Source organism: Halovibrio sp. HP20-59 (assembly GCF_033052795.2).
Classification (GTDB): Bacteria; Pseudomonadota; Gammaproteobacteria; order Pseudomonadales; family Halomonadaceae; genus Vreelandella.
In genome coordinates this window covers 1-230,686 of the sequence record NZ_JAWJUW020000006.1, presented here as the reverse complement: position 1 = coordinate 230,686, position 230,686 = coordinate 1, and the positions used below count along the sequence as shown (strand labels likewise).

Below are 230,686 nucleotides of genomic sequence, written 5' to 3'. Positions count from 1 at the left end.
CTTTTACTACCCCGACTTAAACGCGGTGATGGCTTCCATCAAAGGCGTCGGCGCTCAGGTGGCTCGGCCTAACGCCCAGGTAACCCGTGCTGATGTCGTTGCCGCCAAAGCACGCTTTGAGTCGTTGCGCCAGCCACAGGGCCTGCCGGTGAGCTACCACTGCTTAACGCTGCAACTGGAAAAAAACCGATGAGTGTCTATTTCGTCACCGGCACCGATACCGATGCAGGTAAAACCTTGGTAACCGGCGGTTTATTGCATGCCGCCCGCCGACAACAGCGGAGTACGCTAGGCTTAAAACCCATCGCCTCGGGCAGCCAAACGACGCCTGAAGGCCTGCGCAATAGCGATGCCCTCGCCCTTCAGCAGCAGAGTGTGCCGCCGGTCGCCTATGCCACAGTTAACCCCTTCACCTTTGCTCCCGCTATTGCGCCTCATCTTGCCGCGTTAGAGGCGGGTCAGCCGCTTAAGATTAGCGCCATCGTTAGTGTGCTGCGCGAAACGCTTGCCCAAACATCCAGAGAATTCACCCTGATTGAAGGCGCCGGTGGCTGGCGCGTGCCGTTAAACGAGCAAGAAGATTTTGCTGACCTAGCGATTGCACTTGAGCTGCCGGTGATTCTGGTGGTTGGCTTAAAACTGGGCTGCTTGAATCATGCGCGCTTAACGGCGGAAGCCATTCGCGCCGACGGCTTGGTGCTAGCAGGCTGGGCGGGCAGCATAGTTGACCCTGCCTTTGCTTTTAATCCAGCACGCTTTGCAGCCAATATCGCCCATTTGAACGCCAAGCTGGCAGCCCCCTGCATAGGCATTATCCCCCATCTTGATGCCCCCAACGCCGCAACTGCCGCCCCCTACCTCTCCCTGGAGCCGTTATGACTACGTCGGTTTGGCATCCTTATGCCCACTTAAAAACCCAAACGCCCGCACCCAAGGTAGTCGGCGGTGACGGCGCTCACTTTGTACTTGAAGGCGGCGAGAGGATGCTGGATGCCACCTGCTCCTGGTGGTGCATGATTCACGGCTACGGCCACCCGCGCCTGGTAGCGGCCATTCGTGAGCAGGCCGGCGAACTGTGCCATGTAATGCTTGGCGGCTTAACCCACGCACCCGCCGACGAGTTGGCCCGTGAACTGGTGCGCGTCACCCCCACCGGTCTGAATCATGTCTTCTACTCCGACAGTGGCTCGGTAGGCATGGAAGTGGCGATGAAAATGGCCTTGCAGTACCAAGTGCTCACCGGCCACCCTGGCAAGCAAAAAATGCTCTCGCTGATGAAGGCCTACCACGGCGACACCACCGGCTGCATGGCGGTCTGCGACCCGGAAGAAGGTATGCACAGTCTATTCGCCAGCCTGCTGCCCCAGCACCATTTTGCCCCAGCGCCCACGGCGCCCTATAACGCCACACCGGAACAGGTCGAGCACGACCTTAGCACTCTGCGTGATGTGCTTGAGCGCCACCATCACGAGATCGCCGCGCTGCTGATGGAGCCGCTGCTGCAAGCTGCTGGCGGTCTAAACATGACCTCACCAGCCTATCTAACCGGCGCGCGGGCCCTGTGCGATGAGTTTGGTGTACTGCTGATTTTTGACGAAGTCGCCACCGGCTTTGGCCGCACCGGCAAGCTATTTGCCGCCGACCATGCGGGCGTTACGCCGGATATCATGGTGCTGTCGAAAGGCTTAACCGGCGGCTATTTGGGTCACGCCGCGACACTCGCTAACGACCGTGTTCACGACGCCTTTATCGGCGACAGCCCCCAGCATGCTTTTATGCACGGCCCCACTTTCATGGGCAACCCGCTGGCCTGCCGCGTGGCACTAGAAAGCCTGCGCGTGTTCGAAGAAGAAGACTATCTTGGTAAGATTGCGACACTCAGCCAGCAGCTGCAGCATGAGCTAGTTGAGGACCAAGCGCTGAACGCACACCCAGCCGTGGCCGACGTTCGAGTACTCGGCGCCACCGCCGTGATCGAGGCGCACTCCGCTGAGTCACTAGCAGGCGTCGGCGATTTCGCCCGCGAACGGGGCGTTTGGCTACGCCCCATCGGGCGTTGGCTGTATACCATGCCCGCCTACATCACCACTGAAGCGGAAATCACCCAGATTACCGGCGTGATGAAGGCGTGGTTTTTGGCTCAACAATAAGTGCCCTAAGACAACAACAAATTACCCTGCTGTTTCCAGCGATTGACCAGCGCCGGCACGCCCTCACCGGCGGTGGTGTTAATTGCCAAGACACCCGGCGGGCTGAGCATATCCGCCTCCGGGTCGACCAACGCACAGGGTGTATCGTAGTCGATGTAAGACAACAGCGAAGCGGCGGGCATCACCGCCAGCGAAGTGCCCACCACCAGGAGAAAATCTGCCTGGCTGACCAGTTCGCAGGCCTCAGCAAACAACGGCACCGACTCGCCAAACCAGACCACGTCCGGGCGCAGCTGGCTACCTTTATCGCAGATATTGCCCAGCTCAATGCCGCCTTTAGGCAGCGGGTAACGCATACGCTCGTCTATTGACGACCGTGCTTTTAAAATTTCGCCGTGCAAGTGCATCACGTGACGAGAGCCTGCGCGCTCATGCAGGTCGTCGATGTTCTGAGTGATCACACTGACGCTGAACCCTGCCTGCTCAAGACCCGCCAGCGCTTTGTGGGCGGCGTTGGGTTTGGCACGACGTATCTGTTCGCGGCGCTGATTGTAAAAATCCAACACCTGCTGCGGATCGCGCTGCCAGGCTTCAGGCGTCGCCACATCCTCAACCGGATGGTTCTCCCACAGGCCGTCGCTGGCGCGAAAGGTTTTAATCCCGCTCTCGGCGCTAATCCCCGAGCCGGTAAACACCACCAAATGCGGGCTTGCTGACATGGTTACCTCGTTGCTGATGCTTCATTGCGTACCCAAAACCACTCTAATATACCAATTGACCAATGCTACCCGCAAAGCGCTGCTTATTGCGATAAGGGTAAACGTCGATCACCCGACCATCGACTATCGCCTGCTGTAGCTCCAACCAATAATCAGGGTCAAATAGCTCAGGATGCTGCTGCATAAATAGGCGGCGCAGCGCCGGATTAGCAAACATAAAGGGGCCGAACTCCTCAGGGAAAATATCATTGGCGCCAATCGACAAACTCTCGCCGCCGCCCCCCTGAAAGTCATTGCCATAGGCTTTGGGCATATGCCGAAAACGGCATTCGGTCAGATAGCAGACTTCGTCATAATCGTAGAAGATCACGCGGCCATGACGCGTCACGCCAAAATTTTTCAGCAGCATATCGCCGGGGAAAATATTGGCCGCCGCCATCTGCTTAATGGCATTGCCATAATCCTTGAGCACCATCGCCTTTTCTTTGTCGCTACACTGCTCAAGATAGATATTCAGCGGGGTCATCATGCGTTCAGTATAACAATGCTTAATGATGACCTTATCACCGCGCAGCAATACCGTGGAGGGCGCAACCTCGAGTAAGTGCGCCAGGCATTCCGGCGAAAAATGATCCTGACGTACAGTAAAGTTGGAGAACTCCTGGGTATCGGCCATGCGCCCCACACGGTCGTGACGTTTGACTAGCCGATATTTTTCACGCACGACCTCATGGGTGACCTCTTTCGAAGGATCGAATTTGTCCTTGATGATTTTAAACACGGTGCGAAAACTGGGTAGTACAAATACCGCCATCACCATGCCGCGTACGCCAGGGGCAATGATAAATTGGTCGTCACGCTTGGCGACCTGGCGATTCAAGGCGCGGAAAAACTCGGTTTTGCCATGTTTAAAAAAGCCGATAGCGGCGTAAAGCTCACCCTCCGGTTTATGCGGCATCAACTGTTGTAGGTAAGCGACAAACTCGCCCGGCACCGGTACATCGACCTGAAAGTAAGCCCGAGTGAAAGAGAATATAATCGACACCTCGTCGGTTTCGATCAGTACCGTATCCAGGTGCAGGCAGGGGTCGGCATCGGCCTTGTCGCCAAAGCCCTCGCCGTGAAGCACCGGCAGCACTAGTGGCACCTGCTCGCCGCCGCCGCGAATACGCCCCACCAAGTAGGCGCCTTTATTGCGATAAAACACGCTTTTTAGCAGCTCAATTTGCGCATCGTCAGCGTGCAAAATCGTCGCTGGCAAGTGCTGCTGCAAAAAGCTTGCCCCCAGCTGGGTATCACGGTCTATATCCGCAAAGCGGTTATCCAAGCTCGCCTCAAGCAGCGCCCATCTGAGCGCGCCTTGCCAATCGCCGTTGACCGTTTGACGGCGGCACAGCTCAATTCCCGAGCGATGGGCAGCATCCTCGCGGGAGCTATACACAAACATCCACTCATTGCGGATATGCCGGTGGTGAAAAATTGAGCAGAACAGCGAGTTAAAAAAGGTCTCCGCCAGCTCATAATCCAACCGATGGCTGATCAACTCGGCGTAATAGCCACGCGCATCGCGCCAGCACTCACAGTGGGCGACCACCTCAGGGTCAAAGGTGCGCTTTAAACGCCCCAGGGTGACGTCGATTTTTTGCTGATAGAGATTAATCCTTTCCGCCGATGCCTGCTGGGCGTCGCGCCATGCCGCCTCGCGAAAGCGCCGTCGCGCATCAAGGGTAATGGCTTTAAAGCGCGCACGGTACTCGTCGAAACCGTGCAAAATAGTCGTCGCTAAGCGATACGCCGGTGAGTGTTTCACGGGGCAAACTCCTGATGGTTTCTGCTAGCGTTACTCATCGGCAAGCTACATACGAGACGACCTTGGTGGACACTGGGTTCTCAAAATGGGCCGCTACGCTTCTGACGACGCTAACAAGGCCATTAACGGCGCTACGCTCGCTGGGTCGGCAAGCGCTGCTGATACGCTCGCAATTTCCTCGGCTAGCGGCCGGTCCTGATCAAGGGATGGGGCGTATTGCCGAACCCACGCGTATAACGCTTGAGACGCATGGCTAAGCGAGTGAGGATCTTTCAACTCGGCGCCCTGCGCCAGCACTAGGGCCTCAATGGCTAAGATGTCGTAAAGCTGTGACAAACTGGTGCTGACTCGTCGAGCAGCAATGGTTCCCAGCGGCACGATATCCTGATTATCAGCATTGGTGGGAATCGATTGAATCGAAGCGGGCATGGCGTGGCTGCGCAGTTCGGCGACAAGCGCCGTAGCACTCACCTGAGCGCCCATAAAGCCACTGTGCAAGCCGGTATCACGCGGTTGCATAAAGGCGGGCAGCCCCTTGTTTTTTAGCGGGTCGGTGATCCTGGCAATGCGCCGCTCGCTATACAGCGCCATCTGCACCAGTGCGTTATTGAGGTGGTCACTGGCAAACGCCAACTGCTGGCCAAAAAAGTTACCGCCATGCAGTACAAGTTCGTCATCGGCAAATAAAAGCGGATTATCGGTAACCGCCGCCAGCTCAATGCGCACCGTTTGCGCGTGCTGCTCGACGACATCCCACGCCGCGCCGAGTGCTTGGGGGGCACAGCGCAATGTGTAGGCATCTTGGAGCAGAGGGCGGTCTTGTTCGATACCGTTTTGCATGTCAGCCAGCGGTGCCGAGGTTGACTGCCAGGGAATTAATGCCGTGCTGGTTGCCGACAATCCCCAAAGCCAGCGGTGTAGCTGCTGCTGACCAGGGTGCGGGCGTAGCTCGCCAATCGCGGGATGAAAGGCTTCCCGGTGGCCTTCCAACAGCTCTGCGTAAAGCAGCACCAGCAGCGTGCTGAGTTTTACCGCGCGTTGGGCACCGGTTGTGTTCAACGCCGCAATGCCGGCGGTGGTCGAGGTCCCATTGACCAGCGAGATGGCGTCTTTACCTTTTAATACCAGCGGTTGCCAGCCTAACTGGCGATGTGCGATGGCGCTATCTATCCACTCTCCCCCTTTTAGGCTCACTTTCCCTTCCCCGCTTAGGGCGCGGGCCAAGTGCGCTAACGGGGTTAAATCACCGCTGGCCCCCACAGTGCCGCGCGATGGCACCAGGGGCACTAAATCGGCGTCTAACCAAGCAAGCAGCCGTTCAACGAGCAGCGGATTGGCGCCGGAGTGGCCCTGGGCCAAGCTGGCAATGCGCGCCACCATCATCGCCCGCACGTGGCGATGCGACAGCGGTTCACCAACGCCGCTGCACAGGTGGTAGACCAGATTCTGCTGCAAAAGCGCCGACTGGCTAGGGTCAACGTCCGTGGTGGCTAACGGCCCATAACCGGTGGTGACACCATAAATTCGCTGGCGGCGCTCAATCGCCCCACAAAGAAAATCATGCGCCTTATCAATGGCACGTTTTTCCTGCTCTGAAAGCACCAGCGATTGACGCCCAAGCGCTACCGCTTCAATTTCATCAAGCGTACGACACCCATCGCGCATAGCGTAAATTCCTGTTTAAAAGCGGACTTAGCGGCTGGCTTACCAATCGGCTAATTTGCCCATGGCATTGGTGGGCAAGGCATCGCCGTAGGTAACCCCTACCGGGCGCTCGGCGACAGGCCATTGGGCAACCTGCTGATCAATCTCAAGGGCGGTTTCATCGGCATGCTTCAACGGTACTACAAAGGCTTTTAAGCGCTGCTGAGTGGCCTGCCCGGTGGTACGAACAGCGCAATCAGCGACGCTTTCCAGCGACATTAGCCGCTTAGCGACGTAGCTAGGACTGACATTGACACCACCAATGGCGACGACGTCATCGTGGCGGCCTTTTAGCGTAAAGGTACGCGCGTCTAGCCAGTGGGTTTCATCCAGCAGGGGGACGGCAGCGGTAGCATCAACGCGCTGCAGCTGTTGAGTGCCGTGGCGTTGCCAATGGCTTAAAAGTTGATAAGGGCTTTCACGCTGCCAGCGGGTGGCCACACCGCCTGTTTCGGTACTGCCATAAATATCCAACAGCCCGGCCAAACCCTGATCTATTAACGCAGTGGATGTCGTGGCTGATAATGGTGCGGTGGATGATACGCCCATCACACTGGTTGGCCATGAACGGCGTGAACGCGCCAGGTAATCCCAGCGCGGGGGCACCGTAACGACCAGGTCGCCTGAACAGAGGTCGGGTAACGCCGCGCCATCTGCGCTTACCCGTGAAAGCCCCGCCACGCCAGGTAGCGCCACGCCCAACATAAAACCGTAAAGATGGTGCAGCGGAAGCCAGCTAACCACTCGATTTACCGGCGTTAGCGACGCAAAGCGTTGTGCCAAGGCCTTCGCCTCAGCTTCGATGTGTTCCCAACGGTGTAAGTGCGCGGTGGGCGCTCCGGTACTTCCCGACGTGCGAAACGTAAGTCCCGATGTTTCGTTGACCGCTTGCGCTACTAACAACGCCCAGTCATCGAAACGTTGTGTCATCAAGAGACGGTCTTCTACCCCCGTCTCGTATAAACAGAAAAACTCGTTGACACAGGCAGCAAGGTGCAGCCTTTCAAGCGAGTCAATAATGGGCGCATGATGCCAATCGGGGGCAGCTTCCCCACGGTAAGCGGTAAGTTCGGCACTAAGTAGCGATTGCAAAACCGCTTTACAATCGGCTTCGGTTAGCCATTGCGGCATCCTACTATCCTTAATGAAGCCTAGGGTTTTACCCATCAAGAAGAAAACGCCGCTCGACCGTATCAACCATAGGCCAAGCGGCAATCAGCCGTCTTATAACCGCTTTACAAAGATCCAATACGCATCGCCAGACAGCGCTTTTTTCATATGCACTTTCACCTTGGTAGGTGTCATCTGGTAGTCAAATACGTACTCAAACATGGTATTGAGGTCACCGCTTTTAACGCCTTCTTTGAAGCGACCTTGAAACTCTTTGCTTTGGGTACAGGGCGCTACGTCGGTAAAGAAGTTTTTACCAATCACGCTTTTGGGGTCACGACCCGTAATGCCGCCTTCCGCTGCGTTGTATTGAACGATTTTACCGTTGGCATCGAGCTGAATAGCGCCGAAGGCCAGTTCATCGAGTTTTTTATCATCCATTTTTGCCAGCGAATTTTCGATATCATCGCCGCCGAAACGAACCGTTTCCATTGCCATTACCGCATCTCCTGAGTGCAAAGCATTATGGGACTGACCACTACCAAAGTTTTACAAGGGGTATACAGATATTGTAAAACCAGAATAAAATTAGCAGTATTGGTGCGCCAAGGCAATTAACTCATACGAATGAATGAGGAAAAAATCATGCTTTATGTAGGTTAGTAACATACATTTTTTCTAGTAGCCGCAAACACTCGTCACTTGTAAACAAAACCGCCCTGCGGTGCGGTCGGCGATCAAAAAACCCAACTGGTTAATCTGCGCTGGCTGAATAGCTGGCGCATCGGAGAGCAGCGTGCCACGCCGTACCGCCTCAAAGGCGCTCCAGGGGAAGTACAGCGTTTCCCAACCGTTCTGTGCAGGGGTAAATTTCACTCGATAGGCAGAGGCGTCGCCAAGGGAAGCGCTTTTTAAGCGCAGTTGATAGGTACGCCCATCGCCGCGCGCAGTGAGCGCTATGCCTTGGGCATCCGCTAACGTGGGTTCAAAATCGTTGGGCTCACGGCGAACAGAGGCAAAGCCGCCGCCGTTTTCCAGCGACACCTCGCCATGAAAACGCCCTTCGCCATCAATAATGCTGAACGTACTTTGGGAAACACCTCCCATAACGCCATCATCCACTGCAAACCAGCGTTGCTGTTCGTTAGGGTTATCAAAGGTTAGCACCATGTTCACTCCTTACCTTCCGTCGAAAAAAACAAGCCTCTGCACCGTGAGGCACAGAGGCTTCAGAGACATCCGTTAGCCTAGGTGATTAGCCCTGCCAGTTACAGCTTGGTCGCGGCTACCGCCACCGGGGTCTCGGCGTTATCTTCAAGGTCTTCAGGCGAAGTGACTACCAGGGCAAACTCTTCTTCGGCGCTTTTCGCCACCAGGTTATTTTTGCTGTAAAGGAAAAAGTAGGCGGCACCGGCAATGAACAGCACGATAGTGTAGTTAAACGCGCGCGGATCAAACGCGTAGACGCCTGTGAGAGCAATAATTGCCAGCACTAAAGCAATTGATGAGGTGACCACCCCGCCTGGGGTTTTATAGGGGCGCGGCAAATCCGGCTGCTTTACCCGCAGTATAATATGGCTCAGCGCCATCAGCGCGTAGGAGATCGTCGCGCCCACCACGGCCATGCCTAAAATCAAATCACCCTCGCCGCTCAATGAGACCAAAAAGCCAAACACACCGGGCACAATCAGCGCCAGATAGGGCACTTTGCGCTCGCTAGTCAGCGACAGGCGCTTAGGCAAATAGCCCGCTCGAGAGAGCGCAAACACTAAACGGCTGTAGCCGTAGATAATCGAAAAGAACGAAGCAATTAAGCCTGCCAGCCCCAATACGTTGACCAGCGTGGCCAGCGTCGGGTTGCCCGCGACGTTCAGCGCATCGACTAACGGTACACCGCTTTGACCAATCATCTCGGCACCCGCAGCACCGGCCAGCAGCACCACGACCAAAAGCGCGGTGAACAGCAAAAACAGCATCGCGCCAATAATGCCTTTAGGCATATCTCGCGCGGGATCTTTGGCCTCTTCTGCCGCCAGCGGAACGCCCTCAACCGCTAAGAACAACCACATACCAAATGGCAGCGCCGCCCAAATGCCGTACCAACCAAAGGGCATAAAGGTGCTCGCGCCCGCTGCATCGGTAGGGGCAATATCAAACAGATTAGCCGCATCAAAATTACCGATTAGCGCCACCGCGGTAGCCAGAATGGCAAACACCGCCAGGCCGCTAATTACCATCATCACTTTGAGCGCCTCCCCCACGCCCGCCAGGTGAATGCCGATAAAGATGGCATAAAACAGCAGATAGACGAGCGGCCCGTTGATCCCCAGCAGCGATTCCACTGCAGCGCCGATAAAAATCACGATCGCCGCGGGGGCCAAGGCGTATTCAATCAATACTGCCAACCCGGTCAAGTAACCACCGGCAGGTCCCATGGCCTGGCGGGCAAAGCTGTAGCCACCGCCTGCGGCAGGAATCGCCGCAGACATTTCGGCAAGCGATAGCACCAGCGCCAAGTACATCAACGCCATTAAACAAGCGGCTATCGCAAAGCCGCCCCAGCCCGCTTCGGCAATGCCAAAGTTCCACCCGGCGAAGTCACCGGAAATAACGTAGGAAACCCCAAGCCCCGCCAACAGTATCCAGCCAGCGGTGCCTTTGCGTAGCTGGCGTTTGGCCAGATACGCTTCATCAACAGATGGTTGTGTCATCGTTTTGCCCTCATGGTATGGAACGAAATCGTCGTCAGCGGCGTGCTGTGGTTTACCAACGTTGTTCCGTTTTGTTATGTGATCGTTGTTATAGGAGGTCGCTTTGGGGGGACGCTAATCCGCCACCAGGAAGTTACGCGTCGAGCCTGGTGCTGTGTCTCCTTCCAGCACATCGTCTTCGCTGCGGTCTTTTAACTTAATGCCCGACAATTTGAGCTGATGGGCCTCTTTTAACAGCAGAAAGAAGCGTCGAGCAGCCTCTTCTACTTGTAAACCCGCCGGGCGCACGTTGGAAATGCAGTTACGCCGGTCATCCTTAAGCCCTGGTTCCGGCGCCCAGGTCATGTAAAGCCCCAGGCTATCCGGCGAGCTTAGTCCTGGCCGCTCACCGATCATCACTAGCACGGCGTCAGCATTGAGCAGTGCGCCAATTTCGTCGCCAATCGCTACTCGCCCCTGCTCCACAATGGTCAGCGGCGCTAGTTGCCAGTCGGCGGCGTCGCTATTAAGCATCTGGTAGAGCGCGCTAAGAAACGGTGCGCTGTTTTGCTGTACAGCCAAGGCGGAAAGCCCATCAACCACCACTACCGCCAGATCAAAGCGCTGCTGAGAGCCGGCGGCTTGCTGCAGGTGTTCACGGCTCTCGTCGTTAAGGCGACGGCCATAGTCGGGCCGCTGCAGGTACATTGCGCGATCCTGGGCATGGCTGTGTAAGCGCAGCGGCGTCTCAGACAAACTCAGAGTTTGGGTTAGCTCGTCAGCCAGCGCGTTCACATCTAGCGAGCAGTGAACCGCATCCTGTGCTTGAGCGTGAGCTAACTGAAATGCCAGCAGTTTGCTGGTCGGCAGGCTGACCCCAGCACGCCCCAGGCCAATTCGCGCGTCGGTAAAGGCATTCAGCCGCTCCCAGGGGTTCTCCACCACGATGGGTGATGATGGATCATGTGCCATGACGTGGCTCCTTGGGCAGATGGCGCAGGCTGTTGGCAAAGGCGGCGGGAAGCTGGTCATTGAGCCGGTGGGTACTGACATCCTCGAAAATCTGCATCTCTTCGAGCCAGCGCTCAAACTCGGGCGCCGCTTTGAGCCCCAGCACCCGCCGCGCGTAGAGCGCATCGTGAAAGGAAGTCGTCTGGTAATTGAGCATGATGTCGTCGGAGCCGGGGATACCCATGATGAAATTGCAGCCCGCCACGCCGAGTAGCGTCAGCAGGTTATCCATATCATTTTGGTCGGCTTCAGCGTGGTTGGTGTAGCAAACATCGCAGCCCATGGGTACGCCCAGCAGCTTGCCGCAGAAGTGATCTTCAAGCCCGGCGCGGGTGATTTCCTTGCCGTCGAACAGGTACTCGGGGCCGATAAATCCCACCACGGTATTGACCAGTAGCGGATTAAACTTACGTGCCACCGCGTAGGCGCGGGCTTCGCAGGTTTGCTGGTCGAGCCCGTGGTGAGCGTCGGCGGAGAGCGAGCTGCCCTGACCGGTTTCGAAATACATCACATTGCGCCCCACCGTACCGCGGTTGAGCGATTGCGCCGCTGCTTCAGCTTCGGCGAGAGTGCTCAAGTCAAAACCAAAACTGCGGTTGGTGGCCTCGGTGCCGCCGATCGATTGAAAGACCAGATCCACCGGGGCGCCCTGCTCGATCGCTTCCAGCGTGTTCGTTACGTGGGTCAGCACACAGGATTGGGTAGGGATTTGATACTTCTGGATCACTTCATCCATCAGGCGCATCAGCTTGACGCTCTGAGCGACGTTATCCGTCGCCGGGTTGATGCCAATCACCGCGTCACCGCTGCCGTAGAGCAGGCCATCCAGGATGCTGGCTGCAATACCGGTCACATCATCGGTGGGGTGATTGGGCTGAAGCCGCGTTGAAAGCCGCCCCGGCAGACCAATCGTGTTGCGAAAGGCGGTGGTGACCCGGCACTTCTTAGCCACCAGAATCAAATCCTGGTTGCGCATCAGCTTGCTGACAGCAGCGGCCATTTCGGGGGTAATCCCTGCGCGTACTTCTGTTAACACCTCACTGGTAGCGTGGTCGGAGAGTAACCAGTTACGAAAATCGCCGACGGTGAGGTGACGGAGGGGGACAAAAGCATCGGCGTCATGGTCATCGATAATCAGCCGAGTGATTTCATCCTCTTCGTAAGGAATCAGGGCTTCATTCAAAAAAGTGGTGAGCGGGAGTTCAGCCAATACCATTTGGGCGACCACCCGCTCTTCAGCGCTCTCTGCCATCACCCCCGCTAAACGGTCACCCGATCGGGGCGGTGTGGCCATGGCCATCAGCTCAGCTAGGCTCGCGAAGCGATAGCTGCGACTTCCCAGCGTGGTGTGATAGGTCTGCGCCATGAGACTTCCCCTCTTTGCATTGCGGATGCTTGGCGCTGATAGCGCGTTGAGGTACAAAACTTGCTTGTCTTTACCATAGCGTTATCAATAGATAGCGAGTATCGAGTTTTGGCAAACCCGTTACTTTTCTATTAAACCCAATAGATACAAAGCACTGAGGCGTTAACCAAGAAAAAAATGAGCCTTTATAGCGCCAGGAGGAGAGCCACGTGACAACACTCGACAGTGCGTTTGCACCAAAAAAACGCACGCAGGAGGCGTTTGATGCCGATGAGCATGCGCAACACCTGACACGTTGGCAGCAAGAATACGACCAGCTCAGCCCTGGCTGCTTTTACGGACGGCTGGATGAAGTCGAGTTGCCCGCCATGCAGGTATTTAAAGAATATACCGGGCAGGCGCTACGCCAGGACTGCCGAGTATGGGAGGATTCACTGTGGCTAGGCATTCCCACGCGCGCACTTGGTTCGCGAATCAACGGACAAGCGCTAAACGAACATGAAGTGATGTGCCGACCCGGCGGGCACGATTTTGAACTGGTCACCCCAGAGGCTTTCGATATTTATGGGCTGGTGATCCGCCTGCCGACATTAACGGCGGCCGCTCTGCAGCAGGGAGTTGAGCTGGATAAGGATTGGCACGCCTCACCACGGCGCTGCATTACCCCGGGAACGCTGCACGACGTGGCGTTTTTACTTGAACGCCTGCTTTCTCATCAACAGGACGCCATTGCCGAGAAGGTACACCAAGATATTCTGCTAATGGGACTCCTCGAGCTGCTCAAAACCAACCAAACAAGCCATGCACTGCCACCCAGCTACACTCATCGCAAGGAAGTAGTGGATCGGGTTAAGCGCTATGTTGATGAGCACTTGGATGGCCCGGTGACCATGGATGAGCTTTGTCAGCTAACCCACGTTAGCCGCCGCACGCTGCAGTACAGTTTTACCACGATTTTGGGCATTAGCCCGTTGCAGTTTTTACGTTTAACGCGGTTCAACCGTGTGCGTCGAGCGCTGCGGGTGGCGTCACCAGAGCAGTCGGTCACGGAAATCGCCACCTATTGGGGGTTCTGGCACCTGGGCCAATTCGCTCACGACTATAAGCAGCAGTTTGGAGAATGCCCTTCGCAAACGCTGCATTCAAAACCTACGTTATGATTTAGCTCAACCAGCGCTGGGCAAACACCTCAGCGGTTAGAGGCCGGTCAAAGTAATAACCTTGGCCCTGGGTGCAGCCCATCGCGACCAACGCCTCTACTTGGGCCTGGGTTTCGATACCTTCCGCTATTGTCGCTAATCCCAGCGTATTCGCCATGGCAATAATCGTTTCCACAATCACACGGTCATTGTCGCTAATCAGCATATCGCGTACGAAAGAGATGTCGATTTTGATTTTATCGGCGGCAAAGCGTTTTAAATAAGCCAGCGACGAATATCCCGTGCCAAAATCATCGATGGCTAGCCCAAATCCATGGCTTTTGAGCGCTTCGGTCATGGCAATCGCTTTTTCGGGATTGGCCATGATACCGCTCTCGGTAATTTCCAGGCTGAGTTGCAATGCTTCCAAACCGCAATGGGCACAGCTTTCAAGCAAGCTCTCAATCAGGCCATCCTCTTCAAACTGCTGGGCCGCAATATTAATCGCCAACTGCCCCCGCATCGAGTGGCCCTGTACTCGCCAAACGGCAAGTTGGCTACACGCTTGCTCGACTACCCAGTTACCAAGGGCCACTATCATGCCGCGCTCCTCCGCGACAGGAATAAACTTGCCCGGTGACACATCACCAAGCTCCTCATCGTGCCACCGGCACAGCGCCTCAGCGCCGACCAACCGACCACTGCTTAATTCCACCTGGGGCTGAAAGTGCAGGTTCAGCTGCTTGTCGGCAATCGCTCTGCCAAGGCGTTTCGCAAAATTGAGCTGCTCAAAAACAACGCGCCCCATCCACGGCTCAAACAAACACATGGTGTGCTTTTCCCGTTTGGCTTGATACATCGCAATATCAGCGTATTTGAGCAACGCCTGTGGGGTTGAACCATGCTGGGGATAAAGCGAAATACCTACCCCCACAGACAGTGCGAATGACTGCTGGCTAATAATGAAAGGTAGCGCGATGCTTTCGCTTAGCCGTTGCGCCAAGGCTAACGCATGGTTTGCCTCCATATCAGGACAGAGCACGACAAACTCATCACCACCCAGCCGGGCTAGATAGTGGTGACTGCTTAACGACGCGGTTAACCGTTCCGCGACAGTTTTAAGCACTAAATCACCCAAGTCATGCCCAGCGGTATCATTAATCTCTTTGAAGTGGTTAAGATCCAGTAGCAATAGCGCAAATTGAGGGAATTGGGGATCGACGACCACTTGCTCTAAGTGTTGCATAAAGGCAGTACGGTTAGGCAACCGGGTGCCAGCATCACAAAAAGCCAATTGCCGTATGCGCTCTTCGTCTTGTTGGCGTTCAAGCTCCGCAGCGGCTCGCGCAGCAAATAACTGCAGCACATTACGTACGCTATCCACATCGGTCAGTGGCGCTTGAAACATCACCCCAATAAGCCCCATCGGCTGGCCATGGCTGTTATCCAAGCGTCTACCGACATAGCCGTTTACCCAAGAAAGCGCCCCATTACTTTCGGTAGGAAGCCTAATGGCCGCCCCTTCTACCACGATGCACTCCTGCTCAATCATCACCTTGTGGCAAGGCACCCCTGGTAGATAGTAGGCAAAATTGTCCTGAATCTGACCATCGACATAAAGCGTTAAAGTATGTGCGAAATCAGCATCTTGTTTATCTAGCAGGGCTATAAATCCCACCTCTGCAGACAACGCCTCAGCCATATGAGCGGTTAGTTGATGCAGAAATGCTTCACCATTTTCCGCTGCAACGGCGGTCGCGACATTGACCACCGCGTTTTGAAAGCGCTGCTGTTCACTGATGGTATTCATCAAGGCTTCATTGTGTTGGCCTATCCGTCTTAGCGCCTGATTTTTGTATAATAGGTGTTCGCGCGTTTTACTTTCTGCTAATTGATGCGCCAATTCAGCGCCTGCCAGCACGGACGCTATGCGTAGCACTTCGTCGGCATATAACGGCAGTACTAAAGGGGAAGAATGCATCAATGCAATAACACCCAAAAGTTTGCCATCCGGTGCTACCATGGTGACTCCCCAGTAGCCCTCAACGCCTAGCGCGGCCAGCCGCTTATCATCAGGGAATTGTTGGCCTGCTTGGGAAGAAACAAAATAGGTAGAGTGATTAACGACATGTTGGCAGGGCGTATTGGATAGTGAATACGGCGCTGTCTCATTGAATTCACCCTGAGACCACTCCGCCAGACGGGTGACTTTACCCTGTTGGCTGTCGACATGCTCTACGACAGCATGATCGACCTTGAGAATACCCGCTAAGGACTTCACAAGGTGTTGAAAAAAGCTCTCTTCACTAATGTAGGACAACTTGTCGGCTAGTTGTCGAAAAACATCTGGTGCAGCCGTTGGAGACATGGTATTAAAGCCTTCAATTTTAGTCACATAAAAATACTCTTTCATCACTCTTTAAAAATTTCTCAAAACAACGTTCAGCTATTCAGCTGTTAACAGCCATTATATCTATCACTTGGCACGATAAGCGTAAAACAACCTCAAAACTAACACCTTAAATTTAAATGCTCGCACTAAATTTGAACACTCGCAATTTACCAGCACATTCGCCGCAAAAACAAATTAAAAAAATCTAAAAAGACTGCTTATCTTATTTAAACGAACAATAAAATTAATTTAAGCACTTTTTGAATGCGTTTATAAGTAAACATAAGAAGCAAAACGTAACGAACAACGCACAAACCAACCTAGCAGGGTGATATTCAACCCAAATAGTCCTTCATGTCAATAGGTTGTTACCCAACTATTTAGGTCTAATTGGAGGACATTGTGAATAAGACAGAACAGAAACGGCTAGCAGGCAGCATTGGCGAGGCCATTGCCAAACAGCGGGTTCGTAGTCAATTGACCCAAGAAGAAGTTGCTGAGCGCTTAGGAATAGGCAATGAAGCCGTTTCGCGCATTGAGCGGGGCCGAGTTATCCCCAATATTGTGCGTTTGATAGAGTTCGCAGAAATTTTCAACTGCGAAGCAGCAGAATTGCTCGGCCAAGCAAGCTCACATATTGACGATCAGTCAACTAGAATAAAAAAATTAATTAACCCTTTAAACCATAATGATCGCCAACTGGTCATCGATATGATTGAAAGAATCGCTATAAGACTGAAAAAAGAGTAACCAAACGAAACAAGCATAAGAAAACTCACTGATTATATAAAAAAATAATTAATAAAACCAATCCAAAAGACAGACAGGTTTGTTCGCCGCATCGCTCTCTAAAACACTCAAAGAAATAATACTAAAAAAGAATAATTAGAAAAGATAGTGAAAGTCACTATTGGTTAATCCTTCAAGTTCGTGCTATAGGTATTCCAGTATACGAGGTACTCAGTGCGTGCCATTCAGCGCGAGAGCCACTGCCTACTGCAGAGAGGCATTATGTTCAACACCACCGCTTGGAATCGTCTGCGCTATAACGCTTACGCACCCTTCTACGATACGGTGGCTACCCGTGTCTTTCGTAGGCCACGACGTGTTGCGCTGGACCAGGTGGACTGGGAGCCGTGTATGCGTGTGCTGATGGTAGGTGCTGGAACAGGGCTAGACTTGCCTTTTCTGCCCCACGATATTGAGTTGCACGCGACCGACTTAGCGCCAGCGATGGTCAAGCGCACGGCCAAGCGCGCTGAGACACTGCGTCGTGACGTGGAGTGCCGTGTCATGGATGCCGAGTCGCTCAACTACCCTGACGAGCACTTTGATGCCGTTATCATGCACCTTATTATTGCGGTTATGCCCAACCCACAACAGGGGCTCGCCGAAGCACACCGGGTATTAAAACCGGGGGGCCAACTCTGCGTCATGGATAAGTTTCAGCCGGATGATCAACCTCTGGGCGCGGGCCGACGTCTTCTGAATGGAGTCACATCGGCACTTGCGACCGACATTACCCGCCAAGCACGGCCACTGCTCAGCACGGCAGGGTTCCAGATTCGCCACGATGAACCGGTGCTAATGAATGGTTTGTTCCGTGCACTCCTGGCCGTCAAGCTCGCTCCTTCTAACCCCTAAGCGTGTGACTTTTTACCGCCACATGCAGGCTAGCGGTTGCTAAGTAAACTATCTAAGCTGTCTGGCTATTTTACCGATACCGCTCGGAAACAAGCTAATGACCGCTCGCTCGCCTAATCACACCTGCCACCTGATGTTCGTCATACTTAGCCGCCTGCACTTATATATCGGCCTTTTCATCGGTCCTTTTATTCTCATCGCGGCACTCTCCGGCATTACGTACTTACTCAGCCCGCCTCTTGAAGAGTGGTTCTACCACGACACCCTGTATGGCGTTACGCAGGGCGAACCTCAGACGCTTGCCAACCAGCTTAAAACAGCTCAACGCCACCTGGGCGATTCGTCATTACCCAGCGCCGTGCGCCCTGCCCCGGAACTAGGCGACACCACGCGGCTAATGTATGGCGACCCCAGCCTAGGCCCGTCTGAACACCGAGCGATATTTGTGGACCCGATTACACTGCAAGTCACCGGCGACACAACGGTTTACGGTACTAGCGGTATTTTACCGCTGCGCACAGCGATTGATCACTTTCATCGCCAGCTGTTAATGGGCGAGGCGGGCCGTCTCTATAGTGAACTGGCGGCCTCGTGGCTTTGGGTAGCCGCACTGGGTGGTGTAACGCTGTGGATTCGCCAACGCCGCGCGCTGAAAGCACTTTCAGGCGCCCACGCCACACGCCGACGCCACGCAACGCTCGGGGTAATACTCTCCCTCGGATTATTGTTCTTTTCGGCAACGGGGCTCACTTGGTCACAGTGGGCAGGGAGCAATATTGCGGAGCTTCGTCATACCTGGGGCTGGGGCACGCCAAGTGCCTCGACGGCACTGATCGATACCGATAAAGTCGTCGATGAACATGCCGAGCATCGCGGCCACATGGCCATGGTGTCCAAGGCCATCGACTTAGCAGACTTTGACCGGGCACTGAGCGCTGCTCGTCAGGCGGGACTCAGCGCAGCGCGCGTTCAACTAACGCCGCCGAGCAGCCCACAGCAGGCGTGGCGGGTAGCGGAAATTGACCGCCAGTGGCCTACACAGGTAGACCAAGTGGCGCTGCATCCGCATAGCATGACGGTGACCGACCAGACCGACTTTACCACCTTTCCACTGGCCGCCAAGCTCACCCGCTGGGGGATTGATTTGCACATGGGCGTACTGTTTGGTGTTGCTAATCAAATAGTGCTGGCGTTGATCGCCGCTGGGCTTGTGACGCTTATGGCGTGGGGTTACGTTATGGCGTGGCGACGACTGCGCACGGTGAGTGGTCAGCGCTTTCCAACGGTAATAGAGCCCTGGCTAATGCTCCCGCTTACGGCCCAATTCAGCGTGCTGTTCGTCGCTATCACGCTTGGCGTTGCACTGCCCTTACTGGGTGTAAGCTTGGCGTGTTTCATTGTGATTGATGTGCTGCGCTGGTCGATTAAAAAGCGCTACACTGACCGCAGTCTTGATGTCCACCAATGACATACCTTGAGGTGAACGATGCCAAAAGCCCCCGTTAAGCGTTTTCGCCGCTTACCCGATGACGAACAGTCACGCGTTATTGAAATGGCCTGGGAAGACCGCACACCGTTTGAAGCGATTGAGACGCTGTTTGGCATGAGCGAGCCGGATGTGATTGAAGTGATGCGCCACCAGCTTAAACCCGCCTCGTTTCGCCTATGGCGCAAACGTGTCACCGGCCGCGCCACCAAACACCAAGCCCTGCGCTCGCCGGATGTTCTACGCGGATATTGCCCGACGCAATATAAGCGCTGAGATCTGTTCAACCAGAACCTATAGGCATAATAGATGTGTACATTCAATCAGCCTTACTAACTAGCAGCCTTTAATTGGATAGAGTTGAGCCGGTTGAGCGCTAATTCGACGTTGGAGCGATCAAACAATTTGAGTTTACGCTGTGCAGAGTGTTGACCTCCCGGCCAGTGACTCACACCTTCCATTAACGATGCAGGGTCTGGCGCTGCCTGGGACTGAGACAACAACCAATCCACCGTGGCTAGTAGCTCCATCCCAAAAGGCGACTCAAATCCGTCAATCAACTCGGCCGTTTTCTCCAGCGCTGGTAGATAGGCTTTCGCCTCGGTTTTGAGATATAGAGCCACCTTTTCCCGCTTGACATCGTTGAACCAGATAGTATCCAGCGGATCGCAATCGTTGATGCGTTTCTCGCTTTTGAGATAGCTACCGTCCAGCCCATTGAGCAAATGGCGAAGCCGATCGGCATAGGGGCCGTAGCTGTTGGCCTCGAACCGCAGATCCAGCGGATTATCTATGCCTTCTACTTCAATCGCTCTCTCAAGAAACCAAGCCAACTTTTGAATTTCCAACAAACTGCATTCCATGCCTAACACCCAGTAACGGCGTACCAATTCAGCGATCAAAGCACGAGCAGGCGTCAATTGTTCCACACCCTGGCGTTTTGCAACATTTTGATATTTGGTCGTCGGCTCAAATACGATAATCTCGACACCCTGCAAATCGCCCAATGCTTGTTCGATATGAGGCTTAATCTCAGCCCAATCCAGCCCTCCATTACCAGCACCCAACGGTGGAATAGCAATTGAGCGCACTTGATTGCGCTCAATAAAACCGCGCAGATCGGCCAAGCCGTCAATAATCCACTGTAGCTGGGACTTCGCTCGCCAGTGCTGTTTGGTAGGAAAATTGACGATCCAGCGGGGGCCCATCAACTCATCGGTTTCAGTCACGAACATATGGCCCGTTTGCACTTTTCCAGCTTTGCAGGCTTGCGCATAGGCCTCCATATTGGCGGGGAAACGTTCTTTGAACATCAGTGCGATTCCCTTGCCCATCACCCCCACCGTATTAACGGTGTTGACCAGGGCTTCAACCTCAGCGTCCAGCAAATTGCCTGTTGTATAGGTGATCATAACTGACTCCTTAAAAATACCAGCTGGGCCGACAGTGAATATCTAATGCACCACCCAGCTCAGCAGCCTGCTGCTGTAATTCTAGCTTCACCTGCGGGGTGTAACATATTGCCCCCAGCAATGCCTGTATAGGCACATACTTGTGAATTAGCGCTTCTGCTTGATAACGCTCAATTTTCTCAGGATCATCCGGATCACGCTGGAAGTTGCGCTGCTGCAGGAGCGGCCAGTCAATGGCGCTCAGGTTGTCTAAGTCATTAAAGTAATGGGCAGTGACCGGGTAAGCATGGCGGTCAGTGTAAACAAACGGCAAACCTAGCTCGGCAATTTTATGCAGACTGGATACCAAAATCACGATATCCATGTTCGCCACAGACCTCAAACCGCCACGGCCAGTGTGGATGTTATACATCATTGGCGAAAAGGGCGTGAAGTAAAAAGGCACATAGTCGTTCAGTACACCACCGGGTGCCAGCGGCACCTCACGATGCGCACGGCGGCTAATTAACTCTTCATTACCAATCACCACCCACTTCGGCGCACGCCTGCCGCCATCTCCTGCATGGAGTCCATTCGCCAAAATCCAGGGCAGATTTTGGCGATGGGTTATCCGCCAAATCAGCGCCTTGCTGGGGTTCAGGTTCGTGTACGTCATTAGCAGAACATACCCTGGTTCACTGCAACGTTAAGGTTCACCCTTCGTTTTGTCAGTTCTCCTAACACTACCTGATGGATACGCTCCGTTGGCACATAAATCTTAAAAAAATCAGCAACCCTGACGTACACGGGAGCCAAGCATTCCGCCATACAAACACTCTTGCAGTCAGCGTCACTATAATCTCGTGTATCCATTAGCTCCCAATCAATCAAATCAAAGCCTTCCTGATAATCGTAAAATCTGAACTCCTGCCTAGCTAAAGGGTGCTTTGGCAGTACCCGCCAGTTCTGGGCTATAGCAAGGGTTCGATACACCGTTAACAGCACGAAATCTTCATCAGGGCGATCTGTCTGTACACGCCCGTCAAAAGGATTCCGCGAAAACCAGTGAAAAGGAACATAATCATCTAGTCCATGCTCAGCACGCCCAGCCAAAATCTCTACATCAGCAACATCATGGAACCCATTCAAAGCTGATCGCGGCTGTAAATCATTATCTAGAATAGAGCCTAAATTATTCAGGCTTGTCAGATGATAAAGCAGCTTCTGTTCCCTAATGCATGTCATGCGCTTTCGCTCCTAGCGGATTACACGGTTTCTTCTGCTTGTTTTCTCCTATTCCGATACAGGTGGAATGAGTAACACTCTTTTCCTGATATATAATGATTATACGGGGCTCTCAGCCGCACCAACGAAGCTATCGTAACCATATTAACCAACTTTTTTATAAGCAATAACTTGATTAGTAATTTTTCCTATTAATTAAATGAATACATTAGCCTACATGTAACTGCTCCTCACATCGCCCAATGTTAGCAGCCTTCATATAAACCCTCCCCAGGCTATTCAAAAATTGCCTCTTTATTGTTATATTATCACATAACATAACAACGCTTAGAGGTGACCTAGCAATGACTGCATTTACTCCCTTGCCCGTGACCGTACTCTCCGGCTTTCTAGGCGCCGGTAAAACCACCGTGCTCAATCATATTCTCGCCAACCGTGAAGGCCGCCGGGTGGCGGTCATCGTTAACGATATGAGCGAGGTGAATATCGACGGTGCGCTGGTAAGCGATGGCCCTGGCGAGTCGACGCTAGATGGCGATGTTGCTCTGAATCGCTCTGAAGAGCGCTTGGTAGAGATGAGTAACGGCTGCATCTGCTGCACCCTGCGCGAAGATTTGCTAGTAGAAGTCAGCCAGTTGGCTAGAGAGGGCAAGTTCGATTACCTGGTCATTGAGTCCACCGGTATTTCCGAGCCGCTGCCCGTGGCGGAAACTTTCACCTTTGAAGATGAAAGCGGCCAGAGCCTTTCCCACGTCGCACGGCTGGATACGCTAGTGACCGTAGTGGATGGCGCCAACTTTGTTGAACAGTATCGCGAAGCGCAAAGCCTAGCAGAAGCCGGTGAAAGCCTAGGAGAAGACGACGAGCGCAATGTCGCCGACCTGCTGGTCGATCAAATTGAGTTTTGCGATGTGCTTTTGATCAGCAAGACCGATCTGATCAGTGAGAAAGAGTTAGCAGCGCTGAAGGCGATTCTACACTCACTGAACCCCGACGCGGAGCTGGTACCAATCACTCAAGGCGGTGTGCCGCTCGATAAAGTACTGGATACCGGCAAGTTTAATTTCGAGCGCGCCCAACTGGCTCCGGGCTGGCTAAAAGAGATGCGCGGCGAGCATGTACCAGAGACCGAAGAGTTCGGGATTGGCAGCTTTGCTTATCATGCCCGTCGTCCCTTCCATCCGCAGAAATTCCACGACTTGCTCAACCAGGAGTGGTTCGGAAAAGGCTTATTACGCTCGAAGGGCTTCTTCTGGCTGGCTACTCGCCCACAGGCCGCTGGTCAGTGGAGCCAGGCGGGCGGCATCGCTCACCACGGCCCAGCCGGGGTATTCTGGAAAGCGATTCCCGAAGAGCGTTGGCCAACGGATACTGAAACGCGCCAGTTTATTAGCGAGAAGTGGCAGGAGCCGTTTGGCGATATGCGCCAGGAGCTGGTCTTTATCGGCCAGAACCTGGATCAGCCGCAGATGCGCGCAGCGCTGGACGCCTGCCTATTGAGCGAAGACGAGCTTGTGGAAGGCATAGAGGCGTGGAAACAGCTACCCGACCCCTTCCCTGCCTGGGAGTAACTCTTAGCTGTCTGAGCTAGCTAAATAGCGCGCCACCCACTCACGCACTTCTGGATAGGCACGCTGCTCAAAAACCGCGAAGCCGTTCAGGCTGCGGGCTTTGAGCGGGGTGAACAACGGCATGGTTAAGCCGCACAGAAAATGCGCCAGCCGCTGGGCATTGGGCGGCTGACCGAACTGCTCAATATGGCGCTCAATCAGCGGCGTGGCGTACCGCTGAAAATCGGCCGCCGTTAGCGGTGGCCCGGGCGGCGCATCCGGTAGTTTTACAGGGTGGCCATAACACACCGAACAGTGGCCGCAGCGACCTTGCTCAGTATTGGATGGTGTATCAACAGTGCTGTCACCAAAGGTACTATCACCAAAGTACTCGGCTAATCGACGAGTCAGACAGTTCCCCGACTCAAACAGCGCTAGCATGGCTTGCAGCCGCTCAATCTCGATTCGCTCACGATTCAGGCAATCTTCAAACAGCTGGCTCGCCAGCGTCTCAATGGAAAAATTCGGCTGGCAGATCTCGTAGACGTCGGTCATCCGCTTGCCTTCCAGGGTCAGCCAACCCTTATCCTGAAAGTACTCAAGGGCGGTAATGACGCGAGCACGGGAAGCGTCAATCTGCTGCGCCTGGCCTGCATTAGTCAAGCGCTCAAAATCGACCGTGCCCCAGGTGCGAGCAATGGGAATGTTATCGACGATCAGGCGAACAAAGGCCGCCCGCTCGCCTTCGAAGCGACTCACGAGGGCTTCTGGCTCGATGTGGTAGCGCAGTCGATACTCGGCTAGAAATGCGAAGCGCGGGGCGATAATGCCGTGCATTTCCAGCCGCACCAGCAGCGTCTTAAGCGGCAGCAGGCGGATGTTGGCGTCCCGGGAAAGTGTGTTGAGCAGCACCTCCCACTGGCGATCCTGCGCCTGGCCTGCCGAGGCGATTTCTTCCAGCAGCCGGTAGATGCCCGCGTATTCGGGCGTATCGCCGTAAACGAAGTTTTCCAGTACTCGCAGACCATCGCGCCCGGCCAGGGTCAGGCAGGTGGAGGGCAGGCCATCGCGCCCTGCCCGGCCGATTTCCTGGCTGTAGTTCTCGATCGATTTAGGCAAGTCATAGTGCACCACGTTACGAATATTGCCTTTATCAATACCCATGCCAAAGGCGATAGTAGCCACGATGCAGGGCGATTCGCCGCTCATAAATTGCCGTTGAATCTCATCCCGTCGCTGGGAGTCTAGCCCTGCGTGGTAGGCCTGGGCAGCAATCTCCTGGGCCGCCAGCGCTTTCGCCACCCGCTCGGCCGTTTGCTGGAGGGTGACGTAAATAATCGTCGGCGCCTCAAAGCCCGGCTGCATCTGCGGTTTCAGCCAGTTAATCAGCTGCTGCTGGCGGTCTTCCATTGCAGGCGCCACCAGCAGTTCAAGATTGGGTCGATAAAAACCAGTCGTGATGACGTTATCCGGTGCAATGGCAAACTTCTCGCCCATATCAGCAATAACCGTGGGCGTTGCCGTGGCGGTGAGCAGTAGCACCTGAGGAATAGCAAAGTCCCGCTGGTAGTCCGGTAGCTTCAAATAATCGGGGCGGAAATTATGCCCCCACTCTGAGAGACAATGAGCTTCATCGACTACCAGCAGCGATATCTGAACTTGGCGTAGAAAGTGCCGGAAGCGCTCGTTTTTAAGCCGTTCCACCGAGACCATGAGGATTTTTAATTCGCCGCTTTTGGCGCGCTCCATGACATCCCGGGTGGTGTCGCGATCCTGAGTGGAATCAATGCTGGCCGCGGCCACGCCGTGGTGGGCCAAAAACGCGAGCTGATCTTGCATCAGCGCCAGCAGCGGCGACACCACCAGCGTTAAATGCGGCAAATGCAGCGCCGGAAGTTGATAGCAAAGCGACTTCCCCGCGCCAGTGGCAAAAATCGCCGCCGTGGAGTGCCCTTCCAGCACCCTTGACACCACCGCCTGCTGGCCGCCGCGAAAGTCGTCAAAACCGAATACTTCTTTCAGCGTTTGCTGGGGTGATGAGGGGGGCATGAGCACTCCTTGTTAACAAAACTCAGGCTTAAAACGCTTTCTCCAGCGCAAAGCGTGGCTGGATGTGGCCCGCTTTCGTCACTGTTTCAGTAAACATCTCAAGCGGGCGCACCCAGAGGCCGTAGTCACCGTAAAGTGCACGGTAAACCACCATCGGCTCTTCGCTTTCGCTGTGCTGGGCAGTGCCGAGCACTTCGTAAAGGCTGCCTTTGTAGTGACGATAAATACCGGGAACGGGGGCGGTCATTGGCTCTCCTCTTGAGCGGCGTTGGTAGCGGCTGGCTGGTTGGATTTTTTTGCGAGGCGTTCGAGCACTTTTGAAGCAGCCACAAAGCCAAAGGTGCCGGTCAGGAAGGTCGCCGCACCGAAGCCCGAGGCGCAATCCAGCCGCGTAGCCTCCCCACTGCCGGGCTTTTGCAGGCACACTTCGCCATCGGCGCCGGGATACACCAGCTGCTCGTCGGAATAGACACACTCTACCGAGAAGCGCCGCTTAGGATTACGGGAGAAGCCGTAGTCCCGCCGCAGCCGCGAGCGCACTTTGGAGAGCAACGGGTCATGCTCGGTACGGGTGAGATCAGCGACCTGAATACGCGTGGGGTCGGTTTGCCCCCCCGCCGCGCCGGTCACGGTAATCGGTATTTTGCGCCGCTTGCACCAGGCGATCAGCGCGGCTTTGGCGAACACGCTATCGATGGCATCCACCACGTGGTCGGCATCATCAGGGATCCGCTCAGCCAGGTTGGTGGGCGTCACGAAGGCAGTGTCGGCGACAATTTCAATCTCTGGAGCAATCAAACGACAGCGTTCAGCAAGCACATCAACCTTGGGCTGACCGATAGTACCATCCAGCGCGTGGAGCTGGCGGTTAACGTTGGAAACGCAGACATCGTCCAGGTCGATCAGCGTTAGCTTGCCAATGCCAGAGCGTGCCAGCGCTTCTACCGCCCAGCTCCCTACCCCACCAACACCCACCACTACCACATGGGCATGACGAAACGTATCAAAAGCACGCTGCCCGTAGAGGCGGCGAATCCCACCAAAACGAAAGCCATAATCAGCAGACGGAGGTTTCGCCGAAGGCTCGGGAATGCCTGCAGGGTTGGTTGTTGGGATTGCGGAAGACATCACAGACTCACTCATAGCGCTTGAAGGGCGGAAGGCGTTATATGGGGCGGCGTGCGCACGCTATCAAGTGGTAAATGACCCGCCCAGCCAAGGTGATTAAACAGCGTGATCATGGGGTCATCCAGTGCGCAGCTTAATTGTACACGCTTGTCGAGCAACGGATGGTCAAAAGCGAGATAAGTGGCGGCCAGCAACAAGCGCGGCGCCCCCAGCTGGTCGGCAAAAAAGCGGTTATGCACGCTCTTACCGTGCTTGGCATCGCCGATAATCGGATAGCCGCGCCGCGCAAGATGGCGGCGAATCTGGTGGCGCCGCCCGGTCAGCGGCCGCGCTTCCACCAACGAATAACGCGCCACCGGGTAACGGTCTACCTGCACGGGGAGTTCGACGCTATCCAGGCGGCGAATATCGGTCATCGCAGGCATGGCGGGCATTTCCGCCTTGGGCCGGGTACCGTCCTCTTCGCGTAGTGGGTAATCCAAACGCTCATTTTCCGGTGCTTTACCGCGCACCACCGCTAGATAGCGCTTTTCCACCTGGCGCTCGCTAAACGCCTCGCTGAGCAGGCCAGCCACCGCTGACGAGAGAGCAAATACCATTACCCCCGAGGTCGGCCGATCCAGCCGGTGAACGGGGTATACCCGTTTACCTATCTGGTCGCGCAGGCGCTGGAGCAGAAATTCAGTTTCACCACGCGCCAGCGCCGAGCGATGCACTAAAAGCCCTGACGGCTTATGCACCGCCACTAAATGCTCATCCTGGTAAAGGATGTTGAGTGGCGTCATAACGCTCCCCGATAGTGGCTAATGGATAGTAGCTTACAATCTAAACAGGGCGCCATTGTCGCGGCTGGGCCGTGAGATGTCATCTTCAGCTAAGTTGGCAGAGTGGCACGGTGGCAGCTACCCTAAATGGGCAACGCTGCTACAGCGTTTCCACGGATTAGGAAGGAGACGAATTTATGCGCTATTCAACTGTTCGCCATTCAATACCGCTCACCGCGATGGCTGCTTCATTGTTGCTCGCCACATCGGCGGCGCAGGCCAATGAAACCCTTGATGTCGAAATGCATAAAGTCAGTACTGATGGAACCGAAGAGTCGATTGGCACCGTATCCCTTGAGCATACCGATCACGGCTTGCTGCTGACACCTTCGCTGACGGGTCTTGAGCCCGGCGTTTACGGCTTTCACGTTCACCAGAACGCCAGCTGTGAACCGGCCGAGAATGACGACGGCGAAATGACCGCCGCACTTTCGGCTGGCGGGCACTATGACCCCGAAGAGGCAGGCACTCACCAAGGCCCCTACGGTGAAGGGCATTTAGGTGACCTACCGGTGTTAACAGTCAATGAAGAGGGTGAAGCTAACCTGCCGGTTCTTGCACCGCGCTTGAGCATGGAAGATATGCCTGGCCGCAGCTTGATGATTCATGAAGGCGGCGACACCTATTCAGATGAGCCACACCTGGGCGGTGGCGGTACTCGCATGGCGTGCGGCGTGGTTGAGTCTTAAATTTTAGCCACTGTTGTTAGCAAGCAAAACGGGCAGCCAATTTGGCTGCCCGTTTTTGCGCTTCGCGAATAGCTGAACGAAAAAGTCAGCTAACAGATTGACGAAAGCGCGTTACTCTTCGCCAGCCATTTGCATTTGACGCTGCAGATAATTCTGAATACCCACTTTATCGATCAAACTAAGCTCGGTTTCGATGTGGTCGATGTGGCCTTCTTCATCGGCAAGCAAGTCACGCAGCATATCGCGGGTAACGTAATCTTTGACGCTTTCGCAGTAAGTGATCGCTTCGATGTAGTCGTTGCGTCCGTCGTGCTCGATTTTAAGATCGCTCTCAAGCATCTCTTTGACGTTTTCGCCGATGTACAGCTTGCCCAGGTCTTGCAGGTTCGGCACACCTTCTAGAAAAAGAATGCGCTCAATGATTTTGTCAGCGTGCTGCATCTCTTCGATGGATTCGTCATATTCCCATTTAGCCAGCGCTTTTAAGCCCCAGTCTTTATACATTTTGGCATGTAAAAAATACTGGTTAATCGCCACCAACTCATTGCCAAGGGCAATATTGAGATGCTGAATAACTTTTGGATCACCTTTCATAACGTCACCTTTTCTACTGTAATGCTGATGCTTAAGCTGGCTCTAGGCTGGCTTTAAGCTGTCTTTAAACAATGTGATCAAGCAGTTACGTCAATGGAGAAATGTAGACGCACGTAGCTATACTCCCAGCTTTCCTAAGAGTATAGATAAAGTGACTAAAAGTTCAAGCAAATCATATATTTGCTAACGATAACCCTAACAATAGCGATTCGCGTCACACAGCGTAGGCGAGGCCCATATCGGCTTCTTGGCGCGCTTCTTGTAAAGCGTCGCGGGTAATGGTTTTAGCAAAGCACGCGCACTTACCACACTGCGTTGCGCAGCCGGTTGCCTCACGTACTTCTCGCCAGCTGCGCGCTCCGTCGCTAACGTGCTGGCGAATCTGATGGTCGGTTACTCCCTTGCACACGCAAACGTACATGGCGACACCTCATAAAAGTCATGAGATGAATGTAAATGATTCGCATACATCTTATCAAGTAGAAATGACTGTTTTTTGTTAGTCATTCGTCTTAATAAGCAAGAACAGCAAAATAACGTACTGGCATAAAAGCACTTTTCCCCCTATGCCAGCTGAAATTATTTTTTCGGCAAAACCACCGTTTGGGTGTTGGAAGCAATATCCGGCCAGCTACGTCGCTGTTTATCAAAAAGCACCCATAAATAGCCCACACCAAAGGCCAGCAGTGATACCCAGGCAACCGCGCAACGGACCAGGCACTGCTTCAAATCCAACGAGTAGCCATCTAGCGTTTGCACCCGTAACCGCCACGCTTGCATACCCAGAGTCATCCCTCCACGCGACCAGGAGTAAACAAAAAATAGCGTGACAAAAAAAACCAACATGATGCGCAGGCTCCAGATATCGCTGGCCGTGGTACCAATATCTTCGGGCTGCTGGCCAAGCACATAGCGGAAAAACAGCATGTGCATGACGGTTACCGCGATCCAAATTGCAGTGACCAAAAAGCCGTCATACAGCATGGCGCCCAAACGACGGCCCAGGCCCGCGGGCCATACGCTGTCCAACTGAGTAAAGCGTCGTATTTGCATAGTTCTCTCGTGGTTCCTGACTGTTTCTGGACGATACTCGGCAATGATGGTTAACCGTTGCGACGTAGAAAGTAGATCCCTACCCCGGCGCACGCCAGGGTAGGCACCAGTACGGCCCAGACAGGGGAAAAACCGAAAATCGTTGAGGCGGGCGCCAGCAGATCTTGAATGTATTTAAAACTCAGCCCGGTAATCACGCCGTAGAACACTCGGGTTCCGGCGGCCACGGTACGCAGCGGGCCAAACACGAAGGAAGCAGCAATTAACACCAGCGAGCCCATGGTGAGCGGCATCAGCATCTTCTGCCAAAAATACAGCAGCGCCTGGTCATTCTGCAGGTTTTGCGCTTCAAGGAACTGGGCATAGGCCCACAGTTCGCTAGGTGCCTGGCTTTCAATATCGCGCAGCAGCCGCTCTAGCTGGGTTGGCGTAAACGAAGTTTCCCACCCCATGCTCGCCGCCTGTTCAGACTCGGTGTGGTCATCAAAAATGCGCGTAGTGGCTACATTTTCCAAACGCCAGGCATCGCCTTCCCAGCGGGCACGCTGAGCGTAGGTGGCTTCGACTAATTGACGCTCATCAAAACGGTAGCGGGTTAAATCAAGCACCACGTCATCGGCTCGAATCGCCCCGAAACGGTAAACGCTGTCACCCTCAATCTGCCAGCCGCTGCGGCTGGTCAGCATGGCACCTTCGCCCTGAAGTTTTTCCAACCGCCATGCCTCGGCATACTGCTCGGTGCGTGGGCTAACGTACTCGGCCACTAGCAGCACTACGACCACCACCACCAGCACGGGCTTCATCACCCCCCAAACAATACGCGCCAGAGAGCGCCCAGCGGCGCGCATCACAGTGAGCTCGTTGCTGGAGGCCATGCTGCCCAGGCCAATCAGCGCGCCAATTAACACCGCCACCGGCGCATATTGGTAAAAACGCCAAGGAGTGCGCATAAGCAAGTAAAACAGCGCATCAAGCGCGCTGTAGCCCGCCTGCACATCGTTTAAGTCATCGATATAAGCAATGGTGATATCCAACCCCAACAGCACGAACTGAACAACAACAATGGCCGCCAGCACGTTGCGGGCGATATAACGGTCGAGACGGTCAGCGACGGTTAGCATTAGCGCATCCCCTTACGTTGCGAGTGCCACAGCAGTAGCAGACCCAGCCCTAAAAACAGCCCGTGCACCGGCCACACACCCAGGGTGGTTGACCAAGTGCCGCTGCCAATCGCATCGACAACCGCGAGCAGCAGGCTGAGATAGGCAACGTATAAAAATACCGCTGGCAACAGTTTGCCAAAACGCCCTTGGCGGGGATTCACGCGAGAAAGCGGCTGTGCCATCAAAGCCAGCACAAACACCATCAGCGGAAGCCCCGCCCGCCACTGCCACTGGGCTTGGGCACGGGGGCTGGGGTTATTCCAAAGCGCGGGCGTGGTGGCATATTCCAATGAATCGAGCTGCTGTCGGTCGCGGCTCAGTCCTAAGCGCAGCGTGTAGCGCTCAAACGTTAGCCGCTCGGCGCTCTTCTCGCCTGGCGTCACCCCATAACGCTCGCCGTCATCCAACACCAAAAACCGACTGCCGGTGTCGAGCCGGGTTTCCTGATAGCCTGAGGCGGCACGGGTAACGTAATCATGGGTTCCCTCGTCGCCTGGCTGGTTCTGTTCGTGCACCAGTACGTCCTGCATTTGCGTGCCATCACTAGAGAAGCCGGCAATATAGGCGGTGCGGCCGCCGCCGAACTCTTGAAAGCGCCCAGGCGCTAATACCGAAACATCCAGACGGCTGCGCTGCTCCTCCAGCGCGGTTTCAGTTTGCAGCGCCCCATAGGGCGTCAGCCACAGGCTGCAGATGCCCACCAGTACTGCGACAACGCTGGCAGGCAGCAGGGTGACTTTCAACAGTCGTGTGGGGCTCATCCCACAGGCGACCATCACGGTGATTTCGCTGTTCATATACAGCTGCCCATAGGCCAACAGAATGCCGAGAAAAAACGACAGGGGTAAAATCAGTTCCATAAAGCCCGGCAGGTGAAACACCATCAGGCTACCTAGCATGGTGACCGGGATATCGCCTTCCGCCGCGTCCGAAAAATAGCGAATAAAGCGGCTGCCCATGATCACCAGCAGCAAAATACCGGCGACTGCCGACATGGTCAGTAACACTTCGCGAGTTAGATATCGAAATAAAATCAACGCGCTCTCCGGCTAGTCGTGCAGGATGCCATGCAATACGGCCATGGCTTGGGTACACTAATCAAACGTTAAATAGCGGGTCATTATCCCGAATCCCTCGATGCTTGTCTTGTTGGAGACGTCATGGAATTTTCCGTTCAGACCGCGAACCCGGCCAAAGCTGAAACACCCTGCCTTTTGGTGCCGGTTTTTAAAGGGAGCCACTTACTGCCCACCGTCGCCAAACTGGACGACGCCAGCGAGCGCCTGATTGACCAACTGCTGGAGCGCGGCGACTTCGACGCCGCGTTGGGCAACGTACAACTGGTCCCTTTTGCGCCGGGCCTGGGCGCCGAACGTATCTTACTGGTAGGCCTGGGAGAGCGCGAAAAATGCCAGGAAGCAGCTTTTATCAAAGCCCTGGACGCTGCCATGGTGGCGCTGATTAAACTGCCCATCGACGAAGCCAGCGTCGTATTTGGCGACATTCCGTTGCCTGACCGCGATGGGGCCTGGAAAGCGCGCAAAGTAATGGAAGCCGCTGAACGGGCGATTTACCGCTTTGACCAGTTCAAATCCTCGCCTGCCCCCGCCCCCAGTCTCGCCAAGCTAAACTTGATTATTAGCGACATCGACGCGGCCCCGCTGGTCAAACAGGGCGCGCTGGTGGGGAACGCAATTGGCCAGGGCATTAACGTTACCCGAACCCTGGGTAACTTGCCCGCCAATGTCTGCACACCCCGCTATTTAGCCGAGCAGGCAGAGCAACTGGGCCGCGACTCAAAAGGCGCGCTCCAGGTCGACATCTTAGATGAAGAAGCGCTGGAAGCCTTGGGAGCAGGTTCTTTACTCTCAGTTGGTCGTGGCAGCAAAGAGCCCTCACGCCTGATTGTGATGAAATACCAGGGTGCGGATAATGCCGATGAAGCCCCCCATGTGCTGATCGGCAAAGGCATTACCTTCGATACCGGCGGCATTTCGCTCAAGCCCGGCGAAGGCATGGACGAAATGAAGTTCGATATGTGCGGCGCCGCCAGCGTGTTCGGCACCGTCAAAGCCGTACTGGCGATTAAACCCAAGCTCAACCTGGTATTTATCGTTGCCGCTGCGGAAAACATGCCCGACGGCCACGCCACCAAGCCCGGCGATATCATCAAAACGCTAAAAGGGCTGACCGTCGAAGTGCTCAATACCGACGCCGAAGGCCGCCTGGTGCTGTGCGATGCGCTGACTTACGCCGAGCGTTTCACCCCGGCCAGCGTCATCGATATCGCCACCCTCACCGGCGCGGTGATTATTGGCCTAGGCCATCACGCTACCGGCCTGCTCTCCAACGACGATGACTTGGCACTCGATCTGCTGGATGCGGGCGAAGCCGCCTGGGATCGCGCCTGGCACCTGCCGATGTGGGACGAGTATCAAGAACAGCTTGAGTCCAACTTTGCCGATCTGGCGAATATTGGCGGTCGCCCGGCAGGAACGATTACCGCCGCCTGCTTTTTGTCACGCTTTGCCGAGCATTTTCCCTGGGCGCATCTGGATATCGCCGGTACCGCCTGGCACTCCGGCAAGCAAAAAGGTGCCACCGGACGCCCCGTTGGGCTGTTAACCCAGTACCTGCTTGACCGTGAAGCAGACGCCCAAGTAGAAAATAGCGACGTCTAACAACACAATCAGGCAATCAACGGTTGCCTTTATTTGACGCAACCGTTAAACCTAAACGCATTAGCGTGTGCCTTATCTCAAGGCACCCGCTACACCCATTATGACGCCTATATTTGCCCGTCAGGGCTTGGATCAAGTAGAGAGAACATGCCGTGCCCGCTAACTTTGAGATTTTGCCATCCAACCAGCCGATAGCCGATGAGATCCGTGACAACATTCTCAAAAACCCCGGCTTTGGCAAACACTTTACCGATCACATGGCCCATGTGCGCTGGACCGTTGACGCCGACTGGCACGGCCACCAAGTGCGTCCCTACGGCCCGCTAACCCTCGACCCGGCCGCCTCGGTGCTGCATTACGGCCAGGAGATTTTTGAGGGCATCAAAGCCTATCGCCATGCCGACGGCTCTATCTGGACATTCCGCCCGGAGAAAAACGCCGAGCGTTTTCGCCGCAGCGCCCGCCGTTTGGCCCTGCCCGAGCTTTCCGACGAAGACTTTATCGGCTCGTTGAAAGCGCTGCTGGCCCAAGACCACGCCTGGGTGCCAACGCCCGCCAGCGAAGCCGACGAATGCAGCCTCTACCTACGCCCCTTCATGATCGCCTCTGAAGCGTTTCTGGGCGTGCGCCCAGCGCATGAGGTCGATTACTACGTGATTGCCTCACCGGCGGCGGCGTACTTTAAAGGCGGCGTTGCCCCGGTTTCGATCTGGCTCTCCTCGAACTACAAGCGCGCAGCTGCAGGCGGCACCGGCTTTGCTAAGTGTGGTGGTAACTACGCCGCTTCACTCGCCGCGCAGAAAGAGGCCGAAGCCCATCTGTGTGGCCAGGTCGCGTTTCTGGATGCGGCTGAAAACAAGTGGGTGGAAGAACTGGGCGGTATGAACCTGTTTTTTGTTTTCAAAGATGGCCGTTTAGTGACCCCGCGCCTGACCGACACCATTTTGGAAGGCGTGACGCGCAACTCGGTACTTACGCTTGCCAAAGAAGAAGGCCTAACGCCAGAAGAGCGCCCGATCAGCATCGACGAGTGGCGTGAAGGCGCCGCCTCCGGCGAGATCACCGAAATATTTGCCTGCGGCACCGCTGCAGTGATTACTCCGGTAGGCGAGCTGGTCTCTGAAAACGAGCGTATCCAGCTCACGGCGGGTGGCAACAATGAGATTGCCATGCGGCTGCGTACCAAACTGCTCGACCTACAGTACGGCCGCAGCGAAGACAAGCACGGCTGGCTGACCCAGTTGGTTTAAGCCGTTTGCCAGCCAACGCTTGCCCCTTCAACGCCGCCGCAACGTTTGCGGCGGCGCTGTTTGTAAGCAGCCCCCTTATCTGGAACCGCTGGAGCCGCCCATGGCACGTATTGATTTCTACATTCTGCCCGATACGACCTTAGAGGCGCGGTTGCAGTTTGCTTGCAAGCTCGCCGAGACCATCTGGCGTAAAGGCTACCGCCTGCATCTGCACTGCGAAGATAAAGCGCTCGCAGAGCAAGCCGATGCAGCACTATGGAATTTTCGCCCGGACGCCTACCTGCCCCACGCCCTGGAAGGTAGCGAAATGGCAGCCAGCGTACCCATCACACTGGGTTGGCAGCAGCTCCCGGTGCCCACGGAAGAGACCGCACTGCTTAATCTGCACCCCGATATCCCCGACGGCGTAGAGCGCTACACGCGGATCGCCGAAATCATCAATCAGCACCAACAAGTGCTGGTCGCCAAACGCGCCTGCTGGCAGCGCTATAAAGCAATGGGCCATGAAGTGGTACCGCATAAATTGGGGTAAGCGCAAAGCATCCAATGCGGAGAGGCTTTGCCGGACCCTTAAAATGCATGCCCTCCTCGCCAGCTGAAGCGAAAATAAGCCATGACGATAAGTGAACTTCTTGAGACAGTCGCCCGCGGCGAAGACAGCCGCCACCAGTTCAAACGCGATGCCACCAACGCGGATGGCCTTGCCGCTGAGCTGGCCGCCTTTGCCAACAGTGGCGGTGGCTGGCTGTTTCTGGGCGTTAATGATGACGGCTCGATTGCGGGGCTGGATGGCGCGGCGGTTCGGCGGCTGAACCAGTTGCTTGGCAATGCCGCCTCCCAGCATGTGCGTCCGCCGGTGCATCCGCTGACCGAGAATGTGCAAACGGATCAGGGCATTGTGATAGTAATGGAAGTGCCCGATGGCTTAGCCAAACCCTACCTCGACAACCAAGGCCGCATTTGGGTCAAGCAGGGTTCGGACAAACGGCATGTGACCTCACGCGAAGAGCTGCAGCGCATGTTCCAGCGCTCTGGATTAGTTTACGCCGATGTGGTGCCCGTGGCGGGCACCTCGATGGAAGATATTGATGACAAGGCTTTTACTGCCTACTTCAATCGTCGCTATGGCGAGAGCAGCGAGTTCTCCGGCCTTACACGGGAGCAGCTGCTTCAGAACCTGGGCCTGGGCGATGGACAGGAACTCAATCTGGCGGGATTAATGCTGTTCGGCCGCAATCCCCAGCGCTGGCGCCCCGCCTTTGAGGTAAAGGCGGTGGCCTTTCCAGGCACCGCACTGCACGATACCCGCTACCTGGACAGCGAAGACACCAAAGGCACCCTACTGGAGCAGTTCCGGGGCGCTTTCGCCTTTATCAAACGCAACCTGCACCATGTACAGCATGGACGGAGTTTCAACACCCTGGGTGAGTTGGAGATTCCCGAAACGGCACTGGAAGAGTTATTGGTCAATGCCTTGATCCACCGGGACTACTTCACCAGCGCCTCCGTCCGTTTGATGGTCTTTGCCGACCGCGTGGAGATTGTCAGCCCTGGTCACCTACCGGACAGCCTGAGCCCCGACGACATTAGCCAGGGAAAGACCATCCGCCGCAATCCCACACTCACTGAACATGCTTCTCACATTCTGCCTTATCGCGGCATGGGCAGTGGTATTCCACGAGCACTTGAGGCATGGCCCCGAATTGACTTGCTCAATGACCCTTCGGGCAATCAATTCAGCGTCATCGTCTGGCGGCCGGAGGCAGAATGGTTGGGCGCTACCCCACCAGTCACCGACCAAGTCACCGACCAAGTCACCGACCAAGTCACCGACCAAGTCAGCCCAGAAGTAGCTCGCCTGCTTGAATCCTTGGAGGGCGAAATGACACGGGCCGAGTTACAGGATATTTTGGGTCTCAAACATCTGCCTCATTTCCGAAACGCGTACTTGCGGCCAGCACTGAACGCCGGCTTGATTGAGCAGACAATTCCAGATAAGCCCAATAGCCGCTTGCAAAAATACCGCTTAACGGCTGTCGGCAAGCAGTGGGTTAAAAATCAGGGTAGTAAAACTTGATACACACCTTTGCCGAGGCTTGGCCGAATGCTGAAGTTGCCCAATAGGCTATTGAACAACCCCTTTTTTGACAAAAAATAACTCAAAGGACGAGAGCGCCGATGCTGTCCCACGCCTTTTTAGCCCGCGCTCCGCTGGCGGTTATCGTCATCGCCCAGCTGTTCGGCACCTCGCTGTGGTTCAGTGTCAACGGCGTTGGCTTAGCACTGCAGGAGGCTGTGGGCCTCAGCGAAAGCGATTTGGGTCTGCTCACCATCGCCGTGCAGGCCGGGTTTATTAGTGGCACGCTGCTGATCGCTACCACTGGCCTTGCCGACCGTGTGCGCGCCAGCCATCTGTTTGCACTTTCCGCGGTGTTTGGCGCGCTGATTAACGCAGCGTTTATCACGGTGGCGGATAACGTCACGCTGGCCGCTGTGGCTCGCTTTGCTACGGGGCTTTGCTTGGCAGGGATTTATCCGCTGGGTATGAAGCTGGTGGTGAGTTGGACGCCCAGCCACGCCGGGGCGGCGCTGGGCTGGCTGGTGGGCATGCTGACCCTGGGCATTGCTTCGCCACACCTGCTGCGCGGGCTAACCCTGCATCTGCCTTGGCAATGGCCGCTGCTGCTTGCCTCATTGCTGGCGCTGGTCGCCGCATTAATGATTTTCAAACTGGGTGTTGGTCCGCACCTACCGGCCACCGCCAAAAGCGGCCGCCCCTGGGCAGGGGTAGCGGCGTTCAGGCAGCCCCGCTTTCGCGCTGCAGCGCTGGGCTATTTTGGCCACTGCTGGGAACTGTATGCGCTGTGGGCGCTGGTGCCGTTTCTGGTCGCCCGGGAGCTGGAGCGCTTGGCCGCGTCAAACAGCGCCCAGCCATGGCTAAGCTTTGCGGTGATTGCGCTGGGCTTGCCGGGCTGCGTGCTTGCAGGCAAATGGAGCCGCCATATCGGCAGTGATCGCGTGGCCTGCGTGGCATTGGCAACCTCCGGTACGCTGTGCTTAGTTTATCCCCTGTTGGGCAGCGCCTCGCCCTGGTTGCTGCTGGCGCTTCTCGGCGTATGGGGCGTCAGCGTGATTGCCGATTCCGCACAGTTTTCTGCGCTGGCTTCCGCTACCGCCCCGCCCGAGCGGCTGGGGGCAGCGCTGGCGATGATGAACGCTATCGGCTTTGGCTTGACCATTCCTTCCATCGCACTGGTGACCGCGCTGTGGTCGAGCCAGTCGCTGGCGGTGATTTGGTGGCTGCTGCCGGGGCCCATCCTCGGGCTCATCGCCATGCGCGGGTTTTCTGCTCATACGGTCAGTGTCGATAATCGAGCGTGAGTAGCCCCTGACGATCAAGGCGCTATCGCGGTATACTCTGGCGCTATATATTTTCACACTTTGCATATTTCTCGCCAGCCGTGAGCCGACTCTCCATGGAAAAGACCTACCAACCCGAACTGATCGAAACCCGCTGGTACGAACGCTGGGAAGCCGACAACCGCTTCGCCCCTTCCGGCCTGGGCAAACCCTTTTCGATCATGATTCCACCGCCCAATGTGACCGGCAGCCTGCACATGGGCCACGCGTTCCAGGACACCATCATGGATACCCTGACGCGCTGGAAACGGATGCAGGGTAACAACACCCTGTGGCAGGTAGGCACCGACCACGCCGGTATCGCGACGCAAATGCTGGTCGAGCGCAAAATCGCCGCCGAAGAAGGCAAGACCCGCCACGATCTCGGTCGCGAAGCGTTTATCGACAAAGTGTGGGAGTGGAAGGAAGAATCGGGCGATCACATTACCCGCCAGCTGCGCCGCATGGGCGCCAGCGTCGATTGGTCACGCGAACGCTTCACCATGGACGACGGCTTCTACAAAGCGGTTCAAGAAGTGTTTGTACGCCTGCACGAAGACAACCTGATTTATCGCGGCAAGCGGTTGGTCAACTGGGACCCGACGCTGCACACCGCTATTTCTGATCTGGAAGTGGAAAACAAAGAGCAGCAAGGCAGCTTCTGGCACTTCCGCTACCCGCTGGCGGACGGCGTTAAAACTGACGACGGCAAGGATTACCTGGTGGTCGCCACCACGCGCCCGGAAACCCTGCTGGGGGATACCGGCGTGGCGGTGAACCCCGAAGACGAGCGCTACGCCTCTCTGGTCGGCAAGTTTATTGAGCTACCGCTGGTTGGGCGCCGTATTCCAGTCGTCGCTGACGAACACGCCGACATGGAGAAAGGTTCGGGCTGCGTGAAGATCACCCCGGCCCACGACTTCAACGACTACGAAGTCGGCAAGCGCCAGAACCATCTGCTGATCAACGTGTTCTCCAAAAACGCGGCGATTCTTGAGCAAGCTGAAATCTTTGATCTCAAAGGCCAGCCCCAGCCCGATGAAGACGCCATTCTGCCCGCGAAGTATGCCGGGCTTGACCGTTTCGAGGCGCGCAAGCTGATCGTTGCCGACATGGACGCTATTGGCCTGTTGGAGCAGGTCGAAGCCGTTAACAACACCCTGCCGTATGGGGACCGCTCGGGTGACGTCATCGAGCCGCTGCTCACCGACCAGTGGTTCGTCGCCGTAGAAAACCTCGCCAAGCCCGCCATCGAAGCGGTGGAAAACGGCAATATCCAGTTCGTGCCCAAAAATTACGAGAACATGTACTTCGCCTGGATGCGCGACCTGCAGGATTGGTGTATCTCCCGCCAGCTGTGGTGGGGCCACCGCATTCCCGCCTGGTACGACGTCGAAGGCAACGTCTACGTTGCCCGCAGCGAAGCAGAAGCCCGCGAGAAGCACGCACTCGACCCAGAGGTGGTGCTTACCCAGGACGAGGACGTACTCGACACCTGGTTCAGCTCGGGCCTGTGGACATTCGGCACCCTGGGCTGGCCGGAACAAACCCCCGAGCTTGAGACCTTCCACCCTACCAGCGTGCTGGTCACGGGTTTTGACATCATCTTCTTCTGGGTGGCCCGGATGATCATGATGACGCTGAAGTTCACCGGCGAAGTACCGTTCAAGACGGTCTATGTACACGGTCTAGTGCGCGACGGCCAAGGCCAGAAAATGTCCAAGTCTAAGGGCAACGTACTCGACCCCATCGACCTGATCGACGGCATCACGCTCGATGAGTTACTCGAAAAGCGCACCGGCAATATGATGCAGCCGAAGCAGGCCAAGGCGATTGCCAAAGCCACCAAGGACGAGTTCAAAGACGGCATTGAAGCCCACGGCACCGATGCATTGCGCTTTACGTTCCTCTCCCAGGCCACCACCGGTCGCGATATCAAGTTTGATATGAACCGCCTGGACGGCTATCGCAACTTCTGCAACAAGCTGTGGAACGCCTCACGCTACGTGCTAATGAACGCCGAAGGCGAAGATTGCGGCATCGCTTCTCAAGGACAAGGAGCAGAGGTTGAGCTTTCATTAGCAGACCGCTGGATTATCTCACAGCTGCAGAAAACCGAAGCCCAGGTTACCAAGGCGTTGGACGAGTACCGTTTCGACCACGCCTCCCAGGCGCTGTATGAGTTCGTCTGGAACGAGTACTGCGACTGGTATCTGGAGCTTTCCAAGCCGGTACTGTGGGACGAAAACGCCACGGCGGAAGCCAAGCGGGGAACGCGCCGCACGCTGGTACGCGTACTCGAAGCGATTCTTCGCCTTGCTCACCCGATGATGCCCTACATTACCGAAGAGATCTGGCAGCGCGTGTCGCCGCTGGCGGGCATGTACATGGGTGACAATGCGTCGATCATGCTGCAAGCCTGGCCGGAAGCCGACGAAAGCAAAATCGACGACCAAGCTAGCCGGGATATCGAGTGGTTGAAAGGGGTCATCATTGCTGTGCGCAACATCCGCGCTGAGATGAATATTGCCCCCGGTAAGCCGCTTGACGTGCTGCTCACCAAAGGCAAGGTTGAGGACGCCGAGCGCCTTGAGAGTAACCGTCATTTCCTCTCCAAACTCGCCAAGCTGGAAAGCGTTAGCTGGCTTAAAAATCCCGACGACGCCCCGCTTTCGGCCACTCAGCTAGTGGGTGAGATGGAAGTGCTCGTGCCGATGGCGGATCTGATCGACAAAGACGCCGAACTCAAACGCCTCAACAAAGAAATCGACAAGCAGGACAAATTGATCGGCGGCATTGAGAAGAAACTCGGCAACGACGGCTTTATCGCCAAAGCACCGGTCGCGGTGGTCGAAAAAGAGCGCGGCAAACTGGCCGAGTTCCAAGCCGCTAAAAAGCTGTTGGAAGAACAACGGGCGAAGATTGAAGCGTTGTAGAGCGGGTTAGTAGGAAACAGTTGGAACAAGACGGCACCGATTGAGGTGCCGTTTTTGCTTTTACGCTAGAGCGATGACATTGACGCATTAGGAACAAAAACCGCGACTACCTGATCAACACCTTTTGGCCATTGGGTTCTGGCGCTTAGGGGCTTACCGCGACCCTCACTGAACGAAGCTCAAATTTCACTCCATTGAGGTTACGTCGACTATGGAAACAGCATCAGAGAAATTCAGCCGCATCCCACCCACCATACCGCCGCTCGACCCTAACCATGTATCGCTGTTTGAGAAAGCCGGGTTGAGCGTTAAACAATTGGAGCCGCTTGGCGTCGAGATCTACGGCGCGGATGTTCGTTCCAGACTCCCCGAGCCGGTTATCAAGGCGTTGGAAGTGGAAATGGCGAATCGCGGCTTCATCGTCTTCAAACACCAGACTGACCTCTCAGCCGATGAACTGGTCAATGCGAGCAAATGGTGGGGAGCTGGCGACATCCACTCCACTCATGGCGTCCACCCTGCTACGCCGGGTATGAACAGAGACATTTTTCGTTGCTCCAATGACAAACGCTACGGAATTCTGGGCGTGGGGCCTCAATGGCATAACGATGGCAGTTTTGAAGCCGCCACCTTCTCGCATTCCGCCTACTACATGGCGCGGGCGCCTGAACAAGGCGGCGGAACGCACTTCGCACATCAAGGAGCAGCCTTTGATGTGCTACCCGAGGAAAAACAGGCATTCTGGGAGCGCCTGGTGTCGGTGAATTCTGATACAGGGGTGAGTCATCCCGTTGTCCATATGCATCCTATTTCTGGGCGAAAGAGCGTATGGCTGCACCTGGGAATGACCGGCGCGGTGATTGAGCGACTGCCGGAAGCGGGCGTTCCCATTGATGAACTGCAAAAAGCCTCCGCATCCACCGAGCACTTTCGTTTGCTCAACGCAGAAGAAATGAAGCAGCTTTCCAATGACTATAACGATCTTTTAAATGCCTCGTTTGAAAAAGGCTACGGCATACGTTATCGCTACGACACGGGCGATTTACTCTATGTTGACAACTGGGCAATGGCCCATCGGGCAGCACCCGAGGCGCATATGTCAGTCGAAGAGCAAGGGTTAAGGATAATGGACCGCGTCACTATCAAGGCAAGACAGAACCTGGCCCCTCACTTTGGCTTGCCGCAATACATTGATTTGTCTGGGCCTCATCCCTTCAATGACGACGGCATTTGGAAAGCCGGTAGCGTAGGGTTTCGCTGGAAAGACGACGTACCCATGCAAAATTAAGCCTGCGGCTGCCCAATCAGCGCGTCGCTTTTATCCAACACCATCGCCCTAGCCACTTTTTCTTATAAAACGTGTAAGGTTGGTACAAGAATAGCCACTGAGTGGCATCGCTGATTCAGCAACGACACGGACTGTACTATGCCGACACCAACTGAAGCACGATTAGACGCGCTGGCAAGCGAATTAAAGCGCGCGGGGATTAGCTACCAAACACTTACGCCGATGGCAGATACCGGGCTTGCTCACGATCATGTGTGGATTCACCGCGAGGGCGATGACTGGGTGGCACGGCTGCCCAAGCAAAGCCAGATGAACCTGCCACCGGAAGAAAATTTGGCGTATCAGACGGCGTGTTATGAGCGCTCAAGCCCTGGTGGACACACGCCTCAGCTTTACGACGTTCTGCCACCCAGTAACCAGCTGCCCCGTGGCGGGCTTCTGGTGGAAGCTATTCGTGGCCGTTTGGCAAAGCTACCGGAAGACCTGCCCGCCGTCGCGGAAGCGTTGGCCAGCCTGCACCGCCAACCGCTGCCTAATGAGAAAGCGCCGCTGCTTGCGCCAGCTGACCCCTGGCAGGCCATGGTCAGTGAAGTGCATCAGCAAGCCCAATGGTTAGCGGATGCCCAGCTTTCGAGCAAAGTCACTCAGCGCATCAAACAAGAGCTGGATTTACTCCCGCCTCGTTTAAATGATGTCACCCCGACGCTGATTAGCTTTGATACGCACCCCGGCAACTTTTTAATCCGTGATGATGGCCGCGCGGTACTGGTGGATTTAGAGAAGTGCCGCTACGGCCTACCGGGAATTGATCTCGCCCATACCTCGCTTTATACCTCGACCACTTGGGATATCAGCAGCCAGGCGGTGCTATCGTTAGAGGAAGTCATTCACTTCTACCGTCGCTGGCAGGCAGCCATGAGTGAAACGCCCGATACCGATACCCTGGTTGCCTGCCGCCGTGCCACTTGGCTGTGGTCATTGACCTGGTGCGCCAAGTGGCGAGCCCAACATTTGAATGCGAAAGATGCCCAGCAGCGCGGGGAGGACTGGTCGGCAGAACTCACCGACCCCGCGGTGATTGAGCACGTGCGCGACCGCGTTGAGCACTATTTATCCATGCCAGTTATTGATCACGTTCATAGCGAGCTGCAGTGTTTACAGGCCGCCTTGTAACGCTTGTCTAATTTGAAAAAACGTTAAGTGAGGTATGCGATGGCGAATAACCGCAACGGCCTAGTTGCCACGATTAGCATAACGATGTTGGCACTTGCTTTGCCTGCAGCCGCCGACCCTGCCCCCAGCAATTGGCAAGCCGTGCTAGAGGAGGCGGAAGGCCAAACCGTTTACTGGAACGCCTGGGGTGGCGATACGCGCACCAATCGTTATATCGACTGGGTAGCCGAGCAAATGCAGGCGCAGTACGATGTTGATGTAGCGCACGTAAAACTGGACGACACCGGCAGCGCGGTGGCACGGGTGCTGGCGGAAAAGCAGGCGGGCAACCATGACGACGGCAGTATTGATCTGATTTGGATCAACGGCGAGAACTTTGCCGCCATGCGCGAAAACGACCTGCTGTTTGGCCCCTTCGCCAACGCGCTGCCCAACTTTGCGCTCACCAACGCCGATGAAAATCCCGAGGTCGTTACCGACTTCACCCTCCCCACCGAGGGCTACGAGTCACCTTGGGGAAAAGCGCAGATCACCTTTTATTACGACAGCGCCCAAATGGAGACGCCTCCCCAGGATATGCAAGCACTGCTCGCGTGGGCCCAAGACAACCCCGGCCAATTTAGTTACCCGCGTATTCCTGACTTCACCGGCAGCACCTTTTTAAAGCAGGCGCTAATCGAGCTTAGCGACCAGGATGAAGCGCTTTACCAACCGGTGGAAGATGCCGACTTTGAAGCCGTGACAGAGCCTTTGTGGACCTATTTGGATGCGTTGCACCCGCATTTATGGCGCAGTGGAAGAACATTTCCCGATTCAGGCCCTAACCTGCGCACGCTGATGAGCGATGGCGAGCTAAGTTTGGCGTTTTCGTTCTACCCCACCGATGCCGCCGTGGCAGTAAAGGAGTACGAACTGCCCGAAAGCGTGCGCAGCTATGTATTGGAAGGTGGCACCCTGGGTAACGTTCACTTTGTGGCAATTCCCTATAACTCGCCGCATAAAGCCGGTGCCATGGTGCTCGCCAACTTTCTACTCTCCCCCGAAGCCCAGGCCGAAAAGCAGTCGCTAACCATGTGGGGCGACCGCAGCGTTTTGGATATCGAACAGCTAGACGCCGATGCCCAAGCGCTGTTTGAACAGGGTGAACGCCACCCTTCTGAACTGCCCGCTGACGCGCTATCAAACACCCTGCCCGAGCCGCACCCGAGTTGGATGACGGCGCTGCAAGACGCCTGGCTTGAGCGTTACGGCGTCAACTAAGCCATGCTGCGACTGGCTCCAGCGCTGATCATTACATTGCTGGTACTGCCCGTTGGGGCGGGGCTGGTAATGGTCATGCTGCCCGCGTTTGGCTACCTGCCAGTGCTTGGCGGCCACGAGGCGAGTTTAGCCCCCTGGCAGGCGCTGTTCGCACAGCCGGGGCTAGCACGCTCAGTAGCGGTCAGCTTTGCCAGCGGTTTGGTCAGTACAGCCATGGCGCTAATGATGGTGGTGCTATTTTTGGCCGCCAGCCGAGGCACTTGGTTAGACCGCGGTATTCGGCGGCTTGTCTCACCGCTGCTCGCGATTCCCCATGCGGCGATTGCCTTTGGGTTTGCCTTTTTGATTGCGCCTTCAGGCCTAGTGGCGCGGCTGCTATCCCCCTCGCTAACGGGTTGGGAGCGCCCGCCGGATGCGTTAATCGTCAATGACCCTTGGGGGCTCTCGCTAATCGCAGGGCTGGCGCTGAAAGAGATGCCCTTTCTGCTGCTGATGAGCCTGGCCGCTTTACCACAGTTACAGGTGGATAAGCGGCTGATGTTAGCGCGCTCGCTGGGCTATTCGCCCACGCTTGCCTGGTTAAAAACCGTGCTACCCTCGCTGTATCCGCTGATCCGCCTACCGGTGTATGCGGTCATTGCCTATGCGACGTCGGTAGTCGATATGGCGCTGATTCTGGGGCCTACCCTCCCCCCCACGCTCAGCGTGTCCATCTTAAGCTGGTTCAATGATCCGGATATCACCCGCCGCTTTATGGCCTCCGCGGCGGCGGTGCTGCAACTTGGCGTTACGCTCGCGGCGCTACTCTGCTGGTGGCTGCTTGAGCAGCTGACCCGCCTGCTGACGCGCAACTGGCTGACCAATGGCAGCCGCCAGCGGGGAGAAATCGCCCTGCGCATGGTGGGCCGCTCGGCATTACTGTTATCCAGTATGACGGCGCTGGCGGCCTTGGTCGGTTTAGGGCTTTTTTCGCTGGCAGGCTTTTGGCGCTTCCCTGAGTTGCTGCCGCAGATGCTGACGCTGGATCACTGGCAGCGCAGCGCGCCTATGCTCGTTAAACCACTGCTTAATACCGCGCTGATCGGCCTGGCTTCCACTGCGCTGGCCACAGCGCTGGTTTTGGCAACGCTGGAAAATGAACACCGCCAGCACCTTCAGCCCAAGCGCGCGCTGTGGCTACTTTATTTACCGCTTATAGTGCCGCAAATTGCCTTTCTATTTGGGTTAATCGTGGCGGCTGAGAGCCTGGGCATTCGCCCGCAGCTAGGTTTGGTAATCGCCGGGCACCTGCTGTTTGTGCTGCCTTATGTCTACCTTTCACTAGCCGAAGCCTATCGCCGCTTGGATCCCCGCTGGTTGCAGGTGGCGAGTTCACTCGGCGTTTCACGCAACGCTGCTTTTTGGCGAGTTCGCCTACCGCTATTATTAGCCCCGCTGTTAACGGCCTTTGCGGTAGGCTTGGCGATTAGCATTGGCCAATATTTGCCCACCCAACTACTGGGCGCGGGTCGCGTGACGACCGTGACTACCGAGGCCGTAGCGCTCGCCTCTGGCAATAACCGGCGTTTAATCGGCGTTTGGGCGTTAGTCCAGGCAGGCTTGCCGCTGATTGGCTTTATGCTGGCCCTGGCGCTACCACGCTTGTTGGGTGCCAAACGCCGTGCACTCGCCACTTAAAAGGATTTCCGTGACCGCTTTAGCTACCGCACCGCTACGCCTTGAACAAATTCGAATCGCCCTAGCGGGCCGTGCGTTATTGGCAGTGGACGCCACCATTGCGCCAGGCGAGGTACTCACGGTGATGGGCCCTTCCGGCTCGGGAAAATCCACCCTGCTGGCGTATATGGCGGGCTTTCTTGACCCAGCCTTTAGCGCTAGCGGCGGTGTCTGGCTGGGCGAGCGCAATCTGCTCAATCTGCCTGCGGAGAAGCGCGGTATCGGGCTGCTGTTCCAGGATCCATTGCTGTTTCCACACTTGAGCGTGGGCGGTAATTTGCGCTTTGGGCTGCCACGCCATAGCAATGAGAAGCGCCAGCTGGTTAGCCATGCCCTTGAGCAGGTTGGGCTAGCGGACTTTCAGTCTCGCGACCCGGCGACTCTTTCCGGCGGCCAGCAATCACGGGTTGCTTTGATGCGCCTGCTGCTCTCTACGCCTCAAGCGGTGCTGCTGGACGAGCCGTTTTCCAAGCTGGATACGGCGTTGCGCCAGGAAATGCGCGCACTGGTATTTAGCCAACTGCGTGAAGCAGGCCTGCCTGCGCTGCTGGTCACCCACGACCACGCAGATGCCAAGGCGGCAGGAGGGCAGGTCATTGAACTCGGATGAACAGGTGCCTCGCCTAAGCATCGTGATACCGATGCTAAACGAGGCCGCGGGCATTAAGGCGGTACTCGAAGCGCTGCAGCCGCTACGTGTTCAGCGCCTTCCCCCACGGGCCGAAGTGATTGTGGTGGACGGTGGCAGCAGCGATCACAGCGTTTGCCTCGCCCTGCCCCTGGCAGATCAAGTACTCAGTAGCCAGCCTGGGCGCGCGCTGCAAATGAACCTGGGTGCACGGCGTGCCAGCACGCCTGCACTGCTATTCCTTCATGCGGATACCCAACTGCCCGACGATGCTATTGAGCAAATCACCCAAGCGCTTACCCGCCACGCCTGGGGACGCTTTGCTATTAAGCTTTCAGGCCGCAGCAGCTGGCTCCCCGTGGTGAGCTGGATGATGAACCAACGCTCACGGCTTACCGGCATCGCCACCGGTGACCAGGGCATATTTATGCGCGCGAGCGCCTTCAAGGCAGTCGGTGGTTTTCCCGAGCAGCCGCTGATGGAAGACGTTGAAATCTCTAGACGGCTCAAAAAGCTCTCTTCCCCCGCCTGCCTGCGAACCAAAGTGATAAGCTCGGGCAGGCGCTGGGATGAGTTCGGCGCTGGGAAAACGATCCGCCTGATGTGGCGGCTGCGCTACCGCTACTGGCGCGGCGTTAGCGCAACCCAACTCGCTAAGGAGTATCGTAATGCCCGCTGAAACACCGCAAATGCACCTGCTCGCCAAAGCCCCGCTGCCGGGGCAGGCGAAAACGCGTTTAGCGCCATTGCTAGGTTCAGAAGGCGCCGCTAACGCCCATGCGGAGCTGGTCCGACACTGCGTCGCCAACGCCTGCAAAGCGCTGCCTGCGGAAAACATCACGCTATGGACAGCGCTTGACCACGCACACCCGCTGTTTATCGAGCTTCGTGAGGCGTTTGGTTTGACCTTAACCCCTCAGCCCAACGGCGATCTCGGCGCCCGGATTCGCTACGCACTGAACAGCACCCCAGGCCCCGCCATGCTAATGGGCAGCGACTGCCCTAGCATTAGCGCTGAACTGATTACGACCTGCGCCCGCCAACTGGCCAGCCACGACGTGGTTATTTTACCCGCCGAGGACGGCGGCTACGGTTTGATCGGCACCCAGCAAGACTACCCCAAGCTGTTTGAGGCGATCCCCTGGGGCAGCGAGCGCGTACTGAGCGAAACGCAGCAACGTATTGAAGCCCTCGGCTTAACCGCCGCTTACCCGGCTACCATTTGGGATATCGATCGCCCCGAAGACTGGCAGCGCTGGAAAGGCTTAACCGCCGCGGTGTAAGGAAACGTGCTGTTTTCACACTATTTTGGATGACTGAGCAACTTGATTGAGCAGAACGATTTTTATCACTAAGCGCTGGAGCCTACCGTGACCCGACAACGTTTGATTATTGCCGCGCTACTGCTAATCGCCATTGGGGCGTTCTTTCTAAGCGGTGCCCATCAATGGTTCACCCTGGATACGCTAAAGGCCTACCAAAGCGACTTCCAGGTGGCATTCAACCAACATCCCTGGCAGGTGGCCGGCATCTTTTTTGCCGTTTACGTGGTGATGACCGCGCTTTCGCTGCCGGGTGCAACATTGTTGACGCTGTTGGGCGGGGCGCTCTTTGGTCTCGGCTGGGGGCTACTAATCATCTCGTTTGCTAGCACCCTGGGCGCCACGCTAGCCTTTTTATTATCACGCTTTTTATTCCAAAAGCCGATTGAGAAACGCTTTCCCCGCCAGTTCGCTGCGGTGAATCGCGGCGTCGAGCGCGACGGTGCCCTCTACCTCTTTACGCTGCGTTTAGTGCCGGCCTTTCCGTTCTTTATGATCAACCTCGTCATGGGGCTAACGCGGATTAAAACCATCACCTTTTATTGGGTAAGCCAAGTAGCCATGCTCCCCGGCACGGCAATCTACGTCAACGCGGGCGGCCAGCTGGGCGAGCTAGAAAGCTTGGGCGGCATTATCTCGCCGACGCTGCTGGCGTCGTTTGCACTGCTGGCGATTTTCCCCTGGATAGCCCGACGCATTGTGTTGTTTGTGCAAAAGCGCAAAGCCTATCAAGGCTTTAGCCGCCCCCAGCAGTTTGACTACGACATCGTGGTGATCGGCGCTGGCTCGGCGGGCTTGGTCACCAGCTATATCGCCAGCGCTGTTAACGCCAAGGTGGCGCTGGTGGAAAAACACAAAATGGGCGGCGACTGTTTGAATACCGGCTGCGTGCCCTCCAAAGCGCTCATTCGCGCCGCCCGTGCCGCCCATGAGATCCGCACCGCGAATCGCTTCGGTGTCTCCTCCAGCGAACCGCAGGTCGATTTTGCCAAGGTGATGGGGCACGTCCACCAATCGATTACCGCTATCGAACCCCACGACAGCGTTGAGCGCTACACAGGCCTGGGCGTTGAGGTCTACCAGGACCACGCTACGCTGCGCTCGCCCTGGGAGATCCAGGTCGGCGACAAAACCCTCACCGCCCGGCATATCGTCTTGGCCACCGGCGCCCGGCCACGGGTGCCGGCGCTACCGGGTATCGAAATAGCCCCCGTGCTGACGTCAGAAAACCTCTGGTCGTTAACCGAATTGCCCAAGCGCCTGGTGGTGCTCGGCGGCGGCGCGATTGGCTGTGAACTGAGCCAAAGTTTTGCCCGTTTAGGCAGTCAGGTCACCCTGGTAGAAGGGGTTTCCCACCTGCTGAGCCGCGAAGATCAAGAGGTCGGCGAGCACGTAGAAGCCACCCTGGCTGGCGAAGGCGTCACGGTAATGACCAACACCCAGGCGCTGGAAGTGCTTAGCGAAGAAGAGGGCAGCTATCAACTAGCCGTCGAGCACCAGGGTGAACTCATCACACTGGCCTTTGATTATCTGCTGGTCAGCGTGGGCCGCCAAGCCAACGTGGAGGGCTTGGGGCTTGAGGCGCTGGGGATCACCACCACGCAGGCGGGCACCTTAGAGCTTAACGAGCGGCTGCAAACCCGGCTGCCCAATATCTGGGCCTGCGGTGATTTGGCTGGGCCTTACCAGCTCACTCACGCGGCGGCTCACCAAGCCTGGCACGCAGCGGTCAATGCGCTGTTTGGCGAGCTGAAAAGCTTTGCGGTGGATTACCGCTTTATGCCCGCCGTTACCTACGTACAGCCGGAAGTCGCCCGGGTTGGGCTCAACGAGAAAGAGGCGATCGATAAAGGCATTGCCTATGAAGTGACCCGCTATGCCATGAGTGAAAGCGACCGCGCAATTGCCGAAGGCGCCCGCGAGGGCTTTATTAAAGTACTCACCGTGCCCGGCCGCGATAAGATTCTCGGTGCGACCATCGTGGCCGAAAACGCCGGCGAGTGGTTAGGTGAGTTCACCATTGCCATGAAGCACGGCCTGGGCCTCAACAAGCTGCTAGGGACCATTCACCCCTACCCAACGCTTGGCGAGGCCGCCAAAGCCACGGCTGGCGTTTGGAAAAACGCCCACAAACCCGAGCGGGCGCTGGCACTATTGAAGCGTTACTTCAACTGGCGGCGCGGTGAGGGGCAATGAAGCAGCTGTTACTCATCGGCGCGGGCCATGCCCATGCCTTTGTGCTGGAAGCGTTTGCCCAACAGCCTGATGCGGGCATCGCGATTACCGTTGTTAGCGACAGTCCTTTAGCAGCTTACTCCGGCAGCGTACCGGCATGGCTGGCGGGGGAATGTACGCTGCGGGAAACGCAAATTGACGTAGCGGCACTTTGTCAGCGTGCCAATGCGCGACTTATTGTTGCACCCGTTATCGCCATTGACACCCAGGCACGTTACGTCACGCTTGCCAATGGCGAACGCATTGCGTTTGACGTCGCCTCGTTGAACATCGGCTCGACGCTAGCCAGCCCGGAACTGCACGGCGAACGCCCTCCCAAACTACTGGCTATGCGCCCGCTAAGCACGTTACACCAGCGCTGGCAGGGCCTACAAAATGACATTAGCCAACTGCCCCGCGATATCCCCCAGCGCGTTGTGGGCGTTGGCGGAGGGGCCGCTGGCTGCGAAACGCTGATGAGCGTGCTGGCCCAGCTACGCGACAAGCGTCCGGATATCGATTGGCAGGGCCATTTGCTCAGTGCGGCGGACGAACTACTCCCCGGCGCCGGTTACTTGCCACGCTGGCTAACCCAGCGAGCGCTATCACGCGCGGGCATTTGCGTGCACCAACAGGTACGTGGGCGTGCCTTAATAGACGGCGGCGTATTAACTCATTGCAACCTGCGCGTTGATGCCGATATCGTGCTGTGGGCCACTGGGGCAGTCGGCCACTACTGGTTGGCGAATACACCGCTGCCGCTGGATAAGCACCGTTTTATTCACGTTAACAACACGCTGGAAGTCCCTGGCCATCCGGGAATTTTTGCCTCTGGCGACTGCGCGGCATTAACACCGCCACTGCCTAATGCGGGAGTTTACGCGGTGCGCATGGGCCCGCACTTAGCGGCCAACCTGCGCCGTGCCTGCCACGCGGAGACGTTAACCGCTTGGCAACCGCCCAACCGCGTATTAGCACTGATTGGCACCGGCGATGGCCGCGCCATTGCCAGCCGTGGTGCCTTTGGGGTATCAGGAAAGTGGGTATGGCAATGTAAAAAGCGAATTGACGCGCGCTTTATCGCCCGCTTCAATCCGCCTTTTGAGAACTAGCCTTTTTTAAGAACTAGTTATCGCGCTTCGCGCCAGCCGCCTAACACCCGACTATCCGGGCCGAAAAAGACCAACCGATCATGGTCAATCAAATAGCGGTAGGCGGTCTCCAGCATATCGGTGACGCGCTGGGCATCGTCCATTTGCGGGCAGGCCATGCGCGTGGTTGCCAGTTCGCCAAACTCAATACGCTGGTTGTCGCCGAGTGTGACCTCGCCGCTAAAGCGGTTACAGCCATCGTGACCACTGACGTTGCCTACGTTATCAATCTCGAAAAACGGCGTTTCCGGCATCGATAGCCGCTCATTGGTGCCCACTAGCAGTAGATTCCAGCGCTGCTCAACGATAGGCCCGGAGAGCTCAGCCCCCCTTGGCCCTTCCTGCGGCGCCGCGCCTGGTCCAGGTGCGCTGCTACAGGCACTCAATAGCAGCGCGACCGAGGTAAGCCATGGCAATAAACGCCAACCTTTCATGGTCATGTTGATCCTATCCTTATGTCATGCTTACCAACGTATGCTAACCAGCCAATGCTTACCAGCTCCCGGTGTTTTCCATTGACGCCCAGGGCTCTTTTGGCGCTAGCGCATCGCCCTTTTGCAACAGCTCTACGGAGATGCCATCCGGCGATTTAACAAACGCCATGTGGCCGTCACGGGGCGGGCGATTAATCGTCACGCCGTTATCCTGTAGGTGCTGGCAAAGCGCATAGATATCATCCACCCGGTAGGCCAAATGGCCGAAATTACGCCCGCCGGTATACTCTTCCGGGTCCCAGTTATAGGTCAGCTCTAGTTCGGGGGCGGTGAGCTGGGCAGAACGTTCCTCATCATCGGGGGCGGCGAGGAAAACAAGCGTAAAGCGGCCTTTTTCATTCTCTTTACGGCGGACTTCCTTAAGACCTAGCAGGTTACAGTAAAAATGCAGTGAAGCATCCAAATCACTCACGCGGACCATGGTATGAAGATATTGCATATCGGCTCCTGATTTGCCAAAGAGTAGTAAATTTCTAGTTACTGAGTATATTCGCGGAAAATCTCAGGGGTCTGATTCTCATCGCGCCAGCTGAGCACGGCATAATCATCCACTCGGCCGGTTTCCATCCCAGGCGTGCCGTGGGGCATGCCGGGTACGCTAAGCCCTACCACGTCGGGTTGCTCTTCAAGCAGGCGCTTTATATCGCTGGCGGGCACATGGCCTTCGATCACATAGCCGTCGACCAGCGCCGTATGACAAGAGGCTAGTTCAGGCGTGACACCGTTGGCGATTTTTATCTCACGCAAATCGCCATCGCGGTGATGATTGACCTCAAACCCCTGCGCTTCCAAGTGCTCAACCCAGGCACCACAGCAGCCGCAGTTGGGGTCGCTGTGCACGTCAACCGTGGGGGCGGCGAACACTGGGAAGGCGGCAGCTAGCATTACGGCGCCTAACCATTGCTTACCTAAACAAGAATGCGACATGGAAAAACTCCTTCGACAGCACTGTACAAGAACAGATCATCGCTCTATCTTAGCTGGGTTTACCTGTCGGAGAAACCAGTGGATTCACTAACACAAGCTGCACTGGGTGCGGCCGTTGGCGGTGCCGTGCTGGGCCGACGCTTAGGCCGCAAAGCCGTGCTCCTTGGTGCCGTCCTGGGCACCCTGCCGGACCTTGATGTGGTATTGGATTACGGCGATGCGGTGGCGAATGTCACCGAGCACCGTGGTTTTAGCCACTCGCTGTTTGTGCTTTCGGGATTGGCCACGCTGCTGGCGCTGCTATGCGCCCGCTTCGCGCCCGCGCGGAACATTTCGCTACCCCGCTGGTGGGGCTTTTTTGCGCTAATACTCATTACCCACCCGTTGCTGGATGCACTGACGACTTACGGCACCCAGCTGTTTTGGCCACTGGACGTGGCTCCCGCGGCATGGCCGATTATTTTTATTATCGATCCGTTCTATACCCTGACGCTGCTCGTCGCCCTGGGGGTTGCCGTCGCCTCCAAGCGGGTGCGTCAGGCCTGCTCGTGGGGGTTAGCCGTCACCTGTGTTTATTTGCTGATAGCGGCGGGCGCCAAGACAGTGATTGAGCAGCGCCTTGACCCTGTACTGGCGAAACAAGGCCTGGAAGACGCCCCGCTACTGATACAGCCGACCCCGTTCAATATCGTGCTTTGGCGTGCCACGGTGGTTGACGGCGATCGCTATTATGAGAGCCTGATCAGCCTGTTCGATGGCGACCATGTGCCGCAACTTGAGCCGCTAATGCGTAACGCCGACTTTGAAGCGGCAGCCTTATCGAGCCTGCAAGGGCAACGCTTAGCTTGGTTTACAGGCCCCTTCCTGCGCTATGAAACGCGCCAGATGAACGGTAGAGAAACCCTGATCGCCACCGATATTCGGCTGGGTTTTCCAGGCTTTCATCCGTTTAGCTTTACCCTGGCGAGCTTAGAGAATAAGCACTGGGAACCGCTTGCCGTCAGCGAACAGGTGGAAAGCACCCGCAGTGTTCAGATGGAAACGCTATCGCGCCTCGCTGCTCGGGCCGCGGGCAACATCTCAGCCCTATGCGCTAGCGATTTTGTGGCGCAAGAGTGGTTGATCGAGCGTATTGTCTATCGTTGCTGATCTAGCGCTCCTAAGATCCACTTAGGGGGCAATACCTTGGCCACAGCCGCTATACTGCTCCCCACCATAGGTAAGCGTTACCCGCGCGGGGAAAGGCTTGCCGCTCATGTTGTCAAAACAGGCACCGGCTTCAATACGCACGCGGAAAAAAGGCGCTACGTCGGCGTTTTCAATCACTACCCTACCCGCCTCGTTATCCATCACGCTGACCATATAGGGCAATTCAACGGTCTCTGCTCCGTAATTCATCTCCATGGTCAGCGTCGGCGTATCGTTGGCTAACGCGACCGTCCAGCCAGGCTCGTTACCCTGACCAAAGAACATCACGCCGGGCTTTGCAGCTCGGGTTAAGGCGTCGCGCTGCTCGGCTTGCGAGCACTTCAGCTGACCGCGCGGCGTTTCCACGCGCGCCTTGTCACCCCGATTCCAGAAGCTGATCTCACCGTCTTGATAGCGAGCGCCACTGGCAACGACTGCTTGGGGCAGCTGCCAGGCGCCGTGCAGCGACCATAGGCGCAAATCGTTAGCATTGGTAGCGGTGACCAAGTGCTGCTGAGCGGGCTCGCAATGCCAAGCAGAAAAGCGCTGTGCCGAGCCAGGAAAAAGCGCCGAGGGCAGCAATGGCGCCCGGTTTTCCAGCGTTGTCTGATTAGCCGCGGCCATTTCTGTAGCAGGCGTCGCTGCACAGCCCGCGAGTAACGCTACCAAGCCAGTAGCCACCACTGCTCCAACGCTTTTTGTTACGCCCATGCTGTTACGCCCCCTGTTTTTAACACTGATTTTGTTAAGACCCCTGTCTTTAAAACTAATACTTTTAACGTATTCATGCGTTGTGCTTCCTGTGTGTCTGGCACCATTTCCCACGCTATCATTGGCGGTATGGCTGACGGTATTGCTTAGCTACGTTTAAAGGCTTGCAGATCTTGCGTATCAACACCGTCCACCTCCGGCGGCAAGCCCATCTCTTCGCGTTTGATTTTTACCTGCATTTTTTCTGCTAGCCGCTCGGCATCGTCGTCGGTAGTGCGTCCGTTCAGTTCCGCCAACTGGGCCATGCCCTGATGGTAGAAGGTGAGCAGATCCATTGCCGTGCGATTATCCTCTTCTACCGCTTTACGCAGTTGCGAAAGGTAACCGCTGACTTGCGACAGGTGGTGTTTAAGTTGCCAGACATAGCGTACCTCGGTCATCCAGGGGCGCTCACGCAGCGCGGCAAATAGCGCACTGGTGGCCAACAGCCCAAGTAGCACGCCTAAACCGTTCAACCACAGGCTGCTGCCGAAGGTTGAGGTGAGTAGCATGGAAAATAGCAGGCCAAAAATGATCAACTGTGCCGCCATGGCAAAGCTGATCATGCGGGCTTTGCGGCGGTAGGTCGCGGGGTCGTGATGCTCGAAGGTAAATACCATGGCCAGCCTCATCATCAAAAGAAGTGACTTATGATACGGGGCTGGACAGGCCAAACAAGTCAATGTACGACAGAAATGCTTACGCCAAGCGCTCAGCAGCCGTTTTGAGTAAGTGCTCGGTGGTTTCCCAACCCACGCAGGCGTCGGTGACCGATACGCCGTAGCGCAGCGCGCCGGGCTTGAGCGGCTGCTTGCCTTCAAATAGATGGCTCTCCAGCATCAGTGCTACCAGGTTGGCTTCGCCCGCCTGACGCTGCGCTAATACATCCAGCATTACTTCACTTTGACGGCGGTGGTCTTTACGCGCATTGGCGTGGCTACAATCGACCATTAGCCGTGGGTTTTGCCCGGCGTTGCGCAGCGCGTTAGTGGCCGCGTGAACGTGCTGGGTCTGGTAGTTGGGTTCACCATGGCCGCCGCGTAGCACAACGTGAGTGTGTGGGTTGCCCGCGGTTTGCTGGACAACAGGATGGCCTTGGGCATCTACCGCAAAACGCTGGTGCGGATGGGCCGCCGCTCCCATGGCATCGATAGCCACTTGCACATCACCGCTGGTGGCGTTTTTGAATCCCACCGCTGCCGTCAAATCGCTGGCCAACTCACGGTGCAGCTGGGATTCGGTCGTGCGCGCGCCAATCGCTACCCAGCTCAGCAAATCATCCAGGTAAGGCGCCAGCATGGGTTGTAACAGCTCGGTAGCCACCGGCAGGCCGCGCGCGGCGACAGCGTGCATCAATTCGCGAGAAAGCGCCAAACCACGCGGCACATCACCGCTGCCATCCAAACCTGGGTCGTAAGCCAGTCCTTTCCAGCCCACCGTCGTACGCGGCTTTTCAACGTAGACACGCATCACCGGCAAAATGTAATCACTCACTTCATCACTTAGCGCGGCTAGACGGTCGGCGTATTCCAACGCGGCGTCGGGGTCGTGCACAGAGCAAGGGCCAACCACGACAAGCAAGCGGTTATCGTGGCCCGTTAGTATCTGCTGTACGGCGTGGCGCTGACGGGCGACCTGCTCGCTTAGTGGGTCGCTTAACGAGATGCGTTGCCGGAGCTCGGCGGGGGTAGGCAGCCGCTTTGCAGTGGGCTCAGCCGCTGAAGGCATTAGCCGGGAAGTAGCATGGGCAGTGGTTTCAACGGTTTTATTAATAACGGGGCTAATAGGCGCATTCATGATTTATTCTCCGCAATCGTGTGACATCGTATGGCTGTGTGACCACCCAAGTGAACACGGTCGGAGGTGGCAGCTAGCACCGACCGCGCGTCGCTAAATCGCCAGCCATAGCCATAACCCACGAAGCCGGTAGCGTAAGCGTTAGTCAGTGCGCGATACATCATGATGCTGCTCCTTGATGAAATAACGATGAAACCTGTTAATGATAAAACTGCGTAGGTCCCAAAATAGCTATGCTCAAAAATGACTATGTTCAAAAATGGCTATGTTCGAAAATAGCCAGGCCCCTAAACGCCAGAAGCCCCGGCGGGGTTACCGACCGGGGCTTCTGTGCTTGCGGCAGGCAACCGAGTGGTGTGCCTGGTGGCGCGACATTAATCGTCGGCCAAGGGCACACCGTGGCTAAACCAATACCCATAAAACGCAAAGCCACTAGCCAATTCTGACTGTGGATTACCTGTATGTGGTGTGGTTAGTCGCTGCATGCCGTATTCCGTTAGGTCCTGTTAATTCCGCTGGCAATTGCTAGCCCCAGTCAATCGTCTGCAAGGGCCGCCGCAATGGCTTAATATTTTATCCTGCCTGCAAGCGGTACAAATGGCAACACTCAACCGCTAAAAGCTTGTACCCAGCCAATCGTGGCGGGTAATGCTGTCATGCTAACCAAGACTACTATGCCTAGAAAAATGGACAAAAAGCCAGATTCGTCTTTACCGCCTTCGTCGTGATGGGCCATGTTAGCCTCCTTTTTTATCACTGCGACTTATCACTACTCGGTCACCAGGGGAGTGACCACGTTTGGGGATATATTAGTTAGCCCGTGGTGCATAGGCAAATACATCAGAATACACACGGTCTAGTTTTACGCCTTTTGTTTCCAGCGCATCTAGACAGGCGTACACCATGTTGGGTGACCCCGAGATGTAAACATCGTGGGTCTCTGGAGTGATATCTGCCGTTTTCAACACCTGATCGATACGCCCTTGGTGATGGCTAATCCGCTCTCCTGCGGCTAACGGCTCTTCCAAGGGCGATTCGGTTACCGCATGAAAGCAGACATTGGCATGGGTTTGCGCCCATTGGCTGGCCAGCTGTTCCAAATAGAGATCGCGGTGGTCGCGAACGGCCCACCACAGCGAGATTTCCCGGCCGGGCTGTTCGTGTAGCACCGCTTCGATAATCGCCTTCATCTGTGAGAAACCGGTGCCGGCGGCAATTAGCAATAGCGGCCGCTGGCTTTGAAGGTCCAGCACGCATTCGCCGCCGGGCAAACGCAGGGTGAGCTGGTTGGCTACTTGCAACAGCTCGCGCAGCCGTGCGGAGTTATCCCGCTCCGGCCAGTGCTGGATATGCAGCTCAATGATGCCATCGCCACGTTCAGGGCTGGCAATCGAAAACGGCACCCAGGTCGCGTCATCTAACTTTAATTCTAAGTATTGCCCCGGCGCATGCTGCATGGCTTCAGCGCGCCCGGCTAGGGTTACGCCGAACACATCGGGGTTTAGGTTTTCAACCTCGGTGACTTGACACGTTAACGTCCTTGCACTCATGAAAGCCTCTTTTTGCAAATGGGGTCAGCGATACAGCGCATTCAGCGGCGCGGCGGCGGCAGTTCAAGGTCAATGCCCAGCGCTGCCCAGCGGTCATCCACGCGCGCTTTGACAGCCTCGTCCATCACGATGGGGGTGCCCCATTCGCGATCGGTTTCTCCTGGCCACTTGTTGGTGGCATCAAGGCCCATTTTTGAACCCAGGCCTGAGACTGGCGAGGCAAAATCGAGATAATCAATCGGCGTATTCTCGACCATTGTGGTGTCGCGCGCGGGGTCCATGCGGGTCGTGATCGCCCAAATCACGTCCTCCCAATTGCGTGCATCCACGTCGTCATCCAGCACAATCACAAACTTGGTGTACATAAATTGGCGCAAGAAGCTCCAGACCCCCATCATCACGCGTTTAGCGTGACCAGGATACTGCTTCTTCATTGTCACTACCGCCATGCGGTAAGAACAGCCTTCCGGTGGCAGGTAGAAGTCGACGATTTCAGGAAACTGCTTGCACAGAATAGGCACAAACACTTCATTCAACGCCACCCCAAGAATCGCCGGTTCATCCGGGGGACGCCCGGTGTAAGTCGAGTGGTAAATCGCATCGCGGCGCATGGTCATCCGGGTGATGGTAAATACCGGAAAGTGGTCGACCTCGTTATAGTAACCGGTGTGGTCACCAAAAGGGCCTTCCGCTGCCATGTCATCGGGGTAAATAAAGCCTTCAAGGATGATCTCGCTCGAGGCGGGCACATCCAGGTCAGCGTGGCCGCACTTGACAAGCTCAGTACGCGACCCGCGCAGCAGGCCTGCAAAAGCGTATTCCGAGAGCGAATCCGGCACCGGCGTTACCGCACCCAAAATCGTCGCTGGGTCGGCGCCTAGCGCCACTGCGACGGGGAAAGGCTCACCCGGGTGGGCTTTTTGAAATTCAAGAAAATCCAGCGCCCCGCCACGATGGGAGAGCCAGCGCATGATTAGCCGGTTCTTGCCAATCTTCTGCTGACGGTAAATCCCTAGATTCTGGCGCTTCTTGTGTGGCCCTTTGGTAATCACCAGCGGCCATGTCACTAGAGGACCTGCGTCACCCGGCCAGCAGTGCTGAATCGGCAGTAAACCAAGATCGACCTCGTCGTCTTCGTAGACTACTTCTTGCACCGGGGCTTGTTTAACGTTTTTCGGCCCCATGCTGAGCACTTGCTTGAAGATCGGCAGCTTGTCCCAGGCATCTTTTAAGCCTTTCGGCGGATCGGGTTCTTTGAGAAACGCCAATAGCTTACCGACTTCTCTTAGCGCTTCTACCGAGTCTTGACCCATGCCCAGCGCCACCCGTTTGGGGGTACCAAACAGGTTGCCTAGCAGCGGCATGTCGTGGCCTTTGACGTTTTCAAACAGCAACGCTGGGCCACCGGCACGCAGGGTGCGGTCGCAAATCTCGGTGATTTCCAGGTAAGGATCGACTTCGACGGAAATACGCTTGAGTTCGCCCTGCGCTTCAAGCGCCGCGATGAACTCGCGCAAGTCTTTATACTTCAAGGCACGCTCCCTGGCTGGCGAATGCGCCGCGCTAGCGGCGCTTCATCGCTTCAAAGAACTCAAGATTGGTCTTGGTATCTTTCAGACGGTCAATCAGGAATTCGGTGGCGGCGGTGTCTTCCATCGGATTGAGCAGCTTACGCAGAATCCACATACGCTGCATTTCCTCTTCGGAGGCCAGCAGGTCTTCACGCCGGGTACCACTGCGGCGAATATTAATCGCCGGGAAGACGCGCCGCTCAGCCAGTTTGCGGTCCAAGTGGGCTTCCATATTACCGGTACCCTTGAACTCTTCGAAGATCACTTCGTCCATCTTCGAGCCGGTATCCACCAGCGCCGTGGCGATAATCGTCAGGCTGCCGCCCTCTTCGATATTACGCGCCGCGCCGAAGAAGCGCTTGGGCTTTTCAAGGGCGTGGGCATCGACACCACCGGTGAGTACTTTGCCGGAGCTGGGTACCACGGTGTTGTAAGCACGCGCTAGGCGGGTAATCGAGTCGAGCAGGATGACCACGTCTTTTTTGTGTTCAACCAACCGTTTGGCTTTCTCGATGACCATTTCAGCGACTTGCACGTGACGCGCAGGCGGCTCATCGAAGGTCGACGCCACCACTTCGCCACGCACGGTGCGCGACATTTCGGTGACTTCCTCAGGGCGCTCATCGATCAGCAGTACAATCAGATGACACTCTGGGTTGTTGCGTGTAATGGAGGTCGCGATGTTTTGCAACATCAGCGTTTTACCCGCCTTGGGCGGCGACACCAGCAGACCACGTTGGCCTTTACCAATCGGCGCGGTTAGATCGATGATCCGCGCGGTAAGGTCTTCCGTGGAGCCGTTGCCGATCTCCATACGCATGCGATCGTCTGGGAACAGCGGCGTTAAGTTCTCAAACAGAATCTTGTGCTTGGCATTTTCCGGACGGTCAAAGTTAATTTGACTGACCTTCAGCAGGGCGAAATAACGCTCCCCCTCCTTCGGCGGGCGGATTTTGCCTGAAATGGAATCACCCTTGCGCAGATTGAAACGACGAATCTGCGAAGGCGAAATATAAATATCGTCCGGGCCAGCGAGATAGGAACTATCAGCGCTACGCAGGAAGCCGAAGCCATCCTGAAGAATTTCCAGCACACCGTCGCCGTAAATATCCTCGCCACTTTTGGCATGCTTTTTGAGGATGGCGAAAATGATGTCCTGCTTGCGCGAACGGGCTAAGTTATCGATACCCATTTCACGGGCGATATCGAGAAGCTCGGGGACGGTTTTTTGCTTGAGTTCAGTGAGATTCATCGGTGTGTTAGAAAGTTGCTCATGGAAGCTAGGCGCCAGGCGCCGGGAGTAAGACAGGAGGCGTGAAAGTGACGCCGTGTGATGCGTTCAGATCCCGGTAAAGGCACGCGCTCGAAGGTGAAAGGAACTACGTTGGACTCAGCTAACGATGCTATTGCCGGTCGTTATCAAGACTCAACTCGAGGGTGCTGACACTTGTTAAAGCTGGCTCGCACAGGAGAGTGGCTAAACCAGTGGGTTATCTGACGACTTGGAAATCTGGCTGACGCTAACAAGGTGAATAACGTCTGGGGTGACCAAGGTGCCGTGCTTGAACAACGTATGCGAAATGACTTGTGGTACAGCTTAAGACAAATCGAACCACAACGCTGAGCTTGTGGACACGCTAAATAACTAGGTCATATCAAGCCAGTAGCCCGATGTTAGTCAAGCAACGCGACAAACGCAAGCCTTTGGTAATTGACAATAGATAAAGGTCACCGCAACCTTGGCACAGCCAACACGAAGGATAGCTCATGCCCAAGGACCTTTCGCTCCCCATTGCCGACGCCAACGCTGAGATTGATAGCAGTGCCCCGCAGCGCTTCGCCGCCATTGACCTGGGCTCGAACAGCTTTCACCTACTGGTGGCCAACTACCAACACGAGCGCCTCCAAGTGGTGGCTCGCCTAGGCGAAAAAGTACAGTTGGCGGCGGGGTTAGACGACAACGGCCTGCTCAGCGAAGACGCCATGCAGCGCGCATTGGACTGCCTGGGCCGCTTTGCGCCGTTTTTAAGCGACATTACCAATGCCAATTTGCGCATTGTGGGCACCAACGCGCTTCGCGATGCCGACAATAGCCAAACCTTTATCGAGCGTGCCGAGGCTCAGCTAGGGCACGCCATTGAGATTATTGCCGGCCGCGAAGAAGCTCGACTAATTTACCTGGGCGCAGCCCACGCCCTGGCCGAAAATGGTCGCCGATTAATCGTCGATATTGGCGGCGGCTCAACCGAATTTATCATCGGTGAAGCCTTTGAGCCCAAAGCGCTGGAAAGCCTGCGCATGGGTTGCGTGACCTTTTCACGGCGCTTTTTCCCCGATGGTGAGTTAAGCGAGAAGCGCATGCGCCGAGCCGAGTTAGCCGCCCTTTCCGAGCTCGCCAATATTCAGCGACCTTATCAACGCCTAGGCTGGGATGACCCGGTCGGCTCTAGTGGCACCATCAAAGCAGCGGCTAGTGTATTACATGCTTACGGTGACACCCCACATGAAGGCGTGATTACCCAAAGTGGTCTAAAGAAACTGCGTGAGCGGCTGATTAAGTGTAAACAGCTGGATAAAGTCGAACTAGATGGGCTTAAAGCCGACCGCGCTAAAGTCTTTCCGGCGGGGATTGCCATCCTGGGGGCGATTTTTGAAGCCTTTGACTTAACCCAGATGCGCTTTGCCGACGGCGCCCTGCGCGAAGGCGTGCTCTACGACATGGCTGGGCGTAATACCGCTGAGGATTCGCGCTCGAAAAGCCTGGAGTCGTTAAAGCGCACCTACGATGTGGATACCCGCCAAGGAGCCAACGTCGCCGACACTGCGGAGCGCCTATTTCACCAGGTACGCCAAGCTTGGTCGCTAAACCTTGATCAAGCACGCTATTTACAATGGGCCAGCCACGTACATGAAATCGGCCTGGCCATCTCGCATAGCCAGTTTCATCGCCATGGCGCCTACCTGCTGGAGTACTCGGATCTCGCTGGTTTTTCACGCCCTGAACAGCGTCAGCTGGCGTTTTTAGTGCGCGCTCATCGACGCAAGTTTCCGCTCAAAGAGTGGCAGACGCTGCCTAAAGCCCAGCAGGAGATCACTTCAAAGCTCGCGCGCCTACTGCGTTTAGCCGTGCTGCTCAATCATTCGCGGCCGGAAACTGCCCCTCCACTCCCAGCGATAAGCGCCGACGCCGACAGTCTAACGATTACCCTGACCAACGGCGATGAACCTACCCTGTTGAGCACCGATTTGGAGCAGGAGCAGGCCTATATGCAAGCGGCAGGTTTTAAGCTGACGATTAAGCAGGCGACGCCTGGCGAGTAAACACCACACCCTCGGCCTGACACAGCAGCTGGGCAGGGGGACGGACTACCCCAATACACGCATCCGCTTGACTAATGACCACCAGCCGCCCGCGCTCCCAAGGCGGCACCTCGGCCTCTTGCAGCAGCCGCTTGAGGTCACGTCGCCCCCGACCCACCAGTTGCATGACTTCGCCCCCCTGTCGCCAGGTCACCTGTAGCCGTTGCGTGGACCGAAAATCTTGCGTGCCTGCTTGAGACGGCGCCACCTGCCAGCCTAACGGCCCTAGCGGGGTCTCAAGTGGCGCTTGGCCGTCCCAGCTAACCGACCAGGGTGGTAGCGTTTGCAGCGGCGCCATCAGATAGAGCCGCTGGCGCCATAGGCGCGCTTGAGCGCCCGGCCACTCAACGCATACCTCAGCATCCGCCTTGGCTGTGAGTTGATCCAGTAGGCTTTCCAGGCGCTTTTGCGGCGGCGTTGGCAAGCTTTCCTGATGACAATAGGTTCGCACCAGCAACCGCTGCCGTGGGCGGGAGAATTCGCCCAGCGCAGTCGCGTCGATGTATTGGCTATTGACTAGTAAGGTTTGCAGTTCTTCTTGAGCGTATTCGCCCAGCAACGTATCGGTTTCGCTGGCATGTTCTGTGCTGTTCGCCAAGGCGGCGGCAGCGGCCGGCCAGCGTTCCCGGATCGCTGGCAGCACCCGGTGGCGCAGGCGGTTGCGATCAAGGCGAATATCGCTATTGGTGGGGTCATCGCACCAGGTGAGAGCTAACGAATGCGCTGCGGCTTCCAGCTGCGCTCGATTGACGCTCAGCCACGGGCGCATCAAGGTAATGCCGTGAGCCTCACGCCGAAAAGGCATGCCCGCCAGGCCGCGCAACCCACTGCCGCGCAGGGCGGCCAGCAGAAAGGTTTCCGCCTGATCGTCCTGGTGCTGAGCCAGCCACAGCGCATCGCCAGGCGGAACGGTGGCAAAAAAAGCCTCATAGCGAGCGTTGCGCGCCGCGCCTTCAATGCCATCGCCCTGTGTATCTACCGCCACATTGACCACTGTCAGCGGCACGTTAAAACGCTCACACAGCATGCGACAGTGCCGCTCAAACGTCTGCGCTGCAGCCTGTAGGCCGTGATTGATATGAACAGCGCGCAGGGGTCGGTCTGCTTGCTTGCAGACGTCTGCGCTTAACGCCAGCAGCAGGCAGGAATCCAAGCCGCCAGAGAGCGCTATCCAAACAGCACGCCCTGGCGGGGTTTCCGCCAGGGCGTCGTTGAGCAGGCCTTGGAGTCTACTAAGCAGTAGGGGCGCCATAGCTCATTAAACGCTTATAGCGACGCTCTAGCAGCGCATCGGTGTCCATCGTTTGCAAACGTTCAAGGCTCGCTGACAAGGCTTCTTTAACCCGCTCAGCGGTGGTTAACGGATGGCGATGGGACCCGCCAAGCGGCTCTTTGATCAGCGAATCGACAAAACCCAGCTCTTTTAAGCGTTCGGCGGTAATACCCATGGCTTGGGCCGCTTCGGAGGCTTTTTCAGCGCTTTTCCACAGAATCGAGGCGCAGCCTTCCGGCGAAATCACTGAGTAGGTGGAGTACTGCAGCATTTGCAGTTCGTCGCATACGCCAATGGCGAGCGCGCCACCAGAACCGCCTTCTCCCACCACCGTCGAAATAATCGGCGTTTTTAGACGCGACATCACCGCTAGATTGTAGGCAATGGCCTCTGACTGACCGCGTTCTTCGGCGTCGATGCCTGGGTAAGCGCCCGGCGTGTCAATAAATGTCAGCACCGGCATTTTAAAACGCTCAGCCATTTCCATCAGGCGGCACGCTTTGCGATAACCTTCAGGTCGGGGCATACCGAAGTTGCGACGCACTTTCTCTTTAACGTCGCGGCCTTTCTGGTGGCCGATCACCATCACCGGCGCATCGTTCAACCGTGCGATCCCGCCTACTAGCGCGGCATCATCGGCAAAATTGCGGTCACCGTGCAGCTCGTCAAAATCGCTGAAGACGTGTTCAAGGTAGTCCAGCGTGTAAGGACGCTGAGGGTGTCGTGATATCTGAGAAACCTGCCAGGGAGTCAAATCCTTGAAGATCGATTCCGTCAGCTTGCGGCTCTTCTCTTCCAGCCGAGCAATCTCGTCGGAAAGGTTGACTTGGCTATCGGAGCTGACTAACCGCAGCTCCTCAATTTTTGCCTGAAGTTCGGCAATCGGCTGTTCAAAATCGAGATAATTAGGATTCATCGGCTCTGCCTGTAAGCTGCCTGTCAAAAACAAGCCTGATCAAAATAAGTATTATCGCACCATAACCCTGTCACGCAAGGTAAGTGCCCTTCTGTCACACTTTATCGATAGCGTAGCTGTACGCCTGTCTGGCCCTGGACATCCCGCAACGCCAGCAGTAAGTCGTCACTCGGTGCGACTTTCCACTCATCGGCAAGTTCCAGCCACGCCACCGCTGATGGATGACGATACTGCAAACGCACCGGCAACCCCATCTCATCGCGGTAAGGAGACAAACTATCGCGCAGGCTCTCAATTAAGCGCCCATTAATCTGCCCGGCATCAAGTGCCAGCTCCACGGCTTGGCCGTAGCGAACGCGCGCTGTCACCATCGGTGTGACGTCTTTACCGCGCAGCCGCAGGCCGCCGGAAAACTCATCGCTGGAGACCTCACCTTCTACGATGAGCACCTGATCAGCCTCAATCTGACCGCGCAGCTGCTCGAATAGCTCCCCAAACAGCGATGCTTCAATACGTCCGGTGCGGTCATCCAAGGTGATAAACGCCATGGTGTCGCCACGCTTGGACTTCATGGTGCGCACGCCGACCACCAGCCCAGCAACACGCTGAGGGTCGCGGGAGGGTTTTAAATCGCTGATCCGCGTGGAGACAAAACGTTTTAGCTCCCGCTCGTACTCGTCAATCGGATGCCCCGTAAGGTAAAGCCCCAGGGTATCTTTCTCGCCGGACAGCCGTTCGCGGTCAGTCCACGCCCGGGCGTTCATGTACTCAGCGTAAACGTTGCTGTCACTTTCATCGGCCGCGGCGAACGCATCGCCAAACATATCCAGCATACCCAGGTTTTGATTGGTGTGGTTCTGCGCAGCAGCTTTTAGCGCATCTTCCATTGCCGCGAAAAGCACCGCGCGATTAGGGCCTAGGGTATCCAGTGCACCAGAGCGAATCAGCGCTTCCAGCGTGCGTTTATTCATCCTTTTGGGATCAATACGCCGGCAGAAATCGAAGATATCGTTGAAAGGGCCATCTGCCTCGCGGGCGTCGACAATGGCGCCAATCGGGCCTTCGCCCACACCACGAATCGCACCCAGGCCATAAACTACGCGGGCATCGGTATCGACGGTGAACTTGTAGCCACCCACGTTGACGTCCGGCGGCGTCACGGTGAGCTTGAGGTGGCGGCACTCCTCAATCAGCGGTACCACTTTATCCAGATTGTCCATTTCCGTGGACAACACAGCGGCCATAAAAGGCCCCGGATAGTGGGCTTTCAGCCAGGCGGTTTGGTAAGACACCAGGGCGTAGGCGGCAGAGTGCGATTTGTTAAAGCCGTAACCGGCGAATTTCTCTACCAGGTCAAAGATGTTACCGGCTAAGTCTTTATCGATACCGTTAGCAGCACAGCCCTCCATAAAGCCGTCGCGCTGCTTGGCCATCTCTTCGGGCTTTTTCTTACCCATCGCGCGGCGCAGCATATCCGCCTGGCCAAGGCTGTAGCCCGCCATGACCTGAGCGATCTGCATGACCTGCTCTTGGTAAAGGATGATGCCGTAGGTGGGCGCCAGCACCGGCTTCAACAGCTCGTGCTGGTAATCCGGGTGTGGATAAGATACTTCGGCCCGGCCGTGCTTACGGTTGATAAAGTCATCCACCATGCCCGACTGCAACGGGCCAGGGCGGAACAGGGCCACCAGGGCGATCATATCGTCCAGGGAGTCGGGCAGCAGACGCTTGATCAGCTCTTTCATGCCGCGGGATTCGAGCTGGAAGACCGCCGTGGTTTCGGCGCGTTTGAGCATCTCAAAGGTCGGTGCGTCGTCCAACGGAATGGCGTCGATATTGAGCGGCCCCTGGCCGTTCACATCGCGCACCTTGTCGACCATTTCCAGCGCCCAGTCGATAATCGTCAGCGTCCGCAGGCCCAGAAAGTCGAACTTGACCAGTCCGGCTTCTTCGATATCGTTTTTGTCGAACTGAACCATCAAGCCGGAGCCGTCTTCATCGCAAAGAAGCGGTGAAAAATCGGTCAGTTTAGTGGGCGCTATGACCACGCCGCCCGCGTGCTTGCCGGTGCCCCGCGTAGTGCCCTCAAGCTTTAGGGCCATCTCCCAGATCTCTTCGGCTTCTTCGTCGTTGCCGATAAACTCTTTGAGCGCGGGCTCCTGCTCAATGGCCTTGGCCAGGGTCATGCCGACTTCAAAGGGAATCAGCTTGGAGAGCTTGTCGCCCAGCGAGTAGGGCCTACCCTGGGCACGCGCCACATCGCGCACCACAGCCTTCGCCGCCATGGTGCCAAAGGTGACAATCTGGGAGACCGCATTACGGCCGTAGCGCTCGGCGACATAATCGATCACTTTATCGCGCTTTTCCATGCAGAAATCGACGTCAAAGTCGGGCATGGAGACACGTTCAGGGTTCAAAAAGCGCTCGAACAGCAGGTCGTAGCCAATCGGGTCTAGGTCAGTGATCTTTTGCGCGTAGGCCACCAACGAGCCGGCACCGGAACCGCGCCCTGGGCCTACCGGCACGTTGTTGTCCTTGGCCCACTGGATAAAGTCCATCACGATCAGGAAGTAGCCAGGGAAACCCATCTGGATGATAACGTTGAGCTCGAACTCCAGCCGGTCGCGGTAGCGCTGGTCGATCGCCTGGTACTCTTCACTGTCACGGGGGTAACGTTCAGCAGGAAACAGAAAATCGAGCCGATCCGTTAGGCCATCGTGGGAAACCTTGCGGAAAAACTCATCCTGGGTCATCCCTTCTGGAATGCCGAACTCGGGCAGGAATATCTCCCCCAGGCGCACGTTGACGCTACAGCGCTCGGCAATCATTACGCTGTTTTCAAGCGCCTCAGGGATATCCGCGAACAGCTCGGCCATCTCCTCAGGGCTTTTCAGGTATTGCTCTTCGGTGTAGCGGCGCTCGCGGCGCGGGTCGTCCAGTGCTTTACCTTCGCCGATGGCGACGCGGGTTTCGTGCGCCCAATAGTCGTCACGCTCAAGAAAGCGCACGTCATTGGTCGCCACCACCGGCGTGCCTGTTTCAATGGCCAACTTAACACTGGCGTGCACGCAACTCTCTTCAAGGGGGCGGCCGGTACGAATCAGCTCAAGATAGAACCGATCCGGGAAGGCCCGTTGCCATTCCTCAAGCAGTGTTGTCGCTTCATGCTCGTGCTCTGAGAGCAAGTGGCGGCCTATCTCGCCCTCGCGCCCACCCGACAGCGCTATGAGGCCTGCGCTTTGGTCCATGACCCACTGCTTGTCGAGAATTGCCCGGCCCTGGCGCTGGCCGTCGGTCCAGCCTTTGGAAATCAGCTCGGTAAGGTTGCGATAGCCCACATCGTTCATCGCTAGCAGCGTGAGCCGGTAAGGGTGCGATTCGTCGTGGGGATTGTGCAGCCATAAATCGCTGCCGATAATCGGCTTTAAGCCCGCCCCCTGGGCAGCTTTATAAAACTTCACTAGACCAAAGAGATTAGCTTCATCGGTCAGCGCCAGCGCCGGCATCGCCCGCTCAGCGGTGGTACTGACCAGCGACTTTAGCTTCACAAGGCCATCAACCAGGGAGTATTCACTGTGCAAACGTAAATGAACGAACGGAACCGTCATGGGACTCTCAGCAAAACGCTAGGTGAAGAAAAATACGTTACAGCAGCGCCAACTGACGCTGCACAGGCGCGAAGCTACGGCGATGTTCGGCAAGGGGTCCGTGAGCCGCGAGCGCCGTCAGGTGCTCTTTGGTCGGATAGCCTTTATGGCGCGCAAACCCATATTCAGGATAGCACTCATCCAGGGCGACCATCTGGGAATCGCGGGCGACTTTGGCCAAAATCGACGCGGCGGCAATAGCGCAGTGGCGTGAATCGCCCTTCACCACGGCCTGGCCAGGCAGCTGATGTCCAGGCAGTTTATTGCCATCCACAAGGAGGTACTCTGCCGCCGGTGCCAGCGCATCAATGGCGCGACGCATGGCCAAGTGGGTGGCGTGGTAAATATTCAGTGCGTCCACTTCAGCGGCACTGGCTTCTGCCACAGCAAAAGCTAACGCCCGCTCGCGAATCTGACTATCCAGCGCTTCACGTTTGCGCGCCGTCAATTTTTTTGAATCGGTAAGACCGTCAATGGACCTAAGTGGGTCGAGAATTACCGCCGCAGCCACCACGCTGCCTATCAGCGGCCCGCGGCCCACCTCATCGACCCCCGCGAGCCGCTCGCCAACGTAAGCAATTTCTAACGTCGGAAAATCCTTATGCTCAATCAGCCACTGCTCTGTCGACCCGCTTTTAAGCACCATCAACATCCTCCAGCGGCTGACCTGCGGCCAGTAAGCCAATCGCCTCTGCAGCGCGACGGCTGGCGTTGCGCTGCAGCGTAGCGTGCATCTCGGCAAAGCGCGCTTCCAGAGCATGGCGGCGTGGCTCGTCTTCCAGCATAGTGCTTAGCTGGTCGGCAATCACCTCCGGCGAGGCGGCGTCTTGAATCAGTTCAGGCACCAGGGTTTCTTGCGCGATCAAGTTGGGCAAGGATACCCACTGAGTTTTCACCATTCGCTTGGCCAGCCAATGCGTCATCGGGGCCATTTTATAGGCCACCAGCATGCTGCGATGACACAGCATGGCTTCCAGCGCGGCGGTCCCCGAGGCCAGCAGTACAATATTGCTGGCCACCATCGCTTCGCGGGCTTGGCCATCCAGCAGTGTTATACGCTCCGCCAGCAGCGGGTAATTGGCAAGCAGTGCGCTGATTTCCCGGCGGCGATCAGCGGTCGCGGCAGGGACCACCACTTGCAGCGTGGGGTGGTGCTGGCAGAGCTGTTCGGCGGCGGCGAGAAAGGTCGCGCCCAAAAAACGAATTTCATTGGCCCGGGAGCCGGGCAACAGCGCCAACACTTGGCTATCCGATGCTAGTCCCAGCGTCTGGCGGGTGGCAGCACGGTCATTTTCCAGCGGCATTTCGTCGGCCAAGGGGTGGCCCACAAAGGCGACGGGGACACGGTGTTCGCGATAAAAGGCAGCTTCAAAAGGCAGCAGTGTTAGCATACCGTTAACTGACTTGGCGATGCCTTTTACCCGCCCTTGACGCCACGCCCATACGGAAGGGCTTACGTAGTGGGCGGTGGTAATGCCCGCTTCACACAGCTGGCGCTCCAGGCCTAAATTGAAGTCAGGCGCATCGATGCCGAGCATAATATCCGGCTGCCAGGCCAATGATTCGGCTTTTAGGGTGCGCCTTACACGGATCAGTTCGGGGAGGTGCTTCAGCACTTCAACCAACCCCATCACCGCGAGGGTCTCTAAAGGAAAGCGGCTCTGCATACCCTCCGCCTGCATACGCGGCCCGCCGATGCCACGGAACTCGACGGTAGGGTGGCGTGCTTTGAGTTCACGCATTAGGCCCGCGCCAAGAATATCACCGGAAAGCTCTCCGGCCACGAGATAAACGCGTTGCAGAGTCATAAGGTGATTAGCATCGGTTAGCGGGTGATACCGCGGGTCGAACGCTCAATGGAGGCGGCAAAGAGTTCAACCTCAGGCAGTTCAAAGCGGCTGCGCATTTCGGCAAGCGCCTGTTCAGTGGTCAGCCCTTGGCGATAGACCATTTTATAAGCGGCGGTGAGCGCACTGATTGCTTCGCGGCTAAAGCCTCGCCGCTTTAAACCCACTAGGTTAAGTCCCCGCGCTTCGGCAGGGTTGCCATTAATCATGATATAGGCAGGCGTATCTTTGGTGATAATCGAGCCACCTCCAGCCATGGCATGATCGCCGAAATGACAAAACTGATGCACCGCCGCCAGGCCGCCCAGGATGACGTGATCGCCGACCGTCACATGGCCCGCCAGGGTGACCTGATTGGCCAGGATACAGTCGTTACCAATCAAACAGTCATGGCCAACGTGCACATAGGCCATCAACAGGTTTCGCGAACCGATGGTGGTTTCGCTGCGGTCCTGAACAGTACCTCGGTGAATCGTAGCGCCTTCGCGGATGACATTATCGTCACCCATCACTAGCCGCGTCGGCTCGCCAGCGTATTTCTTGTCCTGACAGTCTTCGCCCACCGAGGCAAATTGAAAGATACGCGTACGCTTACCCAGCGTAGTAGGGCCTTTAACCACCACGTGCGGGCCAATGACCGAGCCCGCCCCAATGGTGACGTCGGGGCCAATGATACTAAAAGGGCCTACCTCAACGTCGTCGGAAAGGCGCGCCGTCGAGTCGACCAGAGCAGTAGGATGTATCAAGCCACCTTCCTCTCAGCACAAATAATTTCCGCTTCACAAGCCAGTTCACCATCAACACTGGCGCGGCAGGCAAACTTCCAAATACCGCGCTTACCTTTAATCACGTCGGCTTCCAATGTGAGCTTGTCACCGGGCATCACCGGACGTTTGAAACGCACTTTGTCGCTACCAACCAGATAGTAGACGTAGCCATCGGCAGGCAATTTATTGACCGTTTTAAAACCAAGAATGCCACATACCTGGGCCAGGGCTTCAATGACCAGCACGCCGGGCATAATCGGATGATGGGGAAAATGGCCGTTGAAGAAAGGCTCGTTAATACTAACGTTCTTATACGCAACAATGGACTCGCCAATGGCAAGCTGCGTTACTCGGTCCACCAGCAAAAATGGGTAGCGGTGGGGCAAGTACTCGCGAATTTCATTGATATCCATAACCATTGTAGCGACCTCTAAAATGACAAAAACCCTGGAACTCTTGAAGAGAGTCAGGCAAACCCAGCACGCCAGCGGGTAAAAGGCAGTGGATTATAACGTGTTGCTAGTTAGCCTCAAGCCGAGGGGATTATTTTCATTCAGCATGCATTAATCGCGCTGTTTTTTTTTCTAATCTTGCCAAGCGCTTAGCGATGTCATCAAGCTGTTTAAAACGTACTGCGTTTTTTCGCCACTGGTTATTAGCCATGGCACCGGTCCCCGAGGAGTAAATTCCAGGCGCATGGATTGAGTTAGTGACTAAACTCATTCCCGTCACCTGAACACCATCGCAGATGGTTAGATGACCGGACAAGCCTGCGCCGCCACCCAGCATACAGTGCTTGCCGACCTTAGTAGAACCGGCGATACCTACACAGCCCGCCAAGGCACTGTGATCACCGATAGTGACGTTGTGGGCAATTTGCACCTGACTATCAATTTTAACGTCATCGCCAATCACCGTATCCCCCAGCGCACCACGGTCGATGCTGGAGCAGCTGCCCACTTCAACATCATCCCCCAGCACAACGCCACCGAGCTGGGCAATTTTATGCCAGCCAGCACCGTCGTGGGCGAAACCAAAGCCATCGCCGCCGATGACACAGCCGCTTTGCAGGATCCCTCTTTTGCCTACCACTACGCCATGGCACACAGTGACATTGGCATGCAGACGTGTTGCTTCACCGATAATACTGTCAGCCCCGATCACGCAGCCAGCCCCCACCACGACACGGTCACCCAACACGACACCCGCTTCTATCACGGCGTGCGCTTGAATGCTGACATCGGCGCCTAACTGAGCGTCTTCGGCCACAACCGCTGTGGGGTGGATGCCAACAATATCTCTTACTGGCAGCGGGTCGAATAGCTGCGACAGCTGGGCATAGCCCAGATAGGGATTTTCGATTTCCAGGCGTGGCACTGGGCAGTGTTTGCCATGCTCGGGGTGCAGCAACACCGCTGCTGCCTTGGTTGTCGCCAAATCTTTCAGGTAGGCCCGATTGGCCAGGAAAGCCACTTGGTCCGGCTGCGCATCTTTCAGCGTTGCCAGGCCGCGGATCGGCTGCTGTGTATTGCCGCTGAAAACGATGCCTAAATGATGCGCAATGTCGGCAAGGGTAAGCTGATAAGAAGTTTGCGTCATGGGAACCCAGGGAAGCATTGGTGAGGCTAAGCCACACCCGTCGTCGTTTAAATTTAGTTCAGGGTATCAAATATCTGGGTCACTTCGTCGGTCACATTGGGTAGGTCGACCCCGGAGTGCAGCACCCCTTGAGGCTCTACAAGCACGTCAATACCATGACGCTCCAGCACCTGTTCAACCGCTCGCTCCAGCTTAGGCTCGGCACCTTCCAGGAACTGCTGCTCAGAACGCTGCTGCGCCTGCATGACTTCTTGACGAAGTCGTTCAAAGCGACTGCCTTTTTCTTGCAATTCGCTAATCAGCGACTCGCGCTGTGACTGCGCCATCGTCTCGCCTTCGTTCTGCAAGCGCTGTTGTAGCTGCTGAAGCTCATTGCCCAGATTCTGCACTTCACGCTGCTGATTACCAACTTGCCCTTCCAGCCTACTTAACGACTCCTGGGCGGACTGGGTATTCATCAGCGCTGCACGCCAGTCAAGTACCGCCACTTCCGCTGCGTGAGCAGGCAAAATCATCGCCGCTAACAGACATACAGCCGCTGTCAGTTTACGCATTTTATTAACTCCTTAGGTCACGCCAGCCGCGCACCGCCATGGTACGCGATCTAGCCAAATTAGAACGGCTGTCCTTTAGAACGACTGCCCCAATGAGAACTGGAAGAACTGAGTATCGTCACCACTCTCATCGTTCAAGGGCTCGGCAACGCTGAACGTCAGCGGGCCCACGGGCGTTAGCCAAGACAGGCCGATACCGGCGCTATAGCGCAAATTGCCTAAGTCAACTCCCGAATCACACCGCTGTCGGCTTGCATCTTCATCAAGCACATCGTAGCAAGAGCTTAAGAAGGTGTTACCACCGTCCAAAAACAGCGATGTTTGTAGCGAGCGCTGATCTTCAATAAACGGCAGCGGGAAAATGATCTCGGCGCTGCCTTCGATAGAGACGTTACCACCGAGGGTACGATCACGGCCGCCTTCGCGGGCTGGCGTGGTGCGCTGACCCAATGTATTGGAGGTAAAGCCACGTACCGAGCCTAAACCACCGGCGTAGAAGTTTTCATAGAAGGGGTACGGATCATTGCCGCCCAGCGTATCGGCATAGCCGACATTGCCGGTAAATTTGAACGCCCAGGACTCATCATCGTTGATCGGGAACAGCTGCTGGGCCCGCGCGCGCAGCTTGTAGTATTCCGCATCGCTGCCTGGCACACCGGTTTCCAGCGATAGACGCTGATAGCTGCCGTCTGTGGGCATGATGCCCCGGTTAAGGTTATTACGGGTCCAGCTAGCGGTGAGCTTCAGGCTTTGCGCATCTTCACCCTGATCTTCTACATAGCGGCGGATCTCTGAAGCCGTATCGTTGTAAGTTTTGATCGATAGGTCTTCGATACTAGCACCAAAATTTAGTCGCGATAGCTCGCTGATCGGATACCCGAAGTTGATACCGGCACCATAGGCATCCGTGGAGTAGGTGGAGATATCCGAATCGGCATAGTCGGTCTCGCGGTAGAACAGATTATAACCGCGAGAAATACCATCGAGCGTCCAGTAGGGGTCGGTGAAACCAAAGTTGACGCTGGTAAAGGTATCGCTGCGCTGAGCGCCTATGTTGACGCGATTACCCGTACCGAGGAAGTTGTTTTGCGAAAGGCCCACGCCGTAAATCACCCCAGCACTCTGAGAGAAACCTACGCTTGCGGAAACCGAGCCGGAAGGCTGCTCTTCAACGTTGTAGGTGACGTCCAGCAGGTTGGGTTCACCTGGAACAGGCTGGGTATCCACTTCGACCTGACTAAAGAAGCCCAGGCGCTCTAAACGCTGGCGCGACTGCGTGATGGCGTCAGTAGAGGCGGGGGCGCCTTCCAACTGGGTCATTTCACGGCGCAACACTTCGTCCTGGGTCGTGGTATTACCAAAGAATTCGATACGCCGCACATAGGCACGATTACCAGGGTCAACGGCAATCACTAGATCGACGGTTTCGCCGTCATTGGCGATTTCAGGCATGCCCTGCACATCGGCGAAGGCAAAGCCTTCTGCGCCAAGACGTTGACGCAGGGCTTCGGTTGAGGTGTTGACGTCCGCGCGTGAAAATATCTCACCTTCTTCGACAGTGAGCAGCTGGCGGGCTTCATTTTCACTAATCGTTAGGTTGCCTGCGAAGCGAATGTCACCAACGCGGTACTGAGTGCCTTCATCCACGTTGAGGGTAATAAAGATGTCCGATTTTTCGGGGCCAATCGAAACCTGGGTCGAGGTAATATCAAAATTGACATAGCCACGGTCCAAGTAAAAAGACCGCAGCCGCTCAATATCACCCGACAGTGCTTCGCGGGAGTATTCATCGCTGGAGAACCAGCCGAAGAAACGCCCTGGCCGGTCGTTTAGCTCAAATACATCGCGCAGTGTTTCGTCATCAAAGGCTTCGTTACCAACGATATTGATCTGACGAATCTTAGCGACTTCGCCTTCGTTGATATTGATGTTGACCTGAACGCGGCCCTCATCAATCTCTTCAACTTCGGTATCGATGCTGGCGCTGTAACGACCTTGAGCCTGATAGACGCCTTCCAACTCGCGCTGAATTTCTTCCAGCGTTGAGAGTTCCAGCACCTGACCTTCGGAGAGCCCTGACTCGCGCAAGCCAGTACGCAAGTCATCTTCGGATATTTGGTCGTTGCCACTAATCTGTAATCGCGAGATGGTCGGCCGTTCGACCACTTGAATGACAAGAACATCGCCCTCACGTGCTAGCGAAACATCGTCGAACAGCCCCGTCGCAAAGAGGTTACGTGCAGCCTCGGCCAGCTGTTGTTCGCTGACGCGCTCATTAGCGCTGACTGGAAATGCGTTGAAGACCGAGGCGGCTGATACCCGCTGTAGTCCTTCTACTCGAATGTCTGAAACATCAAAGGATTGTGCTTGGGCGCCGCCGGCGCCTGCCAGCAAGAGTACCGCCATTCCAAGGGTCTTGATTTTCATGCAGTCAATTCGCTCGCGTTGGTCTGCCTATTATTCCAGAAAGGCACCATATACATTTGTGCAGGCAGATGACAAGGCATCCTGCGCGCTACACGCGTTGTTACCACAGGCGCATCAGATCAAAATAGAGGGCCATCAACATCAGGGTGCCGACCATGGCAAGCCCGATGCGCAATCCTACCGCTTGCGTCTTTTCAGATACCGGTCGTCCACGCACAACCTCTATAAAATAATAAAGCAAGTGACCACCATCGAGCACGGGAATGGGTAGCAAGTTAAGCACCCCCAGGCTAATCGAAAGATACGCTATAAAGCCCACAAAAGCGTCCATTCCGGCGCGGGCTGAATCTCCAGACACCTGTGCAATGGTGATCGGACCCGACAAGTTGGAAGGCGAAATCAGCCCGACCAACATTTTACGGATAGCATCAACGGTTAATAGCGTCATCTCGCCGGTGCGTGATAACGCCTGACCGACGGCGTCAATAGGGCCATAGCGAATTTCCCGCTGAAACTCAGCGGGCCACTCAACCTGCTGAGCACCCGCACCGATATAGCCAATCTCAACCCCGGTATCCAAGCGGTTTCGGCGTGGCGTTAATTCAGCGGTTGAACGCTCACCGTTACGCTCGTAAGTAACTTGCAGCGTCTCTTCAGGGTTACCGCGCACGATATTGACAAACTGCATCCAATCGTCAACCGCCTCGCCATTAACCGCCACCACCCTATCGCCTGGGGTTAAGCCCGCTTGCTCTGCCGCTTCCCCGCTTACCACTTGGCCTAAAATAGCCGGAAATTCCGGCTGCCAAGGAGTAATGCCCAGCGTCTGCAACGGCTGTGGCGGATCCTGGCGAACTAGATAATCGCTGAGGGCCAACTCATAGCGCTGGGGCTCGCTCGACCCTTCGGGACGTGCCCCAACCACCAACTCGCCGCTAAAGCCAATAATCGATACCAGCTTCAGATTAATATCTTCCCAGGAGCGCATCGCATCGCCCTGGATAGCCACGATCTCGTCACCGTGGGCCAAACCGGCCTGCTCTGCCGGTGAGTCAGGTTCGACGCTGCCGACCATCGGCGACACCACCGTGGTGCCCGCTACAAACAGTGCCCAGTAGGCCACAATCGCGAGCAGAAAGTTAGCAATAGGCCCCGCGGCTACGATAGCAATGCGCTGCCACACTGACTTGCGGTTAAACGCTTGGTCGATCTGTTCTTCGGGTACAGGTGCCTCGCGCTCATCGAGCATTTTGACATAGCCACCCAGTGGAATCGCGGCAATTGCATACTCGGTGCCTTGGCGGTCGACCCGCGACCACAGCGGTTTACCAAAGCCCACCGAAAAACGCAGCACTTTGACCCCACAGCGCCTCGCCATCCAAAAGTGGCCAAACTCGTGGAACGTTACTAACAAGCCCAACACCACAATGACCGCTAAAATATTTTGTATCAGGCCCACACGGTACTCCTTAACGCTCAGCTCTTAACGCCCTGCCCAGCAAATGCTTAAGCGGACCACCTTGTTACCAGCTCTAGTGCCTGCTGTCGCGCCCATTGATCGGTTGCTAATATACTTTCCAAGCTGTCAGCATGGCTCTGCGAAGGGCGCGACATGACCTCGGCGACCAGCTGACCGATCTGCATGAAACCGAGACGCTGCTGCAGGAAGGCCTCAACGGCCACTTCATTGGCCGCATTAAGGACCACCGGCGCCCCACCCCCTTGCTGCATCGCTGCCCGAGCAAGCCCCAAACAGGGAAAGCGAGCTTCATCGGGCGCTTCAAAATCTAGCCTCGCCACTTGGAAAAGATCCAGCGTTTCGACCCCAGCATCAATACGTTCTGGCCACGCCAGACCGTAGGCGATGGGGGTGCGCATATCAGGATTGCCTAATTGCGCAATCACCGAACCGTCTTGGTACGCCGCCATGGAGTGGATTACGCTTTGCGGGTGCACCACTACTTGAATTTGCTCGGGCTTGGCATCAAATAGCCAACAGGCTTCAATAAGCTCCAAGCCTTTATTCATCAGCGTGGCGCTGTCCACCGATATTTTACGCCCCATCGACCAGTTAGGGTGAGCGCAGGCCTGCTCGGGAGTCACCTTGTTGATATCCGCCTGACGCCAGGAGCGAAAAGGCCCTCCAGAGGCGGTTAACAGCAGTTGGGTAACCCCGTGGCGCGCCAAACCACCGCGATGCTGCGCTGGTAGACACTGGTAGATGGCATTATGTTCGGAATCAATTGGCAACAGTGTCGCGCCTGAACGGGAAACGGCCTCCATAAACAGCGCGCCGCTCATCACCAGCGCCTCCTTATTGGCTAATAGCACGCGCTTCCCCGCTTCTGCGGCGGCCAACGCAGGGAGCAAACCCGCCGCCCCCACAATCGCCGCCATCACACAGTCAACGCTGGCGTCGCGGGCCACTTCGCATAGTGCCTCCGGACCGGCACTGACCTCGGTTGGCTGGCCTACACGCTTGAGCTCCTGACGCAGCCAAGCGGCGTCGGCTTCATCATCCAGCACGGCCACCGCAGGTCGATGCGCTAAACACTGAGCGAGAAGGGCTTCTTTTGAGGTGTGCGCGGTAAGGGCATGAACACGATAACGTTCGGGATGGCGGCTAATCACATCCAGCGTACTAGTGCCCACAGACCCCGTCGACCCAAGCACCGTCACGCGTTGCATCGCTCGCCGCTTAACTGATTGAACAGGTCGTTGTGTAGGCTGATGGCTCATAGCGGCTGCACCTGGTCAAGTAGTTGGACGAGCACTTCAACGTAGAGCAGTGCAAACAGCGGAATCGCGGCAGTGAGGCTATCAACACGATCCAGAATCCCGCCGTGCCCAGGCAGCAGCTGGCTTGAATCTTTAATATTGCGGTAGCGCTTAAGCATGCTTTCCAGCAAATCGCCTAGCACTGAGGCCAAAGTGACCACTGCCGTAACCAGGATCAGGGCCATACTGGCAAGTCCATCCAGGGGCAACCACAGCGTAAACACAATGGCCAGGATAGCGGTCGCCGCTAAACCACCCAGAACACCTTCCCAGGATTTACCCGGACTCACCTGGGGCGCCAATTTGCGTCGCCCCCAGCGGCGCCCCACAAAATAGGCGCCAATATCCGCGCACCACACCAGTAACAACACGAACAGTAACCATATAGCACCACTTTCGCGCAGAACATTAAACCCCACCCAGCAAGGCAACAGCACCCACAGGCCCATCAACAGACGCCGCGCAGTGGCCTGCCACTGCTGCCCTGCCGCGGGATAACGGATAACCCAATAGAAATTGACTAACCAACCAACGGCGGCCAGCCACAGCGGCCAAACGCTGGTAGCAGCATTGGTCAACCACATCCCCAGCATCAATGCCGCCATCATAGCGACTAACTGAGCACGCTGTGCCGTGCGAGTGACCCCGGCGAGATTGGTCCACTCCCAAGTGCCGAGGAGCACAATGATCGCCGTAAAAAGCGCATAGGCGCCGCCTTGTAATCCGAACAGGCCGATTAGCGTTAAAGGCACCAACCAGGCTGCGGTGATAATCCGCTGTTTAAGCACCTTGCGCCTCTATTTGTTCGTCAGTCATACCAAAGCGGCGACGTCGCTGGCAAAATTCGTTTAGCGCCGAATCAAAGGCGTCAGCGCCAAAATCGGGCCATAGTAACGACGAGAAGTGCAGCTCAGCGTAGGCTAGTTGCCAGAGCATAAAGTTGGATAGCCGTTGCTCGCCGCTAGTGCGAATACACAAATCTACCGGCGGCACGTCACCCCCCCCCATCGCGGTATCAAAACACGCCTCGTCTATTTCCGCAGGCGACAACTCCCCGGCCGCCACCTGTTCAGCTAAAGCGCGCGCTGCGCGGGCAATATCCCATTGGCCACCATAGTTAGCGGCAATCACCAAATGCATGCCCGTATTGTCCGCCGTTAACGCTTCAGCACGCTGGATATGCTTTTGGATCGCGTGGGAGAACCCTTGCTGCGCGCCAATAACCGAGAGGCGAACGTTACGCTCGTTGAGCTTTTTGACTTCGCGCTTAAGGGCCATCAAAAAAAGCTCCATCAGCGCGTTGACTTCCGCCGCCGGGCGCTTCCAGTTCTCGCTGGAAAAGGCAAACAGGCTGAGCGTTTTCACCTCGCGTTCGGCCGCTCGCTGAATCACCGCGCGGACGGCTTCTACGCCAGCGCGATGACCACGCACCCCCGAAAGGCCGCGAGCGCGTGCCCAGCGATTGTTACCATCCATAATAATGGCCACATGAGACGGCGGAGCCTCTCCGGTCAGAGAAGAGAGTGTGCAGGCGCCGCCCGGCTGTTCATTAGGAAACTGCGGTGACGTCATGGGTTCTCGCACCAAAGGTCAGTCATAAAAAACCAGCCAAAGTGTGGCAAAACGGGCAGCCTAAGCTGCCCGCGGCTGAATAACGCACAGATCTATACCTGCATAAGGTCTTGTTCTTTGGCGGCCAACGCTTTATCAATCTCAGCGATATATTTATCGGTCAGCTTCTGAACTTCATCTTCACCTTGGCGCTGATCATCTTCGGTAATATCTTTATCTTTTAACAATGTCTTGAAATCACCGTTAGCATCACGACGCACGTTACGAACGGCAACTCGCGCGTTCTCCGCTTCGCTACGCGCTTGCTTGATGTAACCTTTACGAGTCTCTTCGGTGAGCATCGGCATTGGCACCCGAATCACCGTACCGGCGCTGGCCGGGTTCAAGCCAAGGTCAGAAGTCATGATGGCCTTTTCAATTTTCGGCACCATGCCCTGCTCCCACGGCACAATACTTAGCGTGCGAGCATCTTCAACGTTAACCGACGCCACTTGGCTAAGCGGCACTTGGCTGCCGTAATACTCCACCGTCACGGCGTCTAAAATACTCGGGTGAGCACGCCCGGTACGAATTTTATTGAAGTTGCTGTGCAGTGCCTCAACGCTTTTTTTCATGCGCGATTCGGCATCTTTCTTAATATCGTTGATCACGTCATTACCCTCTGTATATCAGCGTGCCTTCCTTGCCCCCTACGACCATATTCAGTAGGGCACCAGGCTTGTTCATGTCAAATACCCGCACCGGCATATTATGGTCACGTACCAGGCAGATAGCGGTCAAATCCATCACGCCCAACTTTTGATCCAGGGCGTCGTCGTAAGAGAGCTGGTCGTACTTCACAGCATCTGGATGTTTTACCGGGTCTTTATTGTAGACGCCATCGACCTTAGTCGCTTTAATAACCACATCGGCGTCTACTTCAATGCCACGCAAACAGGCGGCTGAGTCAGTCGTAAAAAAAGGGTTGCCCGTGCCCGCAGAAAACAGCACCACATCCCCTGAGGTTAAGTAGCGAATGGCGGTACGCCGATCATAGTGCTCTACCACACCGCTCATTGGAATCGCCGACATTACTCGCGAGCGAATATTAGAACGCTCAAGAGCATCGCGCATCGCCAATGCATTCATCACGGTGGCCAGCATGCCCATATGATCACCGGTGACGCGATCCATACCCGCTTCATTGAGCGCCGCGCCGCGGAACAGGTTTCCACCGCCAATCACGATACCGACTTGCACACCAATACCCACCAGCTGGCCGATCTCCAACGCCATCCGGTCAAGCACCTTGGGATCAATACCAAATTCGTGTTCACCCATCAATGCTTCACCAGAAAGCTTGAGCAAAATACGTTTATATTTTGACTTTGAACTCTCGGCACTGCTTTTGCTGGGTGCTACGTGGGGGGTAGACTCTTGAACATCACGTGACATGGCATCTCTCCTGAGGCAGACCTGAACACAGGCGGGCGGGGCAGCCCCACATTATACCAGGGCCTGATACGCGAAGGCGTGCGCTTACGCGCACGCCTTCTTTTTTACGAAACCTCTGACCCTAGCGACGGCCAGCCTGTTCCATCACTTCTTTGGCAAAATCGACTTCTTCTTTCTCGATACCTTCGCCAACTTCAAAGCGCGTGAAACCAACCACTTCACCACCCGCTGCTTTAACGTACTCAGCCACGGTCTGGTTAGGGTCTTTCACAAACGGCTGCTCGGTCAGGCTGTTTTCAGCCAAGTACTTCTTCAAGCGGCCCTGAACCATCTTCTCAGCGATTTGCTCCGGCTTACCGGCCATATCCGGCTGTGCCAGGATAATCGCTTTTTCCTGGTCCAACTGTTCTTGAGGCATATCGGCAGGATGGGCAACCGCCGGGTTGATCGCCGCCACATGCATGGCAACGCCTTTTGCGACGTCGGCAGTGCCACCTGTCAGAACGGTAAGAACGCCAATGCGGCCACCGTGGACATATTCGCCCACCAGGCCACCGTCGGGAGCGTTGACAACAACGGCACGACGAACGCCGATATTTTCACCGATTTTCTGAACCAGCTGCTCGCGCGCTGTTTCCAGTTCGGCCGCCATTACCGCAGCAACGTCATCGCTTTTGGCAGCAAAGAAAGCCGCGGCGATTTTATCGGCAAACGCAATGAAATTGTCATCGCGGGCAACGAAATCGGTCTCGGAGTTGATTTCGACCATTACGCCGTAGCTGTTGTCTTCCGCTACGCGTGTGACCACAGCCCCTTCAGCGGCGATACGATCAGCTTTTTTCGCCGCTTTTAGACCTGAGTTTTTACGCAGATTTTCAATCGCAACTTCGATGTCGCCATCGGTTTCGGTGAGTGCTTTTTTACACTCCATCATGCCGAGACCGGTACGTTCGCGAAGTTCCTTGACCTGAGAGGCGCTGATAGCTGCCATGAGAATTCACCTCTGAAATGGTTCTATGAGAGTTAGGCGCAACACAGAGTATAGGCATGATAAATGACCATCATGTATCACCCTGCGTAGCGTGACCGGCATCAAGTAACCGGCAAAATCGTTCCGCCTGGATTATTTCGTCCAGCGGGGGAAAAAGGGGGCATAGCCCCCTTTCCCTTGATGCGGCACGTCTGCTTGCCGCATCCACTGCTGCATATTACTCAGCGGCAGTGTTGTCTTCAGCTGCAGCGGCCTCTTCGGTCACTTCAACAAACTCTTCAGCGTTGCCTTCTTTGGCACGACCGCAAGCATCCGCAATCGCTTTCACGTAGATCTGGATAGCACGGATAGAGTCATCGTTGCCAGGGATCACGTAGTCAACGCCATCGGGGTTGGAGTTAGTATCCACCACGCCGATAACCGGGATACCCAGCTTGTTGGCTTCGTTGATCGCGATGCGCTCGTGGTCAACGTCGATGACGAACAGCGCGTCCGGTAGGCCGCCCATGTTCTTGATACCGCCGATAGAGCGCTCAAGCTTTTCCTGCTCGCGAGTCGCTACCAACACTTCTTTTTTGGTCAGCTTCGCGAAGGTGCCGTCTTCGTGCATGGTCTCAAGCTCGCGCAGACGCTTGATGGACTGACGAATAGTCTTGAAGTTAGTCAACATGCCGCCCAACCAGCGGTGGTTGACGAAGTGCTGACCGGCACGATTAGCTTCTTCTTTAATTACCTTGCTTGCGCTGCGCTTGGTGCCAACAAACAAAATCTTGTTGTTGGATGCCGCCATCTTCTCGATCACATCGACCGCTTCGTTCAACGCCGGAAGGGTGTGCTCAAGGTTGATGATGTGAATCTTGTTGCGCGCGCCGAAGATATATTTGCTCATTTTCGGGTTCCAGTACTTTGTCTGGTGACCGAAGTGAGCGCCTGCTTTAAGCAGGTCACGCATATTAACGTGAGACATGGTAAAACTCCTAAAACTCGGGTTAGGCCTCCACGCACCCCATGGATCCGACCGTTGACGACGTTAGACGCTGCCAGCGGCACCCGGGACCATGTGCCGGTGCATGTGTGTTTTTAAGGCTTGGTCATTAAGTAGTGCGCCCCTTAGTGGCACACTACAGATTCATTGCCCTGCCCTTCAGCGTGCTACCCAGCCAACAAAGAAGCTCGGAATCACGATTGCAGGAAAGCGCGCGGCTTTATACCATAGATCATTGCCAAGATGAAGTCGCACCCGGTTTGACGGTCTAAATTGCGCCATTCTATTTTCCATTTTAAATTCATATCGAGTATTCATGAACGTTCCTATCAAGACGCCTTCTGAAATCGAACACATGCGCGAAGCCGGGCGCCAAGCGGCCAGCGTCATCGAAATGATCACCCCACATGTCCAGATAGGGGTCAGTACGGGGGAAATCGACCGTCTTTGCCACGACTACATTATTAAAGAGCTGGGATCGACGCCGGCGCCCTTGAACTATCATGGGTTTCCCAAGGCAACCTGTACCTCGCTCAACCACGTGGTGTGCCACGGCATCCCTGACGACGCCAAAAAGCTCAAAAAAGGCGATATCATGAATTTAGATATCACCGTTAAAACCCGCGATGGCTATCACGGCGACTCCAGCGTGATGTTTGTAGTCGGTGAGACCATTCAGGGTGAACGCCTCTGCCGCATCACCCAGGAGTGCCTTTATAAAAGTATTGAGCTGGTCAAACCCGGCGTACGCCTTTCTGAACTGGCGCGGGTCATTCAAAAGCACGCCGAAGAGCACGGCTACTCGGTAGTACGCGACTTCTGCGGTCACGGCATCGGCGCCGATTTTCACGAAGAACCACAGTTTCTGCACTACGACGGCTACGCACCGGATGCCGACATTAAACTCGCCGCAGGCATGTGCTTTACCATCGAACCGATGATCAACGTCGGCGGCTATAGAACCAAGGTGCTACGCGATGGCTGGACCGCAATCACCAAAGACCGCAGCCTTTCGGCGCAATGGGAGCACACGCTGTTAGTCACTGACGAAGGCGTTGAAGTGCTGACTGCGCGCAGCGATGAAGACTTCAGTTTTTTGACTAACTGATGCTATTACACCACTACCGGTTCGAACCGGACACTACGCTTTACGACCTGGACACATTCCGCACCGAGCTTGCCGGTTCGCGCTCCCCGGTCGCCCCTTTCAAGACCGCCCTGCGTGAACTTCAAGCCCGCTTTGACGAGCAGTTTCGCGCCGGGGCAGATATTCGTGACTTAGTGCGCGGCCGTGCCTGGTACCTGGATCAGCTGCTGGCGATCGCCTGGGCGCAGCACGAATGGCCCGATGACGGCATTGCACTGGTGGCGGTCGGCGGCTATGGCCGTGGTGAGCTACACCCCCATTCAGATATCGATCTGCTGCTGCTATTGGCTCACGACGACGACACCACCTACCGCGAGCCGCTGACCGCCTTTATCACTTTCCTGTGGGATATTGGCCTGGAAATTGGCCATAGCGTACGCTCGCTCAACGACTGCGAGCGGGAAGCCGAAGCTGATGTCACGGTGATTACCAACCTGCTCGAATCGCGCCTAATTGCGGGGCCAGAAAGCCTGCGCGAAGCGATGCGCGAACGCCTCAGCGCCGGGCACATTTGGCCCGCCGACCGTTTCTTTGAAGCCAAGTGGCAGGAGCAAATCGCCCGCCACTACCGCTACAACAACTCCGAGTACCACTTAGAGCCCAACATCAAAAGCTCCCCCGGCGGGCTGCGCGACATTCAGATGATTGGCTGGGTCGCCAAGCGCCATTTCGGTACCGAGCAGTACACCGATATCGTCGCCAACGGCTTCATGAACGACGCCGAGCTGCGCATTTTAAGCCAGGGCCAGGCATTTTTATGGCAGGTGCGCTATGCCCTGCACATGCTCACAGACCGCGCCGAAGACCGCCTGCTGTTTGACCACCAGCGCACCATCGCCGAGATGTTTGGCTTTCGCGATACGCCGGAGCATTTGGCGGTCGAACAGTTTATGAAACGCTACTACCGTCAGGTCACCGCGCTCGCGGGTCTCAACGACATGTTGCTACAGCATTTTGACGAAGTGATCCTGCGCGGCAAAGAGGCGCTGGAAACCGTCAAGTTGAACGAGCGCTTTGAGACCAAGGGCGGCTATATCCAAGTACGCTCGCGGACACTTTTCCGCGAACGCCCTGCGGCGATGCTGGAGCTATTCCTATTGATGGCCAAGCACCCTGAAATCGAAGGGGTACGCGCCGACACGATCCGCCTGATTCGCGACCATCGCCACCAAATTGACGATCACTACCGCGATGACCCACGTCATCAGCGACTGTTTATGGCCATTATGCGCGCTCCCGGCAATGTGCCACGCCAGCTGCGGCGCATGAACCGTTATGGCATTTTAGGCAAATACCTGCCCGAGTTTGGCCGCGCCGTCGGCTTGATGCAGCACGACTTGTTTCACATTTACACCGTCGATGCTCACACGCTGCTGCTGCTCAAGTTTCTACACGGCTTTCGCAAGCCGGAAGCCAAAGGCGACTACCCCGTCGCCGCCGCGCTGATGCAGCAATTACCCAAGCTGGACCTGCTGTGGATTGCCGGGCTCTTTCACGACATCGGCAAGGGTCGTGGCGGCGACCACTCGGAAATCGGTGCCCGGGATGTTGAACAGTTCTGCCAGCGTCACAACGTTTCGCCCCACGATACCAACCTGGTCAGCTGGCTGGTGGAGCACCACCTGCTAATGTCGATGACCGCACAAAAGCGCGATATCAGCGACCCTGACGTGATTCGCGACTTTGCACTGATCGTGCGTAATGAAACGCGCCTCGACTACCTCTACGTGCTTACCGTCGCCGATATCAATGCCACCAACCCTACGCTTTGGAACGGCTGGCGGGCGTCGCTGCTGCGCCAGCTTCACGCCGAAACCAAACGCGCCCTGCGCCGCGGCTTGAACAACCCACCCGACCGCGACGACTGGGTACGCGAAACCCGCACCGAAGCCCGCTCGCTACTGCAAACCATTGGCGTTAATCGAGCACAGATCGACCAGCTGTGGGAATCTCTCGGGGAAGACTATTTTCTGCAGTACGCACCCAGCGAAATTGTCTGGCAGACCCAGGGCATCCTGAACCACAACCAGTCGCCACTACCGCTGGTACTGATCAGCGCGCCTACTGCCGATATGGCTGAGGGTGGCACCAAAGTGTTTATCCATACCCGCTCGGTGGACGACCTCTTCGCCGCCACCGCTGCCGCTATGGAGCAACTGGGGCTGTCGATTCATGATGCGCGCATTGCTACCTCGCACAACGACTGGACGCTGAACACCTTCATTGTGCTCGATAACCACGGTCAGCCAATTCGTGACCCGGGCCATATCGAGGAAATGCGCCAGCACTTGGTGGAAGAACTCGACGACCCGGACGACTACCCCAATATCGTCACACGTCATACGCCGCGCCAGCTCAAGCATTTCAAAGTCTCCACCGAAGTCCTCATCGAGCAAGACCCCGCCAATGAGCGCACGCTGCTGGAGCTGACCGCGCCTGACCGCCCCGGTCTGCTGGCCCGGGTAGGGCGCATTTTCATGGAGCAGGACATCTCGCTTTCCGCGGCAAAAATCGCCACCCTCGGCGAGCGGGTAGAAGACGTATTCTTCATCACCACCAAAGCAGGCGAACCGCTGACCGACCCCGAACGCCAGCAGCAGCTGCGCGAACGCCTGATTGAGGTGTTGGGGGTTTGAGCCTGCACCTGGGCTTGCTTATAATCGACAGCTTACGCCGCCAGCCATCAACGGACACACCATGAACGCCGACCTCGACGCCCTGCATCCCTACCCGTTTGAAAAGCTGGCCGCGCTGAAAGCCGAATTAACGCCCCCAACTGGCTTGGCGCATATCTCGCTGACCATTGGCGAGCCCCAGCACGCGCCCTACTCGGCGGCGCTTGAAGCGCTGGTGGCGCACCAACTGGAAATGGCCCGCTATCCGGCCACCAATGGCCTGCCTGCGCTTCGCCAAACCATCGCCCATTGGGCCATCCAGCGCTTCCAGCTACGCGAACTCGATAGCGAACAACACGTAGTACCCGTTAACGGTACCCGGGAGGCGATTTTTGCCTTTGTGCAGGCGGCACTGGATCGTCGCCGCCCAGGAAAAGTCGCGGTGCCCAATCCGTTTTATCAAATTTACGAAGGCGCGACGCTGCTGGCAGGCGGTGAGCCACTCTATTTAGACTGCACCGCTGAGAATAATTTTCGGCCCGACGTTAGCGCGGTGCCCGCCGAGACATGGCGCGATGTGCAAATCGTGTTTATCTGCTCGCCGGGCAACCCGACCGGCGCTGTCACGCCGCTTGACGAGTTTAAACAGCTGATTGCCTTGGCCGACGAGCACGACTTTATTATCGCCTCCGACGAGTGCTACTCGGAGCTCTACCTGGACGAAGCCGCCCCACCACCGGGACTATTACAAGCTTGCGCTGAATTAGGCCGCGACGACTACCGCCGCTGCGTGGCGTTTCACTCGCTCTCCAAGCGCTCCAACTTGCCGGGCCTGCGCTCGGGCTTTGTGGCGGGAGATGCAACACTGCTCACGCCATTTAAGCGCTACCGCACCTATCACGGCTGTGCCATGTCGCTGCCACTGCAGCACGCTTCCATCGCCGCCTGGCAGGACGAGCAGCACGTGCACGCCAACCGCGACGCCTACCGCGAAAAATTTAGCGCCGTTACTGAGGTGCTCGCGCCGGTGATGGATTTTCCCACACCCCAAGCCAGCTTTTATCTATGGCCTGCAGTTCCGGGTGGCGACGATATCGCCTTTACGCAGCGCCTGTTTGCCGAACAGCACGTGAGCGTACTGCCCGGCAGCTTAATGGGGCGCACGGGTGAAAACGGGGTCAACCCCGGGACCGGACGTTTACGCCTAGCGCTGGTGGCCGAGTTAGCGCCCACCCTGGAAGCCGCCCAGCGAATTCGTCATCTTATAGAGCGCGGTTAACAGCGAGGCGTGTCCTTAGCTTGTTGACAGTTTACTTATTCAACGTCCCATGGAGATCGTATGCTAACGCTGTATATCATCGATAACTGCGATACCTGCCGCAAAGCTCAAAAAGCCTTGGATGAAAAAGCGCTGATGTATAAAACCCACGACCTGCGCAAAGACGGCCTTTCCGCTGCGTTACTGGAACATATTTTACATCGTGTGCCGCTGGTCCAGGTCATTAACAAACGCAGTAAAACGTGGCGCGAGCTTTCCGACGACGAAAAAGATTACGACGCCAACTCGGCCCGCCAACTACTGATGAAATTCCCCACGCTGCTGAAGCGACCGCTGCTGGAAGTAGATGACGCCACTATCTTGGTCGGCTACCGCGAAGGCGATTACGACAAGCTCGGCTGATAATCGCTATCACGCACTTATTTCTTTGCTTTTTCATCACTAACCATCACTACAGGACAACTTTTTTATGCTGAGCTTTGCGCTTGGAATTGGCACCCAAAACACCCAGGGCGATTGGCTGGAAATCTACTACCCGTCACCGCTACTCAACCCGACAACCAGCATGGTGGAGGCTGCCCAACAAGCTCTGGATGCACCCCAAGGCAATGCCGCCATCAGCTTTTTACCCGAAGACTGCACGCGCCTGGCAAAAGCACTCGAAGCCGCCGGGCACTCTGACCAAGCGGCGCTTGCCGAAGCGCTTTCTGCCAGCCAACGCCCGCTAGTCGCGATGTTTCTGGACACCGACCAACCGCCACAAACCGCGCCGGAAGTGTATTTAAAACTGCACCTGCTTTCGCACCGCTTGGTCAAGCCGCACGGCCTTGACCTCACAGGCATGTTTGGCCTGCTGCGCAATATTGCCTGGACCAACGAAGGCGCGATCGATATTGAAGAGCTGCCCGCCCGCCGCCTGAAGGCGCGCATGGCAGGCCGCGCGCTGTCCGTCGACTGTGTGGATAAATTCCCCAAAATGACCGACTACGTGGTGCCCACCGGCATTCGTATTGGCGATACTGCTCGTGTACGCCTGGGCGCTTATCTGGGCGAAGGCACCACCGTGATGCACGAAGGCTTCGTCAACTTCAATGCCGGTGCCGAAGGCCCGGGTATGATCGAAGGCCGAATCTCGGCGGGCGTGATGATCGGCAAAGGCTCCGACTTGGGCGGCGGCTGCTCCACCATGGGCACCCTCTCCGGCGGCGGCAATATCGTGATCAAAGTCGGTGAAGGCTGCTTAATCGGCGCCAATGCAGGCATCGGCATTCCGCTGGGCGACCGCTGCACGGTGGAAGCGGGCCTCTATATCACCGCCGGCGCCAAGGTGACGCTACTGGACGACCAGGGCCAGACAGTAAGCACCGTTGCCGCCCGCGAGCTGGCCGGCCAAGACGACCAGCTGTGGCGCCGCAACTCGCAGAATGGTCGCATTGAGTGCTTGACCAACAAGAGTGCTATCGCCTTGAACGAGGCGCTGCATGCCCACAACTGAGCCTGAAGCACTGTCGCCGACGCTCAAGCTCGCCTTTGAACTACTCAGCCGGGCCTCGGTAACGCCAGACGACGAAGGCTGCCAGGAGCTCATGATCGAGCGCCTGGCAGCGCTCGGCTTTCATATTGAGCGACTGCCGTTTGGCGACGTAAAGAACTTTTGGGCCGTACGAGGGCATCACGGCCCGGTGATCGCTTTTGCGGGCCACACCGATGTAGTGCCCTGCGGCCCCTATATCAACTGGCAGTACCCGCCGTTCGAGCCCTGTATCGATGATGAGGGCATGCTGTGCGGGCGCGGTGCGGCGGACATGAAAGGCAGTCTTGCCTCAATGCTGACCGCCGTCGAACGCTTTGTAGCCGACCACCCGGATCACGATGGACGTATCGCCTTTCTGATCACCTCCGATGAAGAGGGCCCGGCGGTCGATGGCACCCGCGCCGTGGTCGAACATCTGCGCGAGCGCAACGAGCGCCTTGATTACTGCATTGTCGGGGAGCCTTCGTCTACCGACCGCCTGGGCGATATGATCAAAAATGGTCGCCGCGGCTCGCTGGGCGGCACCCTGCATGTTAAGGGTGTACAAGGCCACGTGGCCTACCCGCATTTGGCCCGCAATCCGATCCATCAGGCCATGCCAGCGCTAGATGCATTAGTCAACGAGCATTGGGATGGGGGCAACGATTTCTTCCCCGCCACCAGCTTTCAAATCTCTAACCTGCGCGCAGGCACCGGCGCCACCAATGTGATTCCCGGCGATGTGGAAGTGGTGTTTAACTTTCGTTTTTCCACCGAAGTGACCCATGAACAGCTCAAAACGCGCGCGGAGGCCATTCTTGATCAGCATGGATTGGCGTATCAGGTAGACTGGACGCTAAACGGTGAACCGTTCTTAACCGCGGAAGGCGCGCTTGTCGATGCCGCCATCAAAGGCGTTGAAGCTGTCACCGGCCAACGCCCAGCGCTCTCAACCAGCGGCGGCACCTCAGATGGTCGCTTTATTGCTACCCTAGGCGCTCAAGTGGTCGAGCTAGGCCCGCGCAACGACACCATCCACAAGGTCAATGAACGCGTACGCGCCACCGACCTGGACGATTTAAGCCGGATTTACGAGGCAACGCTGCAAGCGCTGCTCACCTCCGGCGAGGCAACGCTATGATGGACCGGTATCCCGATATTGAGATTTACCTGGCCAACGTTTCACTAGAGGCGCTCAACGAGTGGCTAAAAAACGCGCTGCGAGCGCCGCCGCTCAGCCCCGCCGGCAAAGGCCAGTGGCAAACCCGCGGCCAATACCAGGGTGATTGCGTACCGGTATTGCTGGTCGATAAAGCCGCCGATGGCTTTGCTAGTCTATGGTTTAACAGTAACCATACCCCCTGGTTGACCGACCAAGACTGCGCTCAGCAGGCCGCCGAAGCCTTGCAAACCGAGGTGCGCTGCTCGTTAGGCGGCTGGAATCCGGGCGATGACCCTGACCACTTCTGGCAAGTCCTGCCCGGCGGCAAAGAGGGAGCGATTGAGTGGCCGGATTCAGGCCGCTGATCCCTGCTGCTCGCTCAACATTGACGCTTCCCTAAACGACAACGACCCCGCCGAGGCGGGGTCGTTGTCTATCGCTTTATTTAAACTTACTCAATAATACTGACATCGTCGGCCTGCAAACCACGCTCGTTTTTAATCACGTGGTAACGAACGATTTGGCCTTCAGCCAACATACGTGGGCCACGACCACGAATGGCGCGAAAGTGGACAAACACATCTTCACCATTGTCGCGGGTAATAAAACCGTAGCCTTTGTTAGTGTTAAACCACTTTACTTCACCCTCTTCACGGCCATCATTGGGATCGATGATGTCTTCTTCCTCATCGTCGTCCAAAGGAGCCGCTGTCGCTTGAGGCTGGCGCGCCGCAGGCTTAGAACGCGCGTCAACATCAGCCGCTACTATCATCGGTGGTGCCAAAGCCGCTGCGGCCAAGGTGCCAATCCACAAAACAATAAAACTACCAACCGCAACGGCAATATAGACACCGCTTACACCGCTGATGGCTAACTCGGTCAACCACAGCTCGGCGAGGGCACTATCGGTTAAATGAACAATCCCCGCCAGCAAAAGTGGCGTGGGGGCGGACAGTAATACACTGATTAAGAAACAGCGAAACACAACTTTTGGGTTCATAGAATAAAAAAGCTCTCTTGTTGTATGGGTAACAGACGAAGGACAATACCCGCGCTATAAGGCCCATTCCCAATAGCACTGGCATACTACTACATAAGGTTGCAATGTTATCATGACCGACGACTTATCGCCTGCTGAGCTGGTTCAACGTCTCGAATCGTTAGAGAGCCGTGTAGCTTACCAGGAGCACTGGCTGGACACCTTAGACCAATCAGTCGTTCAACAGGAGCGCCGCCTGGAAAAACTCGAGCAGCTTAGCGGGTTGATGCGCGAACGCCTGCGCGAGCAACATCAAGCCCTCCAAGCAAGCGAACCCCAGAGCGACCAGCGCCCTGGGGATGATGTTCCACCGCACTACTGAACTAACGCTAGCCCGGGATGCAGCTAGCTTTTAAAACAAGATTTTCAAAAAATCAGCTTGCCACAACGCTTGCAGGATCGCTGCTTTCCAGTCCAAAGGCATCCGCTACAGCCTGGTAGGTGACTTTACCCGCATGAACGTTGAGGCCCGGCAGGAAGTGCGGGTCGTCACGCAGCGCCTGCTGCCAGCCTTTATCCGCCAGGGCCAGTACAAAGGGCAGCGTGGCGTTAGTCAACCCCTGGGTAGAGGTACGCGCGACCGCGCCGGGCATATTAGCCACGCAGTAATGTACCACCCCATCGACGATATAGGTCGGCTCCGCGTGGGTAGTGGGCTTGCTGGTTTCAAAACAGCCGCCTTGGTCAATCGCTACATCGACCAGCACGCTGCCGGGCTGCATATCGGCCAGCATGCTGCGCGTTATCAATTTTGGCGCAGCGGCGCCGGGCACCAGCACCGCGCCAATAATCATATCTGACTCGCGTGTGGCCGTTTCCAGGGCGTCTGCGGTGGAGTAGACCGTTTTAATGCGACCCTGGTAACGGTCATCCAACACTTCCAGCCGCGCCAGGGATTTATCCAGAATGGTGACCTCTGCGCCTAACCCCAGCGCCATGCGAGCGGCATTTTCACCGACAACACCACCGCCAATGACGGTTACCTTACCCGGCGCCACGCCGGGCACACCAGGCAGCAGCACCCCTGCACCGCCCTGGGCTTTCTCCAGGCTGTGGGCCCCCGCTTGCACGGCCATTCGCCCAGCAACGGTGCTCATCGGCGCGAGTAGCGGCAGGCCGCCGCGGACATCGGTAATGGTTTCATAGGCGATGCAGGTAGCGCCGCTCTTCATCAGCCCACGAGTAAGGGGCTCTTCGGCGGCCAGGTGCAGGTAGGTGAACAGCGTATGCTGTGGAGTAAGGCGCGCAACCTCATCCGGCTGCGGCTCTTTCACCTTGAGGATCAACTCGGCATTGCGCCACAGAGTATCTACATCCGCTTCTATCTGGGCACCGGCGGCTTGAAAATCAGCATCGCTAAAACCTGCACCTTCACCGGCTCCGGCCTGAACGCTCACCTGATGGCCGCGCCCGGCTAGTTCCCGTGCGCCGGTAGGGGTTAAGGCCACGCGATACTCATGATTTTTGATCTCTTTGGGAACGGCGATTTTCATTAGATTTTTCCTGTGCTTTTAAAGGTCAGTCATGTTGTTATGCAAATTACAGCACAGCTAACGTTGACCACCACCCCAGAAGCAAAAAACAAAAAAAACGCCGGTAAAGGCGTTTTTTAGGAGAAAAATCTAGCAATCACCGGTTTTTAACGGAAGAATCCACTCCCTTTCAGGTCATTCCCCAATCACTGCGCTGCCGTAAATGCGCCGGTACTCTTCGGGTAAACGCTTAGGTCGCCCCGTTGAGAGCGCCACGCAAGCAAAGCGGGTACGGGCTTGCAGCAGCATTTTCGCGTCGTTAACGCGCACTAACTGAAAACGGCGTGTCAGACTGAACCGCCCATCACACTCGACAATCCAGGTAGCAAGCTGTAACTCGTCGCCTGCAAAGGCAGGCGCGAGGTAATCCAGCTCATGGCGGTGAACCACCATGGCCCGGTCAAGCTGCCGGTAGCGCTCCAAAGTCAGCCCAAGCGCTTCAGAGTGCGCCCAGCTACTCTGCTCAACCCAACGCAGGTACTCGCTGTTGTTGACGTGCTGATAGGCGTCGATGGCCTCATCGGCCACGCGGATGTCGATCACAAAGGGGTCTGGCAGCGCCCACTCCATGTCGTTACTCCCCGTTATTTCATTAAAATGCACTTATCCCAACGCTCAGCAGCCCTGCTGGTTTAATCGCGGAAAACACGCACACCGAGCGCTTTCAAATAAGACGTTTCGGGGATGGCCGGATGCACCGGGTGGTCAGGACCTTGGTGCCCCTGGAAAATCACCTGGCCATGGCGGTCTTGATGACGCACCGCACCCCGCACCACCTCCATCAGCCGCTCTGGCGCCAGGTGCATAGAACACGATGCCGACATTAACAGGCCATCACGTCCTAACAAGCGCATAGCCTCGCGGTTCAAGCGGGAATAGGCGCGCTCGCCGTTGGGGATATCCTTGCGTTTTTTGATAAACGCGGGCGGGTCAAGAATGACCACGTCAAACTCCTCGCCGTCCAGCTTCAATGCCGCTAAGGCTTCAAACGCATCCCCCTCGCTGACCGCCACTTTCTCCTGCACGCCATTAAGCTCGGCGTTGCGTGTCACCTGGTCTAATGCCGGGCCTGAAGAGTCCAAACACAGCACCTCTTTTGCCCCATGCACGGCCGCCTGCACGCCCCAACCACCTACGTAGCTGAATACGTCCAGTACGCGCTTACCTTCCACCTGCCGATTGATCCATTCGCGATTAACGCGGTGATCAAAGAACCAGCCGGTTTTCTGGCCATTAAGCACCGGCACCACAAAGCGGGCGCCGTTCTCCTCGAGCACCACTTCGTCTGGCAGCGTGCCTTTGATCACGTCGACGTGGGCTTCCAGGCCTTCCTGACGGCGGCCGCCGGTATCGTTGCGGAAGACAATTACTTCCGGCTTGAGGACTTTTTCTAGCGCATCCACAATCTCGTCGGCAAGCGCCTGCATGCCTGCTGTATTGAGCTGAACTACCACCACATCGCCAAAGCGATCGATCACCAAGCCTGGCAACAGATCGCCTTCACCATGAATCAAACGGTAATACGGCTGCGTATAAAGACGCTGACGTAAGGCTAACGCCTGATTAAAGCGGTGCACAAACAGTGAACGGTCCAAGCGCATTTCGGGGTCGCGTGACATGATGCGCGCAGCAATTAACGAATGCGGGTTCACATACGCGACGGCCATCACTTTGCCATTGGAGGCTTCTACCAGAGCAGTTTCGCCTGCGGTAAAGTTTTTTAGCGGCGTTTCCTTGATATCCACCTCGTTGGAATAGATCCAAAGGTGCCCCGCTTTAAGACGGCGATCGGCATTTTTATTTAGGCGCAGGCGTTGGGTCACAGCAATCTCCAAAAGACGTAGGCGAAGCAAACAACTTACATAAAACGTTAGGTCACCATTAGCGCTGGCAACCGGGACAAAAGACGCTAGCACGCTGGCCGAGCGTAATGCGACGAAGCTCAGTACCACAGCGCAAACAAGGCTGGCCGTGACGACCGTAAACATTCAGACGCTGAGCGAAATAACCGGGCTCGCCCTGGCCACTGACAAAATCCCTCAGCGTAGTCCCGCCTTGGGTAATGGCTGCCGCCAGCACGTCTTTCACGGCAAGAGCCAAGGCGTCGTAGCGAGCACGGGACACTCTGCCCGCCGCGCGGCGCGGGTCAATACCGGCCATAAATAGCGCTTCCGCCGCGTAGATATTCCCAGCACCAACCACCACTTGGTTATCCATCAGAAACGGCTTTACCGCCACTCGCTTATTACGCGAGAGGGTGTAGAGCCATTTGCCGTTAAACGCCTCCGACAGCGGCTCAGGGCCGAGATGGGCAAGCCGCTTATCCAGCGCTACGTCTTCTGCCTGCCAATCGACAAAACCAAACCGGCGCGGATCATGGTAGCGCAACACATAGCCACTGGCTGTCACCACATCGACATGGTCATGTTTTTTAGGTAAATCGCCCACCCTGGCAATACGCAGGCTGCCCGACATGCCCAAGTGCCACAGCAGCGTTGAGCTAGCAGTATCCGGCGGTGATAGCGGCTGAACAGGAATCTGTAGGTATTTCGCCCGCCGTTTTAAGACACCAATGCGCGCGCCTACCAATCGATCGGCTAAGTCATCGGGCACGGGCACGCGAAGCCGTGGCTGACGCACCAATACCTCCGTAATTTCCTCACCTTCTAGGAAGGGGGCAATGCCGCGCCGGGTGGTTTCAACTTCAGGAAGTTCAGGCATATTTGGGCGTAGTTATGGACGACGTAGTTATGGAAGACGTAGCTTTGGACATGGTAGCAGTCTTAGATGACACCCTAGTGAAGATCGCTTGATGGCGCATAGGACATACAAAAGACATGCATGCAAAAACCCGGCTTGGGGCCGGGTTTTTGAACAGGCGCTCGCCTGCAGTGAAAGCCGATCATCATCGCGAGAGCGATTACTTGATCTTGGCTTCCTTATACATAACGTGCTTACGGACGACCGGGTCGAATTTTTTGAACTCGAACTTATCCGGCGTGTTCCGCTTGTTTTTATCAGTGGTGTAGAAGTGGCCAGTACCGGCACTAGACACCAACTTGATTTTATCGCGCATGGTTTAACCCTTCCAAAATGCTGGCTTAGATAGCGTCGCCGCGCTTACGAATATCAACCAAAACCGTGTCGATACCTTTCTTATCAATAATACGCATTCCTTTTGTGGAAACGCGCAGCTTGACGAAACGGTTTTCAGACTCAACCCAGAAACGGTGGGTGTGCAGGTTTGGCAAGAAACGACGACGTGTCTTACGCATTGAGTGAGAAACGTTATTTCCAGTTACCGGACGCTTGCCGGTAACCTGACATACTTTGGACATTAGAGCCTCCAACTGCTTGGCCAGGATATAATAACCTGAGTGTTCAAAACTGTCGGGCAAACCGGAGCAGGGAAGGTGTCGGCGCCGTTAACCGCCAAGCTTTATCCAAATCCGTTATTCAACCCAAGATTAAAGGTGGCACTTTATACCAGAGCGCCCGGCTAGCAGCAAGCAAAACCAGGTTAAAAGGTCTAAAAAGCACCTTTTAACTCATTTTACTTAGATATAGCTGCGCAATGTACTGCCCGGCGATTCTGCTTATAGCCATCCGCGCTCAGCAAAAGAGACCACTTCTCCATCCCCCACCACGAAATGATCCAACACGCGCACTTCAAAAAGTGCGAGGGCGTCTTTTAAACGTTCAGTGATACGACGATCAGCATCGCTTGGCTCTGCCACACCAGAAGGGTGGTTGTGAGCCAGGATAACGGCGCCAGCGCTAAGTTCTAATGCGCGCTTGGCAACTTCGCGGGGGTAAACAGATGCGCTGTCTAGGGTACCGCGAAACAGCGATTCATAGCGAATAATTCGGTGCTGAGTATCCAAAAAAAGCACCGCAAACTCCTCATGCCCTAAATGACGTAGCTGGGAACTCAGGTAATGGCGTACTAATTCAGGCGATGTCAGCGCATTACCGCGCGCCAACTGGCTGGCCAAATGGCGCCGCGATAATTCAAGGGTCGCCTGCAGCTGAGCATACTTGGCGCTGCCCAAACCGCGAGCGGCACAGAAGCTGTCTTGGTCTGCTTCGAGCAGTTGGCGCAAGCCCCCAAAATTGCTTAGTAAATCACGCGCCAGATCAACCGCTGAACGCCCCTGCACACCGACGCGCAAAAAAATTGCCAATAATTCGGCGTCTGAAAGCGTCTGAGCGCCGGTGTTTAATAATTTTTCCCGCGGCCGCTCACCCGCCGGCCAGTGATTGATACCCATCGCGCTTCCCTCCGCTATCCCACCATTGGTCATTAACGCCAGCCGCAAACAAGCTATCCATTACCACCAGCCTCAGTAAACCTAGCTTAACCTTATTACCCCCCAACATGCCAAATCGGCGATGCCAATGGTATGGTAAGCGTCCTAACCTACGCTGATGTGGATCACTGACATGGCCTCTGTTGTAGATACCCCGACTAACGCTTTCGCAACAGCATCGACGCTAGCGGGCAAACGGGTGTTACTCGGTGTTAGCGCGGGGATCGCTGCCTATAAAAGCGCGCTGATTGTGCGCTTGCTCAAGCAGGCGGGCAGCGAAGTACGCGTCGTAATGACCGACGGTGCTCAAACATTTATTACCCCGCTGACGCTACAGGCGCTTTCCGGCGAGCCGGTGCGCACCTCCCTGCTCGACCCCGAAGCCGAAGCCGGCATGGGGCATATTGAGCTGGCCCGCTGGGCGGATGTGGTGCTGATCGCCCCAGCCACCGCCGACCTAATCGCCCGATTGGTTCACGGCATGGCCGATGACCTGCTTACCACGCTCTGCCTGGCCTCTGAAGCACCCAAGCTGATTGCCCCGGCGATGAACCAAGCCATGTGGCGCCACTCCGCCACCCAGCGCAATGTGGCACAGCTGCAGCGTGACGGTTGGCAGCAGATTGGCCCCGCCGCTGGTGACCAAGCCTGCGGCGACGTGGGACCTGGACGCATGAGCGAGCCTGAGGAAATTTTTAACGCGGTGACAGCACTGCTTGCCCCGCCTCTTACCGATGCTCACCCGTCGACTGCCCCCCATATTGTTATTACCGCCGGGCCCACTCGGGAACCACTGGACCCCGTGCGCTATATTTCCAATCACAGCTCGGGGAAAATGGGCTTTGCCCTAGCCGCAGCGGCGGTTGCGGAGGGCGCCGAGGTCACGCTAATCAGTGGACCGGTAAATCTGCCCACCCCTCAAGGCGTCACACGGGTCGACGTCGAATCTGCTGAGCAAATGCACACCGAGGCCCAGCGGCTAGCGCCCCGGGCAGCGTTATTTATCGGCTGCGCCGCTGTCGCCGACTATCGCGCAGCGGCCACCGCCGAGCACAAACTCAAAAAACAACAGAACAGCGACACGCTCACTCTCACCCTGGTTAAAAACCCTGATATTATCGCTAGCATTGCGGCACTGCCCACCGAACAGCGCCCCCTAGTCATTGGTTTCGCTGCTGAAACCCAAGAAATTGAGCGCTACGCCCGGGATAAATTACAGCGCAAAAGGCTGGATATGATCGTCGCCAATGACGTATCTCAGGCGGGCCTGGGTTTTGGCAGCGACCAAAACGCCGCCTGGCTGCTCTGGCGCACCCCCCAAGGCGTTGAAAGCCGGGCCGAGCCACCGCAGTCAAAAAACCAGCTCGCTACTACCATTGTTCGCCAGGCGCTCGCGCTGCTAGCCACAGAGTCACTGAACTCGGCACCTGAAACCGCCCCTACGACCCCCCCTGGAGAGTCCCCATGAGTGCCGCCCGCCCCCGGCTGCAGTGCAAACTGCTGGATGAGCGCCTAAACGATTATTTGCCCCACTATGCAACCCAAGGCTCGGCAGGCATGGATCTTCGCGCCTTGCTGGATGAGCCGTTAACCCTGGCCCCCGGCGAATGCCAACTCGTACGCACCGGCATTGCCATCTATATTGAAGACCCGGGCTTGGCGGGCATGATTCTGCCGCGTTCCGGCTTGGGGCATAAGCATGGCATTGTACTGGGCAATTTAGTCGGTTTAATCGACTCTGATTACCAGGGCGAACTGATGATTTCAGTTTGGAACCGCGGTCAGAGCACGTTTACGTTAGCGCCCTTCGACCGGCTGGCACAGTACGTACTCGTGCCAGTAGTGCAGGCAGAGCTCTCGCTAGTCGACACCTTTGAAGACTCCTTACGTGGCAGCGGTGGGTTTGGCAGCACCGGGAGCCAGTAACGATTGGCAACGCATGTTTTAAGCTGGGAAGCCTTATGAACGCACAAACCGTACCCGCGTCGATTTTTCGTGCCTACGATATTCGCGGCATTGTCGACGACACGCTCACGGAAGCCTCGGTGGAAATGATCGGTCGCGCCGTCGGCTCTGAAGCCGTCGCGCAGGGCCAATCCCGCGTGGTAGCGGCCCGCGACGGTCGTCTTTCAGGCGCTCGGCTGCAAGCAGCGCTAATGCGCGGATTGAACGCTGCCGGGTGCGATGTGATCGATATCGGCATGGTACCTACCCCGGTACTCTACTTTGCCACCCATATTTTACCAGACACCCAATCCGGCGTGATGGTCACCGGCAGCCATAACCCGCCCGACTATAACGGCTTTAAAATTGTGCTTAACGGCGACACGCTCTACGGCGATGCCATCACCGCCCTTTTTGAGCGTATTCAGTCCGGCAACCTAGCCAGTGGGCAAGGTAGCGTTACCCAGCAAGATATTCGTGAAAGCTATTTGGCACGCATTTTAGGCGACATTCATGTTAGCCGGCCGATCAAAGCCGTGGTCGACTGTGGCAACGGCGTTGCCGGCGAGCTGGGCCCACAGCTGCTAGCCCGCTTGGGCGTCGATACTATTCCGCTCTTTGCCGAAATCGATGGCCATTTCCCCAATCACCATCCCGATCCTGGCAAACCGGAGAATGTTCAAGACCTCATCCGCAAAGTGGTAGAGAGCGGCGCAGATATTGGCCTTGCCTTCGACGGGGACGGTGACCGCCTAGGCGTTGTTACCCCCGATGGCAAGCTGATTTATTCAGATCACTTGCTGATGGTGTTTGCCGCCGATATGCTCGCGCGCCAGCCCGGCGCCAAGGTGATTTTTGATGTTAAGTGCACCAGCAACCTGGTTAAAGTCATTAGCGAGGCAGGCGGGGAGCCTGAAATGTGGCGTACCGGCCACTCGCTGATCAAAGCGCGCATGAAGGAAACCGGCGCTCAGCTTGGTGGCGAGATGAGCGGGCATATCTTTTTTAAAGAGCGCTGGTATGGGTTCGACGATGGGCTCTACGCGGCCGCTCGGCTCGTAGAGATTCTGGCGAACCAAGCCGACGATGCGAATACGTTTTTTGCCCGCTTTCCCCAAGATGTCGGCACCCCGGAAATCAATATTGCAGTTACCGACGATAATAAATTTTCTCTGGTGGATAAGCTTGCCCGCGAGGGCGACTTCGGCGAAGGTATCAAAACGACATTAGACGGCATTCGCGTCGACTATGTGGATGGCTGGGGGCTGTGTCGCGCTTCTAACACCACACCCGCGCTGGTCATGCGCTTTGAAGGCAAAGACGAGGCCGCGCTAGCACGCATTCAAGCGATTTTTTATAACGCCTTAAAACGCGCTGCGCCTGGCGACATTGAGCTACCCGGCTAAATAGACAGCTAGGCGCTCAGGGATCGCGCCACCTAGAAAGCGCGACCCACCCCAAGAATCAGCATAATAACGTTTGCAAGGGACAACCTAATGAATTCAGTGAGTCGCGACCCCCAGGTCGTTGTGGAGGTGCTTTCCGAAGCACTCCCGTACATTCAACAGTTTTCGGGCAAAACCGTGGTGGTCAAATACGGCGGTAACGCCATGACAGAAAGCACCCTGATTGACTCCTTTGCCCGCGATATCGTGCTGATGAAAGAAGTTGGCATCAATCCGGTAGTGGTACACGGTGGCGGGCCGCAGATTGGCGATTTGCTCAAAAAGCTCAATATTGAGTCGCGCTTTGTTAACGGCATGCGCGTCACCGACTCGCAAACCATGGACGTGGTCGAGATGGTACTGGGTGGCTTGGTCAACAAAAGTATCGTCAATCTGATCAACCAAAGCGGCGGCAAGGCGATTGGCTTAACCGGCAAGGACGGTGCACAAATTCGTGCCCGCCAGCTCCAAGTAGAACACCAAAGCCCTGAAATGACTGCCCCGGAGATCATCGATATTGGCCATGTGGGCGAAGTGGAGTCGATTTCCACTGAATTGATCGAGATGCTAGCAGCGCGCGACTTTATCCCGGTCATTGCCCCTATCGGCGTTGATGCCTCAGGCCGCAGCTATAACATTAACGCTGATCTGGTAGCGGGTAAGATCGCCGAAGCGCTCAACGCAGAAAAACTGATGCTGCTGACCAATGTGGCTGGCTTAATGAATGCCGAAGGCGAGGTGCTCACTGGCCTAACCACCCGCCAAGTGGATGACCTCATTGAAGACGGCACTATTTATGGCGGCATGTTGCCCAAAATTCGCTGTGCATTAGACGCTGTCAAAGGTGGCGTTAACAGCTCGCACATCATTGATGGCCGCGTTCCCCACGCGGTATTGCTGGAAATTTTCACCAATGCTGGGGTCGGCACCTTAATCACTGACGCGAGCTAACCGCGACGGAGGGCACACTATGAGCGAAGATCAAAAACCTCGCCGCCGCGAGCAGATTCTCCAAGCACTGGCATTAATGCTTGAAGAAGACAGTGGCAAGCGTATTACCACCGCCGCCCTGGCCCGCCAAGTAGGCGTTTCGGAAGCAGCGCTCTACCGCCACTTTCCCAGCAAAGCGCGTATGTTTGAAGGGCTTATCGACTTTATCGAAGAGAGTATATTTGCGCGTATTACGCGCATCTTAGAAGACGTTCCTGACGCTTCTACCCGCTGCGGCACCATCTTAGCGCTGATACTGGGCTTTGCCGAAAAAAACCCGGGGCTGGCACGCGTGATGGGCGGCGACGTACTCACCGGCGAAACCGCTCGGCTACGTCAGCGCGTTAACCAACTGTTTGAACGCTTGGAAATGCAGCTCAAACAGATACTCCGAGAAGCCGAGCTGCGTGAAGGCCTGCGCCCTACTATTCCTGCCGCCGCCGCCGCCAATTTGTTGAGCGCCCAAGCGGAGGGACGCATTTCACAATATGTGCGTAGCGACTTTAAGCGCCTGCCCACCGAACACTGGGAAGATCAATGGTCGCTTCTCTCTACCCATTTACTGCGCGCTACGGCCCAGCCAGCGTAAGTTAACGCTACCCCGCTTAGCGATATCGAGTAGGGTGAGGCGTTACCGCCTCATCCCTCTCACAGAACCGTACATACGGGCCACGTATACGGCTCATGCCTTTAACTTACCCCGAACTCGGGGACAGTGATGCCCGTTTTGACCTTGGTTAAGTCCAGCAACCTCAGATCGTCATGCAAGTAGGCATTGGGTATCGCCAGATGAGCCAGCGGTGACGCCGCGTTTCGCCAGCTTTGCATCTTGATGTACTTAAACGGCGGGCGGTAGCCCAGCTGTTTTAGCCTTCGATGCAGCCGACCCGGCTTCTTCCACTGTTTGAGCTGGACGCCGCGTAGTCGACGCCTCACCCAGCTCATCACCTGCTTTAATGCCCTGGCGCAGTTCGCTACCCGGAAGTAGTTGGCAAAGCCTCGCAGCACAGGGTTCAACTCGCGGATGATCACCGCAAGCCCCGCCCCTCGATTGCGCTTCGTCAACGCCTTCACTGTCTGCTTCAGTTTCACCACCTTCTTTTCCTGGATACGGGTGTACTTGGTGTGGATCACCACGCCCAGGAACTTGATCCCATCGTCGCTGTGCGCGATGTGGGTCTTGGTGACGTTAACCGTCAGCTTCAGCTCCCCCTCCAGATAATATTGGGCCACCCTCAACGCATTCTCCGCTCCAGCCCGTGAGCTGCACAGGATCAGGATATCGTCCGCGTAGCGGACGATCCGATGTCCCCGTGTTTTCATAAACTGGTCGAAGGCGTCCAGGTAGACGTTGGCGATCAGCGGACTGATCACGCCTCCCTGTGGGCTCCCCAGCTCTGTCTCCTCAAGGTGGTACCCCACCATCACACCGCTTTCCAGGCACTGGCGCAGCAGCGACAACACACTGCCGTCCGTGATCCGTTGGCGGAACTGGCGGATGATCAGGTCGTGGTTTAACGTGTCGAAGCATTTCGACAAGTCCATATCCACGACCCATTCTCGCCGGTAACGGCGAATGAACAACGCCGCTTTGCCGATGGCGTGGTGACCACTGCGTCCCGGACGATACCCGTAGCTTGAGGGGTGAAAGTCCGGCTCGAAGAGCGGCTCGATAATACTGCGCAACGCCTGTTGCACAACCCGGTCTCGAACCGTGGGAATACCCAACAGACGCTCACCACCTTCGTCCTTGGCGATGGTCACCCGCCTGACAGGTTGCGCTCGATAGCGCTTTTCCTTCAGTTCGAGGAGCAGGCACGACAGCTCCACATCCAGATTCGCCTCGAACGCACTCAGGCTCTGCCTATCGATTCCGGCCGCACCTTTGTTGCGTTTGACGTGTCTAAAGGCTTCATACAGGCGCTGCTTTGATAGCAGTTGCCCGTAGAGACTGTAGTATTTCCTCATGCCTGCTCATCTCTGTGATGACGGCGTCGATCGTTGGTCTGGCTGCTGGTCTATTTCAAACGACCCGTCCGGGTACTAGCACGTTGGCAATCTGCCGCCACGGTGTCGTTCTACTCCCTCGTTCAGAGAAGGACGAAGCCACTGTGTTCCTACAGCACCTCAGCCCACTTCCCTACCCCGTCGGGCAGCTTGTGAACACAGCGTCCACCTTCGGATCAATGTCCGTCGTTCTCATTAATGACTTCCGCCCTTCGCATCCGACCAAGGCTTTTGGCCTTGCCCAGTCCGCTGAACCTCCGCCAGCGGTCGTTCCGGTTTTGTCCTCCACGCTGTTACCAGGCTTCGCAGGCCGAAACTTCCTCACTACTACGGCGTCATCTGCCACCTCACACCCGACCCGCTCTTGGCTTTCACCTTGACGCGTGCCTTCCAGACAGGCTGGATACGGTGCCAGGCTTCCCCGGTTACTGCACCGGCTCCCTGTCAACGATGCCACCCTCAAACACAGTACAGGTCTGACTGAGTCTCGGGCGTCGCGCTATTTTGCACGCTTACCCACCTGTACTGCCGAAGCAGGTTCACTTGCGTTGTGTACCGTTAACCTCCTATGGCTTCCTTCAGACCCCACCGTTGGCCAGTGACGCCCTTGCCAGTCGGATTGTCTTCCCCTCAGTCGGGGTGACGACACCTTCTCTCAGGTGTCCGGGTTTGCCGGCTTCGCCGGGCAAACAAAAAAACCGGCTCTTGTAAAAAGGAGCCGGTTTTTTAATGTTGTTATAGCAACGAATACTGGCTTTACGCCACCATCGCCTCGCCCATTTTTTGACGCAGCTTTTTCATGGCGTTTTTTTCCAGCTGACGAATACGCTCCGCACTGACCCCGTAGACATCGGCCAGATCATGCAGCGTTTCCTTGCTATCCGCCAGCCAACGGCGCTGGAGGATGTCCCGAGAGCGCTCATCAAGCCCTTCGAGGGCAAGCTGTAAACGCCGCGTTGAGTCTTCCTCGAAGTTGCTATCTTCAAGCAGCGTGGCAGGGTCGGAAGCTGCGTCATCTAAGAAGTGCACCGGTGCTTGATAGGTGCTCTCCTCGTCGTCGCCTGCCGGGGCATCATAGCCAGCATCGTAGGAAGACAAACGACCTTCCATATCACGCACAATCTCGGGTTTGACGTCGAGATCTTTGGCGATAGCGGCCACTTCGTCGTTGTTCAGCCACGCCAAGCGTTTTTTCGCCCCGCGTAAATTAAAGAACAACTTGCGCTGGGCTTTGGTGGTGGCGATTTTGACAATTCGCCAGTTGCGCAGCACAAACTCGTGAATTTCAGCTTTGATCCAGTGCACGGCAAAAGAAACTAGACGAACGCCCTGATTCGGATCGAAACGCTTGACGGCTTTCATCAAGCCAACGTTACCCTCTTGAATCAAATCTGCCTGGGGTAATCCATAGCCTGAATAGCTGCGCGCAATATGTACCACAAAGCGTAAATGCGACAGCACCAAACGCCGCGCAGCTTCTAGATCACCCTCATCGTAAAGACGATAGGCAAGATCACGCTCTTCGTCACCTGTTAATACCGGAATACTATTGACCGCGCGGGTATAACCGCCCAGGTCGCCACCTGGTGAAAGTTGCCCGACTGGTAGAAGACTAGCGCTCATATGCAGATGGTCTCCCCTGTAACCCATTATGGCTGATGTAGCACATTATAAATAAAATGTTACTGATAACTTACATCCTAAGACCTGATCATTTGGATAAGGTTCACGTGATGCCGCATTGATGCTGGGCTGACCACGCTAATAGACGAATTCAGCCGTATAACGCTTTACACCCCAGCTAACTCATCGTTGATGAATACTTGAAAGGTGGCGAGTCACCGCCAACCAAGCACCCAACCACCCTAACAGTGTACTGCAAGATAGCAGAATTGTAGAGCCTGTCACGTCTAGTTGCGGTAAGGAAAAACTAGCGCCATAACTAGCGGCTAGCGCAGCGACCGGTAAAGACAGCCAATGGTTGCCTAGGCCTAATAAACCCAACGCTAATAGCCCACCCCCCAAGCCGTACCAAGCGCCGCTATACAGGAAAGGCCGCCTGACAAAAGCGTGCGTGGCACCGATGAGCATCACTACTTCAATTTCCCGGCGGCGGCTTTCCACCGATAAGCGGATGGTATTGCCGACCACCAGCAGCACCCCTAAACCAAACAGTGCACCCAGTGCTAGGGCGACGCGACGTCCTAGCTCGGCGAGGTTTCTCAACCGCTCCACCCAGGCCAAATCAAGGCGAACCTCATCGACACCCGCGAGCGCTTCCAGGCGGCTGGCCAGTTGCTGCATCGCGGCGGGCTCAACGCTTTGAGGATGCACCACGATGCTGATCGGCAACGGATTATTCTCCAGCCCCGCTAAGGCATCATCCAGCCCCAGCGACTGCTGGAACTCAGCCATGCCTTGCTCGGCGCTGATCAACCGGGTTTCGAGCACACTCGGCTCCGCGTTAACCGCCTCATCAATGCGTAGCGCCTGGGCATCGTCGGTGCTCAAAGCCAGGTAGACCGTCAGAGTGGCGCTCTCATCCAGCTCTGCATCCAGCAACCTCGCACTGTCCAGGGTTAGCCATAGCGCCGCAGGCAGTACCAGCGCGATAGCAATCGCCAGCATGGTCAGCAGATTACCTAGCGGATAGCGCACTAAGCGCTGAAAGCTATCCCACGCCATGCTGCGGTGGTGGCGACCCCATGCCCGCAGGCGGCTGGAGAAGCGCGTCTGCTGCGATCTGGCCCCCCGTTGTGGGGCTTGGGTTTTATCGACTCCGGGTTTAACAGCGGCTTTGCGCGGCGTTTTTAATGCCGCGCCCTGACGTCGCTTGGGCGTCGCGGATGATTTCATAGCGCCCCCTCATCGGCTACCAGCCTGCCGTCGGTTAAGCGCAGAATCCGGTGGCGCAATCGGGCGATCAGGGCCAAGTCGTGGCTGGCAATCATCACCGTGGTACCAATCCGATTAAAGTCCTCAAACAGCGCCATGATATCTGCCGAAAGCTGGGGATCTAGGTTGCCGGTAGGTTCGTCCGCGAGCAGTAACGCCGGCTTATTGACCACCGCTCGGGCAATGCCCACCCGCTGCTGCTCGCCGCCGGAGAGCTCGATAGGTAGCGCCTTTTCACGATGCAGCAGCCCTACCTTATCCAAGGCTGCGCGCGCGCGGCGAGCGGCCTCACGGGGTTCGACTCCCTGGATTTCCAGCGGCAGTGAAACGTTATGAAAAATATTGCGGTCAAAAAGCAGTTGATGATCCTGAAAGACCACGCCAATTTGGCGCCGATAGAACGGCACTTGGCTGGAGTGCAGCTGTGCAATATCGTGCCCGGCCACGACGACTCGCCCTCGGCTTGGCTTCTCAAGGCGCATAATCAAGCGCAAAAGTGAGCTCTTGCCCGCCCCGGAGTGGCCGGTTAGAAACACCATTTCCCCACGAGCAACGCGAAAATTGAGGTGCGCCAACGCCTCAAAACGACCGCCATAGCGTTTTCCAACGTGCTCAAAGGCGATCATGCGCTGGTATCATCCCCTTGGCGATCAAACAGCGCATGGACAAAATCATCCGCCTCGAAGGGGCGCAGGTCATCGATCCCTTCACCTACGCCAATAAAGCGAATCGGCGTTTCCAGCTGCTTGGCCAGCGCGAAAATAATCCCGCCTTTGGCAGTGCCGTCCAGTTTGGTTAGCGTGATCCCGCTGACTGGCACAGCGTCGTTAAAGGTACTGGCTTGAGAAATAGCGTTTTGTCCGGTGCCTGCATCCAGCACCAGCATCACTTCGTGAGGCGCAGTGTCATCTAACTTTTGCATCACCCGATGAACTTTTTTCAGCTCTTCCATCAGGTGGCTTTTGTTATGTAGACGACCGGCGGTATCGGCGATCAGCACATCTACGCCGCGCGCGGTGGCGGCCGCTACCGCATCGTAAATTACTGAGGCGCTGTCTGCGCCGGTGTGCTGGGCGATGACCGGCACGTGGTTGCGGTCACCCCACACTTTGAGCTGTTCGACAGCGGCGGCACGGAAGGTGTCACCGGCGGCCAACATGACGCTTTTGCCTTCGCGCTGAAAACGCTGGGTCAGCTTGCCGATGGTGGTGGTTTTACCCACGCCATTAACGCCTACCACTAAAATAACAAACGGCCCCTTGCCCGCCTTCTCCAGCACCAGCGGCTTTGCGACCGGCGCCAGCATGGTGGACAGCTCTTCTTGCAGGCCACGGTAGAGCGCATCGGGGTTGTTCAACTCTTTGCGCGAGACGCGCGCTTCCAGGCGGCCAATAATCTCGGTGGTGGCGTCAATGCCCACATCGGCCATCAGCAGTTGCGTTTCCAGGTCTTCCAGCAGTTCATCGTCGATCTGTTTTTTTCCCAAAAACAGGTCGGCGATACCGTCGGTAAGATTGGCGCGGGTTTTGCCCAGGCCAGATTTGATACGCGCAAACCAACCTTTTTGCTCACCCGGCTGCTCGCTTGGCTGAGCGACCGGTTTCTCTTGCAGTGCTGGCTCTGGCTCTGGCTCTGGCTCTGGCTCTGGCTCTGGCAAAGTCTCCGGCGCCTTTGGAGGCTCTTCAACGGCGCTGGTCGCAGTGTCGGGCGTCTCAACGCCCCCTGCGTCGGCTTCGTCTTGAGGCGGCTCTTGTGAACCCGGCTCTTCCAGGCGCGAATCGTCTTCTTGAGGCGCCTGCTTAGGGTCGTGTTTAGGGTCGTGCTTATTTTTACGCTTAAAAAAACCAAACATGAGAGTTATCCGGCAGAAATAGTGAACATTAGGGTTATGCTAACACCGTCACCCAAGACTTTGGATAAGCAGCCCGCTACAATCCGCGTTATGAAACGACAACGCTCATCCTCCTCTCGCCGCTCTCCTGCTCAGCGGGAGGGCAATCGGTTTGGCAAACTACGCATTATCGGCGGTGAATTTCGCCGCCGCCAGCTACCGGTGCTGAATATCCCTGGCTTGCGTCCAACGCCGGACCGCGTGCGTGAAACGCTGTTCAACTGGCTAGGACAACAGCTTTACGGCCAGCAGGTGCTCGATTTATTCGCGGGCACCGGTGCGCTAGGCATTGAAGCTGTTTCTCGCGGTGCAGCGTGGGTCGATTTTGTCGAGCGCGACCCGCGGGCGTCGGCACAGCTGACAGCCAATCTGGCATTACTGAATATTACCGCCAGCGGAGTGCATACTAACGATGCGCAAGCCTACCTGACCCGCCCTGCCAAGGCCTATTCCCTGGCATTTCTCGACCCACCTTTCCATCAACAGCTCGCTGCGCCTTGCTGTGCCGCGCTGGAAAGTAACGGCTGGCTCACCGCAGAGGCGATGATTTATCTCGAAACCGAGACATCGCTGACGCCCGAGGTACCCGCCAACTGGCAGTTACAGCGCGAAACCCAGGCGGGCGAAAGCACTGCCAGACTTTATCAACGCCAAGCACCGTAAACAGCGCTTGCCGCCACGCAGTGGTGGCGTTACGCTCGCCTCATTCGTGCCGAATGACAAGCTTGGCGCTTGTTTTGGGTCACTTTTATGATTTGTTTGTGGGTTCTCATTTTACACTAGGGAGATAGACATGAGTTTGGAACTATTTAACCAGCTTGAACAGAAAGTCACTGATACCGTTGACGCACTGGAAATGATGAAACTGGAAAACGAAGAGCTGCGCGATGAGAACGCCAAGCTTAAAGGAGAGCGCGAAGAGTGGGAGCGCCGTCTTAATGGCCTGCTAAGCAAATTCGACACTATTGATGCATCCAGCGCTGACTAAGCCCTGTTGACGTTTCATTAGACTCTTTTGAGGTTTCATAGCGGGCGCGACATCAGCAGGGCATCTTCTCGTCCGGCGGCGGCACCCGCCGCTGGGCTGCCGTTAGCTTGTGACGCGCCCAGTGCTGGATAGTAGCCTTTGCGGCGCCCGTCTTCGCTAAAGCCACTGCGCTGATAAAGCCGAATAGCATTAAGGTTACCCACCCGCACTTCCAGCAGTAGCCGCTCACTGGACCAGCCTTGCGATGTGGCGATTACTGCTTCCATCAGCGCCCATCCTGCACCGTTTCGTCGCTGCTCAGGCAGTACGCCAATCGCCTGCAGTTCCGCCTCAAACGGCAACCGCGCCACGATAGCGTAACTCACTAGAAGCTCCCCCTGCCGCCCGCCTAGTACGCTGGTATCTTGACTGCCTAACGCTGCCAGCATCTGCGATTTGGAGATGCCACTTTGCACCTGACGTTCGAGTGTCACTAGCTGAGTAAGATGGTCAACATTGAGTTCAGTGATCATCGGTCGTCTGCCTCGTAACGGTAGTCCTCTCGCCGGTTGAGCCAACGCCCCTCCACTGCTGACCCAGCGCCTGCAGCGCTGGCCAGAAATCGCGCTTGCTATCGGCACCATCGAGCAGCGACGCAAGCGCAGGCCCCTGCCAGACAGGCAGCGAGAGCGTTTGGCTTTGACCATCGGTCACGTTGATTATACGGTCCAGCGGCGCTTGATCGGGTCCCAGCTCGCCCCACCAGAGTAGTCGTTCCAGCTGCCACCCTTGTCGGCTCACACTGCCGGCAACAAACGCCGCCAAGCCTTCACGAGCCTCATCCAGTGGATCCTCTACCGCAAAGGCGTTGGCCATTTGCGGCCAAGTAAAGTGGGCCACGGGCGGCAACGCCCCCGGCTGAATGCCCGCCGCCTGGAGCAAGTTACCCAGCAGCTGCTGCTCAAGCGTATTCATTTCACCCGCTTGCAACATCAGCCAGCGCCCCTCAAGACACACACAGGAGAGCTCGAACTTAAGGGGTTTAGCTGGCGCGGAAGGGGCAGCTTCCACGCCAGGCGTCGCTGTATCAGAGTCGGCAATCGCTGGCTTAGTTTGGCCCGGCTTATCCTGGCGTGGCTTGTCTTGACCCAGCAGCGCCCGTACCGCCGCAGGAGAAGCAACGGCTTCCTCTGGCGGCTGGCGCTCGGGCGCTTGGGGTTTGGCTTTTTCACGCCTAGGCGCAGCGGCGTCGTCCAACAACGCCTGCAGTCGCTCGCGTGGTGGCGTAGCGGCAGGCGTTGATTCCTCCCACTCGCAGGCCTCGGTGGGCAACGCATTAGGCAACTGGTATTTAGCGGCCCAGCCAGTGATTCCCATGGCGTCCAGATAGTGGCGCCGAGCAACTTCTTGATTCACTGCCCGCCGCCGCGACAGTTGGGTGAATTGGGGCGTTCACCGCCGCGCGCCTGCCACTCGCTGGGGGTATAAAGATGCAGGGCCAACGCATGCACCGGGCCAGAGAGCTCATCGGCCAACAGTGCATAAATTTTTTGATGGCGTTTCACCGGCATCAGGCCGTCGAAAGTGTCGCTTACCAGGGTCACTTTGAAGTGCGTTTCCGAATTAGCGGGCACGTTGTGCATGTGGCTTTCATTTTCTACCTGCAGCACGTCGGGCGCTAACGCCGTTAACTTCTGCTCAATCTGTGTCTGCAGCGTCATGAGGTTCTCCTTGAGGTCATAAACCAGTTTATTGTACGCGCTTACTGCCCCTTAGACGATGCCCGACGGGCGTGCAAAGCGCGTCTTGCCAGCGGCATGCGCGCCACGCTGGCCAATAGCGCCAGCAGCGTGGTGGCCGCTCCCAGCCAGAGCGTTACCTGTACCGGCCAACCCAGCGCCAGAGCTGCGCCGACCAGCGCCACCCCAAACGACTGCCCCACCGTACGCGTGGTGCTCATCACCCCGGAGACATTCGAGCTGCGCTCGGGTGGCAGGCTGCCCATCATTTCGCGGTTATTAGGCGGCTGAAATAAGCCGAAGCCAATCCCGCACAGCGCGGTGCGCCATAAACTGCCTGCCACACTGGTCGACTCATCCACCAGCGCCAATGCAATCAAGCCAACGATCAACAGCCCAAGCCCACTGCTGGACAGTACACTGGGGTTAATATGGTCGGCTAAACGACCTGCTATCGGCCCGACAACCATGATCGCCAATGGCCAGGGGGTGAACAGCCAAGCAGTTTCCAACGGCGTAAACCCCATCTGTTCTTGGTAAAAAAACGACAGCGCTACAAAGGTCAGCCCCTGGCCGATAAAGGCAAGCCCTGAAGCGGAGACAGCCAGCGTAAAACGCCGCTCGGCAAACACGCTAAGCGGCAATAACGGATAGGGGGCACGCCGCTGACGCATGATAAACCCGCTACAGGCAATGGCCGCCAACAGAGCCCAGCCGCCGCTTTGCCAAACAGGGGCGGCATGGCTAACGGCATCCATAGCGATAAAGAAGCTGGCCAGCATCACCATTGAGAGCAACGCCCCGGCCGCATCAAAGCTGCCCTGGCGCGGCGCTTCGCGGGGTAAGGCACGCTTGGCCAGCCACAGCGAGCAAAGCCCCAGCGGCACATTTAGTGCAAACAGCCAAGGCCAGTCAGCAAAAGATAAGATCACCCCGCTTAGCGTGGGCCCCGCAGCATAACCACCGGCCACGACCAAGGCGCTTAATCCTAACGCACTACCCAACAGCCGCGAGGGAAAAATCGCCCGATAGAGCGACGGCCCGATCGACAGCGTGGCCGCGGCGCCCAGCCCCTGAAGGGCTCGAAATACCAGCAGCGTTTCCAGATTGCGTGACAAGGCCGCGCCCAGGGCGGCGGCGACAAAGGTGCCCAGCCCGAATAGATAGAGCCGGCGGCGGGTAACCAATTCACTGATACCTGCAAACACCAGCAAGAAAGCGGCACACACAACTTGAAACAGATTGGTGATCCATACCGCCCGGGAAGCCGATACGTTTAAATCGGCGGCAATGGTGGGCAGCGCCAGGTTGATCATGGTGGTATCCACCACTGCCATTAGCGTGCCGGTCACCAGCGCCAACACGGCCAGCGCGCGCTCTGGCCCTGGCAGGCCGTCGTCGCCGGGGCGGGTTTCAAACAGTCGCATGCAAGAGTTCCTAGGGAGGAGAGTTGCTAAACGAAACGGCCAAGCGCCTAAAACCAGCGAACCAACACAATGAAACCGGCCTAAGCCGGTTTCGAAGTGCGCAATTTAGCTTACTTAAAATATTAGCATGCTAATCCTGCTCGCTGTCGAGTAGTAACGCATCATCGACTTCTGAGATTTCCAGCGGTGTTTCGTCGTCCAGATCAATCGCCAAATAGCTGTGTTCGACGCGCACAAACTCCTGAAACAGCGCCCAATCCAGCTTTTCCGGCCACTGGCGTTCATCCTCTTCCCAAGCGCGCAGCTCGGTCTCGAGGATTTCCGTGTAGCGCTCGCGCACAAAGGTTTCCAGCGCTTCAGGCGTATCCATTTCAGGAATCAGGTAAATGGTACTTTCACGCTCGACGTCGTCCAGGGTCAGGTCGTCATCTCCCATGGTGGGTTCCAGCGCGTTGATCCAGTCCACAAAGGGCTGGGTCGGCCTGACGCTCAGTGCGGAGCGGTTAAGCAGTTTCATGGGATTCTCCTCGCCGTCGAAACGTTGATCATTATGGGCGCTATAACGCGCCCTTACCAACTTTTCATCCGCTATCTGGCCAGATAAACGTAGGTTTAGCTCGCTTCAGGGCGCATTGCCGGAAACAGCAACACATCACGAATCGAAGGGCTGTCTGTAAATAGCATGACCAAGCGGTCGATGCCGATGCCTTCACCGGCGGTGGGCGGCATGCCGTACTCCAACGCGCGGACGTAATCAGCATCGTAATACATCGCCTCCAGATCACCAGCGTCTTTTTCCGCAGACTGTTCACGGAAGCGTTCAGCCTGGTCTTCGGCATCGTTGAGCTCTGAGAAACCGTTGGCGATTTCGCGGCCGCCAACAAAGAACTCGAACCGGTCGGTAACGAAGGGGTTAGCGTCATTGCGCCGTGCCAAGGGGCTGACTTCCGCTGGATATTCGGTAATGAACGTCGGCTGGTCGAGCTTATGCTCAGCCACCTCTTCAAATATTTCCGTTTGTACCTTACCCAGACCCCAGCTCTCTTTGACCTTGATGCCGAGTTTTTCAGCCATGGTTCGCGCCGTTTCCAGCGAATCCAAATCACTGTCAGCAATACCGTCACCGTGATCCAAAATCGCTTGGCGCAGCGTCAGGCGGGCAAACGGCTTACCAAAATCGTAGCTGGCGCCCTGGTACTCAATCACCGCGCTACCGAGCACCTCTTCTGCCGCTGTGCGCAACATGGCTTCGGTCATATCGAGCAGGTCGCGGTAATCCGCATAAGCCCAGTAAAACTCCACCATGGTGAATTCAGGGTTGTGGCGCGTTGATAACCCTTCATTGCGGAAGTTACGGTTAATCTCAAACACTTTTTCAAAGCCGCCCACCACCAGACGCTTCAGATAAAGCTCCGGCGCGATACGCAGATACATATCGATATCCAGCGCATTGTGGTGCGTAATGAACGGCCGTGCCGCCGCGCCGCCGGGGATAGGCTGAAGCATCGGCGTTTCGACTTCCATAAAGCCGCGCGCTTCAAAAAAGCGGCGCATGGAGCTGATCACCGCTGCGCGGGTTTCAAACACCTTGCGCGACTGCGGATTCATGATCAGATCCACATAGCGCTGGCGATAGCGGGCTTCCATATCGGTCAGGCCGTGAAACTTATCCGGCAGCGGGCGCAGGCTCTTGGTGAGCAGCTGCGCTTCCTTCATCATCACGTACAGATCGCCCTTGCCGGATTTATGCACCGGCCCGTGCGCGGCGACGATATCACCGATATCCCAGCTTTTAACGTCTTCAAGCACGTCGGCGGGTAGCCCTTTTTTATCCACGTAGAGCTGGATTTGCCCGGCTACATCCTGGATCACAATAAAAGGCCCGCGTTGACGCATCACACGGCCCGCCACAGAGGCATGATGATCCAGTGTTTCCAGCTCGGCCTTATCTTTATCGCCGAAGGCGTTTTGCAGCTCGACGGTTAAGCTATCGCGGCGAAAATCATTAGGAAACGCACTTTTGCCCTGCTCAGCGGCGCGCTCGCGGCGAGCGGCAAGTTTGGCTCGGCGCTCGGCGATCAGGTGGTTTTCGTTATCGAGAGAAGACGCGTCTTGGTTCGCCATGGGGCACCCTGTTCATGTTCAAACGCTAAAAAGATTACAAACCTTGCTTCAAACTGGCGACGATGAATTGATCAATATCCCCATCGAGCACTTTATCGCAGTTGCTGGACTGCACGCTGGTGCGCAGATCCTTGATGCGCTGATCATCCAGCACGTAAGAGCGAATCTGGCTGCCCCAGCCGATATCAGCCTTGGAGTCCTCGGCCTCCTGCTTGGCGGCGTTGCGCTTTTGCATCTCGTGTTCCCACAACCGCGCTTTCAGCTGCTTCATGGCAAAATCGCGGTTGGCGTGCTGGCTACGCTGCCCCTGACAGGCCACCACGATACCGGTCGGTTCGTGGGTAATCCGCACCGCTGAATCGGTGGTGTTAACGTGCTGGCCGCCCGCGCCGCTGGAGCGGTAGGTATCAACGCGCAAGTCCGAGGGATTAATTTCCACCTCAAAGCTGTCATCAATTTCCGGCGACAGAAACACCGATGCGAACGAAGTATGGCGACGCCCGCCTGAATCAAACGGGCTTTTGCGTACCAGGCGGTGTACGCCGGTTTCGGTACGTAGCCAGCCAAAAGCGTAATCGCCCTGGATATGCACCGTGGCCGACTTGATACCCGCCACGTCGCCGGCGGAGATTTCGGTGATATCGGCTTTGAAACCGTGACTCTCCGCCCAGCGTAGGTACATGCGCAGTAAAATATTGGCCCAATCCTGCGCTTCGGTTCCACCAGAGCCAGACTGAATTTCCAGGTAGGCGTTGTTTTGATCCATTTCGCCAGAAAACATGCGGCGAAACTCCAGCTTTTCTAGCGCAGCCTGCATGCTGTCCAGCTCTTGGCGTACTTCCTCAACAGTGCCTTCATCCTCTTCCATTTCGGCAAGTTCAAGCAGATCCCGGCTATCGCCCAGGCCCTGCTCAAGGTCGTCAATGGTGGCCACGATGGCTTCGAGGGAGGCGCGCTCTTTGCCTAACTTCTGCGCGTAGTCTGGATCGTTCCAGATATTGGGGTCTTCCAGCTCACGGGTAACTTCTTCTAGCCGATCTTTCTTTTCGGCATAGTCAAAGATACCCCCTAAGAACGACTGTCCGCTCAGACAGGTCCTTGAGCTGGTTATGAATCGGATTGGTTTCCAACATGGGATCGCCCTTGCTTGGTCTGCGTCGGATCGTACAAAGGTGTATTGATCCGAAAAGCGCATAGTGTAGCGAAATTGGCTGCCAACAACCATGCGCGCCTGCCGCACGTAACGCCCTAAGTATCGAAATTGCGCATAGCTGCATGTTTAATTTCTTATAGACGCGTGCTTTTCAGCGATGCTAGTACTTAACTAGCAATCAAACAGTCAAACAACCGTATTAGAACAATGTTGGAGGAATCAATATGCTAAAAACTCGCTTTCTCTTAAGCTCTATGGCGCTGGCGTTAAGCGTTGCCGCCCCTCTCCAGGCGGACACGCTCCGTCTAGCGATTATGGGCGAACCAGCCTCGCTCGACCCGCACAAAATTAGCGGCACCTGGGAAAACGACGTGGTGGGCGACCTTTTTGAGGGGCTTGTCACTGAAGCCGCCGATGGCTCGCGTATTCCCGGCGTTGCAGAATCCTGGGAAATCTCCGATGACGGCACGGTGTACACCTTTACGTTGAGAGAAGATGCCAAATGGTCGGACGGTGAACCGGTGACCGCCGAGGACTTTGTGTTCGCTTTTCAACGCATTTTAGCACCCGCCACCGCCGCTGATTACGCCTATTTGCTGTATCCGATTAAAAACGCTGAAGCCGTCTATGCCGGCGACGCTGAGACAAGCACGCTGGGTGTCGAGGCCTTAGACGCCTCCACCCTGCAAATAACCCTTGAACGCTCAACACCTTACTTTTTGGACCAGCTTTCCCACTATACTGCCTACCCGGTACCCAGCCACACGGTTGAGACGTATGGCGACGATTGGTCACGTCCCGGCAATATGGTCTCCAACGGCGCTTTCCAGCTAGAGGAATGGCAGTCGCAAACGCGCATAACGGCATCGCGCAATCCCTATTTTCACGACGTTGATAACGTCGCCCTTGAAGAAGTCGTCTATTACCCTATTGAAGAGCGCAATACGGCACTTAACCGCTTCCGCGCTGGCGAAATCGATATTGCCCGGGAGTTTCCCACCCAGCGCTACGACTGGCTGATGGAGAACCTACCGGAGGCGGTTCAGGTCGCCCCTTACCTGGGTATCTATTACTACGCCTTCAATACCCGCGATGGCCATGCAACGGCGGATTCGCGGGTGCGTGAAGCTCTCAGCCTCGCTGTTCGCCGCGAAGTCATTACCGATCAAATACTTGGCACTGGCGAAGTGCCTGCGTATAGCTTCGTGCCGCCTAATGTCAGCCATTATGAGGCGCCCACGGTTAGCTTCGAAGAGCTTTCTCAGGATGAGCGACTGGAGCGCGCCCAGGAATTGCTTCAAGAGGCAGGCTACGGCCCTGATAACCCGCTAGAACTCATGCTGCGCTATAACACCAGCGAGGATCACCGCAAGGTCGCCATTGCCATTGCCGCCATGTGGAAACCCCTTGGCGTTGAGGTTGAGCTGTATAATTCAGAGGTTGCCGTTCACTACTCGGACATTCGCCAGGGCAACTTCGACGTTGCCCGTGCTGGCTGGATCGGGGACTACAATGACGCCCAAAACTTCTTAAGCCTGTTGGAAAGCGGCGTTTCGAATAACTACGGCGCCTATAGCTCGGATGAATTTGATGCGCTGATGAGTGAAGCAGCGAATACCCAAGACATGGATGCCCGCGCCGAACTGATGGCCGAGGCTGAAGCCATCGCCCTTGAGGATAGCGCAACACTGCCTATCTACTACTACGTCTCGCGCAACCTTGTAAGCCCCGACCTAGATGGCTGGGAAACGAACATTGAGGATATCCACCGTTCACGCTGGATCCACTTTGACGATTAATCCCCTTCAATTCGTCGTTTTCTACCACCACTGACTGCCGCTACATCCCCAGGCCGCCGGCCTGGGGAGCGAGGCCCGATAATGCTTAGCTACACATTTAAACGCTTACTGCAGGCGATCCCGACGCTATGGATTGTGATTACCCTGTCGTTCTTTTTAATGCACTTGGCCCCCGGTGGGCCTTTCGACGGCGAGCGCCAACTCCCGCCTGAAATTGAGGCCAATTTAATGGCGTCTTACGGCCTGGACAAACCCGTCTGGGAGCAATACCTCACCTACATGGGAAACCTGCTGCAAGGCGACCTTGGCCCCTCGTTCAAATACAAGGATTTTTCGGTTACTGAACTCGTCGCTCAAGGCTTCCCGGTTAGCCTTGAACTGGGCCTGTGGGCGATCGCCCTGGCACTCCTGGCGGGTATTCCCATGGGGGTCATTGCCGCACTGAAACGCAATTCCACCGTTGATTACATGGTGATGGGGTCGGCGCTGGCCGGGGTGGCCATTCCCAATTTTGTGATTGCCCCGCTACTGGCGCTGGTGTTCGGCGTTTTTCTCGCCTGGCTACCGGTCGGCGGCTGGAACGACGGTCATTGGAAAAACATGATTCTCCCCGTCGTGGCGCTTTCTATTCAACAGATTGCGTATATCGCGCGGATGATGCGCGCCAGCATGATCGAAGTACTGGGCAGCCATTTTGTGCGCACAGCTCGCGCCAAAGGCCTTAGCGAGAGCGCCGTGATCTTTCGTCACGCCCTGCGTCCGGCCATGCTCCCGGTGGTCTCCTACCTAGGGCCCGCCATTGCCGGGATTATTACCGGTTCGGTGGTGATCGAACAGATTTTCGGCATTCCAGGCATCGGCCGCTACTTCGTCCAAGCCGCGCTCAATCGCGACTACACCTTGGTGATGGGCACGGTGGTTTTTTACGGCGGCCTGATTGTACTTTTCAACCTAATCGTAGATTTACTCTACTCGGCTCTGGACCCGCAAATTCGCTATGATAATGAATAATGCAACCGCGGCCCCGCCGGTCGCCAGCAACAGCCTGGGGCGTGAAGCCTGGCGGCGGCTTCGCCAGAACAGTGCGGCGACCGCCAGCCTGGTGCTACTCGTCATCATTGCCCTGGCCTGCTTATTAGGCCCCTGGCTAACCCCTTGGGCACTTGATGAAGTGGATTGGAACGCTTTTCTGGCCCCGCCCAGCATCGAAAGTGGCCACTACGCGGGCACTGACGCTAACGGTCGCGACTTACTCACACGGGTCTTTCACGGGGGGCAAATTTCGCTCTCGGTGGCCTTAGTGGCGACCCTGGTCTCCTTGGTTATCGGCGTTCTTTACGGCGCGATTGCTGGCTACGTCGGTGGCCGAGTCGATAACCTGATGATGCGCTTTGTCGACATTATGTACTCGCTGCCGTTTATGTTTATGGTCATCCTGCTGATGGTGGTGTTTGGACGAAACATACTGCTCATTTACGCCGCCATAGGCGCCGTTGAATGGCTCGACATGTCGCGTATCGTGCGCGGACAGGTGCTCGCCTTAAAGCGTCGTGAATTCGTTGAAGCCGCCCATGCGCTGGGCGTCAGCAGCTTCAAGATCGTCACACGCCATCTGATTCCCAATGCCATCGGGCCGGTGATCATCTATGTCACCCTTACCGTTCCCAAAGTCATTTTGCTGGAAAGCTTTCTCTCCTTTCTGGGTCTCGGCGTTCAAGAGCCCCTGACCAGCTGGGGAGTACTGATTAGCGAAGGCAAGGACATGATGGAAACGGCGCCGTGGATGCTGATTATCCCCTCTGCCTTTCTAGCTACCACGCTGCTGTGCCTGAACTTCCTAGGCGACGGCCTGCGTGACGCCCTTGATCCCAAAACACGTTAACGAAAGACGCGCTAGCAAAACGCAAGGAATCTTCATGTCACAGCCACTGCTGGAATTTGACCGCCTGCGGGTCGACTTCGACCTTCCCAATGGCACCGTTACGGCGGTCAAAGACGTTAGTTTTACCCTTCATAAAGGCGAGACGCTGGCTTTAGTTGGTGAATCAGGCTCGGGTAAGTCGGTCACCTCGACTGCCGCGATGGGGCTGCTCCCTGAGCTGGCTCGCGCTACCGGCACCATCCGCTGGCATGGCGGCTTGGGCGATGAAAATTTAATCACCGTTAACCGCAAGCGCCTGCGGGCCATTCGCGGCAACGAGATCTCAATGATCTTCCAAGAGCCGATGACCTCGCTCAATCCCATGCACCGCGTAGGTAGGCAAATTCGCGAAGTCCTGCATAAGCACACGCCTTTGCGGGGCAACAAGGCTTACCTGCGGGTAGTGGAGCTACTCGAACAGGTGGGAATTCCCGAGCCTAAGCGCCGCATCGACAGCTACCCGCACGAGCTCTCGGGTGGCCAGCGTCAGCGGGTAATGATTGCCATGGCGCTGGCCTGCGAGCCTCAGCTGCTGATTGCCGATGAGCCGACCACCGCCCTGGATGTCACCGTCCAGGCGCAGATTCTCGCGCTGCTGAAAGACCTCCAGGCCCGCTACGGCATGGCGATCCTGTTTATCACTCACGACCTGGGGGTTGTCCGCCATCTAGCCGATAGCGTGTGCGTTATGCAGCATGGCGAAATCGTCGAAGCGGGGGCCACCAAAGCGCTGTTTCAAGCGCCTCAGCACCCCTACACCCAGATGCTGATTGACGCTAACCCAAGTGGCCACAAGCCAGCCGTTCCTGACTCAGCCCCCGTTCTGCTCACTGCGCAGCAGATTGGCGTTCGTTTCCCGATCACAAAACGCCTGTTTGGCCCCAACCGCTATTTTGAAGCGGTAAAAAACATCGACCTCACGCTGCGCAAAGGCCAAACCTTGGGCATCGTGGGCGAATCGGGTTCAGGCAAAACCACACTAGGCCGGGCGCTGCTTCGCCTGGTGAAAAGTCATGGCAAGATACATTTCGATGCTATTGACGTTGGTCAACTTGACCGAGCGGGAATGCGCCCGCTGAGATCGCGTATGCAAGTTGTCTTTCAAGACCCCTTTGGCTCGCTTTCCCCGCGCATGACGGTGGGCGAGATTATTGGCGAGGGGTTACGCGTTCATCAGCCGCTGCTGAGGCGCGCCGAACGCGATGACCAGGTTATCCAAGCGCTTGAAGAAGTCGCTCTGGATCCGGCCCACCGACACCGCTACCCCCATGAATTTTCCGGTGGTCAGCGCCAGCGCATTGCCATCGCCCGGGCATTAGTCGTCAAGCCTGAGTTCCTGCTGCTTGACGAACCGACATCGGCCCTTGACCGTTCGGTGCAAATGACCGTGATTAAGCTGTTACGGGATTTACAGCAGCGCCACGGGTTAACCTATTTATTTATTAGCCATGACCTCGCCGTGGTGCGCGCGCTGGCCGATGAGGTCATCGTCATGCGCCAAGGCGAAATCATCGAGCAAAACGACACGCAATCGCTGTTCGACGCCCCTCGCGAGATTTATACCCAGGAACTGATGCGCGCGGCTTTCCTGGATAGCCCTGCGGCATAGGCGTCAGCGTAAATGTTACTGCTCTCTTTAACAAAAAACCCGGCCGAAGCCGGGTTTGGGTTGCTACTGCTACTAACGCATTAAAAGCGATAGGTCAGCTGAGCACCGAAGCCATGGGCTTCGTTTTTGTAGTCGGCTGAGTAATTAGACGTGATGGGCGGAGTTTGCCGTCCTGCTACTGTAAAACTATCCGTTTTAGTTTGATCCACCTGAGTGCTGCGTTCAGTCAGGTAAGAGTAGGCAAAATCCAGCGTGAGATCAGGCGTTGGGCTCCAACCTGCACCAATGGAGAAAATGCGCCGATCATCAGAGGGGATACGCACGCTACGCGTAGAATCTTGGGTAGGCGTAAAGTCCAGTGCCACCCCGGCGCGCAGAGCTAACTGAGGTGTCAGTTGATACTCACCACCGGTTGAAAACGCCCAAGCGTTAGAATAGCTCTGCTGCTCATCGGTAATGACAGGCCGATCGCCACCAGTCACCAAGATTTGATCGAAACGACTCCAACGGGCCCAAGAGGCACCGAACATGAGCTTGAGATTATCGGTCATTTGTTGCGTTAAAGAGAAATTGACCGTTTCAGGCGTGGTTAAATCTAGCGCAGCGGTATCCGTTACTGTACCGATACCCAGCTGGTCTAACACTGGCGAGCTCGCCGTAAAGCTGCCTTCCAGATTGAAATCCACTTTTGAGCGATACGTTAAACCTAACGTTGTTTCAGGCACAGGTTGATAAATCACGCCGAGGTTATAACCCCATGCCTCATCATCACCTTCTACGCGTGAATCTACCTCGGTAAGAATCGGAGAGCCATTGGCTGCTTGCCCAACAGCAACAGGCACTTGCCGATGCAGCTCACCCTCAACGCGGTTGTAAGTAACGCCCGCACCAACGGACCACTGCTCATTAAAACGGTAAGAGACCGTTGGCTGAGCAGTCACCACCTTCACCTCTGTGTAATTGCCCTGATTACGCCCCTCGAAGTTATCCTCGTAGTCAGTCTTGGAACCGAAAGGTGCATAGACACCGAAACCAAACGCCAGTTGTTCATTGACTGGTTGCGCGTAAAACGCAAAGGGAATTAGTGTGCCCGGCACCATATCTCCATCATTGCTCCCCCCCACCGAACCAAGTGGCACCGAGCCCGCTTGTGTTTCCAAAGAGCGACTGGAGGTAGTGTTGTCTATATCGGAGTTGACGTTCAAATATGTCCCACCAACGGTCATCTGCGCACGGTCTAAAAAAGACATACCCGCTGGGTTGCCGTACACAATCGTTGCATCATGAACGTTAGAGCTACGCCCCGCGTGGCCGTAGCCTTGGCCACTTACACTCTGCTCGTTGATTTGGTACCCGCCCGCGTGGGCTTGGCTGGCGAAAGCGGCAGTAATAGCTGCGGCCAGGGTGAGCTTATTAAATTTATTATTCATAGTGGGCCTCTCTTCCCGATGATCCAGTGGATAGCATTGATCCACCCTCATTATTTTACATGACTGTTTTCTCGCAACTGGGCCAAAGGTTCAAGGGCAAACGAGCGTTTTATTTCGTTTTTGCCTTATACATTAGTCGCACGGTCGTTTTAAATCAGTGTTTTACTTACTTTAGGGTAGCGGCTACGTCACACTTGACCTATAGGTTACCCATAGGTTTTACACTTAGTGCATACATTGTCATTCCAGCTATTGCACCCGGCGAGGACCGCTATGAAAGTGAACGAGCTTGCCAAACGCGCTGGCGTCACCGCTGAAACCGTGCGTCATTATGCTCGCGAACAGCTACTAGCCCCCGAGCGCCATCCGGATAACGGCTATCAGCTGTTCTCAGACACCGACTTAGAGCGGCTGAACTTTATTCAACGCGCCCGCAAATTAGGTTTTAGCGTGGCGGAAATTCGCGAAATACTCGCCCACGCCGACCAGGGCGACTCACCCTGCCCGCTGGTTCGCGACCTGCTGGCTAGCCGCCTGCCCCAGGTTCGGGCCCGTATCGCCGAGCTCGAAGCGCTAGCCCAGCGTATGGAGCTTGCCCTTACCAGTTGGCAAGGCATGCCTGACGGCACCCCCGACGGTCACAGTGTGTGCCGCTTAATTGAAAGCTTTCCCGATGCAGCGCCCGCCAAGGAGACACCATGAGTGACACTAACGCCCCGAATACAGCGCGTCACATCGCCAGTGGAGACCGCTCATCGACACCTACCACCCGCAATGTGCCGGGCATGAGCTGCCAAGGCTGCGTTAAGCGTATGCGCGACGCCATTCAGCAAATCGATGCGGATGCTGATGTCACTGGCACGCCGGACGATAAACGCTTAGAGGTCACCTCCCACTTGGCGGACGACCAGCTTGACCAAGTGTTGACAGAGGCAGGGTATCCGCCAGCTGAAGCGGCTCTGGACGAAACAACCCCGGACGAAACAGCCCAGGAAAAAACAGCAAAGCAACCAGATGCCGCAGCACCCGCTGATACTGAAAAGTCCACCAGTGCTCATAGCCAAGGCCGGAAGCAGCGCCTGGCAATCAGTGGGATGACCTGCGCCAGCTGCGTTAAGAGCGTTCAGAAGGCGCTTGAGCGTACTGAAGGGGTCGACACCGCCAGCGTCAATTTTGGCAGCCACTCCGCCCAGGTGTTTGGTAGTGCTGAGCCGCAAGCGTTGATCAACGCCGTGGAGGCGGTAGGCTACGGGGCGGAGCCCATCGTGGATATGCGCGAAGCCGAACGTACCCGCGCCGAGCAAGACGCCAAAACCTACCAGCGTCGCCTGCGCGGCAGCGCGATCTCACTGGCATTGGCGATTCCGCTGATGCTGAGCATGTTTTTTTTCCACCCTCACCCGATGGGCATGGGCCGTCTCTATTGGCTGGCGATTGGTCTGCTCACACTGGGTATCTTGGCTTTTCCAGGGCGCCACTTTTTCGTCAACGCTTGGAAGCAGTTTAAGCACCATCAAGCCAATATGGACACGCTGGTCGCCATGGGCACCGGTACCGCCTGGCTGTACTCGATGGCGGTAGTGCTGTTTGCGCCGTGGCTGCCGGAAGTCGCTCAGGGTATCTATTTTGAAGCCTCCGCCATGGTGATCGGGCTGATTCTGCTCGGCAACGCCATGGAGCTTCGCGCTCGAGGCCGTACTAGCGACGCCTTGAAGCGCTTACTTGATCTCCAGAGCCGTACAGCGCGGGTGATTCGCGACGGCCAAGAGCAGGAGATTGAGATTGATGCAGTGCAGGCAGGCGACCAGGTACGGGTGCGCCCCGGCGAACGCTTGCCGGTGGACGGTGATGTGGTTGAGGGTCAAAGCCATATCGATGAATCAATGCTGACCGGCGAACCGCTACCCGTGGCCAAGCACGTTGGCGATGAGGTGAGCGCCGGCACGGTGAATGGACGCGGTGGGCTGGTTTATCAAGCGACCCGGGTGGGCACCGACACCCGCCTGGGGCAGATTACCGAACAGGTCGCCAGCGCCCAGAACTCACGCCCGCCGATTGGCGAGCTGGCCGATCAGGTTTCCAGCGTTTTTGTGCCTTCAGTAATGATCATTGCCGTCTTGACGGCCCTGGTGTGGTTCAACCTGGGGCCTGCGCCCGCAGTGATTCATATGTTGGTCACAGCAACGACGGTGCTAATTATTGCCTGCCCCTGCGCGCTGGGCTTGGCGACGCCGATTTCGACCATGATCGGCGTCGGTAAAGCGGCGGAACACGGCGTGCTGGTGCGCAGTGGCGAAGCGCTGCAAACCGCCAGCAAACTGACCACACTCGTCGTCGATAAGACCGGCACGCTCACCCAGGGCAAGCCCAGCGTCACCGATGCGCAGATGTTTGACGTCGAGCAAACCACGGCGCTGGCGCTGGTACACGCGCTGGAGCGGGGCTCCGAGCACCCATTGGCAGCGGCGCTAATGGCCTACGCGGAGGAACATGACGCTGAATCCGCCGAGGTTCATGATTTCGACAGCGTCACCGGCGGTGGGGTAAAAGCCAAAACATCCGACGGCAAAGCGCTGCTGCTGGGCAATGCGCGTCTGCTAAGCGAAGCCGGTGTAGATCTCAAAGCCAGCGAAGAGCAGGCCCGCGCTCTTGAGGAGCAGGCTCGTACGCTGGTGTACTTAGCGGTGGATGGCAAACTGGCCGCCCTTTTTGGCATTAGCGACCCGCTTCGCCACGACACCGTGGCCGCGATCAAGCGCCTGCAAAAAGATGGCTTAACCATTGTCATGTTAACCGGGGATAACGAGCACACCGCCAAGGCCATTGCCCAGGAAGTGGGCATTGATGAGTACCGGGCGGGGCTGTTACCCGAGGACAAGCACGCAGAGATTGAGCGCCGTCAACAGGCCGGGGAAATCGTCGGTATGGTGGGTGATGGGATTAATGACGCCCCGGCGCTGGCGCGTGCAAACGTAGGCTTTGCCATTGGCCAAGGCACCGATGTAGCCATTGAGAGCGCTGGCATCACACTAATGCGTGGCTCGCTGCACGGGGTGGCATCAGCCATTGAGATCAGCCGCGCCACATTGCGCAATATTAAGCAGAACCTGGTGGGGGCGTTTGGCTATAACGTGCTGTGCATTCCTATCGCTGCGGGGGTGCTTTATCCGTTCACCGGCACGCTGCTTTCGCCGATGATCGCCGGGGCCGCCATGTCGCTCTCTTCCATCACCGTGGTGAGTAACGCCAACCGCTTGCGGCGGTGGAAATCACCCAGCCAGGAGGACGCCTCATGAGCATCTTAATCAACTTTGCCGGTCTGGGCCTTATCGCACTAATAGTGTGGTGGTTCTGGCTTAGCTAAGAAACCTCTGATTCACTATTGCGCTTGCCCATACGGCGTTAAAAATCGCCTCAAAATGCTCATTTACAACCCGTAAACTCCGCTTTTTCGTTGATTTTTGCCTTGTCTGGCCTGCGCTCATCACGTTAATCAGAGGTTCCTTAAACGCTTCTAGCTCACTCCAATATAACGCCCTGGCTTATGGTTCAGGGCGATAATCAGGTTTAGCGTGAGTGCCCCCAGCACTGAGTAGCCCACACGATCCAATGGCAGTTGCGTTAGTGCGATCAGCAGGATAACGCCATCGATGGCCAGTTGGACGTAGCCTGCGCGCAGGCCGTGCCTGTCCTGCAAGTAGAGCGCGAGGATATTGATACCGCCCAGGCTGGTGCGGTGGCGAAACAGCATCAGCATGCCAATGCCCATCAGCGCGCCGCCCATTAAGGCGGCGTAGAGCGAGGGCACGCTGGCAAACTTTACCCAGCCTTGGGTTAACTCCGAAAACAGCGATACCAAGCCGATGGCGGCGAAGGTGCGCAGGGTAAAACTCCAGCCCATGCGTTTAACCGCCAGGTAGTAAAACGGTAGGTTAATGGCAAAAAAGTACACCCCAAACCCCCAACCGGTAACGCTGCTGGTCATATAGCTCAACAGCAGCGCTAAGCCTGCGGTGCTGCCGGTGAGCAGTACCGCATGAGTGTAAAAGGTCACTCCCAGCGCGACAAAGAACGTGCCCAGCAGCATCGCCATGACATCTTCATAAGGGCGATGTGGGTCCTTGGGTAAATCTTCCACGCGCATTGGAGCGTCCTTACTTAGGCTGCTGAGGTTATTAAGTGATTAGTTTAGATAGCACTGGCATGCTCGACCATCAACTGCAGTGTCTCGCGGCCACGCCAGCGGTTGCGATTAAGTTTATAGGCGCAGTGTAGCGTATCGCCGACGCTAAACCCGGGCAGCTCCCCCGGCGTTAGGGCACGAAACCAGATAGCTTTGCAGGTGACCGGGCCGGTGGAAAGTTCCAGCATTAGGTGCGCGCCATCGGCACCCACCGGGCGCAGCGCCTCGACAATAAAACGCCCTTCAAACAGCGGTGGGTCAAATTCGCGCCCGTAGGGGCCGAGCGTTTCAATCTCTTGCAAGGTGGTCAACGAGAGCTGCGACGTGGAAAGCTCGCCATCCGTCCACAGACGAGGGTAGAGCGTTCGCCCGCCTAGCTGCTCGCCTACTGCCTGCAGGAAAGCGGCCTTAAAGGCGTCAAGCTGATCCCGTGGCACGCCTACCCCAGCTGCGCCACTATGGCCGCCAAAGCGTGGCAGCGCCTGGGGAGCAAGCTCAAAGGTACGCTGTAGGGCATCGCGCAGGTGTAGCCCGTCAATCGAGCGGCCGGAGCCGGTTAGCATGCCCGGTGCCGACGCTTGTGTTAGCACCAGCGCCGGGCGCCCGTAGGCCTGCACCAACCGCGAGGCAACGATACCCTGTACGCCCGGGTGGCCATCTTCCAGTAGCACCACCACCGCGGGCTCATCGGCGTTCAAAGCTGCTGTGGCGAGCGCGCGCGCCTCGGTGGCCATATCGGCCTCGATGGCTTTACGGGACTGGTTATCCTGGTCGAGCACGTCGAGCTGGCGATTGGCGACCCCATCGTTCTCGGCCAGCATAAAATGCAGCGCCGCATAGGGGTCGTCCAGCCGCGAGCGGGCGTTGATGCGCGGCCCCATCTGAAACGCTAACGTCTCGGCGTTAAACGGCACGCTGTCAGCACCCAAACGTGTGGCCATGGCGCGCCAGCACGCCGCGTCCATACGGTTGATCAGCGTTAAGCCGTGATTAACCACCGCACGGTTGGCGGGGCTGCCACCCAGGGAAACGCAATCGGCTACCGTGCCCAGCGCTACGTAAGAGAGCCAGGGCGATAGTTTGGGCGTCGATTCCGCCAGCGCGCCCCACTCGATCAGCACGCCACGGGCGAGTGACATCAACAGCCACGCCACCATACAGCCAGCGATGGTTTTATCGGGGTAGTCGCAGTCGTCGCGAGTAGGATTAACACAGGCGTAGGCGGAAAGCGGCGGCCCCTCAATGGGTAGGGCATGGTGGTCACTAACCACGACATCAATACCCGCCGCTTTTAGCCGCGCAATACGCGGCTCATCACTACTGCCGCAGTCGGCGGTAATTACCAGCGTTGGAAACGGCTTTTGCGCAAGGGTGCGCTCTACCAGCGGTAGGCTGATCCCGTAGCCATCGTGAATACGGTGGCCAATCAGGCTGTGTAGTTTGCCTTCCGGCACCCCAAACAGCTCCACCAACGTGCGCCGAATGACCACGTGGGAGGTAATGCCATCCACGTCGTAGTCGGTAAGAATACCGATAGCCTCACCTTCTGCCACCGCCTGCGCGATACGCTCGGCAGCGCGACGACCGTCGGCGAGTTTCTCCGGGTGAGCCAAATAGCGCAGGCTGGGGGAGATTAACGGTAACAGTTCGCCGCTGTAGCCAGGCAGCCGTGAGGCCAACAGCCGCGCCTGCAGCTCGCTTAGACCCTCCGCCTGGGCACGGGCATACAGCGCCTCGTCCACTGGACGAGGCTCTAAACGCGGCCCGGCATTGCTCGACGGCAGGGCACTAGCAGACAGGGTGCTATGGGGCAAACCGGTCAATGAGGCCATCGGTGTCTCAACGAACAGGAATTCAACGCCGGTTTTCCGCAACAAACTGCTGCACGGCGGCAAGCTCGGCGGGCAGCACGGTGTAGCGCTCTTCGCGCTCAATGAGATCTTCCATGTGCGGCGGTAGTGGCACGCCCAGGAAGCCCGCTTTCACCACCGCTTCGGCAAATTTGGCCGGGTGTGCGGTGGCCAGGGTAATCATTGGCGTTGACTGATCAGCACGTGCACGTTCCGCTGCACGATAGCCGGTGGCGGTATGCGGGTCGAGCATTTCGCCGGTGCGCTTATGGGCGTCACGAATCGCTTCCAGAATCGTCGCATCGTCCACGCTGTAGCTTGAGAACTTCTCGCGCAGCGTGGCCAGCGGCGCATCGGCAAGGGCGGTGGGTTCCTGCTGGAAGCGCTCAAGCAGCGCTGCCACGGCCAAACCGTCGCGGTCGTAGGCGTCAAACAGCAGACGCTCGAAGTTTGACGACACTACGATATCCATAGAAGGCGCCAGCGTCGCCGCCAGCTCTTTTTTGGAGAAGTCGTTAGCGGTTAGCGTGCGGTGCAGAATATCGTTGGCGTTGGTGGCGATGATGAACTGCTTCACCGGCAACCCCATTTTATAGGCCATGTAGCCGGCAAAGACGTTGCCAAAATTAGCCGACGGCACACAGAAGCTGACTTCACGGTGCGGCGCACCCAGGGCAACGCCTGAGGCGATGTAGTAAACGATCTGCGCCATAATGCGCGCCCAGTTGATCGAGTTCACTGCGACCAAACGCGTGCCGTTGAGGAACGACTGGTCGGCAAAGCTGGCTTTGACCATCGCCTGGGCATCGTCAAAATTACCCTCAATGGCAATATTAAAGACGTTGTTCGCCAGCACCGACGTCATTTGCCGACGCTGAACTTCCGAGACCCGGTTGTGCGGGTGCAGAATAAAGATATCCAGGTTGTCGCAGTGACGGCACCCTTCAATCGCCGCCGAGCCGGTATCGCCCGAGGTCGCGCCCATGATCACCGCGCGCTCGCCGCGCTTTTTCAGGAAGTGATCCAGCAAGCGGCCGAGCAGCTGTAGCGCCACGTCTTTAAACGCCAAAGTCGGGCCGTGGAACTGTTCCAGCAGGAAGTGATTGGCATCCAGCTGTTTGAGCGGCAGCACGGCATCGTGGTTAAAAGTTGCGTAGGCCTCGGTCACGATGTTGCGAAAGGTAGCGTCGTCGATCTCACCGTTCACAAACGGTTTCATGACGCGGAAAGCGATCTCTGCGTAGGAGAGCCCGGCCATGTCGGCCAGCTCTTCGCGGGAGAACTCAGGCAGCGTTTCCGGCACGTAGAGCCCGCCGTCGCTGGCCATGCCCGTGAGTACAACTTCTTCAAAGGAGAGCGCGGGCGCTTGCCCACGCGTGCTGATATAGCGCATGTGGTTGATTACTCCCCTTCGTCCAGGCTTTCCACACGAATGCGAGTAACCGGGCCGGCTATATCCGCCATGGCTTCGATTTCGCGGATCGCTTCGTTCATCTGCTTCTCCTTGGTGCGGTGGGTCAGCAGAATAATCGGCACCAGCTCGCCTTCGGTGGCTTCTTTTTGGATCAGCGCCTCGATCGACATGCCCTGTTCGGCAAGAATGGTCGCCACGCGGGCCAGTACGCCCGGACGGTCGACCGCCAGCAGGCGCAGGTAATAGGCCGTAGTGATGTCTTCCATGGGCATAATCGGCAGCTGGCTGACGTCTTCATCAATGCCGCTGAAGGCCAGGTAAGGCACCCGATAGTGGTGATCGGTGGAGATATCCCGCGCCACGTCGAGTAAGTCGGCCACGACCGCGGAGGCGGTTGGCTCTGCGCCCGCACCGGCGCCGTAGTAAAGCGTCGGGCCTACGGCATCGCCCATGATCGCAATGGCGTTTTTCACACCATGCACATTGGCCAGCAGGCGTTCTTTAGGAATCAACGTGGGGTGAACGCGCAGCTCTAGGCCATGATCAGTACGCTTGGAGATACCCAAATGCTTGATCACATAGCCGAGGTTGTCGGCCTGTTCGACGTCTTCCGCGGTAATCCTCGAAATACCTTCGGTGAAGGCTTTTTCAAACTGCAGCGGCACGCCGTAGGCGATCGAGGCCAAAATAGTCAGCTTGTGCGCCGCATCGATACCTTCCACATCAAACGTCGGATCGGATTCGGCATAACCTAGCGCCTGAGCTTCGGCGAGCACGTCTTCAAACGCTCGGCCCTCATCGCGCATGTGGGTGAGAATGTAGTTGCCGGTGCCGTTAATAATACCCGCCACCCATTCGATGCGGTTGGCACCCAGGCCTTCGCGCAGTGATTTGATCACCGGAATGCCGCCCGCCACCGCCGCTTCAAAGGCCACGATAACGCCCTGTTCGTGAGCCGCCTTGAAAATTTCGTTACCGTGCACCGCAATCAGCGCTTTGTTGGCGGTGACCACGTGCTTGCCGTTGGCGATAGCGGTGAGCACGAGTTCGCGAGCGATATCGTAACCGCCGATCAGCTCCACCAGGACATCGACATTGGGGTTGGTCGCGACTTCAAACACATCAGAGGTGGCATTGATGCCGGTAATATCGCAGTCAGGATGAATACTGCGGTGGGCCACCTGCTCAATCACAATAGGGCGGCCAGCACGACGCGCAATATCGTCGGCGTTGCGGGTCAATACGTTAAAGGTGCCGCCGCCAACAGTGCCTAAACCACAAATACCTACTCTTACCGGTTTCAAAATATTTCCCCTTTATTGTCGCGCACCTGATGGTGCTGGCCTTAAATACGGTGTGGAATTCGATCTTAAAGACGGTTTTAAAAGCGCTCTTTAAGATACTATCTCAGCGGTTGTAGTGTCACATCGTTGCGACGTTATTCGACCTCTAAGCCTAACATGGCGGAGAGCCGCTCGGGGGGCACAAATCCTGGCACTAGCTGCCCATTGGGCAAAATAATCGCCGGCGTACCTTGCACACCCAGAACCTTGCCCAGCTCGTACTGCTCCGACACGGGGTTGTCGCAATTTCCGGCGCTAGCAATTGACCGGCCTTCTTTTGCCTGGGTCATCGCTTCGCTGCGATTATCCGAGCACCACACCTGTTGCAAGGTGTCGGCAGCAGCACTGCCCATGCCCGCGCGAGGAAACGCCATATAGTGAACGGCGATGCCGCGCTCGTTCAATTCGGGAATGGTGTCATGTAGGCGCGCGCAATAGGGGCAGCTAGGATCGGTAAACACCGTTACGGTGGCCTTGGGCTCACGGGCGCCGCGAAAGACCACTAACTCACTTTCAGGCACCGCTGCCAGCGTATCAGCACGCTCCTGGTTCTGCTCTTGCTCGGTCAAATTAACCAGCCCGTCATCGCCATTTTCATACAGGTTGCCCACCAGGAAATAGCTACCGTCGGCATTGGCGTAGAAAGACTCGCCGCTCTCTAATCGAACGTGATAGATGCCATCCATGGGCGTTTCGCTCACCGTCTCCACCGGCATCTTCTGACCATTGACGCTAAGGGATTCTGCAAGGCGCTCAGTGGCATCATCGGCTTGGGCAGCAGTGGGTACCAAGCTGGCGGCGACGAGCCACGTCACAATCGACAAGGAAGTTAGGGTCTGACGCATCATCAATTCAACCTCGTGGGTGATGTTCTGCATGTAGATTTTCCAAGCGCGCCTGGGCGACATGGGTATAAATTTGGGTCGTCGACAAGTCACTATGACCCAGCAGCAGCTGTACGACCCGCAAATTGGCCCCATGATTCAATAAATGGGTGGCAAATGCATGCCGCAATGTATGGGGTGACAGCGGTCGGGTGATTCCCGCAGTGATCGCATGCACTTTAATGCGGTGCCAAAAGGTTTGCCGGGTCATGGCTTTGTCGCCCCGCCCAGGGAACAGTGCCGGGCGGGTTGGGTCACTCATCAGCGCCAGCCGTGCGGTTTCCATATAGTGCGCCAGCCAATCTGCGGCCTCTTCGCCCATGGGCACTAAGCGGTCTTTATCGCCTTTACCGCGCACCCTTACGACGTTTTGACGCAGGTTAACCGCGTCGCCGGTGAGCCCCACCAGCTCCGATACCCGCAAGCCACAGGCGTATAGCAACTCCAGCATGGCTCGGTCACGGACACCCAGCGGCGTATCGGTATCCGGGGCCATCAACAGCCGCTCTACCTCGTCTTCTTCCAACGTATTAGGCAAGCCGGGGATCACCCGCGGCAGCTTGATATCGGTGAGCGGGTCGCTTTCCACTTGATAGTTTAAACGCCCCCAGCGGTAGAAACTGCGTAGCGTCGACAGCAGCCGGGCATTGCTGCGTAGCTGATAGCCTTCCTCGCGGCGACTGGTCAGCCACTCGTTTAAACGCCCCGGCGCAGGCGCCAAAAGGGCTTCGCCGTGGCTCTCCAAGTGAGTTTGCCAAGCGGACAAATCACGCCGATAGGCGGCTAACGTATGATCGCTGGCACCCTGTTCAAGCCACAGAGCATCTAAAAATGCATCGATAACGCTCATACGTTAGTCACCTCCAGCCGCTTTATTGAGCAGCATAAACAAAACCCCGCCCCGCAGAGCGGTGACGGGGTCTTGGTATCTGGGCGCGACGCATACAAGAACAAACATATCCAGGTACAGCGTGCGCCCGAGAAAGAGTGGCGTTTAAGCCAGCTTTTCCTTGATACGGGCAGAACGACCACTGCGCTCGCGCAGGTAGTAAAGCTTGGCTTGACGCACGTCACCGCGACGCTTGACTTCGATCGAGTCAACCAGCGGGCTGTAAGTCTGGAAGGTACGCTCAACGCCAACACCGTGAGAAATCTTACGCACGGTGAATGCGGAGTTCAGGCCACGGTTACGCTTACCGATGACCACACCTTCAAACGCCTGCAGACGCTCGCGAGTGCCTTCTTTTACTTTTACCTGAACGATAATGGTGTCGCCGGGGGCAAAGGGAGGAATTTCCTTGCCCATTTGCTCAGATTCAATCGCCTGGATCACTTTGCTTTTACTGCTCATCATCATACTCCTGAATAACGTGTTGGCTTAACCGCTCAATCATGGGTGGCGGAAGCCGTGATCCCGGCGCTCGAAACGAGCTACGCGGGAGTCGTTATGGGTGACACAGGTGCGTTTTTTCGCCCTGCACCGCCGCTCTGGTCTAGGTAGTTAACCGTTACCTACTTAGTGGACAGAGCGTGTTCCTCGACAAACTCATTCAACAGCTTACGCTGCTCGGCGTCTAACGGCCGCCCTTCCAATAAATCCGGACGACGTTGCCATGTACGGCCTAATGACTGCTTTAAGCGCCAGCGCTTGATAGCCGCGTGATTACCACTTAACAGCACGTCCGGCACTTGGCGCCCGTCGATGACTTCTGGACGGGTATAGTGCGGGCAGTCTAGCAAACCGTCATTAAACGAGTCTTCGACAGCGGAATCCTGATGGCCCAGCACGCCGGGAATCAGCCTTGCCGCTGCATCAATCAGCACCATCGCTGGCAGCTCGCCGCCGCTCAGCACATAGTCGCCAATCGACCACTCTTCATCAATGTCACTCTCCACCACGCGTTCATCAATGCCTTCATAGCGTCCTGCCACGACCACTAAAGGTCCGGCGGAAGCCAGTGCTTGAACGCCCTGCTGATCCAGCTTACGCCCCTGGGGCGAAAGGTAGATCACCGTCGGCACTAAGCCAGTGGCTTGTTGCGCTCGTTCCCGGGCCGCAAAGATCGCTGCGCGCAGGGTGTCGACTTTCATCAACATACCTGGACCACCACCGTAAGGGCGGTCATCGACGCTGCGGTGACGGTCAGTGGCGTAATCCCGTGGATTCCAAAACTCTAGTGCAATACGTTGTTTGTCTACCGCTCTGCCGACCACACCTTGTTGCGTTAGCGCGTCGAACATTTCGGGAAACAGCGATACAACGCCAATCCACATCGCTGGGCCAATCCACATTGCTACTGCTTCGCTTTCCGTTTCCGGCGCGTTGCCACTTTCCAACTCAGTTGAATCTGCAGCTGCATCATTACGCAAACTGTTCATAAGTTTGGTCAAAACTCAGGATCCCAATCGACGACCATGCGGCCCTCTTGGGAACTGATTTCGATAATGACGTCATCTGGCAAAAATGGCAGCAGCCGCTCGCGCTTGTCGATTGACTCAGAATCACCGCGAACCACCACGACATCGTTGGCGCCGGTTTCAAACAGGTAGCTGACCCGTCCTAACCGCTCGCCGGCCTGAGTGAAGACCGCCATGCCTTCAAGCTCATGCCAATAATACTCGTCGTCGGCAAGCTTAGGCAGTGACTCTTTGGGCATCAATATATCCGTTTGGGCTAACGCTTCCGCGCCGCTACGGTCATCGACCCCTTCCAGTTGCACGACAATGCCTTTGCCCTGACGACGTCCCTGAATAATACTGATTCGCTTAAGGACTTCGCCTTGGCGCAGCCACCATTCTGGGTAATCTAGAATGCTGTCTATCGGGCTAGTGTAAGAGTAGACCTTGAGCCAACCTTTCACCCCATAGGGGCTCGTTAGCTTGCCTAGCACCACATGCGTGTCGTCAGTTTGGCTTAGTTCTTGACGTAGTTCAGAACGCGTCATTGACGACCTCAGCTAACCCAGCATTCATGTTGTTTAAACCACAGATCCAACAAGCAAGCTTAAGCCTGTTTGCGTGCTTCTTTTACCAGCTCAGCAACGCGGCCAGACAACTGGGCGCCTTGGCTCTGCCAGTGAACAACGCGGTCTAGGTCAACGCGCAGACGCTCTTCCTGACCACGGGCAACCGGGTTGAAGAAGCCGATACGCTCGATGAAACGACCATCGCGAGCTTTACGCGAGTCGGTAACGGTCAGGTGGTAAAAGGGACGCTTCTTGGCGCCACCACGGGCCAAACGAATGGTAACCATACGATAACTATCCTTCGGTTGAGGTTACGAGAGTGTGTTGTTAGCGCTAACCGCTATCCGAACACTCGTCGTGCTGTTTTCTTGGCGCTAAGCGTGCGTCATAAAGAAACTCGCTTAGACCATTAAGGCCTTCACTGAGCGCTGCAACCGCGACGTTTTTGACGTATTCGGGCTACACCCACGCATGAAGAGGCCGCATTCTACGCAAATGCGCTCGGCTTGGAAAGCCCGACAGCCAGAAAACTCTCAAGCCGTCAACCTTCCCCAGCGGGCCGGGCGTTAATTAGCGCCGCGGCAATCCGCCTGGGCCGCCCATACCACCAGGGCCGCCCGTTCCTCCTGGGCCACCCGGGCCGCCGCCGCCCATCATGCCCGACATGCCGCGCATCATCTTCTGCATGCCGCCTTTCTGGCCGGCTTTTTTCATCATTTTCTGCATCTGCTTGTGCTGCTTCAGCAGGCGGTTCAGATCAGGGACTTGCAGGCCTGCACCGGTGGCAATGCGGCGCTTGCGCGAGCCGTTGATAATCTCGGGCTTACGGCGCTCTTTGGGGGTCATGGAGTTAATCAGCGCTTCCAGCTTGCCAAGCTCCTTCTCAGGGCCAGGGCCTTGGGCCATTTCGGCCATCTGCCCCATGCCGGGTAGCTTGCCCATCAGGCCACCCATACCGCCCATTTTCTTGAGTTGCTGAAGCTGATCGCGAAAATCCTCCAGGTCAAAACCGTCGCCCTTTTTGACCTTCTTGGCCAGTTTGTCGGCTTTCGTTTTATCAACAGTCCGCTCGGCTTCTTCGATCAGCGACAGCATGTCGCCCATACCCAGAATGCGCGAGGCCACGCGGTCTGGGTGGAACGGTTCTAGGGCGTCGACTTTTTCACCGACCCCCATAAACTTGATCGGCTTACCGGTAATGTGTCGAACAGACAGCGCAGCGCCGCCGCGGGCATCACCGTCGGCTTTAGTCAGGATCACACCGGTTAGCGGCAGCGCTTCGCTGAACGCCTTGGCGGTATTGGCGGCGTCTTGGCCGGTCATGGCATCGACGACAAACAGCGTTTCCTGAGGCGAGACCGCTTTATGCAGCGCCTGGATCTCCGCCATCATGGCGTCGTCGATCGCCAAACGACCGGCGGTATCGATCAGCACCACATCGTGAAACTGGATCTTGGCGTGCTTGATGGCTGCTTCGGCAATCGCAACCGGCTGCTGGTCTGAACGCGACGGGAAGAAATCCACCTCGACTTCTTTGGCCAGGGTTTCAAGCTGGTCGATGGCCGCCGGGCGGTAGACGTCGGCCGATACCACCAATACTTTTTTCTTCTCACGCTCGCGCAGGTAGCGGGCCAGCTTGGCGACAGAGGTGGTTTTACCCGCGCCCTGTAGGCCGGCCATCAATACAACGGCGGGCGAGCCTTTGAGCACAAAGCCGTCGTTGGCTTCGCCCATGATCGCTTCCAGCTCTTGCTGAACGATCTTGACGAACTGTTGGCCTGGCGACAGACTTTTAGACACTTCCTGCCCGACCGCCCGCTCGCGCACGCGGTCAATAAATTCCTTGATGACCGGCAGGGCTACATCGGCCTCAAGCAACGCGCGGCGTACTTCGCGCAGAGTGTCTTTAATATTGTCGTCGGTCAGGCGAGCCTGACCCTTAATCGACTTTAACGTCTGGGAAAGACGCTCACTAAGATTCTGGAACATGGGGCCTCTCTGCCTCCGTCACTGCCGTTGGCGCGAACGCCCTGGACTAATAGTAGAAAGATTATACGCGCTCATGCTTTGAGTCTCCATGGGGGCATCCAGCGCCTCTGGCTATTTTCGTGCGTCTACCCTGCTGGGCGGCGCCGCTTGGATTAGTTATAGTAGATGAAATAGTTGCCTCGTAAGCACGTTTACACCGTTCAATTTTTCACAGCAACGCGCTGCAAGGCGCACGGATAGCATCATGCAGGCGCTCCCTTTCGCCACGATTGCTTTTGTTCTTTACGTTGCCGCGGCCATTTGGCAAGGCATGACCCTGTTCCGGCGTGTACCGCCCCGCCAAGGCATGGTGCGTCTGCTTGCCGTGCTGGGCCTACTGCTGCACATCCCCGTCGTGGTCAGCCTAGTGGGCCAATCACCCGGCCTGTTGCCAGGGTTTACCACCAGCGCCACGCTATTAATGGCGGTCGCGGTGAACGTTGTGTTGGTGGCCAGCCTGTTTAAACCGGTACTTAACGCCGGGATTGCGCTGTTTCCGCTAGCAGGCATTGCCCTGATGGCGGCCACATGGCTGCCGAATCAAGGCGGCCATACCGGCCTGACGCCGGGCATTTTACTGCATGCAGTCAGCTCTGCCCTGGCCTTTGCTGTCTTAGCGATTGCCGCCGCTCAAGCGGTGCTGGTCGGCCTACAGAACCAGGCGCTACGCCACCATCATATTCGCGGCATTGTGCAGTCGCTGCCTCCGCTCACCACCATGGAGCGGGTACTCTTTGAGTTGGTCTGGGCGGGCATCATTTTATTAACGCTCTCCATCGCGAGCGGCCTTATTTTTCTAGACAACTTTTTTGCCCAACACTTGGCGCATAAAACCGTGCTGTCACTATTGGCTTGGGTGATTTTTACCACGCTGCTAATCGGGCGTTACCGCTTTGGCTGGCGCGGTATGCGCGCCGTGCGCTGGACGCTCGGCGGCTGTGGCATCCTCGTACTCGCCTATTTTGGCAGTAAGTTCATACTTGAGATTGTACTCAATCGATAGCTACTCAATCGATAACGGCTAAACCGCTAAAGAGACGCAAACGCGCCTCTGGTTGTCTTGACACGCTATTCGCGACCTTCTACAAATCAAGCCTAATCCGCCACAAAGGACCTTTTGACTTGAGCGACGACTTCCCTCTGGGGTTACTGTTCGGCCTGCTAGCCTTACTGATACTGCTTTCCGCGTTCTTCTCCAGCTCTGAAACCGGCATGATGTCGATCAACCGTTACCGCTTGAGCCATCAAGCTAACAGCGGTGACCGCCGGGCCAAACGGGTCATGCGCCTGCTCACTCGCCCCGACCGGCTTATCGGCGTCATTTTAATCGGCAATAACTTCGTCAATAACCTGGCTGCCTCAATTGCGACCATTATTGCCATTCACTTTTTTGGCGATGTGTCAGGCCCGGCAATCTCTACTGCCCTGCTGACCATTACTATTCTTATTTTCGCCGAAGTGACCCCCAAGACCTACGCTGCCATCAAGCCCGAGAAGATTGCCTACCCCACGTCTTACGCCCTTGAGCCGCTGTTAAAGTTACTTTACCCGCTAGTATGGCTGGTGAACGCCGTTTCCAACGGCTTATTGCGTTTGATGGGCGTTAAAAGCGTCGATAGTGGTGGGGATAGCCTGACCCGTGATGAGCTGCGTACGGTGGTTCATGAAGCCGGCACGCTGATCCCCTATCGTCACCGCGCCATGCTGCTGTCGATCCTCGACCTTGAAAATGTCACCGTCAACGACATCATGGTGCCGCGCCACGAGGTGTTGGGTATCGACCTGGACGATTCCCTCGAAGATATCCTGACCCAGATTCGCACCAGTCAGCACACTCGCTTGCCCGTGTATAAAGGCGATATCAATAATATTATCGGCATGCTGCACCTGCGCAACGCGGCGCGCTTTCTGTCCCGCGATGAAGTCACCAAAGCCTCAATCGTGCAAGAAGCTCGCGAACCTTATTTCATTCCCGAATCCACCCCGCTGCACACTCAGCTTCTCAACTTTCAAAAGCAGAAGCGGCGTATCGGCATTGTGGTGGACGAGTATGGCGATGTGGAAGGCTTGGTCACTCTGGAAGATATTCTGGAAGAGATCGTCGGCGAGTTCACCACAGACGTGTCCGAAGACGAAGAAATTCACCAGCAGGACGACGGCAGCCATGTGATTGAAGGCACCGCCACTATCCGCGACATTAACAAGATGCTTGGCTGGCAGTTACCTACCGACGGCCCCAAAACGCTCAACGGGCTGATTCTTGAGCACCTGGAGTCTTTTCCCGAGGGCCCTGCGTGCCTGCAGATTGGTAACTTGCGCATGGAGATTCTAGAGATTCGCGACAATCTGATTACGTCGGCACGCTGCTGGCAGAAACTCAGGGTACCGCGCCGCTAGTCAGTCGTAAGCGAATTAACGGCGACGGGGAAGATCTTGATCAGCCGCCGCTTTTAACGCTCGGACCCGTGCTTCAAGAAACCGTCGTAGCGACATATCATCGGCTTCCAGACGGTTGAGCGGTGGCCCAAAGCGTAAGCTCACCGGCGCCCGAAAACGCTTTGGGTACTTCTTAAATGCTTTGCCGCCATAATGGGAAGTCCATGAGCCCCATAGACCCGCCAACCCGACCGGAATCACCGGCACATCGTCCCGAGCCAGAATTGCCTCCAAACCACGCCGGAAGGCATGTATCTCGCCATCTGGCGTTAGCCTTCCCTCGGGAAACACCATGACCACCTCGCCATCGCGCAGCGCAGCGCTAACGTCATCTAAGGCGCGCCGTAAAGCGCCCGGACTGCGTCGCTCGGACTCAATGGGAATCGCGCCAACCAATTGAAACCACCACTTAAGCCATGGCGAATCAAAAATCGGCTGGTCCATGACAAAGCGCAGCGGCCTGGGGCTAGCACCGCCGAGTATCAGGGCATCCATAAAACTGACGTGGTTGCAGACTACCAGCGCCGCTCCCTGCCGGGGAATGTGCTCCCGGCCGCTTACCTGCAGCCGATAACACAGCCGCATTGAGATGAAAATCAGCCCACGCAACACTCGACGTGCCACGTTGATCCACCCGCTCACGACCCGGCCTCATGATGACGCAAGCCTGCCAGAATAGTACTCATCAACTGATCCAATAGCTCATCGACCTTCAATTGCTGGCCTTGCCAGTAGCCTAAACGCTCATTCAGCCCGAGCTGAACCAGCCCGTGCACACTGCCCCACAGGGTACGCCCCAAACGGCGCGCTTCGAGATCATCCAGCGCAGGCTGATAAGCCTTAATCGACGCCTCCACTTGAGTAAACAGCGCTTCAATCAAATCGCTCTGGCGCTGATCAAGCTCACCCTCTTGGGCCAGCGGGTAATCAAACAACAGTTGCCAGCGGTAGCAGTCCTGCTCGGCGAAAAGCCAGTAAGCATGCGCCAGCGAGCGCAGCCAAGGCTCAGGATCATCGTCGGGCAGGCTGGTGATGGTATGCTGTAAGCGCGCCAAGGTTTCAACGTTGACGTGCTGCAATAAGTTATTAAAGCTGCCATATAGCTTAAGCAGCGTGCTGGGGGCGCAGCCGACGTCTCTGGCCAGGGCACGCAGTGACAGTCCATGGACTGGCTGCTCAGCCAACCACTCATCACAAGCGTGCATGACCTGCGCATGAAGGGCATCGGGCGCATGCTGTCTAGGACGGGCCATGGCGATCTCTTAGGTCAACGGCAAACAAAAAGGAGGGCCTCTCGCCACTTTAGTGGAAGCAAGGGATACGATAGGATACCTTACATCGAACACTGTTTTCGACACTAAAACACACCATTTCGTGCTTTATTGCGCGACATCCCCGGCTATCCCGGGTCACTTCCTCGACGATTTTGTTTAATTGCCAAGAAGATTCTAATTAATAGGAGATAGGTATGACGGGGCGATTGCATGTGCAAAATCTACCGCTGACCCGTTTGTTACCCACGCTCACCAATGCCGAACCTCTGGTGGAGTCACCCAACCTATCGCCACGGCGTCCCATCTCGGCGATTCGCCTTGAACAGGGGCAGTATCGGCTATCATCGCTTTTCTGGGGTCTGACGCCACCCTGGCTTGAAGTGCTGGATCACGCGCCGCACTGCGCCCGGGCTGAAACTCTTGAATCACGGCCGATGTTTCGCGACGCCTTTAACGCCCGCCGCTGCGTGATTCCGGTCAGCGGATTCTATGTCTGGAAAACTCAGCCGCGTAGTAAACAACCCTATTTAGTCGTCCAGGCATCCCGCGCACCACTGCTGCTCGGGGCACTATGGTGCCGCTACCACACCACGTTAACGGCGTTCACCGATTCCGCCGCACTGATCACCGTGCCCGCCAATCTGCTGCTATCACCGTTAACCGATCGCTTACCGGTCGTTATTCCCGACCATGCGCTGAGCGCGTGGCTCAACCCGGATACTGACCCCCAAACGCTTAATTCGCTATTATCGCCCGCGCCTTTGGAACTGTTGGGCGCTTTTCCGGTATCTAAGCATGTTAATAATCCTGCCTATCAGTCGTCGACCTGTGCCCACCCTACTGGGTCGATGTTGCGCTGGGCTGTGTCTCAGGAGCCGTAAATGTTACGACCCACTTGCTTGAAACGCTGGCGCTACCTCCCCCCGTACGCGCTGCTGAGTGTTATTGCCAGCAGCGCCATGGCGCCACTTGCGTTAGCCGCTAACGATGACGCCGTTGCCGACACGGTGGCTGACGCTGTCACTCCCATCACTAGCCCTTATGACAGCCGCGACTACCGCGTTCTGACGCTTGAAAACGGCCTTGACGTGCTACTCGTCAGCGACCCAGAGGCGGACAAAGCGGCGGCGTCAATGAATGTAAGCGTCGGCAGCGCCCAAGATCCCGATGATCTTCAGGGGTTAGCGCACTTTTTAGAGCATATGCTGTTTCTAGGGACCGAACCCTACCCCGAGCCAGATGCTTACCAGCGTTATATTTCCAATAACGCAGGCTCTCACAATGCCTTTACCGCTCAGCAGGATACCAATTACTTCTTTGATATTGAGCCATCAGCACTGCCGGGCGCGCTTGACCGTTTCAGCGAATTTTTTCTCTCCCCGTTGTTTAACGCCGACCACCTGGAAAGCGAACGCAATATCGTTCACTCGGAGTACATGGCGCGTATCCGTGATGAGTCGCGGCGGGAAAACGATGTCCTTAACCAGTTTTTTAATCCCGAAAATCCCACTACCGGCTTTGCCGTGGGCAGCCGTGAGACCCTAGCCAGCCCACCGGAAGGTCAAGCGAACCTGCGCGAGCGGATCATCGAGTTCTATCATCAACATTACGATGCCAACGTGATGAACTTGGCGATTGTGGCGCCACAATCGCTGGATCAGCTTGAAAAATGGGTCGCCGAACGCTTTGCCGAGATTCCCGACAACGATTTAAGCGCCCCCACCATCGACGCCCCGCTGGTGGAAGACGACACCCTGCCCGTTTATATCGAGCGCCATTCGCTGCAGGATCGTCACCAGCTGCGCTTCTACTTCCCTGTGCCGGACCCCATCAACGAATACCGCACCAAACCGGCCCAGCTTATCGCTCATTTACTGGGCCATGAAGGTGATGGCAGCCTACTAGCAGTGCTGCGCGAGGCGGGCCTAGCGGATGGTCTTTCCGCCGGTGTTGGCCGAAGCGATGGTAACGAGGCGTTGTTCACTGTCTCTATCAGCCTGACACCCGCAGGCGCCGAACGCCTGGAGGATATTGAAGCCACCCTGTTCGCCGCCATTGAGCAACTGCGCAACGAGGGCCTCGCCGCTTGGCGCTACGAAGAGCAAGCAAAGCTCAATGAGCAAGCCTTCCGCTTTCAGCAGCACGGCGCCCCGCAGCAGGAGGCAACACGTCTGGCCATGAACCTAGCGCGCTACCCAGTGAAAGACGTGCAGTACGCGCCTTATCGTATGGACGGCCCCAACGCAGAGCGCCAGCAGACCTACCTGGATGCCTTAACGCCAGACAACATGCTGCGCGTTTACTCTGCGCCGGATGTCGAAGGCGACAACGTGACACCGTGGTTCAATACCCAGTGGCAACAACAAACGCCCGACCAGCCGGGCCAGGCCGTGAGCGGTTTGTCGCTTCCTGGCCCTAACCCTTTTATTGCCAGCGATTTGACGCTGCTAGAAGGTCAGGACGAGCAGCCTAGCTTGCTGGTCGATACACCCTCGTTTAGCGCCTGGCATATGCAGGATGCCCGCTTCGACACCCCCAAAGTTGAGTGGCGTGTCAGCCTACAAAACCCAACCGCCAGCTACTCCACTGAAGAGGCAGTGCTTACCCGACTGCTCGCCAGCTGGCTCAACGACAGCCTCAGCGAATCGCTCTACCCCGCATGGCTAGCGGGCCATTCCTTTAGCGCCTACCCGCACGCCCGGGGCATAACATTATCATTCTCAGGCTGGCGGGATGGCCAAACCCCGCTGATTGAACAAGCCCTTGAGCAGTTAAAAAGTGCCGAGATCACCGACAACGCCTTTGAGCGCGTGCGTTACCAGCTGCAGCGCGAATGGCGCAACGCCCCCCAATCGTCACTTTACGGCCAAGCCAGCCGTACGTTAGGCGAAGCCTTATTGACCCCGCAGTGGTCTACCGCAGAGCTACTCGCTGCCAGTGACCGCTTTGACCGCGGCCACCTGGAAGACTTCCGCCAGCGCTTCCTAGACGCTCTGTATGTCGACGCCATGGCCGTCGGCAATCTTGACGAGGCGCTTGCCCGCGAGCAGGTACAGTTGATGCGTGGCGAGCTAAAGCCGCGGCTAACCCGCGATGATATTGCCAATCTAACCCCACTCGCCGCTAGTCAAGAGCCTACTGTCCTTCACCCCCACAGCACGCGGGAAGAGTCGCTGGTACTGCGCTACCTGCAAGGGCGCGATCAAACGCCGCAGGAACAGGCCACGACCATGGTCATTGCCAGATGGCTGGAGACGCCGTTCTATCAACAGCTGCGCACCGAGCAGCAGCTTGGCTACATCGTTAACGCAAGCTACTCGCCGCTGCTTGAAGCGCCTGGCATTGCCCTCATGGTCCAATCGCCCGACGTAGACAGCGGCACCATTGCCGAGCGGATAAATGCGTTTCTGGACGAGGCTAACCAGCGTCTTGAACAACTTAACGACGAAGACTTGGCATCTTACCGTCAGGCGGTGCATGACCAGTTAAGCGAACGCGATACCAGCCTTGCGGGCATGGCCAACCGCTACTGGCAAGCCACCGCGTTGGAAGACGTGCGTTTTGACCGGCGCGACCAACTGGCCGAGCTGGCGTTAAACGTTAGCCTTGAGGATGTTCAGGCGCTATGGCCAGCGCTGCGCGAGCGCACCCTGGATATCCGCTTTAATCCAGACGATGAACCCAGCGATATCAGCGATTACCGAGAAGCTCGCTCGCCCCTGCCCAAAGTGCGCGAAGCGTCAGACACCCCTTGATCATGATTTAAACGGGGGCCGGCTCAGGCATCAAACGCCTGGGCCGGCATCATGGCTTCCACAAACATCACCAACTCTTCCAGAATCTGGCGCTCCCGGTCAGTCAGCGTTTGCTGATTGTACTGGGCAATTTCCCGCGCAAACGCCTTTAGCGTAAAGCCCGCCAAGGCCGGATCGTTAATCCGCGCCCAGCGAAACGCTTCCCACTGTTCACGCTCTTCGCCTTCCAGGGTTTCAGGGTAGTTGCGCGCACGATAGCGAAAGAGCATCTCTTCCAAGCGCGGGTCTTGAAAGGCAAAGCGCTGCCCGACCAGATCCCACGGCTCCATCTCGCGCACCCGCTCCATCTGCTGACGGTCGGCGGCGGAAAAGAAGCTGCCCGAATAGAGCATTAGATCAGGGTCGTGCGGCGCATCGTCGTAACCAGCGTTAAATACCTCCGCCACCTTAGCGGCGACACCGCTGGCATCGCGCAAGGTTTTCCAGTGCTGACGGCAGGCGGTTACGTCCAAGCCTAAGCGCGCGACGATAGTGCCATACTCACCCTGGTGTGGCCCTTCAACGTCTTTCAAAGCACTGGCCGGAAAGACCACCGGGCAGCGATTAATATGGATGACTTTTAGCGGAATACGCGCATCGCCTTCGGCTAAATCCTGCTGACTGACAAACACGCGCTCACGAATCTGCTCCGCCGACATGCTGAGCATATCGCTAGGATCAACGCTCAAATCGTAAACGATCACCCCGTTAGGATTTGTCGGATGCTCGGCCAGCGGCATCACTAACGCACTACAGCCCCGGCTAGCCGGATAACGGCGGGAGATATGCAGCAGCGGTTTAGCATTAGGCAAGTCAAGCTGCTTGGCCACCGCGCGTTTACCGCGCAGGCCAAGTAAATAATTGAACAGTTTAGGGTTGCGCGCTTTGAGCAAGCGCGCCAAGGCGATGGTGGCGCGCACGTCGGCGACCGCATCGTGAGCGCCCTCGTGGGCGATACCGTTGGCTGCGGTCAGGTGTTCAAGCTTGAAGCTGGGCGAGCCGTCGTCGCGCAGCGGCCACTCAATCCCTGCCGGGCGAAGCGCATAAAAGGCCCGCACAACGTCGATTAAATCCCAGCGGGAGTTACCGTTTTGCCACTCGCGAGCATAAGGATCGAGCAAATTGCGGTAAAACAAATGGCGGGAAACTTCGTCATCAAAGCGCAGGCTGTTGTAACCCACGACGCAGGTGCCCGGCTCACTCATATAACGCTGAATCTCGCCCGCGAACTCAGCTTCGGGGAGACCATGGCGCTGGGCTTTTTGGGGCGTAATACCGGTGATCAAACAGGCAGCCGGGTGCGGCAGATAGTCATCGGCGGGCTTGCAATAGAGCTCAATTGGCTCACCGATCTCATTAAGCTCGGCATCGGTGCGCAGTGCGGCGAACTGAGCGGGCCGATCGCGTCGCGGGTCCGCCCCGAAGGTTTCATAGTCATGCCATAGAAAACTGGCAGGGGCAGCATTGGGTGGCGCCATGAATAAACACTCCGCTGGGCAATGAAAAGCTCAAGCCTAGCACACCCAATGCCCCTTTCGCCCCGCCTTCAGTTCTGGGACTTAGGCAAGCAAGGGGCTTAGGTAAGAGAGTTAGCTCTTAGGTAGCGTAACGTTAAGCTCCAGCACCGAACAGTTGTCTTCGCTGTCCAGGGAGATTTGAATAGCATCGTCGTCCACGTGCACGTAACGGCGAATGACCTCAAGCAGTTCGCGCTCCAGCATCGGCATATAGTCGGGCTGGCCGCGCTGGCTACGCTGATGCGCAACAATAATTTGCAAACGTTCTTTGGCTACCGAGGCGGATTTCCTGCGCTCACGCTTCAAGAACTCCAGCAGTTTCATCGACGACCTCCCCCGAACATACGGCTTAGCAGACCTTTGCGTTGCAGCTCGTGGAAACGTAGCGGCATGTCCTCACCTAGTAAACGCGATACGGTGTCGCTATAGGCTTGGCCCGCATCGCTGGAAATATCGTGGGTCACCGGAACGCCCTGATTAGAGGCGCGCAATACGGCCTCCGATTCCGGAATCAAACCCAGCAGATTAATCGCCAAAATTTCACGAATATCATCCAGCGTCAGCATATCACCGGAGGTCACTCGCTCGGGGTTGTAGCGGGTGACTAGCAGGTGCTCCTTAATAGGATCTTCACCCTGCTCAGCGCGGCGAGTTTTAGAGCCCAGCAGCCCTAAAATACGGTCAGAATCACGCACCGACGATACTTCAGGGTTGGTCACCACGATGGCCTCGTCAGCGAAGTACATGGCCAACTGCGCGCCGCGCTCGATACCGGCGGGCGAATCACACAGAATGTAATCAAAATCTTCTCTGAGCTTTTCCAGAATTTCCGCCACGCCCTCTTGGGTCAGGGCATCCTTATCGCGGGTTTGGGAAGCTGGCAGAATAAACAAATTCTCAACGCGCTTATCACGGATCAGCGCTTGGTTAAGCACCGCCTCGCCTTGAATCACGTTGACTAGGTCATACACAACGCGTCGCTCGCAGCCCATGATGAGATCGAGATTACGCAGACCCACATCAAAATCGATCACCACGGTTTTCTTACCGCGAAGCGCAAGCCCGGTTGAGATGGCCGCCGCACTGGTGGTTTTACCGACCCCTCCTTTACCAGAGGTCACAACAATTATCTTGGCCAAAAGTCACTTCCTTCTTGAAGTCGTTCGTCGCGAGCGCAGGTCGGTCGGCGCTCTGCGCATAACGGGAACGTCAATGTCATCAACATGCGATACTGTAACGGATAGCGCCTACGGCGTCGCTAGGTATGAAGCACCAACGCCGCCTCATATAAACACCTTACCCTAATGGCTTAATTTCCAGCTGCTCTTGGGTAAAATGAACTTCTGCAGGCTGGCCTCGAAGCTGTGCATCAATATCTTCCGAGCGCTTATAATTACCTGCCACAGACAGCAGCTCGGCAGCCAATTCACGGCAATAAATACCCGCCTGGGTATTGCCATGAATACCTGCCAATGCACGGCCACGTAGCGCGCCATAAACGTGGATACTGCCTGCCGCCAGCACTTCCGCCCCGGCATTGACCGCGCCAATCACGACCAAATCACCGTCAGCAGCGCTTAGTTGCTGCCCCGAGCGCACGGTGCCACGGTAGAGCCGCGTCGCTATCGCGGGTGCTGGTGTTTCGCTCATCGTCTCTTCACGGGTGACTTCATGCACCGGCGACGTGTTAACACTTTCAAGCGTTCGTGAACGCGCCTCCGCCACCGGAGGAAACCAGCCAAGCCCTAACGCCCAAGCCGACTGACGTACAGGTTCACTGCCACCGCGTACTGCCACCGGCAACAGTTTATGGTCACGACACACGGCACAAATCCGCTCAAGGGCTAAGTGGGGTTCATCGAGTTTTTCCACGCTGAGCACAACCGGTGTATGCTGAAAGAAAGCTGGAGATTGGGAAAGCTTTCCAGCTAACTGCTGCCGGATTTGCTCCGGGTCAGCACTATTGAGCTCCATGACGGTCATCGGCAGCATGCCGCCCTTGAAGGTAAAGGCCACTGCGGCACTATCCACGTTAAGGCTCATGGCCGAACTCCATGTCATGTTCAAGTAAGATAAAGGTAGCGTACTATTACGCATTGCGTCTTTTAAAAACGCTACCATTCAGAAACAGCAATAGTGTGGTCTAGAAAATCGCCGCTTACCACAGCATAGTAAGATCAAGCTAAGCGACAGCGGCGATGACTGCAACCGCCCAGTACTAGAAGACTGATTTTTTTTCACGCTATGCACCTCCTACAGCAGGATGATCCATGCACGGACTGTTAAGACGCCTGTTCGCACCTCGGTGGCAACACCCCGACCCAGCGGTGCGCCGCCAGGCCCTTGAGCGACTCGACCCTCAACAAACCGAACAGCGCCAGGCGCTGCAGTCACTCACTCATGATAGCGATAGCCAGATTCAGCTTGCCGCGCTGCTTGCTCTGGACAACTGCGCAGGCTTGGTCGACGCTTACCCGCAGCACCAGCAAGATGAAGCCTGGTTTAATGCGGTTTGCCAGCGGCTAAGCGGGCGCGAAGGCGATACCGACTTGCCGCGGCGTCAGGCGCTGGTTGAGCGTATTGAGGACCCGCGCGTACTCAATGCGTTGGCGTTGCAGGGCGACAACCTCGATTTGCGCTTGATCGCACTGAGTCGGCTCACGGATGAGAACGATTTGATTCACCAAGCCTGCCACAACGGCGTCGCCGCCGTTCGCCACCAGGCCGCCGAGCGTGTTGAGGACGAAGAAGGACTTAAACGGCTCTTGAAAGAGGCACGTCGCGACCGCCAAGTGGTGCGCTTGGCGCGAGAACGCCTCAATCGTTTACGCAGCGATGCGCAGTGGCTGGAAGCAGAGCAGCAAAAGCGCGAAACGCTCTTGACGCAACTTGAGCAACACGCTCGGGCGCCTTGGGAGCCACTTTACGGCGGACGTTTTCGCCATCTTCAGCGCCAATGGGAACAACTGACGCAACCGCCAAGCGTTGAGCAGGACCAACGCTACCACCAAGCGCTACTTAAATGTCGCAAAACGCTACACGACCATGAAACCCAAGAGCAGGTTCGCCAGCAAAGCCTAGCGCGCCGCGACGAAGCCGACAACACCCGCGAACAGCTGCTTGAAGGCCTCGAAGAAACCCTCGATGGCCTGCGTCACATGGCAGCCATTACCGCCCAGGATATTGACAGCCTGCGCGCCCAGCGCCACCTGCTGGGGCAACGCTGGCAGGCGCTTTCCGACATGCACCCGCCAAGCGATGCCATGCGCCAGCGTTATACGCTCGCCCTGCAACGCTACGACCAGTGTTTAGAGGCCTGGCAGCGCTGGTGCGCCGTCAGCCCCGCCGTCGAAACCGCCCTGGCGAATGGCGATCACGCCAGCCTGGCAGCGCAGGTTGCGCAATGTCAGTGGCCTCAAGAGTTAACCCCGCCTAGTCTCCTGGCCCGCGCGCAAGCAGTGCTTAGTGAAGCCGACGCCCCTGCAACGCCGCCAGTGGAAGATCAAGCCACGCTGGACGCCCACGCGGCCGAGCTCGACACCTTTAAACAGTTGTTAGAGCGCGGCGCCTTTAAAAGCGCCAGCCGCCTACATCAGCGCCTTAAACACCGCATCGAAACGCTCGAAAGCCCCGCTGCTCAACCGCTCAAAGCGCGCTTAAAACAGTTAGCCGCACGGCTTGCTGAGCTGCGCGATTGGCGCGGCTTTGTCGCTGGGCCGAAACGTGAGCAGCTGTGTGCCAGCATCGAAGCGCTTGCCAATGATCAGTATATGGAAGAGGCGGCACTCGACCGCCACCACCGCCAACTGGTCAAAGAGTGGAAATTGCTGGGGGACGCGGCAGCCAACCGCGAACAGTCCGCTCGTTTTCGCAGCGCCTCTGACCGCATTCATGAACGTCTAGCCCCCTGGCGGGATCGCCTAAGCGAGCAGCGCGAGGCGAATCTACACGCCCGTGAAGCGCTGTGCGAGCAGCTTGAAAACCTGCTGGACCAGCCTGCTGACGACGCCGACCCCGACGTTCTACGGCAGATTCGCGACAAAGCGCGCCACCAGTGGCGCTACCACAGCCCGGTGCCCCAGGAGCGAGCAGAGGCCGTTGGACGTCGATTCGGCACTATTCGTCACCGCTTACAGGCATTAATTGATCAACGCGCCGAGACTATCGCCGCACAAAAACGCGAGTTGATCAGCCAAGTGGCCGCGTTGCGCAGCGATGATAGCCAACCGTTGGCCCAGCGTATTCAGCTGACGAAACAGTTGCAGAAGCAGTGGCGGGCGCTAGGCAGGGCCCCTAAAGGCGAAGAACAAACGCTGTGGAGAACCTTTCGCCATGAATGTGACCAGCTGTTTGCCCAACGCGATGCACATAAAAGTGAGCAGGCCGCACGCCAGCAACAGCAGCTTGATGAGATGCAAACGCTGATCGACCAAATGGATAGTTGGCAGCCTAACGACGCCAGTGAGACGGCAACGCTGGAGCGCTTTATTGAGCAGGCCAATCAGCTAGAGCCACTGCCCCGCAACCGGCGTAGCGAAGGTATGCAGCGCCGCATGAGCGGTATTGTGCGCGCGCGAAGAGAGCGCTTAAACCGCCTTGCGGTTGCCGATACCGTGCAGCAATGGCACGCCATCATGCCGCTGGTCAATGCCCACTTGGCGGCTGATCAACACTATCTAGACGAGGGAGCCCCGAGTGATGTGGATGCACAAGCGGTACTCAGCGCGCCGCTGCCGGTCGTCTTCAATGAAGCGCATTACACGCGCAACCAGCAGCGCCATACGGTCGCCGTGCCGCTATCAGCCGCTGATCATGCCAACATTGCAGATTCACTCGCCCGGCTCAGAGTACGTCTCTCAATGCTGGCGCTGGGCAGTGTGCGCCAAAGCGACGAACCCTTGCGTCTGGCGATTCAGGTAGAGCGTTTGAATGAAGGCTTTAACCAAACGCGCAGTTCCGATCAAGATGTGACCGATATCCTGGCCGCATTACTGGCACTCGGGCCCATGCCTTCTGCGCTATGGCACGCAGAAGTCGAAGAATTGGACAGTCTACTGAGTCGGCTGGCGCGAGTTCCGCCACCTTAGCGTGAGCGAGATAATTGACTAACGATAACGGGAGGCTTATTGCCTCCCGTTTGCCTTCTCCCCCGGGCAGGGGAGAAGGCCTCTTTGCCAGTGGGCGCCGTTAGCCCATAAACTGGCCGCCGTTGATATCAATGTTAGCGCCAGTGATAAACCCGGACTCCTTATCGGCTAAGAAGGAAACCAGCCGACCAATTTCCTCTGGGGTGCCATAGCGCTTCACTGGGATGGTTTCCCGGATTGCCTCGCGCACTTTTTCTGGAATATTCATAATCATGTCGGTGGCGATATAGCCGGGCGATACGGTATTAACGGTAATTCCCTTGGTCGCTGTTTCCTGCGCCAGCGACATGGTTAGGCCGTGCATCCCTGCCTTCGCAGCGGCGTAGTTGACTTGGCCAAACTGGCCTTTACGTCCGTTGATGGAAGAAATATTGATGATCCGCCCATAGCCATTCTCAAGCATCATCTCGATCACGCTACGGCAGGTGTTAAAAACGCTGTTGAGGTTGGTATCAAGCACTTCGTACCACTGCTCATACGACATTTTCTTCATGGTGCCATCACGGGTAATGCCCGCACAGTTCACCAGTACACTGATAGGACCATGCTTGTCATGGATTTCTTTGGCTCCTTCTAGGCAGGCGTTATGGTCGGCAAGGTCGACACCGGATAGTTCGATATTGTTGTAACCGTCAGCTCGCTGGGTTTCTAGCCAGGTTTTGGCTTTATCGGGGTTACGGTAACCCGCGACAACCAGATATCCCGCATCTGCCAACGAACGACAAATTGCCGTACCGATTCCACCAGTTCCACCAGTTACCCAGGCGACGGGGGCTTGATTGGCCATTGACTACCTCCCTGATATGACAAATAGCTTGGGTTTCAAAGCACGCACATTGCGCCACAAGCCATTGTGAATAAGCGCGGTTGCGCCTGTATTACCCTGATGCATTATTGTTTGAGCAATGCACCAACATAAAATTGTTGTTATCGCTACCTAAAGCATAGCTGTACTTTGCCTATGTTGCAGCAGGGTGCTTACATCCGCTATAAGCCGAACGTGTTAATCCCCCTCTTGACTTCACCTAAGACTTCTGTAGAATACGCAACAAGTTGATGCGGGGTGGAGCAGTCTGGTAGCTCGTCGGGCTCATAACCCGAAGGTCATCGGTTCAAATCCGGTCCCCGCTACCAATATTTTGAAAGGCAGATCAGTTACTTACTGATCTGCCTTTTTTATTTCTGTTCGTCGGCTAACTTCCTGTGACGTATATGTGACACATTCGCTTTAATGGGCACGAGGTAGGTATCCGCGCAGATCAAGAGCTCGTCACTATTGAGCTGAGACTATCAGAGCTTGAGCAAGAAAAGGCTGCTCTCCTTTCTCGAAAGCAAGAGCTGTATCGCTCTGCAAACAGACATGATTTACCGCTACTCACCCCTGGCCAGAAAATCGAAGTATACCGAAAACTCTTTCGAGGCAGGCAGGATGTTTATGCGGTTCGCTGGCAGAGTTCCGGCGGCCGTTCCGGCTATGCTGTCGCTTGTGCGAATGAGTGGATGCCGGGCATCTGTCAGAAACCACGGATTAAGTGCGGAGAATGTCGACACAAAAATTTCAAGCCCCTCGATTTTGATGCAGTTTATGACCACCTGTCTGGCAAACATGTGACCGGCCTTTACCCTTTACTACCGGATAGCTCTTGTTACTTGCTGGCGGCGGATTTTGATAAGGGGGACTGGAAAGCGGATGTTCGTGCACTAGCCCAGGTCTGTCGTGGTGAAGGCGTACCCTATCTTGTGGAGATTTCTCGGTCCGGTGCGGGTGCCCATCTATGGATTTTCTTTTCAGAAGCTGTTCAAGCTTCGTCAGCGAGGACGTTGGGATTCAAATTGTCGGATAAGGCCATGGAGCTTCATCCAGGCTTATCCTTCGACTCCTATGACCGGCTATTTCCTAACCAAGACACCATGCCTGATGGTGGATTTGGCAATCTGATTGCCCTGCCGCTTCAACACGAGGCGCGAAGTCGCGGATGCACCGTCTTCGTCGACGACAACTTTACGCCATACCCGGATCAATGGGCACTGCTCAGTCAGCAACAGACACTTTCATCAGCTCAGCTTGAAGAGCTGATCGGCAAGGAGGCTAATTCCGGTGTGACTGCAGATACTGTGTTGCCGTGGGAGTCAACGTTACCGGTTGATACAGGGAAGCTTTCTGGATGTCCTGAAAGCATCACGCTCATCCTGACCAGTCACATTTATATGAAGTTATCAGGCATTCCAGGAACATTGGCGGCACGAATAAAACGAATGGCCAGCTTTGCTAATCCTGTATTTTTCAAAACACAGTCGCTTCGTTTCTCGACGCATGGCATCCCTCGCTACATATCATGCGTCCATATTGAGCAAGGTTATCTTTCTATTCCCAGAGGCTGCTTGGATGAGCTTCAAGATCTGCTGCTGGAACAGGGAATCACGGTGGACATTGATGACCGTAGAATATCAGGCCAGTTTTTACCTAGAGTCAGCCTAAAAGCAACGCTGCGTGGCGACCAGGACAAGGCGGTGCAGGCACTTGTCCAACACGATACCGGAATACTTCATGCATCGACCGCTTTCGGTAAAACCGTAACGGCTATTGGCGTGATAACCAGGCGACAAGTCAACACACTGATCCTCACGCACAGTCGTCAGCTACTTGATCAATGGAAGGAGCGACTCGACACCTTCCTTGAGGGTGCGCCCATCGGTGTAATTGGCGGCGGTAAAAAGAAACCTACTGGGCAGGTCGACGTTGCCACTTACCAAAGCTTGATCAATAAGAAAGACAATACGGTCTCGAAGCTGGTCAAGGAGTACGGGCAAGTCATCATCGATGAATGCCATCATATCTCAGCGCCACGTTACGAGATGTTGCTTAATGAGGTCAGCGCTCGATACGTCATTGGTTTGACAGCAACGCCTGATCGTCAGGATGGCCACCAAAAAATCATGTTGATGGTTGCAGGGCCCATTCGTCACAAAGCCCAGGCGCAACACAGTAACCGATTTATCCAACGCGTCATTGTTCGAGAGCATCACGAAACACCCCCCACCCACATCTGCCAGCCTAGTGAGCGGCCCCATATCGCATCGGTTTACCATTGGCTTGCCCAAAGCAGCGCCCGAAATCAGGCCATTGTTCAGGATGTTGCAAGCTGTGTGCACAACCAAGCAAATTGCCTTGTGCTGACGGAACGACGAGAACATGCCGAGACCTTGGCGACACTGCTGGATGCTGAATCCATAACGTCGGTTGTGTTGCGTGGTGGGATGCGCGTCAGGGAACGTCAGACGGCGGAAGCGCAGTTACATAAGGCTCAGGTTATCGTTGCAACCGGCAAATACATCGGAGAAGGTTTTGACTTGCCTCGGTTAGACACGCTGTTTTTAGCACTGCCCATCGCCTGGAAAGGAACGCTGTCACAGTACGCCGGCAGGACCACCGAGCGGTTGAGGGCAAACAGGAAGTCACTGTTTATGACTACCTTGATACTGGACTACCCATGCTTGAACGCATGTTCCGAAAACGTGAGAAAGGCTACAAAGCGATGGGGTATCAGTTTGTCTCTTCGGGGCAAACCAGATTGCTTTAGCCTTTGAGAGGCAGTCAGTCGTTAAAAGCTCATCAAGTGAACTGAGGCCAAGAATTTCTTCACTTGTCTAGCTGAACCCAGTTTATCTGGTCACTCTCAGGCGGCTACTTCCTTCTCGTCTTCAATCTCCAGTTCGAGATGGAAGTTAGCTGGCCCCGTCAGGTTGACCAAAGCATCGAGACTGAACTTATTAATACGGCCGTTCAGCAAGTCGTTGAGGCGGGGTTGGGTGATCCCCAGGCGATGTGCAGCCTCTTTCTGAGTAATATCCCACTCCCTTACACGGCCAGCAATCCTCGCCATGAGCTCGGAGCGCAGCCGCATGTTCAGCGCCTCTTCAGGAGTGTCCTCGATGGCGTCCCACACACTGTCGTAATACTCGATGGCCATTTTCTAACCTCGCTTGGTGGTTGGGCTCAGGGCAGCTCCTTGTATCGCTGCTTGCCCAAGTCGATATCTTTTTTAGCAGTCTGCTGGGTTTTCTTCTGGAAGCAGTGGAGCACAAATACCGCGTCGCCCCGGTTGGCCACGTAGAAGATCCGAAAGGCGCCGTTGTGTTCCCGAATGCGGATTTCCATGACACCAGGGCCAACGCTTGGCATTGGGCGGAAATCGTCCGGCTGGCCTCCAGCCTGAATCTTGTCTATCTGAAATCCCGCTTCTCGCTTGGCATCCAGAGAGAAGTCGCGCAGCCGATCCTTCGAGTCTCCAACGAATGCAACAGGTTTCTTGCGCGCCACGCTGGCTCCTTGACTGCCATAAATTTATATCAGTTCAGATATAATAAGCTCATTAATCGAATGCTTCAAGCTGCTTTCACTGTCGCCGTATCACCAATATGATGCCGTTGACTATTCGCACCTGGGTTGGCAGTCTCAATGACCAAATTCAATATCTGACCCTCCGGTATGGTTTTGCCACGACTCGCTGCTATTGCGACCTCTCTACTGAAGACCGAGCCACCATCATGCAGATGCGGGTTCACTACTAAATCCGGACCATCGCCCGACAATTGGAACATCCGCCCAGCGCCATCTCACGGGAACTGGCATACCAAACAATCCGTTCTGACAAAACCTATGATGCCAGTCTCGCCGGTTTCAGAGTCCGGCTAACCCGCTGGCGGCCTCAGCAGCAGCCTAACGGTCATTTATGCTGTAAATTTTACATTTTATTTTGTGACACTCTTTAGCGTGCGAAATTGACCTTAAATCACCTAGACAGCATTTCAAAAACCGACAAAAACCCTTATATAGCGGCCACTTTGGATAAATAACAACAAATAAAGCAATGCTAAGGAAATCAAATCAATCCGGCTCATAACCCGAAGGTCATCGGTTCAAATCCGGTCTCCCGCTACCAATATTTCGAAAGGCAGATCAGTTATTTACTGATCTGCCTTTTTTGTTGGCTGCCATTCCAAAAGGCTCTGTGCCCACACCGCGCTCATTTTTTTAAATGTCTTCAGGTATCAGCAAACTAAGGAAGACACTCATTCGTGCTCCTCTACCGGGGAACTAGCGTTAAGGGGCAGCCGAGCAATCAGCCCTTTCACCTCGGCGGAGACCTTTGCAATGGTTTCCTCATCATAAAATTGCCCTCTTCGCTTGCGCAGTCCTTTTTCATACAGCTTTACGTGCTCAGTGGGCATCACATCCGCTTTGGCGAGACAGTGGCTGGCGCAATGCATCTGACACCCATCAATGGCTACGATAGGCCGCCCGGATCGGGCAATGCGTACCAGACCAGGCACACCACCGCCTACACCCGCAATACACGACATTTCTGCCTCTCCTGCATGATCAAGACGCAGGGCAACACTATTGGCCAGTTGCGCAACATCAGAGCAGCCGGAGCAGGCATAAATCAGTGCGCGGGGTTTATGATGTGAAGACATACCCTCTCCTATAAAACAAACGACGTCAGCGGCCGCGATAACTACATATTTTCAAGCGTCGAACTGACTGATCGGGTAATAGGGGTATGAGCTCCCTTCTATCACGTCGGTGTCAGGATTAACCATCAGATAACCGTGGGCCTGACTCGCCGCGCTGAGCATGTGCGAGCCCTGCCCGCCCGCTAATTGCGCGACCGGTGCCCCATTGGACCAATCCAGCATCACCCTTAGCAACTCGCAGCGCCCCCGGGGGCCACGCTGATCAAATCCTGATTTGACGGTATAGCGCTGTAAAGCAGCCGGGCGCCTGCCTTGCATGGCGTGAATAAATGGCAGCGCCAACAGTTGCCAGCCCACCAAAGAAGCCACCGGGTTACCCGGTAGCGCGATTAATGGCGTGGACGAAGAAGAGGCTGCATCTAGGTAGCCAAATGCAAAGGGTTTTCCTGGTTTCATGGCGACACCATGAAAATACAGCCCGCCACGTTGCTCGATTACCGGGCGTACGTAATCCTCCTCGCCGACAGAAACACCGCCGGTGCATATCACTAGGTCAGCAGCGGTTTGAGCATGGTCAAACGCCTGGTGCAACGGTTGCGGCGAGTCGGCGATGACGCCCAGATCCAAAACATCACATTGAGCCTTCGCTAGCAGTACGTTAAGCATGGTGCGGTTGCTGTCGTACACCTGCCCCGGAGATCGCACAGTACCTGGGGCAATCAGCTCATCGCCGGTGGAAAGTAGCGCTACTCGAACGCGTCGATTGACGGTAACCGTGTTGATTCCATGGCTTGCCAGCAGTGCAATCGACGCGGCATCAAGAAACGTACCTGCAGTGAGTAGCGGGGTTCCCATGCGGGTCTCCTCGCCCTGGCGGCGAATGTTAGCGCCGACCACCAAGCTACCCTCGATGTGTATATGCCCGCGCTGATCAAGGGTTACCCGCTCTTGAGGTACTACAATATCCGCCCCCATGGGTACCGGCGCGCCGGTAAAAATACGTGCGCAGCCTCCCGTGGGTAACAGCAATATCCCCGCCCCGGCGGGTATGCGCTGCAGAACCGGCAGCCCTTCACCGCCAGGAGTAGCTTGGTAGTCGGCCAGACGCAGCGCGTAGCCATCCATGGCGCTGTTATCTACCCCCGGCATATCAAGTGGTGCAACCACTGTTTCAGCCAATACTCGCCCAGCCGCTTGTTCAAGGGTAACTTCTTCTACTGCATTAAGCGGCATGCCGGCGTCGATAAGCCATTGGCGCGCCTCAAACACGTCCAGCAAGCCGGGCGTTACTATCTCGCCACACTGGCAGTTCATACAGTAGCTCCCAATCCAGTAGTCACCTGACGGCTGGCGCAGCCGGGGGCTTCAGTCAATACCATCGCCGCGAAGTTACATGGCCGGGTGCGGGCATCAAGCTGCAAGGCAATAATCCGCTCCCATGCCATGCTGCACGCCTTGGGCGAGCCGGGCATGGCGAAGATCAGCGTTCGATTGGCCACTCCCGCTAGGGCACGAGACTGAATCGTTGCCGTACCGATGGTCTTCAGCGAGTAGTACCGAAACAGCTCGCCGTACCCCTCGATTGCCTTGTCGAACAGGGGTGTCAGCGCCTCAGGGGTGGTATCGCGAACCGTAAAGCCAGTGCCGCCATTAACCAGAATCGCCTGGATATCTGTTCGCGCGATCCACTCCGAAACCACGGCGCGCACTTGGTAAATATCATCAGAAACGATGCGTCGTTCTACCAAGCTATGGCCGCTCGCGCTTAGGTGTTGAACGAGCAGGTCACCGCTGCCATCTTCATCGAAGCCACGCGTATCGGACACCGTTAGCACCGCAATACCAAGCGGAGTGAAAAGAGCATCTACAGGAACATGGGACATCAAGCCTCTCCTATTAGCTTTGCTATTGTTTCAAGCTATTGCATCAAGCTGCCGCCAGCATCGTCATCCAAAACAATCCCTTCGACGCCTATGTCGCTCTCTAACGCCAGCAAATAGTGACGCAGCGCGCGCCGCGTCGCCTGTTCCCGCAGGCTGTGACGCACTCGGTCGGCCACCTGATCGAAAGGTAGCGCCCGACCTTCACGCCGTTCGTCAATACTCACTACATGCCAGCCATAGCGAGACGCCAAGGGGCGCTCGTGAAGACCTTCAGGCAAGTGCTGCAAAGCGCGATCCAGCTCAGGAACGGTCTGGCCTGACACTAGCCAGCCCAAATCACCATCCATCTCTTTTGAAGGGCACGCGGAATGGTGTTGAGCAAATTCGGCAAACCGCTCGGGTATGGAAGTAAGTTCTTTAAGCAGCTTTTCGCCAAGCTGGTACGCGTCATCGCGGCCCTGGGAATCATCGGGTGCGGCTGCAAGTAGGATATGCCGAACACGTAACTGCGCCGGTTCGCTGAAGCGCTCGCGGTGGGTGTCAAAAAAGCGCTGGCAATCCGCTTCTCCCGGTTCGGGCACCTCAAGCTCCTGCTCGAGCAAGGCGGCAATTGCTGTATCTTCCTGCGCTTCGGTCGGATCCTGGGATGGCATCATACCCAGCATGTTAGCTCGCTGGCGTAGCAGCTCCCTGACCACCAGGGCACGGGCCGCCTGAAGCTGGGCCTCCCCCGCCGTTTCGGCGGGGTGATACTGCATCTCTAACGCAATCGTTGCTTCATCGATACAGGCGTCGCCGACGCGTACCAGCGGCGCGGCTGCGCCCCCGGGTAGCTGTTCGATATCAATCATCTGCATGTTATTTCTCCTCTTTGCATAGTCGAGCACAGCAAGTGTTTAGGCGCGCCGGCGAACAAGCTGATACCGCCGGGTAACATAGCCAAACGGTACGCTCCACACATGCACCAAGCGCGAGAAGGGGAACAACAGAATGATGGTCAGGCCGAGGAAGATATGGACCTTGTAGATCCACGACACTTCCTGCATGTAATCCGCCGCGCCGCCACTGAAGAAGACAATCGACTGCGCCCAGCTGGAGAGCGTCAGCATCATTTCGCCGTCCATATGCCCCAGCGAGAAGATAATAGTGACCATCCCCAGGCCCGCCTGAAACACGATCATCCCCAGAATTAAGGTATCCATCAGGCTGGAGGATTGACGTACCCGCGGATTAAAGATGCGCCGATGTAGCAGCATGGCACCGCCCACCAGACACATGGCACCGGCAATTCCGCCCACCACGATGGCTATCAACTGTTTAGTACCGGCATGCAGGAACGGCGCGTAGACCCAGTGCGGCGTGAGCATACCCACCAGGTGGCCGAAGAAAATCACGATAATACCGATGTGAAAAAGGTTGCTGCCCAGGCGCATGTTCTTCGATGACAGCATCTGGCTGGAACCGGTCTTCCAGGTGTATTGACCATGATCGAAACGGAGCAGACTACCCAGCAGAAACACCGTGCCCGCCAGATAGGGGTAGTAACCGTAGATCAGATGGGTGAAATAGTGCGCAATCGCGTCGTACATAGCGGTTCTCCTATTAACGATTGGCAGAAGAGGTTGGTGAGGTGGCGCTCATAATGCGAACGGCCTCGCTCTTAACGGTATTCTTGCGCTCGGCAAGACGACGGCCTTCGGCGGACTGCAGCGCGCAATCTTCGTCGGAAGTCGCCGAGAAGCGCACCGCTTCTTCTTCCCATACAGCGTCCAATGCTTCAGGTGTGTTGTCGGGCGCTTCTTTTTTGACCTGTGGCCGATGCTCTTCGACATCGCCCTCGGCACCGATCAACGCCAAGAGCGACAGCGGCACCAAGGCGTGATCGGCTCCCCGCTCCTCCAGCCGCGCGGTGAGCAGCGCCAGGATATGGCGTATTTCGCCCAGCCAGCGGCCGATCTCGGTTTCTTCGCACATCGAAAGGTATTCAAGGAACACCGGCAGATGGTCGGGAAGCTCGCGAGCATCCAGTTCGAAACCGGCCGCGCTGTACTCGGCCATAAGATCAACCATGGCCTGGCCACGATCGCGAGACTCGCCGTGAACGTGCTCGAATAGCAGCAGCGACGTAGCGCGCCCCTTATCGAACATGGCAACGTACTCGGCCTGCAGCTCAAGCAATTCACCCTCATGAAGGCGTTGGCACCACTCCATTAGTGACAACTTGAGGCCCGCGCCCAGGCGACTCTCAGCATTGAGGATTTCGATGAGTTCGCCGCAGGCATCCTGCAGTTCCTGAGTTGGGTAATCGAGCAAGCGGGCCAGTACACGCAGGCTACGCATGTCTTGTGCTGGCTCGAACGACGCCTCTACCGGAGCGGCTGAGACAGACAATTGAATAGCGGCTTCAGTCATGACGTGACTCCTCAAGTTGTGGCTGCGGGTCGAAGACCTCTACCGGTTTTACCAATACGCTGGTCTGCTTACGGCCGTTAAACAGGTTGGGCTGGCTCTCACCATGGCAACCATCACCAAAGGTAAAGCCGCATCCTCCCCGTTCCGGGAAGGCTTCGGTCGCCATTTCGCGATGGCTGGTGGGGATCACGAAGCGATCCTCGTAGTTGGCAATCGCCAGGTAGCGGTACATTTCTTCCACCTGGGCTACGCTCAGCCCTACGGCGTCGAGCACCTCGGCATTAGGGGCGCCATCCACATGCTTGCCGCGCATGTAAACGCGCATTGCCATTAAGCGCTTGAGTGCCAGCACGACGGGCTCCTCTTCGCCGGCGGTTAGCAGGTTGGCTAGGTACTTGACTGGAATACGCAGCGATTCGATCTTGGGCAGGATGCCGTCGAATTCCACATGTCCCGCTTCCGCGGCGGATTGAATCGGCGACAGCGGCGGCACGTACCACACCATCGGCAGCGTGCGGTATTCCGGGTGCAGCGGCAGCGCCAATCCCCAGTCGATAGCCATCTTGTAGACCGGGGAGGCCTGGGCGGCTTTGATGACGTTATCCTGGACACCATCCCGCTTGGCCTGGGCAATCACTTCAGGGTCATGCGGATCAAGGAAAATCTCGCACTGGCGGTGGTAGAGGTCACGCTCGTCGGGTGAACTGGCCACTTCCTCAATGCGGTCGGCGTCATACAACAGCACACCGAGGTAGCGAATCCGGCCCACACAGGTCTCGGAGCAGATGGTCGGCTGACCGGCCTCGATACGCGGGTAGCAGAAGATGCATTTTTCGGACTTACCGCTTTTCCAGTTGTAGTAGATCTTCTTGTAGGGGCAGCCGGAGATACACATCCGCCAGCCACGGCATTTGTCCTGGTCGATTAGTACGATGCCATCCTCTTCCCGCTTGTAGATCGCACCGCTGGGGCAGGACGCCACGCAGGTGGGGTTCAAGCAGTGCTCGCACAGGCGCGGCAGGTACATCATGAAGGTGTTTTCGAACTGGCCGTAGATATCCGCCTGGACCTTATCGAAGTTGGCGTCTTTACGGCGCTTGGCGAACTCGGTGCCCAGGATCTCTTCCCAGTTCGGGCCCCACTCGATCTTTTTCATGCGCTTGCCGGAAATCAGCGAGCGTGGGCGCGCCACCGGCTGGTGCTCACCGATCTTGGCGGTATGCAGGTGTTGGTAGTCGAAGGTGTACGGCTCGTAGTAGTCGTCCATCTCGGGCAGGTCGGGGTTGGCGAAGATGTTCGCCAGCACCCGCCACTTGCCGCCGATGCGCGGCTCAATGCGGCCGTCGGTGCGGCGCATCCAACCGCCCTTCCATTTAGCCTGGTTCTCCCACTCTTTGGGATAGCCAATACCGGGTTTGGTCTCGACGTTGTTGAACCAGGCGTACTCCATACCTTCGCGACTGGTCCAGACATTTTTGCAGGTCACCGAACAGGTGTGGCAACCGATACACTTATCAAGGTTGAGAACCATGCCTACCTGGGAACGAATCTTCATTTCACGGCCTCCTGAACGCTGTCATTGCCTTCACCATCCAGCCAGTCAACGTGTTTCATCTTGCGTACCAACACGAACTCATCGCGATTTGAGCCGACGGTGCCGTAATAATTAAAACTATAAGAGAGCTGCGCGTAGCCGCCGATCATATGGGTGGGCTTGGGGCAGACACGGGTGACCGAGTTGTGAATACCCCCCCGCGTGCCGGTGATCTCAGAGCCGGGGACGTTCACGTTGCGCTCCTGAGCGTGGTACATCATCACCATGCCCGCCTTGACACGCTGGCTGACCACGGCCCGTGCGGCAATCGAACCATTGGCGTTGTAAACCTCAATCCAGTCGTTGTCCTCGATCTCGATTTCCGCGGCATCTGCCTCGGAAAGCCATACCACCGGGCCGCCTCGGTTAAGCGTCAACATCAGCAGGTTGTCCGAGTAAGTGGAGTGGATGCCCCACTTCTGGTGCGGTGTGAGGAAGTTCAGCGCCTTGCTCTTGAAGCCGTTGTCGGCAGGCAGCGTGAAGCCTTTGGCCGCCTTGGTGTCGATGGGTGGGCGATAGACCAGCAGGCTTTCGCCGAAAGCGCGCATCCAGGCATGATCCTGATAGAACTGCTGACGACCACTCACGGTGCGCCAAGGGATCAGCTCATGAACGTTGGTGTAACCGGCGTTATAGGAGACATGCTCATCCTCGAGGCCAGACCAGGTCGGGCTGGAGATAATCTTGCGCGGCTGAGCGACAACATCGCGGAAGCGGATCTTCTCCTCCTGCTTGGGCCTCGCCAGGTGGGTGTGGTCGCGTCCGGTAATTTTGGAGAGCGCATCCCACGCTTTTACTGCCACGGCGCCATTGGTTTCCGGTGCCAGGGTCAGAATCATCTCGGCGGCATCGATAGCGCTGTCGATCAATGGACGCCCTTTATGCGGGCCATCCAGCTTGCGATGATTGAGTTTACCTAGCAGCTCGACTTCAGCATCGGTATTCCAAGCGATGCCCTTGCCGCCGTTACCGATGCTTTCCAGCAGCGGCCCTACGGAGGTGAAGCGCTCATAGGTTTCGGGATAGTTGCGCTTGACCTCAATCAGCGATGGCATGGTCTTGCCGGGAATCGGCGCACACTCGCCCTTCTTCCAATCCATCACCGCCGGTTGAGCCAACTCTCCTGGCGAGTCGTGCTGCATCGGCAGCGTGACCAGGTCGGTCTCTTCGCCCAGGTGGCCTACACACACCTTGGAGAATGCTTTGGCAATACCCTTGTAAATATCCCAGTCGCTGCGCGATTCCCAGGCCGGGTCGGTGGCGGCAGTCAAGGGGTGAATAAAGGGGTGCATATCAGAAGTGTTAAGGTCGTCCTTCTCATACCAGGTCGCCGTCGGCAGCACGATATCCGAGTAGAGGCAGGTGGTGGACATACGGAAATCCAGCGTCACCAGCAGGTCGAGCTTGCCTTCCGGCGCCTCGTCACGCCATATCACTTCTTCGGGCTTCTGGCCGCCGAAGTCGCCCAGATCTTTACCCTGAATACCGTGGCGAGTACCCAGCAGGTACTTGAGCATGTACTCATGGCCCTTACCGGAACTACCTAGCAGGTTGGAGCGCCAGATGAACATATTGCGCGGGAAGTTCTCTGGCGCATCCGGGTCTTCCGCTGCAAAGCGCAGTTCACCGCTCTTGAGCTGCTGAACCGCATAGTCGGCTGTCGACATACCCGCGGCTTCGGCTTTTTTCGCCAGGCGTAGCGGGTTAGTGTCAAGTTGAGGTGCTGACGGTAGCCAGCCCATGCGCTCAGCACGCACGTTAAAGTCAATCAGGCTACCGGGGTAATCTTCCGCCTTGGCCAACGGCGAAAGAATTTCTTTAATCTCCAGCTTCTCGTAGCGCCACTGGGAGGAGTGACTATAGAAGAAGGAAGTAGAGTTCATATGACGCGGCGGACGCTGCCAGTCGAGGCCAAAGGCTAGCGGCGTCCAGCCAGTCTGCGGGCGCAGTTTTTCCTGACCAACATAGTGGGCCCAGCCGCCACCGCTCTGACCGATACAACCGCACATGACCAGCATGTTAATCAGGCCGCGGTAGTTCATATCCATGTGGTACCAGTGGTTCATACCGGCACCGACGATGATCATGCTACGGCCGTTGGTTTTATTGGCGTTGTCGGCAAATTCACGGGCAATGCGGGTGCACTGCTCTGCTGGGACACCGGTGATTTTCTCCTGCCACGCGGGGGTATAGGGACGAATCTGATCAAACGAGGTCGCGCCATCATCTTCGCCGTCGCCGACAAAGCCACGGTCGATACCGTAGTTGGCACACATCAGATCAAAAACGGTGACCGCCAGCATTTCGCTGCCATCGGCTCTCTTCAAACGTTTGGCGGGCAGGTTGTGGAACAGCAGGTCATCGGCGGCGCCAACACCGGCCCCTTTGACGTGTTCGAAGTGTTCATGTTCAATGCCACCGAAGTAGGGAAACGCTACGCGTGCGACGCTATCGTGGTGGTTGACCAAACTGAGTAATGGCTTGATTTCAGTGCCTGCGGCATCCAGCGACTCCAGGTTCCACTTGCCTACTTCGTCGCCAGTTTCACCCCAGCGGAAGCCGATCGATCCACGTGGCACCACCAGCTGGTCGCGGGTTTCGTCCCAGGCAACGGTTTTCCACTCGGGATTGTTTTCCTGGCCCAGGGCAGCATCAAAATCACTGGCACGCAGTTGGCGGCCAGGGGCGAAGCTGCCATCTTCACGCACTTCTAGTTCCACCAGGAACGGCATGTCGGTATAGCGCCGCACATAGTCAGTGAAGTAAGCACTCGGGTTATCGAGGTGGAACTCTTTGAGGATGACATGGCCCATGGCCATCGCCAGGGCGGCATCGGTGCCCTGCTTGGCGGACAGCCATTCGTCGGTCAGTTTGGAGACTTCGGCATAATCCGGAGTGATCGAAACCGTCTTGGTGCCCTTGTAACGTACTTCGGTAAAGAAGTGGGCATCCGGGGTACGCGTCTGGGGCACGTTGGAGCCCCAGGCGATAATGTAGCCGGCGTTGTACCAGTCAGCGGACTCGGGAACGTCGGTCTGCTCGCCCCAGGTCATCGGCGAGGCCGGCGGCAAGTCGCAGTACCAGTCGTAGAAGCTCATGCAGACGCCGCCAATCAGCGAGAGGTAGCGGCTACCCGCGGCGTAGCTGACCATGGACATGGCAGGAATCGGCGAGAAGCCGAGAATGCGGTCAGGACCGTACTGCTTGGCGGTGTAAACGTTAGAGGCAGCGACCAGCTCGTTGAGTTCGTCCCAGTTACCGCGAACAAAACCACCCATGCCGCGAGCACGCTTGTACTGTTTGGTCTTGGCGGGGTCTTCGACAATAGACGCCCAGGCGTCTACCGGGTCTGGGTTAGCCTTGAGCGCTTCGCGCCATAGCGCCAGCAGCGGCTTGCGCACTAATGGGTACTTCAGGCGATTGGCGCTGTACAGATACCAGGAATAGCTGGCACCGCGCGGGCAGCCACGCGGTTCATGGTTAGGCAGGTCGGGACGGGTACGCGGGTAGTCAGTCTGCTGGGTTTCCCAGGTAACTAAGCCGTTCTTAACGTAGATCTTCCAGCTACAGGAGCCGGTGCAGTTCACCCCATGGGTGCTGCGTACTACTTTGTCGTGCTGCCAGCGGGCACGATAACTATCTTCCCACTGGCGGGATTCGCTGCGTAGTTCGCCGTGTTCGTTGGCAAAAGGCTCGCGGGACTTGCGGAAGAAATTCAGCCGATCTATGAAGTGACTCATGGTCGATCTCCAGGCTCCTCGGAAATTTGCATACCCGTCAGTGCGGGTTCCATGGAGTGGATTCTGCGTGATCGACAAGCGAATTACTGCGTGATTACCTCCATATACACCCTGTCTACCCCCAAGGTGATAGAGCGGCGAACGTAAAGGAATAGACGGTTGGCGCTGTTGAAATCACACCGTGCGCGAATAACGGTTTTCTGTTGGTTTCAGGTAGGCGTCGAACGCCATGGCCAGGTTGCGGATCATCAATCTCCCTGAAGGCAGCACCTCGATGTCATGGTCGCGCAAAGCAACTAACCCGTCGTCAGCCATCTCTTCGAGGCTCGCCAAGGCACTCGCGAAGTAGCTGCGAAAATCGATATTGTGCCGGGCCTCGATAGCGGCAAATTCAAGTCGGCCGTGACACATCAGCGTATTGATGACATCGCGACGCAGGCGGTCGTCATCGCTAAGGCGATAGCCACGGAAGACCGGTAAACGCCCTTCATCCAAACGATGCTGATACTGGGCAGTTTCCTTGACGTTCTGGCTGTAGGTATCGCCCACCTTGCCAATCGAAGTAATGCCCAGCCCAATCATGTCGCAGTCGGCGTGGGTAGAGTAACCCTGGAAGTTGCGCTGCAGAGTGCCATTTTCACGGGCCAGGCTCAGCTCGTCATTCGGAAGGGCGAAGTGATCCATGCCGATGTAGACATACCCTGCGGCCGTCAGGCGGTTAATCGTAAGCTCCAGCAGCTCCAGCTTGCGCTCGGGTGGCGGCATGTCTTCGGGGCGAATTAGCCGCTGAGCTTTAAACAGTTCGGGCAGATGAGCGTAGCTATAAGCGGCAATGCGATCCGGTTGCAGGTCAATAATCTTGGTTAGCGTCGTATCGAAACTCGCCACCGTCTGCAGCGGTAAACCGTAGATCAGGTCAACGCTGACCGATTCAAACCCCGCCTCGCGGGCAGCCTTGACCAGGGATACCACCTGCTCTTCACTCTGGACGCGGTTGACCGCTTGCTGCACATCGTGATCGAAGTCCTGAACCCCGAAGCTCAACCGATTGAAGCCCAGCGTGTAGAGCTCGTACACCTGTTCGGGGGTCACGGTGCGGGGGTCTACCTCCAGCGAGAATTCACGCTCTTCAGGTGCGGCGAAGTGAAAGGCTTCGTCCAGCGCCGTCATCAGTTCGCTTAGCTGGGCGTTGCTTAAGTAGGTTGGGGTGCCACCGCCCAGGTGTAGTTGGGTCATTCGCCGGGAGGTATCGAATAGCGCCCCCTGAACACGTATCTCCTGTTTTAGCCACTGGAGGTATTCGGCGGCTCGCTCGGTATTATGAGTAATGATTTTGTTGCAGGCGCAGTAATAGCACAGGCTCTTGCAGAACGGGATATGCACATAGACCGAAAGCGGCTTGGGTGCTGCGGCCCGGTTACTGCGCTCGGCAGCGCTACGGTAGTCATCCTCGGCAAACGCCGCATGAAATTGGGGCGCGGTGGGATAAGAAGTGTACCGCGGGCCTGGGCGGTCATATTTCTCTACCAGGGGGCGATTGAAGAGCAGTTCATCTTGCATGATCGAAATAGGTCTCTGAAAAGGGGCTCTAAAAGAGGTCTCTGAAAAAGAACTCTGGAAGTGGGCACAGCAAGCATTGGTTAATATTCATACAATATACGTTTTAAAAACTGCCTGCATCCAGCTTGCCTACTCGGCAGCGTTATCCTCTTTTGAAAGCCACTCCGATATGACCTGTGTCAAAAGCCAATAAAAAATAGGTGACTAAAATGCTCGGACTTTCCCCGTAAGGAGTCTCGCTATGGAGCTTGTATGTCCCGCTGGTAACCTGCCCGCCTTAAAGCGCGCCGTCGATGAAGGTGCCGACGCTGTCTATTTCGGTTTCCAGAACATCACCAACGCACGGCAATTCGCCGGGCTAAACTTTACCGACAAACGTGCCCGGGAGGGGATCGATTACGTCCACCGACATGGCAAACGCGTTTTTTGCGCTATTAATACCTACCCCCAGCCCGATGGCTGGCAACACTGGACTCGGGCCGTGGATCAGGCCGCCGAACTGGGCGTGGATGCGCTGATTCTCGCCGATATGGGGCTGCTCGACTACGCTACTCGCCATCACCCCGAGATCTCGCGGCACCTTTCAGTGCAGGGTTCGGCGACTAGCCATGAAGCGCTACGCTTTTACCGCCAGCATTTCGGCATCAAGCGCGCCGTGCTGCCACGGGTGCTGTCAATCACTCAGGTACGCGACCTGGCCAAGCAAACACCGGTAGAGCTGGAAGTGTTCGCTTTCGGCAGTCTGTGCATCATGGCCGAAGGACGCTGCTATCTCTCCTCCTACCTGACCGGCGAATCGCCCAATACCCGGGGCGTCTGCTCGCCGGCAGCCCACGTGCGCTGGGAAGAGACTCCGCAAGGCTTAGAATCGCGCCTAAACAATGTGCTTATCGACCGCTACGCCGAAGGCGAGCGCGCTGGCTACCCCACCCTATGCAAGGGTCGCTTCGAGGTAGCGGGTGAGACTTACCACGCCATCGAAGAACCCACCAGCCTCAATACCCTGGAGCTATTGCCGGAGCTGCGCGACCTGGGCATCAGTGCGGTCAAAATTGAAGGTCGCCAGCGCAGCCCTGCCTATGTCTCGAAAGTAGCCAGTATTTGGCGTCAGGCGCTCAACCGCCTAGCGACTGAGCCTGAACGCTTTCATCCAGAAGCTGCCTGGATGTCCGGCCTTGCCGAGCTTTCCGAAGGCGCCATTACCACCTTGGGCGCCTATGAACGGCGCTGGAAATAGGAGCTAACAATGTCGAGCACCACACTGCCCCAACAACCGATCTCGTCCAGCGATCCTCTACAGCTTTCCCTCGGGCCGGTTCTTTTTTACTGGACGCGAGAGCGCTATGAGGCGTTCTACCGTGAAGCAGCCGACTGGCCGGTAGAGATTATCACCTTAGGCGAAACCGTCTGCTCCAGGCGTCGCGACATGAAATTGGACGACTGGGTAGGCATTGGGCGCGAGCTTGCCCAGGCGGGCAAGCAGGTTGTACTCGCCAGCCAGACACTGATCGAGTCTGAGGCCGACCTGCGTGACCTGCGCAAGCTCTGCGATAACGGTGACTTTATTGTCGAGGCCAATGATCAGAGTGCCCTGCAACGCCTCTCCAGTGCCGGACTGCCGTTCATCGCCGGTGCTGCGCTCAACCTTTACAACCCGGCGACACTGGGCGTTATGGCCCGTGCCGGCATGCGGCGTTGGCAAGCGCCGGTGGAAATGTCACAGCAAGACTTAGCCAAGCTTATTCACGATTGCCACCAGGCAGGCATTCCCCACCCATGCGAAGTATTCGCCTACGGGCATCTCCCCTTGGCCTGGTCGTCACGCTGTTTTACCGCCCGGCGTCACCAAACACCCAAAGACCGCTGCAAGTTCGTCTGCCAAAAATACCCCGAAGGCTTGGTGCTACGTTCACAAGAGTCCCGGGATGTTTTTACCCTGAACGGTATTCAAACCCTTTCCAGCGCCTGCCAGGATCTGCGCCATGAACTGACGGTCATGGCGGATATGGGGGTGGCAGTGGCGCGTCTCAGCCCAAGAGCGGAAGGCATGGCCGAGGTAGCCAACGCCTTCGATCAGGCCCGACACGGTAGGTTGCCTGCTCCCGACCCGTTGGCATTGGTGGAGGCCGACATCTGCGACGGTTACTGGTACGGCCGACCGGGTATGGATAATACCCGCACGATGATCGACTAAAGCAATAGCCTAAGCGCCACCACGCCTTACTATTTTTCTTCATCGCTTTTGATCTGGGTCATTCTTTGAAAATCCTGAACGCTTATCCTAAAACACAACATATAGTATTTATTTTAATAAATGTGTACATATATAGGTGAATTAGGTGAAAGACTCCACCAGTGTTCAGGTAGCAAAGCATCATATTGACGTCGCCTCAACGGTCAACGAGTACCTCCAACGCGCCGACTGGCGTGTTCATGCCAATGCCAACCAGGGCTACTCATTGGGTGGTTTGATACTCAATGTATCGGGCAAGTTGATCGCTAATTACTGGCTCGATGAAATTTATCCACACGCCGTGGGGGAAGCCCATCGAGAAGGTGATTTGCATATTCACGACCTGGATATGCTGTGCGGCTATTGCGCCGGCTGGTCGCTGCGTACTTTGCTGCATGAAGGATTCAATGGGGTGCCGGGGCGCGCCGAAAGCCATCCACCCCGCCACCTTTCCAGTGCCCTGGGGCAAATGGTCAACTTTCTCGGCACCCTGCAGAACGAGTGGGCCGGGGCACAAGCCTTCAGTTCTTTCGATACCTATCTGGCACCCTACGTGCGTAAGGATGGCCTTTCATACGCCCAGGTAAAGCAGGCGATACAGGAGTTTATTTACAATCTCAACGTGCCGTCGCGCTGGGGTAGTCAGACACCTTTCACCAACTTGACCTTCGACTGGGTCTGCCCCAACGACTTGCGCCAGCAGGTGCCGGTTATCGGCGGCGAGGAGCAGCCGTTCAGCTACGGTGAGCTGCAGGTTGAAATGGACCTAATCAACCGGGCCTATTTGGAAGTCATGGAGGCCGGGGATCGCCACGGGCGTGTGTTCACCTTCCCTATACCCACTTATAACATCACTCATGATTTCGACTGGGAAAGCGACAACGCCGAGCGGCTCTTCGCACTGACCGCCAAGTACGGCCTGCCCTACTTTCAGAACTTTCTAAATTCGGATCTGGAACCTCACATGGTGCGTTCCATGTGCTGCCGCCTGCAGCTTGATTTGAGTGAACTGCTCAAACGCGGCAACGGTCTGTTCGGTAGCGCGGAGCAAACCGGATCGCTGGGGGTAGTAACGATCAATTGCGCCCGGCTGGGCTACCGCTTCGCCGGCGACCGGGCCGGGCTGCTCAGCGAGCTGGATCGCCTAATGTCGCTCGGGCGCGATAGCCTCGAACTCAAGCGCGAGCGCATTCAGCAACTGATAGATCAGGGGCTCTACCCCTTTACCCAGCGTTATCTGGGCACGCTGCGCAATCATTTCTCCACCCTAGGAGTGAATGGGCTCAACGAAATGGTGCGCAACTTTACTGGAGATCGCTGCGATATCGCCGATTCAGAGGGGCTACAGCTGGCGCTTGATCTGCTTGACCACGTCCGCGAGCGAATGCGCGAATTTCAAGAACAGACCGGCCATATGTACAACCTCGAAGCCACACCGGCGGAAGGCACGACTCACCGTTTTGCGCGGGAGGATCTGGCCCGTTTTCCTGCCATTCTCCAGGCTGGCACACCCGAGGCGCCCTATTACACCAATTCCAGTCAATTGCCGGTAGGCCATACCGATGATCCCTTTGAGGCACTTAGCCACCAGGATCCCTTACAGACGCGCTATACCGGCGGCACGGTACTGCACCTCTATATGCGCGAACGGATTACCTCGGCCTCGGCCTGCCGCAAGCTTGTAAAAACGGCACTTTCTCACTTTCGCTTACCCTACCTCACAGTGACGCCGACCTTTTCGATCTGCCCGGTACATGGCTACCTGTCCGGTGAACACGAGTTCTGCCCCAAGTGCGATGAAGTACTCTGGGCGCAAACGGCGAACGCAACCTACATCGCCACTGCATGAGGCTATTGCCTCAGTTTTATCAACACATAAAAGGAGCACACAAATGCAAACCACTCAATATGCTAACTTGCCCACTGAACAGCGCCAGCGCTGCGAAGTCTGGACCCGCGTCATGGGTTACCACCGGCCAGTGAGCCAGTTCAATATCGGCAAGCGTGCCGAACACCAGGAACGCCGCCATTTTGCCGAAGGCGCCGCCTCTCAGTAGCTGACATTCCCTTCTTTTTCACCACGGCTGGGTGCCCGGCAATAGGCACCCAGCAGGGTTATCACTATGTCGCTTATAACGACCCTTGACGATGCCAGCAATGAAACTGCCACGGTTCGGCTGCCTATTGCCGGCCTTGTCCCCATAACGACCCTGGACTATCCCGATCATCTGGCGTGCGTTGTCTTTTTACAAGGCTGCCCGCTACTGTGCGGCTACTGCCACAATCCCACCATGATCGCGCCGCGACGAGGCGAGCTTCATGAGTGGCAGGCGGTGCTGGAATTCCTGGCCACTCGCCAAGGCCTGCTGGAAGCCGTGGTTTTCAGCGGTGGAGAGCCAACCCTGAATACCGGTTTGCCAGCGGCGATTAAGCAAGTAAAAGCCATGGGCTTTAAGGTAGGGCTGCATACCGCCGGCGTTTATCCTGAACGCCTAACGCGGCTACTGCCGGACCTTGACTGGGTGGGATTGGATGTTAAAGGGCGTGGAAAAGCATTTGACCGTATCTGTGGCCGCCCCGGCATGTGGCAGCTGCATGCCCGCAGTTTGGGGGCCATAATTGAAAGCGGGGTCAGCTTCGAGTGCCGCACCACCATCCACTGGCAAGATTTTCAGCTTGGCGACGTGGAACGCCTGGCGCTAACCCTTGCCGACTGCGGTGTACGCCACTACGCGCTACAGCTGGCTCGCAGCGAGCAATGTCTTGACCCCACCTACTCTCAGCGAGTTGCCGATATTCCATCTACAGTTCAGATGAGCGCACTGATCAACCGTTTGAAACCGCACTTTGAGCAGCTTGAGCTAAGACACTAACGCTGTCTTTCTTGACCCAGCTTAGCATTAGTACACCTATGTTCTTATTGCAACTTACTGAACATTCATACAACATGTTTGTTTTATAGATTGGCTACTATCGGAGCACAGCGCACTCCATGCATCTCACCCGATTCACCGATTATTCAATACGCGTATTGATCTTTCTTGCCGTAAAAGGAGAAGAACGCTCTACCATCAATGAGATCGCAGAGACCTTTGATATCTCCCGCAATCATTTGATGAAAGTCGTTCAAGAGCTTAGTCAGAAGAACTACGTTACTGCTATCCGAGGTAAGAATGGCGGCTTACTGCTCACACGTGACCCTGCGACTATCGTGCTGGGCCAGCTTGTGCGCGAAATGGAACATGGCATGGAGTTAGTCGAGTGCTTTCATAGCGACAATAGCTGCATTATCACACCCTCATGTCGGCTACGGCCCATCTTAAACGAAGCATTGACAGCGTTCCTGGCGGTACTTGACCGTTATACCCTGGCAGATGTGTTGACCAACCGTTACCCGCAGCTGGCGGGATTAATGCGTATACCCACCGTCAACACCTGACGATCACTAGAAACAAGCCTATCGATGTCAGACAGGAAAGCCCTCCCTAGCTGCACTACAATAAATGCATTATAGATACACTTTAAGCTCACTATTAATGATCTCCACTTTGTCCAATGAGGTTGTCTATGGCTATCACTCCTCCATCCATGCCCTCCGTTGCTCAATCTGAGGCGTCACTAACTACAGACGCACCTAATAGCTTTAAGAAATGTCGCGGGCGCGGCGTAGCTATCATTGTGTATATGCTCTTTCTGGGTAGCGTGTTGGCTGTCGTGACTGCTCCCATCGGGGCGCTCATCGCCCATATGAAAAAAAACGACGCCGAGGAATGGGTCGCTTCCCATCTGCAGTTTCAGATTCGAACGTTCTGGCTAGGGCTATTAGGCGGGGTACTGTTCACTGCTATTTGGCATCTAATGGGCTGGATCGGGCTACCCGCAGTAGCCCCCTGGGCACTAGGCTATCTCTATTTTACTGCCTGCTTGATCTGGATGGTGGGCCGTTGCGGGGTAGGCATTACCCATCTCACCAACAACCGCCCGATAGCCAACCCGCGAAGCCTTGCCTTTGGCGGTACACGGGTCACCCTGGCTGATCGCTAATGAGCGTTTGAATACCTCAATGGTTTTAATACGCCTGCATCCGGACGGATGCAAGCGCCATCTATTATTCGTTCAGCCATCCTGACCGTCGACTCTCGCCTGCATCAACGGCCAGGTGTAGTGCATTAAGAATATTGCGTAGGCCACGCACCAGAAAATGATGCTCAGCGTGTAGATCCAGTGGGTGATCTGGGGAAATAACGCCAAAACGGGTGAGCGCACTAAGGCGGCTATTAGCATTAAGCCTAGCGCCACACCAATACCTGGCAAAGTGCGTATGGGGCGGCCCGTATGACCTAGTGAAACTCTGGCCATCATGGCCAGCATCATGGTGCCCATGCCCCCGATGGTGAGGGCGTGCACGGCAAGTTCAACGCGCATCAGCCCCATGAGTGCCAAGACCCACATGATAAGCCCTAGCGGAATACAGGCGTAGCTGCCGTGCAGCCCCCAAAGTAAAGGTTCGCGCCAGCTATGCAGCCCACCCCAGCGCGCCATGCGAACAATATTGGCCAACGCCGCTAAGAGCATCACTCCCCCCATTAATACAGCAGGAATGGCAACCCCCAGCATGATGACCAGCTGCAGCACGACAACGCCAGCCGTACTTACCAGCGTTACTCCTTCGAGTAAAGGAATAGGGTCAGGTTTGGTTCGTCCCAAACGGTTGGCGGTAAACATGGCAATCACCCGCCCGCCAACGACGGTCATCATCAGTGTGATTAACAGCACGGCTAAGTAGGCAGCTTGGCGAATTAACTCGGCGTCACCCTGTATCACTCCTAAGTGCATCGCTAGGTTAGCAACGGCAAACAGCAACAGCACGGGTATAAAGATCAAGTTGCGCCAACGCTTTGCGGTAATGACCAGACGCGCCATAACAATGGCGACCACTGGCAGAAATGCAAGGTCAACCGCCAGCAGCAGCCATCCTGGCAAATCCATGGGAAAAGCCATCAGCACCCTACCCAATAACCATAATACCACCAGGCCCAGTAAAGGCCCGCCATTTAAACTCGGCAACCCGGTCCAGTTACGCACAGCGGTAAGCAAAAACCCCCCCACCACCGCCGCGGCAAAGCCAAACAGCATTTCATGCTGATGCCAGAACACCAAACCACCATACGGGCGCAGCAGAATATTGCCATGCCAAAAGGCTAACCAAACCAGGAGAGAGGCGATACTGAACAGCGCGGCCAACAGGAAAAAAGGCCGAAAAGCCAGACGCAACAACGGTAGTTGCTTGAGCTTAGAGGCCGGTTGGGAGGAGGTGATCGTCGACATAGCTTAATACCCCACTGATTTACTTGGATATGCATTGTGCGTCAGGCCAACAACAAAAACCATGACAAGCATCAATAATGCATCTTTACGCTTTAAGTAAGCTAGACTCTGAATAATGACAGGTGTCTTTGCAACCCAGCCACCGGCTTCAGGCTGGAAATCGAGCCCGATGCTGAAAAAAGTATGTGCGTTTACATGCCTTAATTTAATTCTGATTGGTGAGGTAAACTATGCCTATTCTGCCCTTTAAGAACTGCTCCACAACCGTCGTTTGTCTGCTTCTGCCTTTATGCTTCGCTGCCACTCAAGCGGCGGCAAACGAAAACTATGACCTCACTTTTGAAGGTGACGGCACCTTCTTGATTCCACATCAAGGCAACAGCGTTCACGCGGCTATCGTCGACATTCATGCCAACGAAGTAGTGGCCAAGCAGTCGGACACTATTTCAGGTACCGGCGAACCCGCTTTCACCTTTCAATTCTCTGAGATATTCGAAGAAGGCAAACTCTACGATCTGCACTACTGGATCGATTCCAATTTCGGTGAAGGCAGCGTAGGAAGTTGCGACCCTATCGATATTGACCACCAATGGCGTATTGCCTTCACTAATATCAGCGACAATATCACTGAAGTGACACAGCTCGTCCCTGAAGAACAGGCGCCCGTTTGCGCCACATTTGAATAACTGCCGTTTGCTTAGCCAATCCTGGAGAAAAGCATATGACTCATTGATGCCTACTCGCGTTTATGCAGCAGCCATAAATCCATTTCTATACCGAAACCTGCTTCGTGGTTGGCATTTATAATCTTCAGGCGTTAAGATGCATGTGCAATGAATCTTAACGCCTGAGGTATTATTCGTGCTAACACATGAGCAGGAAAAACTGATCAACGCGACAGCTCCCGTCGTGGCCGAACACCTGAATGCGATTACCCAGCGATTCTATCCGCTGATGTTTACCCGTTACCCAGAGGTCAAGCCGCTCTTTAATGAGGTTCACCAGCAAAGCGGTGGTCAGCCCCGTGCCCTGGCCAACGCCGTGTTGGCCTATGTCCAACTACGCAACAATCCTGCTCAAGCGCGCGCCACGCTGGATGTTGTGGTCAGTAAACACGTCTCGTTAGGCATTCTTCCCGAGCAGTACCCTATTGTCGGTGAATGCTTGCTGGCGGCGATTGGCGAAGTGCTGGGTGAGGCCGTCACCCCGGAAATCGCCGATGCCTGGGGCGCTCTATATAACGAGCTTGCCGCCCTGTTAATCGACCTCGAAGACCAGCGCTATCGTGAGTTTGAGCAGCGCCCGGGGGGATGGCGCGGCACACGCCGTTTCAAGATTGCCAGTACCCAGCAGGAAAGTGCTTTAATTCGCTCTTTTATCCTTGAGCCCGAGGATGGAGGTCGTGTGGCTGACCATGAGCCAGGTCAGTATATCGGTGTGCGTCTAACCATTAATGGCGAACCGGTTTATCGGCATTACAGCCTCTCAGACACACCCAATGGCCGAAGCTATCGAATCTCGATCAAACGCGAAGAACAGGGGCAAGTCAGCCGCCATTTCCATGATGTGCTAAAACCAGGCGACACCGTGGAATTGTTACCGCCGGCAGGTGACCTAACGTTAATTGAGGGTGACGAACCTCTGCTGCTTGCCAGCGGCGGCGTTGGGCAAACGCCCCTGCTTCCCATGGCACGCCACGCCTTGTCCCTTGGGCGGCAAGTCATCTATCTACACGCAGCCCTGGATGCCAAACACCAGGCCTTTAAAGGCGAACTAGAAGCACTGAAGAGCGAGTATCCTCAACGTCTTAAGGCTATCCGTATTCATGAGCGCGGCAACGAAGCCGAACATATTGGTCGTATCGACCGCGGCTTATTAGCTCACTACTTGCCTGACCTTAAGTCGCGCTGCTACTTCGTCGGCCCCCAAGGGTTTATGACGGCGATTAATAGCGCTTTGTCTGAACTGGGTGTCGACGAAGATCGCCGACACTTTGAGCACTTTGGTCCCTCACGCCCCCTCGACGCAGCTTAATAATGGGCGGCCTCGGGATATCCCCGGGGCCGCTTGTGAACAGTTCAGAAGCCTGGATCATTCTTTACGTACTAAACGCTCCAGCCCCAACAACAGTTCACCCAAATGCCCTTGTGCAAGGCCTTCCTCGCAACCGTCAAGCAGATTCTTGAGCGTCAACCCCAGCTCTGTATCCCCTTCAATGATTAAGCGACGCTGGAAAAACAGGCTGTCGGGATCCTCACGGCGCGTGGCAAGGCACAAAAATTCACGCCAACCACCACGAATGGTTGCCTCGCCTTTCTCGCGACATAATATCAAGCGCTGCGATTCAAGCGTCAGGCTTAGCGTCACACCTAAATCGGCGATGGCGAGACTAATGCGCCGACCTTCCACCGCGTCGAACTCACCCTCTGCGAGCGGCACCGCAAAGGTACGGTTGAGCAGGGGCTCCACGAGACGTCGCTTGATGGCAAAAGGAACCCGTGGATCAAGCGTACGAATCACCTGATGAGCGGTAACAGGTGGAGAAATTGAAAAAGCGGGCAAGGAAAAAGACGAGGGCAGCAACGACATAACACATACTCCGTGGTAAGAGACATCATCCAGGCGACTGATGCTAAGCGTTGCTATGGCGAATAGTGCTGACATGCATCAAGGAAGACTAAATATTGCGTCGGCATTAAGATGCATATAAAATATTCTTTAGTATAATGATGCTGGCAATTAACCAGCGCCTTCGACCGTTAGTATGTGAGGAGAACCATGATGAAATCATTGTCTGCTGTCCTTATCCTTGCGGGCACTGCCTTGGCATTTGCAGCCGCTGCTCAGGCGGAAGCCGATGGCGAGGCGGTTTATAACCAGGCCTGTATGGCCTGTCACATGACAGGGGCTGCTGGTGCACCTATCAAGGGCAATGCCGAAGCGTGGGAACCCCGTATCGAAAAAGGCATCGAGACGCTTTATGAGCACTCGCTCAATGGGTTCAACGCGATGCCCCCGAAAGGCGGAAGCATGAATCTTAGCGACGAAGAAGTGAAAGCGGCCGTTGATTTTATGGTTCAAGCCGTCGAATAAAACCAGGCGCCGTACAGAAAGTGTATGTCGATATGCCGGGGATGCTATTACCCCGGCATAACGCTCACAGTGTGGAGGGTTAATGCGTCGCGACTTGCCCAATCCCGGATGGGGGCCATTATCGGCGTTACCCGGCAATCCCTTGATGTGGGTGTTGATTCTCAGCGAAATGCTGGTTTTCACCGCGTTCTTTGCGCTTTACGCGGCTCAACGTGCCCTTGACCCCGCCCTTTTCAATGCTTCACAACAGCAACTCGATCCGGTGCTGGGTGGCATCAACACACTGGTGCTGTTAACCAGCGGACTCTGCGTTGCCTTTGCCGTGGAGGCGATAAGCGCCGAGCGACTTCGGCGCAGCCGACAGTGGCTAGGTGCCGCCATGCTGCTAGGCTTGGTATTTTGCGCCATTAAGAGCATTGAGTACGCCGACAAGTTTGCTGCCGGGCTAACGCCGGAAACCAACGCCTTTTTTGGCTTTTACTACGGTTTAACCGCCTTTCATTTTGCTCACGTCGTGTTCGGATTGATCTTGCTGGGCTTAGTGAGCTGGCGTACCTCCACCGAAAATGTAGAAACGGCGGCGGCCTTCTGGCATATGGTGGACTTGATATGGATCCTGCTTTATCCACTGATTTACCTGCTGAGGTAATTTTGTGAGGAAACAATGACGGCACTGCCCGGTACACGACGCTTACTGATCACTTGGGCCTTATTAATGGCACTGACCGTGGTTTCCATGGTGTCAGCTCGGCTGGATCAGACCACCGACTGGCAGGCGCTTCCCCTATGGTCAGCCGCCCTGGTACTGATGGCGACCGGTTTCAAAGCCCACCGTGTGCTAATGGTCTATTTAAACTTGCGCGCCGCTACCTTAGTCTGGAAGGGAATTTTCATTACCCTGACGCTGTTAACGCTAACGCTGATCGCCGCAGGCTATCTGGTCGGCCGCTTTCACATAACATGATAGCCCGAGTAGTTTTCAGCGCAGCGTGGAATCAGAGCCCGAAGCCCCCGAAGACCGATGCGCTGTATTGGCCCAGGCCTCAAGCAGCCGGCCCAGACGCATCAGGCCGTAAACGATAAAGGGGACTAACAGCATCAGCGCCACTCCCCAATCACGGTTATTGATAAGCCACACCAGCGGCACGACTATTCCTAAAGCGACTAAAGACCACAGACTAATCGCCACTACGAGGCGCAAGCGCAACATAGATAACCTCCTTAGGAAGCAATAATCTGGCGGTAGATACTTGGCAGCGCCAAGGAGAGATGCTCCGGACGCTGGACAATGGCATAACCACCCCGCCCGAACAGGTGAGGAATATAGCGCCCCGCCTCCCGGTCAATCGTTACCCCGAACACGCGCACTTCTTCTCGTCGCGCTTCAAGTACCGCTTTGCGTGTATCCTCGATACCATAACGCCCTTCATAATAGTCGGTGTCATTAGGTTTGCCGTCGGTCAATAGCAATAGCAACCGGTGCCGATTGGGCCGTTTGGCAAGTGCTTGGGAAAGGTGCCGAATAGCGGGCCCCATACGCGTGTAGTGGCCTGGTTTGAGCGCTGCGATCCGCCGTGACACCCGCTCGCCCATTGGCTCATCGAAACTTTTCAGCGTATTGACCCAAACACGGTGACGACGGTGCGAGGTAAAGCTGTGAATGGCATAGTCATCGCCGCAACCCGCAAGGCCGTGGCCCAATACCAGCAGCGCCTCTTTGGCCACATCCAGCACCCGCCGGTCTTCCAGCCAAGCCTCAGTGGAAAGTGATACATCGACCAGGATTGAAACCGCCAAATCCCTTGCCTGGGTGCGGCTAGCTTGGTAAAGACGATCGCTGGCTTCCCCGGTAGCCGCTAGATCACAGCGGGAGCGAATCACGGCGTCCATATCCAGCTCGCTGCCATCCAGCTGTCCACGTAGCGTCTCACGACGCGGCCTAAGTGCTTCAAACTCGCGCCGGACTCGGCGAATGCGCCGTTTTGTCGTTTCGTCCGGCTGCCAGTTCTCCCCCTCCTCGCTCTGGACATCGCTGAGTACCACACAGTGGTCAGGCATATAGATTTGCTTACGATGGTTCCATTCTGGATAGGTATGGCGCCCACGCAGCCTTCCCCCACTCACCTCATCGGGTGCCAGATCAAGATCAAGTTTTAGCTTGGAAGCCGCCTTCTTACGGTTAGCACTGAGCACAATTTCATCAATCTGATCGGCCGCCTGTTTGGCCTCATCATCGTCTTCATCCTCTACATGACGATTGAGATTGACCATTTCGGCCCAGGAAAGCATCTTTTCGGATGCATTGAGCATTAAAGAGTCATCGCGGTCGGCCTGATCCTGCTCGCGCCGGTCAGCCTTACGCTTACCGTGGTAATCTTCCGGCGAATCCTTGCCCGCGACCGGTGCCTCATCATCTTCCTGCTCGGTTCGTGCTTGTTTATTAGTCCCCAGGGCTACGGCTTGCCCCCATAGCGGCACCGGAAGTGGCGGCCGGTATCCACGCGGCGCATGGAAGTTGTCCAAAGGAAGGGAGTCATCGAGGATGGCGATATGCATCACTTCGGCCCAGCCTGCCTCGGGCGGCGTTTCTCCCAACTGGGCACAGAGAACGGATTCAAGCGCTGCTTCCATCGGCGGCAAGCGCTTGCGATGGGGGCGAATGACCAGCAATGCCTGACATAACCTGGCGTGGCGCTGAGCGAGCCCAGGGAAGTGGGCCAACACTGCCCGAGTCGCCCGGTTTACCTCACGCAGCTGGAGAAGGTCTTGCTGCAGCGGATCTTCGACGACGTGCACATGCCGGGTCACCGCCAGGTACGCTACCAGCCAAAGGTAGAGATCCCGGTTCAAGGAGGCCTCGGCGAACAGGGCGATGCGTGGCGGTAGCAACAGGCTTTCTTCGTCACGGCGTGCTTGATCGAGCACCTCCTCATCAAGCCCAAGCCTTTGACGTAAGGATAAGCGATGCGACGAACTACGCCCCGCAATAGCAGCAACATCGATACCCGCCTCGCCGCCCCCGGCGCGGAAAAAGACGCCGAGCATGGGCCGCAGCGTTTCAAGGCGCACTGCGGCTTCGGGATGGTCAGGGTAGCTTGCCGCACTGGAAGCCCAGCGGTGCCAATGGCGGCCTACAAACTCTTCGACTTCAAGAAAATCAAGCATGCAGTGCCCTCACCCAAAGGTTGCTTGAATGGCTTCCATCAGCCCTTCCTGAACATCTGCGTCATCGCTCAGCGGCTCCACTAAGGTAGCGCGGGCAGCTTCCAGTATGGGCACCCCAGCGGCAATTAGGGTAGCGCAGTAAACCAATAGACGAGTAGAAACGCCCTCTTCTAAATCCTGCCCCTTCATGGCCCGCAGGCTGGCGGCAAGATTGACCAGCGCGGCGCACTGCTCACCGGGTAAACCACTCTCCCGCGCGACAATATCGCGCTCGACTTTGGGTGGTGGAAAATCAAATGACATGGCCAGGAAGCGCTGGCGGGTGCTCGGTTTAAGCGATTTGAGAATATGCTGGTAGCCAGGGTTATAAGACACTACCAGCATGAAGTCATCCGGCGCTTCGAGCAGTTCCCCGGTACGTTCCAACGGCAGTAGTCGGCGGTCATCGGTGAGCGGGTGAAGTACCACGGTGACATCTTTACGTGCCTCCACCACCTCATCGAGATAGCAGATCCCCCCTTCGCGCACTGCTCGAGTAAGCGGGCCATCGACCCAGCGGGTCTCACCGCCCTGCAATAGATAGCGGCCTGTAAGGTCGGCTGAAGTCAGATCGTCGTGACATGAAATTGTGAATAGCGGACGGCCCAGCTTCGCGGCCATATGGCTAACAAAACGTGTTTTACCACACCCGGTAGGGCCTTTAAGTAACAGCGGCAAACGTTGACGAAAGGCGTGCTCAAACATAGCGCATTCGTTGCCGACATTCTCGTAGAAAGGTATTTCACGCTCATCGATAGGATTAGCGACAGAAGAAAGAGGCATGGGAAGACTCCATTGCCGGAAAATAAATAAAGAAAGCAAAAACGGCCCCGCAGGGCCGTTAAGTTCAGGCCGAGCCTGCCCCAGCAGTAATTTGTGTGCCGCCGGCTGGCACCTGCTCTCGGGCGGGCCCGAAGAAGGAGTAGAGCAGCATGATCGCCCCCACGGCCACGGCCACACCAGCGCCCAGACGCATGATGTAGAACAGGCCTAATTGATCCTGCACTTCCATGTAATTCATGCCCAAAACGCGCTGCAGGTGAGTCTGCACGACCCCGGCGAATGTCAGGGTAAACGTCATGAAACACATGGCGCTGGTGACGATCCAGAAGCCCCACATGTTCAGTACTTGGTTATAAGGCTGCACACGGCGGATCTGCGGGATGGCGTAGGTAATCACGCCAAGAATCAGCATCACATAGGCACCATAGAAAGCCAGATGGCCATGAGCGGCGGTTACCTGAGTACCATGGCTGTAGTAATTCACGAACGATAGGGTATGCATAAAGCCCCACACACCAGCGCCAAAAAAGGCAATGGTTGGGCAGCCTAAGGCCCATAGCATGGCCGCTTTATTCGGGTGGTTACGACTGCCCTTCCAGAACATGGTAAAGGCGAATACCACCATGGCGAAGAAAGGCGCCACTTCAAGCGTCGAGAAGATACTGCCGATGGGCTGCCAGTAGCCAGGTGCGCCAATCCAGTAGTAGTGGTGGCCAGTGCCCAACAGGCCGGAGAATAGCGCCAGCCCGACAATGATATAGAGCCATTTCTCGATCACTTCGCGATCCACGCCGGTCATTTTGATCAGCAGGTAACCCAGCAGTGAAGCCATGATCAATTCCCATACGCCTTCAACCCACAAGTGCACCACCCACCACCAATAGAGTTTATCTACCGCTAGATTGGTCGGATTGTAGAAAGCGAATAACCAAAACACTGCCGCTAGCCAAAGACCCAGCATTAACACCAGATTAATAGCGGTCTTGCGCCCCTTGAGTAGCGTCATGCTGGTATTGAACAGAAACATTAGAAAAGAGATGGTGATGAGTATTTTCACCCAGAACGGTTGCTCAAGAAACTCACGCCCTTCGTGGATTCCGAATTGGTAGCCGACCAGAGCAGCAACACCAGCAAAAGCAAAGATCGCCAGTTGGATATACGCCAGATTGGGACTATGAATTTCCCGCTCGGCTTCCTCTGGCATCAAATAATAGGTACACCCCATGAAGCCAATCAATAGCCATACAATCAACAGATTGGTATGACTGACACGCATGATATGAAAGGGCATCACTTCGGTCATGAAGCTAGGCCATGCATAGACGGTGGCGGCCAGCAGCCCGAAGACTATTTGTAGCGTAAATAGCGCCATGGCCACCATAAAAAAGGGTAAAGCAACCTTCTGGGTTTCATATTTCATTGTGCGGTTCTCCTTTATTCATCCTTCGGCTGTTTGCTTTAGCCAGCGGGATGTGGGGGCCAGTCCTGGTTGTTAATGCTATCGGCCCACTCGAGGAAGTCGATAAGCGAATTCATATCCTCTTCGCTAAAGTCATACGACGGCATCTGGCGACGACCTTCGATGCCCAACGGCTGGGCACGGATCCAGCCGTTAATGCCTGCTCGTGCGGCTTCGGGGTTATCGTGGCCTCCATAGCGTTCCCAGACGTTACCCAATTCAGGAGCAAAGTAAGCGCCCTCTCCCATGATGCTATGGCAATTGATACACATATTCTTTTCCCACACTTCTTTGCCATGCTTCACGGAATCGGTTAGACCCTCGCTGCTGGTAGAGACATTGACCATATACCAATGACTATGAGCCGTTAGCGCGGCAAATAGCAGGAAGAAGAACAGCGAACCACCGTAGAAAATATTGCGGGCCGCTGATTTAGTCAGTCCATCAGCCATAAGCCATACTCCCTTGCTAGTCGTATCCGGCCTCAGGCTGTAAGCCAAAAGGCATTCATTTTTTAACATGCATTTTAATTACAACTTAATATTAGCAGAAGAATATCCCCAGCAACCTTGCTACAGATCAATTTTTGAGAGGATGAGAAAAATAGATAAGCAAGTTAAGGCATTAAGGAATTATCTTCGTACGGCATGGTTCATCATTCACTCAATGACTGGTGCCTTCTTCATAGCGCGTCTTGTTCCAGACGTTGTACTTGCCCGACGGCTTGCTCATGGGGATACGCTGAAGCTCCTCCAGGGTATCGCCGTCATAGACGATCACCGCGCCGTCATCTTCCCACAGACTCAACAGCAGCTTCTTGCCGTAGCGGTCGAATTCCACGTGCGCAGCGGTCTTGCCCGGCTCGGGAATCAGGGTCTCGACGATCTCCAGGCTGGCCTTGTCGATGACGTGCACTCTATCGCGGTTAGGGCCGAAGAACACATCCACCCAGGCATAGGGCGACTCGGCATGGCTACGCATGAAGAATCCGGGGCCGTCGGTCTCAAGGGCCTTGATCACCGACCAGTCCTGCATGTCGATGATCGATACCTCCGCCCTGGACAGGTGCGGAATGGCCATCACTCGGCGCCCCTCGTACTCCCAGGCGATACCGGACCCCAGGTGCGGCATCCCGGCCAAGGGCAGGTCCGCCACCTTCTCGCCGCTGTCCAGGTCGACCACCATTCCGCCCTGCCCGCCCCGTGAGGCGCCGATGACATGGCGGTAATCGAGATCGAAGAAGAAATCGTCCAGGTAATCCGGCACCGCAATGCGGCGGACGCGGAAATTTGGCGTGTCATGGGAGCGCTGGGGAGTCAACGGCGTACTCATGTGGCCAGTGGACACCACAGGCTCGGTAGGCAGTGGCCAGGGAATTTCCCATACCTCTTCAATGTCTTTCAGCGCGGCGATGAAACTGCCTCGCGGCGGCGCGGCGTAGACCGCACTGACCCGAGAGCCATTACCCGCCTCGTCGGCCACCGGATAGACATGCATCAAATCCAGGTTATGGGCATCGAACAGCACCAAACTATGCGGCAGGTAGTTGGCGGCCATGACATAGCGGCCATCGGCCGAGACGGCGATGTTGCGCATATTGATGCCGGCGCGGACTTCGGCGACCACCTCGAGGTTGTAAAGGTCGTACTTGGTGATCCAACCATCGCGAGAACCAAAGAAAACGTAACGCCCATCGGGGGTATATTTGGGTCCACCGTGCAGCGCATAGCGGGTCTCGAACCGATGGATTCGCTCGAAGCTGTCGCCATCGAGCAAACTGGCATGGTGATCGCCGGTTTCCACCACAATGAACAGGTTGAGCGGGTCGGCATCGAACAGCGGCTCATCCGGCAGGCTACCGTCGGGAAACGGCACGACCTGGCTGGCCAGGATAGCCTCCTCCCCCCAACTCGGCGGGGACACCGGGGGACGATAGATCCACTCCACTAGCGATGCAATGTCGTTATCGGAAAGCGCCTCGCCAAACCCCTGCATCTGGCTGGCCAAGCGCCCGTCGCGGATGACATCTGCCGCGGCCTCCTGCGACAAGCGCGATAGGTTACCCGGCAGCAGTGCCGGGCCGAGACCGCCCAGGCGAGATTCACCGTGACACGCGGCGCACTGGGCTTGATAAAGCGCGCTTGTATCCGCCTCATCCGCCAGAACTGAGAAAGCTGGCAAAAAAAGCGCCACTCGGACGACAAGAGAGATAAGTTTCACAGGACGATGCGCTCCTGGGCTAGTTCGAGCGTTTCGCCGCTGGCAAAAACTGCCTCTTCGGGGATCGGCTGGGCAAGCACATCGACCAGGCGCACGACATCGCCCACCACGATCAGCGTCGGCGGCCGCAGGTCATGCTTGTCTATCGTGCTGACCAATTCGCCCAGACAGGTGATGACCTGGCGTTGTTCAGGCGTGGTACCCCGTTCCACCAGGGCGACTGGATGGTCGGCCCCCAGACCGCACTCTTGTAGTTTCTTGCTGATCAGCGCGGCATTGGCCAGTCCCATGTAGAACACCACAGTTTGATGCGCGCCCGCCAGAGCCTGCCAGTTCAAGGCAAGTGCACCGTCGCCCTTGCAATGACCGGTAACGAAGGTAACGCTTTGAGCATGGTCGCGATGCGTCAGCGGAAATCCGCCATAGGCGGCGCACCCTTGCGCCGAGGTGATACCCGGTACGACACGAAACGGTATACCGTTCTCGACCAGTATTTCCGCCTCCTCGCCGCCACGCCCAAAAATATACGGGTCGCCCCCTTTCAGTCGCACCACACGCTTACCTTCACTGGCCAGACGCACCAACAAGGCGTTGGTCTGCTCCTGCGTCATGGCATGGCAGTTTGCGGCCTTGCCGACATAGAAGCGCCGCACACCGGGGCTTGCCAGCGCCAGAACCTCCTTGGAAACCAGCCGATCAAACACCAGACAGTCGGCCTGCTCGATCAGCGCCAGGGCACGAAGCGACAGCAGGCCGGGATCACCGGGGCCGGCCCCGATGATCGCCACCTCGCCGGGCGCCAGGAGTGCCTCGTTAAGGTCATAAGCAACACGATGAGATGTCATGGCACTACCTCCGCTAGAGTTCGATGGCATCAATACTGGATGCAAAGGGCGCGTCGATGCGCCGTGACGTCCTATTTGCCACCCCTATTTCCTGATTGGTCAGGTAGCAACCGGGATCTTCTTCCCAAGGATCGCCGCTGACTTTCCAGGCTCGCACTCGAGTATTGCCATTACAGATGTCCAGATATCGACAGGCGCCGCAACGTCCTTTAACCGGGCGTGGCCGCTGCCGAAACCCCGCCATCAATGAGTCTTGGGTGTCTCGCCATATGGTAGAAAAGGACCGCTGGCGAACATTGCCCAGGTCGTGGTCCCACCAAAAAGTGTCGGGATGCACGTTGCCCAGATTGTCGATATTGGCAATATGTTCGCCCGACGCATTACCACCCCAGTTCACCAGGCGTTGACGCAACGCATCGACTTGAGCCGGAAAATGCTGCTCGGCCCACTGCAGTAAAAAGGGACCGTCGGCGTCGTTGTTACCGGTAACGTATTCTCGCTCTACTCCGCGCTCAAGCTCGCTATGACAATGATCAAACAATCGATTCATGGCATCGCGAGTCATCTGATACCAGGCATCCTGCTTGCTATGACGTCTGCCGCGACCGCCGTAATTGAGATGCGAAAGATAAAACTTGTCGATATCGTGCTCTTCAATCAGCGCCAGGATATCGCCGAACTGCGCGTAGTTTTCCCGGGTCAAGGTAAAGCGCAGCCCTACCTTGATGCCTTTTTGCTTGCACAGCTTCACCGCGTGCATGGATTCGCGAAAGGCTCCCTTGCGCTGGCGGATGGTATCGTGAGTGGTTTCCAACCCGTCGATGCTGATGCCTACGTAGTTATAGCCAACGTCGGCAATCTCATCGATATTCGCCTCGGTGATCAACGTGCCGTTAGTGGAAAGGCCGGTATAGATGCCAAGTTCCGTGGCCCGTCTCGAAAGCTCGAAGATATCCGGGCGCATCAACGGCTCACCGCCGGAAAGGATCAACGCCGGTACGCGAAAGCTTTTCAGGTCGTTGAGCACCGCGTGCGCTTCCAAGGTGCTCAGCTCGCCCTTGAAGTCGATATCTGCCGAGACGGTATAACAATGCTTACAGGTCAGGTTACAACGGCGGATAAGGTTCCAGATCACCACCGGGCCGGGAGGCTTGCGCGCTGCCGGGATGGGGCCGGGCTCTAGCAGGGTCTTGATATAGCGGGTGACACGAAACATAGCGTTCTCCTTCTGCCACAAGGCTTAGCCTCGTGCGTCGGTCTCGGTGCTAGCGGTCTGCGAATTGGCGGCGGTCAAACGTAATCCGGTTTTTTTCAAGATGCGGGTACTGTAAAGAATCAGATGGTCGCGATACGCCTCCCCCAGGCAATCGCGAATGGTTTGGGCCTGTTGTTCGACGTCTTCACGTTTTCGCCCGTGGAGCATAGCGAAAAGGTTATAAGACCAATAAGGCTGATGGCGAGGCCGTTGGTAACAATGGCTGACGCCCTCAATGGAAGCCACTGCGCGGCCTAGCCGCTCGATATCGGCATCCGCCACGTCCCACACCGTCATACCGTTGGCTACATATCCCAGACGATAATGATTGGGCACGGCGGCAATGCGGCGGATCACTCCACGCTCGAGCATCGCCTGCATACGCGAAAGTACTTCATCACCGCTCATGCCCACCTGCGCCCCCACTGCAGACCAAGGATCGCTGACCAGCGGCAGGCCTTCCTGGGTAGCCAGGACAATGGACCGGTCTTGCTCGTCCAGGCGGGTGGCATCGGCCTCGTGGGTGTCAGACGTGAAGATGAAGGCGGACATGAAACTCCCTTTCTTTGGGCATGTTAAATACTGTCAAACCAGTGGCCGACTCGATATCTAACACCACTTCCGGGATACGCGCCGGCGACTCGGTGGCCAGCACGAACCACATATTCAACTCGTGCTCACGGCGGTAGTTATGCGCTACTTCAGGAAAGGCATTGAGTAGCTCTGCGACACGCTCATAGTCCGCCTCCGGCACTGCCAGAGCCGCCAGGGTAAGACCGCCGCCCAATCGCTCAGCGTGGTACATGGGGCCAAACCGGCTAAGCACGCCGGTAGCGCGCAAGTGTGCCAGGCGGTCGAGCAAATCCTGCTCTGAAAGGCCGAGTTCCGCCGCCACTACCGCGTAAGGATGCAGTACCAGAGGCAATCCGTCCTGCAGACGGTTGATGATGGTACGGTCATAGGTATCAAGCTCCAGCGTGTTCATCGCTTTTCCTCCGGGCATACCGTCCACCGCACTGACGATAGGCGTGTTGACTGAACAGCACCTGACGCTCGATTTCCGCCAGTCCATGACGGTGAACAAGCGCCTCCAACTGCTCAAGGACTTGTTCTCGTCTGACCCCATGGATCATACAGAACAGATTGAAAGGCCAATCGGGTGGGCAGCGGGCCCGGCGATAGCACAAGGTGACAACGCTCTCTTCTGCCAAAGCCCGTCCCACACGGGATACCTGCTCATCGGGCACGTTCCACACCACCATGGCGTTAGCGTCGATGCCCAGGCTGCGATGGCGAACGACCAGCCCCAATCGCTTGATCAGGCTTTCCTCTTGCCACCGCTTTACGCAGGCCATGACCTCGGCTTCCTCTAACCCACATTGCTCAGCAAGGATCTGCCAAGGACGTGGAGTTAGCGGCAGGCCCTGTTCAAGAAGCACCCGCAACTGGCTATGCGCATTGAGTTCAATCGGTTGGCCACCATTCACGCTGGCAAGCGGCGTTGTAGTTGTCATACTTCCTCCAGCTCGGACCAGGGAATTTTAAAAGCCAGATCGATATGAAAACTTTCCAGCATGGGTAGGCGCAGAATTTTTCGGTCGAGCATGGTTTCCAACTGGTTCAGGCGCGCGGCAAGGCTGCTTTCATCTGCGGCCGTCATGACGAACCATAAGTTGTAATAGTGCTCCCGAGCATAATTATGATTCACCCCAGGTACCTGGTTGATGAGCTCTGCAAAGGCATCGCGTTGATTATCAGGAACAGCCACGGTGGCCAACAGGCTGGCCCCGGCTAAGGCGTGATCGAAGACCGGGCCGACACGGCTCAACACACTCATCGCCTGCAGCCGCTGCAGCCGCTTGATCACCTGTTCTTCGGTCGTATTGAGGTGCTCAGCCATGGCGAGAAAGGGCCGTGAACAAACCGGCAGGTCGCGCTGGTAACAATCGATTAGACGGCGATCCAGCGAATCGAGATCGTGGTAATGGCAATGCATCGGCAGAGCTCACTTTTAACGTGTGCTGCTGGGACGAGAAAAGCAGCAGCCACGGGGCTGCTGCTTTTCCTGCTCAGTAGATGTCGCGCTGGGTATTGAGGACGTTGAATTTTCCGGTAGGCGTCACCAACCGCTCATCCTTGATCACTGCCTTCAACTCGCGGGTCGTGTCGTCCACGATCACAAGAGCAGACTCCTGATCCATGGAATTCCATACCGAGAACCACACTTCGTCACCGGTTTTATTGAACTCTGGCTGCACTACCCGCTTGGGGCCTTCGCCCACATCGGCCCATTCGGCGATCGGCAGAACCTCGTATCCAGCTTCCATATCGTTTAGATCGTAGACCGCGACACTCTGGCTAATCTCCTCACCTGGGTTAAGCGGCGTATCGACATAGAGGTTGTTCGACTCGGGATGGGTCTTGATAAACAGCGAGCCTCCACCCTGGCCTTCGAGGGTGCGCACGACCTTCCAGGCATTCTCGGGGTACCCCTCAGGATCGGTACCGATCAATTGAATGGTGTTATCACCCAGGTGGCTAGTCGCCCATACCGGTCCGAATTCAGGGTCGACAAAGTTGGCGCCGCGGCCAGGATGGGGCGTCTTGCCTACGTCAATGATGGCCTCAAGCTCTCGTTCTTGAGCATCAATTACCACAATCTGATTGGATTCATTAGCTGCCGTCATGAAGTAACGACCGCTGCTCTCCCAGCCCCCATCATGTAAGAAGCGTGAGGTATCGATCTCCACCATACTCAAGGCATCCAGGTTCTCGTAATTGACCAACTGAACTTTACCGGTTTCCTTGATATTGACGATAAACTCGGGGTGTTGGTGGGAGGCGACAATGGCCGCCACGCGTGGTTCAGGATGATATTCCTGAGTACCCACGGTCATCCCACGAGTACTGACGATTTTTAATGGCTCTAGCGTCTCACCATCCATGATCACGTACTGGGGCGGCCAGTAGGCGCCAGCAATGGCGAAGCGATCTTCATACCCCTCGAATTTCGAAGTTTCGACGGAACGCGCCTCCATCCCTACCTTGATGGTGGCGACGATTCCCGGCTCCTCCATCCACATGTCAATCATGTCCACTTTGGCATCGCGACCAATGACAAACAGATAACGCCCCGAGGCGGAGATGCGAGAAATATGCACCGCATAGCCGGTATCTAGGATATCGACTATCTCCTTGCTATCCCCATCTATCAAGGCGATCTGACCTGCATCACGTAGCGTCACCGAGAACAGGTTTTCCAGGTCCAGATCGTTCATCTGCTCTGTGGGCCGCTCTTCCGGCGGGACCACCACTTCCCAGCTCTCCTGCATTTCGGCCATACCAAACTCAGGTGGAACTGGTGGCTCATGCATGATGTATTTGGCCATCAACTCGACTTCATCCTCGGAGAAATCTCCCGAGGTACCCCAGTTGGGCATGCCGGCTGGCGAGCCGTAATTGATAAAAACCTTGAGATAGTCCAAGCCGCGCTCTTGGGTGATATCCGGCGTCAATGGCTTGCCAGTTGCCCCTTTGCGTAGCACCCCATGGCACCCCGCACAACGTTGGAAATAGATCTCTTTAGCTCGCTCGAACTCCTCTTCTGTAAGATCGGGAGCGCCTGGAGTTCGCACTGCATTCGCTGATGCCGAATCCACCGGTGACTCTGTGCCACGATAGAGCTTCGCAGCCTCTTGCTCCTGGTCGGGGTCATCTTCAAACGCATGCACGAAACCCAAACCAAGTGAAGCCGCTGTAACGGCCACGGCCAGCGGTCTGAGATACCTGTTTCTCTTTTTCATTACTTCACCTATGTCATGGTCAACATAAGCAGCCTTATCAGGTAGTGCGCTTTTTTTTAATTTTCGCCGGAGGAATCCAGACGTATCGCTGCTTTAAAAAAGCATGGGTCAATAAAGTATATTTTTCATGCCTCTTTTGATTGGTAGGCTAGCTATCCCCCACCTAATTGACTTGAATCAAACTATTTACCGCTTATCCTCCGCCTACCTCCAAAGAGAGATTGCCATTAAATAAAAACCTGGGAGTGTTTAATAAGATTTGCTTACTTGATCTCAGTCAATAAAAGCCCTAGCTAGACGATCAAAACTGCCCCACATCGTTACCGCCTGGAGCCGCTATGTACCGCCTGACCCGCGCTCTTCTGCCCTGCATCCTGGGACTGGTTAGTACTCAGATTCCAGCTTCCGATATTGCCCCGGTGCGTGAGAAAGAGTTGGAAACATTGCTCTACCAGGACTGCGGCTCGTGTCATGGCATGACACTGAAGGGAGGATTGGGGCCCGCCCTGTCACAGGAGCGCATGAACCGCTATACGCGTGAGGGTTTGGCGGGTTTGATTCTGCAAGGTATTCCCGGTACCGCAATGCCCAGTTGGGGGGCTTTGCTTAGTGAAAAGGAAGCACGCTGGATAGCGGATCAATTGCAACACAACAATCCTCTAGAGCGCTAACACTGGAGTCTTCATGGCCTTAAACTCAACCCCTCTGTCAACTATAATGCTTCTGCTGCTACTAGCAGGTTGCCAGACATCACCTGATTCGCTCCGAAGTACAGGAGATCTCGGCGTGATCGTGGAGCGCGCCACCGGAAGCCTTGCCCTGGTGGATACCAGCCACCAGCGGCAATTGGACCGAGTGGAAGGACTCGGCGATCTCTCTCACGCCTCGGTTAAGTTTTCACGCGATGCCCGCTACGCTTTCGTCTTCGGCCGCGACGGGGGGCTGAGCAAGGTCGACCTGCTGACCGGCGACATCACGACACGCATCATGCAATCGGGCAACAGCATCGGTGGCGCGATTTCCCAGGATGGCCAGCTTATTGCGGTGGCCAACTATGAACCAGGTGGAGTCAAACTCTTCGACAGCGACAATCTGGCCTTGGTAGCTGATATTCCCGCCATTTGGGTGGATGCAGGAGGTCGCGAACAACGCTCTAAAGTCGTTGGATTGGTGGATGCCCCGGGGAACCGCTTCGTTTACAGTCTGTTCGACGCGGGGGAAATCTATATCGTCAACATGAACGGAGAAACACCCGAACTGACGCGCTTCATCGACGTGGGGGCAAATCCCTATGATGCCCTGATCGACGCTAGCGGACGCTATTACATCGCTGGCCTGTTTGGTGAGGATGGCTTGGCGCTGCTCGACCTTTGGCACATCGACGCCGGTGTACAACGCATCTTACCCAACTACGGTCGCGGTGAAGAGCGCCTGCCGGTCTACAAGATGCCGCATCTGGAAGGTTGGGCCATGGCGGGAAACGAAGCCTGGCTTCCGGCGGTGGGACGCCATGAAGTACTCATCGCTGATAAAGATGATTGGTCACTTACCGGCCGCATCCCGGTCCAGGGCCAGCCTATCTTCGTTATGAGCCGACCAGATCAACGCCAAATCTGGGTCAGCTTTGCGCATCCCGACAACGATGTCGTACAGGTTATCGACACCGAAACGCGCACTATCGTGGCGACTCTGTCACCCGGCAAGGCCATATTGCACATGGAGTTCACACCCCGCGGCGAACACGTATGGATATCAGCCAGGGACAGCAACCGTGTAACAGTTTACGACACCCACACCCTGCAAGAAGTGGCACGACTGGAGAGCGAATCACCCAGTGGTATTTTCTTTACCGACCGGGCCCATCGCATAGGGCTGTAGGTCACGCCGATTACTGCCTGTAAATCCAGTAGTGCGAATTTGAGATAGTAACTAGGCTTGAAGGGAAGCCAAGCCAGGTTACTACAGAGGTGATTATGGATATCGAATTGAAGCGCGCCTACGACTCGCCCCACAACAAAGATGGTTATCGTGTCCTCGTCGACAGTATCTGGCCGCGCGGGGTATCCAAGGAGGAAGCCAAAATCGATGAATGGCGCAAGGAGGTCGCCCCAAGCAGCGAACTTCGCAAAGCGTTTCATAATGGCTCTCTCGACTGGAGTGGCTTCCGCAGTCGCTATCTCAAAGAGTTAACCTCTTATCGCGAGTCTCTTCGTGATCTTGCACAACGTGCCAGGAAAGAGCGAGTTACTCTGGTATTTGCCTCTAAGGAAGAGCGCCGTAACAATGCCGAAGTGCTGCGCCAGTACTTGAACATGTTGAAATAATCCGCGCTGTAAAAAACATTTCTACATCGCCACGCCCCTAGCGCCGTGGTGCATAGCCAAGCGTCTGAATTTCGAGTTGAAATCACAATAACGACTGACGTCATCGCCTACCCACTAAGGGGTAAGCTAATGCTCTCTAGGGGTACGCGAGACTAAAAATGATCCAGATCAACATTAGCCCCCCTTATTTCTTTAAAGTGAACTTCATACCTTTTCTCGTACTGAGAAATCAGTACTCAGCAACTCGTATACCTCTTTAAACCACCTTGCCACGTTGCTGAATTGGTAATTTCAACTCAAAAGATGCATAAGGAATACTTCAATGAAAACCCTCGCATCCATACTGCTGCTAGGCGTTGTTGCTTCTATTTCGCTTACCGCTCAGGCAGATGGCGAAGCCACCTATAACCAAGCTTGCATGGCTTGCCACATGACGGGCGCCGCAGGCGCCCCCATTCGCGGCAATGCCGAACACTGGGAGCCACGCGTGGAAAAAGGCATGGACACACTGTACGACCACGCTATCAACGGTTTTCAGGCAATGCCGCCCAAGGGAGGCCAATTGCACCTGAGTGATGACGAAGTAAAAGCCGCCGTGGATCACTTGCTCGAACCGGTTCTGTAACGTTCTTGACCCGAAAGGAAACCGCAATGTCTCGTGTGGCTTATCCACTCCGCCTTACCGGCACCTGGCTTGGGCTTTTGCTATTCCTAGCCATGGCGCTCCCCGCGCAGGCGATTGAGCTGGAACAGGTACACACGGGATTTCCCCAGGCTGAGCGCCTTGAGGCAGCGGATTCCCAGTGGCCAGTAAGCCGGATACTTGACGGCGACGGTCAACTGCTCGGCTACGCTTTTGAGAGTGTGGAGGTCGCTCCAATCCCCGCCTACTCGGGCAAACCCGTCAATATGCTGGTGGCAATCGACCTGAATGGCCGCATTGTTCAGGCCGAGGTTATCAGCCATTCAGAACCTATCATGCTGGTCGGCATTCCGGAATCAAAGCTTGATAACTTCGCCTACGCGCATGTCTCGGCTCACGTTAACGACAGGCTCAGAGTCGGCGGCGAGCTTGATGCTATCTCTGGCGCCACCGTGACCGTCATCGTCGTCAGCGACACCATCATGCGCAGTGCCAGGCAAGTGGCCGCTGAACAGCAGCTTATTGCCGACCCCTCCCAGACACCACCGGCACGCGTTCGAGAAGACGTTTTCGCCCCTGCAAACTGGGACAAACTGACCGGCGACGGCACCATTCGCCGCTTGCATCTTACCCATGGTGAGGTCGATGAAAGCTTTGCGGGCACTCCCGCTGAAGATTACCTACGCACGCCACAACCCGCTGAGAACACCTTTATCGAGCTGTTCTACACCTACCTCAATCCGCCCACTGCCGGGCGCAACCTGTTGGGTGAAACCGGTTATGACCAACTAATGGCCGAGCTGAAAGATGGCGAGCACGCCATTGTCGTCATGGGGCGTGGTGACTACTCATTCAAAGGCTCAGGGTATGTGCGCGGCGGCATCTTCGATCGCATTGAGCTTTCCCAGGGAAGCACTCGTGTCAGCTTTCATGATCGCGATCACATCCGCCTGGGTGACCTGGCCCTCGAAGGTGCGCCTTCACTGGCCGAGCGAGACATCTTCATCGTCCGCGAAGAGGCGGGCTTCGACCCCGGACAACCCTGGCAGCTAGAGTTACTGGTTCGCCGCGCCTCTGGCCCCTTGGATACCGAATTCAGCCGCTTCAGCGCCGATTACAGCGTCCCCGAGGCCTATATCGAGCGGCCCGAACCGCCGGTGGAAGAGCCTATCTGGGTACAGGTGTGGCGCGATAAGGCTTTCCAGATCGCTGTGCTATCCGCCGGATTATTGGTGCTCACTGGCATCATGCTGTTCCAGGATGTGCTGGCGCGCCACCCGCGTGTACTGAATCCACTGCGTCTGGGTTTCAAGATATACACCTTAGTATTTATCGGCTGGTACTCGCTGGCTCAGCTATCGGTCGTCAATATCCTTACCTTCACCAATTCGCTGATCAGCGGTTTTAGCTGGTCCTCATTTTTGATCGACCCAATGCTATTTATTCTCTGGTCGTTCGTGGCGGTAAGCCTGCTGCTGTGGGGCCGCGGAGTTTTCTGCGGCTGGCTATGCCCATTCGGCGCTTTACAAGACTTGGTCAACCAGGTCGCTCGCAAACTAAACGTTAAGCAGATAGAGGTGCCCTTCGGGCTCCATGAGCGCCTTTGGGCGATTAAATACATCATTCTGCTGGCCTTGTTCGCCGTCTCGCTACATTCGCTCGGCACCGCGGAACGCTACGCCGAAGTGGAGCCGTTCAAGACCGCAATCACCCTGCGTTTCCAACGTGACTGGGCCTTCGTTATTTATGCTCTGGGACTGGTGGCGATTTCTGCCTTCAACCACAAATTCTACTGCCGCTATCTATGTCCGTTGGGTGCCGGGTTGGCTATTCCTTCGCGTTTACGCCTGTTCGACTGGCTCAAGCGCCACCGCGGTAGCTGCGGCACGCCTTGCCAGATTTGTGCCCATGAATGCGAAGTGGCCGCCATCCACCCGGACGGCCGTATCAATGCCAATGAGTGCCACTACTGCCTCGACTGCCAAGTGACCTATCACGACGATCAGCGTTGCCCGCCTATGGTCAAGCGCCGCAAGCGCTTCGACAAGGCAACCAAGGTGTCATCGCGTGGCAATAGTGTTGAGACCCAACGGGATACCGCTACCGGCCAACATGCCGAGTGGCAACGCATCCCTCTTCACCAGCAAGAATGACCTCAGGGGAAACAAACATGAGCGATAAAAAAGACCATATTGACAATATCGGCCGCCGCCACTTCTTGCGCAATACCGCCGTCACCGGCGTTGCCGGGGCGGGACTGGCCGGAGGTTTCGGCGCGGGGGCGCTGCTCAACAGCCGGCAAGTTCAAGCGGCAGCCGCCAACGGCATCGAAGTCGCGCCAGGTGAACTTGATGAATACTACGGCTTCTGGAGCGGTGGCCACTCCGGCGAGGTTCGGATACTCGGTGTGCCTTCGATGCGCGAGCTGATGCGTATCCCGGTGTTCAACGTGGATAGCGCCACCGGCTGGGGGATCAGCAACGAGTCGAAGCGGATACTCGGCGAATCGAGCCGTTTTCTTAACGGCGACTGCCACCACCCGCATATTTCCATGACCGATGGCAGCTACGACGGCAAGTATCTGTTCATCAACGACAAGGCCAACACCCGGGTGGCACGCATTCGTCTTGATATCATGAAGACGGATAAGATCACCACCATTCCCAACGTCCAGGCGATTCACGGCCTGCGCCTGCAGAAAGTGCCTTACACCAAGTATGTCTTCGCCAATGCCGAACTACCGATTCCCCAGATTAATGACGGCCGCGACCTGGAGAACCCGGACAACTACTTCACTATGTTCAACGCTATCGATGCCGAAAGCATGGACGTGGCTTGGCAGGTGATCGTCGATGGCAACCTCGATAACACCGATGCCGACTACACCGGTCGTTTCGTCGCCTCTACCTGCTACAACTCAGAAAAAGGCATGACCCTGACCGAGACCATGCGCAACGAGCGCGACTGGGTCGTGGTATTCGACATTGAAGCAATTGAAGCCGCAGTGGCGGCTGGGAACTACAAGACACTGGGTGAATCAAGCGTACCCGTATTGGATGGGCGCAAGGGATCAAAGTTGACACGCTACATCCCGATCCCCAAGAACCCCCACGGCGTGAATACCTCACCGGATGGCAAATACTTCATTGCCAACGGCAAGCTGTCTCCCACCTGTTCGATCATCGCCATCGACAAGTTGCCTGAGCTGTTTGACGACAGTATCGAACCGCGCGATACCATCGTGGGTGAACCTGAACTGGGCTTGGGCCCGCTTCACACTACCTACGATGGCCGGGGCAACGCCTATACCACGCTGTTCATCGATAGCCAGATAGCCAAGTGGAATATTGAGGATGCCATTCGCCACTACAATGGCGAAGACGTCAACTACCTGCGTCAGAAGCTCGATGTCCACTACCAGCCTGGGCATAACCACGCCAGTCTCACCGAATCCCGCGATGCCGACGGCAAGTGGCTGGTGGTGCTATCGAAGTTTTCCAAAGACCGTTTCCTGCCGGTAGGCCCTCTGCATCCCGAGAACGATCAGTTGATCGACATCTCCGGGGAAGAAATGAAACTGGTGCATGACGGCCCCACTTATGCCGAGCCCCACGACTGTATTCTGGTACGCGCCGACCAGATCAACCCAAGCCGAGTATGGACACGAGACGACCCCTTCTTCGCCGAGACCGTGGCCATGGCCATGGCAGACGGCGTCAACCTGGAGGGCGAAAGCAAGGTAATCCGCGATGGCAATAAAGTGCGCGTGTACATGACCTCCATCGCACCGCAATTTGGCCTGACCGAATTCAAGGTCAAACAGGGCGATGAGGTGACCGTGGTCATCACCAACCTTGACCAGGTCGAGGATCTGACCCACGGCTTCTGCATGGTCAACCACGGTGTGCAGATGGAGATCAGCCCCCAGCAGACCGCTAGCGTCACCTTCACCGCCGACAAGGCCGGGGTGCACTGGTACTACTGCAACTGGTTCTGCCACGCGATGCATATGGAAATGACTGGTCGCATGCTAGTCGAACCCGCCTGACGCCCCTTTGACAGGAGTCTGACGCCACAATGCGGGCCGATTCCTTCGGCCCGCTGCGGGAGAACACCATGAAACGACACCCTGGCTATTTAGGTTGCCTACTGGCGCTGCTATGGCTTTTTTGGCTGCCTAGCGGGGTTTATGCCACCGACTGGCTCGCTACGCCTGGTGAGCCGTTACAGCCGTTGATCGAACAGGCTACCGACGGCGATCAATTGCTGCTGCCTGCAGGGCGCTACCCCGGGCGTGTGGTTATTGACCGCACGCTGCATATTAGGGGCGAGTTGCAAGCCATCCTCGATGCAGGAGGCCACGGCCATGCGGTGGTGCTGGCAGCTCCCGACATTATATTTGAAGGTGTCCGCATTGAAGACTGGGGGGATAACCTGACAAAACTGGAGGCCGCTATTTTTGTCGAGCCCAGCGCTCACGGTAGTACCATCCGCAATAACCAGCTAAACGGGCCTGGCTTCGGCATCTGGCTCGATGCTGTCAATGACGTCAGTGTGATAGGCAATACCATTCGTGGCGATACCCGACTGCGCTCTCAGGATCGCGGCAACGGCATTCACCTCTATAACGTTAGTCACTCGATTATCGAATCCAACGATGTTGCGCAGACTCGCGACGGCATCTATCTCGACAGCAGCCGCCACAACGTGCTGCGCGACAATACCCTGCATGACCTGCGCTATGGCGTGCACTACATGTACTCCTTCGACAATCGTCTTGAAGGCAACCTGACCCAACGAACCCGAACCGGCTACGCCCTGATGCAATCCAAACGCCTGGAAGTCGTTGATAACCAGTCGGAAACAGACGACAACTACGGCATTTTGATGAACAACATCACCGACTCCCTATTGAGCGGCAACCGAGTCGAAGGCGTCACCCAGCCCCTGGGGGCAGATGGCGAGGGGCGTCTAGCGGGCGGCGACGGCAAGGCACTGTTCGTTTACAACTCGCAGTTCAATCGTATCGAGAATAATCGTTTCGCAGCCAGCGACATCGGCATCCATCTCACCGCCGGTTCAGAGGATAACCAAATGGCGGGCAACGCCTTCATCGCTAATAAGCAGCAAGTCATGTATGTCGCCACCCGTGAGCAGGATTGGTCGGGCAATTACTGGAGCGACTACCTGGGCTGGGATCTTGACGATAACGGTATCGGCGACACCGCTCATGAACCCAATGACGCCATGGATCATCTTCTCTGGCGCCACCCATCCGCGCGCCTGTTGATGCAAAGCCCTGCGGTGTTGGCACTGCGCTGGGTGCAACGTCAGTTCCCGGTGTTTCGTCCCCCAGGGGTCAGAGACAGCGCGCCCTTGATGAGCGAGCCCGGCCTAGAAGGAAATGCTCCATGAACCCAGTAATAGAACTACAGCGTGTTACCAAGCGTCACGGGGCGCTGGTGCGCCTAGCTGAAATTGATCTCACCATCAAAGAAGGCGAGATGCTCGCCCTGCTGGGACATAATGGCGCGGGCAAGACGACCATCATGAAACTCATACTGGGCTTAATTGCGCCCAGCTCGGGCCATGTTGACGTCCTCGGTGGCGCTCCAGATGGGCCGCATGCCGAACGCCTGCGGCGTCAGTTGGGATATCTTCCTGAAAACGTCACCTTCTACGAACAGCTCACCGGGCGTGAAGTACTTACCTACTTTGCTCGTTTAAAGCAGGCTGACCGCCATCAAGTAACGGTTCTGCTTGAGCGTGTGGGCCTGGTCGAAGCCGCCGACCGTCGCGTTAAAACCTACTCCAAGGGCATGCGCCAGCGCCTTGGGCTGGCCCAGGCTTTACTAGGGTATCCCCGGCTATTGTTGCTGGATGAACCCACCACCGGCCTTGACCCCGCCGCCACCCGCGATTTTTATCAAGCGGTAAAAGCCCTACGCGACAACGGTTGTACCGTGCTGCTCTCTTCCCATGTACTGCCCGGCATCGAACCCTATATCGACCGCGCCTTGATCCTAGGCAAAGGGCGACGCCTAGCCCTGGGCAGCCTTGAACAACTGCGCGAAGAAGCACAGCTACCGCTCACGTTTCGTATCCACGGCACATTGCTGGCCATGCAGTCTCAACTCTGGAAAGCCATGTCCCTTGAGCCTACCCCAATCAATGAGCGCTGTGTTGAGGTCAACGTGCCCGCGGAAAATAAAATGCAGGTACTACGTCAATTAACCACCATGCCGAATATCGACGACATCGAGTTATCACCACCTACCCTTGAGCATCTCTACACGCATTTTTCTACTCGCCCCGCCTCACTGACGCCAGGAGCCAGCGCATGAAGGCCATGTTCATCGTCGCCGCCAAAGAGTTCCAGGATGGCCTGCGCAATCGCTGGGTACTGGCGATCACCGTGATCCTTGCCGTTCTGGCAATGGGTCTTGCCTACTTTGGTGCCGCTGCGAGCGGCGGTCTTGGTTTTACTTCACTGGCCACCACCCTGGTCAGTTTATCAACTCTAGCCGTTTTTCTGATCCCCTTAATCGCGCTGATGCTAGCCTACGACGCCGTTGTCGGTGAGCAGGAGGCCGGCACGCTACTACTGCTACTCACCTACCCTATAAGTCGTTCGGCGTTGCTGTTTGGTAAGTTCTTCGGCCATGGGATGATTCTGGCTGTCGCCACGCTACTTGGTTTTGGGATCGCGGGTATTGTTATTGCGTTGGGCGCTGAAGGCGTACCGCTTATCCAACTAACCGTCGGCTTAGCACGATTGATCGCCAGCAGTGTGCTCTTGGGCTGGGTGTTTTTGGCCTTTGCCTACCTGATCAGCGTAACGGTCACCGAAAAGGCACGGGCCGCCGGGCTGGCACTGGGAGTGTGGTTTCTGTTCGTGCTGGTATTCGATCTAGTACTGCTGGCGCTACTGGTTGGCGTCAAGCAGGGGGGCGACTGGCTCCCCTACCTGATGCTGCTCAATCCCACCGACAGTTTTCGCTTGATCAATCTATCTGGGTTCGACAGCACACAGCTAGAAAGCGGTATCGCGGCTATCGCGCAGCAAGGCGCGTTCCACTCTGCCTGGCCGCCCTTGGCAATGCTGGTTTGGGTCGTAGTGCCCCTGCTATTGGCCGTCCGTCGCTTCCACCGTCATACCGCTTAATATCATCTCTTAACATCATTTTATTAACGAGGATTGACCATGCCCGCCCTGCTGCCCATTCTGGCCCTTATTACTTTGCTCCTGGCCGGTTGCAACAATGCCACTGACAGCGCCGAAAGGATGCCGCCTCAGCCTATTAGCGACAATGACATCTGCCATGTATGCGGTATGTTTATCACCGAATTCGAAGGCCCCAAAGGTCAGGCATTTATGCAAAGCCACAGTGACGCGCGTAAGTTCTGCTCCACGCTGGAGATGTTCGTTTTCCTCCAGCAGCCCGAAAATCAGACCCAGCTGCGCCACGCCTATGTACATGATGTCGGCGTGACACCCTGGGAAGCACCTAAAGACGATGCCTTTATCCCTGCAGCAGACGCTTGGTATGTGGTCGGCCATGATCGGCGCGGCAGCATGGGCCACACCCTTGCGCCGTTCTCCAGCCATGAGCGTGCCGAGCAGTTCGCAGAAGTTCATGGTGGCGAGATAATCACCTATGACGATATCGACCTGGAATTGCTCGCCCAGCTCGGGCGCCACGAAGGGAGCGGCCATGCCGCCCACTCAATGGCAAACTAGAGGATAAAAGGAGGAGGCAAGATTAAAAGCGACCGCGCTTCAAGCTATCCAGGAGAGAGGGCTTTGGCGAATAGCAGCCCCCACCATATAAGCGAAGATGGCCACCGCCACGACGGCGGCTATGGCACGCGCTTTGGGCGTTGGCCCGCGTTTAATCGCGATGGTGCCAACGCCAATATAGGCCAGTAGCGCCAGTAACTTGGCGCCAAGCCAGGGAAGCTGCCAGGGCCATACAGAAAGCAATACCATCAAAGTCACCCCCAGCCCCAACAGAGCCGTATCAATAAGATGAGGCAATACTTTGACCCAACGGGAGTTGAGTCGCGGGTTTTCCTGTACCGACCACCAGGCGCGCACTACAAAGAGCGTGATGCTCAGCGCAGCGGCCGTCATGTGCAGGTGCTTGATGAGGAAATAGTGCTCCATGGTAACCGTCCCTAGCCGACGTTAACCGCATTGCCGTGATGATCGAAGGCAAGATAGGCGGTGATATTACCCATTTGCAGCGACTCCATCATACGCTGGAGCTGCCTTTCAACCTCGGCGTCATCTTTTGGGTCATCCATTGCAGCTGTGAAAACCAGATCCCATTCGATCTCGGTACGGCGTGACTCCTCGACCAACGCCGCCATGCTACTCAGTTCCTCGGTTGACTTGTCTACGCATACCACCGGTACCAACACACCCCCTTCTCCCTGTTCGAAGCGACGACGCTGATCAGCATCGGGGAAGTCAGGCAGCTCTGCGCGAACGAACACAAACAGCAGTCGTTGGGGCTGAGGTTGTTTACGCGCTTCCTGCAGTAAATCGGCAAACGTCGCTATGGTCATAAAATGGGCCTTATCGCTAGTGGTTTAGAATCAGAAGGTGAGAGAGAGTAGGTAAGAATGAACAGGTAAGAATGGACAGTTGAGACTAATAGGTGGCGTTACTCGGGTGACTCTACGAAAAGCCACAGCAGCAGCATTACCATGAATAGAGGTATCAACAGGCTAAGTGGCGCCGCGCGCCAACCATAGGCTTGGACTACCAGAGGTGCCATCCGCAAGGAAAACCCTACGCCCGCCGCTAACGCCAGAAAAAGGGCGACACAAAGACGCGCCCAACGACCAGGCATCCAGCCTTTGGCGTGGGCGATGCCCGTCGTAATCACCGCACCTCCCAGTCCAAGCCCAGCTCCCACCAACAAAAACTCCCACGGCTGGCTAGCCATCACGAACCCGCCCAGCGTCAACGCCAGACTCCATAATAGCCACTGCATCAAACGGCAGGTGTCTCCCCGCCTGGCGATATACCAGGCCGGCCAAGCCAAAAGCACACCGCTACTCAACGGAACCATCACATAGAGGGGCTGTTTTGCGAGCAGGCCATAAAGTGTCCAGCTAGCCACCGCTAACGCGCTTGCCAACGGCATTATCAGCATGGCTACCAGTAACTGATAACCATCGACGGGATGTATTGATGTCTCCAACGCGGGAGGCGGCACGGATGATGGCATGGCGTTTCCCAGCGAGGGTATAAAGACATCGGAAGACATGTAAGAATTGTCTGTAAATACTGGACGTAGGTCAAAAAACATCGGAGGTAGGTCGGCTAACCCCAAAGGGATAGCCCTCGTATCAAAATGCAGACAGTGCCACACTCCCTTACCTCTTCCGCGCTATCGGAAATGCCATGAAATTACTTCAGCGCTCCCTGGTTGCTCGCATTATTGCGTCCTTACTTGCCATTAGCGGGATGGCACTCATCAGCATCACTCTGACCATGGCAATGTCTAACAGCAGCCGTGGCGATGCTGCCGCGATTAATGTCGCTGGCTCATTACGCATGAATGCTTATCAGATCATGGGGGCCTTACAACGCTTGGAGTATGCCCCGGAGGAGGCAAGCGAAGAGCAACTAGCCCGCTTGGTAGCGAGCTTTGATCAGCGTTTAAATGGCACAACCTTACAGCAAACTATCCCGACGGATGACCGTCACGAGCGCCGTCGTCAGTTGGAAAAGATTCAGACCTACTGGCAGCGCACCCTTCGCCCTACGCTACAGGCTCAGCCCAGCGCCGCTGAACGTGATCTTGATACGCTGGAAACGATGATCGTTGCGATGGTTAATGACATCGAAGGGCTAGTGACCTACCTGGAACAGAGCACCGAGGCCAAGGTGCGCCTGCTTGGCATGATGCAAGTCCTCTTTTTAGTGCTGATCGCTATTGTGGTCGCAATCGCCCTCTACGATGTTCGCTACAATCTGGTAGTCCCTTTGCGTCAACTGATGGTGCTTGCCCGGGAGGCGGCACAGCGTAACTTCAAGCCACGCTCCGAGCTCCGCGGCAGCGACGAGCTGGCATTGTTGGGCCATACTTTTAACAAGATGTCTGCCGAGCTGGCAACCAGCTACGCCGCGTTGGAAGACAAGGTATCGCGCAAGAAGCAGGAGCTTGAGCGCAGTAATCAGGCGCTGCGGGTGATGCACGATGCCAGCCGCTCGCTTTATGGGGGCGGTAACGACCTGTGTTCTAGCGCAGCGCCCATGTTACGCGAACTGGAGAAGCTGCTGGATGTCGGGCCGATACGGCTTTCGCTAAACGACCCCTTCGACCAACGGGAAATGCCGGTTCTAGAAACCCACTCGCGCACACGACCAGAGTATTGCCGTGACCAGAAGTGCCACGCCTGCCTGATCGATCCTCGCCCCCTGGAAATGGTGGCCAATAACCAGTCACAGTGCTTACTGCTACCGATTAGCGTAGGCGATACGCTGCTCGGCACCCTGGAAGTGTGGTATCCCCAGGAGCGGCTCAACGATAGCACCCGTCGGCTGCTCACCATGTTAGCCGACCAGCTCGCCACGGCGGTGTACCTGCAGCGGCGTATCGAGGAGCAGCAGCATGTCACGCTGATCAACGAGCGAACCATCATTGCGCGCGAACTGCACGACTCTCTGGCACAATCGCTGTCTTATCTTAAGATGCAGGTCGCCCGACTCGAACGCATGCAGCAAAAAGAGGCAACCCGAGAAGCCCAGTCCGAGGTATTCGATGAGCTGCGTAACGGATTAAACAGCGCCTATCGCCAACTGCGCGAACTGCTAACCACCTTTCGGCTTAAACTCGAAGGCCCGGGCTTACAATTCGCCCTGCGTCAGACTGTCGATGAGTTCACCCAACGTATGGGAGCAACGGTCGAGCTTGACTACGACGTGCCGCCTTACCTACTTAACCCCAACGAAGAAATTCACGTGCTGCAGATCATTCGTGAAGCGCTGGCCAATACCCACAAGCACGCCAAAGCCCACTGGGCTGCCGTGACGGTGCGCTTTGCCGATGCTCAGTTGCTGGTTCGTATCGAGGATGACGGCATTGGTCTGGAAGACGACAGCACACCGCCAATGCACTATGGATTGGTGATCATACGTGACCGGGCCAACACCCTGAACGGAGAACTGAGCATCGCCAATCGCCCCAAGGGGGGAACTGGTATTGAACTAGTATTTACCCCGTTGACTGCTCGCTTAATTCAGCGGCAACCTTCTCAGGCTGCCGCTGACTCTCATTTAGGTACAGGGATCTCTTAATGACGCTAACAACCGCTAACGATACACCTGCCACCCTAATGATCATCGATGACCACCCGCTATTGCGCCGGGGCGTGGCTCAGCTGTTTGAGCTTGAAGACGACCTTGAATTGGTTGGCGAGACGGGCAACCCTGAAGAAGGCATCGCGCTGGCCCTCAAACTTGAGCCGGACCTTGTTTTGCTGGACTTAAACATGCCAGGCGTCAATGGATTAGAAGCGTTGCGTCGCCTGCGGGAGGCTAACTATAGCGGCCGTGTGGTGATGTTTACCGTTTCGGACCATGAGGATGATGTGGTCGCGGCGCTGCGCAATGGTGCCGACGGTTATTTGCTAAAGGACATGGAGCCCGAAGACATGGTGCGCCAGCTGCGTCAGGCTGCCCTGGGCCGCATGGTCATCAGCGAAAGCCTGACCGCCCTACTCGCTGAAGCCCTGCGTAATCAGCGCAATGCGCCCACCACCCCTGACATTCATAACCTAACGCAGCGCGAACGCGAGATCCTACAACAGCTTGCTGGCGGCCTCTCCAATAAACTTATCGCCCGTAAGCTGGATATTACTGAAGGTACAGTCAAGGTCCACGTCAAGCACCTACTCAAAAAGCTCAACCTGCGCTCACGCGTGGAAGCCGCCGTCTGGGCCGTCCAGGAAGGCCTTGATCACTAGTCAGTTCTGTGTGGTTACCTCCAAAGACTCCCAGGGTACTTTTGCTCTGACCCACCTTTACCCCCTCTCGACTTTTCCTCTTTAAAATCAATGAGAATGGTTTTTTCAGCGACTACCTCTCAAGAGGTATGCCGCTGATTTTACTGCTATTTCCACCTATTCCCCAACTCCCTCCCCAAGCGTATCTTGCCTTCTAACTGCCAAATGCAGAAAGGTTTGATACCACGGGGAAACCGCCATGAGTAAAAGAAACGCCGACATTGAGAAGTGGGATGTCGAAGACGCCCAATTCTGGGAGCAGGAAGGCAAACAGATTGCCAATCGCAACCTATGGATATCCATTCCCAGCTTACTGATGGGCTTTGCTGTTTGGATGATGTGGGGAATGATCACCACCCAGATGCAGAACCTGGGTTTTCAATTCACGGTCAACCAACTGTTTTCCCTGACCGCACTTGCCGGCTTGGCGGGTGCGACATTGCGCATCCCAGCATCGTTCATGATCCGCATAGCAGGCGGGCGTAACACCATATTCCTGACCACTGCGCTACTGATGATTCCCGCCGCCGGTACCGGTATCGCCTTGATGAACCCAGGCACACCTTTCTGGGTGTTCCAGGCCTTGGCACTACTCTCCGGCATCGGCGGGGGTAACTTCGCTTGCTCAATGAGCAATATTTCCACCTTCTATCCCAGCAAGCAGCAAGGCTATGCCCTGGGAATGAATGCGGGCCTCGGCAATTTCGGCGTCACTACCATGCAGATTGTCATTCCGCTGGTAATGACCGTCGGGATTTTCGGCGCCATTGCCGGTTCGCCGATGGAGTTACAAAGCGCCAGCGGCACCTTGATTGGTCGCATCGAAGCGGGAACCGATACCTGGATCCAGAACGCTGGCTTCATCTGGCTCGTGTTCCTGATCCCGTTAGCGTTCGCCGGGTGGTTTGGCATGAATAACCTGCGCACCATTACGCCCAACCCCGGTTCACCGCTGGCCGCTTTCAGCAAGATACTTGGGCTCTATGGTGTCGGTTTAGTTACTGCCATTATCGGTATGTTGGCACTTGGCTGGCTAAATATGTGGATCGCCTTGCCCCTGACCATCGTCTTGACTCTGGTGTTGCTGCGTCTGATTCCTGGCGATATCAAGCCCAATATTCAGAAGCAGTTCGCCATCTTTTCCAATAAGCACACCTGGTCAATGACCATTCTGTACATCCTGACCTTCGGCTCTTTTATTGGTTTTTCTGCAGCGCTGCCTCTCTCCATTAACGTCATCTTCGGCAATATGATGGAAGTGGCCGCCGACGGCACGCTGACTCGTGTGGCCAACCCGGAAGCGCCCAGCGCCCTGACCTGGGCCTGGATAGGCCCCTTCGTGGGCGCCCTGATCCGTCCTTTGGGTGGTTGGATCTCCGACAAGGTGGGTGGCTCCATCGTCACTCAAATCATCTCTGCGGTCATGGTGGTCGCTTCCATCGCCACCGGCTACGTGATGATGCTGGCCTACAACGCCACCGACCCGAACCAATTCTTTTGGATATTCCTGCTGCTCTTCATCGTGTTATTCGCCGCCAGCGGCATCGGCAACGGCTCTACCTTCCGCAGTATCGGTGTGATTTTCGATCAGCAGCAGAAAGGCCCGGTACTTGGCTGGACCTCTGCTGTCGCCGCCTATGGCGCCTTCATTGCGCCACGGGTAATGGGTGACCAGATCCAGGCTGGTACACCGGAGCTAGCCATGTACGGCTTCGCGGTCTTCTACGCCATCTGCCTCGTCATCAACTGGTGGTTCTACCTGCGCAAAGGTGCCTACGTTAAGAACCCCTAAATATGGCTTGCCTCTTTACTTACGCCCGGAGCTGAGCTCCGGGGTTTGATTCCCTACCCCAGTGCGGGAGGACACCATGAAAATCATGATCGCCTACGACGGTTCGCGAAACGCCAAGCTGGCGCTCGCTCAAGTCGTCAATATGTTCCGCTGCAACCAGCCCCTGCTGGTACTGGTCGGCGTGGTGGAAAATCCACTCGACGCTACTGACAACAACGAAACGCTTTTTCAGCAGGAGCAGAAGGAGCTCAAACAGTACCTCCAGGAGGGCGTGGCGTTTGCTACTGGTGAGGGTTTCCAGGCCGAGCAGCTTCTTGCCGAAGGGGATGCACGCAAGATGCTGCTTCAGGCGACTCGCAAACTCGCACCCGACCTGCTGGTGATTGCTCGCCACAGCCATCAACCGGACGGCGGCATCATCGCCAAATCGTTGACTTACTTCGTCGATGAACTCGACTACATGACCTTTGGCAGCGTCAGCTCGTTTCTGGCCCGGCGCGCCGAGTGTCCTTTATTGATCCTACCCAGCCCTTGAGCAGCTTCTAACCACCTCTGGGACATACCACTTTTGGGACACAGGATGATACGACCATGAAAGTTTCCGCTGTATTCAAGTTCCGCAGCCCTGAAATCCGGGCCTTGCACCTGACCTGGATCGCCTTCTTTATTACCTTCTACGTCTGGTTCAACATGGCGCCGCTCGCGTCGAGTATGCTCAAGAGCGTCGACTGGTTGACCCCGGACGATCTCAAGCTGTTTGCCATCTGCAACGTCGCCTTGACCATTCCCGCCCGCATAATCGTTGGCATGGCATTGGACCGCTTCGGCCCACGACGGGTGTTCTCGGTGCTGATGGTTTCTATGTCGATACCGGCGCTGGCGTTTGCCTTCGGGAACAGCATGACGCAACTGCTAGTGGCGCGCCTGGTGCTGAGTTCGATCGGTGCCAGCTTCGTGGTCGGTATCCACATGACCGCACTGTGGTTCAAGCCCAAGGACATCGGATTCGCCGAAGGCTTCTACGCTGGCTGGGGTAACTTCGGTTCCGCCGTGGCAGCCATGTCGCTGCCAACCATTGCGTTAAGCATGTATGGCGGCCCCGATGGCTGGCGCTGGGCCATCGCGCAAAGCGCTATCGTCATGGCTGCCTATGGCGTCTACTACTGGTTCGCGATTACCGATGGTCCGGATGCTCATGCTCACCGTAAGCCCCGCAAGTCCGCCGCTATGGAAGTGAGCTCTTGGGGCGATATGATCAAGCTGATTATCTGGACCATCCCGCTGGTCGGCGTACTCGCGATTCTGGTCTGGCGCATCCAGTACATGGGCTATTTATCCGTCACCGGGGCGGTCATCGCTTACCTCACCATCGTCGCGATCGTTATTTACCAGATCGTACAAATACTTCGAGTCAACCTGCCGATCCTGCGCAAGGGGGTGCCCGAGGACGACAAGTACTCGTTCAACAGTGTAGCGGCGCTTAACAGTACTTACTTTGCCAACTTCGGCGCTGAGCTGGCGGTGGTATCGATGCTGCCCATGTTCTTTGAGGAGACCTGGGGATTGAATGCCGCCACAGCCGGCCTGATCGCGGCATCATTCGCTTTCGTCAATCTGGTGGCCCGCCCAATGGGCGGTATGGTTTCCGACCGCATGGGCAATCGGCGCTTCGTGATGCTGTGCTACATGTTTGGCATCAGCGTTGGGTTCTTACTGATGGCCATGCTCAATTCGAGTTGGCCGCTAATTCTGGCCATTGCCGTCACGATCGGTACCTCGATTTTCGTGCAAGGGGCCGAGGGGGCAACCTTCGGCATCATTCCCTCTATCAAGCGCCGTATCACCGGGCAGATATCGGGTATGGCGGGTGCCTACGGTAACGTGGGTGCGGTGGTTTACCTGACCATCTTTACGTTTGTAACCCCCTCGCAGTTCTTCTACATCATCGCGACCGGCGCTTTCATTAGTTGGCTGATCTGCCTGGTATGGCTCAAGGAGCCGGAGGGTGCCTTCGATGATGAGTACTACGTCTCTTCAGTCGATAGAGACATCGAAGAGCAAGCGCTACAGAATGCCAAGCCCTAAACATTCAGGCCATCGGCAACTAACGCCCACAACTCGAGCTTAAATTCGGGTTGTGGGCTTAGGCGCACGATTGGGGTTGCTCTGGAACTCTCTACTGGGTATCCGCAATGTCATCAATCCAGGTCAAGGCCGAGACGGCCGTTGGAAACCCGGTGATGGGAATCGCCAACATGGCGACTTGTTTAAGCTCTTCAGCGCAGGCGCAATCCTAATAGCATCGGCAAAGCTAATTCGCCATTATTAAGTGGCTAGGGGTTCTCTATCTGCTACATCACTGCATCGTTAATTAGAAAAGCGAGAGCTTTCCTTTGAGGTGTTGTCGTAGTCGCTAACGGCCTACGTCATAAATACATTTGCCCGCCACGAACGTTTGCTGCGGCTGAAGTTCGCTATCAAGCAAGGTGACATCGGCGTCAAAGCCGGTCGCCAAGCGCCCTTTGCTGGCGTGAAGACCGAGCACCCGGGCCACACTTCCCGAAATCAGCCCCAACGCCGTTTCAAGAGGCAGTACTTCCTCACGCACGAGGCGTTGCCAGTCCGCAATCAGCGTGGTGTTGCGTGCCACTTTCATGCCCAGATAGGCCCCTTTGGCGTCGAATTCCGGCAGGCTGCCGTTGCAGTCTGAGCTCATTGTGATGAGCTCCGGCGGGACGCCGCGCTGGAGTAAGCGAGCCACGGCATCGAAGCCGGACAGGCCGTCGCCGGCGTCTTCAAAGGCGGTGACATCGACGCTGGCATTGAACGCCAGCGCGTAGTCCGCGGCTTCCTCGAGCAAAGCAGGGTGGCGGTTCACGTGGGTGGGAATCACCTGGTCGGCGGGAATCTCGGTCTCACTGAGCAACCGGCGAAGTGGCTCCAGCCCCCGTTTGCCGTCGCCGAGATGGAAGTGGCAGATGCCGCGTTTGCCAGCCAGCATGGCGCCCACCCGGGTATCGCTGACAAGGCGTTCAATTTCATCCTGGCGCGGCTGACTCGAGCGATGATCCGAAATGGCGATTTCCCCCAGGCCGATGACCTCAGGGATCCAGGCCAGATCGCGCTGGATGTCGCCGGTCAGCGTGGGCGGCGGGACACGATAGGCGCCGGTGTACATGTAGGCCGCAATGCCATCGGCCCTCAGCCCGCGTACCTTGGCCAGCAAATCTGCAGGGGAGCGGCTGATGCTGTCGGTGCCCAGCACCCCCACCACCGTACCGATCCCCATCGAGGCGATCTCGTGGGCGGTGATTTCTGGACAGCGAGTGCCACAGCCGCCCTCGCCCCCACCGCCGGTAACGTGGACGTGCTGATCAATAAAGGCGGGCACGGCGGTAAGATGGCGCGCTTCCACGACCCGCACCGGCCAGCCTGCGGGGATCTCAATATCCCGCCCCAGCGCAGCAATACGGCCGTCGGCGATCAGGATATCATTCGCTTCGAGAGGCTCCGGGGCATAGACGCTGCCAACCCGCAGCAGGGTCAGCAGCCTGAGTCTGCCCCCTTGGGGTTCGGCAATCATGGTTGCTCTCCCTCAAGTGGCGTGGCGGCGACTGGTCGGAAGCGACGCCCCCTGATGCGCTCAATAGCGCTATCGACATCGTCGATCAGCAAGACCAGCAGATCACCTTCGCTTGCTTCCTCGAAAGCGCGCTCCACGGCCTGCTGCTCTTCCATGATGACCTCGACCCGGCAGGCGCCCGGGACAGACTCTGCGCCTTCGCGCAGCAGGCGGGCGGCGTCGCCGGGGGTGCGTCCGCGGGCGTCGGTCTCGTAGATGAAGACCACGTCGTGCATCCGGGCAAGCAGGGTGCCCAGCGTGAACAGATCCTCGTCACGACGGTTGCCAGGGGCACTGGCGACACTGATGCGGCGGCGGGCAGGAATGCAACCGACCAATCCGCTTAAGGCTTCAAGCGCCGGTACGTTATGGCCGTAGTCGATTAGCACCTTCATGCCGTCAGCGTCGATAAGATTGGTGCGACCCGGGTTCTGGCCTGGCGTGGGGTGGAATGTCTGCAAGCCCATCTGGATGTCGGCGATCGACAGACCCATCGCATAGGCGGCGGCACTCGCCGCCAGGGCGTTGGCGACATTGAAGCGCGCATGACCTTCGAAGGTGATCGGTACGTCCACCACCGGGATCACCTCTGCCTCGACATGACCCTGGCGCATCACGATGCGCTCGTTGTGGAGGGTAAAGGCAACGCCCTGGTCGCGGACGTGCTGACGGACGGGGCGGGAATTAGGGTCCAGGGTAAAGAAGATGATGTCGCCGCGGGCCCACTCCTGGCCTTCCAGCACCCGTAGGTCATCGGCATTGAGTACGGCCGTGCCTCCCTGGCGGACGGCATCGATCACCACCGTTTTGCAGCGCGCCAGCTCATCCAGCGTATGGATATCGTGCTCACCCAGGTGATCGCTGGCGATGTTGAGCAACACGCCTACATCGCATTCGTCGAAGCCCAGCCCGCGACGCATGATGCCCCCGCGAGCGACCTCGAGCACGGCGCACTCGACGGTGGGCTCGCGCAGCACGATCGCGGCCGCCTGAGGGCCGCTGTAGTCACCGCGCATGATGACGTGGTTGTCGATCTCGATGGCGCCGGTGCAGGCCATACCGACATTGCGCCCGGCCTGGCGCAGCAGGTGCGAGAGCAGGCGTACCGTGGTGGTCTTGCCGTTGGTGCCGGTGACCGCCGCGATGGGAATGCGGCCGGTGGTCTCGCTGTCAGGAAACAGCATGTCAACGACTGGGCGTCCCACATCGCGCCCCTCCCCGTGGGTGGGCGAGAGGTGCATGCGAAAGCCAGGGCCGGCATTGACCTCGACCACCGCAGCCGATTGTTCCTCAAGGGGCTGGGTCAGGGTTTCGGCGAGCAGATCGATGCCGATGATGTCCAGCCCCACCAGGCGCGCAATGCGCTCCGCCGCGTAGCGCACCTCCGGGTGGACATCGTCGGTTACGTCCGTGGCCGTACCCCCGGTGCTGAGGTTCGCGGTGGGCTTGAGATAAACGATATCACCGGCCGGAATGACGCTCTGCAGGGTCAGGTTCTGCTGGCCGATCAGCCTTAGCGACTGGTCGTCCAGTTGGATCTGAGTGAGCAGGTTCTCGTGGCCGACACCGCGACGCGGATCGCGATTTTCCGCGTCAACCAGCGCCTGGAGCGTCGCCCCCCCGTCGCCCATCACATGCGCCGGACGACGCCTCGCGGCGGCGACGAGTTTGCCGTCGATGACCAACAGGCGGTGATCATCGCCGCGAATATACTGCTCGACAATCACCGACGGATTGCGGTGCGCGGCAAGGTTGAAGGCATCACTCAGCGCCTGGTCGTCCTCGATATTGGTGCTCACCCCGCGGCCGTGGTTACCGATGACCGGCTTCACCGCGACGGGATAGCCGATGGCACGGGCGGCGTCCAGCGCCTCGTCAAACGAACCGCACACCCGCCCCTGGGGCACCGGAATGCCGGCATCGCCGAGCACCTGTTTGGTCCATTCCTTGTCGTCAGCGATGCCGTAGCCGATCAGGTCAGTATGGCCGGTCACCGTCGCCTGGATGCGCTGCTGACGGTGGCCGTGACCGAGCTGGATATAGCTGTTTTCCTCGCTCAGGCGGGCATGGGGAATCCCCCGCCGGGTGGCGGCATCGACAATGGCCGCCGTGGAAGGGCCGAGCATGTGGGCGTCGCGCACCTGCTTGAGGCGGGTGATGATGGAGGCGATATCGATCTCGTCGCCATTGAAGAGCCGCACGACGAGATCGACGGCCTCTTCGCCGGCGGCTAGGCCACAGGCTTCGTCCCGGTAGCGATAGACGACGTTGTAGATGCCGGTGTCGTAGGAATCGACCGTCTTGCCGTAGCCCACCGAAAAGCCGATCAGGTTCTGTAGTTCGATCGCTACATGCTCGACCACGTGACCAGCCCAGGTGCCGCGCTCAAGCCGCTCCAGAAAACCGCCAGGGCGGCCTACCGAGCAGCGGTGCTCCTGCAGAGTCGGCAGCAGCGTCGTCAGCCGCTCGACGATGCCGGGAACAAGGTCGCTGGGCCGTTCCTCGAGCGCACCAATGTCCAGCCGCATGTAGATGGCCGGGTAGCGACTATAGTAGTTCGGGCCACGTAGGGCCCGGTGCTCGAGAATGTTCATCGGTTTTCCGCGAGAATGGCACTGAGTTCATGGGGCACAAGATAGCGTCGGGCTTCAATGTCAAAGCCGTGGCCGCTGACCAGCGCGTGTAGGATCATGTGTTCGACAGCTACGGGCTCACCCATGGCAAGGTCGGCAATATTTGAACTGGCCAGATCCCGGCTATCGATAAGGATGACATGTCCTGGGCCGATGGCTTCAAGAATGCCATAGGGGTGAATGATCACGGCGGCATCCTCGCCCAGCCCCACCCCCAGGTGTTCGGGGTTGCTGGCGCCGACCTCCATCAGCCGCGTGAAACGCCCGCGCTCGAGAAAGTGGCTATCAATGATTAGGTCATCAACAAAGCTCAACCCAAAAGTCAAGCTGACGCCGCCCTTTCGCAAGGCATCGGCGGCGGCACCATTGTAGATCATGGTGCCCGGCATGGCCGCTGCGCCCGCGCTGGTACCGGCCACCACGGCGCCGTCCTCCAGACGTTGGCGAATGGCCTTCAGTACCGGCGAGCCACCCAACACATTGGTCAGGCGCAGCTGATCACCGCCGGTAAAGAAGATGAGGCCGCTTTGCTCAATAAGACGCACCGTATCGGCATCGGCGGCTTCCTGGCGGTCACGTATTTCCAACCCATGAACTTGACTTGCCCCCAAGCGCGAGAAGGCCGCTTGGTATTCCGGTAGGACTTGGTCGGGGATGCTGCTGGCAGTGGCAATGACCGCAACTTCTTGGCACCCCTCAGGGACTAAGGAAAAGACTTTCTTAAGTATCTCAAGATCGGAAGACCTGTCCTCGGCACCGCCGATGGCCACGAGGTGACCGGATGCCGAGAAAATGGGAGAAGCCATATTCCTTTCGCCGCCCAGCGACGCTTTTGATAAACACGGCATCATTACCGATACCGGCAACGCTGTCGCATCGTGTGATTGTTAACCCATGACTTCACTTATAACAGCTGGGCACTAGCCTAGCCAGACTAATCAAAGTCCTCAGCCTGGCGAGACAGCGCGCTTACATATTAGCCAAGCGCCGCAACGATAAACCGCTATACTCCGAAAAGTGGCCTTTCCTCACGCCTAGCCTGTCGGTCAGGCTAGGCAAGCCTCATTCCCCTGTCTGATGTTCCTTGCATCTGAGTAAGGAGTGCTGAGAAGGCCGAGCTTTCGCCAGGAGGCGATCATGAACAATCGGAATATTTTTGTTGTCGGGCTGGACGAACTTAATCGTCAGCGACTTACGCATTTACGTGGGGCTGAACATTACCGGTTCCATGGTGTGATCGAACCAGAAGAAGTCAATGATACGGAAATCTTTCCTATCGAAGACATGCTGGCCCGGGCCGAAACCCAGCTGAAAGCCTTTGGTGAGCCTATTGATGCCATCGTGGGCTATATGGATTTCCCCGTCTCGACCATGCTGCCACTGCTCTGTGAACGCATCGGCACGCCGTCTACCAGTCTCGAAAGTTTACTCAAGTGTGAGCACAAGTACTGGAGTCGGCTCGTTCAAAAAGAGGTGGTAGGCGATTACATTCCCCGCTTTACCGCCTTTGATCCTTTCGACCCAGAAGCCCTTCAACGAATAGGCGAAGCTGGGCTGTACATGCCCTTCTTCGTCAAACCGATCAAATCGTCAGGTTCACGACTGGGCTTTCGCATCGAAAGCCCCGAAGATTTCGCCTACGCCGTAGAACGGCTATGTGAGGGCATCGGGACGATTTCAGAGCCGTTTAATTACGTGCTGGAGCACGCTAACCTGCCGGAAAACGTCCGCTCGGTCGATGGCGGTCACTGCATGGCGGAAGAGATCATCGGTGGCTGGCAATGTACAGTCGAGGGCTACGTCTTCCAGGGTGATGTTGTCCCGTATGGCATTGTCGATTCGATTCGCTATCCGCAGGTGTTGAGCTTTTTCTACTATCGTTATCCGTCGCGCCTTCCCGATGCCATTCAAACCAAGATGCAGGACCTCACCCGTCAAATCATGGCGCACATCGGCTATGACAACGCGGCCTTCAACATCGAATACTTCTGGGATGAAGTGCAGGACCGTATCTGGCTGCTGGAGATCAATACCCGCGTCGCGCAATCGCATTGTGACCTGTTTGAAAAGGTCGACGGGATCAGCCATCAGCAAGTGACGGTGGACCTGGCACTGGGGCAGCTGCCCGACATGCCACACCGCCAAGGGGCCTTTAAAGTCGCCGGAAAGTTTTTTTATCGGGTATTCTTCAGTGATGCCACTGTCAGCCAGGTTCCCAGTACCGAGGAGATCGCAACGCTGCAGCAGGCTTTTCCCGGCACCGTGATCACGCTACAGGTCGAGGCCGGCGTACGCTTATCCTCCTTGCCTGAGCAAGACAGCTACAGTTACGCCCTGGCTTACGTGTGGATGGGCGCAGACGACGATCTCGCGCTGGAAGAGAACTATGCGCGGCTGGCCGAGCAGCTGAATTTCGCCTTCGAAGACATCATCAGCTGACCGGGTTGCGTCGCGTTACACAATTAAGGAGTAGGCCCATGCACATCGTCAGCGATTTTCCTCGCACCGTGCAGGAAGAAGAAGACTGGATCACGCTGGCCGATGGCTGTCGTCTGGCCATTCGTATCTGGCGCCCGGTGGATGCCGAAAGCGACCCAGTACCGGCTATCCTTGAGTACCTGCCTTATCGCAAACGCGACCTGACGGCGGTACGCGACGCCCAGACGCACGCTTATTGGGCGGGCCACGGTTACGCCGGGGTGCGCGTTGATATGCGCGGTAGCGGCGAGTCGGATGGGGTATTGACCGACGAATACCTGCAGCAGGAACTCGACGATGGCGTCGAAATTCTCCAGTGGCTGGGTAAGCAGCCCTGGTGTACCGGCGATGTCGGCATGATTGGCATTTCATGGGGCGGGTTCAACGGCCTGCAGATTGCCGCACTTCAGCCCCCCGAGCTAAAAGCGGTTATCACGCTGTGCTCCACCGATGATCGCTACGCCGACGATGTCCACCACATGGGCGGCTGCCTGCTGGGCGACAACCTGTCGTGGGCCTCGACCATGTTCGATGGCAATACCTGCCCCCCCGACCCGCAGTTGGTTGGTGAGCGATGGCGTGAGATGTGGATGGAGCGCCTTGAAGGAAGCGGACTTTGGCTTTCCACTTGGCTCCAACATCAGCGCCGCGATGACTATTGGAAGCATGGCTCGGTATGCGAAGATTTCTCGCGCATTCGCTGCCCTGTCTATGCCGTTAGCGGCTGGGCCGACGGTTACTGTAACGCCGTGTTCCGCTTGCTCGAAGGGCTCGACGTGCCGCGCAAGGGCCTAGTGGGCCCGTGGTCGCACAAGTACCCACACTTGGGCGTTCCGGGCCCGGCCATCGGCTTTTTACAAGAATCGCTGCGCTGGTGGGACTATTGGTTGAAGGGCAAGGAAACAGGCATCATGGACGAGCCGATGCTGCGCGTATGGATGCAGGACTCAGTCCCGCCGTCGGCCCGCTATGAGGAACGGCCGGGGCGCTGGGTGACAGAGCCCCGCTGGCCATCGCCGCGGATTGAGCCGAAACGCTTTCGCCTCACCAGCGGCCATGATTTGTTGCCTTTAGCGCAGAGCAACGCCGCATTTGACGCGAAAGACGACGTGCCGCTCAGCGTACGGTCGCCGCTATCAGTCGGCCTGTTTGCTGGCAAGTGGTGCTCATACAATGCGCCGCCCGATTTACCTCATGATCAACGCGACGAGGATGGAGGTGCGCTGATCTTTCAGACCGCCCTACTCGATCAAGACATCGAGATTTGCGGGCAGCCAATTGTTGAACTCGATATCGAAGCCGATCAGCCGGTGGCGATGGTGGCGGTCCGGCTCAGCGATATTGCCGCCGACGACAAGGCCACTCGAATTACCTACGGCCTGCTCAATCTAACTCACCGTGACAGCGACGAGTTTCCCCAGCCACTGGAACCCGGCAAGCGTTATCGCGTGCGCGTAGCACTTAAGCACATTGCCCAAAAGTTTCCCGTCGGCCACGCCATGCGCCTCTCGCTCTCGACCAGTTACTGGCCGCTGGCCTGGCCGTCGCCGGTGCCCGTCAGGCTGACCGTACACCCTGCTGGCTGCCAGTTGATCCTACCCAGCCGCGAACCCCAGCCTCAGGAAGAAGCGTCGCTGACCCCGTTTGGCGAGCCGGAGGGTGCACCGCCCCTCGACGTGACCCTGCTGCAACCCAGCCAAGAAACGTGGCGAGTGATACGCGATCTGGCCCAGGATCAAACCACGCTTGAGGTCATTAATGACGAAGGCATCTTCCGTCTCGATGATATCGATCTCGAACTCTCGTCAAGGGTGACTGAGCGTTATACTTATGCCTACGGCAGCTACGACAGCCTGAGCGGCTGGACTGAATGGGAGCGTCGTTTCCGCCGCGGCGACTGGGAAGTTCGCAGCTTGACTCGCACCTTGATGACGTCCAATGCCACCAGCTTTCGCTTACGGGCAACCATGGATGCCTTTGAGGGCGACAGCCGAGTTTTTTCCAAGAGTTGGGACGAGGAAATCCCGCGCGACCTGGTTTAAGCCGGTCGAGAGCCAATGGTATCGACAGCCACTTTCTAACCGAACGTGGCTGGAGATCGCATTGAGCTCATTGTTAGCAATAGTGAAACGTTATTGCTGCCAGCAACCGCTGGGTTTTATTTACCCCCTTTCCTTGAATCCGCATGGGTATGCCTGCATATCATAAGCACTATTGTTCATTTTTTGATGCCGAGTCTACCCATGCAGATTATTGATCCCCGCTCAGGTAAACCGCTTACCGCGGACACCGAGAATGCTGACGCTACTGCCGCCACCTCGGAGCAAGCGGCGGTGCGCCCTGAAGACGTGATTATCGAGCTCCATGCCGGCAATATTCAGCAGGTGCTTGAAGCCTCTATGCAAGTGCCGGTGCTATTGGGCTGCCACTCGCCTTCCAACGCAAGCAGTAGCACCCTCCTCGCCGTACTGGATAAATTGGTAGTTGAGTATTCGGGCGCCTTCCTGCTCGGCAAGCTCGATATCGACGCCAACCCGGAAATTGGCGCTCAGTTGGGCGTTCAGTCGCTACCCGATGTGAAATTGATTAGCCAAGGCGGCTTAGTTGATGGCTTTCAGGGCGCTCTACCGGAGAAGGAAGTGCGCGAGTGGCTCAACCGCTACTTCCCAGCGCCTGGCGAAGCGCCGCCCAGCCCTGAAGAGCAGGCTGAGGAAGCGCTTAAAGCAGGTGATACCGCTGCCGCGCGTGACATCTACCAAACGCTGATGGGCCAATACCCGGAGCATTATCCCTACCAGGTGGCGTTTGCCCGGGTTCTGGTGGCCGAAGGGCGTACCGATGAGGCACGTGAGGTACTTGACAACCTGCCGCCGGAAGAGCGCGATTCCCCGCCCGCGCGGGGCGTGCGCGCCAGCATTGAATTTAGCGAGCAGGCGCCTTCTGCCGATGAGGTTGAAGCACTGGGCGAACGTACCGACAGCGAAGCGCAGTACCTGCGCGCGCTGCGCCAAATTGCCGATGGCCACTACGATGCAGGGCTGGAAGCATTATTGGCGTTGATGAAGCAAGACCGCGCCTACAACGATGACGCCGCGCGCAAGACGCTATTACAAGTCTTTGATGCGCTAGGCGCCGACCATCCGCTGACCGTCGCCTATCGCCGCAAACTCTTTGCCATGCTCTACTAAGACTGGCCCGAGAAACGGCGTCTTCAATTCCGTTTCAGCACTACATCCATCCGCGACAGCGCCGCTTCCAACTGGGAAGCGGTGGTGCCAAAGTTAAGCCGCACAAAGCCGGGGCTACCAAAGGCCGCTCCGTCCGAGAGTGCAACACCCGCCTCGTTGAGCAGCGTCTGATATGGCGCCTCACCTAGCCCTGCCTCACGCATATCCAGCCACGCTAGATAGGTCGACTCCGGTGCACTTAAGTAAACGCCTGGCCAGCTAGCGACTCGCGCCTGCAGCATCGTGCGGTGTTCACGCAGCACGCTCAGCAACGCCTGCCGCCACGGCTCACCGTCTCGATACGCGGCTTCCGCAGCGACCAAGCCTAATACATTGCCGTCGGGCAATAGCCCTTTGGTCGCTGACGCAAAACGCTGGCGTAGCTTAGGGTCTGAGATCACCGCGCAGGCACTGGTCAGCCCGGCTAGGTTAAAAGTTTTCGACGGCGCCCAGAGAGTGATCGTCCGCTTGGCCAATTCAGGAAACAGGGCGGCTAAGGGGCGATGCCGCACGCCTTGGTCTAATATCAGGTCGCAGTGCAGTTCGTCGGAAACGACCCAAAGATCGTGACGCTCAACTAATTCAGCTAGCGCGGCAAGCTCCTCATGCCGCCATACGCGCCCCGTCGGGTTATGGGGATGGCACCACAGCAGCAAGCGGGTTCGCGGCGTTATGGCGGCCTCTAATGCCTTGATATCCAGCTGCCAAGGCTCGCCGGGGGCTTCGGGTTCGGCCAGCATCGCCTGCTGAGGCAGTCGCCCGGTACGCTCAGCAACGGCCAGAAACGGCGGGTAGATAGGCGTGACCGTTAGCACGCCTTCGCCGGGTTCGGTTAGCGCTAACGCTGCCAGATGCAAAGCAGGCACTACGCCGGGCAGCCACTGTTGCCACTCAGGCAAAATGGGCCAATCGTAGTGGTGGGCACTCCACTGGCAGAGGGTTTCTGTTAACGTAGCAGGCACTTCACCATAGCCATAAATCCCGTGGGCCACCCGCGCCTGCAACGCATCAATGACGGCGGGTGGCGAGCGAAAGTCCATATCGGCGACCCATAGGGGCAGCACGTCGGCGTCGTAGCGGTGCCATTTCTGCGATGCCCAGCCACCTTTGGGGTGGCGTCGCTCCACAGGCGTGGCAAAATCATAGGCCATGAAAAACTCACTCATTCAATAAGGGTTGTGCCAAGCATGCCGCAAGATGACTTTTATACCAAGATGCGGGCCGGATTGCCGGCGCTGTTGCGGCAGTGGCGGGCACTGGGCCAAGCCGATGCGGATCGCTTGGCGTTGATTCTCGCAGAGACTGCCCGCGTGGCAAAGCTGGGCGAGCCCGAGACCACGCCAAGCGGCGCGACGCTGGATCACTGGAGCGCTGCCAGCGCTGATGAGATTCCGCTCTGGGCGCCGCGCACCGCGGTCTTTCTGCTCAATCAGATGCCTGCTCGCCCGACCCCCGATAGCGACGCTGAAGCCTGCGCCTGGGCTTACTGCTGGCTACGTAACCGCTCGTTTGAATCACTGCAAACTGCCCATGACGCACTCCCAGAACACTTAAAAGCGCCCTTACAAGAAGCGCTAGAAGCTGCTTGGCGCGACCAGCAGGGGCTTCGTTTGGTCTAGGACGTATCGCCCTGAGGTTTGACCCAGCGCTTACTAGCGTTAATCATTAATGAGCCCCGTTGCCCACGCCCTCCTCTAAGACTTCTTATTAGAACAAGGACTTGCCATGTTCACCCGGACCATTGAGCCCGCGTTTTATGACACTGATGCTTTAGGGCATATCAATAACACACGCTTGCCCGCGTGGTTTGAACTTGCCCGCAATGACCTGTTCAGACTGTTCACACCCGACCTAAACCCCCAGCATTGGCGCTTGATCATGGCACGCATGGAAGTCGACTACCGAGCGGAACTGTTTTACGGTCACGATATCGAAATACGTACTTATTTAACCCGCTTAGGTAATAGTTCGTTTACGGTGACCCAAGAAGCACGCCAGCACGACAAACTGACCAATCTGGGCCATACGGTGATGGTGCAGTATGATCACCAGGCCAAATGCGCTATGCCGATTGAGGGCGACCTGCGAAAAGCGCTAACCTCGCATCTGCAAGATGCACCTGAGCCCGCCTGATTGACGCTACCCCGCGCTACGGGGCAACAGGAGCCGATACAATGGCAATCCGCTACAACCTCTGGATAGACCCTGATAACGTCGCACAACACCGTGCTGTCGAAGCCGATCTTGAGCGCTATTTTATCGAGCGCTTTGCCGACTATCCGCATATCCGCTTGTTTGGCGCCGACCCCTACGATTATGATGCGCCTTTCAATCGCCTTTACGACGTGCTGATGGCACGAGCCGCCGAATACTGTGAGCGGACATGGTGCTATGTTGCGTCGCCCGAACAGCTCAATCGCTGCTTTTTCCGCGCCGTTGGCCGCTCGACTAAATTTGTTCAAGACGACCGTTCGTGAGAGACCAACCCGATGGTGATACGCACCAACCAAGCGCCTGACGAACGTCAGCTCGCCATTATTGCCCAGCAGCTTGGCCGCGCACCGCGTGGCATTGAAGCGGTGGCCGCCACCGACGGCCAAGGCACCCCGCTGGTGCTGCGCATGGCACCGATTGTCGATGGCAAACCTTTTCCCACGCTGTTTTGGCTCTGCTCAGACGTGCTGAAGGTAGAGATTTCTCGTATTGAAGCCGTTGGCGTTATCAAATCGCTTGAGCAGCGCCTGCAGGAAGAGCCCGAATTTCTCGCGGCTTACCTGCAGAGCCATCGCGACTATGTCGCCGCCCGCTGGGGCTCTATGAGCGATGCTCAGCGAGAAGAAGTCGCTAAATTGGGTTACACCGATGTGATGACCGAACGCGGCATTGGCGGGATTAGCAACTGGCATCAGATACGCTGCCTGCATACACAGTATGCCCATCACCTTTGTGGTGACAATGTGATTGGGCAGTGGATGGATGAGCATTACCAGGTGGACCGCTGTCTGCCCTAAGAGATTACTGATTGGTCACCCTTTTATTTTTTTAGTTATGGGGAATAAACGAATGGCTCGAATTTGCGTTTACCTTGGCTCCCGTGAAGGCCATAGCCCCGCTTTTCGTGAAGCAACCAATGCCCTGGGTCGCACGCTTGCGAAGCGCGGCCACACGCTGGTTTATGGCGGCGCACGGGTTGGCCTTATGGGTGAGCTGGCTAACGCAGCACTTGAGGCCGGCGGTGACGTCATTGGTGTCATGCCCGACCACTTAGTCGAGCGCGAGCAGGCGCACTTTGGCCTTAGCGAGTTGATTAGGGTGCGCAATATGCACGAGCGCAAAGCCACCATGGCGGCCAATGCCGATGCATTTATTGCCTTGCCAGGCGGGATTGGGACGTTCGAAGAGCTATTCGAGATATGGACCTGGGGCTATCTGGGGTTACATGAAAAACCAATGGGCTTGCTAAATATTGATGAATTCTACTCACCGTTGCTGAGCTTTTTAGACAGCACCGTTAGCCATGGTTTTTTAACATCAACTACCCGCGATATGCTACTCGACGCTCCGACACCCACTGAACTGCTTAATACGTTAGAAACCATGCTATAGCGCTATAACCTATCTGGATAACTAGCGCTGCTCGGTCAACTTCAGGGTATGCTGGTAGGTCAGTTGCAGTAAGCGGGCATCTTCGCCTGCCCGATGGCGGTGGATGCCGCGTTCGCCGATTATGGCCTCTTTGGTATCGCTCCACAGCGCCTGCTGCTTCTCGCTAAGTAAAATTCTTAATGCTTCAAGGCGAAAACGCGGCAGCATACCAGCATGATGGAAAAGCAGCGACAGCCAAGTATTATCGTAGCCCCAGCTATCACTGTAAGCCTTGCCCAGCTCACTCATTTCATCGTTAAGCCATTGGGCGACCTGGCGTACTGGATAACCCTCTTGAATAAGCCGGTCACGGGTGATGCCGTGCAGCAGCTCAGCCTTGGGGTCCCAGTGCGTCCATTCCTCCAGCGGTTGAATAAGGAAAGCACAGCAGCTACCGTCAGCACGCGCAATGCCTACTTCAATGGGGTAGCTGCCGCGCCCAAATCCGGACGCTTCAATATCTAGTACTGTGGGTAGCGTCTCAGACACAACCTTCCTCACTCAATCAAAACGCAGTCGCGGCATCATGCCGCTGCCACGTCGTTTAGCGTCTGTTGTTCTGCTTGACGCTGCCAATAAGCCGCTCGCTCACCATCGACTGCTAACCCTAGCTCACCTTGGCGGTAAGCTCGGGCAAGACGCTCGGCAGCTAAATAGTGGCCCGACTGAGCAGCTCGCGCGTACCACGTAACCGCATAGTCTTCGCGGCGAGGGTACTGAGTACAGCCGTACTCGTGGATTCTCGCTACCTGATACTGGGACTTTATATCCCCGGCTTGCGCTGCTTCCAAGACGTAGCGCGCCCCTCGGGCTCTGTCCTGGGGCGTCTGACTGCGATGAAACAACATATGGCCGTAAACGGACAGCGCATCGGGATGCCCTGCCTCCGCACAGCGCTTGAATAAGCGCATCGTTAAACGCTGGGTGCGCGGTGAACGCGGCAGCAGCCAGCGAGTATGAAACAGCCGCTCGGCTAGCCGAAACTCTAGCCGTGTAAACAATGTTGATGCCTGCAGCATGGCAAACCACCCTGCCTATCTGGTTGGAACCTTGGACCAGCAGTAATATTCACAATAACTGCCAACCACACGAGAGACCGGCCTTTAGCCGGTCGATGGGCTGGCAAGCATACGCCTGCCTTTGCAACGACTCAACCCCATAATTTGCTGCTTTTGATGAGCCTCGCTAACATGCTGTACACACGCCGTTAACCACTCTGGTAATGGCTGCTTATCTGGTGGTAATTTCGCCTTAAAGGAGATGCAAATGCAAACGCGCCCACTTGGCAGAACCGGCCTGGAAGTCAGTCGGCTATGCTTAGGTACGATGACGTTTGGCGAGCAAAATAGCGAAGCCGAAGCCCACGAACAGCTTGATCGCGCCGTGGCCTTTGGAATCAACTTTATCGACACCGCTGAAATGTATCCCGTTCCGCCCATGGCTAAAACCCAAGGGCTTACCGAACGCTATATCGGTAGTTGGCTAAAACAGCGCGGTTCCCGGGATGATGTCATTGTTGCCACCAAGGCTTCTGGCCCAGGCCTTGAGCATATTCGCGGGGGACCACGGCTCACTCGTGAGCATATCCACCAGGCCATCGACGCAAGTCTTGAGCGATTAAACACCGATTACGTTGACCTTTACCAACTACACTGGCCGGACCGCCAAACCAACTTTTTTGGCAAGCTAGGCTATGTGCATAGTGAAGAAGAAGATTCAACGCCGCTAGAAGAGACGTTATCGGCGCTGAAAGAACTCGTCGACGCAGGTAAAGTCCGTGCCATTGGGCTCTCCAATGAAACCCCTTGGGGAGTGATGCGCTCGCTGCAACTCGCCGATAAGCTAGACCTGCCGCGCGTGGCCTCTATTCAAAACCCTTACAACCTGCTCAATCGCTCGTTTGAAGTAGGCTTAGCTGAGATAGCCCACCGTGAAGATGTCGGTCTACTCGCCTATTCACCTCTTGCGTTTGGCGTACTCTCGGGTAAATACCTCAATGGCGCCCAGCCAGCGAAAGGGCGCTTGACGCTTTATGAGCGCTTTAAGCGCTACACTTCGCCGGAAGCCGAAGCGGCCACACAGGCTTACGCTGCTCTTGCTAAAACACACGAGCTAGATCCTGCTCAAATGGCACTGGCGTTTGTAAACTCACGCAGCTTCTTAACCAGCAATATTATTGGCGCGACCACCATGGAGCAATTAGAAAGCAACCTTGCCAGCGAAAGCCTTAAGTTGGACGATGAAGTGTTAGAGGCAATCGAGGATATTCATCGCCGCATGCCCAATCCTTGCCCTTAAGCGTGCCCTTAACACAGACGCTGAAACATCTGAGTCGTTAGCCCCAACCCGCTATCGCTGCTATAGCCTCGGTCTTCGCCGAGGCTTGATATACTTCACCCCTTTATTTTCGGCTTTCATACAAGGGCATTATCGGCGCCCAAGGAGCATGCGATGCTGAGCGTTATATCTCCAGCAAAAACACTGGATTTTGAAACCCCATCGACTACCGAGCAGGTATCACAACCTGACTTTCTGCAACACAGTCAAGCGCTTATCACTATTTTGCGCGACTACTCGCCGCAGCAGATCAGCGAACTCATGGGGATCAGCGATAAATTGGCGGGCCTGAATGCGGCGCGCTTTGCAGAGTGGCAGCCTCCATTTACGCTAAGCAATGCAAAACCTGCCGCCCAGGCATTTCAGGGCGATGTTTATACAGGCCTGCAGGCGGAAAACTTCACTGAAGCAGAGAACCGCTACGCGCAAACGCACCTGCGCATTCTTTCCGGCTTATATGGACTACTGCGACCACTCGATTTAATTCAACCCTATCGGCTGGAGATGGGCACCAAGCTACCCAATAGTGTCGGCAAGGATCTTTATGCTTACTGGAAACCCACTCTGACACCTGCTCTCAATGAGGCCATTGCTGAAAGTGGCTCCAAGGTGCTGGTTAATCTCGCTTCTAATGAATACTTTAAGGCAGTTGATACGAAACGGCTCAATGCGCGGGTCATTACACCAGTGTTTAAAGATGAGAAAAACGGCACCTTTAAAATCATTAGCTTCTACGCCAAAAAGGCACGCGGGCTGATGAGTTCTTGGCTAATCCAACAACAGGTTGACGACCCGGATTACCTCAAGGCGTTCGATGTGGCAGGCTATCGTTTTGATTCATCGGCATCACAGGGTGATACCTACGTTTTTACTCGCAAAGAAGCGGATGCTAGAGCAACTTAGGAAAATTGCAGAGAGCGTGATGAGCGTGGCTTGAGAAAACGCTGGTGCGCCTCTTTAAACAGTGCTGTATCGCAGCGGTGCAGCCACTCATAGGCGACCATATCGGCTGTTACAGCCACCGCTCCGCTTGCGCAGGCACGCTCACGGGCAAACGTGGCCTCCTGAGGGCGTCGGCTGGCACACGCTTCGACTAACCAGTACAGTTCGTACCCTGCCTCTAACAACCCTAACCCTGTTTGCAGCACGCAAATATGTGCTTCCGTACCGCACAGCACAATTTGCTTTTTCCCCGTTGCGTTTAGCGCCTCACGAAACTGGACTTCTGCCATGGCGCCAAAATACTGTTTTTGCCATAGGCGGTAGTCGTTTAGAGAAGCTAGCAGGGTTGGTTGAGTAGCGCCTAACTTTTCCGGATTTTGCTCGGTCAGCCATACAGGTACCCCAAGCAAGCAAGCCATTTCAGCTAGCCAGTTCGCTTCGATAACAGCGTCTTGACCCCCATCAATGACAGGCAGTAGCCCGGTTTGGAAATCGACCATTAACAGCAGGCTTTTATCGCGTTGTAGCAGCACGTTGCATCCTCCATTTTTATCGTTATTTAAGCTACATAATAGCCGTGATACAAACAATAAAGCAGCCGCTCTTCAGCGACTGCTTTTTAGCTACTAATTCAACTATTCGGCTTAATTCTCGGCGGCGTCTTCCATATCTTCGCCAAGCTCTTCCATATTTTCACCGGCTTCTTCTGCAGCGTCATCAATGTTTTCACCCGCTTCTTCAGCAGGACCTTGATCGTCACAAGCTATCAAACCGCCTGCCATCAAAGCCATTAATAGTGCGATAGCTAACTTCTTTGCTAGTTGCGTCGTCATACCGTTTCTCCTCCTGAGATTTTACTTCTGGGTACGTGCAGCGTAATACTAGATGCTGCTTGGCAACAATACCATGTTAAATACACAAGCTATTGTTAAGTGACTCACTATAAATTTTCTTATATAAAGAGCACTTGTTCCCCCAGTCTAGGATCCCCTCATGACAAGGCTCT

217 protein-coding genes and 1 tRNA gene (1 of these 218 cut by a window edge) are annotated in these 230,686 nt (G+C 56.4%); 92 read left to right on the top strand and 126 right to left on the bottom strand.

Going from position 1 to position 230,686, the window contains the following annotated elements; all coding sequences use genetic code 11:
* The 3 genes in view from bioC to bioA are tightly spaced (each overlapping or abutting the next) and all read left to right on the top strand, a layout consistent with a single transcriptional unit that may run on beyond the window.
* On the top strand, positions 1-193 hold the final stretch of the coding sequence (gene bioC, locus RZA33_RS09625) for a malonyl-ACP O-methyltransferase BioC (RefSeq protein ID WP_416337860.1). The gene continues 572 nt to the left of window position 1, outside the view; only the last 193 of its 765 coding nucleotides appear in the window; the start codon falls outside the window, past its left edge; its stop codon occupies positions 191-193.
* Positions 190-879, top strand: coding sequence for a dethiobiotin synthase (gene bioD, locus RZA33_RS09620; RefSeq protein WP_317507632.1), 690 nt, complete (start codon positions 190-192; stop codon positions 877-879). The genes bioC and bioD overlap by 4 nt, the downstream gene beginning before the upstream one ends.
* Positions 876-2,150, top strand: coding sequence for an adenosylmethionine--8-amino-7-oxononanoate transaminase (gene bioA, locus RZA33_RS09615; RefSeq protein WP_317507631.1), 1,275 nt, complete (start codon positions 876-878; stop codon positions 2,148-2,150). The genes bioD and bioA overlap by 4 nt, the downstream gene beginning before the upstream one ends.
* Positions 2,151-2,155: 5 nt before the next feature.
* Here bioA and RZA33_RS09610 read toward each other — a convergent pair whose 3' ends face one another.
* From RZA33_RS09610 to RZA33_RS09570, 9 genes are all read right to left on the bottom strand, one after another.
* Positions 2,156-2,869, bottom strand: coding sequence for an NAD-dependent deacylase (locus RZA33_RS09610; protein ID WP_317507630.1), 714 nt, complete (start codon positions 2,867-2,869; stop codon positions 2,156-2,158).
* 43 nt (positions 2,870-2,912) lie between these two features.
* Positions 2,913-4,679 (bottom strand): bifunctional isocitrate dehydrogenase kinase/phosphatase, encoded by a 1,767-nt coding sequence (gene aceK / locus RZA33_RS09605; RefSeq protein WP_317507629.1) that lies wholly within the window; start codon positions 4,677-4,679, stop codon positions 2,913-2,915.
* Positions 4,680-4,772: 93 nt separating this feature from the next.
* Positions 4,773-6,344 carry an aromatic amino acid ammonia-lyase gene (locus RZA33_RS09600; protein WP_317507628.1) on the bottom strand — a complete coding sequence of 524 codons (1,572 nt, stop codon included), beginning with the start codon at positions 6,342-6,344 and terminating at the stop codon, positions 4,773-4,775.
* A 39-nt stretch (positions 6,345-6,383) separates the two neighbouring features.
* Positions 6,384-7,514, bottom strand: coding sequence for an AMP-binding protein (locus tag RZA33_RS09595; protein WP_317507627.1), 1,131 nt, complete (start codon positions 7,512-7,514; stop codon positions 6,384-6,386).
* A gap of 93 nt (positions 7,515-7,607) precedes the next feature.
* Positions 7,608-7,991: a photoactive yellow protein gene (pyp, locus tag RZA33_RS09590; RefSeq protein ID WP_317507626.1), complete on the bottom strand. Its 384-nt coding sequence runs from the start codon at positions 7,989-7,991 to the stop codon at positions 7,608-7,610.
* Between the two features lie 180 nt (positions 7,992-8,171).
* Positions 8,172-8,663, bottom strand: coding sequence for a CIA30 family protein (locus RZA33_RS09585; protein ID WP_317507625.1), 492 nt, complete (start codon positions 8,661-8,663; stop codon positions 8,172-8,174).
* A 98-nt stretch (positions 8,664-8,761) separates the two neighbouring features.
* Entirely contained in the window at positions 8,762-10,204 is a 1,443-nt protein-coding gene (gene eat, locus RZA33_RS09580; RefSeq protein ID WP_317507624.1) for an ethanolamine permease, read from the bottom strand.
* 114 nt (positions 10,205-10,318) lie between these two features.
* Positions 10,319-11,155, bottom strand: a complete 837-nt coding sequence (gene eutC / locus RZA33_RS09575; RefSeq protein ID WP_317507623.1) for an ethanolamine ammonia-lyase subunit EutC — start codon at positions 11,153-11,155, stop codon at positions 10,319-10,321.
* A complete protein-coding gene (locus tag RZA33_RS09570; protein WP_317507622.1) occupies positions 11,145-12,560 on the bottom strand; it encodes an ethanolamine ammonia-lyase subunit EutB in 1,416 nt (471 codons plus the stop codon). Before RZA33_RS09570 ends, eutC begins: the two co-directional genes overlap by 11 nt.
* A gap of 209 nt (positions 12,561-12,769) precedes the next feature.
* On the opposite strand from RZA33_RS09570, the gene RZA33_RS09565 reads away from it, so the two are divergent.
* Positions 12,770-13,720, top strand: a complete 951-nt coding sequence (locus RZA33_RS09565) for a helix-turn-helix domain-containing protein (RefSeq protein ID WP_317507621.1) — start codon at positions 12,770-12,772, stop codon at positions 13,718-13,720.
* A 1-nt stretch (position 13,721) separates the two neighbouring features.
* On the opposite strand, the gene RZA33_RS09560 is transcribed toward RZA33_RS09565, so the two are convergent.
* A complete protein-coding gene (locus tag RZA33_RS09560) occupies positions 13,722-16,094 on the bottom strand; it encodes a putative bifunctional diguanylate cyclase/phosphodiesterase (RefSeq protein ID WP_317507620.1) in 2,373 nt (790 codons plus the stop codon).
* A 399-nt stretch (positions 16,095-16,493) separates the two neighbouring features.
* On the opposite strand from RZA33_RS09560, the gene RZA33_RS09555 reads away from it, so the two are divergent.
* The 4 genes from RZA33_RS09555 to RZA33_RS09540 all read left to right on the top strand — a co-directional run bounded on the left by RZA33_RS09555 (position 16,494) and on the right by RZA33_RS09540 (position 19,497).
* Entirely contained in the window at positions 16,494-16,841 is a 348-nt protein-coding gene (locus RZA33_RS09555) for a helix-turn-helix transcriptional regulator (protein ID WP_317507619.1), read from the top strand.
* 261 nt (positions 16,842-17,102) lie between these two features.
* The gene (locus RZA33_RS09550) at positions 17,103-17,735 is read left to right on the top strand and encodes a class I SAM-dependent methyltransferase (protein ID WP_317507645.1); all 633 of its coding nucleotides are present in this window, start codon (positions 17,103-17,105) and stop codon (positions 17,733-17,735) included.
* 97 nt (positions 17,736-17,832) lie between these two features.
* Positions 17,833-19,203, top strand: a complete 1,371-nt coding sequence (locus RZA33_RS09545; protein ID WP_317507618.1) for a PepSY-associated TM helix domain-containing protein — start codon at positions 17,833-17,835, stop codon at positions 19,201-19,203.
* A gap of 18 nt (positions 19,204-19,221) precedes the next feature.
* Positions 19,222-19,497 carry a TIGR03643 family protein gene (locus RZA33_RS09540; RefSeq protein ID WP_133730888.1) on the top strand — a complete coding sequence of 92 codons (276 nt, stop codon included), beginning with the start codon at positions 19,222-19,224 and terminating at the stop codon, positions 19,495-19,497.
* Between the two features lie 56 nt (positions 19,498-19,553).
* Here RZA33_RS09540 and RZA33_RS09535 read toward each other — a convergent pair whose 3' ends face one another.
* The 3 genes from RZA33_RS09535 to RZA33_RS09525 are packed head-to-tail and all read right to left on the bottom strand — an operon-like array spanning position 19,554 to position 21,857.
* A complete protein-coding gene (locus tag RZA33_RS09535) occupies positions 19,554-20,633 on the bottom strand; it encodes a macro domain-containing protein (RefSeq protein WP_317507617.1) in 1,080 nt (359 codons plus the stop codon).
* A 10-nt stretch (positions 20,634-20,643) separates the two neighbouring features.
* A complete protein-coding gene (locus RZA33_RS09530; RefSeq protein WP_317507616.1) occupies positions 20,644-21,288 on the bottom strand; it encodes a DUF4433 domain-containing protein in 645 nt (214 codons plus the stop codon).
* Positions 21,288-21,857, bottom strand: coding sequence for a DarT ssDNA thymidine ADP-ribosyltransferase family protein (locus tag RZA33_RS09525; RefSeq protein ID WP_317507615.1), 570 nt, complete (start codon positions 21,855-21,857; stop codon positions 21,288-21,290). Before RZA33_RS09525 ends, RZA33_RS09530 begins: the two co-directional genes overlap by 1 nt.
* 344 nt (positions 21,858-22,201) lie before the next feature.
* Between RZA33_RS09525 and zigA the strand changes: the two genes are divergently transcribed.
* Positions 22,202-23,428, top strand: coding sequence for a zinc metallochaperone GTPase ZigA (gene zigA / locus RZA33_RS09520; protein WP_317507614.1), 1,227 nt, complete (start codon positions 22,202-22,204; stop codon positions 23,426-23,428).
* Between the two features lie 3 nt (positions 23,429-23,431).
* On the opposite strand, the gene RZA33_RS09515 is transcribed toward zigA, so the two are convergent.
* The 4 genes from RZA33_RS09515 to RZA33_RS09500 are packed head-to-tail and all read right to left on the bottom strand — an operon-like array spanning position 23,432 to position 27,369.
* The gene (locus RZA33_RS09515; RefSeq protein WP_317507613.1) at positions 23,432-25,456 is read right to left on the bottom strand and encodes a RecQ family ATP-dependent DNA helicase; all 2,025 of its coding nucleotides are present in this window, start codon (positions 25,454-25,456) and stop codon (positions 23,432-23,434) included.
* 28 nt (positions 25,457-25,484) lie between these two features.
* On the bottom strand, positions 25,485-25,703 hold the full coding sequence (locus RZA33_RS09510) for a DUF1653 domain-containing protein (RefSeq protein WP_317507612.1): 219 nt from the start codon (positions 25,701-25,703) through the stop codon (positions 25,485-25,487).
* Positions 25,700-26,584, bottom strand: a complete 885-nt coding sequence (tcdA, locus tag RZA33_RS09505) for a tRNA cyclic N6-threonylcarbamoyladenosine(37) synthase TcdA (protein ID WP_317507611.1) — start codon at positions 26,582-26,584, stop codon at positions 25,700-25,702. Before tcdA ends, RZA33_RS09510 begins: the two co-directional genes overlap by 4 nt.
* Positions 26,585-26,595: 11 nt before the next feature.
* A complete protein-coding gene (locus RZA33_RS09500; protein WP_317507610.1) occupies positions 26,596-27,369 on the bottom strand; it encodes a pseudouridine synthase in 774 nt (257 codons plus the stop codon).
* 176 nt (positions 27,370-27,545) lie between these two features.
* Here RZA33_RS09500 and sodC point away from each other — a divergent pair, with 176 nt between their 5' ends.
* On the top strand, positions 27,546-28,097 hold the full coding sequence (gene sodC / locus RZA33_RS09495; RefSeq protein ID WP_317507609.1) for a superoxide dismutase [Cu-Zn] SodC: 552 nt from the start codon (positions 27,546-27,548) through the stop codon (positions 28,095-28,097).
* 111 nt (positions 28,098-28,208) lie between these two features.
* Here sodC and bfr read toward each other — a convergent pair whose 3' ends face one another.
* The 5 genes from bfr to lptF all read right to left on the bottom strand — a co-directional run bounded on the left by bfr (position 28,209) and on the right by lptF (position 31,944).
* On the bottom strand, positions 28,209-28,691 hold the full coding sequence (gene bfr / locus RZA33_RS09490; protein WP_317507608.1) for a bacterioferritin: 483 nt from the start codon (positions 28,689-28,691) through the stop codon (positions 28,209-28,211).
* A 214-nt stretch (positions 28,692-28,905) separates the two neighbouring features.
* Complete coding sequence (locus RZA33_RS09485; RefSeq protein ID WP_146874877.1) at positions 28,906-29,112, bottom strand: (2Fe-2S)-binding protein; 207 nt, start codon at positions 29,110-29,112, stop codon at positions 28,906-28,908.
* Between the two features lie 158 nt (positions 29,113-29,270).
* On the bottom strand, positions 29,271-29,744 hold the full coding sequence (locus tag RZA33_RS09480) for an RDD family protein (RefSeq protein ID WP_317507607.1): 474 nt from the start codon (positions 29,742-29,744) through the stop codon (positions 29,271-29,273).
* 50 nt (positions 29,745-29,794) lie between these two features.
* On the bottom strand, positions 29,795-30,865 hold the full coding sequence (gene lptG, locus RZA33_RS09475) for an LPS export ABC transporter permease LptG (protein ID WP_317507606.1): 1,071 nt from the start codon (positions 30,863-30,865) through the stop codon (positions 29,795-29,797).
* Positions 30,865-31,944: an LPS export ABC transporter permease LptF gene (gene lptF, locus RZA33_RS09470; RefSeq protein ID WP_317507605.1), complete on the bottom strand. Its 1,080-nt coding sequence runs from the start codon at positions 31,942-31,944 to the stop codon at positions 30,865-30,867. Before lptF ends, lptG begins: the two co-directional genes overlap by 1 nt.
* A 123-nt stretch (positions 31,945-32,067) precedes the next feature.
* Here lptF and RZA33_RS09465 point away from each other — a divergent pair, with 123 nt between their 5' ends.
* The 15 genes from RZA33_RS09465 to RZA33_RS09395 all read left to right on the top strand — a co-directional run bounded on the left by RZA33_RS09465 (position 32,068) and on the right by RZA33_RS09395 (position 51,886).
* Entirely contained in the window at positions 32,068-33,588 is a 1,521-nt protein-coding gene (locus RZA33_RS09465; RefSeq protein ID WP_317507604.1) for a leucyl aminopeptidase, read from the top strand.
* Between the two features lie 152 nt (positions 33,589-33,740).
* A complete protein-coding gene (locus tag RZA33_RS09460) occupies positions 33,741-34,838 on the top strand; it encodes a branched-chain amino acid aminotransferase (protein WP_317507603.1) in 1,098 nt (365 codons plus the stop codon).
* 100 nt (positions 34,839-34,938) lie between these two features.
* Entirely contained in the window at positions 34,939-35,370 is a 432-nt protein-coding gene (locus tag RZA33_RS09455; RefSeq protein WP_317507602.1) for a DNA polymerase III subunit chi, read from the top strand.
* A gap of 81 nt (positions 35,371-35,451) precedes the next feature.
* A complete protein-coding gene (locus RZA33_RS09450; protein WP_317507601.1) occupies positions 35,452-36,915 on the top strand; it encodes a Fic family protein in 1,464 nt (487 codons plus the stop codon).
* Positions 36,916-37,016: 101 nt separating this feature from the next.
* A complete protein-coding gene (locus RZA33_RS09445; protein WP_317507600.1) occupies positions 37,017-38,219 on the top strand; it encodes an MFS transporter in 1,203 nt (400 codons plus the stop codon).
* A 95-nt stretch (positions 38,220-38,314) separates the two neighbouring features.
* Positions 38,315-41,173 carry a valine--tRNA ligase gene (locus RZA33_RS09440; RefSeq protein ID WP_317507599.1) on the top strand — a complete coding sequence of 953 codons (2,859 nt, stop codon included), beginning with the start codon at positions 38,315-38,317 and terminating at the stop codon, positions 41,171-41,173.
* Positions 41,174-41,384: 211 nt separating this feature from the next.
* A complete protein-coding gene (locus RZA33_RS09435) occupies positions 41,385-42,461 on the top strand; it encodes a TauD/TfdA dioxygenase family protein (protein ID WP_317507598.1) in 1,077 nt (358 codons plus the stop codon).
* Positions 42,462-42,599: 138 nt separating this feature from the next.
* Positions 42,600-43,634 carry an aminoglycoside phosphotransferase family protein gene (locus tag RZA33_RS09430; RefSeq protein WP_317507597.1) on the top strand — a complete coding sequence of 345 codons (1,035 nt, stop codon included), beginning with the start codon at positions 42,600-42,602 and terminating at the stop codon, positions 43,632-43,634.
* Positions 43,635-43,673: 39 nt separating this feature from the next.
* A complete protein-coding gene (locus tag RZA33_RS09425; RefSeq protein ID WP_317507596.1) occupies positions 43,674-44,894 on the top strand; it encodes an ABC transporter substrate-binding protein in 1,221 nt (406 codons plus the stop codon).
* A gap of 3 nt (positions 44,895-44,897) precedes the next feature.
* Complete coding sequence (locus RZA33_RS09420) at positions 44,898-46,571, top strand: ABC transporter permease (RefSeq protein WP_317507595.1); 1,674 nt, start codon at positions 44,898-44,900, stop codon at positions 46,569-46,571.
* Positions 46,572-46,581: 10 nt separating this feature from the next.
* Entirely contained in the window at positions 46,582-47,220 is a 639-nt protein-coding gene (locus RZA33_RS09415) for an ATP-binding cassette domain-containing protein (protein ID WP_317507594.1), read from the top strand.
* Positions 47,207-47,917, top strand: coding sequence for a TIGR04283 family arsenosugar biosynthesis glycosyltransferase (locus RZA33_RS09410; RefSeq protein ID WP_317507593.1), 711 nt, complete (start codon positions 47,207-47,209; stop codon positions 47,915-47,917). The genes RZA33_RS09415 and RZA33_RS09410 overlap by 14 nt, the downstream gene beginning before the upstream one ends.
* A complete protein-coding gene (locus RZA33_RS09405; RefSeq protein WP_317507592.1) occupies positions 47,907-48,521 on the top strand; it encodes a TIGR04282 family arsenosugar biosynthesis glycosyltransferase in 615 nt (204 codons plus the stop codon). Before RZA33_RS09410 ends, RZA33_RS09405 begins: the two co-directional genes overlap by 11 nt.
* Before the next feature lie 87 nt (positions 48,522-48,608).
* Positions 48,609-50,756, top strand: coding sequence for an FAD-dependent oxidoreductase (locus RZA33_RS09400; RefSeq protein ID WP_317507591.1), 2,148 nt, complete (start codon positions 48,609-48,611; stop codon positions 50,754-50,756).
* The gene (locus tag RZA33_RS09395) at positions 50,753-51,886 is read left to right on the top strand and encodes an FAD-dependent oxidoreductase (RefSeq protein ID WP_317507590.1); all 1,134 of its coding nucleotides are present in this window, start codon (positions 50,753-50,755) and stop codon (positions 51,884-51,886) included. Before RZA33_RS09400 ends, RZA33_RS09395 begins: the two co-directional genes overlap by 4 nt.
* A gap of 17 nt (positions 51,887-51,903) precedes the next feature.
* On the opposite strand, the gene RZA33_RS09390 is transcribed toward RZA33_RS09395, so the two are convergent.
* From RZA33_RS09390 to RZA33_RS09380, 3 genes are read right to left on the bottom strand one after another with little or no spacing between them, the layout of a single operon-like run.
* Positions 51,904-52,365 carry an META domain-containing protein gene (locus RZA33_RS09390; protein WP_317507589.1) on the bottom strand — a complete coding sequence of 154 codons (462 nt, stop codon included), beginning with the start codon at positions 52,363-52,365 and terminating at the stop codon, positions 51,904-51,906.
* A gap of 52 nt (positions 52,366-52,417) precedes the next feature.
* Positions 52,418-52,858 (bottom strand): lactoylglutathione lyase, encoded by a 441-nt coding sequence (gene gloA / locus RZA33_RS09385; RefSeq protein ID WP_317507588.1) that lies wholly within the window; start codon positions 52,856-52,858, stop codon positions 52,418-52,420.
* A gap of 38 nt (positions 52,859-52,896) precedes the next feature.
* The gene (locus RZA33_RS09380) at positions 52,897-53,304 is read right to left on the bottom strand and encodes a DUF411 domain-containing protein (protein WP_416337859.1); all 408 of its coding nucleotides are present in this window, start codon (positions 53,302-53,304) and stop codon (positions 52,897-52,899) included.
* A gap of 120 nt (positions 53,305-53,424) precedes the next feature.
* On the opposite strand from RZA33_RS09380, the gene RZA33_RS09375 reads away from it, so the two are divergent.
* The gene (locus RZA33_RS09375; RefSeq protein ID WP_317507586.1) at positions 53,425-54,495 is read left to right on the top strand and encodes a metal-dependent hydrolase; all 1,071 of its coding nucleotides are present in this window, start codon (positions 53,425-53,427) and stop codon (positions 54,493-54,495) included.
* A 21-nt stretch (positions 54,496-54,516) separates the two neighbouring features.
* Here the strand turns inward: RZA33_RS09375 and RZA33_RS09370 are convergent, their stop codons facing one another.
* The 7 genes from RZA33_RS09370 to rho all read right to left on the bottom strand — a co-directional run bounded on the left by RZA33_RS09370 (position 54,517) and on the right by rho (position 61,454).
* Positions 54,517-55,245 (bottom strand): MliC family protein, encoded by a 729-nt coding sequence (locus RZA33_RS09370; RefSeq protein WP_317507585.1) that lies wholly within the window; start codon positions 55,243-55,245, stop codon positions 54,517-54,519.
* A gap of 146 nt (positions 55,246-55,391) precedes the next feature.
* Positions 55,392-55,904 (bottom strand): DUF3087 family protein, encoded by a 513-nt coding sequence (locus RZA33_RS09365; RefSeq protein ID WP_317507584.1) that lies wholly within the window; start codon positions 55,902-55,904, stop codon positions 55,392-55,394.
* 79 nt (positions 55,905-55,983) lie between these two features.
* A complete protein-coding gene (locus tag RZA33_RS09360; RefSeq protein ID WP_317507583.1) occupies positions 55,984-57,081 on the bottom strand; it encodes a 3-deoxy-7-phosphoheptulonate synthase in 1,098 nt (365 codons plus the stop codon).
* Positions 57,082-57,688: 607 nt separating this feature from the next.
* Positions 57,689-57,817: a hypothetical protein gene (locus RZA33_RS09355; protein WP_317507582.1), complete on the bottom strand. Its 129-nt coding sequence runs from the start codon at positions 57,815-57,817 to the stop codon at positions 57,689-57,691.
* Positions 57,818-57,890: 73 nt separating this feature from the next.
* Positions 57,891-58,631, bottom strand: a complete 741-nt coding sequence (locus RZA33_RS09350; protein ID WP_317507581.1) for an NAD(P)H-flavin reductase — start codon at positions 58,629-58,631, stop codon at positions 57,891-57,893.
* A 41-nt stretch (positions 58,632-58,672) separates the two neighbouring features.
* Complete coding sequence (ubiD, locus tag RZA33_RS09345) at positions 58,673-60,163, bottom strand: 4-hydroxy-3-polyprenylbenzoate decarboxylase (RefSeq protein WP_317507580.1); 1,491 nt, start codon at positions 60,161-60,163, stop codon at positions 58,673-58,675.
* 31 nt (positions 60,164-60,194) lie between these two features.
* The gene (gene rho / locus RZA33_RS09340; RefSeq protein ID WP_008959860.1) at positions 60,195-61,454 is read right to left on the bottom strand and encodes a transcription termination factor Rho; all 1,260 of its coding nucleotides are present in this window, start codon (positions 61,452-61,454) and stop codon (positions 60,195-60,197) included.
* Positions 61,455-61,969: 515 nt separating this feature from the next.
* Here rho and ppx point away from each other — a divergent pair.
* The gene (gene ppx, locus RZA33_RS09335) at positions 61,970-63,523 is read left to right on the top strand and encodes an exopolyphosphatase (protein WP_317507579.1); all 1,554 of its coding nucleotides are present in this window, start codon (positions 61,970-61,972) and stop codon (positions 63,521-63,523) included.
* Here ppx and tilS read toward each other — a convergent pair.
* From tilS to rpsB, 18 genes are all read right to left on the bottom strand, one after another.
* A complete protein-coding gene (gene tilS, locus RZA33_RS09330; RefSeq protein ID WP_317507578.1) occupies positions 63,498-64,814 on the bottom strand; it encodes a tRNA lysidine(34) synthetase TilS in 1,317 nt (438 codons plus the stop codon). The two genes, ppx and tilS, sit on opposite strands and share 26 nt — an antisense overlap.
* A complete protein-coding gene (locus RZA33_RS09325; RefSeq protein ID WP_317507577.1) occupies positions 64,795-65,751 on the bottom strand; it encodes an acetyl-CoA carboxylase carboxyltransferase subunit alpha in 957 nt (318 codons plus the stop codon). The genes tilS and RZA33_RS09325 overlap by 20 nt, the downstream gene beginning before the upstream one ends.
* Before the next feature lie 101 nt (positions 65,752-65,852).
* The gene (dnaE, locus tag RZA33_RS09320) at positions 65,853-69,359 is read right to left on the bottom strand and encodes a DNA polymerase III subunit alpha (RefSeq protein ID WP_317507576.1); all 3,507 of its coding nucleotides are present in this window, start codon (positions 69,357-69,359) and stop codon (positions 65,853-65,855) included.
* Positions 69,360-69,396: 37 nt separating this feature from the next.
* Positions 69,397-70,044: a ribonuclease HII gene (gene rnhB, locus RZA33_RS09315; RefSeq protein WP_317507575.1), complete on the bottom strand. Its 648-nt coding sequence runs from the start codon at positions 70,042-70,044 to the stop codon at positions 69,397-69,399.
* Complete coding sequence (gene lpxB / locus RZA33_RS09310; RefSeq protein WP_317507574.1) at positions 70,034-71,206, bottom strand: lipid-A-disaccharide synthase; 1,173 nt, start codon at positions 71,204-71,206, stop codon at positions 70,034-70,036. Before lpxB ends, rnhB begins: the two co-directional genes overlap by 11 nt.
* A 17-nt stretch (positions 71,207-71,223) precedes the next feature.
* On the bottom strand, positions 71,224-71,991 hold the full coding sequence (lpxA, locus tag RZA33_RS09305) for an acyl-ACP--UDP-N-acetylglucosamine O-acyltransferase (protein ID WP_317507573.1): 768 nt from the start codon (positions 71,989-71,991) through the stop codon (positions 71,224-71,226).
* Positions 71,988-72,431, bottom strand: a complete 444-nt coding sequence (gene fabZ, locus RZA33_RS09300; RefSeq protein ID WP_035576564.1) for a 3-hydroxyacyl-ACP dehydratase FabZ — start codon at positions 72,429-72,431, stop codon at positions 71,988-71,990. The genes lpxA and fabZ overlap by 4 nt, the downstream gene beginning before the upstream one ends.
* Before the next feature lie 130 nt (positions 72,432-72,561).
* On the bottom strand, positions 72,562-73,611 hold the full coding sequence (gene lpxD / locus RZA33_RS09295; protein ID WP_317507572.1) for a UDP-3-O-(3-hydroxymyristoyl)glucosamine N-acyltransferase: 1,050 nt from the start codon (positions 73,609-73,611) through the stop codon (positions 72,562-72,564).
* 53 nt (positions 73,612-73,664) lie between these two features.
* Complete coding sequence (locus RZA33_RS09290) at positions 73,665-74,165, bottom strand: OmpH family outer membrane protein (protein ID WP_317507571.1); 501 nt, start codon at positions 74,163-74,165, stop codon at positions 73,665-73,667.
* A gap of 75 nt (positions 74,166-74,240) precedes the next feature.
* Positions 74,241-76,592 (bottom strand): outer membrane protein assembly factor BamA, encoded by a 2,352-nt coding sequence (gene bamA / locus RZA33_RS09285; RefSeq protein WP_416337856.1) that lies wholly within the window; start codon positions 76,590-76,592, stop codon positions 74,241-74,243.
* Positions 76,593-76,692: 100 nt separating this feature from the next.
* Positions 76,693-78,051: an RIP metalloprotease RseP gene (rseP, locus tag RZA33_RS09280; RefSeq protein ID WP_317507570.1), complete on the bottom strand. Its 1,359-nt coding sequence runs from the start codon at positions 78,049-78,051 to the stop codon at positions 76,693-76,695.
* Positions 78,052-78,098: 47 nt separating this feature from the next.
* Positions 78,099-79,280, bottom strand: a complete 1,182-nt coding sequence (gene ispC, locus RZA33_RS09275; RefSeq protein WP_317507569.1) for a 1-deoxy-D-xylulose-5-phosphate reductoisomerase — start codon at positions 79,278-79,280, stop codon at positions 78,099-78,101.
* A 47-nt stretch (positions 79,281-79,327) separates the two neighbouring features.
* Complete coding sequence (locus RZA33_RS09270) at positions 79,328-80,158, bottom strand: phosphatidate cytidylyltransferase (RefSeq protein WP_317507568.1); 831 nt, start codon at positions 80,156-80,158, stop codon at positions 79,328-79,330.
* A complete protein-coding gene (gene uppS, locus RZA33_RS09265; RefSeq protein ID WP_317507567.1) occupies positions 80,151-80,942 on the bottom strand; it encodes a polyprenyl diphosphate synthase in 792 nt (263 codons plus the stop codon). The genes RZA33_RS09270 and uppS overlap by 8 nt, the downstream gene beginning before the upstream one ends.
* 92 nt (positions 80,943-81,034) lie before the next feature.
* Complete coding sequence (gene frr / locus RZA33_RS09260) at positions 81,035-81,592, bottom strand: ribosome recycling factor (protein WP_317507566.1); 558 nt, start codon at positions 81,590-81,592, stop codon at positions 81,035-81,037.
* A gap of 4 nt (positions 81,593-81,596) precedes the next feature.
* Entirely contained in the window at positions 81,597-82,376 is a 780-nt protein-coding gene (gene pyrH / locus RZA33_RS09255; protein WP_317507565.1) for a UMP kinase, read from the bottom strand.
* A gap of 121 nt (positions 82,377-82,497) precedes the next feature.
* The gene (tsf, locus tag RZA33_RS09250; protein ID WP_317507564.1) at positions 82,498-83,367 is read right to left on the bottom strand and encodes a translation elongation factor Ts; all 870 of its coding nucleotides are present in this window, start codon (positions 83,365-83,367) and stop codon (positions 82,498-82,500) included.
* A 217-nt stretch (positions 83,368-83,584) separates the two neighbouring features.
* Positions 83,585-84,334, bottom strand: a complete 750-nt coding sequence (rpsB, locus tag RZA33_RS09245; protein WP_317507563.1) for a 30S ribosomal protein S2 — start codon at positions 84,332-84,334, stop codon at positions 83,585-83,587.
* A gap of 334 nt (positions 84,335-84,668) precedes the next feature.
* Between rpsB and map the strand changes: the two genes are divergently transcribed.
* The 7 genes from map to RZA33_RS09210 all read left to right on the top strand — a co-directional run bounded on the left by map (position 84,669) and on the right by RZA33_RS09210 (position 92,433).
* Complete coding sequence (gene map, locus RZA33_RS09240; RefSeq protein ID WP_317507562.1) at positions 84,669-85,460, top strand: type I methionyl aminopeptidase; 792 nt, start codon at positions 84,669-84,671, stop codon at positions 85,458-85,460.
* Positions 85,460-88,135 carry a [protein-PII] uridylyltransferase gene (locus tag RZA33_RS09235; RefSeq protein WP_317507561.1) on the top strand — a complete coding sequence of 892 codons (2,676 nt, stop codon included), beginning with the start codon at positions 85,460-85,462 and terminating at the stop codon, positions 88,133-88,135. Before map ends, RZA33_RS09235 begins: the two co-directional genes overlap by 1 nt.
* Before the next feature lie 61 nt (positions 88,136-88,196).
* A complete protein-coding gene (gene dapC / locus RZA33_RS09230) occupies positions 88,197-89,393 on the top strand; it encodes a succinyldiaminopimelate transaminase (RefSeq protein ID WP_317507560.1) in 1,197 nt (398 codons plus the stop codon).
* Positions 89,394-89,453: 60 nt separating this feature from the next.
* Complete coding sequence (locus RZA33_RS09225) at positions 89,454-89,795, top strand: Spx/MgsR family RNA polymerase-binding regulatory protein (RefSeq protein ID WP_317507559.1); 342 nt, start codon at positions 89,454-89,456, stop codon at positions 89,793-89,795.
* A 67-nt stretch (positions 89,796-89,862) separates the two neighbouring features.
* Positions 89,863-90,888: a 2,3,4,5-tetrahydropyridine-2,6-dicarboxylate N-succinyltransferase gene (dapD, locus tag RZA33_RS09220; RefSeq protein WP_317507558.1), complete on the top strand. Its 1,026-nt coding sequence runs from the start codon at positions 89,863-89,865 to the stop codon at positions 90,886-90,888.
* Positions 90,875-92,047 carry a succinyl-diaminopimelate desuccinylase gene (gene dapE, locus RZA33_RS09215; protein ID WP_317507557.1) on the top strand — a complete coding sequence of 391 codons (1,173 nt, stop codon included), beginning with the start codon at positions 90,875-90,877 and terminating at the stop codon, positions 92,045-92,047. The genes dapD and dapE overlap by 14 nt, the downstream gene beginning before the upstream one ends.
* Positions 92,044-92,433, top strand: coding sequence for a hypothetical protein (locus tag RZA33_RS09210; RefSeq protein WP_317507556.1), 390 nt, complete (start codon positions 92,044-92,046; stop codon positions 92,431-92,433). Before dapE ends, RZA33_RS09210 begins: the two co-directional genes overlap by 4 nt.
* Before the next feature lie 86 nt (positions 92,434-92,519).
* Here the strand turns inward: RZA33_RS09210 and RZA33_RS09205 are convergent, their stop codons facing one another.
* Complete coding sequence (locus RZA33_RS09205; RefSeq protein ID WP_317507555.1) at positions 92,520-93,068, bottom strand: cold shock domain-containing protein; 549 nt, start codon at positions 93,066-93,068, stop codon at positions 92,520-92,522.
* A 112-nt stretch (positions 93,069-93,180) separates the two neighbouring features.
* Here RZA33_RS09205 and RZA33_RS09200 point away from each other — a divergent pair, with 112 nt between their 5' ends.
* Positions 93,181-93,429 carry a SlyX family protein gene (locus tag RZA33_RS09200; protein WP_317507554.1) on the top strand — a complete coding sequence of 83 codons (249 nt, stop codon included), beginning with the start codon at positions 93,181-93,183 and terminating at the stop codon, positions 93,427-93,429.
* A 52-nt stretch (positions 93,430-93,481) separates the two neighbouring features.
* Here the strand turns inward: RZA33_RS09200 and ald are convergent, their stop codons facing one another.
* From ald to radC, 7 genes are all read right to left on the bottom strand, one after another.
* A complete protein-coding gene (ald, locus tag RZA33_RS09195; protein ID WP_317507553.1) occupies positions 93,482-94,600 on the bottom strand; it encodes an alanine dehydrogenase in 1,119 nt (372 codons plus the stop codon).
* Positions 94,601-94,774: 174 nt separating this feature from the next.
* Positions 94,775-95,209 carry a thioesterase family protein gene (locus RZA33_RS09190; RefSeq protein WP_317507552.1) on the bottom strand — a complete coding sequence of 145 codons (435 nt, stop codon included), beginning with the start codon at positions 95,207-95,209 and terminating at the stop codon, positions 94,775-94,777.
* A 62-nt stretch (positions 95,210-95,271) separates the two neighbouring features.
* A complete protein-coding gene (locus RZA33_RS09185; protein ID WP_317507551.1) occupies positions 95,272-96,462 on the bottom strand; it encodes a class I SAM-dependent rRNA methyltransferase in 1,191 nt (396 codons plus the stop codon).
* A 58-nt stretch (positions 96,463-96,520) separates the two neighbouring features.
* Positions 96,521-97,360 carry a bifunctional DNA-formamidopyrimidine glycosylase/DNA-(apurinic or apyrimidinic site) lyase gene (mutM, locus tag RZA33_RS09180; RefSeq protein WP_317507550.1) on the bottom strand — a complete coding sequence of 280 codons (840 nt, stop codon included), beginning with the start codon at positions 97,358-97,360 and terminating at the stop codon, positions 96,521-96,523.
* 199 nt (positions 97,361-97,559) lie between these two features.
* Positions 97,560-97,715: a 50S ribosomal protein L33 gene (gene rpmG / locus RZA33_RS09175; protein ID WP_096282193.1), complete on the bottom strand. Its 156-nt coding sequence runs from the start codon at positions 97,713-97,715 to the stop codon at positions 97,560-97,562.
* A 25-nt stretch (positions 97,716-97,740) separates the two neighbouring features.
* Entirely contained in the window at positions 97,741-97,977 is a 237-nt protein-coding gene (gene rpmB, locus RZA33_RS09170; RefSeq protein WP_317507549.1) for a 50S ribosomal protein L28, read from the bottom strand.
* Between the two features lie 258 nt (positions 97,978-98,235).
* Positions 98,236-98,910, bottom strand: coding sequence for a RadC family protein (radC, locus tag RZA33_RS09165; protein ID WP_317507548.1), 675 nt, complete (start codon positions 98,908-98,910; stop codon positions 98,236-98,238).
* A gap of 172 nt (positions 98,911-99,082) precedes the next feature.
* Here radC and coaBC point away from each other — a divergent pair, with 172 nt between their 5' ends.
* The 5 genes from coaBC to slmA all read left to right on the top strand — a co-directional run bounded on the left by coaBC (position 99,083) and on the right by slmA (position 103,917).
* Positions 99,083-100,417 (top strand): bifunctional phosphopantothenoylcysteine decarboxylase/phosphopantothenate--cysteine ligase CoaBC, encoded by a 1,335-nt coding sequence (gene coaBC, locus RZA33_RS09160; protein ID WP_317507547.1) that lies wholly within the window; start codon positions 99,083-99,085, stop codon positions 100,415-100,417.
* A complete protein-coding gene (gene dut, locus RZA33_RS09155; protein WP_317507546.1) occupies positions 100,414-100,875 on the top strand; it encodes a dUTP diphosphatase in 462 nt (153 codons plus the stop codon). The genes coaBC and dut overlap by 4 nt, the downstream gene beginning before the upstream one ends.
* 35 nt (positions 100,876-100,910) lie before the next feature.
* Complete coding sequence (locus RZA33_RS09150) at positions 100,911-102,299, top strand: phosphomannomutase/phosphoglucomutase (protein WP_317507545.1); 1,389 nt, start codon at positions 100,911-100,913, stop codon at positions 102,297-102,299.
* A gap of 90 nt (positions 102,300-102,389) precedes the next feature.
* Complete coding sequence (argB, locus tag RZA33_RS09145) at positions 102,390-103,289, top strand: acetylglutamate kinase (protein WP_317507544.1); 900 nt, start codon at positions 102,390-102,392, stop codon at positions 103,287-103,289.
* 19 nt (positions 103,290-103,308) lie between these two features.
* Entirely contained in the window at positions 103,309-103,917 is a 609-nt protein-coding gene (slmA, locus tag RZA33_RS09140) for a nucleoid occlusion factor SlmA (RefSeq protein ID WP_317507543.1), read from the top strand.
* Positions 103,918-104,018: 101 nt separating this feature from the next.
* On the opposite strand, the gene ltrA is transcribed toward slmA, so the two are convergent.
* From ltrA to ftsY, 5 genes are all read right to left on the bottom strand, one after another.
* The gene (gene ltrA / locus RZA33_RS09135) at positions 104,019-105,296 is read right to left on the bottom strand and encodes a group II intron reverse transcriptase/maturase (protein ID WP_317507542.1); all 1,278 of its coding nucleotides are present in this window, start codon (positions 105,294-105,296) and stop codon (positions 104,019-104,021) included.
* Positions 105,297-106,091: 795 nt separating this feature from the next.
* The gene (rpoH, locus tag RZA33_RS09130) at positions 106,092-106,958 is read right to left on the bottom strand and encodes an RNA polymerase sigma factor RpoH (RefSeq protein WP_317507541.1); all 867 of its coding nucleotides are present in this window, start codon (positions 106,956-106,958) and stop codon (positions 106,092-106,094) included.
* A gap of 183 nt (positions 106,959-107,141) precedes the next feature.
* Positions 107,142-108,191: a permease-like cell division protein FtsX gene (gene ftsX / locus RZA33_RS09125; RefSeq protein WP_317507540.1), complete on the bottom strand. Its 1,050-nt coding sequence runs from the start codon at positions 108,189-108,191 to the stop codon at positions 107,142-107,144.
* Positions 108,188-108,856 (bottom strand): cell division ATP-binding protein FtsE, encoded by a 669-nt coding sequence (gene ftsE, locus RZA33_RS09120; protein ID WP_317507539.1) that lies wholly within the window; start codon positions 108,854-108,856, stop codon positions 108,188-108,190. Before ftsE ends, ftsX begins: the two co-directional genes overlap by 4 nt.
* Positions 108,853-110,082, bottom strand: a complete 1,230-nt coding sequence (gene ftsY, locus RZA33_RS09115) for a signal recognition particle-docking protein FtsY (protein ID WP_317507538.1) — start codon at positions 110,080-110,082, stop codon at positions 108,853-108,855. Before ftsY ends, ftsE begins: the two co-directional genes overlap by 4 nt.
* Positions 110,083-110,172: 90 nt before the next feature.
* Here ftsY and rsmD point away from each other — a divergent pair, with 90 nt between their 5' ends.
* Together rsmD and RZA33_RS09105 are read left to right on the top strand one after the other, a co-directional pair.
* On the top strand, positions 110,173-110,784 hold the full coding sequence (gene rsmD / locus RZA33_RS09110) for a 16S rRNA (guanine(966)-N(2))-methyltransferase RsmD (RefSeq protein WP_317507537.1): 612 nt from the start codon (positions 110,173-110,175) through the stop codon (positions 110,782-110,784).
* A 130-nt stretch (positions 110,785-110,914) separates the two neighbouring features.
* The gene (locus RZA33_RS09105) at positions 110,915-111,109 is read left to right on the top strand and encodes a cell division protein ZapB (protein WP_317507536.1); all 195 of its coding nucleotides are present in this window, start codon (positions 110,915-110,917) and stop codon (positions 111,107-111,109) included.
* Between the two features lie 35 nt (positions 111,110-111,144).
* Here RZA33_RS09105 and RZA33_RS09100 read toward each other — a convergent pair whose 3' ends face one another.
* From RZA33_RS09100 to prfB, 7 genes are all read right to left on the bottom strand, one after another.
* Positions 111,145-111,621, bottom strand: a complete 477-nt coding sequence (locus RZA33_RS09100; protein ID WP_317507535.1) for a GNAT family N-acetyltransferase — start codon at positions 111,619-111,621, stop codon at positions 111,145-111,147.
* Positions 111,611-112,504, bottom strand: coding sequence for a hypothetical protein (locus RZA33_RS09095; RefSeq protein ID WP_317507534.1), 894 nt, complete (start codon positions 112,502-112,504; stop codon positions 111,611-111,613). Before RZA33_RS09095 ends, RZA33_RS09100 begins: the two co-directional genes overlap by 11 nt.
* Positions 112,501-112,809: a BolA family protein gene (locus RZA33_RS09090; RefSeq protein WP_146874986.1), complete on the bottom strand. Its 309-nt coding sequence runs from the start codon at positions 112,807-112,809 to the stop codon at positions 112,501-112,503. The genes RZA33_RS09095 and RZA33_RS09090 overlap by 4 nt, the downstream gene beginning before the upstream one ends.
* Before the next feature lie 41 nt (positions 112,810-112,850).
* Positions 112,851-114,254 carry an MFS transporter gene (locus RZA33_RS09085; RefSeq protein WP_317507533.1) on the bottom strand — a complete coding sequence of 468 codons (1,404 nt, stop codon included), beginning with the start codon at positions 114,252-114,254 and terminating at the stop codon, positions 112,851-112,853.
* Between the two features lie 130 nt (positions 114,255-114,384).
* Positions 114,385-114,771, bottom strand: a complete 387-nt coding sequence (locus RZA33_RS09080) for a hypothetical protein (RefSeq protein WP_317507532.1) — start codon at positions 114,769-114,771, stop codon at positions 114,385-114,387.
* A 95-nt stretch (positions 114,772-114,866) separates the two neighbouring features.
* Entirely contained in the window at positions 114,867-116,378 is a 1,512-nt protein-coding gene (gene lysS / locus RZA33_RS09075) for a lysine--tRNA ligase (RefSeq protein WP_317507531.1), read from the bottom strand.
* A gap of 34 nt (positions 116,379-116,412) precedes the next feature.
* A protein-coding gene (gene prfB, locus RZA33_RS09070) for a peptide chain release factor 2 (RefSeq protein WP_416337855.1) occupies positions 116,413-117,511 on the bottom strand; the annotation gives its coding sequence in 2 pieces (ribosomal slippage) (positions 116,413-117,435 and positions 117,437-117,511; 1,098 coding nt in all).
* 244 nt (positions 117,512-117,755) lie between these two features.
* On the opposite strand from prfB, the gene RZA33_RS09065 reads away from it, so the two are divergent.
* The 4 genes from RZA33_RS09065 (at position 117,756) to RZA33_RS09050 (ending at position 122,860) form a co-directional block, all read left to right on the top strand.
* Positions 117,756-119,330: a peptide ABC transporter substrate-binding protein gene (locus RZA33_RS09065; protein ID WP_317507530.1), complete on the top strand. Its 1,575-nt coding sequence runs from the start codon at positions 117,756-117,758 to the stop codon at positions 119,328-119,330.
* A gap of 81 nt (positions 119,331-119,411) precedes the next feature.
* Complete coding sequence (gene oppB / locus RZA33_RS09060; protein WP_317507529.1) at positions 119,412-120,341, top strand: oligopeptide ABC transporter permease OppB; 930 nt, start codon at positions 119,412-119,414, stop codon at positions 120,339-120,341.
* Positions 120,334-121,212, top strand: coding sequence for an ABC transporter permease subunit (locus tag RZA33_RS09055; RefSeq protein WP_317507528.1), 879 nt, complete (start codon positions 120,334-120,336; stop codon positions 121,210-121,212). The genes oppB and RZA33_RS09055 overlap by 8 nt, the downstream gene beginning before the upstream one ends.
* 34 nt (positions 121,213-121,246) lie before the next feature.
* Complete coding sequence (locus RZA33_RS09050; protein ID WP_317507527.1) at positions 121,247-122,860, top strand: ABC transporter ATP-binding protein; 1,614 nt, start codon at positions 121,247-121,249, stop codon at positions 122,858-122,860.
* 80 nt (positions 122,861-122,940) lie between these two features.
* Here the strand turns inward: RZA33_RS09050 and RZA33_RS09045 are convergent, their stop codons facing one another.
* Positions 122,941-124,290, bottom strand: a complete 1,350-nt coding sequence (locus RZA33_RS09045) for an OmpP1/FadL family transporter (protein ID WP_317507526.1) — start codon at positions 124,288-124,290, stop codon at positions 122,941-122,943.
* A 273-nt stretch (positions 124,291-124,563) separates the two neighbouring features.
* Here RZA33_RS09045 and RZA33_RS09040 point away from each other — a divergent pair, with 273 nt between their 5' ends.
* Both RZA33_RS09040 and RZA33_RS09035 read left to right on the top strand, forming a co-directional pair.
* The gene (locus RZA33_RS09040; protein WP_317507525.1) at positions 124,564-124,992 is read left to right on the top strand and encodes a MerR family transcriptional regulator; all 429 of its coding nucleotides are present in this window, start codon (positions 124,564-124,566) and stop codon (positions 124,990-124,992) included.
* Between the two features lie 83 nt (positions 124,993-125,075).
* A complete protein-coding gene (locus RZA33_RS09035; protein WP_317507642.1) occupies positions 125,076-127,586 on the top strand; it encodes a heavy metal translocating P-type ATPase in 2,511 nt (836 codons plus the stop codon).
* A gap of 218 nt (positions 127,587-127,804) precedes the next feature.
* On the opposite strand, the gene RZA33_RS09030 is transcribed toward RZA33_RS09035, so the two are convergent.
* The 11 genes from RZA33_RS09030 to ffh all read right to left on the bottom strand — a co-directional run bounded on the left by RZA33_RS09030 (position 127,805) and on the right by ffh (position 138,919).
* Positions 127,805-128,434, bottom strand: a complete 630-nt coding sequence (locus tag RZA33_RS09030) for a YitT family protein (RefSeq protein WP_317507524.1) — start codon at positions 128,432-128,434, stop codon at positions 127,805-127,807.
* Positions 128,435-128,478: 44 nt separating this feature from the next.
* Positions 128,479-130,305 (bottom strand): single-stranded-DNA-specific exonuclease RecJ, encoded by a 1,827-nt coding sequence (locus tag RZA33_RS09025; RefSeq protein ID WP_317507523.1) that lies wholly within the window; start codon positions 130,303-130,305, stop codon positions 128,479-128,481.
* Between the two features lie 22 nt (positions 130,306-130,327).
* The gene (gene thrC / locus RZA33_RS09020) at positions 130,328-131,716 is read right to left on the bottom strand and encodes a threonine synthase (protein ID WP_317507522.1); all 1,389 of its coding nucleotides are present in this window, start codon (positions 131,714-131,716) and stop codon (positions 130,328-130,330) included.
* Between the two features lie 8 nt (positions 131,717-131,724).
* Positions 131,725-133,041 carry a homoserine dehydrogenase gene (locus tag RZA33_RS09015; protein WP_317507521.1) on the bottom strand — a complete coding sequence of 439 codons (1,317 nt, stop codon included), beginning with the start codon at positions 133,039-133,041 and terminating at the stop codon, positions 131,725-131,727.
* A 134-nt stretch (positions 133,042-133,175) separates the two neighbouring features.
* Positions 133,176-133,958 carry a DsbC family protein gene (locus RZA33_RS09010; protein WP_317507520.1) on the bottom strand — a complete coding sequence of 261 codons (783 nt, stop codon included), beginning with the start codon at positions 133,956-133,958 and terminating at the stop codon, positions 133,176-133,178.
* Positions 133,933-134,814: a site-specific tyrosine recombinase XerD gene (xerD, locus tag RZA33_RS09005; RefSeq protein WP_317507519.1), complete on the bottom strand. Its 882-nt coding sequence runs from the start codon at positions 134,812-134,814 to the stop codon at positions 133,933-133,935. The genes RZA33_RS09010 and xerD overlap by 26 nt, the downstream gene beginning before the upstream one ends.
* A 144-nt stretch (positions 134,815-134,958) precedes the next feature.
* Positions 134,959-135,315, bottom strand: a complete 357-nt coding sequence (rplS, locus tag RZA33_RS09000) for a 50S ribosomal protein L19 (protein ID WP_035564967.1) — start codon at positions 135,313-135,315, stop codon at positions 134,959-134,961.
* A 161-nt stretch (positions 135,316-135,476) separates the two neighbouring features.
* Positions 135,477-136,238 carry a tRNA (guanosine(37)-N1)-methyltransferase TrmD gene (gene trmD / locus RZA33_RS08995; RefSeq protein ID WP_317507641.1) on the bottom strand — a complete coding sequence of 254 codons (762 nt, stop codon included), beginning with the start codon at positions 136,236-136,238 and terminating at the stop codon, positions 135,477-135,479.
* 113 nt (positions 136,239-136,351) lie between these two features.
* Positions 136,352-136,909 (bottom strand): ribosome maturation factor RimM, encoded by a 558-nt coding sequence (gene rimM / locus RZA33_RS08990; protein ID WP_317507518.1) that lies wholly within the window; start codon positions 136,907-136,909, stop codon positions 136,352-136,354.
* A 59-nt stretch (positions 136,910-136,968) separates the two neighbouring features.
* A complete protein-coding gene (gene rpsP / locus RZA33_RS08985; RefSeq protein ID WP_317507517.1) occupies positions 136,969-137,217 on the bottom strand; it encodes a 30S ribosomal protein S16 in 249 nt (82 codons plus the stop codon).
* A 283-nt stretch (positions 137,218-137,500) separates the two neighbouring features.
* Entirely contained in the window at positions 137,501-138,919 is a 1,419-nt protein-coding gene (ffh, locus tag RZA33_RS08980) for a signal recognition particle protein (RefSeq protein WP_317507516.1), read from the bottom strand.
* Between the two features lie 244 nt (positions 138,920-139,163).
* On the opposite strand from ffh, the gene RZA33_RS08975 reads away from it, so the two are divergent.
* On the top strand, positions 139,164-139,961 hold the full coding sequence (locus tag RZA33_RS08975) for a cytochrome C assembly family protein (RefSeq protein ID WP_317507515.1): 798 nt from the start codon (positions 139,164-139,166) through the stop codon (positions 139,959-139,961).
* Between the two features lie 119 nt (positions 139,962-140,080).
* On the top strand, positions 140,081-141,355 hold the full coding sequence (locus RZA33_RS08970) for an HlyC/CorC family transporter (protein WP_317507514.1): 1,275 nt from the start codon (positions 140,081-140,083) through the stop codon (positions 141,353-141,355).
* A gap of 15 nt (positions 141,356-141,370) precedes the next feature.
* On the opposite strand, the gene RZA33_RS08965 is transcribed toward RZA33_RS08970, so the two are convergent.
* Both RZA33_RS08965 and RZA33_RS08960 read right to left on the bottom strand, forming a co-directional pair.
* Complete coding sequence (locus RZA33_RS08965) at positions 141,371-141,979, bottom strand: 1-acyl-sn-glycerol-3-phosphate acyltransferase (RefSeq protein ID WP_416337858.1); 609 nt, start codon at positions 141,977-141,979, stop codon at positions 141,371-141,373.
* 53 nt (positions 141,980-142,032) lie between these two features.
* Positions 142,033-142,647 (bottom strand): TetR/AcrR family transcriptional regulator, encoded by a 615-nt coding sequence (locus RZA33_RS08960; RefSeq protein ID WP_317507512.1) that lies wholly within the window; start codon positions 142,645-142,647, stop codon positions 142,033-142,035.
* 215 nt (positions 142,648-142,862) lie between these two features.
* On the opposite strand from RZA33_RS08960, the gene RZA33_RS08955 reads away from it, so the two are divergent.
* Both RZA33_RS08955 and RZA33_RS08950 read left to right on the top strand, forming a co-directional pair.
* Positions 142,863-143,549 (top strand): SOS response-associated peptidase, encoded by a 687-nt coding sequence (locus RZA33_RS08955; protein WP_317507511.1) that lies wholly within the window; start codon positions 142,863-142,865, stop codon positions 143,547-143,549.
* On the top strand, positions 143,550-146,423 hold the full coding sequence (locus RZA33_RS08950; RefSeq protein WP_317507510.1) for an insulinase family protein: 2,874 nt from the start codon (positions 143,550-143,552) through the stop codon (positions 146,421-146,423).
* 23 nt (positions 146,424-146,446) lie between these two features.
* Here RZA33_RS08950 and sbcB read toward each other — a convergent pair whose 3' ends face one another.
* From sbcB to minC, 4 genes are all read right to left on the bottom strand, one after another.
* The gene (sbcB, locus tag RZA33_RS08945; protein ID WP_317507509.1) at positions 146,447-147,940 is read right to left on the bottom strand and encodes an exodeoxyribonuclease I; all 1,494 of its coding nucleotides are present in this window, start codon (positions 147,938-147,940) and stop codon (positions 146,447-146,449) included.
* A 111-nt stretch (positions 147,941-148,051) separates the two neighbouring features.
* Positions 148,052-148,303 (bottom strand): cell division topological specificity factor MinE, encoded by a 252-nt coding sequence (minE, locus tag RZA33_RS08940; protein WP_007111776.1) that lies wholly within the window; start codon positions 148,301-148,303, stop codon positions 148,052-148,054.
* Positions 148,300-149,118 (bottom strand): septum site-determining protein MinD, encoded by an 819-nt coding sequence (gene minD / locus RZA33_RS08935; protein WP_317507508.1) that lies wholly within the window; start codon positions 149,116-149,118, stop codon positions 148,300-148,302. The genes minE and minD overlap by 4 nt, the downstream gene beginning before the upstream one ends.
* 157 nt (positions 149,119-149,275) lie before the next feature.
* Positions 149,276-150,022 carry a septum site-determining protein MinC gene (minC, locus tag RZA33_RS08930; RefSeq protein WP_317507507.1) on the bottom strand — a complete coding sequence of 249 codons (747 nt, stop codon included), beginning with the start codon at positions 150,020-150,022 and terminating at the stop codon, positions 149,276-149,278.
* A 227-nt stretch (positions 150,023-150,249) separates the two neighbouring features.
* On the opposite strand from minC, the gene RZA33_RS08925 reads away from it, so the two are divergent.
* The gene (locus RZA33_RS08925; RefSeq protein WP_317507506.1) at positions 150,250-153,066 is read left to right on the top strand and encodes a DUF349 domain-containing protein; all 2,817 of its coding nucleotides are present in this window, start codon (positions 150,250-150,252) and stop codon (positions 153,064-153,066) included.
* Between the two features lie 100 nt (positions 153,067-153,166).
* On the opposite strand, the gene phbB is transcribed toward RZA33_RS08925, so the two are convergent.
* Complete coding sequence (phbB, locus tag RZA33_RS08920) at positions 153,167-153,913, bottom strand: acetoacetyl-CoA reductase (RefSeq protein ID WP_317507505.1); 747 nt, start codon at positions 153,911-153,913, stop codon at positions 153,167-153,169.
* 270 nt (positions 153,914-154,183) lie between these two features.
* On the opposite strand from phbB, the gene RZA33_RS08915 reads away from it, so the two are divergent.
* Positions 154,184-154,260 (top strand) — tRNA-Met (locus RZA33_RS08915).
* Between the two features lie 87 nt (positions 154,261-154,347).
* The gene (locus RZA33_RS08910) at positions 154,348-156,714 is read left to right on the top strand and encodes a TOTE conflict system archaeo-eukaryotic primase domain-containing protein (protein WP_416337857.1); all 2,367 of its coding nucleotides are present in this window, start codon (positions 154,348-154,350) and stop codon (positions 156,712-156,714) included.
* A gap of 89 nt (positions 156,715-156,803) precedes the next feature.
* Here RZA33_RS08910 and RZA33_RS08905 read toward each other — a convergent pair whose 3' ends face one another.
* The 11 genes from RZA33_RS08905 to hemN form a co-directional block, all read right to left on the bottom strand.
* Positions 156,804-157,097: a helix-turn-helix domain-containing protein gene (locus RZA33_RS08905; RefSeq protein ID WP_317507503.1), complete on the bottom strand. Its 294-nt coding sequence runs from the start codon at positions 157,095-157,097 to the stop codon at positions 156,804-156,806.
* 26 nt (positions 157,098-157,123) lie between these two features.
* On the bottom strand, positions 157,124-157,447 hold the full coding sequence (locus RZA33_RS08900; protein ID WP_317507502.1) for a type II toxin-antitoxin system RelE/ParE family toxin: 324 nt from the start codon (positions 157,445-157,447) through the stop codon (positions 157,124-157,126).
* A 752-nt stretch (positions 157,448-158,199) separates the two neighbouring features.
* Positions 158,200-158,604, bottom strand: coding sequence for a putative zinc-binding protein (locus tag RZA33_RS08895; protein WP_317507501.1), 405 nt, complete (start codon positions 158,602-158,604; stop codon positions 158,200-158,202).
* A gap of 51 nt (positions 158,605-158,655) precedes the next feature.
* Positions 158,656-159,918, bottom strand: a complete 1,263-nt coding sequence (glp, locus tag RZA33_RS08890; RefSeq protein WP_317507500.1) for a gephyrin-like molybdotransferase Glp — start codon at positions 159,916-159,918, stop codon at positions 158,656-158,658.
* Complete coding sequence (gene moaB, locus RZA33_RS08885; protein WP_317507499.1) at positions 159,915-160,487, bottom strand: molybdenum cofactor biosynthesis protein B; 573 nt, start codon at positions 160,485-160,487, stop codon at positions 159,915-159,917. The genes glp and moaB overlap by 4 nt, the downstream gene beginning before the upstream one ends.
* Positions 160,488-160,522: 35 nt before the next feature.
* On the bottom strand, positions 160,523-161,344 hold the full coding sequence (locus tag RZA33_RS08880; protein ID WP_317507498.1) for a peptidylprolyl isomerase: 822 nt from the start codon (positions 161,342-161,344) through the stop codon (positions 160,523-160,525).
* 39 nt (positions 161,345-161,383) lie between these two features.
* Positions 161,384-162,076: a respiratory nitrate reductase subunit gamma gene (narI, locus tag RZA33_RS08875; RefSeq protein WP_317507497.1), complete on the bottom strand. Its 693-nt coding sequence runs from the start codon at positions 162,074-162,076 to the stop codon at positions 161,384-161,386.
* A 13-nt stretch (positions 162,077-162,089) separates the two neighbouring features.
* Positions 162,090-162,899, bottom strand: a complete 810-nt coding sequence (narJ, locus tag RZA33_RS08870; protein ID WP_317507496.1) for a nitrate reductase molybdenum cofactor assembly chaperone — start codon at positions 162,897-162,899, stop codon at positions 162,090-162,092.
* Entirely contained in the window at positions 162,892-164,454 is a 1,563-nt protein-coding gene (narH, locus tag RZA33_RS08865; RefSeq protein ID WP_317507495.1) for a nitrate reductase subunit beta, read from the bottom strand. The genes narJ and narH overlap by 8 nt, the downstream gene beginning before the upstream one ends.
* Complete coding sequence (locus RZA33_RS08860) at positions 164,451-168,233, bottom strand: nitrate reductase subunit alpha (protein ID WP_317507494.1); 3,783 nt, start codon at positions 168,231-168,233, stop codon at positions 164,451-164,453. Before RZA33_RS08860 ends, narH begins: the two co-directional genes overlap by 4 nt.
* Positions 168,234-168,407: 174 nt before the next feature.
* Positions 168,408-169,793: an oxygen-independent coproporphyrinogen III oxidase gene (gene hemN / locus RZA33_RS08855; RefSeq protein WP_317507493.1), complete on the bottom strand. Its 1,386-nt coding sequence runs from the start codon at positions 169,791-169,793 to the stop codon at positions 168,408-168,410.
* A 241-nt stretch (positions 169,794-170,034) separates the two neighbouring features.
* Here hemN and ubiU point away from each other — a divergent pair, with 241 nt between their 5' ends.
* The 7 genes from ubiU (at position 170,035) to RZA33_RS08820 (ending at position 176,070) form a co-directional block, all read left to right on the top strand.
* Positions 170,035-171,030 (top strand): ubiquinone anaerobic biosynthesis protein UbiU, encoded by a 996-nt coding sequence (gene ubiU / locus RZA33_RS08850; protein WP_317507492.1) that lies wholly within the window; start codon positions 170,035-170,037, stop codon positions 171,028-171,030.
* 9 nt (positions 171,031-171,039) lie between these two features.
* Positions 171,040-171,987 (top strand): U32 family peptidase, encoded by a 948-nt coding sequence (locus tag RZA33_RS08845; RefSeq protein WP_317507491.1) that lies wholly within the window; start codon positions 171,040-171,042, stop codon positions 171,985-171,987.
* Positions 171,988-172,132: 145 nt separating this feature from the next.
* Positions 172,133-173,875, top strand: a complete 1,743-nt coding sequence (locus RZA33_RS08840) for a ribonucleoside triphosphate reductase (RefSeq protein ID WP_317507490.1) — start codon at positions 172,133-172,135, stop codon at positions 173,873-173,875.
* 43 nt (positions 173,876-173,918) lie between these two features.
* Positions 173,919-174,083, top strand: coding sequence for an anaerobic ribonucleoside-triphosphate reductase (nrdD, locus tag RZA33_RS08835; protein WP_317507489.1), 165 nt, complete (start codon positions 173,919-173,921; stop codon positions 174,081-174,083).
* A 66-nt stretch (positions 174,084-174,149) separates the two neighbouring features.
* A complete protein-coding gene (locus RZA33_RS08830) occupies positions 174,150-174,899 on the top strand; it encodes an anaerobic ribonucleoside-triphosphate reductase activating protein (RefSeq protein ID WP_317507488.1) in 750 nt (249 codons plus the stop codon).
* 119 nt (positions 174,900-175,018) lie between these two features.
* Positions 175,019-175,465, top strand: a complete 447-nt coding sequence (locus RZA33_RS08825; RefSeq protein ID WP_180091637.1) for an Rrf2 family transcriptional regulator — start codon at positions 175,019-175,021, stop codon at positions 175,463-175,465.
* A 128-nt stretch (positions 175,466-175,593) separates the two neighbouring features.
* Positions 175,594-176,070, top strand: a complete 477-nt coding sequence (locus RZA33_RS08820) for a hypothetical protein (RefSeq protein ID WP_317507487.1) — start codon at positions 175,594-175,596, stop codon at positions 176,068-176,070.
* Between the two features lie 72 nt (positions 176,071-176,142).
* Here RZA33_RS08820 and RZA33_RS08815 read toward each other — a convergent pair whose 3' ends face one another.
* The gene (locus RZA33_RS08815; protein WP_317507486.1) at positions 176,143-177,354 is read right to left on the bottom strand and encodes an NnrS family protein; all 1,212 of its coding nucleotides are present in this window, start codon (positions 177,352-177,354) and stop codon (positions 176,143-176,145) included.
* A gap of 230 nt (positions 177,355-177,584) precedes the next feature.
* On the opposite strand from RZA33_RS08815, the gene RZA33_RS08810 reads away from it, so the two are divergent.
* Together RZA33_RS08810 and hmpA are read left to right on the top strand one after the other, a co-directional pair.
* Entirely contained in the window at positions 177,585-178,040 is a 456-nt protein-coding gene (locus tag RZA33_RS08810; protein WP_317507485.1) for a hypothetical protein, read from the top strand.
* A 175-nt stretch (positions 178,041-178,215) separates the two neighbouring features.
* Positions 178,216-179,388: an NO-inducible flavohemoprotein gene (gene hmpA / locus RZA33_RS08805; RefSeq protein ID WP_317507484.1), complete on the top strand. Its 1,173-nt coding sequence runs from the start codon at positions 178,216-178,218 to the stop codon at positions 179,386-179,388.
* Positions 179,389-179,445: 57 nt separating this feature from the next.
* On the opposite strand, the gene ubiT is transcribed toward hmpA, so the two are convergent.
* Complete coding sequence (gene ubiT, locus RZA33_RS08800; protein ID WP_317507483.1) at positions 179,446-179,943, bottom strand: ubiquinone anaerobic biosynthesis accessory factor UbiT; 498 nt, start codon at positions 179,941-179,943, stop codon at positions 179,446-179,448.
* Between the two features lie 189 nt (positions 179,944-180,132).
* Between ubiT and RZA33_RS08795 the strand changes: the two genes are divergently transcribed.
* From RZA33_RS08795 to RZA33_RS08785, 3 genes are all read left to right on the top strand, one after another.
* Positions 180,133-180,447, top strand: a complete 315-nt coding sequence (locus RZA33_RS08795; protein ID WP_317507482.1) for a c-type cytochrome — start codon at positions 180,133-180,135, stop codon at positions 180,445-180,447.
* An 82-nt stretch (positions 180,448-180,529) separates the two neighbouring features.
* Positions 180,530-181,096 carry a cytochrome c oxidase subunit 3 family protein gene (locus RZA33_RS08790; RefSeq protein WP_317507481.1) on the top strand — a complete coding sequence of 189 codons (567 nt, stop codon included), beginning with the start codon at positions 180,530-180,532 and terminating at the stop codon, positions 181,094-181,096.
* A gap of 15 nt (positions 181,097-181,111) precedes the next feature.
* Positions 181,112-181,411 (top strand): hypothetical protein, encoded by a 300-nt coding sequence (locus tag RZA33_RS08785; RefSeq protein ID WP_317507480.1) that lies wholly within the window; start codon positions 181,112-181,114, stop codon positions 181,409-181,411.
* Between the two features lie 15 nt (positions 181,412-181,426).
* Here the strand turns inward: RZA33_RS08785 and RZA33_RS08780 are convergent, their stop codons facing one another.
* The 13 genes from RZA33_RS08780 to RZA33_RS08720 form a co-directional block, all read right to left on the bottom strand.
* Entirely contained in the window at positions 181,427-181,657 is a 231-nt protein-coding gene (locus tag RZA33_RS08780; RefSeq protein WP_317507479.1) for a hypothetical protein, read from the bottom strand.
* A gap of 11 nt (positions 181,658-181,668) precedes the next feature.
* A complete protein-coding gene (locus tag RZA33_RS08775; protein ID WP_317507478.1) occupies positions 181,669-183,612 on the bottom strand; it encodes a nitric oxide reductase activation protein NorD in 1,944 nt (647 codons plus the stop codon).
* A gap of 9 nt (positions 183,613-183,621) precedes the next feature.
* Positions 183,622-184,434 carry a CbbQ/NirQ/NorQ/GpvN family protein gene (locus tag RZA33_RS08770; RefSeq protein WP_009286643.1) on the bottom strand — a complete coding sequence of 271 codons (813 nt, stop codon included), beginning with the start codon at positions 184,432-184,434 and terminating at the stop codon, positions 183,622-183,624.
* 64 nt (positions 184,435-184,498) lie between these two features.
* On the bottom strand, positions 184,499-185,854 hold the full coding sequence (locus RZA33_RS08765) for a cbb3-type cytochrome c oxidase subunit I (RefSeq protein WP_317507477.1): 1,356 nt from the start codon (positions 185,852-185,854) through the stop codon (positions 184,499-184,501).
* A 38-nt stretch (positions 185,855-185,892) separates the two neighbouring features.
* Complete coding sequence (locus RZA33_RS08760) at positions 185,893-186,345, bottom strand: cytochrome c (RefSeq protein WP_317507476.1); 453 nt, start codon at positions 186,343-186,345, stop codon at positions 185,893-185,895.
* Positions 186,346-186,556: 211 nt separating this feature from the next.
* Positions 186,557-188,113, bottom strand: coding sequence for a cytochrome D1 domain-containing protein (locus tag RZA33_RS08755; RefSeq protein ID WP_317507475.1), 1,557 nt, complete (start codon positions 188,111-188,113; stop codon positions 186,557-186,559).
* The gene (gene cobA, locus RZA33_RS08750) at positions 188,110-188,958 is read right to left on the bottom strand and encodes a uroporphyrinogen-III C-methyltransferase (RefSeq protein WP_317507474.1); all 849 of its coding nucleotides are present in this window, start codon (positions 188,956-188,958) and stop codon (positions 188,110-188,112) included. The genes RZA33_RS08755 and cobA overlap by 4 nt, the downstream gene beginning before the upstream one ends.
* 13 nt (positions 188,959-188,971) lie before the next feature.
* Positions 188,972-190,174, bottom strand: coding sequence for a heme d1 biosynthesis radical SAM protein NirJ (gene nirJ / locus RZA33_RS08745; RefSeq protein WP_317507473.1), 1,203 nt, complete (start codon positions 190,172-190,174; stop codon positions 188,972-188,974).
* A 24-nt stretch (positions 190,175-190,198) separates the two neighbouring features.
* A complete protein-coding gene (locus RZA33_RS08740; protein ID WP_317507472.1) occupies positions 190,199-190,765 on the bottom strand; it encodes an Lrp/AsnC family transcriptional regulator in 567 nt (188 codons plus the stop codon).
* Positions 190,740-191,198 (bottom strand): Lrp/AsnC family transcriptional regulator, encoded by a 459-nt coding sequence (locus RZA33_RS08735; RefSeq protein ID WP_317507471.1) that lies wholly within the window; start codon positions 191,196-191,198, stop codon positions 190,740-190,742. The genes RZA33_RS08740 and RZA33_RS08735 overlap by 26 nt, the downstream gene beginning before the upstream one ends.
* Positions 191,179-191,727 (bottom strand): AsnC family protein, encoded by a 549-nt coding sequence (locus tag RZA33_RS08730; protein ID WP_317507470.1) that lies wholly within the window; start codon positions 191,725-191,727, stop codon positions 191,179-191,181. Before RZA33_RS08730 ends, RZA33_RS08735 begins: the two co-directional genes overlap by 20 nt.
* A complete protein-coding gene (locus RZA33_RS08725; protein WP_317507469.1) occupies positions 191,724-192,209 on the bottom strand; it encodes an Lrp/AsnC family transcriptional regulator in 486 nt (161 codons plus the stop codon). The genes RZA33_RS08730 and RZA33_RS08725 overlap by 4 nt, the downstream gene beginning before the upstream one ends.
* Before the next feature lie 73 nt (positions 192,210-192,282).
* Positions 192,283-194,016, bottom strand: coding sequence for a cytochrome D1 domain-containing protein (locus RZA33_RS08720; RefSeq protein ID WP_317507468.1), 1,734 nt, complete (start codon positions 194,014-194,016; stop codon positions 192,283-192,285).
* Positions 194,017-194,354: 338 nt separating this feature from the next.
* Between RZA33_RS08720 and RZA33_RS08715 the strand changes: the two genes are divergently transcribed.
* From RZA33_RS08715 to RZA33_RS08670, 10 genes are all read left to right on the top strand, one after another.
* Positions 194,355-194,687: a cytochrome c gene (locus tag RZA33_RS08715; RefSeq protein WP_317507467.1), complete on the top strand. Its 333-nt coding sequence runs from the start codon at positions 194,355-194,357 to the stop codon at positions 194,685-194,687.
* 13 nt (positions 194,688-194,700) lie between these two features.
* The gene (locus tag RZA33_RS08710; protein WP_317507466.1) at positions 194,701-195,894 is read left to right on the top strand and encodes a cytochrome D1 domain-containing protein; all 1,194 of its coding nucleotides are present in this window, start codon (positions 194,701-194,703) and stop codon (positions 195,892-195,894) included.
* 95 nt (positions 195,895-195,989) lie between these two features.
* A complete protein-coding gene (locus tag RZA33_RS08705; protein ID WP_317507465.1) occupies positions 195,990-196,340 on the top strand; it encodes a DUF488 domain-containing protein in 351 nt (116 codons plus the stop codon).
* 322 nt (positions 196,341-196,662) lie between these two features.
* On the top strand, positions 196,663-196,965 hold the full coding sequence (locus RZA33_RS08700) for a c-type cytochrome (RefSeq protein ID WP_317507464.1): 303 nt from the start codon (positions 196,663-196,665) through the stop codon (positions 196,963-196,965).
* 26 nt (positions 196,966-196,991) lie between these two features.
* Positions 196,992-199,136, top strand: a complete 2,145-nt coding sequence (gene nosR, locus RZA33_RS08695) for a transcriptional regulator NosR (protein WP_317507463.1) — start codon at positions 196,992-196,994, stop codon at positions 199,134-199,136.
* Between the two features lie 17 nt (positions 199,137-199,153).
* On the top strand, positions 199,154-201,031 hold the full coding sequence (gene nosZ, locus RZA33_RS08690; RefSeq protein WP_317507462.1) for a TAT-dependent nitrous-oxide reductase: 1,878 nt from the start codon (positions 199,154-199,156) through the stop codon (positions 201,029-201,031).
* A gap of 68 nt (positions 201,032-201,099) precedes the next feature.
* A complete protein-coding gene (locus RZA33_RS08685; protein WP_317507461.1) occupies positions 201,100-202,398 on the top strand; it encodes a nitrous oxide reductase family maturation protein NosD in 1,299 nt (432 codons plus the stop codon).
* Positions 202,395-203,327: an ABC transporter ATP-binding protein gene (locus RZA33_RS08680; RefSeq protein WP_317507460.1), complete on the top strand. Its 933-nt coding sequence runs from the start codon at positions 202,395-202,397 to the stop codon at positions 203,325-203,327. Before RZA33_RS08685 ends, RZA33_RS08680 begins: the two co-directional genes overlap by 4 nt.
* A complete protein-coding gene (locus tag RZA33_RS08675; protein WP_317507459.1) occupies positions 203,324-204,148 on the top strand; it encodes an ABC transporter permease in 825 nt (274 codons plus the stop codon). The genes RZA33_RS08680 and RZA33_RS08675 overlap by 4 nt, the downstream gene beginning before the upstream one ends.
* A 39-nt stretch (positions 204,149-204,187) precedes the next feature.
* Positions 204,188-204,724: a nitrous oxide reductase accessory protein NosL gene (locus RZA33_RS08670; RefSeq protein ID WP_317507458.1), complete on the top strand. Its 537-nt coding sequence runs from the start codon at positions 204,188-204,190 to the stop codon at positions 204,722-204,724.
* 39 nt (positions 204,725-204,763) lie between these two features.
* Here RZA33_RS08670 and RZA33_RS08665 read toward each other — a convergent pair whose 3' ends face one another.
* The 3 genes from RZA33_RS08665 to RZA33_RS08655 form a co-directional block, all read right to left on the bottom strand.
* Entirely contained in the window at positions 204,764-205,150 is a 387-nt protein-coding gene (locus RZA33_RS08665) for a SirB2 family protein (RefSeq protein ID WP_317507457.1), read from the bottom strand.
* Between the two features lie 11 nt (positions 205,151-205,161).
* Positions 205,162-205,554, bottom strand: coding sequence for a ribonucleotide reductase subunit alpha (locus RZA33_RS08660; protein ID WP_317507456.1), 393 nt, complete (start codon positions 205,552-205,554; stop codon positions 205,162-205,164).
* A 98-nt stretch (positions 205,555-205,652) separates the two neighbouring features.
* Positions 205,653-206,222 (bottom strand): hypothetical protein, encoded by a 570-nt coding sequence (locus tag RZA33_RS08655; protein ID WP_317507455.1) that lies wholly within the window; start codon positions 206,220-206,222, stop codon positions 205,653-205,655.
* Positions 206,223-206,398: 176 nt separating this feature from the next.
* Here RZA33_RS08655 and RZA33_RS08650 point away from each other — a divergent pair, with 176 nt between their 5' ends.
* The 5 genes from RZA33_RS08650 to RZA33_RS08630 all read left to right on the top strand — a co-directional run bounded on the left by RZA33_RS08650 (position 206,399) and on the right by RZA33_RS08630 (position 212,881).
* Complete coding sequence (locus tag RZA33_RS08650) at positions 206,399-208,297, top strand: type IV pili methyl-accepting chemotaxis transducer N-terminal domain-containing protein (RefSeq protein ID WP_317507454.1); 1,899 nt, start codon at positions 206,399-206,401, stop codon at positions 208,295-208,297.
* A complete protein-coding gene (narL, locus tag RZA33_RS08645; RefSeq protein ID WP_317507453.1) occupies positions 208,297-208,965 on the top strand; it encodes a two-component system response regulator NarL in 669 nt (222 codons plus the stop codon). Before RZA33_RS08650 ends, narL begins: the two co-directional genes overlap by 1 nt.
* A 238-nt stretch (positions 208,966-209,203) precedes the next feature.
* Positions 209,204-210,796, top strand: a complete 1,593-nt coding sequence (locus RZA33_RS08640) for an antiporter (RefSeq protein ID WP_317507452.1) — start codon at positions 209,204-209,206, stop codon at positions 210,794-210,796.
* Positions 210,797-210,872: 76 nt separating this feature from the next.
* The gene (locus RZA33_RS08635) at positions 210,873-211,331 is read left to right on the top strand and encodes a universal stress protein (protein WP_317507451.1); all 459 of its coding nucleotides are present in this window, start codon (positions 210,873-210,875) and stop codon (positions 211,329-211,331) included.
* A 56-nt stretch (positions 211,332-211,387) separates the two neighbouring features.
* Positions 211,388-212,881, top strand: a complete 1,494-nt coding sequence (locus tag RZA33_RS08630; RefSeq protein ID WP_317507450.1) for an MFS transporter — start codon at positions 211,388-211,390, stop codon at positions 212,879-212,881.
* A 328-nt stretch (positions 212,882-213,209) separates the two neighbouring features.
* Here the strand turns inward: RZA33_RS08630 and iadA are convergent, their stop codons facing one another.
* From iadA to RZA33_RS08615, 3 genes are read right to left on the bottom strand one after another with little or no spacing between them, the layout of a single operon-like run.
* On the bottom strand, positions 213,210-214,379 hold the full coding sequence (gene iadA, locus RZA33_RS08625) for a beta-aspartyl-peptidase (protein ID WP_317507449.1): 1,170 nt from the start codon (positions 214,377-214,379) through the stop codon (positions 213,210-213,212).
* Positions 214,376-217,012, bottom strand: coding sequence for a cyanophycin synthetase (gene cphA, locus RZA33_RS08620; RefSeq protein WP_317507448.1), 2,637 nt, complete (start codon positions 217,010-217,012; stop codon positions 214,376-214,378). The genes iadA and cphA overlap by 4 nt, the downstream gene beginning before the upstream one ends.
* Positions 217,009-217,857, bottom strand: a complete 849-nt coding sequence (locus tag RZA33_RS08615) for a cyanophycinase (RefSeq protein WP_317507447.1) — start codon at positions 217,855-217,857, stop codon at positions 217,009-217,011. Before RZA33_RS08615 ends, cphA begins: the two co-directional genes overlap by 4 nt.
* 331 nt (positions 217,858-218,188) lie before the next feature.
* Here RZA33_RS08615 and RZA33_RS08610 point away from each other — a divergent pair, with 331 nt between their 5' ends.
* The 3 genes from RZA33_RS08610 to RZA33_RS08600 all read left to right on the top strand — a co-directional run bounded on the left by RZA33_RS08610 (position 218,189) and on the right by RZA33_RS08600 (position 222,717).
* Complete coding sequence (locus RZA33_RS08610; protein WP_317507446.1) at positions 218,189-219,490, top strand: ATP-grasp domain-containing protein; 1,302 nt, start codon at positions 218,189-218,191, stop codon at positions 219,488-219,490.
* Positions 219,491-219,528: 38 nt separating this feature from the next.
* On the top strand, positions 219,529-221,571 hold the full coding sequence (locus RZA33_RS08605) for a CocE/NonD family hydrolase (protein ID WP_317507445.1): 2,043 nt from the start codon (positions 219,529-219,531) through the stop codon (positions 221,569-221,571).
* Positions 221,572-221,772: 201 nt separating this feature from the next.
* On the top strand, positions 221,773-222,717 hold the full coding sequence (locus RZA33_RS08600) for a co-chaperone YbbN (RefSeq protein WP_317507444.1): 945 nt from the start codon (positions 221,773-221,775) through the stop codon (positions 222,715-222,717).
* A 23-nt stretch (positions 222,718-222,740) separates the two neighbouring features.
* Here RZA33_RS08600 and RZA33_RS08595 read toward each other — a convergent pair whose 3' ends face one another.
* Positions 222,741-223,907: a PatB family C-S lyase gene (locus RZA33_RS08595; protein ID WP_317507443.1), complete on the bottom strand. Its 1,167-nt coding sequence runs from the start codon at positions 223,905-223,907 to the stop codon at positions 222,741-222,743.
* 36 nt (positions 223,908-223,943) lie between these two features.
* On the opposite strand from RZA33_RS08595, the gene RZA33_RS08590 reads away from it, so the two are divergent.
* From RZA33_RS08590 to RZA33_RS08570, 5 genes are all read left to right on the top strand, one after another.
* A complete protein-coding gene (locus RZA33_RS08590) occupies positions 223,944-224,375 on the top strand; it encodes a hypothetical protein (protein WP_317507442.1) in 432 nt (143 codons plus the stop codon).
* A 106-nt stretch (positions 224,376-224,481) separates the two neighbouring features.
* Complete coding sequence (locus RZA33_RS08585) at positions 224,482-224,889, top strand: thioesterase family protein (protein ID WP_317507441.1); 408 nt, start codon at positions 224,482-224,484, stop codon at positions 224,887-224,889.
* Positions 224,890-224,930: 41 nt separating this feature from the next.
* Positions 224,931-225,233, top strand: a complete 303-nt coding sequence (locus RZA33_RS08580) for a hypothetical protein (protein ID WP_007111787.1) — start codon at positions 224,931-224,933, stop codon at positions 225,231-225,233.
* A gap of 12 nt (positions 225,234-225,245) precedes the next feature.
* Positions 225,246-225,767, top strand: a complete 522-nt coding sequence (locus RZA33_RS08575) for a DUF501 domain-containing protein (protein WP_317507440.1) — start codon at positions 225,246-225,248, stop codon at positions 225,765-225,767.
* A gap of 52 nt (positions 225,768-225,819) precedes the next feature.
* Complete coding sequence (locus RZA33_RS08570; RefSeq protein WP_317507439.1) at positions 225,820-226,362, top strand: TIGR00730 family Rossman fold protein; 543 nt, start codon at positions 225,820-225,822, stop codon at positions 226,360-226,362.
* A 21-nt stretch (positions 226,363-226,383) separates the two neighbouring features.
* Here the strand turns inward: RZA33_RS08570 and RZA33_RS08565 are convergent, their stop codons facing one another.
* Together RZA33_RS08565 and RZA33_RS08560 are read right to left on the bottom strand one after the other, a co-directional pair.
* The gene (locus RZA33_RS08565) at positions 226,384-226,890 is read right to left on the bottom strand and encodes a hypothetical protein (RefSeq protein ID WP_317507438.1); all 507 of its coding nucleotides are present in this window, start codon (positions 226,888-226,890) and stop codon (positions 226,384-226,386) included.
* A gap of 35 nt (positions 226,891-226,925) precedes the next feature.
* On the bottom strand, positions 226,926-227,420 hold the full coding sequence (locus tag RZA33_RS08560; RefSeq protein WP_317507437.1) for a tetratricopeptide repeat protein: 495 nt from the start codon (positions 227,418-227,420) through the stop codon (positions 226,926-226,928).
* A gap of 247 nt (positions 227,421-227,667) precedes the next feature.
* On the opposite strand from RZA33_RS08560, the gene RZA33_RS08555 reads away from it, so the two are divergent.
* Positions 227,668-228,699 carry an NADP(H)-dependent aldo-keto reductase gene (locus RZA33_RS08555; protein WP_317507436.1) on the top strand — a complete coding sequence of 344 codons (1,032 nt, stop codon included), beginning with the start codon at positions 227,668-227,670 and terminating at the stop codon, positions 228,697-228,699.
* 153 nt (positions 228,700-228,852) lie between these two features.
* The gene (gene yaaA, locus RZA33_RS08550) at positions 228,853-229,641 is read left to right on the top strand and encodes a peroxide stress protein YaaA (RefSeq protein WP_317507435.1); all 789 of its coding nucleotides are present in this window, start codon (positions 228,853-228,855) and stop codon (positions 229,639-229,641) included.
* On the opposite strand, the gene RZA33_RS08545 is transcribed toward yaaA, so the two are convergent.
* Together RZA33_RS08545 and RZA33_RS08540 are read right to left on the bottom strand one after the other, a co-directional pair.
* Positions 229,638-230,213, bottom strand: coding sequence for an isochorismatase family protein (locus RZA33_RS08545; protein ID WP_317507434.1), 576 nt, complete (start codon positions 230,211-230,213; stop codon positions 229,638-229,640). The two genes, yaaA and RZA33_RS08545, sit on opposite strands and share 4 nt — an antisense overlap.
* Before the next feature lie 111 nt (positions 230,214-230,324).
* A complete protein-coding gene (locus tag RZA33_RS08540) occupies positions 230,325-230,513 on the bottom strand; it encodes a hypothetical protein (protein WP_317507433.1) in 189 nt (62 codons plus the stop codon).
* Between the last annotated feature and the right edge of the window lie 173 nt (positions 230,514-230,686).

Excerpts from the sequence above, each read along its gene's own strand:
- RZA33_RS09010 (WP_317507520.1), bottom strand. The coding sequence starts at position 133,958 with ATGCAGAACATCACCCACGAGGTTGAATTGATGATGCGTCAGACCCTA.
- gloA (WP_317507588.1), bottom strand. The coding sequence starts at position 52,858 with ATGCAATATCTTCATACCATGGTCCGCGTGAGTGATTTGGATGCTTCA.
- RZA33_RS09595 (WP_317507627.1), bottom strand. The coding sequence starts at position 7,514 with ATGCCGCAATGGCTAACCGAAGCCGATTGTAAAGCGGTTTTGCAATCG.
- ubiT (WP_317507483.1), bottom strand. The coding sequence starts at position 179,943 with ATGTCGTTGCTGCCCTCGTCTTTTTCCTTGCCCGCTTTTTCAATTTCT.
- RZA33_RS08580 (WP_007111787.1), top strand. The coding sequence starts at position 224,931 with ATGGCAATCCGCTACAACCTCTGGATAGACCCTGATAACGTCGCACAA.
- RZA33_RS08610 (WP_317507446.1), top strand. The coding sequence starts at position 218,189 with ATGAACAATCGGAATATTTTTGTTGTCGGGCTGGACGAACTTAATCGT.
- rsmD (WP_317507537.1), top strand. The coding sequence starts at position 110,173 with ATGAAACGACAACGCTCATCCTCCTCTCGCCGCTCTCCTGCTCAGCGG.
- radC (WP_317507548.1), bottom strand. The coding sequence starts at position 98,910 with ATGGGTATCAATCACTGGCCGGCGGGTGAGCGGCCGCGGGAAAAATTA.
- lysS (WP_317507531.1), bottom strand. The coding sequence starts at position 116,378 with ATGGCGAACCAAGACGCGTCTTCTCTCGATAACGAAAACCACCTGATC.
- RZA33_RS08650 (WP_317507454.1), top strand. The coding sequence starts at position 206,399 with ATGAAATTACTTCAGCGCTCCCTGGTTGCTCGCATTATTGCGTCCTTA.
- RZA33_RS08765 (WP_317507477.1), bottom strand. The coding sequence starts at position 185,854 with ATGAAATATGAAACCCAGAAGGTTGCTTTACCCTTTTTTATGGTGGCC.
- rpoH (WP_317507541.1), bottom strand. The coding sequence starts at position 106,958 with ATGAGCGCTAGTCTTCTACCAGTCGGGCAACTTTCACCAGGTGGCGAC.
- nosZ (WP_317507462.1), top strand. The coding sequence starts at position 199,154 with ATGAGCGATAAAAAAGACCATATTGACAATATCGGCCGCCGCCACTTC.
- RZA33_RS09350 (WP_317507581.1), bottom strand. The coding sequence starts at position 58,631 with ATGAGTGCAAGGACGTTAACGTGTCAAGTCACCGAGGTTGAAAACCTA.
- sbcB (WP_317507509.1), bottom strand. The coding sequence starts at position 147,940 with ATGGCGCCACCCAATGCTGCCCCTGCCAGTTTTCTATGGCATGACTAT.
- RZA33_RS08725 (WP_317507469.1), bottom strand. The coding sequence starts at position 192,209 with ATGCATTGCCATTACCACGATCTCGATTCGCTGGATCGCCGTCTAATC.
- RZA33_RS08585 (WP_317507441.1), top strand. The coding sequence starts at position 224,482 with ATGTTCACCCGGACCATTGAGCCCGCGTTTTATGACACTGATGCTTTA.
- RZA33_RS08905 (WP_317507503.1), bottom strand. The coding sequence starts at position 157,097 with ATGGCCATCGAGTATTACGACAGTGTGTGGGACGCCATCGAGGACACT.
- narI (WP_317507497.1), bottom strand. The coding sequence starts at position 162,076 with ATGTACGACGCGATTGCGCACTATTTCACCCATCTGATCTACGGTTAC.
- RZA33_RS08555 (WP_317507436.1), top strand. The coding sequence starts at position 227,668 with ATGCAAACGCGCCCACTTGGCAGAACCGGCCTGGAAGTCAGTCGGCTA.
- pyrH (WP_317507565.1), bottom strand. The coding sequence starts at position 82,376 with ATGTCACGTGATGTTCAAGAGTCTACCCCCCACGTAGCACCCAGCAAA.
- RZA33_RS09480 (WP_317507607.1), bottom strand. The coding sequence starts at position 29,744 with ATGCAAATACGACGCTTTACTCAGTTGGACAGCGTATGGCCCGCGGGC.
- rho (WP_008959860.1), bottom strand. The coding sequence starts at position 61,454 with ATGAATCTCACTGAACTCAAGCAAAAAACCGTCCCCGAGCTTCTCGAT.
- RZA33_RS09090 (WP_146874986.1), bottom strand. The coding sequence starts at position 112,809 with ATGACGCTGCAGACACAGATTGAGCAGAAGTTAACGGCGTTAGCGCCC.
- RZA33_RS09510 (WP_317507612.1), bottom strand. The coding sequence starts at position 25,703 with ATGACCGCCCCCGTTCCCGGTATTTATCGTCACTACAAAGGCAGCCTT.
- RZA33_RS08735 (WP_317507471.1), bottom strand. The coding sequence starts at position 191,198 with ATGAACACGCTGGAGCTTGATACCTATGACCGTACCATCATCAACCGT.
- rpmG (WP_096282193.1), bottom strand. The coding sequence starts at position 97,715 with ATGCGCGATAAAATCAAGTTGGTGTCTAGTGCCGGTACTGGCCACTTC.
- ffh (WP_317507516.1), bottom strand. The coding sequence starts at position 138,919 with ATGTTCCAGAATCTTAGTGAGCGTCTTTCCCAGACGTTAAAGTCGATT.
- hemN (WP_317507493.1), bottom strand. The coding sequence starts at position 169,793 with ATGCAAGATGAACTGCTCTTCAATCGCCCCCTGGTAGAGAAATATGAC.
- RZA33_RS09570 (WP_317507622.1), bottom strand. The coding sequence starts at position 12,560 with ATGGCGCAGACCTATCACACCACGCTGGGAAGTCGCAGCTATCGCTTC.
- RZA33_RS08785 (WP_317507480.1), top strand. The coding sequence starts at position 181,112 with ATGACGGCACTGCCCGGTACACGACGCTTACTGATCACTTGGGCCTTA.
- RZA33_RS09360 (WP_317507583.1), bottom strand. The coding sequence starts at position 57,081 with ATGAATGCGCCTATTAGCCCCGTTATTAATAAAACCGTTGAAACCACT.
- RZA33_RS08660 (WP_317507456.1), bottom strand. The coding sequence starts at position 205,554 with ATGACCATAGCGACGTTTGCCGATTTACTGCAGGAAGCGCGTAAACAA.
- RZA33_RS08715 (WP_317507467.1), top strand. The coding sequence starts at position 194,355 with ATGTACCGCCTGACCCGCGCTCTTCTGCCCTGCATCCTGGGACTGGTT.
- sodC (WP_317507609.1), top strand. The coding sequence starts at position 27,546 with ATGCGCTATTCAACTGTTCGCCATTCAATACCGCTCACCGCGATGGCT.
- RZA33_RS08880 (WP_317507498.1), bottom strand. The coding sequence starts at position 161,344 with ATGCAGATGATTGATATCGAACAGCTACCCGGGGGCGCAGCCGCGCCG.
- RZA33_RS08560 (WP_317507437.1), bottom strand. The coding sequence starts at position 227,420 with ATGCTGCAGGCATCAACATTGTTTACACGGCTAGAGTTTCGGCTAGCC.
- rpmB (WP_317507549.1), bottom strand. The coding sequence starts at position 97,977 with ATGTCCAAAGTATGTCAGGTTACCGGCAAGCGTCCGGTAACTGGAAAT.
- RZA33_RS09205 (WP_317507555.1), bottom strand. The coding sequence starts at position 93,068 with ATGAACCCAAAAGTTGTGTTTCGCTGTTTCTTAATCAGTGTATTACTG.
- ald (WP_317507553.1), bottom strand. The coding sequence starts at position 94,600 with ATGAAAATCGCCGTTCCCAAAGAGATCAAAAATCATGAGTATCGCGTG.
- bamA (WP_416337856.1), bottom strand. The coding sequence starts at position 76,592 with ATGAAAATCAAGACCCTTGGAATGGCGGTACTCTTGCTGGCAGGCGCC.
- RZA33_RS08685 (WP_317507461.1), top strand. The coding sequence starts at position 201,100 with ATGAAACGACACCCTGGCTATTTAGGTTGCCTACTGGCGCTGCTATGG.
- nosR (WP_317507463.1), top strand. The coding sequence starts at position 196,992 with ATGTCTCGTGTGGCTTATCCACTCCGCCTTACCGGCACCTGGCTTGGG.
- narH (WP_317507495.1), bottom strand. The coding sequence starts at position 164,454 with ATGAAGATTCGTTCCCAGGTAGGCATGGTTCTCAACCTTGATAAGTGT.
- RZA33_RS08925 (WP_317507506.1), top strand. The coding sequence starts at position 150,250 with ATGCACGGACTGTTAAGACGCCTGTTCGCACCTCGGTGGCAACACCCC.
- glp (WP_317507500.1), bottom strand. The coding sequence starts at position 159,918 with ATGAACTGCCAGTGTGGCGAGATAGTAACGCCCGGCTTGCTGGACGTG.
- RZA33_RS08630 (WP_317507450.1), top strand. The coding sequence starts at position 211,388 with ATGAAAGTTTCCGCTGTATTCAAGTTCCGCAGCCCTGAAATCCGGGCC.
- bfr (WP_317507608.1), bottom strand. The coding sequence starts at position 28,691 with ATGAAAGGTGATCCAAAAGTTATTCAGCATCTCAATATTGCCCTTGGC.
- RZA33_RS08820 (WP_317507487.1), top strand. The coding sequence starts at position 175,594 with ATGGCTATCACTCCTCCATCCATGCCCTCCGTTGCTCAATCTGAGGCG.
- RZA33_RS09450 (WP_317507601.1), top strand. The coding sequence starts at position 35,452 with ATGACGATAAGTGAACTTCTTGAGACAGTCGCCCGCGGCGAAGACAGC.
- narJ (WP_317507496.1), bottom strand. The coding sequence starts at position 162,899 with ATGACTGAAGCCGCTATTCAATTGTCTGTCTCAGCCGCTCCGGTAGAG.
- RZA33_RS08710 (WP_317507466.1), top strand. The coding sequence starts at position 194,701 with ATGGCCTTAAACTCAACCCCTCTGTCAACTATAATGCTTCTGCTGCTA.
- RZA33_RS09050 (WP_317507527.1), top strand. The coding sequence starts at position 121,247 with ATGTCACAGCCACTGCTGGAATTTGACCGCCTGCGGGTCGACTTCGAC.
- RZA33_RS09290 (WP_317507571.1), bottom strand. The coding sequence starts at position 74,165 with ATGCGTAAACTGACAGCGGCTGTATGTCTGTTAGCGGCGATGATTTTG.
- RZA33_RS08675 (WP_317507459.1), top strand. The coding sequence starts at position 203,324 with ATGAAGGCCATGTTCATCGTCGCCGCCAAAGAGTTCCAGGATGGCCTG.
- ispC (WP_317507569.1), bottom strand. The coding sequence starts at position 79,280 with ATGCAACGCGTGACGGTGCTTGGGTCGACGGGGTCTGTGGGCACTAGT.
- RZA33_RS09225 (WP_317507559.1), top strand. The coding sequence starts at position 89,454 with ATGCTAACGCTGTATATCATCGATAACTGCGATACCTGCCGCAAAGCT.
- ftsX (WP_317507540.1), bottom strand. The coding sequence starts at position 108,191 with ATGAAATCATCCGCGACGCCCAAGCGACGTCAGGGCGCGGCATTAAAA.
- nrdD (WP_317507489.1), top strand. The coding sequence starts at position 173,919 with ATGCAAACCACTCAATATGCTAACTTGCCCACTGAACAGCGCCAGCGC.
- RZA33_RS09370 (WP_317507585.1), bottom strand. The coding sequence starts at position 55,245 with ATGGGCGTAACAAAAAGCGTTGGAGCAGTGGTGGCTACTGGCTTGGTA.
- RZA33_RS09550 (WP_317507645.1), top strand. The coding sequence starts at position 17,103 with ATGTTCAACACCACCGCTTGGAATCGTCTGCGCTATAACGCTTACGCA.
- RZA33_RS09430 (WP_317507597.1), top strand. The coding sequence starts at position 42,600 with ATGCCGACACCAACTGAAGCACGATTAGACGCGCTGGCAAGCGAATTA.
- RZA33_RS09100 (WP_317507535.1), bottom strand. The coding sequence starts at position 111,621 with ATGATCACTGAACTCAATGTTGACCATCTTACTCAGCTAGTGACACTC.
- RZA33_RS09405 (WP_317507592.1), top strand. The coding sequence starts at position 47,907 with ATGCCCGCTGAAACACCGCAAATGCACCTGCTCGCCAAAGCCCCGCTG.
- RZA33_RS09530 (WP_317507616.1), bottom strand. The coding sequence starts at position 21,288 with ATGACGTACACGAACCTGAACCCCAGCAAGGCGCTGATTTGGCGGATA.
- RZA33_RS08665 (WP_317507457.1), bottom strand. The coding sequence starts at position 205,150 with ATGGAGCACTATTTCCTCATCAAGCACCTGCACATGACGGCCGCTGCG.
- ftsY (WP_317507538.1), bottom strand. The coding sequence starts at position 110,082 with ATGTTTGGTTTTTTTAAGCGTAAAAATAAGCACGACCCTAAACACGAC.
- RZA33_RS08810 (WP_317507485.1), top strand. The coding sequence starts at position 177,585 with ATGCCTATTCTGCCCTTTAAGAACTGCTCCACAACCGTCGTTTGTCTG.
- RZA33_RS09150 (WP_317507545.1), top strand. The coding sequence starts at position 100,911 with ATGAACGCACAAACCGTACCCGCGTCGATTTTTCGTGCCTACGATATT.
- ubiU (WP_317507492.1), top strand. The coding sequence starts at position 170,035 with ATGGAGCTTGTATGTCCCGCTGGTAACCTGCCCGCCTTAAAGCGCGCC.
- RZA33_RS08775 (WP_317507478.1), bottom strand. The coding sequence starts at position 183,612 with ATGCTTGATTTTCTTGAAGTCGAAGAGTTTGTAGGCCGCCATTGGCAC.
- rpsB (WP_317507563.1), bottom strand. The coding sequence starts at position 84,334 with ATGTCTCACGTTAATATGCGTGACCTGCTTAAAGCAGGCGCTCACTTC.
- RZA33_RS08965 (WP_416337858.1), bottom strand. The coding sequence starts at position 141,979 with ATGCGGCTGTGTTATCGGCTGCAGGTAAGCGGCCGGGAGCACATTCCC.
- oppB (WP_317507529.1), top strand. The coding sequence starts at position 119,412 with ATGCTTAGCTACACATTTAAACGCTTACTGCAGGCGATCCCGACGCTA.
- RZA33_RS09420 (WP_317507595.1), top strand. The coding sequence starts at position 44,898 with ATGCTGCGACTGGCTCCAGCGCTGATCATTACATTGCTGGTACTGCCC.
- RZA33_RS08600 (WP_317507444.1), top strand. The coding sequence starts at position 221,773 with ATGCAGATTATTGATCCCCGCTCAGGTAAACCGCTTACCGCGGACACC.
- dapC (WP_317507560.1), top strand. The coding sequence starts at position 88,197 with ATGAACGCCGACCTCGACGCCCTGCATCCCTACCCGTTTGAAAAGCTG.
- RZA33_RS08740 (WP_317507472.1), bottom strand. The coding sequence starts at position 190,765 with ATGTCCGCCTTCATCTTCACGTCTGACACCCACGAGGCCGATGCCACC.
- bioD (WP_317507632.1), top strand. The coding sequence starts at position 190 with ATGAGTGTCTATTTCGTCACCGGCACCGATACCGATGCAGGTAAAACC.
- RZA33_RS08780 (WP_317507479.1), bottom strand. The coding sequence starts at position 181,657 with ATGTTGCGCTTGCGCCTCGTAGTGGCGATTAGTCTGTGGTCTTTAGTC.
- dapD (WP_317507558.1), top strand. The coding sequence starts at position 89,863 with ATGCTGAGCTTTGCGCTTGGAATTGGCACCCAAAACACCCAGGGCGAT.
- map (WP_317507562.1), top strand. The coding sequence starts at position 84,669 with ATGAACGTTCCTATCAAGACGCCTTCTGAAATCGAACACATGCGCGAA.
- mutM (WP_317507550.1), bottom strand. The coding sequence starts at position 97,360 with ATGCCTGAACTTCCTGAAGTTGAAACCACCCGGCGCGGCATTGCCCCC.
- dapE (WP_317507557.1), top strand. The coding sequence starts at position 90,875 with ATGCCCACAACTGAGCCTGAAGCACTGTCGCCGACGCTCAAGCTCGCC.
- RZA33_RS08760 (WP_317507476.1), bottom strand. The coding sequence starts at position 186,345 with ATGGCTGATGGACTGACTAAATCAGCGGCCCGCAATATTTTCTACGGT.
- RZA33_RS09105 (WP_317507536.1), top strand. The coding sequence starts at position 110,915 with ATGAGTTTGGAACTATTTAACCAGCTTGAACAGAAAGTCACTGATACC.
- RZA33_RS09080 (WP_317507532.1), bottom strand. The coding sequence starts at position 114,771 with ATGAAACTGCTTAACCGCTCCGCACTGAGCGTCAGGCCGACCCAGCCC.
- rimM (WP_317507518.1), bottom strand. The coding sequence starts at position 136,909 with ATGACGCGTTCTGAACTACGTCAAGAACTAAGCCAAACTGACGACACG.
- moaB (WP_317507499.1), bottom strand. The coding sequence starts at position 160,487 with ATGTCCCATGTTCCTGTAGATGCTCTTTTCACTCCGCTTGGTATTGCG.
- phbB (WP_317507505.1), bottom strand. The coding sequence starts at position 153,913 with ATGGCCAATCAAGCCCCCGTCGCCTGGGTAACTGGTGGAACTGGTGGA.
- RZA33_RS09355 (WP_317507582.1), bottom strand. The coding sequence starts at position 57,817 with ATGGCCCATCACGACGAAGGCGGTAAAGACGAATCTGGCTTTTTGTCC.
- RZA33_RS08960 (WP_317507512.1), bottom strand. The coding sequence starts at position 142,647 with ATGGCCCGTCCTAGACAGCATGCGCCCGATGCCCTTCATGCGCAGGTC.
- bioA (WP_317507631.1), top strand. The coding sequence starts at position 876 with ATGACTACGTCGGTTTGGCATCCTTATGCCCACTTAAAAACCCAAACG.
- RZA33_RS09535 (WP_317507617.1), bottom strand. The coding sequence starts at position 20,633 with ATGATCACCTATACAACAGGCAATTTGCTGGACGCTGAGGTTGAAGCC.
- RZA33_RS09445 (WP_317507600.1), top strand. The coding sequence starts at position 37,017 with ATGCTGTCCCACGCCTTTTTAGCCCGCGCTCCGCTGGCGGTTATCGTC.
- cobA (WP_317507474.1), bottom strand. The coding sequence starts at position 188,958 with ATGACATCTCATCGTGTTGCTTATGACCTTAACGAGGCACTCCTGGCG.
- RZA33_RS09425 (WP_317507596.1), top strand. The coding sequence starts at position 43,674 with ATGGCGAATAACCGCAACGGCCTAGTTGCCACGATTAGCATAACGATG.
- RZA33_RS09035 (WP_317507642.1), top strand. The coding sequence starts at position 125,076 with ATGAGCTGCCAAGGCTGCGTTAAGCGTATGCGCGACGCCATTCAGCAA.
- minE (WP_007111776.1), bottom strand. The coding sequence starts at position 148,303 with ATGAAACTGCTGGAGTTCTTGAAGCGTGAGCGCAGGAAATCCGCCTCG.
- ftsE (WP_317507539.1), bottom strand. The coding sequence starts at position 108,856 with ATGATCGCCTTTGAGCACGTTGGAAAACGCTATGGCGGTCGTTTTGAG.
- RZA33_RS08680 (WP_317507460.1), top strand. The coding sequence starts at position 202,395 with ATGAACCCAGTAATAGAACTACAGCGTGTTACCAAGCGTCACGGGGCG.
- RZA33_RS08730 (WP_317507470.1), bottom strand. The coding sequence starts at position 191,727 with ATGACAACTACAACGCCGCTTGCCAGCGTGAATGGTGGCCAACCGATT.
- eutC (WP_317507623.1), bottom strand. The coding sequence starts at position 11,155 with ATGGCACATGATCCATCATCACCCATCGTGGTGGAGAACCCCTGGGAG.
- RZA33_RS08975 (WP_317507515.1), top strand. The coding sequence starts at position 139,164 with ATGCAGGCGCTCCCTTTCGCCACGATTGCTTTTGTTCTTTACGTTGCC.
- RZA33_RS08570 (WP_317507439.1), top strand. The coding sequence starts at position 225,820 with ATGGCTCGAATTTGCGTTTACCTTGGCTCCCGTGAAGGCCATAGCCCC.
- coaBC (WP_317507547.1), top strand. The coding sequence starts at position 99,083 with ATGGCCTCTGTTGTAGATACCCCGACTAACGCTTTCGCAACAGCATCG.
- RZA33_RS09525 (WP_317507615.1), bottom strand. The coding sequence starts at position 21,857 with ATGACATGCATTAGGGAACAGAAGCTGCTTTATCATCTGACAAGCCTG.
- slmA (WP_317507543.1), top strand. The coding sequence starts at position 103,309 with ATGAGCGAAGATCAAAAACCTCGCCGCCGCGAGCAGATTCTCCAAGCA.
- xerD (WP_317507519.1), bottom strand. The coding sequence starts at position 134,814 with ATGAGCGTTATCGATGCATTTTTAGATGCTCTGTGGCTTGAACAGGGT.
- uppS (WP_317507567.1), bottom strand. The coding sequence starts at position 80,942 with ATGACGTCACCGCAGTTTCCTAATGAACAGCCGGGCGGCGCCTGCACA.
- dnaE (WP_317507576.1), bottom strand. The coding sequence starts at position 69,359 with ATGACGGTTCCGTTCGTTCATTTACGTTTGCACAGTGAATACTCCCTG.
- RZA33_RS09390 (WP_317507589.1), bottom strand. The coding sequence starts at position 52,365 with ATGACCATGAAAGGTTGGCGTTTATTGCCATGGCTTACCTCGGTCGCG.
- RZA33_RS08700 (WP_317507464.1), top strand. The coding sequence starts at position 196,663 with ATGAAAACCCTCGCATCCATACTGCTGCTAGGCGTTGTTGCTTCTATT.
- RZA33_RS09515 (WP_317507613.1), bottom strand. The coding sequence starts at position 25,456 with ATGCCCCCCTCATCACCCCAGCAAACGCTGAAAGAAGTATTCGGTTTT.
- dut (WP_317507546.1), top strand. The coding sequence starts at position 100,414 with ATGAGTGCCGCCCGCCCCCGGCTGCAGTGCAAACTGCTGGATGAGCGC.
- RZA33_RS09440 (WP_317507599.1), top strand. The coding sequence starts at position 38,315 with ATGGAAAAGACCTACCAACCCGAACTGATCGAAACCCGCTGGTACGAA.
- RZA33_RS09045 (WP_317507526.1), bottom strand. The coding sequence starts at position 124,290 with ATGAATAATAAATTTAATAAGCTCACCCTGGCCGCAGCTATTACTGCC.
- RZA33_RS08575 (WP_317507440.1), top strand. The coding sequence starts at position 225,246 with ATGGTGATACGCACCAACCAAGCGCCTGACGAACGTCAGCTCGCCATT.
- lpxB (WP_317507574.1), bottom strand. The coding sequence starts at position 71,206 with ATGACTCTGCAACGCGTTTATCTCGTGGCCGGAGAGCTTTCCGGTGAT.
- RZA33_RS08595 (WP_317507443.1), bottom strand. The coding sequence starts at position 223,907 with ATGGCCTATGATTTTGCCACGCCTGTGGAGCGACGCCACCCCAAAGGT.
- RZA33_RS09055 (WP_317507528.1), top strand. The coding sequence starts at position 120,334 with ATGAATAATGCAACCGCGGCCCCGCCGGTCGCCAGCAACAGCCTGGGG.
- RZA33_RS08895 (WP_317507501.1), bottom strand. The coding sequence starts at position 158,604 with ATGTCTTCACATCATAAACCCCGCGCACTGATTTATGCCTGCTCCGGC.
- RZA33_RS09365 (WP_317507584.1), bottom strand. The coding sequence starts at position 55,904 with ATGGTATTTACCTTCGAGCATCACGACCCCGCGACCTACCGCCGCAAA.
- RZA33_RS09380 (WP_416337859.1), bottom strand. The coding sequence starts at position 53,304 with ATGCTAGCTGCCGCCTTCCCAGTGTTCGCCGCCCCCACGGTTGACGTG.
- RZA33_RS09040 (WP_317507525.1), top strand. The coding sequence starts at position 124,564 with ATGAAAGTGAACGAGCTTGCCAAACGCGCTGGCGTCACCGCTGAAACC.
- RZA33_RS08770 (WP_009286643.1), bottom strand. The coding sequence starts at position 184,434 with ATGCCTCTTTCTTCTGTCGCTAATCCTATCGATGAGCGTGAAATACCT.
- RZA33_RS09465 (WP_317507604.1), top strand. The coding sequence starts at position 32,068 with ATGGAATTTTCCGTTCAGACCGCGAACCCGGCCAAAGCTGAAACACCC.
- RZA33_RS08640 (WP_317507452.1), top strand. The coding sequence starts at position 209,204 with ATGAGTAAAAGAAACGCCGACATTGAGAAGTGGGATGTCGAAGACGCC.
- RZA33_RS09065 (WP_317507530.1), top strand. The coding sequence starts at position 117,756 with ATGCTAAAAACTCGCTTTCTCTTAAGCTCTATGGCGCTGGCGTTAAGC.
- RZA33_RS09200 (WP_317507554.1), top strand. The coding sequence starts at position 93,181 with ATGACCGACGACTTATCGCCTGCTGAGCTGGTTCAACGTCTCGAATCG.
- ltrA (WP_317507542.1), bottom strand. The coding sequence starts at position 105,296 with ATGAGGAAATACTACAGTCTCTACGGGCAACTGCTATCAAAGCAGCGC.
- RZA33_RS08635 (WP_317507451.1), top strand. The coding sequence starts at position 210,873 with ATGAAAATCATGATCGCCTACGACGGTTCGCGAAACGCCAAGCTGGCG.
- RZA33_RS09325 (WP_317507577.1), bottom strand. The coding sequence starts at position 65,751 with ATGAATCCTAATTATCTCGATTTTGAACAGCCGATTGCCGAACTTCAG.
- trmD (WP_317507641.1), bottom strand. The coding sequence starts at position 136,238 with ATGTGGATTGGCGTTGTATCGCTGTTTCCCGAAATGTTCGACGCGCTA.
- RZA33_RS09600 (WP_317507628.1), bottom strand. The coding sequence starts at position 6,344 with ATGCGCGATGGGTGTCGTACGCTTGATGAAATTGAAGCGGTAGCGCTT.
- RZA33_RS09610 (WP_317507630.1), bottom strand. The coding sequence starts at position 2,869 with ATGTCAGCAAGCCCGCATTTGGTGGTGTTTACCGGCTCGGGGATTAGC.
- RZA33_RS08950 (WP_317507510.1), top strand. The coding sequence starts at position 143,550 with ATGTTACGACCCACTTGCTTGAAACGCTGGCGCTACCTCCCCCCGTAC.
- thrC (WP_317507522.1), bottom strand. The coding sequence starts at position 131,716 with ATGCGCTATATCAGCACGCGTGGGCAAGCGCCCGCGCTCTCCTTTGAA.
- RZA33_RS08795 (WP_317507482.1), top strand. The coding sequence starts at position 180,133 with ATGATGAAATCATTGTCTGCTGTCCTTATCCTTGCGGGCACTGCCTTG.
- RZA33_RS09435 (WP_317507598.1), top strand. The coding sequence starts at position 41,385 with ATGGAAACAGCATCAGAGAAATTCAGCCGCATCCCACCCACCATACCG.
- RZA33_RS08845 (WP_317507491.1), top strand. The coding sequence starts at position 171,040 with ATGTCGAGCACCACACTGCCCCAACAACCGATCTCGTCCAGCGATCCT.
- RZA33_RS09545 (WP_317507618.1), top strand. The coding sequence starts at position 17,833 with ATGACCGCTCGCTCGCCTAATCACACCTGCCACCTGATGTTCGTCATA.
- RZA33_RS08790 (WP_317507481.1), top strand. The coding sequence starts at position 180,530 with ATGCGTCGCGACTTGCCCAATCCCGGATGGGGGCCATTATCGGCGTTA.
- rplS (WP_035564967.1), bottom strand. The coding sequence starts at position 135,315 with ATGAGCAGTAAAAGCAAAGTGATCCAGGCGATTGAATCTGAGCAAATG.
- ppx (WP_317507579.1), top strand. The coding sequence starts at position 61,970 with ATGCCCAAGGACCTTTCGCTCCCCATTGCCGACGCCAACGCTGAGATT.
- RZA33_RS09210 (WP_317507556.1), top strand. The coding sequence starts at position 92,044 with ATGATGGACCGGTATCCCGATATTGAGATTTACCTGGCCAACGTTTCA.
- tsf (WP_317507564.1), bottom strand. The coding sequence starts at position 83,367 with ATGGCAGCTATCAGCGCCTCTCAGGTCAAGGAACTTCGCGAACGTACC.
- argB (WP_317507544.1), top strand. The coding sequence starts at position 102,390 with ATGAATTCAGTGAGTCGCGACCCCCAGGTCGTTGTGGAGGTGCTTTCC.
- RZA33_RS08955 (WP_317507511.1), top strand. The coding sequence starts at position 142,863 with ATGACGGGGCGATTGCATGTGCAAAATCTACCGCTGACCCGTTTGTTA.
- RZA33_RS09190 (WP_317507552.1), bottom strand. The coding sequence starts at position 95,209 with ATGGAGTGGGCGCTGCCAGACCCCTTTGTGATCGACATCCGCGTGGCC.
- RZA33_RS08655 (WP_317507455.1), bottom strand. The coding sequence starts at position 206,222 with ATGCCATCATCCGTGCCGCCTCCCGCGTTGGAGACATCAATACATCCC.
- yaaA (WP_317507435.1), top strand. The coding sequence starts at position 228,853 with ATGCTGAGCGTTATATCTCCAGCAAAAACACTGGATTTTGAAACCCCA.
- tcdA (WP_317507611.1), bottom strand. The coding sequence starts at position 26,584 with ATGTCTTCCGCAATCCCAACAACCAACCCTGCAGGCATTCCCGAGCCT.
- RZA33_RS09455 (WP_317507602.1), top strand. The coding sequence starts at position 34,939 with ATGGCACGTATTGATTTCTACATTCTGCCCGATACGACCTTAGAGGCG.
- narL (WP_317507453.1), top strand. The coding sequence starts at position 208,297 with ATGACGCTAACAACCGCTAACGATACACCTGCCACCCTAATGATCATC.
- RZA33_RS08670 (WP_317507458.1), top strand. The coding sequence starts at position 204,188 with ATGCCCGCCCTGCTGCCCATTCTGGCCCTTATTACTTTGCTCCTGGCC.
- cphA (WP_317507448.1), bottom strand. The coding sequence starts at position 217,012 with ATGAACATTCTCGAGCACCGGGCCCTACGTGGCCCGAACTACTATAGT.
- lpxD (WP_317507572.1), bottom strand. The coding sequence starts at position 73,611 with ATGACGCAAACTTCTTATCAGCTTACCCTTGCCGACATTGCGCATCAT.
- RZA33_RS08860 (WP_317507494.1), bottom strand. The coding sequence starts at position 168,233 with ATGAGTCACTTCATAGATCGGCTGAATTTCTTCCGCAAGTCCCGCGAG.
- RZA33_RS08825 (WP_180091637.1), top strand. The coding sequence starts at position 175,019 with ATGCATCTCACCCGATTCACCGATTATTCAATACGCGTATTGATCTTT.
- RZA33_RS08720 (WP_317507468.1), bottom strand. The coding sequence starts at position 194,016 with ATGAAAAAGAGAAACAGGTATCTCAGACCGCTGGCCGTGGCCGTTACA.
- RZA33_RS09025 (WP_317507523.1), bottom strand. The coding sequence starts at position 130,305 with ATGGCCTCATTGACCGGTTTGCCCCATAGCACCCTGTCTGCTAGTGCC.
- RZA33_RS09540 (WP_133730888.1), top strand. The coding sequence starts at position 19,222 with ATGCCAAAAGCCCCCGTTAAGCGTTTTCGCCGCTTACCCGATGACGAA.
- fabZ (WP_035576564.1), bottom strand. The coding sequence starts at position 72,431 with ATGGTTATGGATATCAATGAAATTCGCGAGTACTTGCCCCACCGCTAC.
- tilS (WP_317507578.1), bottom strand. The coding sequence starts at position 64,814 with ATGGCGCCCCTACTGCTTAGTAGACTCCAAGGCCTGCTCAACGACGCC.
- RZA33_RS09585 (WP_317507625.1), bottom strand. The coding sequence starts at position 8,663 with ATGGTGCTAACCTTTGATAACCCTAACGAACAGCAACGCTGGTTTGCA.
- pyp (WP_317507626.1), bottom strand. The coding sequence starts at position 7,991 with ATGGCAATGGAAACGGTTCGTTTCGGCGGCGATGATATCGAAAATTCG.
- RZA33_RS09485 (WP_146874877.1), bottom strand. The coding sequence starts at position 29,112 with ATGTACGTTTGCGTGTGCAAGGGAGTAACCGACCATCAGATTCGCCAG.
- RZA33_RS09085 (WP_317507533.1), bottom strand. The coding sequence starts at position 114,254 with ATGCGACTGTTTGAAACCCGCCCCGGCGACGACGGCCTGCCAGGGCCA.
- RZA33_RS08605 (WP_317507445.1), top strand. The coding sequence starts at position 219,529 with ATGCACATCGTCAGCGATTTTCCTCGCACCGTGCAGGAAGAAGAAGAC.
- RZA33_RS08705 (WP_317507465.1), top strand. The coding sequence starts at position 195,990 with ATGGATATCGAATTGAAGCGCGCCTACGACTCGCCCCACAACAAAGAT.
- RZA33_RS09395 (WP_317507590.1), top strand. The coding sequence starts at position 50,753 with ATGAAGCAGCTGTTACTCATCGGCGCGGGCCATGCCCATGCCTTTGTG.
- nirJ (WP_317507473.1), bottom strand. The coding sequence starts at position 190,174 with ATGTTTCGTGTCACCCGCTATATCAAGACCCTGCTAGAGCCCGGCCCC.
- RZA33_RS09030 (WP_317507524.1), bottom strand. The coding sequence starts at position 128,434 with ATGCGCGTGGAAGATTTACCCAAGGACCCACATCGCCCTTATGAAGAT.
- lptG (WP_317507606.1), bottom strand. The coding sequence starts at position 30,865 with ATGCTAACCGTCGCTGACCGTCTCGACCGTTATATCGCCCGCAACGTG.
- RZA33_RS08830 (WP_317507488.1), top strand. The coding sequence starts at position 174,150 with ATGTCGCTTATAACGACCCTTGACGATGCCAGCAATGAAACTGCCACG.
- RZA33_RS09235 (WP_317507561.1), top strand. The coding sequence starts at position 85,460 with ATGCTATTACACCACTACCGGTTCGAACCGGACACTACGCTTTACGAC.
- RZA33_RS08615 (WP_317507447.1), bottom strand. The coding sequence starts at position 217,857 with ATGGCTTCTCCCATTTTCTCGGCATCCGGTCACCTCGTGGCCATCGGC.
- iadA (WP_317507449.1), bottom strand. The coding sequence starts at position 214,379 with ATGATTGCCGAACCCCAAGGGGGCAGACTCAGGCTGCTGACCCTGCTG.
- RZA33_RS08540 (WP_317507433.1), bottom strand. The coding sequence starts at position 230,513 with ATGACGACGCAACTAGCAAAGAAGTTAGCTATCGCACTATTAATGGCT.
- RZA33_RS08815 (WP_317507486.1), bottom strand. The coding sequence starts at position 177,354 with ATGTCGACGATCACCTCCTCCCAACCGGCCTCTAAGCTCAAGCAACTA.
- RZA33_RS09500 (WP_317507610.1), bottom strand. The coding sequence starts at position 27,369 with ATGACGCCACTCAACATCCTTTACCAGGATGAGCATTTAGTGGCGGTG.
- minC (WP_317507507.1), bottom strand. The coding sequence starts at position 150,022 with ATGAGCCTTAACGTGGATAGTGCCGCAGTGGCCTTTACCTTCAAGGGC.
- rnhB (WP_317507575.1), bottom strand. The coding sequence starts at position 70,044 with ATGGTGCTTAAAAGCGGGTCGACAGAGCAGTGGCTGATTGAGCATAAG.
- RZA33_RS08590 (WP_317507442.1), top strand. The coding sequence starts at position 223,944 with ATGCCGCAAGATGACTTTTATACCAAGATGCGGGCCGGATTGCCGGCG.
- eat (WP_317507624.1), bottom strand. The coding sequence starts at position 10,204 with ATGACACAACCATCTGTTGATGAAGCGTATCTGGCCAAACGCCAGCTA.
- rpsP (WP_317507517.1), bottom strand. The coding sequence starts at position 137,217 with ATGGTTACCATTCGTTTGGCCCGTGGTGGCGCCAAGAAGCGTCCCTTT.
- zigA (WP_317507614.1), top strand. The coding sequence starts at position 22,202 with ATGACTGCATTTACTCCCTTGCCCGTGACCGTACTCTCCGGCTTTCTA.